A 230,686-nucleotide genomic window follows, 5' to 3' on the forward strand; every position below is an offset into this window, starting at 1 on the left:
TTAACGCTCCCTTTTTGAAAGCGGGGGCAAAGGTACAACCTTTTTTCAAACTGACAAAACTTTTTTTGAAAAATATTCTTTTAGTCTATTCCTATGAACTTCGCTCCCTTTCTAAAAGCGGGTGCAAAAGTATAACAAGTTTTTGAATTGGCAAAATATTTGGAGAGTTTTTTTGAAAAAAGTTATATTGTACTGATAGTCAGTGGGATTGTCAGACGATGCAGACGCATATGACGGGCTGATGTGTTAATTACCTCATTGCCTCATTGGCATTTTATTTTTGTTAATTTCTTAATCGTAACTAACTGAATATCATTTGCTTATATAATATATATTTTTTTATTATTACAGATAATTGTTTTATAGAAAAAAATATTGTAATTTCGCAGGAGATTTTGTCATAAGAAAAGCATTAGCTTTCTCTTATTATCAGAAATCTAGTAATCTCATTTATAATATAATATAGTGATAAAAATCAATATTCATTCTTATAGTCAACCATATTTAATAGTCAATCACATTTAGAATGCGAATAAATAGAATGAGAGATTAATTCTTAATTTGCTCTTTTTCAAAGGTGAATTACCTCACATACTCGCTTACACGACTTTGCCCCTACACCTGCCCATGCTAATTTTTCGCAAACCATTTCTGTTTGACTATAATATTTAAGTTGTGAATAGATTATACTCTATAAATCTACTTAATTAAATACTAATTTTTATTTTATGGAAACAAGTAAAGTGGACACTTACATTATTGCCAATGCTAAATCTTTCAAATCAGAGCAGATTCCTTTCATTCGTGAACGATTGCTCGCTGCCGATGATTCCAAGTGGGTTGCCTTACAATCTATCCCCCTTAAGGATAGTACCACTTCTCTTATTTTGTCTATATTATTAGGTTATTTAGGTATTGATCGTTTCTATATAGGAGATATAGGCTTGGGTATTTTTAAACTCATAACATGTGGAGGATTTGGATTTTGGGCTATCATTGATTGGTTTCTTATTATAGGGGCTACTAAAAGTAAAAATACAAACTATCTATTATCCCTTATCTAATTGACTATCAAAAGTTTTTATACTTTTGTACTTATTTTATCTCTTGTTTGCTGGAGTTGGTTACTATATTGTATGCTTTCTCCCAAAGAAGAGATGGGGTTTTCTTTGTGTATATTCAAGCATATAACTCATCTTCCTTGTCCTGCTTGTGGTACTACTCGTGCCGTTATTAGCTTATTCAGAGGTGATGGGTATAAGGCTCTTTATATAAACCCTTTAGGTATTATAACTTCTATTCTTCTAATTACTATTCCTATATGGCTATTCATTGATCTTTTTGCCCAAAAAACTACTTTATTTAGGTTTTACAATTCTTGTGAAAACTTCTTCAAACGTCCTCTTATTTTTGTATTTTTCTGTATCTTAATACTATTCAATTGGATATGGAATATATATAAGGGAATATAAATAGCAGACTACCTTACCAACCTATTGGTCATCAGTGTCGTAAAAAGTACTATACTAATAGAACTAATGGGCATGAGAATTGCCGCTACTACAGGCTCCAAATGACCTGTAACGGCAAAGAATGTACCTATACAATTGTATAATAAGGAGAGTACAAAACTCATCTTGATTACTTGCATGGTCTTCTTATTTAGGGCAAGAAAGCATGTAAGTTTCTCTATATCAGAATGTTGGGGGTCGCTTCACAGACAGGAGAAAAGGTATTGCTGTTTTCTGCCACGGCACAGCCTACTTGGGCTTGCTTGAGGGCGCCTGCATCGTTCAGCCCATCGCCGATCATCATCACTCGCTTGCCTTCTTGCTGCAATTGTTCTACATAAACAGAACTTATCAGCGGGACTTTGGTGAAAGTGTAAGGATACTTTTGCCGAGAGTTGGCTTTGTAAATAGGTTTTTTCTGCTTCTGTATCACCTGAGAGGAGCGCCAAGGTATAGCCTTTTTGCTCTAACTGACGGAAAACATCAAATATATGCGCCCTATAAGGGTTCTTAAAGGTATATTTGCCTATCTGCTATCCATTGATGCTCACATATACCGCCGTTTCTTCTTTGTTTTCAGTAGCCTTGACAAACTTAGCCGAGCCTATTTTTATATGATCTGTACCTGAAGTGGCTTCCATCCCTTACCTATGAGTTCCTGATAGCTATCCAAGGGACGAATATCCACCTGCTTGTGATAGTCGTATAGCTGGGGAGAGAGCGGGTGATTGGAGTTGCGCAATACACTCTTGAGCAGAGAAAGCTGTTGGGCGCTCATTTCTTGACCCTCGTAAGTAATTTCTTGAGCATTGCTCTGGGTGATTGTCCCTGTTTTGTCAAAGATAAGGGTATCTACCTGTGCCATTTGCTCTATGGTTTGGGTATCCTTGAGGTAAAAACGGCGTTTGCCTAAGAGGCGGAGCATATTCCCCAAGGCAAAAGGAGCTGAAACGACCAAAGCACAGGGACACGCGATGATAAGCACCGCCGTAAAGGTATTGAACACCTCGGTAGGGGTACCATAGCAAAGCCCTTATATTAGATGAATATAATAGTTGTATATTAGAATATTGTACAGCTTTCAAAAATCCCACGGGAGTCTATGTAAGTGGACGTTTTTATACTCGTACAAATAATAAAGATTTTTCGACAAAAGTAGCAAAATTCTTTACCAAACTTAAAAAGGCATTTATTTATCTAAAGCCCCAAAAACTTTATATTTCAAAAAACATAGACTTGGATAGTTCCTTATTCCTTTTGTCCAATAAAATTGTTAAGCTTAGCATAGATGGAGAACTGATGAGGTCATACAAGACATAAAAAGGACTTCTAAAAAAGCCCTCTCTGTAAAAGTCATTCCTGACAAAATAAATATCTTTCCTGACAAAATAAATATCTTTAATAAGAAATAACCTTGGTCTCTACTAAATAGTAATAGCCTTTATCCTTGACACTCTCATTTATCTCGGTAGTATCTCAGCAGTGAGACCTGCGACGAGGAGCTTACTACAGCGAGGAAGCAAATCCTCATAAGTACCTTCTTTTACGGGACATTTTCCTGAATAATGGACAATCATAGCGCATTGTTCAGCTTGCTCGTACGTGTGTTCACATACCTCCATAAGCAAATCTATCACATAATCGAAGGTATTATAATCATCATTATAAAGAATTATCTGGTAGAGGTCAGCATATTGAGTAAGGAGTTCCTCTTGAGATTCCTGTTGGGGAGTCGGTTGTGTCTGTGGCATGTTAATTTATTCCTCTTTGTTCTTCTGCTTTTTCTTTTTACTATCTTTTCTTCGGTCAAGAGCCCTAAAATAGGCACGCTTGGCGGCACGCTCTTCTGCTTTTTTCTTAGAAGTATCATGGGCTTTGGTATATACCTTGTCATTGATCATCACTCGTGCTTGGAAATATTTTATTTTCCCTTTGTAAGTAGGGTCTTCTTCGGCTATGAAAGCAATGGTTTTATGATATTTCTGTGCCCATTCCACCATAAGTGATTTGTAACTAATTACTTTATTCTCCAAGTCTTTCATGCTTAAATTGGCATCAATCAGAATCCTATGGATAAATTCCGTTGCTTTCTGATATCCTCGGTCTAGGTAAATAGCTCCTACTAAGGCTTCCAGAAGATTACCACTGATATTCCCACTCAAAAGCAATGACTTTCTCTCTGTTTGCAGATATTCCCTTAGCTGTAATTCCTCACCTATTTGGTTAAGATTATCCCGGCGGACCATCCGAGTACGCATTTTAGTAAGGTCTCCCTCATCCTTATTAGGTGCTTGTAGGAAAACAAAATGAGCGATCACCGCTCCAAGAATGGCATCTCCCAAAAACTCTAAGCGCTCATAGCTAATAGGATGCCCTAAATCCTGTGATCTATTGGAACCAAGGGTAAAGGCTTCTTCATAATAACGAATCTCTTTAGGTGGAAACCCTAATAGTTTCTCCATCTCTATAAAAAAAATCCCGTCTCTTCTCTGAAAACGGGACATTATTTTATGGAAAAAATTCATTTAATCTATTTTTTTAAATAGTACACAAGCGTTATGTCCTCCAAAACCAAAAGTATTACTCATAGCAACCTTTATTGAGCGTTTTTGTGCCTTATTAAAGGTAAAGTTCAACTTTTGGTCAATATTCTCATCTGGATTTACAAAGTTGATAGTAGGAGGCACTATTTGGTGTTCAATGGACAAAACAGAGGCAATAGCTTCAATAGCACCTGCTGCTCCCAGCAAATGTCCTGTCATGGACTTGGTGGAATTAAGGTTAATTTGATAAGCATGGTCTCCAAATACTTCTTTTACAGCCTTTGTTTCTGCAATATCTCCCAGAGGGGTGGAGGTACCATGTAGGTTAATAGCATCCACTTGCTCAGGAGCGACTTTAGCATCTGCCAAACAATTCTTCATCACATCCTTAGCACCTATTCCCTCTGGATGGGGAGCTGTAAGGTGATAAGCATCCGCAGAGAGTCCTGCTCCTGCTAATTCACAATATATTTTTGCACCACGTGCTTTGGCATGTTCATATTCTTCCAAGACAAGAGCTCCAGCTCCTTCTCCAAGAACGAAACCATCCCGAGTTACATCAAATGGACGTGATGCAGTTTTATAATCATCATTACGTGTGGAAAGAGCATGTAAGGCATTGAATCCTCCAATACCAGCTTCTATTACAGCCGCTTCCGAACCTCCTGAGACAATTACATCAGCATAACCCAAACGGATATAACTCAATGCATCTATCAGTGCATTAGCAGAAGAAGCACAGGCTGAAACGGTAGTAAAGTTAGGCCCCCGAAGTCCATGACGAATAGAAATTATCCCTGGAGCGATATCTGCAATCATTTTGGGAATAAAGAAGGGGTTGAAGCGAGGAGTACCATCACCCTTGCCAAAGGCAAGTACTTCCTCTTGGAAAGTAGTAAGTCCTCCTATTCCAGCACCCCAAATTACTCCTATACGACCTTTGTCTTCCTTTGTCAGGTCAAGTCCTGAATTTCTCAGCGCTTCATCAGAGGCTACGATGGCAAATTGGGCGAATCGATCCATTTTGCGAGCCTCCTTCTTATCAATAAATTGGGTAACATCAAAGCCCTTTACCTCACAAGCGAACTGTGTTTTGAACTTAGAAGCATCAAAGTGAGTAATAAGGTTTGCCCCACTAATCCCTTCAAGAAGTCCTTTCCAATATTCCTCTAAAGTATTTCCTATAGGAGTAATGGCTCCTAATCCTGTTATAACGACTCTTCTGGTTTGCATAATAATTTAGGTTTAAAATTAAAATGTATCGCCTACATATACTAAAACGGGGAGTTTTGCCTCCCCGTAGAGCATTTTTTCAAGTGAGTGAATGCTATTGTTTTGCTTCTTCAATATACTTAATAGCTTGTCCCACTGTTGAGATGTTTTCAGCTTGATCATCAGGAATTTGGATATCAAATTCTTTTTCGAATTCCATAATCAATTCTACAGTGTCCAAGGAATCAGCTCCTAAATCATTTGTGAAACTTGCTTCAGGTACCACTTCTGTTTCATCAACTCCGAGCTTATCCACGATAATAGCTTTTACTCTTGATGCGATGTCTGACATAATTTTAAATTTTAATTTAACTCGTTGCAAAAGTAATAAAGTTTTTTTGATTAACACTACTTTGTTGAAAAAAAAGCATTGTTTTTTATATAAAATGCTAAATATCATTGTTTTATAAAATATAAATTACTCTTTTTACCCTACAAAATCTTACGTTCAGTTACTAAAAAACCATTAAAAAATTCATCTTTTTCACCTAAAATATTCTTCTTTTGTTCTTTTTAATAGGTAAAATAAAAAATATTTTATATTTTTGCCCATTATTTTATAACTCATGAGAAATTATTTTCTATATTTGTTCCTATTCCTTTCCTGGTGGGGAAGAAGCCAAAACTTCACCTTGAATGGTAATATAAGTACTCCTTATGAAGGAAAAATTTACCTATGGTATGGAGATAAGGTGGATAGCACTACTGTTAATAATAAGGAATTCCACTTTCAAGGGAATATTGCTTATCCTATGAAAGCCTCCCTATCAGTAAACAGAAAATTTAAGGAGACAGGCTTTTTCATCTTAGACAAAGGAGACCTTTCTTTGGATATTGCCATTGAGAACAAACGACAAGTATACATCAAAAGTCTCAATGGAAGCCAAACCCTTAATGAGGTAAAGAACTTTCTACTCTTTAGAACTAAGAGTGCCAAAGCCGCCAATCTGCCTGAGCTACTTACCGCACGCTTAGAGCAAATTATTCGTAAAGACCCTAAAAGTCAGTTTGCAGGAATGTTACTCTCAGAACTACTTACCAATAGGGATATTTCCTATAAACAAGCACAAAGACTATATAGCCTTCTGGACAAGAACACTCAGGATAAGGAAGATCTCCAAAGAATAGAAGTACTACTAAGTGCCATGAGTAAAACACAGGTTGGAAGTACTTTCCCCGATATTGAACTCTCTACAGAAAAGGGAACTGAAAAGCTCTCCGCTGTCAGAAAAAAACTTACCTTAGTGAATTTCACTGCCTCTGACTGTATCGCTTGTGTAGAGGCAGATCGCCAGTTTGGGAACTTATTCAAGGAATACCATCGTTCACATGGCTTTACAATCTATTCCATATATTTAGATAGTGATAGGAATACATGGATTGACCATCTCCACCGAGAAGGTATTCGCTGGACAAGTACCATCGCTCCTAGAAAGTTCAAAGAAGAAACGATACAATCCTTAGGAATTATTGATATCCCTGCGAACTTTCTCTTGGACGAACAAGGAAAGATTATCGCCGTGAATATATCTCCTAAAGGGGTACATCGTATTCTTGACCCTAAGGCTGCCGCCCTTGTACCCGTACCTAAAAAAGAAAAGAAGGGAGTAAAGAAAACATCTCCAACAAGAACATCTATTAATAATAAAAACAGAAAGAAGAAATAATGATAAATCCTGAATACATCGGTTATCTTGCCTCCGTATGCCTTGTACTGAGTTTTATAATGAAAAAAATTACCCACATCAGAATGATTAACTTAGTGGGATGCCTTTGCTTTGTTATTTATGGCTTCATGTATGATCACAAATTATGGCCTGTGATTATCCCTAATGCCTTAATTTGCTTGGTACAAATATACTATTTATGGATAAGAAAAGAGGCTCATTAAGCCTCTTTTTCATCTTCCTCCCAAAAATCAAAATAGTTAAACCATTGTAGGGGATACTTACGAAGCATTTGCTCCATATTCTCTGTAAAAGCATTAAGGAGTCCTTGAGCATCACGGTGCTTAGCCTGAGCCATACGTGCATAAAGATGATAATGCAAGTTCTTCTCCTTCATCACATATACAAATATTACAGGCACTCCCAAGCGAGAAGCTATCATAAAAGGTCCCGCTGGGAAATGTGTCTCCTTCCCTAATAAAGTTGCTCTAAGATATTTTGTTCCTTCAAAATAGCGATCCCCTGTTAGGCAGATAATTCCATTATTCTGTAAGGCATCGCTGATTTCAAAAATGTGAGACATATCCTCCTTCACAAAAATAAACTTAGGGGTATACTTCCGTAAGGAAATTCCTTCCAGATACTCCTTAATCGCAGAGCGCTCCATATCCGTAGTAACTGTATGTATCTGGCAATCCACATCAAGCTCTCTGAAAAAAAGCTCTGCTACTTCAAAGTTACCTATATGAGCCGAAATAAGGATTCCTCCTTTGTGCCTTTGTAGAAGAGAACGGAGCAGCTCCACTCCATCAAATTCATAGGTGAACTGATGATGAAACTGAGCAAAAATAGCCACCTTATCTATAATCGTTTGTCCAAATACAAAATAATTCCGATATACCGATACAAAAGCCTTCAGAGGAGAATACCCCAATCGTCTATGGAAATACCTGTAAAGATATCCATTAGACTTCCATTGAGAGAGAAAATAATAAAAAGCTACAAAGATAAGTAATACATACGCTGAGCGAATCCCTAAGTACTTAATGAGGAATACAAAAATCCTATAACCCAATACATTTCCTTTTGACTTTCCTTGCCATTTTGTTCTAACAACTTTTTTCTTTTGCATTGATTTTTTGCTCTAAGATAGTATAGAAATCATCAAAAGTAACTATAGGTTTAAAATCAGACTCTACGAGTTTTACTCCAAATTTTTCCTCAATGACCACTACCAAGTCTACATAATCAAGACTGTCAAGTTCCAGGGATTCTCTAAAATTTGCTTTAGGATGGATGAGTGCTCCATCTACCTCAAACTCCTCTACCAATACTTCATTGATAGTTTCTATAATTTCGTCTCTTTTCATTGCATGTGAATTTAGGTGCAAAAGTAGAAAATTTTTTACAAGAATTAAAATAAAAGACCTCTATTTACCTTTCTCTTCTTCAAAGAAAATATTTTTTAAGGAAAAAGAAGCCTTTCTTTAAATATTTTTTCGGAAGATATCCAATAAATATATTTATAAATTATTGATTATAAGCAAAAAATAAAATAATTAATTATTTTTCAAAAAAATGTTGTTGATATAAAAAAATGTTGTATCTTTGCACCGCAAAACAAAACCGAGGTCTGGTAGTTCAGCTGGTTAGAATACATGCCTGTCACGCATGGGGTCGCGGGTTCGAGTCCCGTCCAGACCGCTAAATTTAGTTGTGTTGTTTTGTGTAATATTTGGTTTTACACAGGTTATTTTAACCAATGAAAGGCTTTCCTTTGGAAGGCTTTTTTTTTATCTATACAGATATTCCTTAAGATACATTAACGATTAATTAGACTACTCTATTTAAAAACTTACCCATGGAAATTAACAAAGAGAATCGAAAATGGTTAGAGGATTTACACCTTTCCCACCCTGTTGTGATTGCAGGTCCTTGCAGTGCTGAAACACAAGAGCAAGTACTTGAAATTGCCCATGCCCTTAAGGATACTGATGTATCTTACTTCCGTGCTGGTATCTGGAAACCGCGTACACGACCAGGTATGTTCGAAGGAGTAGGTGCTTTAGGACTCCGATGGCTTCAACAAGTAAAGGAAGAAACAGGGTTAAAAACAGCGACCGAAGTAGCCAATAGAGACCATGTGAAGCTCGCCTTAGAACATGATATTGATATGCTCTGGATAGGTGCCCGATCCACAGTAAGCCCTTTTATAGTACAAGAAATCGCTGACGCACTTAAAGGTACAGATAAGACTGTCTTAGTTAAAAATCCTGTTAATCCTGATTTGGCTTTATGGCTGGGAGCTATAGAACGACTCCTACGAGCAGACATTAAAAACCTAGGAGTTATTCATCGTGGATTCTCCACTTACGAGAAAACAAAATATAGAAATATTCCTGAATGGCAATTGGTCATTGAACTACAAAACAAGTTTCCTGACCTACCCCTGATTTGTGACCCTTCACATATTACAGGTAAGCGAGAATTAATCTTTGACGTCTCACAAACTGCCCTTGACTTGAACTTTAATGGACTCATGATAGAAACCCATTGCACTCCAGATAAGGCATGGAGTGATGCCTCTCAACAAATTACCCCTAAGAGATTAATACAGATAATGAATGATTTACGTGTTAGGAAAACTTCTTTTGCAGAGGAAAGTTTTTCTTATCAACTCAATACCCTACGTTCCCATATTGATCTCATTGATGACCAACTCCTTGCCCTACTAAAAAAGCGTATGCTCCTCTCCGATGAGATAGGAAAGCTCAAGAAGACCCATAACGTGGCTATCCTACAGAGTCAACGATGGTATGAAATTCTCCAAAAGGCAACTTCCGAAGGAGATCGTGATGGACTCAGCGAAGAATTCGTTATCCAAATATTTAAAGCCATCCATCAGGAGTCCATTAACCGACAGGAGAAAATAGTAAAAGAGAAATAATATATGGAATTAAAAATATTCCCTTTTTCAATCTTATATTTCTAAGTTCCTAATACCTGAATATGTACCAACTTTTTTTTGATTTCTCCTTTGATCCTAATTTCCAACGATTATTACCCATCCCATACATTGCTCAGCAAAGGAATAACCATTGGTATTCCCTCAGAAAAGCTACAGACGAAGTCCTGAAAAGCACTCCTATTCCATTAAACCCTTATAAGGAAGAAGCGCTGCTCATAGCCAATAGCCTACAACTTCCTTCTTTGTTAGAGAAATTTACTAAAAGGGAAATTTCTATACAAAAATTATACAATGATAATGATAAAAAGAAATATATACAACAACAAATAGAGGAAAAAATTTCAAAACTATTAGAAATTATTGCAACAAACCAGCTACTCCTTACGGTATCTCTTAACAAAGAACAGCCTTTGGAGAATCAATATATAGAAAATACTACAAAAGTACTCATTCCTTCTTTGGAATTTGAGAAAGTACCTGATGGCATCATCTACCGATTATCCTTGTATGATAATCAAGACAAACTATGTCCCTCTGAACATAAGATAACACTCCTTAGTTATGAAAAATCATGGATAGTTATTGATAAAAAATTAGTCAGCATTAAAGATATCAAAGCTCTTAATCTAAAGCCTTTTTTAGAGAAAACAACAGTTACTATCCCTGAAAAAATAATCCCTGAATACTTCAATAAGTTTCTTAAAGAAATTATTAAAAAGGTAGAGATTAACACCATTGGATTTGATATTATCCAGAAGAACAGTATAAAATCAGTCACTATAAAGTTTGTCCATGACTTCCTTACCCAACATTACAAGTTTTTCCTTTCTTTTGACTACGATGGATATATTTTTGGTAGTAACCAAAATAAAGGATATCATTCTAACTTAAATATTGCTTCCAATGGCACTATAACAATTGATAATTATAAAAGGAATCTCTCTGAAGAAGCCCAAAAGCATCATATTCTGGAAGCAATAGGATTTATAAATGAAGGAGGGATTTTCTTTGTAGATGATAATGACCCTTTTGCTTCTTATTTTCATCTGCTCAAGCATAAAGAAGAATTAATAGCTGCAGATTTTTTCATTGAACCTATAGAAATTCATGGTAGGAGAGTTTCTTTACAACTTCCTAAGATCCACTCCAAAGAAGCCACTAATAAAAAAGATTGGTTTGATATAGAATTATGGATAGAACAAGGCAACGAGATATTCTCTTTTGCCAACCTTATTCAGAATATTCAGGAGAATAATCCTATATATACCCTCGCTAATGGAACACTTTTTATCATTCCTAAGGAATGGTTTGCCAAATATGAGAAACTTGCTAAATTCGGAAAAGTTAATAATGGGAAAATACAACTTCCCAAGAACAACTATGCTCTACTGAAAAATCTGCCTGAGATAAAACCCAAATATATTTCTCCTGATATTACGTATTCCCCTTCTTCTAACCTGAAAGCAACCCTACGACCTTATCAAAAAGATGGTGTTAAGTGGCTTTTAGAACATTATTACAGTGGAATGGGTGCTTGTTTAGCTGATGATATGGGATTGGGGAAAACGCTCCAGATACTTGCTCTATTGGTAGCTATCCATGATACCTTTTCAGAAAAAGAAATAGAACAACCTTCTAACCTTTTTGAACTCGGGCAAAAACAAAAAGAACCTTTAAGAGCCCTTATTATTCTGCCATCAACTCTTCTTTTCAACTGGTATGAAGAGGTGAAACGATTCACACCACAATTCAAATGTACACAATATGTAGGAGAAGAAAGAAAAACAAAGATAAGACGACTCATAAACTATGATATTATTTTCACTACCTATCCTATCATTACCCGAGACGCCAAGTTATTAGAAGGGTATCTTTTCCGAATTATTATATTAGATGAAAGCCAACGGATAAAAAACAAGAATTCCCAAGTTTTCAAATCCATTAATCTCCTTAAGGCAGATCATCGCTTTTCCCTCAGTGGTACCCCCATTGAGAATACACTAACCGACTTATGGTCACAAATGCAGTTTATCAACCCTAATATATTGGGAAGTTTTACAAAATTCAATAACTACTTCAGAATTGGAATTGAAAAGAAACACGATCCCATTATAATGGAAGAACTCAAAACCATTATTAGCCCTTTTCTCCTTAGACGTACTAAGGCGCAAGTATTACAGGACTTGCCTGATATGGAGGAACAAATTGTTTATTGTCCTATGAGTGAAGAGCAAAAGAAATGGTATGAGCGTGAAAAATCAAAAGTTCGTAACAAACTCTTACATATTGACAATCATTCCCAAACCTTAAATATTCTAAATATGCTTACCCTATTGCGACAAATCAGCAACCATCCCAAGCTATTGGATAAGCAAAGCAGTATCCCCTCAGGAAAATATGAAGAGGTAATTAATCTCTTAGAGCAGCTATTGCTCTCACAACATAAAGCTCTTATTTTCAGTAGTTTTATCTCTCACTTAGAAATTTATGAAGATTGGTGTAAGGCAAATAATATTAAGTTTGCTACTCTGACGGGGGACACCCCTATACCAGAGCGAAAAATACAGGTAGAGTCCTTTCAGAAGGACAAGGATATTATGTTCTTCTTTATCTCTCTCAAGGCAGGTGAAGTGGGGCTGAACCTCACCACTGCCTCATATGTACTCCTGTTAGATCCTTGGTGGAATCCTTTTGCTGAACGACAAGCTATTGCCCGTGCTCATCGCTTAGGACAGCAGCATAAAGTAACTGTCATTCGTTTTGTTACCCAGGACACTTTAGAAGAGAAAATTATTCATCTGCAACAAAACAAAAAAGAACTTTCTGAAAATATTATAGAAGAGAATGTGCTCGTTAAAGAAGTTTTAGAGAATGTAACTACTCTATTGAAATAGGAATTGAATTTCACAAACTCCTATTTGTTGTACTTTTTCTGGATTTCCTCCCAAAGTTTAGCTCGTTCGGGGCTAATCTTGAAAGCATAACGGAGAATCTCTTCTCGTGAAGCATCACTCAGGTCATAGGCACCTCCATCTATTTTCCGGATTTTCTTTTTTAATTCTTTAAAAAAAACTTCTACTCTTTTGTCTTTGTTGTCCTCTGCAGCAAGAAAGGTATATAACTTATAAGGATGAGTAATATTCCATTGCCTAGCAAGTTGTTTTGCCTCTTCAACATTCTTAAGTAGCGTGTAATAAGGAATTCTATCCCAAGTATAGGTAATAGCAGCCATAGCTTCCCGCGTAGCTCTCCAATCATTAAGTTCATACATAAGTACTACAGCCAGAGAATCCGGATAGGCACGAACACGTTCCTTGAGAAATCGATGTTTCTGAATTGCTTTCTCAAAAGTTTTACTATCCATAGTTATTTGATAATTCTTGTTTAGATATTTGTATGGATAGTTTAAATAATCTGTCCTTTTCTCCTGTGCATTGCCAAAGAAAAAAAGAAAAATTGATAAGAAAAGTATTCCTATTTTCATTATCTAAAGCATTTTAAGGCAACAAATTCGTTCGTTCATCGGGAAAAATGACGGTGGGCTGGAAAGTCTTAGCTTCCTCAAAATCCAGCAATGCATACGAAATAATAATAACAATATCTCCCTTTTGTACCTTGCGTGCAGCAGGTCCATTAAGGGTAATCGTTCCTGAATTTCGCTCTCCACGAATAATGTAGGTGTCAAAGCGTTCTCCATTATTCACATTTACAATGGAGACCTTCTCTCCTACAATAAGGTTAGCCGCCTCCAAAAGAGCTTCATCAATAGTGATGCTCCCTATATAATCCAAGTCCGCACCAGTTACTTTTACGCGGTGAATTTTTGATTTTAATACTTCTATTTTCATAAGGGCAAAGGTAAAAAATATTTAGGGATTACAGATGGTTTCTTGCTTTAAAATTTGTATATTTGCCTCTGCATATCATTAAATCCTTATACTATGAGAAAATATCTACTCCTTTTACCTATATTTGCTATAGCTTGTAGGTCGTCATATATTACTGAAATCCCCCAAGAGACAAAAATCTCCACCAGTCTTCGTACAGGAGGTACTCATAAGATTGTTGCTTTCGTGGAGGATGATGCCTACTATAAGGTAGCCCAAAAGAACCTCTCTTATAAAGAAGCTAAGGAAGCTATCACTGCCCAGCTCCCCGCTGCATCCTCCGATTGCTTATGTGGAATAACAGTACATGGAGGTATTATCCGAATTGATGGTGAAAAAAAATCATGGATTATTGATATCAAAGAACTCCCTACCATTGCAGGTTTAGTTCTATACGATGGCAAAAATAAACCTATCGTAGAACTTAATCCTAAAAAATATGAAATGCGCTTTAGAAAAATGTTTCGACAAAATTTAAAATAAAGAACATTATACAAATCATGTCCAACAATAAGCCATCGGAAAGAAGGACATGTTAAAATAAAAACTACAATCTAATTCCACAACCAAGGGAAAGTCATACCTTTGTACAAAGTAAAATAAAACATTCTATTTACTTATGAAAAATACAGTATTCATCGTATGTGTTATCTTAATAATGGTATCATGCCGTAAAGATACTGATTCAGATACACAACATATCATGGGGGTAGTACGCAATGAACATCCTCGCCTTTTTATTACCAAAGAAGATATTCCAAATATCAAGAATGCAGTCCAAACTTCATTGTCAGAGGTGTATACACACACTAAAAAAGAAATTGATAAATTCATAACAGAGCCTCTCTTTTTTGAAAATCCTACTATCATTACCCCTACTCAAAACAGCATAAAAGTAGGCAAAGTATCGCAAGTAGCTATGTTATATCTCATAACAGGAGAGATAAAATATCTGGATTATACCAAAAAGTCTTTGCAAAAAATCATCGAATATTACCATCTTCGGATACAACACAACTTAAATGCCGATTGGTATGTATTCTCTCAAATCAGTGTACTATGTGCTTATGATTGGATTTATAACAGCCTAACTCCTGCCGAACGTGAGCAAATAGGTCATCCTCTTTATGATATAATGATGGAAATTGCTTGGCACGGAAAGGGCATACGTCCAGAACGCATCCGTGAGAACACAGGTGGGTATGATACTGGTTTTTATGGTACTGAATCCCTACCGTGGTATATAGGTATCACTTTCCATAATGACGGTTTTGACAATGCTCGTTGTGAAGAGATGTTCCAGAAAGGGCTGGCTTTGAATCTGAAAATGACAGATTTTCGTCGTGAAATGAGTGGCAATAGTGGTGGAGGTATTACTGCCTGTATGGGCTATGCAGTAGGAGCTAATCCTATCGCTGACTTTAATTTTATCCGTTCTTACCAGGCAGCCACAGGGGCAGATATCTCTGGTCAACTGAAGTACGTATTTGGATATTTAAAATTCATTGATTGGAATCGTTTGCCAGGCAATCGCGAATTCGGATTAGCAGATAGCTATCATAACGATTGCTTGCTTCCTGAAAGAGATATCAATTACCATCTAAGGGAAATAGCTACTATTTATGGGAATTCTTCCAATTTACAACGACTTTTAGGTTCTTTCCATAAGAAACATGCTACCGAACGTCTTCCCTTTATGCCCTTTTTGCAACAAGTTCCTCAAGGCGTACAAGGCGTTAATTCTTCAGGTAAAGGAGCTATGTATTTTGAAGGGGTGGGTGAAGCTATTATGCGCTCAGGAACAGGTGATAACGATACTTACGCAGTCTTCGTAACTGGTGCTAAATCAGATTATCACAAGCATTTTGACAACAATCATTTTATTATATACAAACATGGTTACCGTGCCTTAGATACTGGTACTCGTCCTGAACCCAGCTGGCACCTGTCGCATTATTATGCACGTACTGTAGCTCATAACTGTGTAACCATCAAAATGCCTAATGAAAAATTCCCTTTATACTGGGGCATAATGGCTGGTGCTGCTAACGAACCTAAGAACCTTCCCATTCCTAATGATGGCGGGCAATACAAGATGACCGAATCTGTAATGAAAGAGATGCGTACCACTAATGATTATGTGTATTTAGTTTCAGATGCTACCAAAAGCTATAACCCCAAAAAAGCATCGCTAGTAATGCGTGAATTTATATACTTCTACCCTGACCTTTTTGTAGTATTTGACAGAGTAACGGCTACTGACAAAAATTATCCTAAAACATGGCTACTACACACTATTAATGAGCCTATAATGAAAGGGAACAATGAATTTTCCGAAACTTCTGATGGAGGTAAGATGATTTGCCGTACCCTATTCCCTTCCGATGCTATACTTACCAAAATAGGAGGGAATGGAAAGGATTTCTGGTCTGACGGTCGCAACTGGCCTATACCCAAACTCACACCACAAGATTACGGGTATGCTATGAACCTCCCTCCTGCCAATCATCCACAGTTAGGACATTGGCGTATAGAAGTGAGCCCAAAAACATCTTCTAAGGAAGATCTGTTTATGCATATTATTCAAGTGGGCGATATAAGTCTTTCAGAGTTACCCCATACAGAAACTTTTGAAAACATCACACAAATAGGATTAAGATTCACCTATCAAGGGAAACAACACATTTTAACCTTCGATAAAACAAGGTCGTACGGATGCAAAATTCAATAAAAAAGCCCCTTTAATAGGGGCTTTCATATTGTCAAAACTAAGAAAAGAATTATTTTAATTCTACTTCTGCTCCGGCTTCTTCTAATGATTTCTTAAGATTTTCTGCATCCGCTTTAGAAACACCTTCTTTTACTTTAGAAGGAGCTCCATCTACCATTTCTTTAGCTTCTTTTAGTCCAAGCCCAGTAAGATCTTTTACTAATTTCACTACTGCCAATTTGTTAGCTCCTGCACTTTTGAGGATTACATCAAATTCTGTTTTTTCAGCAGCAGCTTCTCCACCGCCAGCAGCAGGACCTGCAGCTACAGCAACAGCAGCCGCTGCGGGTTCAATACCGTACTCATCTTTAAGGATTTGAGCAAGTTCGTTTACTTCTTTAACAGTTAAGTTTACTAATTGTTCTGCAAAATTTTTTAAATCTGCCATTTCTATCGTTTTTTAATGGTTTATAAATAATTAATGTGTGTACTATTGACGTTCAGAGAGTGTTTTAACAATTCCTGCTAACTTTCCGCTACCTGACTTAAGAGCAGAAATAACATTTTTAGCAGGCGATTGCAAGAGGGTAATAACCTCTCCGATAAGTTCCTCTTTGGATTTGATAGAAGAGAGTGCTTCCAACTGGTTATCACCAATAAATATTGCCTCTTCTATATAAGCTCCTTTTAGGAGGGGCTTTTCTGATTTTTTTCTAAAGTTCTTAATCAACTTAGCAGGGGCATTTCCTACTTCAGCATACATTAGGGAAGTATTTCCTTTAAGAACAGATGGAAGTTCTCCAAAGTCCTTATCTGAGGCTTCCATAGCTTTTGCTAAGAAAGTATTCTTCACCACCGATAATTTAATATTTGCTTTGAAGCAAGCACGACGAAGGTCGGAGGTTGTCTTTGCATCAAGCCCTGTGAGGTCTGCCAGATAGATTACATGATTTGCTGCTAACTGTGCGGTTAAATCCTCTATTATTACTGATTTTTCTTCTTTTGTCATAATTTTCTCTTTTAACTACGTTGTTAGACTGCTTTTGTATCTATAGCTACACTTGGGCTCATAGTACTTGATAAGTAAATAGACTTAATATAAGTACCTTTAGCGGTAGTAGGTTTTAGCTTAATAAGGGTTTGGATTAGTTCATTGGCATTTTCCATTAGTTTCTCAGGGGAAAAGGAAACTTTCCCTATAGAAGCATGGACAATACCCGTTTTATCTACACGAAAATCAATTTTCCCTGCTTTTACTTCTTGTACAGCTTTACCGATTTCCATAGTTACAGTACCTGTCTTAGGGTTAGGCATAAGCCCACGAGGACCCAGTATACGTCCTAAAGGTCCTAACTTACCCATTACCGCTGGCATAGTTACAATCACATCTATATCTGTCCAGCCGTCCTTGATTTTTTGTAGGTACTCATCCAATCCTACATAGTCAGCACCAGCAGCTTGTGCTTCGGCTTCTTTATCAGGGGTTACTAAGGCAAGTACACGTATATCTTTCCCTGTTCCATGAGGAAGAGTAACTACCCCACGTACCATTTGGTTTGCCTTACGAGGATCTACTCCCAACCTTACTGCAATATCCACAGAAGCATCAAACTTAGTAAAAGAAATTTCTTTTATTTTCTTACTTGCTTCTGCAAGGCTATATAGTTTATCAGCTTCTATTTTAGATAAAGCCTCTTTGTATTTCTTTGTCAATTTTGCCATAATAAATCAATTAAAAAGGTTTATCTCCAGTGATTGCGATTCCCATGGAACGTGCTGTCCCAGCCACCATACTCATAGCAGATTCAATAGTAAATGCATTCAAATCCTGCATTTTATCCTCTGCTATAGCACGCACTTGATCCCAAGTGATATTAGCTACTTTCTTACGGTTAGGCTCTCCTGAACCTCCTTTGATTTTGGCTGCTTCCAAGAGTTGAACTGCCGCAGGTGGGGTCTTTACAATAAAATCAAAAGATTTATCTTTGTATACGGAGATAACAACTGGTAATATCTTACCTGGCTTGTCCTGAGTACGTGCATTGAATTGCTTACAGAACTCCATAATGTTAACTCCGGCAGCTCCCAAGGCAGGTCCAACCGGTGGCGAAGGATTCGCAGCACCTCCCTTAACTTGTAGTTTAACTACTTTGTGTAATTCTTTTGCCATTGTTCAACTTTAATTTATTAAATTATTTTTTAATCTTTGACCAAACAAAGATACTATATTTTTTCTACTTGTGTATAACTAAGTTCCAAAGGTGTTTTCCTTCCAAAGATTTTCACAATTACCTCTAACTTCCTTTTCTCTTCGTTTACTTTCTCTACATTTCCTGTAAATCCATTGAAAGGACCATCAATCACCTTAACTGATTCGCCTATTTCATAAGGAATAAGTACTGTCTCCACCTTTTCTTGGAGTTCATCCACTATTCCGAGCATTCTATTCACTTCGGATTTGCGAATAGGCGTAGGAGTACCTCCCTTTGTTTCTCCCAAAAATCCTATAACTCCTGAAATATTCTTAATAATATGGGAAACTTCTCCAGAAAGATCAGCCTTTACCATTACATATCCAGGAAAGAACACCTTTTCTACATTAATCTTCTTTCCATTACGTAACTGAGGCACCTTTTCAGTAGGAACAAGTACCTGTTCCACATAATCAGCATACCCTAAGCGACTTATCTCGGACTCAATATAATTCTTTACTTTATTCTCCTGTCCGCTTACAGCACGTACTACATACCATTTTTTTTCAAGGACTGTCATTTAGAAAATTTTAAATATCTGTGCAATAAAGCTTTCAAAAATGAAATCTACACCTGCAATAAACAAGGAAAATATAACAGAGAAAATAGTTACCACCCACAATAGCCGTTGTGCTTCCCCAAAGGGTGTCCACGTAACATTCTGTGTTAATTCTGTATAAGATTCTTTGATATAATTTATCATTACTCTTTGGTTTTTATAAAGTTCCTTAAAACTATCTGCACGGGTGGAGGGATTCGAACCCCCATCAACGGTTTTGGAGACCGCTATTCTACCCTTGAACTACACCCGTATAAAAAGAGTTTTGTTACCAAAACCCTTTCTAAAATCAATTTATCTTATGAAAATTCAATAACCTCTTGATTAATCTAAGATTTCAGTTACCTGACCAGCTCCTACAGTACGACCTCCTTCACGGATTGCAAAACGAAGACCTACATTAAGAGCAATTGGTTGAAGAAGCTCTACAGTAATAGTAAGGTTATCACCAGGCATTACCATATCTACTCCTTCAGGAAGATGGATAGTTCCTGTAACGTCGGTTGTACGTACATAGAACTGAGGACGATAATTTTCATGGAATGGAGTGTGACGTCCACCTTCTTCTTTTTTCAAGATATACACCTCTGCTTTAAATTTAGCATGTGGTTTTACAGAACCTGGCTTGCAAATTACCATACCACGACGGATATCTTTCTTATCAATACCACGAAGTAACAAACCTACATTATCTCCAGCTTCTCCACGATCAAGGATTTTCTTAAACATTTCAACTCCTGTAATAGTAGAAGTAAGTTTATCAGCTCCCATACCGATAATTTCCACAGCATCACCAGTATTAGCAATACCTGTTTCAATACGTCCTGTAGCTACAGTACCACGACCTGTGATAGTGAACACATCCTCAATAGGCATCAAGAAAGGTTTATCAATATCACGTTGAGGAAGTTCAATCCAAGTATCTACTGCATCCATCAATTTAAGTACACTATCTACCCATTTCTTTTCTCCGTTCAATGCTCCAAGAGCAGAACCTTGAATTACAGGACCATTATCTCCGTCGTATTCATAGAAGTTAAGTAACTCACGCACTTCCATTTCCACAAGTTCTAATAATTCTGGGTCATCCACCATATCTACTTTGTTTAAGAAAACAACGATACGAGGAATACCTACTTGACGACCTAGAAGGATATGCTCACGTGTTTGTGGCATAGGTCCATCGGTAGCAGCTACTACAAGGATCGCACCATCCATTTGTGCAGCACCAGTAACCATGTTCTTTACATAGTCGGCGTGTCCTGGACAGTCAACGTGTGCATAGTGACGTTTAGCTGTTTGATATTCAACATGTGAGGTGTTAATAGTAATACCACGCTCTTTTTCTTCAGGCGCGTTATCAATAGAGTCAAAACTTCTCGCTTCGGAGAGACCTTCATCGGCTAATACTTTTGTAATAGCCGCAGTTAATGTTGTTTTACCGTGGTCAACGTGTCCAATAGTACCAATATTAAGGTGCGGTTTGGAACGATCAAAATTCTCTTTTGCCATGTTTAAATAATTTTAATCTTAGTTATAATAGAAAACAATATATATAAAGTAATTATATACTATATACTGCGTACTGCGAAAGAGCCAATGACGAGATTTGAACTCGTGACCTCTTCCTTACCAAGGAAGCGCTCTACCCCTGAGCTACATCGGCTTTTAAAGAGCGGGAGACGAGGTTCGAACTCGCGACATTCAGCTTGGAAGGCTGACGCTCTACCAACTGAGCTACTCCCGCAGACATAATAGTGGGGAGAACAGGATTCGAACCTGTGAAGGTAAAACCAGCAGATTTACAGTCTGCCCTCGTTGGCCGCTTGAGTATCTCCCCTATTGATAATAGTAAAATGATGAGTATGTGAGCCGGTAGAGGGATTCGAACCCACGACCCCGAGATTACAAATCACGTGCTCTGGCCAACTGAGCTATACCGGCATCTGACCCTGTTAAACAAAAATTCGCTCCTTGTTTAGCGAGGTGCAAATATACGACAAATTTTTATTCTACAAATAAAAAAAGGCTTTTTTTTAAAATAATTTATTAACAACCTTATTTTTACTCTTTATTTACAAGAAATGTAGGGTGCTGTTCTATAGAAAGAGCAACTTTTTCAACAATTTCTTCTATACTTTCTCTTTCGTAATCAATCTTCAAAGGGGGTTTTATACGCATGGTCTGTTGAATGCCCTTTTTTTTAACTACAACTCCTTTCCTATCAAAAGAACGTCGGAATCCATCTATTACAATAGGTACCACTATAGGCTTATAGGTCTTTATCAAATGTGCTGTTCCCTTACGAATAGGTTTCCAAGGAGAAGTAGTTCCTTGAGGGAAAGTAATGAGCCATCCGTCATTAAGAGCTATTCCTATATTCTTTATATCATCCGGTCTCACTTCCCGATGTATTTCTTTACCTTTCTCCCTCCATGTACGGTTCACTTGTACGGCTCCTACATAGGAAAGGATTCTAGGAAGTAATCCTGCATGCATAGTCTCCGAAGCGGCCACATAATAAAGGTTTAACTTAGGGCGCCATACATATCCTATATTCTTCAGAGAATTCTCTCTCCCTTTTAAGCTTGCATTAAATACATGATACATTGCTATCACATCAGCAAAATAGGTTTGATGATTGGAAATAAATAGTACTCCTTTCTCTGGCAGAGAACGAATAATCTCAGAGCCTTCTATCTGTAAATGATTGAACCCTCTGTAGCGCCTATGTGTAAGAGATCCTAATACTCGTATGATAAACTTTTTTATCCACAAGGCATGCCCAAAAGGATCCTGTTTCCAAAGTTTTATTTTCGCCATTTTCTTTTCTTTATTCTCGTATCCAATGTTCTGGATTGAGTTTATTAGTATTCTTATATACAAAAAACTTCATTTCTGTTTTTCCTTCACTATCAGTAAAAATCTTTCCTAAGGGTGTTTTGGTAAATACCTTTTGTCCTTTAGTTACAAATACCTCTATAAGATTATAATAAATAGTGATAAAATTTCCATGCCTTACTTGTACGGCTTTATTTCCTCCAGGAACAGAGATAATGGCAGAGACTTCTCCATTAAACACACATCGTGCATCTGCTCCCTTAGGTGCCACTAAAGATATTCCATTATTATAATGTTTTAAGTCAGGATACACAGGGTCGTCATAAGTACCAAAACCTTGTGACTTATAACCTCGTTCAATAGGCCAGATAAGTTTCCCTTTGTTAGCTTCAAAGTCTGAAGAAAGAGCTTGCCCCTCTGGTGTTAAGTCAAAGGTCCTATCGGAGACCTTACCTGTAGTAGAGGATACATTCTTCCCCTTAGCCGATTTGGCTTTTTTGGCATTTGCCTCTGCAATTGCAAGGCGAATAAGGCGATCTATTTCCCTATCTATCTTATTAGCCTGTGCTTGCTTTTTCCTTATTTCAGTAGCATATTCTCCTTCTTTTTTCTTAATAGAAGCCACCAATGTTTCTTGTTGTTTTTTCTCCTGAGAAAGACGATTCTGTTCCCTTTGATTTTCCTCTAAAATATTCTGTTGATATTGGTATTGTAAGGAAAGAGAATCCGTCAATTGCTGCAAAAGTATGCTCTTCTGTTGGATTTCCACCGCTTGTTTCTTACGATACTGGGCATACTGTTGGATATACCTCAAGCGTTTATAGCCTTGAGCAAAATTATCTGAGGATAACAAAAATAACCATCTACTCCGTGGGGAATGTGTTTTGTAAGACTGGGCAATGACAGCTGCATAACTTTTTTTTAAAGAAGCCAATTCATCTTTTAAGGTAGTAATTTGGGATTGATTTTCTTTTATTTGCTGATTTAACAGATTTGCTTGATGATTCGTTAAGCGAATTAGTTGCGTACGAGCATTGATCTTTTCACTAATTTCTTCTATCTGTGAGGACAGAGATTTCCTTTCCTGTGCTTGCTGAGAACGCAGGGCGGACATCTCTCGGATTTGTTCCATGAGAGCTTTCTTTTGTCGCTCCAACTGTCTCTGTTTATGAGATGATTGTGCAAAAGCATTTGAGAGAGAACCTATAAGAAAAAGAAATAATATAATACGGTACATTATAGATTAAGGGTTAAAGGTTGGTATCCTGTAGGAACATTATAAGGGAACCTAACAGGAGTATTTTTCTGTAGATTGTTAAATTGCAATGTAAGTTTTGTTACCTTTTCCTCTTGCCTGACAAGCAGAGAGATTATCAAAGGGAAAAGTTGATCATCTAAGCTTTGGTATGTATAGGAAGCCTGCAGAGAACGATTTTCACTCTCCTGCAGAAGTTCGGTCGTCTCCATACGAAATTTAGAATTTAACTCAAAGGCAACCTCCAAATGCTCCGCTGAGAGCTTTCCCTTATATTTTTCATGATCTGGTTCTATTTCTGTATGCCTACTCTTAAGGATAAGCTGTCCCATAAGTAAGTTTTGAAGCATCTCAAAGGTAAAGCTTACCCCTAAGTATTGCTGAGAGATACTATAGTCTCCTTCAAAATAGGTTGCATCTAACTTATTATAGAACCGTACTTTATCTTTAGTAATTAATGCTTTGGCTATTCCCAAGGGTGCACTAAGCCAAATAGTTTCATTTTTCTTCATACGAAATGAAAGAGGAAGATTCTGCTGTTTCCTTCCATTATCAAATGATACATCAAGTGTGCCTACTAAAGTCTCAAAGGTAGGAAAAGAATGGACATGATTGGAGAGTATTTCTTTAGTTCCTAAAGAACTATCTGCTGTTCCCTGTGTATTAGTTACCTTCGTGGAGCGACAACCTACTAAAAATAATGAAAAAAGAAAAAAACCACCTATAAATGATTTCATTACACTTTCTGTTTTAAGAGGGTAAAGGTACAATATTTTTCAGAATGAATAAAAAAGCAGCTCACACTTTATTATATTTTCACATTTTATTCCGAATTATTAGCAATCTGATTTTCAAAATAAGAGGATATCTTTCTTTATTCTCCCTATTGTGTTATCTTGCCTCTTAAAAGGACTCTAAACAGGCATCTATAAAATTATTAGGTGATTCAAAAAATATGAAAAAAAATAGACCTACAGAACAAAATTTATATTTTTGTTGAACAAATAACAATAGAATTATATTGTCCTAAAGAGTGTTAGTAATAGTCTTTTTAGTTAAATCTCACTATGCTACATCACATATTAAGATTGATGAACTTTGAACAATATAATCAAAGGGAAAAGAATAAATAATAGCTCATTTACTCCTATAAATTAGAAGTGTTTCAAAACTTTCTTTGTCATTTGTCTATGATTCTACAGCACTTAAAGTGGAAAAATAAAAGAAAATAGAAATAAATGAATTTATCTCCGCTTTTTTCCTTACATTTGCGCTCAAATTAAAGTTTTCTAATTGTACCCCTACTCATATTCTTAAGTAAGTAGGTTTTAAAGTTGTACAGAAGCTACTTTTAATAGCTATTAGGAACGAGATGTTGCAGAGGTTACTTCCTGAATAGGCTTAAAGGAAATCCTTAATTATAAAAAGTTTGAAAAAGAATAATTCTCCCCAGGAATTTTATACTAAATTCATTTTTGATTGTTGATGAATATCATTACCCTTACTACAGACTTCGGAGAACAGGACTATAGTGTAGGTGCTCTGAAAGGACACTTATATCACTTACTCCCAGAGGCTAGAATTGTAGATATCTCCCACCAAGTAGAACGTTATAGTATCTCAGAGGCTGCCTACTTATTACAGGGAGCCTATAGCTACTTCCCACAAGGGACGATACACATTATAGGGGTAAATAATGAACTTCACTTTAAAAAACCCCTGTTGGTACTTAAATATAATGAGCAATACTTTATTGTCGCTGATAATGGTTTTATTTCCCTATTTACCAGAAATGAAAGTAATTTAGAGATTTATTGTATCCCTCTTGAAAGTGAATATTCTATATTTCCTACTCTTGATTTTTCAGCAAAGATAGCTCAACTTCTTTGCCAAAAAACACCTCTATCACAAATAGGAATCCCTTATAAAGAACACTTATATGTTTCTGACTTTATGCCAAAGATACATCCTAACCGTATAGAAGGAAGTATTATTTACATAGACTATTTTGGGAACCTTATTTCCAATATTACAAAAGAACTTCTGGAAAGAGAATCACAAGGAAGGCGGTTTAACGTTTATTTTCGTTATCAGGTAGTCAAAAATATTAGTGTGGAAGAGATCTATACCCAATATAACCAAGCAGAAAAACAACAATATTCAGAAGGAAATCCTTTCTTAGTCTTCAATAAGTTAGGATATCTGGAGATGGCTATCTATAAAGGAGACCCTACCTCTTCAGGGAGTAGCTCTACTCTTATAGGGATGAAAAGAGGGAATCCTATGAGTGTTGACTTCATATAAAAATAAAAGAGAGCGCAGGCTCTCTTTTACCAATTCTAACCACAAAATCTAATATATGAAAAACAATTTATCTTTTCAACTTTTACAGTGCAAAGATATAACAGTTTTCTCTTTCCTCCACAAGTTTCTCATTATTTTTTTCTATATTTGTATAGATTTCTTCTATTTTTATAAAATAATGATAACCAGCTTCTTATAACAATAAGTCCTAAATAATCTCTATACAAAGTATTGTCTGGCAATACTTTCATCCATTTTCAACTGTGTTTTCAGGGCTTCTAATGAATGAAACTTGACTTCTTCACGTAAAAAAGCTACAAAATAAACCCTAATCTCCTTTTCATACAAATCCTTATCAAAGTCAAAGAAATAGACTTCTATGCTTTCTCCTTTCCCTTCAATAGTAGGATTCTTCCCTATAGAAAGCATCCCATATATTTTTTCCCCTTCTATAATACTATACACAGCATACACTCCAATCTTTGGAATGAGTTTATGAGTATTTGCCACTTGTATATTAGCCGTCGGATATCCTAAAGTACGTCCTATCTTTTGTCCATGAACTACCTTGCCTGAAAGAGAAAAAGGATATCCTAAGTAATGGGTAGCCTGTTCTATATTTCCTTGATTAAGGGCATTGCGTATCTTAGTAGAACTTACTGAAAGAGAATCCACTTCCTGTACAGGAATTTCAATTACTTCAAAATGATACTGCTCTCCAAATGCTTTAAGCTCTTCTATTCCTGCTGAACGATTCTTGCCAAAACGATGATCATAGCCTATAATAATTACCTTTGCTTTAAGTTTCTTTACCAAAACTTCTTTTACATAATCTTCCGCTGTAAGAGAAGCAAATTCTTTATCAAAAGGTTGTATCACTAACTGTTCTATTCCATATTTCTCCAGTAGGTTAGCCCGTTCTTCTATGGTCTGTATAAGGGCGATAGGAGCGGACGGATTCAGAACCATACGCGGATGAGGAAAGAATGTAAGTACTGTAGGAATAAGATGCCTCTGCCTTGCAGTATCCACCACTTGGGCAATAATTCTCTGATGCCCTATATGTATACCATCAAATGTCCCAATGGTAAGGGTACTCTCCTTAGGGGATTGAAAGTGTGTTGTATCTGTTACAAGTTGCATTCAAAAAAGTTATTGATTAGCATTCTCTTTGCTTGCCAAAAATAAATATTTTTTTTCTTCTCTCGTAAGACTATCATAGCCGCTCTTGGTAATCTTATCCAAAATAGCATTTATACGTTCTTCTGTTGCCTTATTAGGATATCTCCCTTGAGAAGACTGTCTTTTCTTTCTCTTAAGCGAAAGGAAGGAAATATTCCTCTTAAGATATAAAGCATACAAACATCCCGCAAGGGCTCCTCCCAAATGGGCAATATGCCCTCCTGCATTACTAATAGGAATACTTGCCAAATCAATAATTATCAATAAAGCACCTAAAATCCATAAGGGCAATGAGAATATCCCAAACAAGTAAATCCTATAGAATGGCGTATAAGTGGATAAAAATATTAGAACTGCCATAATCCCTGCTGAAGCACCTAAAAGAAAATCCTCTCTTTGTGAAAAAACAGGAAATAGTTGATAAGTAAGTATAAAAAATAGACCTCCCATAATAATTCCCATAGCATAGATTCCTAAAAATCGCTTAGGAGAAAAGAGATTCATAAATAATATTCCCACAAAATAAAGCATGACCATGTTAAAGAACCAATGTCCAAAACTTGTATGAAAAAAACTATAAGCAAGTAATGTCCACGGTTTTCCCATCAAAGCGGAGAAACTCTGTGAGAGAGCAAACATATCTCTGATAAAGGGATCTGTTGTTTGCCACAGGAATGCTATGATAGAAGGAAATAAGTATCCACACAAATACCCAACAAGTAATATATAGACCACTCCAAGAGAATGTTTGGCAAATATTTTAGTAATTACCGAGTTCATTTTACTAATACAATCGCTTGCCATTAAAAGAGTTTTTCTGCCATATTTTCATCAGGATAAAACCTATCAGAGCTCCCCCTACATGGGCAAAATGAGCAATATTTCCTCCAAAGATAGGAAATTTGGTAACTCCAGAGAATAAATCTAAGGCTATTAGGATAGGAATAAAATACTTTGCCTTAATAGGAATAGGTAAGAAGATCATTATCAACTTGGCATCTGGGAAAAGCATTCCAAAGGCTACTAATATCCCATAAATAGCTCCAGAGGCTCCTACCGCTGGAGAAATATAGGCACTACACATACTATCAAGCGTTTTCTCTGGGAGTAAGTCTTTCCAATGAGTATATACTTTCTCCTGGTCAAGCATACTGGTTATCTGGTCGTATGTATATCCATCCTTAAGTAACAGTTCTATTCCTGAATGAAATTCATAGTAATTCACTGCGGTATGTAACAGGGCGGCTCCAATCCCACAAGCAAAATAAAACACAATAAAACGATTACTTCCAAAGTAGCTTTCCAAAGGGGCTCCAAAAGAATATAGGGCAAACATATTAAAGAAAATATGTGCCAGAGAACCATGCATAAACAAATGAGAAAATATCTGCCACCAATGGAAGTTCGGATTCTCAAAGTAATAGAGAGCTGCATTCATCTGTAATCCAGGCAGGAACTGTGCCAATAAAAAGAATAATATATTGGCAATTATCAAATGTTTTACAGCCTTGGTGATATTCATCATAGAATTAAAAGTAAAGATACAATTATTTAGGTAAGTTCTTAATCTTCTCTGTGAGTTTAGGGACTATGTCAAAAAGGTTGCCCACAATTCCATAATCTGCCTCCTTGAAAAAAGGTGCTTCAGGATCGGAATTAATAACTACTTTTACCTTAGAGGCACTTACTCCTGCTATATGCTGAATAGCTCCCGATACTCCCAGCGCAATATACAAATCACAAGCTAAGGGCTTCCCTGTCTGTCCAATGTGCTCGCTGTGAGGGCGCCATCCCATGTCAGACACAGGCTTTGTACAAGCCGTTGCCGCTCCTAAAGCATCCGCAAGATCCTCCACTATATGCCAATTTTCAGGAGTTTGCATACCACGACCCCCAGAAACTACAATAGAAGCATCATCTATGGAAATCTTATTAGTAAACTTCTGCGTTTCCAAATGCTTAATGGGAAAATCTTCCTTAGAGAATTCTACAGAGAAATCCTCTATAGTAGCTTGTACAGGGGCTTCTGTTACCTCCACGATATTCCCAGAAAGAGTCATCACTTGCTTAGACGCAATAGGAATCCAAGCTATTGCTTTAGAGGAAAAAATCACTTTTTGTACCTTACCTTCCTTAGGAAGTGAACTTACATTTGATAGATAACTTGCTCCCCATTTTATAGCTAACATAGGGGACATATAACGTGTATTAGCGGAGCTTGGTAACAGTATTGTACTTACTTGCTTTTTCTGAACTATTTGCCTGATGAGATCCACATAAGCTCTTGCCTGAAATACGGAAAGTTCCTGATTAGTTACCCTTATGATTCTACTTACTCCATATTGTTGCAAAATAATAGGATCTTCTACATTAATTGTAAGGGCTATTATATCTTTGGACAATGCTCTAGCATAAGAGATAGTTTCTAATGTTTTTTTAGTAAATTGTCCATTATGGTATTCTGTATATACTAAAATCATATTTTTTGCTTAAAATAATTTTCTTTTATCGTGAAGTTCTTCTATCAATTCATCCAAATTATCCGGAGAAATCATTTTTATAGGGGCTTTCCCCTTTGGCTTTTCCAAAGAGTCAATAGCTGGTTGTGTGGTAGCCTCTACCGGTGAAATTATTTGTAAAGGGGCTTTGCGAGCCATCATAATCCCTTTCATACTAGGAATACGTATTTCCTCCTCTGGGATAATCTCTTTTTGGATACCTACTACTACAGGTAAGGGGCTCTCCAAAAGTTCCTTACCTCCATCAATTGCACGGGTAATCTTGGCTATAGCCCCTTCCAATGAAAAAGCAATTACATCATCTACAAAATTAAAATCTAACAGAGAGGCTAACATCCCTCCTACCATACCTCCATTATAGTCTAAAGATTCTCTCCCACAGAATACAACTTCGTAGTCTTTAGCAATAGGGGCTAATTGCTGAGCAACAAAGAAGCCATCCATAGGTGTTGTCTCCACCCGAATCATTTCATCTGCTCCTAAAGCAAATGCCTTACGCAACACCGGCTCACTGTCCGAAAGTCCTACATGTACTAAAGTAATATGAGCCCCTCTTTGTTCTTTGAGTTGTAAAGCACGTATTAGGGCAGCTTCATCACTAGGATTAATCACAAACTGCACTCCAGAGGGGTCAAAAGCCTTATGGTCTGCAGTAAAATTTATCTGAGAGGTGGTATCCGGCACCTGATTAATACAAACTAATATCTTCATAAAATTCATCTTAAATAATAAGGCACAAAGATACAACTTAAAGTGAAAAATGAAAAACGAAAAACGAAAAAATAAGGCTTCATTTTTCCAAACAAAGCCTTACTCTACAATAAAAACCAATTTTGTTTATTATGCCTTTGGTATAAGTGATTTATAGAAAACAAATCCAAATCCAAAGGTAAGCATCAAATGAAAAGGAAAGAGTCCAAAGTCATTAAGCTTAATACCACTGTACAATCCAAATAAGAAATAACACATAAGGAGAAATTCCAGAATCATATTGGGAGAAAGCTTTTTATTAATATACTTATTACCCTTCCAAGAGTCCTTCAAGGAACTGATATTGAACTTAGGTGTACGAACGAATTCTGTCTTTTTACCCCAATAACCCTGCAATACAGCCGTTACATTATGCAAAGAAAAACCTAAAGCTACTGAGAAGAAACTAAAGAATAGCTTGATATAATCCACAAAATCATCAAACGTTTTCCCTTGAATATTTTTATAAGTAATCCAATAACAACAGAATAATATCAAGGTACTAACCATAAAAAAACTAGTTACCTTAAATACCCAAGCCAAATGTGGATAGATACTCTTAATATACATCATTGGCACACTCAATACTGCTACTAAGAACACATACAGGAACATAGAGCTATTAAGCAAATGCATTACTCCATGAAACTTTGTTTTCCAACTAATATTCTTGGAAGCCAATACATTACGAACGGATTTTCTGAATACCTCAGCACCTCCTTTGTTCCAACGGAATTGCTGAGAGCGTGCTGCAGAAACTACTACAGGAAGTTCTGCTGGGGTCTCTACATCTTCCAAATATTTAAATTTCCAGTTCTTAAGTTGTGCTCGATAACTCAAATCCAAATCCTCTGTAAGAGTGTCTCCCTCCCAATTACCTGCATCCAAGATTGTTTTCTTACGCCAAATACCTGCAGTCCCATTAAAGTTAATAAAGTGTCCTTTACTACTACGTCCTACTTGCTCCAAAGTAAAGTGAGTATCCAGAGCCAATGCCTGTATTTTAGTTAGTAGAGAATAATTACGATTGATATGTCCCCATCGGGTTTGTACTACTCCTATATGCTCATCCTTGAAATAGATAACTGTTTGCTTGAGCCAATCAGGTTTAGGAAGAAAGTCAGCGTCAAAGATAGCAAGAAAATCTCCTTTAGCAATAGCGGTTCCATACTTAAGAGCTCCTGCCTTAAAACCTTCTCGTTTTTCCCTACGTATATGAACAATATCTAAGCCTGTTTTCTGCAATTCTCCTATAATTCGCGCGGTCTCTGCCACTGAATCATCGGTAGAATCATCTAATACTTGTATTTCCAATTTGTTCCTAGGATATTCTAACTTAGCAATATTCTCCAAAAGCCTTGGTACTACATACTTCTCATTATAAATAGGAAGCTGTACAGTAACATAAGGAATTTCATTGGGATCAAGTAAATTGAACTTAGGTGCTTCGCTATTTTGATTTTTATTCTTCAAATAGTTAACAGCAAGGTTTAATATAGTCAAACTATAGAAGAAGATAAGCACCAATGACAAACAATAAATTGCTGTGACAATGTATGTTATGATAAGTCCTAAATCCATAATTTCATGGTTTTTAAAATAAGGGCAAAATTACACTTTTTTTTATAGAGAACAAGGTTAATTGTTATTTTTTTTAAAATTTCCTAAAAACAAAACTCCTTCCCAGCAAAGGAAGGAGTTTGCCAAAATAATTTTAAAACTTATTTATTATGAAAAACCTTTACTATTTTTGAAATTTAGCATATTTACTCTTGAACTTATCTATACGTCCTGCTGTATCAATAAGCTTTGTCTTCCCTGTATAATAAGGGTGTGAGGTACGAGAAATCTCCAATTTCACTAAAGGATATTCTACTCCATCTACTTCAATAGTATCTTTAGCTTCAATGGTTGACTTAGTGATGAAAATATCATCATTGGACATATCTTTGAAAACAACCAAACGATAATTAGAGGGATGTATTTCTTTTTTCATATTTTCTGATATTTCTTCTTATTTTTGAGGTGCAAAGGTACTGCTTTTTTTTGAATTGACAAATGAAAAAAAACTTTTTTATTCACAATCTCAAAATTTAACATTTTCTACTTCTTTACTTCCTTCTCCACCGTAAGCAAAGTAGCGAAAGTAAGTACTTTTTCTCCAAATTGTAAAAAGAGTTCTCTCCTATATTTTTCCTCCAAAGCAGATTGAAAATGAGTGATTGCCTGCTTTGTATCTGCCTCATATTGCACACTGAATGCCTTACTCTGGACATGTTCTGTATGTATCTGCAAAAGCCTTATCTGTAGGAATTCACTCTCCTTGAGCAACCGATCAAAATGTTGCTCTATCCAAGATTGCCACTGAGGGAATACTTCCTGTTCTATATGAAAAGTAACATTATAAATATATTTCATATACTTTTTTATTTATTTACAAATTCCATTTTAACCCCACAAAGTAGGTTCTTCCGGGTGAAACGCTGGAGTAAAAACTCGTAGTCTTAGTTATATAATCAAAAAGATTATCTATTCCAGCATTCAAGGTAAGATGATAAGGTAATTTTTTAGAGAATTGTAGCCGCCAGATACTATAAGAAGGATAATATGTATAGGCATCTCCTTCCTCATAGATATTGGTTTCACTCACATATTTCCCACTAAGGATGATATTAGGGAGATATTTCATATCTGTCTGTTCTACGTATTCTGCTTTTAGAGTGAAGGTATGAGGACGTACATCATCCCTACTTTTGCTTGTTACATAATAGGCATAAGATCCTTTAAAACGGAAAGATTTGTTAGGACGATATGTTCCTGAAAATTCAGAACTTATAATGTCCGTATTTCCATCAAAATTGATATAACGAATGGTATCATTAGAACGTGACCAATGATAAGCAATCTTATCCTTCACTTTGGAATACTGAGTCATGGCTGTAATATTCCATTTCTTAGCATTAAAATCTACAGAAAAGTTAATATTATTACTCTTCTCAGGCTTCAAATCCTTATTTCCCATAATCTGAAATCCTCCTCCCCAGGGATGAAACCAATTAGTATAAAGTTCTTTTAACGTAGGAGAGCGAAAGCCTGTAGAATAACCTCCACGAAAGGTAAAGGCTTCTATCTTAAACATTCCTGACAAGCGATAGGTGAGGAATCCCTTAAAAAGAGAATGATAGTCCATTCTCACTCCTGTTACTAAAGTAAATGCATCAGAAAGAGCCCACTCTTGCTGAGTAAAAAGAGTGTAATTTTGAGCATTCTTTTTAGCTTCAGTTCCCGTATTATTAAACCGGAAACTTAAAAGTTCATCCGAGGACATCTCAGCCCCTACTACTAAAGAATGCTTTTTATAGAGTGACTGGTTATACTGCCCACCTGCTCGCCAAATAGAATTTTCATAGTTCTTATCTTTCTCTTTCAGAATTCTATAATACTTAAACTTATCATAACGGTCATACGCTCCTGAAAGGCTAAGTGTTTTATCCTCCTTTATCTTGTAATCGGACTTAAGTGCTATCGTATAGTTATAATAGCGATCTCTTAACTTTTTAGAGGATTCTGTCCCTGAATTTCGTTCACTAAAATAATAACTTGGAGTAAGTGTCAGATTCCATTTGGGTGAGAAATCCAATCTTACTTTAGGAGTAAATCCATAATTGGTATAGCCTGCAACATTAAGTTCTCCTTTCTCAGAATATATAATGGAATCCTTTTTGTAGGTTTTCAGAGGCTCCTTGTCTGTTAGAATATAAGGCTCTCTAAAATTATAGAAAGAGGAAAGACGGATGCTTCCCCATTTTTGCTTAGTTCCTAAGGATAAGTTCGCTTTATGGTCTTTCTTAGTATTATAAAGATATCCTACATTCATTTCTAAGGGCTTTTGTGTTTCCTTAGTAATAATATTAATTACCCCTCCCAGTGCATTAGAACCATAAAGAGAAGAAGATGCTCCCTTGATAATCTCAATACGCTCAATATTATCCAAATCTATACGATCATAATCAATATTATCAAAAGTCTCCCCTGCCATGCGTTCTCCATCCATAAGGAAAAGAACATATTTACCTCCGAAGCCCATCATATTAATATTAGGCATTCCTCCATTATAGGTAAAGTTGATCCCTGAAAATTCATTTTCCAAAAAAGATTGGAAGTCAGGAGCCTGAGATTTCTGTATATCCTTAGCGGTTATCACTTGTACTGTAATAGGTACATTCTTAAGATTACGCTCGGTACGGGTAGCAGTTACTACTACTTCTCCTACCTCTACTTCCTTATTTCTACAAAGAGTAAAAATATAATTTTTCTCATCTCTTTTTAGAGATACTTTAAAGAAACTGCCTTCATAGTCATCTTGAGTTACATAAAAATGATGAGTCCCTCTGGGTAAGCCTTGAAAAGAAAACCGTCCCTGAACATCTGTTTGTAGCTTTTTCTTCAGAGAAGTAAGCTCTATAGTCACCCCTGATAAAGGTTCTTTCGTTTGACAATCAATAACTTTCCCTGAAAAGGAATATTGTGCCCTCACACTCAACAGAGAAAAAAAGCAGCCTATAATAATGAAAATCTTTGACATTTATTGAATCTTTTTATTGAAAGAAAAATAGAATTGCTATACTTGGGAAAGACATAGCAATTCTATCAATTCACATAGATTAGAAAGGTATTATTATCTAAAACTTGCCATCCTCACTGAGGATATATTGGAAAGAAGGATAGTTTTCCTGTGTTCTATCATTATAGAAATCCGTTACTTGGAATTTAGCAAAAGCTCCCTTGGCGGTTCTAATAATATAGACAAACTTGGTAGGAGCATATACATTTGGCCACTTACCTCCTTTAGATTGCATGTTTTTAGGATTAAGTGATACATAACCTGTCTTGGTATCAAAACCTCCTGAAAGTAAATGGGAAAAAGTGTCATTCCTTTCTGTTAGGTTAGGGTAACTCCCATAATACATTACCCCCTTAGCATCCTGTATATATTCTTTTTCTTTAGGCAATGTAGCGATAGGAGCAGAAAAATCATTCCCTCCAACTCTTACAACTCCTGCTTTTCCCTTACCTGACTCACCTCCATTGAGTTTTACATAGTAGGCAAAAAAGGCTATATCCCAATCCAAACTATTTTGAGGGTCAGCCACCTCTACAATAGCATTTTTTTCAAAAGAATAATACACCCATTTTTTTTGTCCTGCATTGAGATTTTTCTCCTGCTTTACATTAGCAGGTTTTTTCTCTTCCTTATTATCATCCTTACTACAAGAGCTAAGTGTGAATACCCCCGCTAATAAGGTAGCAAATAATAATTTTACTTTCATGATTTTCTTTTATTCGCTTTTAGTTTTACTCAATTGGTATTTTAGCTTAGGAAAATTAGGCACTTTTTTATCTCCTATCTTTTTGTAGAAGTCGGTTACCTGTACCTTAGCATAAGTACCATCAGCTGTTTTTATAACATATACCCATTCGTTAGGACCAAATACACCTCCATTTTTCTTTCTCCATTCAGGAGAGGGATTGATTTGAATAGCCCCTGTGGTAGAACCAAAACCTCCTGTAAGTACGGGAGAGACATTTTCCTTTGATTCTGTTCCTTTCATACTCTTAAAGATAACTTCTTTATCTTTTTCAAATCCCTTTTTAGGAGTTTCTGTAACTTTAGCAAAATCTTTTTCCTCCAATCTCAAAGCTTCTGCTTTTCCTTTCCCAGAAGTACCTCCATTGAGTCTCACATAATACCCCTTGAAAGCAATATCCCAAGAGAGATCTTCTTCTGGTTTAACGGGAGTTACCTCTCCATTTTTTAGGGAAAAATATTTCCAATCTCCAGTGGCATCCAATTGTACTTCTTTTGCTTCATTACCAGAGAAATCCAAAGCTACTTTTTCTACAGGCTTAGGAGCTTCTTTTTCCCTTAAGAAGTCATAAGTAAAAGTAATATACCCTGATTTATTTTTATCATTAGTATATCCTGTAAGTTGGATTTTTACATATTTATCTCCTTTAGCTGTTTTGAGTACATATACATATTTAGTAATCTCAAAGTGAGGAGCGTTTTCCCCTTCTTTTGGGCGTTTGTAGTTATACCAACCTTTAGGATTTGTACTTTCTACAGTTCCTGAGATTACAGGATTTTTCTCTACTTCTGTTATAGATGGCTGTGTCTGTCCAGGTAAAGGGCGACCATATTCATTAACCTTTGTATCCTTTTGATAACCTTCAGCAGGGGCTTTGGTAATGGCAGCGAAATCTTTGCTGTTGGTATTCACTACTTCAGCTTCTCCTATGCCTGATACACCTCCATTGGTACGGATATTAAAGCGGTTAAAAGCAATATCCCAATTATCACTTGTTTTAGGATTGGTTACTTCTACTACTTTACCTGTTTCAAAAGAGAAATAAGTCCACTTCTGCTGATCGGAGGCATCTAAGTTCTTAATTTCTTTTGCTGTTTTTTCTGGTGTAGGTTTTGGCTTAGGTTCCTCTTTGTTATCATCCTTACTACAAGAGGTAAAGGTCATGAGCCCTACAAGAAGTGCGGGCACTAAAAATTTTACTTTCATCTTACTTCGAGTTTTATTAATTTTGTGGGTGCAAAGATACAATTTTATTTAGAATAAAAAAAAATAAATGGATTATTTTATCCTTATTTAAAATTTACCTCCTTCAGCGAATTGATAGCTAAAAGCTGGATATCCTCCTTTTCCTTCACTACTTGTATAATCGGTAAATTGTAGCTTCAAAGGCTTCCCTTCTGCCGTTTTTACCACATATACATACTTGGTTATACCATAAATATCACCCTTGCCTGTCATCATATTAGCCATGTCAATAGTAACATAGCCTGTAGTATTCTCTCCTTTTATACCGCCCGAGATGGTTGCAGAAAAACTTCCTTTTGTAGGCTTAGGAGGCATTCCTAATGACATTACTCCTTGCTTATCTTTACTATAACCAGAAGCAGGTACTTCTTTAACCTCTGATAGGACTGTTTTATCTGTTTTGATTACCTCTGCTTGCCCTTTGCCTGAATCACCTCCGTTAAGCTTTACATAATAACGGTTAAAAGCAATATCCCAATCCAAAGAAGTCTTTGGGTCTTCCACTGTAACTTCCTTGCCTTTGGCAAAGGAGAAATACTTCCAATCAGTTCCTGAGGCATTCACTACAGCAGATTTCTCTTTCTTATTTTCTTCTTTTTTACTTTCCTCTTTGCTACAAGAGGCAAATACGAACAATCCTGTTACTAAAACAGGAATCAAAATTCTCATTTTCATTTTATATAAATATTTAATAAGCTGCAAATTTACGATTTATTTTTAATTAAACAAAATAAGAATAAATTATTATGAATAAAAAAAAGACACTTTATTCAGTGCCTTTTCAAAAAGTTAATCTCATTTTACGAATTTTCTCGTTTTACAAACTCTCTCACCAAGTTCAATACTTTCGGCATGGCATTATTCACCGCATGGAGTACTTCTGTATGAGATACGTTTGGAGCAATGCCAGCACCTCCTAAATCTGAAATAATAGAGAGGGCAAAGACCTTCATTCCCTGATGACGAGCAACGATTACTTCAGGAACAGTACTCATTCCTACGGCATCTCCACCTATGGCACGTACCATACCATATTCTGATGGAGTTTCAAAAGTAGGTCCTTGCAAGCCTACATATACTCCTTTTTGAAGTTTTGTTCCCTGCTCCTTAGCTATAGTTTCTGCAAGAGTAATCATAGCACGATTATAAGCCTCACTCATATCAGGGAAACGAGTGCCAAATTTTTCCAAGTTCCTGCCTCGCAAAGGGTGCTCAGGGAACATATTAATATGGTCGCGAATTACCATAATATCTCCAATAGAAAAATTAGGATTAACCCCTCCGGAGGCATTGGAGACAATGAGTTTTTTTATTCCTAAAAGGTGAAAAATACGGATGGGAAAAGTAACCTCCTGCATGGGATAACCTTCATAGTAATGGAAACGCCCGCTCATTAGAAGGACATACTTACCTGCTAAAGTACCATAGATAAGTTTGTTACCATGTCCCTCTACCGTGGATTGTGGGAAATTAGGAATGCCGGCATAGGGAATTTCCACAATAGGGGTTACTTCATCCTGTAAGGAAGATAGTCCAGAGCCAAGTATAATAGCAAATTCTGGGGTCTGTTCCTTAATAAATTGTCGGATATAATGAGCTGTCTGCTCGTATTTTTCGTACATAACTTATGATTTTTATGCCACAAAGGTACGGCTTTTTTAGGGATTATCCTGCTTATGTGGAAAAGTATTTATCATTTCAATATAATTATTTCACATTTACTTTTGAAATTAGCTCGTCTATATGACTAATTGATTGAGAAAAACATACTGACCAAAAAAACTTAAAAAACATTTGTCAATCTATTATCATACCTCACCTCCTACGCCTTTGTACTTTTCTACAAAAGCAGCTATTTTGCGAAAGACAGTTTGTTTTTTGGTTCGATATTGTGGATTTAACGGACTCATTTTAGGCAAAATGCTATTGAGGTCAGTGCCATTTTCGCTGGCGTATTCTCGTTTTAGAGAAAGCTGTATATATCGTTTAGCCGCCTCTTCATTTAAGTTTTCTTCTGCGATTAGCTCGGCAGCTTCAGCTTTTTGTCGCTCTTGGGCATAAGTGAAGAACGCTGCTATGATAGTCGGTTTGTCGTCAATAGTATCTAAATTAGTTTCGTTGATAAAATCGACAATAAGACCTTCTTTAGCACGGTTACCTATGCTGGCACGGATAATGCGACGCACTTCCTCTACTAAAGCCTCTTTGTTTTTGTTCTTTTTGTGGTGTTCTAAGATGAGTTCGAGGATATAATCGAGGTCTATTTCTTGAGATTTGAGCAAATCTACTTCAAAAACCACCTCTTCCCAGTCAATTAACTGTTTTTCTTGCGCTGCATTCTCTCGTTCCTTGCTTACCCAATCACGTATATCGTTATAAGTGGATTTATAATCTTGCACTAATCGTTCTTTGAGTACCTCTAATTGTACCATAGAAGCGATTTGCTCTTCGGTTAGGAAATGCTCCTCGGCAAAGGCTTTTAACGCTTCAGGATCGTTTTTATCAATCGTTTGTAGCGCTTTGAGATGGGCAAACTCATCATAGTTCTGCAAGATGTTTTCCACCTGCAAATATTCACCAAAAAGTTTTACAAAGGCTTTCTTATCGGCTGTAGTGTGAATTTCATCAGGGTCGGGGAATTGTTCTTTTAGTTCTTTTACAATTTCGTTATAGCCTCGGCAAGCTTTACCAGTAATGATATCAGTAAAGCCCTCAAGATACTCTTGGTAGCTTTTTTCGAGGATTACATTCTTGGTGCTCTTATCGCCGAAAAGGGTAATAGCATCGATGGTAGCTTTTTCTAAATCGCGGAAAGTAACGATATTACCAAAGCTCTTAGTGCTGTTGTAGATGCGATTGGTGCGAGAATAAGCCTGCAAAAGTCCGTGATAGCGCAAGTTTTTGTCTACAAACAACGTATTGAGCATAGGGGCATCAAAACCAGTGAGGAACATACCCACTACTATCATCAGGTCGACTTCTTGATTTTTCACACGGTTACTCAAATCGCGATAGTAGTTTTCAAACGATTTGCTTTCTAATGAAAAACTTGTTTTAAACATCGCATTATAGTCGGTAATGACTTTTTCCAAAAACTCTTTGGCACTGACGTCCATAGCGGAAGGTTCGAAAGTTTCGTCGGTAATGTCGCCTATAGCATTTTGTTCTTCATTGGCAGTATAAGAAAAGATAGTCGCTATCTTAAGCGGTCGGTCGCTATCTTTTTGCAAGGCGTTGAGCTCTTGGTAGTAGCATTTGGCAGCCTCTACACTACTAACGGCAAACATCGCATTGAAGCCCTTATTACTGCCCTCATTCCTGTGGGTTTTGAGGCGGAAATTGCGCAAAATGTACGTAGATATTTCCCTAATACGTTCGGGGTGTAGCAAGAGGCGTTTGTTTTCGGCAGCACTGAGTTTAGCTTCATCTTGCTCGGTTTCTATACCCTTAAATTGTGGACGTACATCGTTGTAATCTACTTTGAATTTCAGTACTTTTTCATCGCGAATGGCATCGGTAATTACGTAGGCGTGCAGTTCGCGACCAAACACGCTGGCAGTAGTTTCGCTTCCCAAGGCATTGTCGGGGAAAATAGGGGTGCCTGTAAAACCAAATTGGTAGTACTTTTTGAACTTCTTTTTAAGGTTCTTTTGCGCTTCACCAAATTGTGAACGGTGTGCCTCATCGAAGATGAAGACAACTTGCTGGTCGTATACCGGCAAATGCTCTTCACTCCTCATCAGGTTGTTGAGTTTCTGGATAGTAGTAACAATAATTTTATGGTCGTTCTTAGTTAAATTCTGTTTGAGTCCAGCAGTACTACCTGAGCCATTTACACTGTCGGGCGAAAATCGTTGGTACTCCTTCATCGTTTGATAGTCCAAATCTTTGCGGTCTACCACAAAGAACACTTTATCGATAAAATCGAGCTGGGTAGCCAATTGGGCAGCCTTAAAGCTAGTGAGTGTTTTGCCCGAACCTGTAGTGTGCCATATATAACCACCTCCCTCAAGAGAGCTCCAGTGCTTAGCCTGATAGGCACTTTTTATCTTCCAGAGCAGTCGCTCGGTAGCGGCTATTTGGTAGGGGCGCATCACTAATAGTGTGTCGCTTACATCAAGCACGGAATAGGTGAGTAGCACTTGTAATAAAGTGTTTTTCTGGAAGAAAGTAGCGGTAAAATCCTTAAGGTCTTTGATGAGCGTATTATCGGCTTTTGCCCAATTCATCGTAAAGTCGAAACTGTTTTTATTACGCTTTACGGTATTAGCAAAATAGCGGGTATCGGTACCGTTGGAAATGACAAAGAGTTGTAGGTATTTGTACAGAGAACTCTCGCTGTTGAAACTCTCTTTGCTATAGCGATGCACTTGGTTGAACGCCTCACGGATAGCCACCCCTCGTTTTTTGAGTTCGATTTGCACTAAGGGCAACCCATTCACTAAAATCGTTACATCATAACGATTGGCGTGAGAGCCTTTCTGTTCGAACTGGTTGATGACCTGTACCTTATTGCGAATGATATTTTTCTTATCTACCAAATAGATATTTTGTATATGCCCATCGTCGAACACAAAGTCGTAGATATAATCGCGGTGCAGTTTGCGCGATTTTTCTACCAAGTTATCGCTGGGGGCATCTAAATATTCCTCTACAAAGCGTGCCCATTCGGCATCGGTAAAGATTACGCTGTTGAGGTTTTGCAGCTGCGTGCGCACATTTGCCAAGAGTGCTGCGGGGGTAGTAAGCTGCGGCAGGTATTCATAGCCTTGTTCTACCAAATCCTCTATAAATTCGCGTTCTAAAGCATTCTCGCTTTGGTAAGTGGCGGGTGCTTCGCTCACTTTAGAGAGCTTAGTATAATTGTCTAAAACGATGTAGTTTTGTGTTTCGGCGATAGTGTTGTAGGTCATAATATGATTATAATTTATTTTATCTTATCTGTAAGGGCAAAGTCAGCGAGCTGGCGCAGCTGAGTATGTGAGGCAATTCGTCTTCAAACAACAATCCTTCCTCAATATTTAGGGTCAATTGCCATTGACCCCTACGAGGGGAACGACAATAATTTCTCCCTATAATACTCGTATTGTTTTCTGCGTAGGGCAATTTCTTTGGGCAGCCCCTCGCTGATAGAATTTACTAAAGTATCGAACTTATCGAGAATAGAGGCAATGCGTTGTTGCTCTTCTAATGGGGGGAGAGGGATTTGAACTTGTTGGAGTTCTTTCATCGGTATACTCTTCACAGTACCTCCAGCTGATTTACTTATAATTTTATCTTTTATTTTTTGACTACTCAGAATATGACGAACATAACCAGATGTTATCATAGAATGATTAGGTTTTAAAGAATATACCCCTTCTTTAATATTCCAATTAATAGGTTTTTCTTTGATAATAGCAGTTTCTCCTATTGTCCCTGTTCCTGAAAAAAGGATATCCCCAACCTCTAAATTAGAACGTTTCTGACAAAGTTTTAGAGCTTCATCATTTATTTTATCTGTTTTGTCTGAAGGGATAATCTTACCATCTTTTAATTCTCTAATTGTTATGTAATAGTGGTTAGCATCACTGGTATTTAATGTAAAAAACTGTCGAGGGTTCAATCCTGTTTTTATTGATAAAAGTACTTCCCCCAGCGTTTTCCATTCCACTTCATTTCTTTCATAACTCAACAACTTATTGCGATAGTATTCATACTGCCGCTTGCGGCAGTCCAGCTCCGCCTCCAGCTGGGTGAACTTATCCAAAATACGGACAATCTCTTGCTGAACAGAAAGAGGAGGAAGAGGGATTTTTTTATTAGCATAGTTACTAATCCATTGTCGTTTATGATCACCTTCTATAAGTTCACTTGGTAAAGTGTTTAGCCAATAATAAATATACTTCAATGATACCTCTTCCTCATTTTTAGAGGTAATCATCTTCATTGCAGATGATTTGGCTTTGAAGTCAAAATCTACCCATTTGTTAGCTGTTGTAAAATCGTCAAAAATTATAACAGGGCTTATAGAAGCCTTATAAATACCTTCTGTTTCATCTGTATAACCAAGAATAAATGTTTTACCAGCAGTTAATACAGGAGTAGGATATATATCCTTATAATTACTTGACTTTACTAGATATTTTGTTGGCTGTTCATATTCCGCTATCTCTCCCAGAGGTTTCCATACTACTTCAGCGCCTTGCAGGAGATGTTCTATATAAGGGAATATTTTTGGTTCTTGTGTCATTGTTATTTGTGTTTTGTTTTCAATAGCTTAGCTGTGTTTTTCTCCAATGCTTTTAAACTCTCTAAATAGGATTGTTCTATAGGCGATAGTGTGCGTGCTTCATAAGCTCGGTATTCTTGTATTGCTTTCTGCTCGGCCTGTTCGTGACTGACAGTCCCTGCTCCTTTCAATACTCCTTTGCCGTAATTGGCTGAAAATTTATCTAATTCATCTACCCAATCTTGCATATACATGGGGCTTTGTGTTTGTGCTTTAAGCTCTGCCAAATCAAAAAAGGCAGAAACAAGACGGTTTAAGCGGAATAGTTCTTCTTCTGTAAGATAATTCTTTGCTATTTTAGCCTCGTTTAGGGTAGGCAAAGCTCCTTTAAAAGTTGTAAGCCCCATAAAATCTTTAGTACTATCTGCTCTGCGATATCAGTTCAGCCGATGTTTGCTCGCTACAGGCATAATGCAGTTTGTTTTGTACTATTTTAAAAAAAGTAAGGGTTATTTCACTTTTAGAGTTGTAATCCCTACTGGTAGCATACAAATCGAGCACTTGGCGGTATAGCGCCTTTTCACTTGAGCGGATATCTCGTATTCTATTGAGGAGCTCTTTCCAATAATTTCCACCTCCATTGCCTTTTAGGCGCTCATCATCCATCGTAAAACCTTTTACAATGTATTCTTTTAATCTCTCAGTAGCCCATTGCCTAAAGCGTGTTCCTTGTACAGAACGAACACGATAACCCACAGAAATAACAACTTCTAAATTGTAATATTTTACTTCTCTTTCTTGAGTTTTTCCTTCTATAGCACCGTGTTGAGTGGTATGTCGGAATTTCCGACATACCACTTTTTCATCCAATTCTCCTTCCTCAAAAATATGAGAGATATGCTCTGTTATGGTAGTACGTCCCTTTCCAAACAATGTGGCCATCTGTTCTTGTGTAAGCCACACTGTCTCACCTTCTACCCTTACATCTATCTGTACCGCACCATCTTCACGCTGATAAAGTATGATATCTTCTTTTTGAGCTTCCATATTTATCTATTGGTTTTCTATTTCTCTAATAATTCCCTCAATATCAGTCCTCAGTTCATTAATCCGCACTACGGTTTGCGCTACTTCGGCGTTGAGTTGCTTGATATCTATCACCTCGCGGGTGTCCTTTGCTTCTATATACGAACTAACGGATAGGTTGTAGTCATTTTCGGCTATCTGCTCGTTGTCTACCTGCACAGCGGTGTGAGGTACCGTCTCTTTGTCAGCAAAAATACTAACAATACGCGCTATATGGTCATCGGTCAGTACGTTGTTGTTAGTTTCTTTCTTAAAAAAGTCCTCACCACTGGCATCGATAAATTGGGTTCGGGTGTCGGGTTTGTGTTTGGAAAGTACCAATATATTTACCGCAATGCTGGTGCCGTAGAAAAGGTTGGGTGGTAGGGCAATAACGGTTTCTACATAGTTGTTATCGATGAGGTATTTACGGATTTTCTGCTCGGCACCTCCACGGTAGAAGATACCAGGGAAACACACAATGGCGGCGCGCCCCTTAGCGGAAAGGTAACTGAGGGAGTGCAAGACAAAGGCAAAGTCGGCTTTGGATTTTGGGGCTAATACACCTGCTGGCGCAAAACGGTCGTCATTGATAAGGGTAGGGTCGTCGCTACCTATCCAGTTCACCGAATAAGGAGGATTGGAAACGATGGCATCAAAAGGTTTTTCATCACCAAAACAAGGGTTGATAAGCGTATCGCCTAAAGCAATATCAAACTTGTCATAGTTGATATTGTGCAGGAACATATTCATACGAGCCAAGTTGTAGGTGGTATGATTGATTTCTTGCCCAAAAAAACCTTCTTCTATCTGGTAGTCATCGAAGTGTTTTTTAGCTTGTAGTAGGAGAGAGCCTGACCCACAAGCAGGGTCGTAAATCTTATTGACCCTTGACTGCCCATGGAGGGCAAGCTGAGCAATGAGCTTGGAGACATGCTGAGGGGTAAAGAACTCCCCGCCCGATTTGCCTGCATTGGCAGCATAGTTAGAGATGAGGAACTCATAAGCATCGCCAAAGAGGTCAATTTGGTGGTTTTCAAAATCGCCAAAACTAAGCCCTGCCACTCCGTTAATTACCGCGGCGAGGCGTTTGTTTTTTTCCTCAACGGTATTGCCAAGGCGGTTGGAGGTAGTGTCGAAGTCGGCAAACAGTCCTTTGATATCTGCTTCAGAGGGGTAGCCATTGGCGGAACTTTCGATAGCCGAGAAGATAGCCGCTAAATCGGTATTGAGATTGGAATTGGTATTCGCATTTTTGGCTACATTTACAAACAACTGAGAGGGGTAGATAAAATAACCCTTAGTTTTCGTAGCATCGTCTTTTATTTCAGGGGTAATAGCCTCATCGGGCAGCTGAGCGTACTGCACACTCTCATCGCCACCTTCGATGAAATTAGTAAAATTCTCGCTGATAAAACGATAGAAAAGGGTACCTAAAATAAATTGTTTAAAATCCCAACCATCTACCGCGCCGCGTACTTCATTGGCTATCTTCCAAATAGCGGCTTGTAATTCTTCTCTTTGCTTGATACTTGTCATTACCTGTTACTTTAAGAAGCAAAGGTACACTTTTTCAAGACATTTTACAACAAAAAACCGCCCTATGTTTAAGGCGGTTTTTATTTTATGCTTCAGAGGAAGTCTCTTCCTTTGCCTGTGGCGCTTCAGGAGTAGGCTGCTCTGCTGCCTTTTTCCCTCCTCGTCCCCTACGAGTAGATTTTTTCTTAGCAGTTCCCTTAGGTGAGTATCCTGCTTCATTATAATCTACCAATTCAATAAGAGCCATCTCAGCGTTATCTCCCAATCGGTTACCAAGTTTGATGATACGGGTGTATCCACCTGGACGGTTAGCTACCTTCACTGAAATATTCTTGAAAAGTTCAGTAACGGCATATTTGCTATGTAATCGGCTGAATGCTATACGACGATTATGTGTAGTATCCTCCTTAGATCTGGTAATCAAAGGTTCTACAAATATCTTCAAAGCTTTAGCTTTAGCCAAAGTAGTATTGATTCGCTTATGCTGTATTAAAGAACAAGCCATATTCGCCAACATAGATTTTCTATGAGCGGCGGTTCTTCCTAAATTATTTATTTTATCTCCGTGTCTCATTTTCGTTGAATTAATATATTATAACAGAATTTACTATTCTTTTTCTAATTTGTACTTTGACAGATCCATTCCGAAAGTAAGTCCTTTGCTTTCTACCAACTCATCAAGTTCAGTAAGTGATTTTTTACCAAAGTTACGGAATTTCATCAAATCAGTTTTAGTAAAAGAAACCAAATCCCCTAAAGTATCTACTTCGGCTGCTTTGAGGCAGTTCAGTGCGCGTACAGAAAGATCCATATCAATCAATTTGGTCTTAAGGAGTTGGCGCATGTGTAAAGATTCTTCATCATAGCTTTCTGGCTGTACCACCTCTTCTGGTTCAATAGTAATACGCTCATCAGAGAAAAGCATAAAGTGATGAATCAATGTTTTAGCCGCTTCCATTAAGGCATCCTTAGGATGAATAGACCCGTCTGTTTTGATTTCAAAAATCAACTTTTCATAATCGGTTTTTTGTTCTACTCGATAGTTCTCAATACTGTATTTTACATTCTTAATAGGAGTAAAAATAGCATCAGTAGGGATGGTTCCCACAGGCATATTAGGTTTGGCATTTTCCTCAGCGGAAACATATCCCATACCCTTATCAATGGTAATATCCATTTTGATTTCTACCTCGGGTTCCATATTACAAATTACCAAATCGGGGTTCAGTACTTGAAATCCTGTTATAAATTTTTGAAAATCACCCGCAGTCAATTGTTTCTTTCCTGTTACAGAAATGGATGCTTTTTCATGATCGGTTCCTTCTGTTTGCAGTTTGAAACGCACTTGCTTCAAGTTCAAAATAATTTCAGTAACATCTTCTACTACCCCTGCGATTGTGGAGAATTCATGTTCTACTGTATCTATTTTAACCGAAGTGATTGCGTAGCCCTCTAAGGAGGAGAGCATCACTCGTCGTAATGCGTTACCAATGGTGAGTCCATAACCAGGTTCCAAGGGGCGAAACTCAAACTTGCCCTCGAACTCGGAGGATTCAATCATGATAACCTTATCTGGTTTTTGAAAATTGAATAATGCCATAATCTGACTGCTGACTAATATTATTTAGAGTACAACTCTACGATTAATTGTTCTTTAATGTTTTCAGGTATCTGAATACGCTGAGGGAGTGCCACAAAAGTACCTTCCATTTTTTCAGGATTCCAAGTAATCCATTCATATACAGAGCTGTTACTTGCTAAGGCATTTTCTATCACAGTAAGCGATTGTGACTTGTGACGTACTCCTACAATATCTCCTGCCTTTAGAGAGTAAGAAGGGATATTCACTACTTCACCATTAACAGTAATATGACGGTGAGAAACAAGCTGACGAGCAGCACGGCGAGAAGGGGCTATCCCCATACGATATACTACATTATCCAAGCGAGCTTCACAGAGTTGAAGCAATACTTCACCGGTAACTCCTTTGCTACGGCGCGCCTTTTCATACATATTTTGGAATTGTCGTTCCAAAATTCCATAGGTATATTTTGCTTTTTGTTTTTCTTGTAGCTGGATTGCATACTCAGAGCGTTTTGCTCTCTTACGATTAATTCCATGCTGTCCGGGAGGATAGTTTTTCTTAGCAAAAGACTTATCTTCACCGAAAATCGCTTCCCCAAATTTACGAGCGATTTTACTTTTAGGGCCTATATATCTTGCCATTTTACATTTTTTTGTTTAAAAGTGAGAGAGGATTATGAATTAAGGCTTATCCTTCGATAATCGGAGCCCTCTCCCATAGGTTATAACTTGTTATACTTTACGTCTTTTTGGAGGACGACAACCATTGTGAGGAAGTGGAGTTACATCAACAATTTCAGTAACTTCTATCCCAGCATTATGAATACTTCTGATGGCAGACTCTCTACCTACTCCAGGACCCTTTACGAATACCCGTACTTTCTTAAGTCCTGCGTCAAAAGCCATTTTAGCGGCATCTTCAGCAGCTACTTGAGCAGCATAAGGAGTATTCTTTTTAGAGCCTCTGAACTTCATCTTTCCTGCAGAAGACCAAGAAATCACATCTCCCTTTTTGTTAGTTAAGGAGATAATGATATTATTGAAAGTAGCTGAGATATGTGCTTCTCCTGAAGATTCTATAACTACTTTACGTTTTTTGGTAACTTTTGTATTTGTTTTTGCCATATCGCTACTTATTATTTAGTTGCTTTCTTCTTGTTAGCAACAGTTTTTCGTTTTCCTTTTCTTGTACGAGAGTTATTTTTTGTTTTTTGACCGCGTAAAGGCAATCCAGAGCGGTGACGGATACCACGGTAACAACCAATATCCATAAGTCGCTTAATATTTAATTGCACTTCTGAACGCAATTCTCCCTCTATTTTATAGGATGAAACTGCTTCACGGATACGAGTGATTTGCTCATCGTTCCAGTCGCTTACTTTGATGTCTTCATCTACTTGAGCTTTTTTTAAAATTTCTTTAGCTCTGCTTTTACCAATTCCAAAAATATAGGTAAGTCCTATGACGCCTCTTTTGTGTTTTGGTAAGTCAATACCTGCTATTCGTGCCATAATTTATCCTTGTCTTTGTTTGAATCTCGGATTCTTTTTATTAATTACGTACAATACCCCTTTTCTTCGTACAATCTTGCACTCAGGGCTTCTTTTCTTAATAGATGCTCTTACTTTCATCTGTTGTCTGTTTTAAAAACGAATTTTATTATTAATATCGGTAAGTAATGCGTGCCTTGGTAAGGTCATAGGGAGTCATTTCAAGTTTTACTCTATCACCAGGAAGGAGCTTTATGTAGTGCATACGCATTTTCCCAGATATATGAGCCGTTACCACATGACCATTATCCAACTCCACACGGAACATTGCATTAGAGAGTGACTCTATGATAGTCCCATCTTGTTCTATCGCTGCTTGCTTTGCCATTATCTCCTCTTTTTACCTGTTTTCATAAGACCATCGTAATGACGGTTGAGTAGATATGAATTCACTTGTTGCATTGTATCAATAGCTACCCCTACCAAGATGAGCAAGGAGGTACCCCCATAGAATAATGCCCATTGTTGGTCTATCTCCAATAAAGGTATCTTATTGACTATAGCAGGAAGTACTGCAATAGCTACTAAGAATAAAGAACCTGGGAAAGTGATAAGGGACATAATCTTATCCAAATACTCACTGGTTTCCTGTCCTGGTTTTACTCCTGGTATAAACCCTCCATTACGCTTAAGGTCATCAGCCATCTTATTACTTGGAACAGTAATTGCAGTGTAGAAATAAGTGAAGATGATAATAAGCAATCCAAAGAGTACATTATACCAAAACTCAAAAGGTGAACGGAAAGCGTTCTGGATACGTATTGCCCAATCTGATTTAGAAAGGCCTGCTAGCGCAGCTGGAACGAACATAATTGCTTGTGCAAAGATGATCGGCATTACTCCTGCTGAATTAAGCTTCAGAGGAATATACTGTCTTGCTCCAAAGATATTTCTCTCTACTTGCCCTCCTGTAGTTCTTCTTGCATATTGTACAGGGATTTGTCTTACAGCCAAAGTAAGATAGATACATCCCAAAATAACCAATAACCATAAAAGAATTTCTACAATTACAATCATAGGGCTGTGTACCCTATTCATCTCACCGAAGAAAGCATGAGGCATACGAGCGATAATCCCTACCATAATAAGTAAAGAAATACCATTCCCCACTCCTTTATCAGTAATTTTCTCACCAAGCCACATAGCAAAAATGGTTCCTGTTACTAAGATAATTACTGAAGGAATAATAAAACTTAATCCTTTTCCTAAAAGGAAGGCTTCTTCAGGGACTCCCAAAGCACTGATGGAATAAAGATAGGCAGGAGCTTGAACAATACAAATAGCAATAGTAAGCCAACGTGTAATCTGATTGATTCGCCTACGTCCACTTTCTCCTTCTTGTTGTAACTTTTGCAAATAAGGAATGGCAATTCCCATAAGCTGTACCACAATAGAGGCAGAGATATAAGGCATAATTCCCAAGGCAAATACAGAGGCTTTAGCAAATGCTCCCCCTGTGAAAGCATTAAGAATATCTAACAAACCTCCTTCCGAAGTTTTTTGAGTAAGATTACTTAATTTCTCCGCATCAATCCCTGGAAGAATGATATGTGCACCAAAGCGATATACCAAAAGAATTCCCAAAGTAAGGATAATACGGTTACGTAATTCCTCTATTTTCCAAACATTCGTTAAGGTCTCTACAAACTTCTTCATAAGATATTATATTAGAGCGTTATAGCTTCTCCTCCTAATTTTTCAACGGCTTCTTTAGCGCTAGCTGTAAATTTATGAACAGAGATTTTAAGTTTTGTTTTTAACTCTCCTCCACCAAGAATCTTTACTAAATCAGATCTTTTAGCTAAACGATTTTCTACTAAAATATCTATATTTACAGTATCGGTAACAATCCCCTTATCCACTAATTCTTGTAGTTTTCCAAGGTTGATACCTGTATATTCCTTACGGTTGAAGTTTTTGAAACCAAATTTTGGTACGCGACGTTGAAGAGGCATCTGTCCTCCTTCAAAGCCAATTTTGGTAGCGAACCCAGAGCGAGATTTAGCTCCTTTGTGTCCACGTGTGGAGGTGCCTCCTTTACCTGAACCTTGTCCTCTACCTACGCGCTTCCCTTCTTTGTGTACTGAACCTTGTGCAGGTTTCAAATTACTTAAATTCATAATTAAATGCTACTTTTTTGTTATGCTTCTTGTACAGAAACTAAGTGTTTTACTTTATTAACCATTCCCAAGATACTTGGGGTAGCCTCATGAGTTACCGACTTACCAATAGCTCCCAAGCCCAAAGAGGCGAGAGTTAACTTTTGAGTTTTGGCACGTTTTATGCTACTACGTATTTGTGTTACGATAATATTCTTTGCCATAGTGCTTGTTTTTAACCTTTAAACATTTTTTCTAAGGAAACTCCTCTTTGCTCAGCAATTCTCTTAGCACTTCTAAGTTTTAAGAGTGCATCAAAAGTTGCTTTTACTACATTGTGAGGGTTAGAAGAGCCTTGTGATTTAGAAAGTACGTTATGTACACCTACGGCTTCCAATACGGCACGTACTGCACCTCCAGCGATTACTCCAGTACCTTCAGCTGCTGGTTGGAGATATACACGAGCACCTCCAAATTTCCCTTTTTGTTCATGAGGAAGGGTAGTCCCATTAAGGGGAATACGTACTAAATTCTTCTTTGCATCTTCTACTGCTTTAGCAATAGCGTCAGATACTTCTTTGGATTTGCCTAAGCCCTGTCCTACGACTCCATTCTCATCTCCTACCACTACAATAGCAGAGAAACCGAAAGCACGTCCTCCTTTGGTAACTTTAGTTACACGTTGCACTCCTACCAAGCGATCCTTTAGTTCTAATCCGCTTGGTTTTACATATTCTACATTTTTATAATTCTGATACATAGTTTCTTAGAATTTAAGTCCGCCTTCTCTTGCTCCTTCTGCTAAGGATTTTACACGTCCATGATACAAGTAACCCCCTCGGTCAAAAGAGATGGTTTCAATACCTGCTGCAAGCGCTTTCTTAGCAATGGATTCACCTACTTGCTTAGCTTTTTCAGTTTTGGTACCTGATAATTTCAAATCTTTATCACGTGATGAGGCTGCTACTAAAGTAACACCCTTGGTATCATCTATAATTTGTGCATAGATTTCACTATTGCTTCTAAAAACAACCAAACGAGGTCTTTCAGGAGTTCCAGAAACGGTCTTTTTGATTCTGTACTTGATACGTTGTCTTCTTTCTATTTTTGATAATGCCATTATGTTACGTTTTAAGCTGATTTACCTGCTTTTCTTCTAAGTTCTTCCCCTACAAACTTGACACCTTTTCCTTTGTAAGGTTCTGGTTTACGGAAAGAACGAATTTTAGCTGCTACTTGTCCGAGTAATTGTTTATCGTGAGAAGTAAGCTTAATGATCGGGTTTTTCCCTTTTTCATTAATTGTCTCTAATTTAATTTCTTGAGGGAGTTCCATAAGGATGTTATGAGAGAAACCAAGTGCTAAATCAAGTTTTTGTCCCTGATTAGTTGCACGGTACCCTACCCCCACAAGTTCTAACTCTTTGGTAAAACCTTCAGATACTCCTACTACCATATTATGTAGTAAGGCACGATAGAGACCATGTAAGGCATTGCTTTGCTTAGTATCTCCTTGTCTTTCCACTATGAGTTGTCCATCTTCTTGCTTTATAACAGCGCCTTTAACCACTTGGGTTAATTCGCCGAGTTTCCCTTTCACAGTAACGATATTATCTTTGATAGTAACTGTTACTCCTTGAGGAATACTGATGGGTGCTTTACCTATTCTTGACATTGCTTTAAGTCTATTTTTTTAGTAAACATTACAAATTACTTCTCCTCCTATATTAAGGGCTCTGGCTTGTTTGCCAGTCATTACCCCTTGAGAGGTAGAAACGATAGTGATTCCAAGTCCATTGAGCACACGTGGAAGTTTGCTAGCCCCTACATATCTGCGGAGCCCTGGGGTGCTTACACGTACAATTTTTCTGATAACAGGTTCCTTAGTTTCTTTATCGTATTTGAGGGCTATCTTGATGATTCCTTGTATATCATTTTCTTCAAACTTATAGCTAAGAATATAGCCTTGATCAAAAAGGATTTTGGTAATCTCCTTTTTGAGGTTTGAAGCTGGGATTTCTACTACTCGATGCCCTGCACTACTGGCGTTGCGAATTCTTGTCAAATAGTCCGCGATTGGGTCTGTGTACATAATTTTTCTTTTTTAATTACCAACTTGCTTTTTTTACACCCGGAATAAGTCCTTTATTTGCCATTTCACGGAAAAGCACACGAGAGATTCCAAATGTGCGCATATATCCTTTAGGGCGACCTGTGAGTTTGCAACGATTATGCAAGCGTACAGGAGATGCATTCTTAGGTAGTTTCTGTAATGCTTCATAATCACCAGCTTTTTTAAGAGCTTTGCGTTTTTCTGCATATTTTGCTACCAATTTAGCTCTTTTGACTTCACGAGCTTTCATTGATTCTTTCGCCATATTAATTCTTTTTAAAAGGTAATCCTAATTCGGTTAATAATGATTTTGCTTCTTTATCTGTATGAGCAGAAGTAACGAAAGTAATATCCATACCTGCAATTTTATTGATTTTGTCAATATCAATTTCAGGGAAGATAATTTGCTCAGTAATACCTAAGTTATAGTTACCACGTCCGTCAAATCCTGTTGCTTTTACTCCTTGAAAATCTCTCACACGAGGTAGAGCTGTAGTAATAAGTCTGTCCAAAAATTCGTACATACGCTCTCCACGAAGAGTAACTTTAGCTCCAATGGACATACCGCGACGGAGCTTGAAAGAAGCTACATCCTTTTTAGAAGTAGTTGCTACGGCTTTTTGACCTGTAATCTTAGTAAGTTCCTCTACGGCATATTCTATTTGCTTTTTATCTGCAACAGCAGCCCCTACTCCACGGCTTACTACAATTTTTTCAAGTTTAGGAACTTGCATTACATTTTTGTAACCAAATTCTTCTTTAAGAGCTGCAATTATGCGCTCCTTATATTCCTGTTTGAGTCTAGGTATATATGTCATAATTACACTACTTGTTTTGATTTTTTAGAAATTCTTATTTTTTTGCCATCACGCACTTCATATCCTACACGGGTTACCTCACCACTCTTAGGGTCTAAGAGAGAAAGGTTAGAAATATGGATAGGAGCTTCCTTTTTGACAATGCCTCCTTGAGGATTTTGTGCACTGGGTTTGGTATGTTTTGATACTAAGTTCACACCTTCCACGATAGCTCTGTTCTTTTCACGATCCACTTTGAGTACTTTTCCTTTTTCCCCTTTGTGGTCGCCAGCGATTACCTGTACTGTATCGCCTGTTTTTATTTTTAGCTTTATCATCATTGCATAGATTAAAGCACCTCAGGTGCTAATGACACAATTTTCATAAACTGCTTGTCACGGAGTTCACGTGCTACAGGACCGAAGACACGGGTACCTCTCATTTCACCAGCAGCATTCAGTAGTACGCAAGCATTTTCATCAAAACGAATATAAGAACCATCTTGGCGCCTTACTTCTTTTTTTGTTCTTACTACTACAGCAGTGGAAACTTGTCCTTTTTTTATACTTCCATTAGGGGTTGCTTCCTTTACGGTAACAACGATTTTATCCCCCACAGAAGCATAACGACGTTTGGTTCCTCCAAGTACACGAATAGTCAAAACTTCTTTGGCTCCTGTGTTATCTGCTACTTTTAATCTTGATTCTTGTTGTACCATAATTACTTCGCTCTTTCTATGATTTCTACTAATCGCCAACATTTAGTTTTACTAAGTGGGCGTGTTTCCATAATGCGCACGGTATCACCGATATTGCAGTCATTTTTTTCATCGTGTGCAACAAACTTTTTAGTTTGCAATACGAATTTTCCGTACATAGGGTGTTTTACACGTTTTACGACAGATACCACAATGGATTTTTCCATTTTATTACTGGTAACAACCCCTATTCTTTCTTTTCTGATATTTCTCTTTTCCATATTAAAGCCACAATGATTATTGTAATTCTCTACGGGTTAATTCACTTGCTATACGGGCAATATCTCTACGAGTAGTACGAATAGTAAGTGGATTTTCTATTGGAGAAATGGCATGAGCCATTTTCATTCCCGAATATGCTTTCTTAAGTTCGGTGAGCTTCTGCTCAAGCTCAGCGACTGATAAATTTTTAACTTCTGACTGTTTCATTGTTAGTAAAATTAATCTTGATAATCTCTCGCTACAACGAACTTAGTAGTTACGGGTAACTTTTGAGCAGCAAGGCGGAGAGCTTCTTTGGCGACATCCAAAGGTACACCTCCTACTTCAAATAAGACTCTTCCAGGCTTCACTACAGCCACCCAGTATTCAACAGCCCCTTTTCCTTTCCCCATACGTACTTCCAAAGGTTTCTTGGTAATAGGCTTATCTGGGAAGATCTTAATCCAAAGCTGTCCTTCACGTTTCATATAACGGGTAGCCGCTACACGGGCGGACTCAATTTGGCGAGCAGTGATAAAGGCGGATTCTAAGGATTTAACACCGAATGTCCCATTAGAGAGTTGGTGTCCTCTTTGGGAAATTCCCTTCATTCTTCCCTTTTGTGCCTTACGATATTTTGTTCTTTTTGGTTGTAACATTGCTAACTGATTTTAATATTATTTTCTTCGGCGAGCACGTTTTGCATCTGAGTTTCCTTCCTTAGAAGAAGAACCATTTAGGTTTTTCTTAGTCATTCCTACCAATGGAGAAAGTTCTCTCTTACCATATACTTCACCTTTCATGATCCATACCTTGATCCCCATACGTCCATAAGTAGTATGAGCTTCATCAATAGCATAATCAATATCTGCACGGAAAGTAGAAAGAGGAATACGTCCCTCCTTATAACTTTCAGAACGAGCCATTTCAGCTCCATTCAAACGCCCAGATATTTGAATTTTGATACCTTCAGCGTTCATACGCATAGTAGCGGCAATAGCCATTTTGATTGCTCTACGGTAAGAAATACGATTTTCAATTTGTCGAGCAATACTTGCTGCTACAAGGGGTGCATCAAGTTCTGGTCTTTTAATTTCAAAGATATTGATCTGAATATCCTTTCCAGTAATTTTCTTAAGTTCCTCCTTAAGCTTGTCTACCTCTTGTCCTCCTTTTCCGATAATGCTACCAGGACGGGCAGTAGTGATAGTAACGGTTACAAGTTTTAAGGTTCTTTCAATAATTACACGAGAAACACTAGCCTTTGACAAACGAGTATGAACGTATTTTCTGATTTTATCGTCCTCAGCCAATTTGTCACCGTAGTCATTTCCTCCGTACCAGTTGGATTCCCATCCTCTGATAATTCCAAGGCGATTTCCTATTGGATTTGTTTTTTGTCCCATACCTTTATCTTAGCTTTCAGTGTTATTTTTAGCTCCTAATACGATGGTTACGTGATTGGAACGTTTGCGAATTCTGTGTGCTCTTCCTTGTGGAGCTGGGCGAAGCCTTTTGAGCATTGCACCACCATCTACGCGGATTTCTTTAATGAATACTTGTGCTGTTTCTATATCAACCCCCTCATTTTTAACTTTCCAGTTTTCAATAGCTGAAAGTAATAACTTGTGCAAAGAAGTTGCTGCTTCTTTTTGGTTGAACTTTAAAATAGCAAGTGCCTTATCTACGGGAATACCGCGTACCAAATCTGCCACTAAACGCATTTTGCGTGGCGATGTAGGGCAATTATTCAATTTTGCAAAAGCCACTTTTTGTTTCGCTTCTTTAATCTCTAATGCTTTTTCTCTTTTACGAACTCCCATAGCTTTTATTTTTTACCTTTATTTTTTGCTCCTGCATGTCCTCTAAAAGAACGAGTAGGTGCAAATTCTCCTAATTTATGTCCTACCATGTTTTCAGTGATATATACAGGAACGAATTGTTTTCCATTGTGCACTGCGATAGTTTCTCCTACAAAATCAGGAGTAATCATAGATGCTCTTGACCATGTTTTGATCACGGTTTTCTTTCCTGTTTCCTTATTTTGGAGTACTTTTTTCTCCAAAGCATAATGAACATAAGGACCTTTTTTTAATGAACGAGCCATATCTTACCTTATTTCTTTCTACGTTCTACAATATACTTATTACTTGCCTTAGTCTTAGAACGAGTTCTATAACCTTTGGCAGGGATTCCCTTACGAGAGCGTGGATGACCTCCTGAGGCACGTCCTTCACCACCTCCCATTGGGTGATCAACTGGATTCATTACCACTGCACGTGTACGAGGACGGCGCCCAAGCCAGCGTGAACGACCCGCTTTTCCTGAAAGGACTAACTGATGGTCTGAGTTAGACACTGCTCCAATAGTAGCCAAACATGTAAGCAAAATCATACGTGTTTCTCCTGAAGGCAACTTCACAGTGGCATACTTTCCTTCCTTTGCCATTAGCTGAGCAAAAGTACCTGCTGAACGAGCCATATTAGCTCCCTGCCCTGGGCGGAGCTCAATACTGTTAATGACTGTTCCTAATGGAACTTGTGAAAGAGGCATTGCATTTCCTATTTCAGGAGTTGCATTCTCTCCCGATACAATCACCTGTCCTACTTTGAGTCCTGCAGGAGCAATGATGTACCTCTTTTCCCCGTCAGTGTATTGAACAAGCGCTATAAATGCTGTTCTGTTTGGGTCATATTCAATTGAAACTACAGTGGCTTCCACACCGAATTTGTTTCTCTTGAAATCAATGATACGATACTTCTTCTTGTGACCACCACCAATATAGCGCATGGTCATCTTCCCTTGATTGTTTCTCCCCCCTGTCTTTTTTAACGGAACGAGCAAACTCTTTTCCGGCTTATCAGTGGTAATCGCATCGTAATTATTTACCACTCTAAAACGCTGACCAGGAGTCGTGGGTTTCAATTTTCTTACTGACATACGGTCTTTTAAATAGTGTTATAAAAATCTATTGTTTTTCCTTCTTTTACACTTACAATTGCTTTTTTCACTGCATTGGTTTGTGCAAGTTGCAATCCATTTTTAGTATAACGAACAGAACGCTTTGGAGCATAATTTAAAGTTCGTACTTTCTCAACAGTGACTCCGTAAGTTTCTTCAACAGCTTTCTTTATCTGAATTTTGTTAGCCTTTTTGTCTACAGAAAAGGTATAACAGTTTCTCAACTCACTATCATTATTTGCTTTTTCTGTATTAATAGGTTTTATCAATATACTCATAATCTTACTTTGTTAAATTTGATTGAATCACCTCCACTGCACTCTCCAACAATACCACATTTGTCGCGTTAGCTACATCATAAGTGTTTAACTCATAAGCAGTTACCGTATTCACAGAAGGGATATTACGAGAGGACAAATATACATTTTTATTTGTATCCGCCAATACAAAAAGAGATTTTTTATCTTGGATACCAAGAGCTGCTAAAATTTGAGTAAAATCCTTTGTTTTAGGAGTTTCAAAATTAAAATCTTCCAATACAATAATAGTCCCTTGTTGTGCTTTTTGGCTCAATACAGAACGACGTGCAAGTCGTTTTACTTTTTTATTGAGTTTTTGAGTATAATCCTTAGGGCGAGGTCCAAATACGCGTCCTCCTCCTACAAATACAGGGGATTTCACACTACCTGCACGAGCAGTACCTGTCCCTTTTTGCTTTTTAATCTTACGGGTACTTCCTGCCACTTCATTACGTTCTTTGGACTTATGAGTTCCTTGACGTTGGTTGGCTAAGTATTGTTTGATATCCAAATAAATAGTATGATTATTAGGCTCAATCCCGAAAACAGCCTCAGAAAGAGTAACCTTTCTTCCTGTTTCTTTTCCTTGTATATTTAATACTGCTACTTCCATTATTTATGAATCGTTACATAAGCATTTTTATGACCTGGAACACATCCTTTTAGGATAAGGAGGTTCTTTTCAGGAATCACTTTTAACACTCTTAAGTTTTGTACTGTTACTTTTTCAGCTCCCATTCTTCCTGCCATACGCATCCCTTTGAATACGCGTGAAGGATAAGAAGAGGCTCCTACTGAACCTGGAGCTCTAAGTCGGTTATGCTGACCGTGAGTAGATTGTCCCACTCCTCCAAAACCGTGTCGGCGCACAACCCCTTGAAATCCTTTTCCCTTAGAAGTCCCTGTTACATCCACGAACTCACCTTCTACAAAGAACTCGGCTGTAATTGTATCACCTAATTTGTAAGTGCTCTCAAATCCTTGGAATTCGATAAGTTTCTTCTTAGGAGAAATACCTGCTTTAGCAAAGTGACCTGCTGCTGCTTTATTGGTGTGCTTCTCTTTTTTGTCATCGAAACCAAGTTGAAGAGCTTCATACCCGTCAACCTCTTTGGTTCTGACTTGGGTAACTACACATGGACCCGCTTCTATGATGGTACATGGGATATTCTTCCCATTCTCATCAAAAATACTGGTCATGCCTACTTTTTTTCCAATTAACCCAGACATATTTAAAAAATTTAATTTAAACTTACTTTTTAGTTATAATAAAATCAAGGAAGACTCCACTATAATTCTGAAATTTTCCTAATTTTACAATTTGAAATTCAGGGTTAAATATTTCAACCCTGAATATCAATTCGTTTAACCGTTTTTCCCTCACGCTATTGTTTTGGGACAAGTCAAGCAAACCTTTGGTTTTGCTCTATCATACTTTGATCTCTACTTCTACTCCACTAGGAAGCTCAAGCTTCATAAGAGCGTCAATAGTTTTAGGAGAAGAACTATAAATATCCAATAAGCGCTTATATGAACTTAATTGAAACTGTTCTCTCGCTTTCTTATTCACGTGTGGAGAGCGAAGTACCGTAAATAACTTCTTATGAGTAGGAAGAGGAATAGGTCCTACAACTCCTGCTCCTGTTGATTTTACTGTTTTTACGATTTTCTCAGCAGATTTATCTACCAAGTTATGATCATAAGATTTTAATTTTATTCTAATTTTTTGACTCATTTCTTTACAAATTAATTACCACCTCTTGCTTTTTTGATCACTTCTTCTGCAATATTGGAAGGTGTCTCAGCATAATGAGAGAATTCCATAGTAGATGTAGCGCGCCCTGAAGAAAGGGTTCTAAGAGTAGTTACATAACCAAACATTTCAGAAAGAGGTACGTTGGCTTTAATTACTTTGGCGCCATTCCTGTCACCCATATCATTTACTTGACCGCGGCGACGGTTAAGGTCTCCTACGATATCCCCCATATTTTCTTCTGGAGTAATTACTTCCAATTTCATGATAGGTTCCATAAGCACTGCCTTTGCAGCACGGGCAGCTTCTTTGTATCCTAACTTAGCTGCTAATTCAAATGATAGGGAGTCAGAATCCACAGGGTGGAAAGAACCATCCTTAAGGGTAATCTTCATGGCATCCATTTCAAAGCCCGCTAAAGGTCCGTTCTTCATAGCATCTTTGAATCCTTTTTCTATAGAAGGGATATATTCCTTTGGAATATTACCGCCCTTGATTTCATTGATAAATTCCAAACCTGCTTTTCCTTCTTCGGCAGGCTCCATTGTAAAGACAATATCAGCAAACTTACCTCGACCCCCTGTTTGTTTCTTGTACACTTCACGGTGGTCAGCCTTACCTGTAATAGCTTCTTTGTACTCTACTTGTGGCTCTCCTTGGTTTACTTCCACCTTGAACTCACGCTTGAGTCGGTCAACGATAATATCCAAGTGAAGTTCGCCCATACCAGAAATAATAGTCTGCCCAGAGGCTTGGTCTGTTTTAACTTGGAAAGTTGGGTCTTCTTCAGCAAGCTTAGCTAAAGCCATTCCTAATTTATCTACATCAGCCTTTGTTTTAGGCTCTACCGCAATACCAATCACTGGATCTGGGAATATCATACTTTCCAGTACAATAGGATATTTTTCATCACAAAGGGTATCCCCTGTTTTGATATCCTTGAAACCTACTGCAGCTCCAATATCTCCTGCTTCAATGTATTCAATTGGATTTTGTTTATTAGCATGCATTTGGTAGATACGAGAGATACGCTCTTTGCTTCCTGAACGAGTGTTCAGTACATAAGATCCTGCATCCAAGTGTCCTGAATAGGCACGGAAGAAAGCCAAACGACCTACATAAGGGTCAGTAGCAATCTTAAATGCTAATGCAGCAAAAGGGGCATCCACAGAAGGCTTACGTACGGCAGGCTCACCTGTTTCAGGGTTAGTCCCCTCAATAGCTTCCTTATCCAAAGGAGAAGGCAAATAACGGCATACAGCATCCAACATGAACTGTACTCCCTTATTCTTGAAGGAAGAACCACAGGTCATCGGAATAATAGCCATATCCATTACTGCTGCGCGAAGTGCTCTATGAATTTCTTCTTCAGAGATGGAATTCTCATCTTCCATGAATTTTTCCAAAAGACCTTCATCATATCCTGCCACTTCTTCAATAAGTTTAGCACGATATTTAGCCACATCCGCTTTCATATCCTCAGGGATTTCTACAACATCAAAAGTAGCTCCTTGAGTTTCATCATGCCAAACGATAGCTCGGTTTTTGATCAAATCCACTACTCCTTTGAAATCAGCTTCTTCACCAATAGGAAGTACGATTGGTACGGCATTGGATTTGAGCATATCTCTTACCTGCTGGCATACTCTCAAGAAGTCAGAACCTTGTCTGTCCATCTTATTCACAAAGCCCATACGAGGCACCTTATAGTTATCTGCAAGACGCCAGTTGGTTTCGGATTGAGGCTCTACTCCATCCACTGCGGAGAACAGGAATACCAATCCGTCCAATACACGGAGTGAACGATTCACTTCCACAGTGAAATCCACGTGCCCTGGGGTATCAATAATATTGAAGTGATATTCTTTTGCATCGGCAGTAGGTTTTCCATTCTCTGTAGGGAAATTCCATTTACAGGTAGTCGCTGCTGAGGTAATGGTAATTCCTCGTTCTGCCTCTTGTTCCATCCAGTCCATGGTAGCTGCTCCTTCGTGTACTTCACCGATTTTATGCGTTTTCCCTGTATAGAAAAGAATACGCTCAGTAGTAGTGGTCTTACCCGCATCAATATGTGCTGCGATACCAATATTTCTTGTATATTTTAAATCTCTACTCATACTACTACAAATTAAAATCTAAAGTGAGAGAATGCCTTATTAGCTTCTGCCATCTTATGTGTATCCATCTTTTTCTTCACAGCAGCTCCTTCTTCTTTGGCAGCGGAAAGGATTTCTGCTGCTAACTTTTGAGCCATTGATTTTTCATTTCTCTTACGCGCATAGCCTATAAGCCACTTCATAGCCATAGACACTTTACGGTCTGGACGAATTTGCATAGGGATTTGGAAGGTAGCACCTCCCACACGGCGGGAGCGCACTTCCACATGAGGCATTACATTGGAGAGCGCATCTTTCCACACTTCCAAAGCCGTTTTCTCCTCATTATTTTTCTTTTGTTCTACAATGTCAATAGCATCATAGAAAATCTTAAAAGCCACTGACTTTTTACCATCCCACATCAGGTTGTTCACAAAGCGAGTAACCAACTGGTCATTGTATTTTGCATCTGGTAAAAGAGGTCTTTTCTTAGCTTGTCTCTTTCTCATTTGGTTGTTTTAGACGGTTTTAAAAATTTACTTTTTCTTTCCTTTTGCTGGTGCAGCTGCTGCTTGTCCTGGTTTAGGGCGTTTAGCTCCATACTTAGAGCGTCTTTGGGTTCTTCCATTTACCCCAGCAGTATCCAATGCTCCACGTACAATGTGGTAACGTACCCCTGGTAAATCTTTTACTCTTCCGCCTCTTACCAATACTATCGAGTGCTCTTGGAGGTTATGTCCTTCTCCAGGGATATACGCATTCACTTCATTCCCATTGGTTAGGCGAACACGCGCTACCTTACGCATCGCAGAGTTCGGCTTCTTAGGGGTAGTAGTGTATACACGCGTACATACACCTCGACGTTGAGGACAAGAATCCAAAGCAGCCGATTTACTCTTCTTGGCTATTTTAGCTCTTCCTTTTCGTACTAATTGTGAAATTGTTGGCATTTATAAAATATTTTTTTAAGCGAGGGCAAAGGTACAAACTTTTTCTGGACTGACAAAACGCAAAACACTAATTCCCAATATTTTTTTATTAACATAATGATTTTTATAAGACTCCTTGATTTAACACATGATAATCGGCTGATTATTAAATAATTACATAAAATATCCTATAAGTACTAAAAAATTTATCCCTTTTAGAAAAGTTATTAACAGCCCATTTTTTTCTCATATTTCTCAAAAAGTTTTCTCAATAAGAGATTAAAATGCTATTTTTTTACTTTCTTACCCAGAATTGAATAATCTATGAAATGATTTTTACCAGAATAAACGCTTAAATAGAATAACATTATAATTTATCCATACAACTTGGAAAAATATATTTATGTATCTCCTATTTATAAAATACAAATTCTAGAGATTATACATTTAAATATTACTTGATAATCACCTTAAATGTAAAGAAAAAATTCTTTCCATAAGAAAATTAAAATATCCTTAAAAAATATTACCTTTGTCTTTTAAATTATTCGCTTATGAACAGATATACTTTTAAGATGACTTCCTCTTCTGAGCGGAATTTGCCCAAGGCTTTTGGTATTGGAGCCTTTATTGGTATCATCGGAGCCTTTGTAAAATGGGGCTGGGAAGTGCCTTTTCCTCCTCGTAATCCCTCATTAGGCTTTCCATACGAAGGAATGACAGGTGCTGTAATACACAATGGTATACTAGAACGGGTAACACCTCCACAAGTATTTTTAGAACAATTAGGTGTCCCTTATGATTGGACATATACATTCTCAGGTGTAGAATTGCCTCTGTCTATCTTTATCGTGCATATTTTATTCTCCGTAGTTTTTGGGGTGATTTACTGTGTAGCCTCCGAGTTTTTCCCTATTATACGTATATGGTATGGAGCGATCTTTGCTATAGTATCCAATATATTTGCCCATATCATTGTAATGCCTTTGATGGGATTGGTACCACCTCTCTCCGAAATTCCTTTTGATGAGAATCTATCAGAAATGTTGGGGCATATCTTCTGGATATTCGTAATGGAACTTTGCCGTAGAGGACTCATAGCACGGTAGGCAGGGTGAAGCATAACTCTTAATTCATCCAATCATTGAAAATTAACTTATTAACAAATTACATATATGAACCCACAAACTGTACAAAAATTCTCTGATGAGTTTCTTCCCGAAGAAAAGGAACTTATCGTGCTCATTGAAAGTTCTACCAATGGAGCAACATATTATAATGGAGCTTGGGTGCCTTCTAACGACCCTTTAGCGTATATTGAGGTAGCTACTGGCGAGTTTTACGAAGGAAATATCCGTTTAGAGTGGTTGGTATCTGATGAAAGTAATTGGCAGTATTACTTTGCCCCACTGAAAGCTTTCCGCATCAGAGTACGTCCTAAGAAACCAGAACACTCACACCCTGAGCAACGCTGCTTTATGTTGGTAGCAGTTTTGGAAGAGAATGTAACCGAACCTCGTTTTGACTCTATTATTGAGGAGTACAACACCGAAGTTACTTATGAAGATGAAGATTTTAGTTTAGCACTCGACAGAGAATACGATTGGTTTGAGGGGGAAATCCTCTACACCGATGAAGAAATGCAGTTCACCGTAGAAACTACCGATCTAAGTGAGCTACAAGATATCTTAAAATCTTTCAAAAATGCTACTAAGGGCAAATTCGACAGATGGGTAGCAACCCTCAAAGTCTTTGCCACTGAAAAGCTTACTGCTTTAGTCAACAAATGGCAAAAAGAAGCAGATGTTACTGCCCCTGAGATTACCCCTGAGCATTTTGCTCAGCGTATGAGTATCACAAGTATCCTTCTTTTTGAGGACAAGCGCTTCTGTATCTATTTTGATGATGACGATATGTTCTGGGGGCACGCCATTGTCGTATACGGGGACCTCAACGGAGAACTCGAAGAGGCTACTATTGAGGGGTAGATAATAGCAAATTGACTTATAGATAAACTTACCCATTAACACATTATCACTTATGCCTATTCCTCTTAAATTTAAAAAACGTTGGGATGTTTATTCCACTTTGCAAGACGTGCTCACTGCTACACAAAACCTCAGTGTATCCCCTTTTGGTACTACAATAGACGATGACTTACAAGATTTTCGCGGTATCAAACTCATCGGTAAAGGTGAATGTATCAACGTTTCTCTTAGTAATTCTGATTTCTCAGGTTCGCTATGGCAAAACTTTCAAATTGCAGAAACCGAAACTTTTACTCCTCTAATAAACCGCGTAATTTTTGATGAAAGCTCTTTTCAGCAGAGTGAATATACTCCCCTTTGTGGACGAGGGGCTACATTCCTATCGTGTTGTTTTATCAATTGCAAATACAAAGGTGTTGGCTTCCTCCAAGCAGTCATTAAAGACTGCCTCTTTTCTGATATCAAAAAGAATGTACGCTTAGATTTTAACTGTAAGCTGATAGAAGATTGCTTGTTCATTGGTGATATTTACAAAGCTAAATTTTGGTATTCATCCTTAAAAAATTGTACCTTTGAAGGTGTACTTTATGATACTTCTTTCTGGGGAGTAAGAGACTTTACTTCGCAAAAAGAACCTATTTTACCTGAAAAAGTAGATAACCGAATGGAAAATATAGATTTCTCTCAAGCAGAAATGATACAGTGTAATTTCTGGGCTTATTGCTATTTAGATAAAGTGAAACCTTCTGAAAGGAATTGTGTTTTTAAGGTAACCGATGAATTTTATGAATGTTTACTAACCCAAATTCAAAGCAGTGAAAGTCCCTTAAAAGAGAAATTAATAAAATGGGTAAAATTATTCTACGCTCCACATATTACAGCCCCTTACAATGTAGCACACCCTGATGATTTTTCATTCAGACATCCAGAAGAAGCTGAACTGAGCCAAACACTTTACAATTTCGTCTGCAAGGCTGCGGAGGCTACGGGGTGTAGGGTCAAATAGCATTAATTAGTAACTGAAATTTAAGATAAACACAAAATAGGCATTGAAATATAAACATCTAACTCAGGAAGGTACGAAATAGGAACGTATTTTACAAGCAGAATGAAACAAAAATTTATGGTAGAGAAACTTAATGTTTCCGCCAGCACTATCAGTAGAAATAGTCCAAAAAAAGAGGCTGCCCTTACAGACAACCTCTTCTCCATCCAATTTTGGATGATTTTTGATATATAAAACTTATCCGTTATTGCAGAGTTACTTTCACTACTTGTCCTGTTGCAGGTACAGGGAAAGTAGTACCTACCTTTGTAATCGGTTTTTCTTCCTTATCAGGTGTACCTCCAAAAAGTGCTTGTTTGTTTCCTGCGCCAGGGAATTGATCCACTCCTGTACCACTATCAAAAAGAGCTGTTTTGTTAGTAAGATCCCCTTTGCTGGTGGAAAGAATAGGGTCACTGTTGGCATAAAACCAATCATTAGAATAACCAAACATAAAAGCATAGGCTATTTTATCTCCTTGACTTTTCTTAATTTTTGTCATTGCCTTCCCATTGGGAGCAATAGGAGCATTTCCCGCTATATACACTTCTTTCACACCCTTCATTCCTTTTAAGGAGGCCTGTAGCTTGCTAAAATCTCCTTTTTGTGATAATTCTTTCAAACCTAAACCAGCATCCTTTTTACCCATTTCATAGAGAGGATTCTTATCTCCAGTATAGAGTACCACTACTGCAGGGGAAAGCCCTGTAATAATACCCGTTTCTTTTTTAACCTTCTGATACAAAGGATTAGGATCTCCTGTTTGAGCAAGGAGTGTAAGTTCCTTACTACTCTTCTTTTGTGCTTCAAAGAAAGGTTTCTCATCCAACAACTTTCCGCCTAATACATTAGATACTACCCAGACACCAGGGGCAAAAGGAGTTGTTAAGGACATTCCATCTGTACTCATCTTATCTTTGGATGTATTGGTAATTTTCAAGGTAAAGCGAGAGGATATAGGCTCATAACTTAGAAAAAGTTTCATTAAGTTCTGGGGCATTGTTCTTGCTTTGAGTGAAGTAATTGTCTTATCTTCTTGTGCTCCACTCATATCATTCTTAGTTCCATTATCCCAAAGGCTTACATCAGAGGAGATATCACCTGTTCTGGGATTCCCCTGAGCATCATACAACTCAATTCCCGGTTGTACACTTGCAAAGAACCAATCCTTAGAAGCACCAAACATCATAGCGAACATAAGTCGCTGTCCTTTCCCTGCATAAAAAGAGAAAGAGGCTGAATTAGTTTTAGGATCATCCGAAGGGAGAATAAGGTTCTTAATTTCCTTACCTCCTTCTCGGAATACGCCTTCTCCATGAAAGGTACCACTTTGTACATATTTCATGGGTTTTACTACATTCTCAAATGTAATGGTGGATTCTGCCTTATTTTCTGGAGGAGTCATTGGTTTGTTTTCGTCCTTTTTACAAGAGACAAATAATGCTGAAAAAAGCACAGCTGCTGAAAAAAGATTAAATCTCATACGTTGATAATTTTAATGTTTGTTTTTATTTAATTCGTTAACTTATTTTTCTATCCATTGAAGAATTTCAGGAGTGTCTGGGAGGGTTTTGGGAGGAATTACCTTCTCTAACATTCCATTTTTTCCTATCAAATATTTTTGGAAATTCCATTGAACTTGTGAATCAGTAACCATATTTAATTTTTTCTGAGTGAGAAACTGATAGAGTGGATGCATTTTTTCTCCCTTTACGGTTATAATCTCCATCATGGGAAAAGTAACTCCATAATTAGCCTGGCAAAACTGAGCTACCTGAGCTTCATTGCTTAATTCTTGCTCAAAACTATTGGAGGGGAAGCCAATAATAACAAAATCCTTATCCTTGTACTTCTGGTAAAGAGCCTCCAAAGATTTGTATTGTGGAGTAAGCCCACACTTTGAGGCGGTATTGACAATCATTACTTTCTTTCCCTTTAAAGAAGCAAAATCAAATACTTTCCCATAAAGGTCTCTGACTTTGAAAGAATAAATAGTGTTATCAGAGGTTTGTCCTTGTAGGACAAAGGTGCATAAAGCGACCAATACTAATGTTAGAACATTTTTCATACAGTTATATTTAATTAATAATGTTACAGTGTTACTATTCAAGGTTTTCTAAGTGATATAAATCCAGCAGCTAAAAGGGCTATATCCTTTAAAATAAAAAAATCGGTAATTGGGACTCCTTCAATAATGCGCCATTTATTAGGTGTAGTGAACAAAAAGCTAAGTGTTACACAGAAAATAATAGTACTTCCTATAAAGGCTATCTTACGGAAACATACAGAGCGTATTCCTAAAATAAAGGAGAACCCAACAATTATTTCAACAATACCAATCAAGTTAGATACTCCTTGAACAGAGAATAGGTGATATAACCATGAGAGCAGGAAGTGATGGGTTAATAAAGGCTTAATAGCATTTGCTTCCGCTTGGGTAAATTTGAAAACACCTATCCATAACAAGATAAGAGCTGTTCCATAGAGAATCGTATAATAACCTATTCTATAGAGAACTAAGATATTTTTTTTGTGATTCATAAGATATTTGTTTAAACTTTACATTCTCTTAGTAGAAGAAATCCATAAAAACTGACAAAAATAAAAAGTTAAAAAATAAGGGTGCTTATTCCTGCACCCTTAAAGAAAAAATTAACAAAAAGTAGAATACATTAAGTATGTTTGTATAGTTTCTCTTTTAAGTCTCTTTTGAAGTCCTCTAATTCACCTGGTTTCTCAGGGGTTCTTGCAATCTCTTTACCAAGGTTTTTCCGTAGCCATTGGTGAATAATAGCTGCCTTTTTACTGTAGGCTAAGCATAACTTACAGAGGTGTAAATGAGCCCTTAGCTGTAGGCTTTCCTTTAAGGAGAGCTTTGTATGTAACTGCTTTTCAATAAGAAAAGTAGCATCCTTACATGGAAGGATTATAAAATGAATGAACTTATGGAGGATTTTTTTCATTATTCTTTAAACCAATTAATTTCTAAACATTCTCTTAGCTGCAGACGACTTCTTTGGAGTGTCTTCCAATAATTAGTCTGTGATATATAGATATCCTGACATATTTCTGAATATCTTTTCGCTTCGAGATAACACATTTTAACCAAGATTTTCCACTTAGGAGGTAACTTCTCTAAACAATCCTCAAGAGTATCATGAAAATAAGTATCGTCCAATAAAGCCACCAGATCAGGTTCTTCCTCCGCCCATTCTTCCAAATTTTGATTATTCCTCCAAGAACCATCCTCATCAAAGAAATAATCAAAGCTAACATGCTGTGCTTTGTACTTTTTTTTGTAATAGTCAGCGACCTTATGGTGTAAAATCCCTTTTAGCCATGTAAGAGGATTACTCTTGCCTTCAAAAGAATCAAAACAAGAAAGAGCAGTAAGGAATACCTCCTGCACCATATCCTGTGCTTCTATCCTATCAGAAAGCAAATAGTAAGCATGGTCTAATAACTTTTGGGTATAGCGATCCACCCATTGGGCAACTTCTTCTGTTACTGATTTCATCTAATATATTTTTAAAAAATACTTGTTTATATAGTCGTTCATTTATTGAAATCCTGACAAAAGTATTTTTAATTATCAGATATTAAACATTAATTACCAAATATTTAACATTTTTATTTTACTTACTCTCTTCTCTTAAATGCCTATAGAAGTAAAAAAAAGATAATATGCCGTGCCTTTTGTCCTTAAAATAAATTTTCAAAAGTATATTAGTTCATTGACTATTAATCAAGAGGAAAAGCACCTATGTTCATGTAAAATAGACGGTCATCACTAATTGAAGTTCAATAATAAAAAGGCTTACAAAGTAAAAGATAAAACAGGAATAGAAGACTTTAGTGAAGATATCCTAAATAAGATTCACTGAAAAAGTAGCTTATATAGATAAGAATAGGTAATGAAACAGACAATATTACAAACCTTTTTACAAGAAAGCATATAAAAAAGCCACTACAGTTGAATATGTAAATAAGAAGGAAAAAACTAAAACTTTTATTTTTCATGCTAAAATTCTACTTTTTTCACTACCTTTGCAGTTCACTTGAGTATTAGGGTAGAAGTAAGTTGCTAATCATCTCTCTATTCGTTTTGTAATTATTTGGTGACTTTACTTAATTACCTGTTATTATTATCTTAATTATATGAGTATTAAAGAATTATTACAAGGAAAGAAACACTCTGAGGGGATAACTCTGAAAGGTTGGGTGCGCACTTTCCGTAGCAATCGTTTTATTGCTTTGAATGACGGTTCCACTATTGAAAACATCCAAGTAGTAGTGGATTTTGAACATACGGATGAGCAGCTCCTAAAGCGAATTACTACAGGAGCAGCAATTGAAGTGAATGGAAAAGTAGTAGAAAGTCAAGGGAAAGGGCAAACTATTGAGGTGCAAGCCTCTCAAATTACCATCTTAGGAGATTGTAATCCCGATGAGTACCCTATTCAACCCAAGAGGCATTCTTTAGAATTCTTACGAGAGAATGCTCACTTACGTGTACGCACTAATGTCTTCGGGGCTATCATGCGTGTACGTTCTACTTTAGCTTATGCTATACATAGGTACTTACAGGATCATGGCTTCTTCTATGTAAATACCCCTATTATCACCGGAAGTGATGCAGAAGGTGCCGGTGAGATGTTCCGTGTAACTACTTTAGATGCCAAAAACCCACCTCTTACTACAGAGGGTGAAGTAGACTATAAAAAAGATTTTTTTGGACGAGAAACCAACCTTACTGTTTCCGGACAGCTTGAGGGAGAAACTTTCGCTATGTCTCTGGGAAAGATATATACTTTCGGTCCTACCTTCCGAGCAGAGAACTCCAATACTTCCCGACACTTGGCTGAATTCTGGATGATTGAACCAGAAATGGCTTTCTATGACCTTATCGATAATATGAACCTTGCTGAGGATTTTATCAAAGAGGTACTTCGTTATACCTTAGAGGTGCGTCGTGATGATATTGAGTTTCTTAACCAACGATTCCTGGAAGAAGAAAAAACAAAACCTCAACAGGAACGCAGCGAAATGTCCTTGATTGAGAAACTAGAGTTTGTTATCCATAATGATTTCAAGCGGGTAAGCTATACCGATGCCGTAGAAATCCTTAAGAACTGTAACTATAACAAAAAGAAAAAGTTCCAATACCTTATAGATGAATGGGGGGTGGATCTGCAAAGCGAACATGAACGTTATTTGGTAGAAAAACACTTTGGCTGTCCTGTAATCCTCTATGACTATCCGGCGAAGATAAAGGCTTTCTATATGCGATTGAATGACGATGGCAAAACTGTACGAGCCATGGATATACTTTTTCCTGGCATAGGCGAAATTGTAGGAGGTTCTCAGCGTGAGGAACGCTATGAGGTACTCAAGAAAAAAATAGCTGACTTAGGGATGAAGGAAGCTGACCTATGGTGGTACTTGGACTTGCGCAAATTTGGTACCGTAGTACATAGTGGCTTTGGTTTAGGCTTTGAGCGATTAGTGCTCTTCACTACTGGAATGTCCAATATTCGTGATGTAATTCCTTATCCTCGTACTCCTCAAAATGCAGAATTTTAATACCTTATACAAAGAGAGGCTTTCCGTAACGGAAAGCCTCTCTTTCTCTATAAAAAGAAATTCTTTTAGAAAAAATTTTACTTCTTTTTCTTGGCAGTAGTATCTGCTTTAGCTGCATCCTGAGCCGCTTTGAGAGCAGCACGTGATACACGTACTTGGCATACTACTGTATTATCAGGGTGCATAATTTTGTATTTATCCTGTTTTATTTTCGTTACATAGAAACGGTTACCCATTTCCATCCAAGAAATGTCTATAGGGACAAAATCAGGCAAGTTATCAGGCAAAGACTTTACTTTGAGCTTACGGTTCACCACACGAAGAGTACCCCCTGCAATAACACCAGGAGCTGTTCCTACAATCTGAATTGGCACCGCCAAGGTAATTTCTTTATCCTTATGTAATTGATAGAAATCCACATGGATAATCTTATCAGTTACAGGGTCAAACTGAATATCTTGGAGGATTGCTGTATATGTTTTTCCTCCTAATTCAATCGTTGCTGTATATACATTGGGAGTATATACCAAGTTCTTGAATGCTAAGGCATCGGCTGAAAAGTGAATGGTATTATCCCCTCCGTATAGTACGCAAGGAACCTTTCCAGCATTACGTAAGGCTTTGCTTGCTGCTTTGCCCACGCTTTCTCTTTGAGATCCTACGATTGTAATTGATTGCATAAATATATATTAATTAAAAATTTAGATTAAAAATTTGTTGCTAATAGAAGCATGTTCATGTACCGAATGCATAACATCTGCGAAAAGTTTAGCACAACTTAGTACATGTATTTTCTTACTATTTATATTGCTATGAGGCACTGAATCGGTAACAATGAGTTCCTCTATAGGTGATTTTTCTATCTTTTCCAAGGCATTACCACTTAGTAGTGCATGGGTACAGACAGCTCTTACACTTAGGGCTCCTTTTTCTATCATAATCTCAGAGGCTTTCACAAGGGTTCCTGCTGTGTCCACCATGTCATCCACAAGGATGATATTTTTACCTTCCACTTCCCCTATTAAGTCCATCTTTTCTATCACATTCGCCTTTTTGCGCTGCTTATAGCAAATAACGACCTCTGAATTAAGAAACTTAGCATACAGATGTGCTCTTTTAGAACCTCCCATATCAGGAGAAGCAACACATAAGTTATCTAAATTCAAGGATTCAATGTAAGGCAAGAAAATAGTAGAAGCATAAAGGTGATCTACTGGAATTTCAAAAAAGCCCTGAATTTGATCTGCATGTAAGTCCATTGTAATGATGCGTGTAGCTCCTGCTGTTTCTAGTAAGGTAGCAACAAGCTTCGCAGCAATAGGTACTCGTGGCTTATCCTTCCTATCCTGACGTGCCCAACCAAAATAAGGAATTACAGCCGTAATATGCTTAGCAGAAGCGCGCTTAGCAGCATCTATCATTAGCAGCATTTCCATCAGATTCTCTGAAGAGGGCTGTGTAGAACCAATCAGAAATACACGTGATCCCCTAACGGATTCCTCAAAAGAAGGTTGAAATTCACCATCACTGAAATGTGAGAAGATAATTTTCCCTAACTCAATACCGTATTCGTATGCAATTTTGTTTGCCAATTCTGTAGATTGTGTGCAAGCAAAAATCTTAACAGCAGGTATAGAATTTTCCATAAGTCAAGTAGTTATAAGTATATTAGATTTTTTTATTGTATATGATTTTTCTCTCTTATTTTTAAGGCGCAAAGATATAAATTAAAAATGATTTTTGAAAAAGATTTATTCTTTTTTTGTCATTTCAAAAAATAATTGTACTTTTGCACCCGAATTCATAACAATTGCCTGAGTGGCGGAATTGGTAGACGCGCACGACTCAAACTCGTGTTCTTCGGAGTGAGGGTTCGATTCCCTCCTCAGGTACTGTGCTTAAGTTTCCTCTTAATTACTAAGAGGATTTTTTATTAACTCCATCTAATAACTTTATTTGTTATGAATACAATCATTATTGATTCCTATTACACCCTTATTATTGCGACCTTAGTACTTCTATTGGGAAGGTTTTTGGTCAGCAAAATCCAATTCCTACAGAACTTTAATATTCCAGAACCTGTCGCAGGAGGATTATTAGCTGCCTTTATTATTTATATTCTGTACATGAGTACGGGATTATCTTTTTCTTTTAATGAGGGCTTACAGGACACTTTTATGCTTATCTTCTTCTCTTCCATTGGCTTAAGTGCGGATTTTTCTCGGCTTAAAGCAGGAGGTGTAGGGTTATTCATCTTCCTGGCAGTGGTGGCGCTTTTTATAGTAGTCCAGAACATAGTAGGAGTAAGCTTAGCAGCAACTTTCGGATTAAAGCCTATTGTCGGCTTAATGACTGGTTCAATCACCCTCACTGGAGGACATGGTACTGCAGGGGCTTGGGGCAAAGTCCTTGAACAGAAATATAATATTACAGGAGCTACGGATTTGGGAATGGCAGCCGCTACTTTCGGTTTGGTACTTGGTGGACTTATTGGTGGGCCTGTAGCACGTCGCTTGGTAAACAAAATAGGGAAAAAACCTCTTGCTGAAACAGGACAGGAAGATACTGCAGATACCACAGTGGAAGTATTTGAACATCCTGAGAAGCGCCGGTTAATCACCTCCAAATCAGTTATCGAAACAATGGCTCTCTTTGCCGCCTGCTTATCTTTTTCTGCACTGATGACCCTTCCTGAAATAAAGGCATTTTTCCCTGAAAAATTCACTCTTCCTCAGTTCGTATGGGCGCTTTTCTTCGGAGTTATCCTAAGGAATGTACTTACTTCAGCTTTCAAAGTTAATATGTTCGACCGAGCCATTGATGTATTTGGAAATGCCTCCTTAAGTCTGTTCTTAGGAATTGCCCTGCTGAACTTGAAATTATGGCAATTACTGGATTTGGCGTTGCCTATGCTTGTAATACTTGCTGTACAAACATTTGTAATGAGTACATATGCCTATTTTGTTACCTATCGACTAATGGGGAAGGATTATGATGCAGCCGTTTTAGCTGCAGGTCACTGTGGTTTTGGTTTAGGAGCTACTCCTACAGCAGTAGCTAATATGCAATCTGTAACAGAGCGGTTTGGACCTTCTCATAAAGCTTTCTTGATTGTTCCTATGGTAGGTGCTTTCTTCGTAGATTTTATAAATGCCTTTATACTCACCACTTTTATAAGTATTCTCACATAATCTTTCTCTTTTGATTAAAATGAGAGCCTTATACATTTTGTGTATATTCAATTAGTAAATATAAGTATATAAATGATATTACTCATTTCCTTTTAGACCTTTTAATTTAATTTATGAAGTCTTCATTAGTCTTATGTAAGAAGCAGCAATAGCTGCAAAACCCTTTTTTAATAAATATTTGATTTTTAATTATTCATTTGTTAGGTGCTACAAAAGCAATAATTATTTACGAAATATTACTTCGTTTTTTTGTCATACTATTTTAGTAAGAAATTAATTCATATATTTGCCAAAAATAAATATGGTTGTATCATGAAAAAATTAGCCTTGTTCCTAATTACTTATTTCTTTATAAGTTCCTTATATGGACAGATAAATACCTATGAACCTTCTGGAAAGAGGAGTATTAAAACTTTTAAAGTAGCCAAATACGATAAAATCCTAATAGATGATAGTAGTTTTAATATCATACTAAAAAATGGGAAAAGTGGTGAAATACAAGTGGAAGCAGATAATGCTATTCACCCTATTATCAAAATATTTGTAGAGGACAGTACCTTAAAAATGAAAGTTCAAGGTGAAGGAGGAGTCTCCTTAATAACTACAGGAAAGATCTATGTAACCATTCCTGTAAGTGATGAAATAGAGCAGATCTACCTCAAGTGGGCGGGAGATATCTCTTCCACAAAGGAAGTGCGCTTACAAAAAATGAATATAAAAATGGAATCGGTAGGTGACTTGGACTTGCAATTGAATGTAGATGAACTTGAGTTAACCATGGGAATTATAAAAGGAGGACGTATGTTCTTACAATCACAAAACTGTCAGCTATATGCCAGAAGTGTACAAGAGGTTTCCTTCAATGGGCGTATAAAGAATTTGGATATAGAACAGTGTGATAGTGACCTAAATTTCCAAAATGTGAGGGTAGAAAATGCAAACCTTTTTACCGATGGTATGGGCACTATGCGCTTGTGGGTGGAACGTACTCTTAAGGGAAGTATCATAGGCTTCTTGACCGTCTCCTACAGAGGAAATGCCAAAGAAGAAATTTCAGTAACCAAACCTGCAAAAGTAATCAAGGAATAGAACTTGGTAATAAGAGAGATCGTTTGAAAAGGATAGCCCCCTTTACTTATTAGCCATAGCTACATAAAAGGGTCTGGTGATATTCCTATTGCCCCGACCAGCAATATCTTCTGTGAAGGAATGTACTCTGAAGTTAGTAAAACCTACAGAGAGAAGCATATCCTCAAGTTCCTTGTGACTGTAGAAAGCAAAGCCTTCTTTGGTAAAAGGCATACGCTCTCCAAAAGCCTTATCTATATATCCCAAACAGAGCTTCCCGCCCTGTATAAGATAGGAATACACCTGTTGGAAATGGCGCTTAAGATCATTGATAAAGTAATATGTGTTTACCGAAAAATATGCATGAAAAGAGGAAGGTAAAAAGCTTAGTGTCTCTTTGGTATTCTCTTTCAAAAAAACAGCTCTTTTCTGCCTTATGAAGACATTGTTATTGGCTTTAGCTTGCCTTATCATCTCAGCGGAAAGCTCCACGCCTGTATAGTGTATATCCTTAGCTTTACAGAAGAGATAGGGCAGATGCTTACCGTTACCAAAGCCTATTTCCAATACATGGTCATCTTGCGCTAACGCAAGAGTATCTATGGTCTTTTCAATCATATTTCGGTTGGAAACAAAAAGGTAGTCCCCAATCTCCTGAGCAAGAGTTCCCTCAGGACAACGCAACTGCCTTCCCAAGGCTAAATAATCAGTAATAGGAGGATTCATATCATTAAATAAAATGCAAAGGTAAGGAAAAAATATATAGTTCCTCCTTTTGCCAATGAAATCATTAAGAAAAATATATTCCTTTTCCTGTGTTTTTATAGTGATTTAGGTGCTTTATTATCTGTATCCTCTATGGAAGGGAACGAAGGGACATTCAGTAATAGATATTTTTGTTAAATTTTTATCAACGACATGAGTTAATAAGTAATAATTAATTATCTTTGTCTCCATAAACACTAATTGAAACTAATATAATGAGTTTTCTAAAAAACCTTCTTAATTTGCATCAAGGAGAGGAGAAAAAAGAAAAGGTAATAGAGGATATTCTTAGTAATATTTCTTTTCGTGGTGCTAATTTATGGATTTTGGCTTGTGCTATTCTCATTGCCTCTATTGGATTGAATGTCAATTCTACTGCAGTGATTATAGGAGCGATGCTTATTTCTCCCCTTATGGGACCTATTGTAGGAGCAGGTTTTGCTTTGGCTACCTATGATTTTGAACTTCTAAAGAATACAGGTCGCAGCCTGTTGATTGCTACCTTCGTAAGCTTATTAGTTTCTTTTGTCTACTTCTATATAAGTCCGTTCAAGGATGTACAATCTGAGTTATTAGCACGCACCTCACCTACTATCTATGATGTACTGATTGCCTTCTTTGGTGGGGTGGTGGGAGCCATCTCGCTTACCCGTCAGGAGAAAGGAAATCCTATTCCAGGAGTAGCCATTGCTACGGCTTTAATGCCCCCACTCTGTACAGCAGGATTTGGATTGGCAACAGCTAATTTTACATATTTTTTAGGGGCTTTTTATTTATATAGTATCAATTGCTTTTTTATAGGAATTGCTACGTTCTTGATTATCAAATATCTTAAATATACACCAAAGAATACAGGAAACGAAGCTCTCAACAAGCGTCTGCGTTATGTCATTACCTCATTGGTAATACTGATTATTACTCCCAGTTTGTATTTGGCATATAGCCTTTTCCAGGAAAAAAATTTCCATGAGAACGTAACCCATTTTATTACTGCTGAATTTGAAAATAACGGATATACGATTATTTATAAAAGAATACATTATAATTCAACTCCTAAAACTATTGAATTGGCTTTTCTGGATAAGAAATTCACAGATGAGGAACTGAAGAACTTACAGAATAACCTAAAAAACTTCAATATACTCAATACTGATCTTGTTATTCGTCAAAAGGAATCGGATATCAGTGCTGAAATACTATCAGAAATTAACAAGAATAAAGCTTCTCTCTCCAATAAGGATGTGAAGATTAAATATCTTACAGAAGAATTAGAAAAGTATAAGATGGAGGATAATAAATTTGCCCAAGAAATAAAAATCCTCTTTCCTAATATTAAAAATTTCTATTTTGGGAAACTCAATAGTTTCTCGAAGAAAGATACCATTGGTACAACTACAGTGATGCTCTATGAACCTGTAAAGGAAAGTATAAAAGGAAAAGAAGTAGTTAAGGAAATAGATACGGATAAACTTCAAAGGTGGCTCTCAGAGAAGTTTGGAGATAAAAACATTAAAATTATAAGGGAGTAGTACATTCTCCACCTAAAACATTAAGCCTACTGTAAAAGCCAACGCTCATCGGTATTGCCTCGTCGGTAGGCTTTGCCATGTTCATCTATCACAGCATGCCACTCTTGGCAAGTTTCTAAAGAAATATCCGCAACTAAGGGCATACACTCTTCACGTAGAGCCTTGTAGGTGGTAGCTGTGGTAAGCCCTAAACGATTAAAGAGGCGCAAGGCATATTGGTCAGCAATGAAGACATTTCTACCAAAGATATACAACAACATTGCATCGGCAGTCTCTTCACCTATTCCTTTGATAGAAAGGAGTTCTGTGCGAAGTGATTCAGTAGGAATAGCTGTGAACTTTTCTAAGGAAGCTCCATGCGAGACATACCAAGCCATCAAGGCTTTGATATAGGTACTCTTCTGTTTGTAAAAACCCGCAGGACGGATAAGAACTTGCAGCTCCTCTTCTTCCATTGTATGTAAAATGGCTACTGAGAGCTTACCTTCAAGATTTGCAAGGGCTCGCTCGGCATTCTGTTGCGTAGTCTGCTGGATGAGAATCATAGAAATCCAGTCGGATAGACGATTAGGATGGTTCCACCAATTTTGCTTGCCATAATGGGCGAGGAGCTTGTTTAGTACCATGATTTTTGCTTGCATTGATTTAGGATTTTATATCAGCTATAGGGTTGTATTTTTTAATGAGGGTTTCCAGATGAGGATATACCCTTTCTGTCATACTAGTGATAAACCTTTTGGGATATCTTATAAGAACAGTTCTATTTCCTTTGGAGTACCAAGAGCGTATTTTTTCTACTTTCTTAGGATCCACCTCCCGAATGGTGAAAAAAGTTAGAAAATATAGTTTTCCTTTACAGAGTATAAAAAAAGGAAAATATTTTCTTAGCCAAGGTAGGTTTTTCTGCATTTTCAATAAATAGGCAAAATCATGATCACTCATCTCTTCAAGAAGTAGGTGCTGAGCTTGGGCATTTCTCTTTACTACATAGCTCAATAGGTAATATACCAAAAGAATAAAAGAAAGGGGGATGAAGAGCAAAGAGAGTTCCTCTGTCCCACCAAGGTTGACTTCTTGCTGGAAGGTCATCACAAAAAGAGGAATAAGAGGGGCTACAAGCACAAGGCTTAGGAAAATGCCCATCCCTATACAGATGTACCGTTTGTATTTCTCTACTTTCTCTATATACTGCCTTCGTTCGTTATCTAAAGCATGATAAGGTATGTAGTGAGCCACACGTTCTTCAAAGGTATTTTTTCGAACAGCAGCAAAGTAAAAGAGTACTCCCATAACGGCATAGAAGGGAAGAGTACTTATTAAAATGGGAATATATATGTTCATCATGGAGTTATTAGTGTGGGATTATATTCTTTAATGATCTCTTTAAAATAAGGAAATTCTCCGCGAGATAGGGTGAAAATCATGTTTTTAGAGGTTTTAAGTTGTACAAAAATGCCATTCTTACCACTACTCCAATTGATTGAGGTTATTTTGGTAGGGTCAATTTCTCGAATAGCAAAGAAAAGGAATATGTACAACTGATCATTACGCAACACAAATGAAGGATTATACTTACTGATAAAAGGCAAACTGTCTTTTATTTTGAGGAGCAACTCAAAATCACTATCGCTCATTTGCTCTACCAGCATACACAAGGCTTTTTCGTTGCGCTTGAACACATAAGAAAGAAGCCAATACACTAAAAAAGCAACAAAGTAAATAAAAGGGATTACCCACTTCATTTGATTAAAAAATAGCGAATGTAACGCAGTTATTATACCTACTTCCTGTATCATCACTATAAGATAGATAAATAAAGGCGCTGTAAACATTACGATAATAATGCCAGTAACCCACAAACGGAACTTGTGCACCCCTTTCAAATAAGCCTCCCGTTTTTGCGACAGCTGGTGCTGAGGGCGATAAAGTGCCAAGCGCTCTTCAAAGGCATTTTTTCGCACTATCGTAAGGTACAGAAAGATACCTATAAAAATCACTAAGGGTGCCAAACAGATAATGTAAATTATGTACATAGTTACTATAAAATGAGGTTTTGTTTTTTAATAGGAGAATTTCTTGGTTTTTTACTTAGTTAATAATTGAATTTGAGTTTTGTATATTGTTCTACAATTTGTAAAAAGAGAGGTAATGCACTTTTAGATATACTAAAAACGGTAACTTTAGCTTTAGGATCTTTAATACGTACTAAAAACCCATGTTTAGTACTATACCATTTTACTGAGGTAATTTGGGTAGGGACAATTTCTTTAATCGTATGAAAAAGAAAAATATATAAGTGATTGTTACACAACATAAAAGGTGGGGCATATTTGTAGGGAAAAGAGAAATTGTCTCTTATTTTGAGGAGTAGTTCGAAATCGGAATCACTCATTTGTTCTAAAAGCATACGTTTGGCTTTTTTACTGCGTTTCTGTATATAAAAAAGGATACAATACCCCACGAAAAGGGGCAGTAAAGTGACTAGTATTGTCATCAAGTTCTCATTAGAAAATGAGGTATCAGTTTTGCTTATTTCTTGATAGTTATCTTTTAACAATACATAGACTAAAATGAAGAAAGGTAGTAAAAGCAGAGCGAACATTATATGATTATTTTTACTAACTTTCTGCATATAGACTTCACGTTTTTGTGATAGCTGGCGATAAGGGTAAAAAATATCGATGCGTTTTTCAAAATCATTTTTGCGTACTACTACAAAATAGAAAAGCACAAATAAAAAAAGAAATAAGGGTGCGAACCAGATAATGTAAATTATGTCCATTTTTTTTAGATAAGAGTTAAGAATTGCCATATTTAGCAAAATACTCATTGATAAGCCTTTCTAATTCCTCAAAAGTAATATCCAATTCACTATTGTCGATTTGAATTCCTTCAAACCTATTCTTTATCTCTTTACTTTTGATTTTGCTCAAGTAGCTTTCAGGGTGTTTGAGTTTGATATGGATGTGTATTCCGTAGAATTTCATTCTGCCTATAGCAGCTATTTCGCTCCAAGGAATTTCACCTACCCATTTACCTACAAGATTCACATTGCTTTTGAGGTACTCAGGAGTGAGTATTACACCTCCTTTGCTTCTCTTTAACGATAATAGTGCTTTTATCCCCATAAAAAAGAGAATAATGGCAACTATCAATAAAACTAAAAAGAATGCTAAATAGTATAGATTTAGGGTATCAGCTGATAAAATAAGAGCAATAAAACCTGCTATACCAAGCATTACAAGAGCATAGATGCCTGTGAGTTTCAGCATTTTCTTTTTGCTGAACGGAATGATGATAGTATCTTTCATTTTTCTATTTATTTAATATGTTATTCTGAGAAATAAGATTAGATTTTTAGTTTTGTATATTTTTCAACAACCTTTTGAAAGTAAGGAAATGCCTTCTCTGGCATTATAATTCCAATAATTTTCTTCGACAATTTGATTTGTACAAACACACTATTCCTGCCACGACCCCAACCCCAATTACATTTCATATCGGTAATTTTAGTGGGGTCAATCTCGCGAATTGTAAAGAAAGGAAAAAGGTACAACTGATGGCTGCACAACACAAACGGTGGACTGTACTTGTTGTCCAATGACAGACAGTCTTTCACTTTTAGCAATAGTTCAAAATCACTATCACTCATTTGCTCCACTAGCATACACAGGGCTTTTTCATTGCGCTTAAACACGTAAGAAAGAAGCCAATATACCAAAAAAACAATAAGGTAAATAGTAAGGTTATTCATTCCATTTGATTGAAAAATAGCGAATACAAGGCTGCTGTTATACCTATCTCTTGTATCATCACTATAAGATAGATGAATAAAGGCGCTGTAAATATCACGATAATAATGCCAGTAACCCACAAATGGAACTTACGCACCTCTTTCAAATAAGCCTCTCGCTTTTGCGACAGTTGGTGCTGAGGGAGATAAAGAGCTAATCGCTCTTCAAAGGCATTTTTTCGCACTATCGTAAGGTACAGAAAGATATCTATAAAAATCACTAAGGGTGCCAAACAGATAATGTAAACTGTGTCCATAATTTTAAGTAAGAGTTAAGAATTGCCGTATTTAGCAAAATACTCATTGATAAGCCTTTCTAATTCCTCAAAAGTAATATCCAGTTCGTTGTTATCTATCAAAATTCCCCAATATACTGAGGAAGCCTCCTCTCTATTGTTAATTTTAGCTGCATATTTTTCAGGGGACTTGAGCTTCAAGCGAAGTATCCCTTTATAGGTAAGTTGAGACATACGATGTATGGAGTCTATTTCAATCCAAGGAATTTCACCTATTACATTATGATAAATTGACGTATTGTTTTTTAAATATTCTGGAGTGAGTTCAAGTCCTTCATTTTTCTTATTAAGAATAGAAATTTCTATTCTTTTTCTAATGAAAACAGTCACTCCGACAGCAAAAATAGCAATAACTACTCCTAAAACGAACCAATTGATATCACCAATAGATATGATAGAAACTATAATTCCTAACAACAAAAGCAGAAAAAAACCAAGATACATTTGATTTTTTTGCTTTTTCTTTCTACTAAAAGGGATGATGATAGAATCGTTCATTTTTCTATTTAGTTAATATGTTATTCTAAAGTTTTTATTTGAGCATTAGGATTGTATTTCTCGATAATCTCTACCAAAAGAAGATATATATTCCTATACATCACAATTGAAGTAGATTCTGTTGATTTGATACGTACAATTAGCCTTCCTCCTTTAGCATAAACAAAACTTATTTCTTTTATTTCTGTAGGATCAATCTCCTCAACGGTAAGAGAAGTAAATAAGTACAGCTTATCTTTGCAAAGTATAAAAGGAGGAAAGTATTTGAAGAGAAATAATTCTTTTTGTACACTCTGCAATAGTCGAAAGTCGCTATCACTCATTTGTTCTAAGAGTGCTTGCTGGTTTTTTATATTTCTTTTTAAAATACTATATAGTAAATAAATAGCCAAACACTCTATTGCTATTAGAAAAATTAGAAGAAGAAAAATGATAGGAATTCCAACATCAGCTAATAGAAAAGCGCATACAACCATTAACGGAAAGCTAACAAACAAGCCTATAACTACGCTCGCTTTTTTGATATATCGCTCTGCCCCTCTGATATATTCCTGTCGTTCGGGGGAAAGAAGTCGGGGAGTATGATAGGCTAAGCGTTTTTCGAAATTACTTTTGTACTGCACAATAAAATATACCGAAACAACTACAAGCACGAATATGAGAATGATTATGGCATTCATTGTATACATACTTTTAATTTTTGATTCACTGTGAAGTTGTATTTTTCAAACTTTCAATAATGGGGTTAAGACAAAAAAAGAGGCTTCTCCTCAGTGGGCGAAGCCTCTTTGTATTATTACATTACAATATTGATAATCCTATTAGGCACTACAATTACCTTTTTAGGGGTGTTGCCTTGTAGCTGTTCTGCAGTTTGAGGATCGGCGAGGATAGCTTGCTCTATCTCTGCCACACTCATACTGGTAGCATAAGCGCGTTTGAAGCGTACTTTGCCGTTGAACGATACAGGATATTCCTTGCTGTCCTCTTGCAAATACTTATCCTCGTGTACGGGATAAGGTGCATAAGTCACGCTTTCGGTGTTTCCGAGCCTTTTCCAGAGCTCTTCGGCGATATGTGGAGCGAAGGGTGCTACCAACACCGCAAGAGGCGCTAAAACGTCTCTATGGTGGCATTTTAGTGTTGATAACTCATTCACGCATATCATAAACTGACTCACCGAGGTATTGAATGAGAAATTCTCGATATCTTCATTTACCTTTTTGATGGTTTTATGCAGGGCTTTGAGCATCTCGGGCGTAGGAGCTTCGTCGGTTACTTGCCAACCATTATCATTGAAATACAAACGCCATAGCTTGCGCAAGAAGTTATACACCCCCGATATACCTGCTGTGTTCCAAGGTTTGGCTTGTTCCAAGGGTCCTAAGAACATTTCGTAGAGGCGCAAAGTATCCGCACCGTATTGCTCGCAAATATCATCGGGGTTTACCACGTTGTATTTGGATTTCGACATTTTTTCGACTTCACGACCTGTGATATACTTACCATCTTCTTCTAAAATAAACTCTGCATTGGCAAATTCTTTACGCCACGCCTTAATTTTCTCAATGTCTAATTCATCGGAAGTGTCTTTTAAGAGAGAAACATCTACGTGAATAGGTTGTACTGATTGCCCTTTTATTTGACTTTTAGAAACAAAGGTATTGGTGCCCTCTAAGCGATACGCAAAGGCACTCATACCCAATATCATACCTTGATTGATGAGCTTTTTAAATGGTTCTTCAGTGGGGGCAAAACCGCGGTCTTTGAGGAATTTGTTCCAGAAGCGAGAGTACAAAAGGTGCCCTGTGGCGTGTTCGCTACCCCCTACGTATAGGTCTACGTTTTGCCAATAGTCTACTACGGCTTTGGTAGGGAAGGTTCCACGTGCGTCTTTTTCCATCATATATTCCAACCAATACCACGAAGAGCCTGCCCAACCTGGCATCGTATTCAATTCTAACGGGAATATGGTTTGGTTATCAATAAGCTCATTGCTCACTACCTTATGGTTTATGGTATCCCACGCCCAAGTGGTCGCGTTGCCCAACGGTGGGTTACCCTCTTCGGTAGGGAGGTATTTCTCTACTTCGGGAAGGAGAATAGGGAGGTACTCCTCGCCTATCATCTGTGGCAAGCCGTTTTCATAGTATACTGGGAAAGGTTCGCCCCAATAACGCTGACGTGAGAAGACAGCATCGCGAAGGCGGTAATTCACTTTGGCTTTGCCTGCTCCTTTGACTTCTAAGGCAGCTAACACTTTGTCAACCGCTTCGTCAAAGTTATTGCAACCATTGAGGAAATCCGAATTTTGGTAAGTCATTCCCTCTTTGTCGGTAAAGGCGTTTTCCGAAATATCTTTATCGAAGATGTTAATCACTTCAGGCATTCCTTTGGCGCCCTTGAAGTGTTTGGCAAAGGCATAATCGCGGTCGTCACCAGCAGGCACTGCCATTACAGCACCCGTACCATAGCTAGCCAATACATAATCGCCTATCCAAATAGGGATTTGCTTGCCGGTAAGTGGGTGCACGGCATACGCCCCTGTGAAAGCTCCTGATACGGTTTTGGTATCGGCCATACGGTCGCGCTCTGAACGTTTGGCAGTAGCAGCGATGTAGGCTTCTACCTCAGCGCGTTGTTCCTCAGTAGTAATTTGCAATACTAAGGGGTGCTCGGGGGCAAGGGTAAGGTAAGTAACGCCGAAGAGAGTATCGGGGCGAGTGGTGAAGACCTCGACTTTGTGCTCGCCTCTGGCGAGCACAAAGTCGATAGAGGCTCCTACTGATTTTCCTATCCAGTTGCGTTGACTTTCTTTGATGCTCTCACTCCAATCGATGGTGTCTAAGCCTTGCAAAAGTCGTTCAGCATAAGCCGTGATGCGCATACTCCATTGGGTCATCTTCTTGCGAATAACAGGGTGACCCCCACGCTCAGATACGCCATTGACAATTTCATCGTTGGCGAGTACAGTACCTAAAGCAGGACACCAGTTTACTTCGGTTTCTGCCAAGTAGGTAAGTCGGTATTTTAGTAAATGACGTTGTTTGCTTTCAGCTGTCATTGCGTGCCATTGGGCAGCAGTGAAGGTTGGGGTATCGTCGTCACAGGCAGCATTTACCTTGCTATTGCCTTCTGTTTCAAAGAGAGCGATAAGCGTTTCGATAGGCTCTGCTTTGTCGGTTTCGTTATTATACCACGAGTTGAACAACTGTATGAATATCCACTGGGTATGACGATAGTAATCGGGGTCGGAAGTTTTCACCTCGCGACTCCAATCGAATGAAAAGCCTATTTTATCGAGCTGCTCGCGATAGCGCTTGATGTTCTGCTTAGTAGTTTCAGCAGGGTGTTGCCCTGTTTGGATAGCGTATTGCTCGGCTGGCAAACCAAAGCTATCGTATCCCTGAGGGTGCAATACGTTAAAGCCTTTGTGACGCTTGTAGCGCGCCACGATGTCGCTGGCAATATAACCCAGCGGGTGCCCTACGTGTAAGCCCGCTCCTGAGGGGTAAGGGAACATATCAAGCACATAGTACTTAGGTTTGGTACTGTTATTCTGGGCTTTGAAAGTTTGGTGTTTAGCCCAATATTCTTGCCAAAAGGCTTCTATTTCTTTGTGATTATAGGTCATAGTGCGAGCCACAAGGGCACTTAATTATTAGAGTGCAAAGGTAGTATATAATTCACAAATGAGCAAATTTGGAAATTAGGTAAAAAAAGGAGAAGTGTGAGTTGCAAGAAATGCATCAGCAGAGGAATCTTTAAAATACTTTTATACCTTTGTGTTTTGATATTAAACGTGTTTATACCTTTTTGAGGAACTTGGATATAAATTCCAATAGAAGCATTCCAATCCAAGTTATGTTTAAATATCCATACCTCAATTATAAATTCTTTATATTCGTAAGGCTAACCATTTGATTGCCCAATTTTAAATCTGTTTTTGCATAATTCCTCATCAAAATAAACATCTGGTTGCTCTCCATTTTGAGGATGAGGTTTGACGTTAGCTATAATTTTTTTCTTTCTAAAAATTCTCTAAGAGATTTACTGTTAAATCCTGCATCTACATTGAAAAACATTCCTTTACATTCTATATCTGCTTCTTCTAAAAATCCTAAAATCTCCTTTAATACCTCTTCTATTTCATATAAATCATTATGATTCCCTCCATTGTGTTCCTGTTTTTAACCTCGTGATTATCAATAAAAATATTGAAGCTAAATCAAAATTACTTTTAAATCCTCTTTTTCCTACACTTAAAAAAGGAATAATCCAATTATTTATTGTATCTTTGCCCAAAGTTCCTGAATTTTAGTGTTCTTTTTTTCAAACACAAAATTACTAATTTTTGGGAACTTTTACTTCTCTAAAAAAGTTTAAACAGCTTCTGTATCTTTGCCCAAAGTTCCTAATTTTTAGTGTTCTTTTTTCCAAACACAAAATTACTAATTTTTAGGAACTTTTACTTTATTTGAAAAGTTTAAACAGCCTTATTTAAAAATAATATAACATATCATGAAAAATTTATTTATTATTCTATGTGCTCTCAGCATCACTATAGGATGCTCTCAGCAAGAAAAGGAAGAACCTTCTAAGCAAAAGGAGGAGCCTTCTAAGCAAAAAGAAGGATGGAAATTAGTTTGGGAAGATGATTTTAATCGCGACGATATTTTCTCTACCAATATATGGTCAAAAATATGGGGTTGCCCAAAGTCAGATGCTGATTGGTGCAAAACAATGAGCCAAGACCCAAGTTTATTTGAAATTAAAGACGGTAATCTTATCCTCTTAGGTAAACCCAGTACTGACCCCGCTAAAGACAAATCGGAATACATCACAGGAGGTGTTTCTACTAAAGGGAAGAAGTATTTTGAAAAAGGACGATTAGAGATCCGTTGCAAACTCGAAGCTACTCAAGGAGCCTGGCCTTCTATCTGGATGGTACCCAATGCCCCTTGGCCTACAGGAGGTGAGATAGACATCGTAGAACGGCTCAATTATGAGCCCTTTGTACACCATACCGTACACTCCACTTACACACAAGCGGGTAAAAAAGATCCTACCAAGCGAACCCCAAAAAGCACTGCTACAGCTCCTATTAACCCTGATGATTATAACGTCTATGCCGTAGAGCTTGACACTGATGAGGTACGTTTTTATGTAAATGGCAAACAAACATTTAGCTATATACGTGTACCCGAGAAGGAAAGTGAGGGGCAATTCCCCTTTGCCCGTCCCTATATGTTGCGCATCGATATGCAATTAGGAGGTAAATGGGTAGGTAAAGTAAAACCTTTTACTAAGCCAGTAAGAATGTATGTAGACTGGGTGCGTTTTTATCAAAAATAAAAAAGAGGCTGTCCGAAAAGAGTAGCCTCTCTTCTATTTTACTTTTCGTCTATATACTCAGATTAATGCTACTTATTCTTAGCAATAAGATTCAATGCGCTACCAGCCTTAAACCACTCTATTTGAGAGGCGTTGTAGGTATGGTTGCAGGTGATGACATCCTTGCTGCCGTCCTTGTGAACAAACTCCAAGTGTAGGGGTTTGTTGGGTGCAAAGTCGGTGAGGTCAAGGAAGTTGATAGTATCATCTTCTTGGATCTTGTCATAATCGGCCTCGTTGGCAAAGGTTAGGGCAAGCATACCTTGCTTTTTGAGGTTGGTTTCATGGATACGCGCAAAGGACTTAACCAAAACAGCCTTTACTCCTAAGTGGCGTGGTTCCATAGCTGCATGTTCGCGAGAGGAACCTTCCCCATAGTTCTGATCGCCCACTACGATAGAAGGAACCCCAGCAGCCTTGTAGGCACGTTGTACCTTAGGCACTTCGTCATACGCACCTGTGAGCTGATTTTTGACACTGTTGGTCTTGCCATTGAAGGCATTCACAGCCCCGATGAGCATATTATTGGAGATATTGTCCAAGTGCCCACGAAAGCGCAACCAAGGCCCTGCCATGGAGATATGGTCGGTAGTACATTTGCCTTGTGCTTTGATGAGCAGTTTAGCCCCAGTGATATTCTTTCCGTCCCAAGGGGCGAAAGGTTCCAAGAGTTGTAGGCGGTTGGAGGTAGGGGATACCACGACTTCTACATTACTACCATCTTTGGCAGGTGCCTGATAACCAGGGTCATCTACGGCAAATCCTTTGGTTGGGAGTTCTTCTCCGTAAGGAGGTTTGAACCTTACCTCTTCGCCCTTGTCGTTGATAAGGGTATCGGTAAGAGGGTTGAAGTCTAAGCGACCTGCAATGGCTAGCATAGCTACCATTTCAGGGGAGGTTACAAAGGCATGGGTGTTAGGGTTTCCGTCGGCACGCTTGGAGAAGTTACGGTTGAAGGAGTGTACGATGGTGTTTTTCTCCTGTTTTTCTGCTCCTTCTCTGTCCCACTGACCGATACAAGGGCCGCAAGCGTTGGTAAATACCTTGGTGCTGAGTTGTTTGAAAGTATCAATAATACCATCGCGCTCGATGGTGTAACGAATCTGTTCGGAGCCTGGGTTGATACCAAAGGAAGCCTTAGGGGTAACGCCCAACTCAATGGCTTGCTTAATTACTGATACAGCGCGGCTCAAATCCTCATAGGAGGAGTTGGTACAAGAACCAATAAGCCCCCATTCCACTTTGAGAGGCCAATCATTGGCGCGGGCTACTTCCTTCATCTTGCTTACAGGCGTACCACGGTCAGGAGTGAAAGGCCCATTGATATAAGGCTCTAGCTCGGAGAGGTTGATCTCAATAAGTTGGTCAAAATATTTCTCAGGTTCGGCATATACTTCAGGGTCAGCGGTCAGGTAGGTAGCTATTTTGTCGGCAGCAGCAACAACATCCTCACGGCCAGTAGCCTTGAGGTAGCGGCGCATGGACTCATCGTAGCCAAAGGTAGAGGTTGTAGCTCCTATCTCAGCCCCCATGTTACAGATTGTACCCTTACCAGTACAAGAGAGAGATTGAGCACCTTCGCCAAAGTATTCCACAATAGCACCTGTACCCCCCTTCACAGTAAGGATATCAGCTACTTTGAGGATTACGTCCTTGGGGGCAGTCCATCCGTTGAGCTTACCGGTGAGTTTGACCCCGATGAGCTTAGGGAATTTTAGCTCCCAAGCCATACCTGCCATCACATCTACCGCATCGGCACCTCCGACACCTATGGCAATCATACCTAATCCGCCAGCATTGACGGTGTGGGAGTCAGTACCAATCATCATTCCCCCAGGGAAGGCATAGTTTTCCAAGACAATCTGGTGGATAATTCCAGCCCCAGGCTTCCAGAAACCAATCCCATATTTGTTAGATACAGAGGAAAGGAAATCAAAAACCTCTTTGGACTGTTCGGTAGCCACTTTAAGGTCTATTTCGGCACCTTCTTTGGCTTGGATAAGGTGGTCGCAGTGTACGGTTGTAGGTACAGCTACTTTGGATTTGCCAGCGTGCATGAACTGCAAGAGTGCCATTTGAGCGGTGGCGTCCTGACAAGCGATGCGGTCAGGGGCGAAATCCACATAATCTTTTCCTCGTGCAAAGGCCTGGGTAGGTGTTCCTTCCCAAAGGTGTGCATAAAGGATTTTTTCAGCGAGGGTAAGGGGGCGGCCTACGATGCTACGCGCCTTATCTACTCGCTCAGGCATACGGTCGTATACCTTTTTTATCATTTCAATATCAAATGCCATACGTTGTTAGTTTTAAGTTATGAGTTATGAATTTTGAGTTGTTAGTGGTTAGAGGCTAGTCACTAAAGACTAATCACTAACCACTAACCACTAACCATTTAATTATTAATAATTGAATTAAATGTTTTACTAGGGCGCATCACCTCGAAGGTTAGTGCTTCGTTGGGGTGGTAGTAGCCTTGTATATCTACAGGTTTTCCTTGCACCTGCATAAGTTCGCTTAAGATTTGTGCCTCATTATCAGCCAAGGCTTTGGCGATGGGTGCAAATTCTTGGGCGAGCGCACTGTCCTGGGTTTGTGCGGCTAAAGCCTCAGCCCAGTAGCGCGCCAAGAAGAAATGGCTGCCACGGTTGTCCAAGGTGCCCACTTTGGATTGGGGAGATTTGCCTTCTTCAAGGACTTTACCTACAGCTACGTCCAAAGCATCGGCAAGTGCTTGTGCCTTAGGGTTTTTGTAGGTTTGTGCAAAGTGCTCTAAGGAAGCACCCAAGGCGAGGAACTCCCCAAGGGAATCCCAACGCAAGTGATTTTCTTGGAAGAGCTGTTCGGCTAGCTTAGGCGCAGAACCTCCCGCACCTGTTTCAAAGAGTCCGCCGCCGTTCATTAGAGGGACAATGGAAAGCACTTTGGCACTGGTGCCGAGTTCCAAGATCGGAAATAAGTCTGTGAGGTAGTCGCGCAAGACATTACCAGTAACGGAGATGGTATCCAATCCCTTTTTAGCTCGCTTGAGGGAGAAAAGGGTAGCCTCTTCGGGGGAGAGAATATGGATTTCCAATCCTTCGGTGTCGTAGTCATTCAGATAGCGACCTACTTTCTTGATAAGTTCGTGGTCGTGAGGGCGGAGGGTATCCAGCCAGAAGACAGCAGGAGCACCTGTAGCTCTTGCACGGCTTATGGCGAGCTTTACCCAGTCTTGTACGGGTGCATCTTCCACTTGGCACATACGCCAAATGTCGCCTCGTTCTACTTGGTGAGAGAGATATACCTTGCCATGCGCCCCTACAACACGTATTTCCCCGTCTTCAGGAACTTCAAAAGTTTTGTCATGAGAACCATATTCCTCGGCTTTCTGCGCCATGAGGCCTACATTGGGCACAGAACCCATAGTGGTAGGGTCGAAAGCTCCATATTCTTTGCAGAAGTCTATCACAACCTGATACACTCCTGCATAACTACTGTCGGGTAGTACGGCGAGGGTATCTTGGGTTTCTCCTTTGGCATTCCACATTTTTCCTGAATTGCGAATCATGGCAGGCATGGAAGCATCAACGATGACATCGTTAGGAAAGTGTAAGTTGGTGATGCCCTTGTCGGAATTGACCATGGCCACAGCGGGCGCTTCGGCGAATACCTTTTCTATATCTTTTTCGATAGCAGATCTTTCGGCATCGGGGAGGGAGCTTATTCTGTCTAAGACATCGGAGAAGCCATTGCGCGTGTTCACCCCTAGGCGCTTGAAGGTATCGGCATATTTGCTAAGAAGAGGCTCAAAGAAAGTTTCCACAGCATAGCCAAAGAGAATAGGGTCGGAGACCTTCATCATAGTGGCTTTCAGGTGCAAAGAGAGCAATACCCCTAGCTCCTTAGCACGGGCAAACTGCTTTTTATAGAAATCCAGTAAGGCCTTTCGACTCATTACCGTAGCGTCAATAATCTCTCCTTCTTGTAGAGGGAGGTTGTCCTTGAGCAGTTGGGTTTTACCAGAGGCAGTGAGTAGTTCTATACGTACGGTGTCGGCAGCTTTGAGCGTTACAGACTGTTCGTTATGATAGAAATCCCCTTCGTCCATGGTAGCCACTGTGGTTTTGGAATCCTTACTCCAAGCTCCCATGCTATGCGGATGGGTTTTGGCATAGGCTTTGACTGCCTTAGGAGCACGACGGTCGGAGTTACCTTCCCTAAGGACAGGGTTTACTGCACTTCCTTTGACCTTGTCATAGCGCGCTTTGATGGCCTTTTCTTCTTCTGTAACAGGAGCTTCAGGATAGGGGGGTAGGGGATAGCCTTGTTTTTGCAATTCGACAATGGCCGCCTTGAGCTGAGGCACAGAGGCGCTGATATTGGGCAACTTGATGATATTGGCCTCAGGGGTAGTGGCTAAGTGCCCCAACTCATCTAAGTCATCTTTCACCTGTTGCTCCTTAGAGAGCCATTCGGGGAAAGCTGCCAAGATACGCCCTGCCAAAGAAATATCCTTCAGCTCAAAGGTGACATTTGAAGAGGCACAGAAGCGCTGAATAATAGGCAGTAGTGAGTGTGTGGCCAAAAAAGGAGCTTCGTCGGTTTTGGTATATACAATGCTTTTCATAACTATCTCTTGTTAAGTTCCACAAACGGACGTTGGGTGGCTCCTACATATATTTGACGAGGACGACCGATAGGCTCTCCGCCTTGGCGCATTTCTTTCCATTGTGCAATCCAGCCAGGTAGGCGGCCGATGGCAAAGAGTACGGTGAACATTTCCAAGTGCATGCCCAAAGCCTTGTAGATGATACCAGAATAGAAATCCACATTGGGGTAAAGGTTGCGAGCTTTGAAGTATTCGTCCTCAAGAGCTACTTTTTCTAGATGCTTAGCAATAGCGAAGATAGGTTCGTCTATGCCCAAGGCATTGAGCACATCGTCGGCTGCGGCCTTGATAATAGTAGCACGCGGGTCAAAGTTCTTATACACACGGTGTCCGAATCCCATAAGGCGGAATGGATCATCTTTGTCTTTGGCACGACGGATGAACTTATCCACATCACCCCCATCGCTATGAATCTCTTCGAGCATCTCAATTACGGCTTGGTTGGCACCACCATGTAAGCGCCCCCAAAGAGCAGATACCCCAGAGGAGATACTTGCGAAAAGACCCGCCTCGGAAGAACCTACCAAGCGTACGGTAGAAGTAGAGCAGTTTTGCTCGTGGTCGCCATGGAGAATCAGTAACTTGTTCAGTGCGGAGACAATCGTAGGATTGATTTCGTACTTTTCGGTAGGAATAGAGAAGAACAATTGTAGGATATTCTCTATATAGCCCAATTCATTATTGTAGTAGTTGAGCGGTAATCCCTCACGCCTACGATATACCCAAGTGGCGATAATGGTTACTTTGGCAATTGCCTTACACACTGCTTCATATACGTCTTTTTCACAATGTACATTTACAGGGATAGGATTGAAAGCCGTTAGCGCACTGGTAGCCGCTGAGAGTACTCCCATAGGGTGGGCAGCCTTAGGAAAGCCGTTGAGGATCTGACGCATTTCCTCATGTACCAAAGTGTATTTGTGAATGGTTTTCTTGAATTTGTCATACTCTTCTACGGTAGGAAGTTCTCCGAAGATAAGCAGATAAGCTACCTCCAAGAACTCCGCCTTGGCTGCCAAATCCTCTATGTTATAACCACGATAGCGGAGAATTCCTTTTTCTCCGTCCAAGAAGGTAATGGCACTCTTGCAGGAACCTGTATTCTTGTAGCCAGAATCCAAGGTAATCAGCCCAGTGAGGGAGCGTAATTTTTCAATGTTAATAGCCTTTTCTCCTTCAGTTCCTACTACAATGGGAAGCTCATATTCTTTCCCTTCAAAAGTTAGTTTTGCTATGTTCTTCATAATACAAATTTTTAATATTTACCTCCACAAAAATACAATATTTTTTGAAAAGAAAAAGAGATAAGATAAAAAATATTTATTTTTAACAAATTAGCGATTAATATGTGAATTATTTTTGATAAATAACAATTAATTTCTATTATTTAGAAAATTTTATAAATTAAAGCATACATATTAAAAATAACTCAATGACTCTACTTTTTTTGTAAGACTGAGTTTTCTAAGAAAATCACTAAAGATTTCTTTTTTTGACTTCTTTTGGTATGTTCTGAAAAATAATGTACTTTTGCAGAGCTTTATAAAGTAATTAGCAATCATCATTTTTTGAGCCGAATATCCATAAAAGAGATTAACCGTCTGGCACTACCTGCCCTTGTGTCAGGAGTGATAGAACCAGTGATTTCCCTTACTGATACGGTAATGGCAGGGCATATTCCTGTCAATACAAAGGAAGTATTAGGGGCAGTGGGTATTGTATCTTCTTTTTTGACGGCTTTGGTATGGATATTTATTCAGATTAGTCGTGCCATTTCCTCACAGGTGGCTTATGCTTATGGTCAAGGGAGTGTAGCACAGTTAAAGAGTTTAGTGGCTCAGATACTCTCCCTTTCTCTGACAATTTCTTTATTTTGTTCCATTGTAGCCTTCTTTACCTCTAAGATCATTCTTGTTAACTTCTATGAGGCAGATGGAATTCTGTTGGACTACTGTTTGGATTATTTTCGTATTCGGGTATGGGGCTTCCCTTTTATTCTACTTACTCTTACTATCCATAGCATATTCAGAGGTTTACAGAACACCTCTTGGAGCATGTATATCAGTCTATTAGGAGGAATAATTAATATTACACTTAATTATACTTTTGTCTTTATTTTTCATTGGGGCATTAAAGGGTTGGCATGGTCAAGCCTTCTAGCACAAATAGTTATGTTGGTGGTTTCGGTGCACTATCTGTATCGGAAGACTCCTTTCCGCTTTTTCAGAACAAAGAACTTACATCCCAAGTTTTTTCAGAATTTACGAATGAGTCTTAACCTATTTATTCGTTCTACCCTTTTGCAAGCAGTGCTTTATTTCTCTTTCCTAAGAGCCACTATTTTAGGAGGCGGAGAGGATAGTACTATCGTGGCTACCCACACCTTATTGAATCAGGTATGGCTTTTCTCTGTTTTTCTCTTTGATGGTTATTGTAATGCAGGAGGAGTGCTCTCAGGGCGGTTATACAGTGCTCGGCAGTACCAAACTATTCGTTATATGGTAAGGGATTTGTTTTTCATTGTTCTGGGAATAGGAAGTTTAATTATGATGCTGTACTTTATCTTTTATTTTCAGATGGGGGTATTCCTTACTAAGGATAGTGATGTTCAGTTGTTATTTTTTGAAACTTTTTGGATGGTTGTTCTCATGCAGCCACTCAATGCTATCACCTTTCTCTTTGATGGAATTTATAAAGGAATGGGGCTTACTATCGTATTACGCAATACTTTTATCATAGCAACCTTTTTAGGCTTTTTACCTACATTTTATGTAACAGAGTTTCTCTTGGAATGGGGACTTAAAGGGATTTGGGTAGCTTTTTTTGTATGGATGTCCTTTCGTGGAGGTATTCTTATCCTTCATTATAGAAACTTTTTTATATCAAGAACAGAACATTTGTTTAATATATCATAATTAATATCGAAATGAAAAATATCGCTGTACTTATGGGAGGATATTCCCGAGAATCAGAAGTATCTCTTAAGAGTGCTGCCACAGTAGTGGAACACTTAGATAAAAGTAAATATGCTTCCTATCCCATCCTTATCACTAAGGAGAAATGGGTATATATGGATTCTCAAAATCAAGAGTTTGTAGTAGATAAAAATGATTTTTCCCTAATCCTTAAGGGGAAGAAAATCACTTTTGATTGTGCTTTTAATGCTATTCATGGTACCCCAGGAGAGGATGGCTACCTACAAGCCTACTTTGCCCTTGTGGGGGTTCCTATTACGGGTTGTAGCATGTATGCTTCTGCCCTTACATTTAATAAGCGTGATATGCTATCGGTGCTGAGCCCCTATGGAATTCCTCGTGCTAAAGCATATTACCTAAACCAAGGAGAACATTTCTCCGTACGAGAAATTATAAAAACAGTAGGGTTACCTTGTTTTGTTAAAGCTAATAGATCGGGTAGTAGCTTTGGTGTATACAAAGCATATAATGAGAAGGATATAGATGATGCTATTGAAAAGGCTTTTGAGGTGGATAATGAGATTATCATTGAGGAATTTCTTAAGGGAACGGAGGTTTCTGTAGGGGTGATTACTTATCGGGGAAAAAAGAAGGTTTTGCCCATTACTGAGATTGTCTCTGAGAATGATTTCTTTGATTATCAAGCCAAGTATCAAGGTAGGTCCAAGGAGATTACTCCAGCTCGCCTAACTGCTCAAGAGAAGGAAAAAGTAGAAGCCCTTGCTCTTAAAGTATATGACCTTTTGCAGATGAAAGGCTTTAGCCGAAGTGAATATATTTTGGTAGGGGGAGAACCTTATTTGTTGGAGATGAATACCACACCTGGACTCTCCAATGCGAGTATCCTCCCACAACAGGCAAAAGCAGCAGGTATTACTCTTGCCAACCTCTTTGACAATGCTATAGAGGAGGTGATGGAAACGCATGAAGAATAATTACAATAGATATTTTTTTCTTGTTGTAAAAAGTTGTACTTTTGTGCCAAACTTACTAGTTATCTAAATTTATTCCTTGAAGTGAGTAACAAAAAGAAGAAAGCTAATAGAGCTAAGAAAATAGGATTGCCTCCAGGTAGCTTAGTTTATTTTGGCGAAAAAGAAAAGGCAATTGATATAGAAGTCATTTCTTTCTCTGAGGGTTCTTTCCATAAGCAGAAGGTACTCTCCAGTGAGAAAGCACTCTCTTTTATTACTCCAGAGAAGATTACTTGGATAAATATCAATGGGCTTAATAATATTGAGGAAATACGAAAAATAGGTAATTATACGCACCTTAATGCACTGCTCTTGGAGGATGTACTGGATACAGAACATCGCCCAAAAGTGGAACTTTTAGAGGATAACTTACTGGTTATTATAAAGATGCTATTTTTTCAAGGAGAGGAACTTATTGCTGAGCACTTAGCCCTACTCTTAGGAGAGAACTACCTTATCACCTTTCAGGAATCAGAGGGAGGGGATGTGTTTGATCCTGTGCGCAAGCGCCTACAGGAAGCAGAAGGAGCTATAAGGAAGCATACAGCGGATTTCTTGCTTTTCGCCCTTTTGGATGCGATTGTGGATAACTATCTGGTAATTCTTGATAAAGTGAGTGATACCATTGAGGCTATTGAAGATGAGATCATCACTCACCCACGTGAGGATATGATTTCTGAAATACAAGTTCTAAAGAAAAAAGCCGCTTTTCTTCAGAAATCTATTGTACCTGCCCGTGAAGTGATTTCCAGAATAGAAAAGAATAACCATCACCTTATTCGAGGAGGAACAAAGCCATATTTCCGTGACCTGCATGACCATATTGTACAGATTGTAGAAACCCTTAGTACCTATCGGGATACCCTCTGGGGACTTACCGATACTTATATGGGGGCGATGAGTAATAAAATGAATAATATTATGCGCCTACTAACCCTGATTTCTACAATCTTTATCCCACTTACTTTTATTGTGGGAGTATATGGCATGAATTTTGAGTATATGCCTGAGCTCCATTATTCATGGGCATATCCCGCTTGCTGGGTGTTAATGTTGCTTATCTCTGTGATTATGCTGCTCTATTTCAAGCGTAAGAAATGGCTTTAATTTAATATAATAACGATTGTAGCCAAGCAAAATAATTTGCAAAATATGAGTATCTGGCACATAGGGTAGGGAAAACTTTTCTATCTATTTGTATTTTATTATGATTGACTATAATAACTAATTTAGAGATATGAGTCGTACTTTTTATGTCAAAAACACACAAGCTCCTAAGGTAATGAGTACAGAAGAGCTTCTAAGTGTTGCAGGAGGAGATTTCAGACAATTTGTTGTTTCCCAAGATGAAGAAAACTTTAAAGAGGTTATGCAAATGCCCTTAAATAAGTTTGGCTATATGCTTTTTGGGCAAGAGGGCATTAGTGGGCGAGGCTTTGAGGTAAGTTATCAGGAAGGAGAACCTGCCGCTTATGAGGTGCGTGTTTTCACTCCCAGTACCGAGAGGGATTGGCTTGGAGCAATGGAATTCATGAGTAAACTCGCCATATATCTACAGGTGGATATCATAGATGAAGAAGGCATGGAGTACAAAGCCAACCATATCACTTATAACTATAGAGGAGATATTGAGTTTGGAGTAAGGTGCTATGAAGGTGAGCGAGAAGAAAGTTTTATCTTTGGTGTATGTCGCCCTATTGCACTGAATGCAGAAATTGTGGGTCGCCTACTCTCAGCTCAGGATAAGGTAAAGGCTTTTAGTGATTTTGTGGAGAGCCAACAGCAACACGAGGATATCTTTATTGCTAATCAAATATTCTATCAGAATGATAAAGGAGAAATTATAGGTACCTATACCCTGACCAAAACTGTCCCTACTGTATTGCCTTATCAGTATCCTCCTTTTATTGATATTACTAAAACAGATCTCCAGCAGGAGGATATCTTGCAGTGGCGCATCTCTTTGGTAGATACAGAAGGAGGTGAGGATGGGCTCAACTACTTAGGAGATTTGGATTATAAGACTTTCCTTGAGCGCTTACCACAGGAGAAAATCAAAAAATTGGATGGTCATTATATGCTCCTACAGATGGATACTACCCAACAGATGGAGGCATTACTTGGGAAAACAAGCCTCTTGGGTAAAATAAAGAACTTTTTTAAATAAAAAATACTAATTAAAAAAAATTATAAATGAAAGAACATCATAAAAAAAGTGATGCATTGGACTATCATGAGTATCCCCAACCTGGGAAGATAGCCGTAGTACCTACCAAGAAACATGCAACTCAGTATGACCTCTCTTTGGCTTACTCTCCTGGAGTAGCTGAGCCATGCTTGGCTATTGAAGAGAACAAAAATGATGCTTACCGATATACCAATAAGGGAAACCTTGTGGCGGTAATTTCCAATGGTACTGCTGTACTGGGACTAGGGAATATTGGTGCTGATGCTGCCAAACCTGTTATGGAAGGAAAGGGATTGCTCTTTAAGATTTTTGCCGATATTGATGTATTTGATATTGAGGTAAATACTACCGATGTGGATACCTTTGTTAATACGGTTAAGGCAATTGCTCCTACTTTTGGAGGTATTAACTTAGAAGATATTAAGTCACCAGAAGCCTTTGAAATTGAACGACGTCTTAAAGAAGAATTGGATATTCCAGTTATGCATGATGACCAACATGGGACTGCCATTATCTCCGCAGCTGCCTTGAAGAATGCCTTGGAGATTGTTGGAAAGGATATTAGCAAAGTACGTATCGTAGTCAATGGAGCAGGAGCAGCAGCAATTTCCTGCACCCGCCTATATATTGCTTTAGGGGCAAATCCTAAGAATATTGTTATGCTTGATAGTAAAGGAGTCATACGCAAAGATAATCCAAATTTGGACGCTCTAAAAGCAGAATTCGCTACCGATCATAACCTTCATACCTTAGAGGAAGCCATCAAGGATGCCGATGTGTTCATTGGACTCTCAAAAGGAAATGTAGTAAGCCCTCAAATGCTTCTTTCCATGGCTAAAGATCCCATCGTTTTTGCTATGGCAAATCCTACTCCTGAAATTGCTTATGACTTAGCTATCCAGACACGTCCAGATATCATTATGGCAACAGGTCGTTCCGATACTCCTAATCAGGTGAATAACGTATTAGGGTTCCCTTTTATCTTCCGCGGTGCTTTGGATGTACGGGCTACTAAGATTAATGAACAGATGAAACTCGCTGCGGTACATGCCTTAGCGAACCTTGCCAAAAAGAGTGTTCCTGACCAAGTAAACGCTGTATACGGAGGCATTAACCTTACCTTTGGTAAGGAATATATTATCCCTAAACCTTTTGACCCACGCCTTATTTATGAAGTACCTCCTGCGGTAGCTAAGGCAGCAATGGATTCTGGAGTAGCCCAAAAGCCCATTACCGATTGGGATGCTTACCGTGAACAACTTATGGATCGTTTAGGAGGTAGTAATAAGGAAATACGCGCCCTACAGGAGCGTGCCCGCCAGAATCCTAAGCGAGTGGTATTCCCTGAAGCTGATATCTTAGAAGTGCTCAAGGCTGCCCAACGTGTATATGAGGAAGGAATCGCCATTCCAGTACTCCTCGGTCATAAGGAGACCATTCTCTCCCACATGGAAAGATTGGACTTTAATGCTAACCTACAAATTATTGATCCTAAGAGTGACCAAGAAATAGAACGTCGCAAATCCTTTGCCGATATCTATTGGAAGAAACGCCAACGTAAAGGAATCACACAGCTCAATGCACAACGCCTTATGCGTGAACGTAATTACTTTGGAGCTATGTTGGTTAATACTGGGCAAGCTGATGCAATGATTACAGGTTATTCGCGTTCCTATCCACAGGTTATTCGCCCTATCTTGGACTTGGTGGAAAAGGAGGAAGGCTTTAGTCGTATCGCAGCAACCAGTATTCTTATTACCAAAAGGGGTCCACTATTCCTTTCAGATACTACTATGAATCCTAACCCTACAGCAGAGGATTTGACCTCAATCACCCTTGCTGTAGCCGAGAAAGCCAAGATGTTCGGTATAGAGCCTTCCATAGCTTTGCTTTCTTACTCTAACTTTGGTTCTGCCCCTTCAGAGAGCACTAAGAAGCTCACCAAAGTGGTAGAATATTTACACCGAAATTATCCTGATTTGGTGGTGGATGGTGAAGTACAGGTGGATATCGCTCTGAATCCTGAAAAGTTGGCAGCAGCTTTTCCTTTCTCGAAACTCAATAACGGGAAACCTGCCAATGTATTGATATTCCCTAACTTAGAGTCAGCAAATATCTCTTATAAAATTATCAAAGAGGATGAAGGGCTTAATTCCATAGGTCCTATTATCTTGGGACTCTCTAAGCCTATTCACATTACCCTAATGAATGCCAGTGTGGATGAAATGGTGAACCTCACTACCTTTGCCGTAGTGGATGCTCAAGAGAGAGAAAGAAGAAAATAATTTCCCAAAATACAATAGGGGCAAGTTGCACAACTTGCCCCTATTTTTTATTTCTAAAGATCCTTTATAAATCAATCATCTTCTCCATGCAAAGGAATCTACTTATCGCATACTATTTACATAAGCCTCTTCTAAATTATAAATAGTTTAATCATAATACTTTGGATCATAATGAGTACCTACTATTTCTATTTTGTATAGATTAGTCCTATTTCTTAGATAAAACAACTCCTTTTTACCTGTATAAATTCATTAGGAAGATAAAAAATTATAATATCCTTTTATATGTAGAAATAGCCAAAAAAGGGATTTCTAATACGTAAAAACATAAGAATTAACCAATGAACACAAAAGACATTTCTGTAAAGACAGATGTTTCAGCCACTATAAGGGCTTTTGTAGAAGAGAAAATGATACAAGAGTAATGGTCTGCTCAGCAGGTTATGGGTTGATACCCTATAGAAAATCCATCAAGCTTGAATTAATTAAAAAAACCTTTTGATGTTCTCATTTTTTTATGTATATTTGCTTTTTATTTCAAAAATGATAGAGAATATTTTTGTAGCTATTTCCTTAGGCATAATATTGGCTTTCACAATAGGACCTGTATTCTTCATTCTAATAGAGACCAGTATCACCAAGGGAATGCGCTCAGCATTAGCTTTTGATTTTGGAGCTATCTCAGGAGACATTTTTTTCATAACATTAGCTTATTGGGGGACAAGTAAGCTAGCCAATTATATAGAAGACAATCCTAATTTATTCATTTATGGAGGTATTATTATTATTATTTATGGGGTGTTCTCCTATTTCAAAGAAAGGAAAGATTACAGACTAAACCCTCCTCAGGCACGTATAACCGTAATTAAGGAAGGGAATTATTTTACTTTTTTTTACAAAGGCTTTTTCTTGAATATTATCAATATAGGTGTTTTTTTCTATTGGCTGGCTACTATTGCTACCTTCTCTTCCAGACCGGGAAATACTTCCATGCGTACACTTATTTTTTTAGCAACAATACTACTGACATACTTACTCACAGATGTAGTAAAAATACTTATAGCAAAGCGACTTCGCCATAGGCTCACTCCCATTAATATTCATAAGGTAAAACAAGGAATTAATATTTTTTTAATAATATTCGGAATATTTCTACTCTTAAACGGTATTTTTCCTAATTACATACAATCTCTTAAAGAAATTCTCTTTTAAGATACTGTTATTTTCTTTTAAAATAAAAAAACGTTCCACGTGGAACGTTTGAGTAACCAATAACAATTAAAAAATAATAAAGCAATTTCTATTTCTTTTCATTAAGTGCTTTTACTACTTCTGCAGTGATATCCTTATCACTTTTACCATAATGTACACTTCCTCCATCATTGGCTCCAAGAATAAAGTCATAATTATGTTGCTTTCCATACTCCTTAATAAAGTTCTTTACTCTCTTAAGTAATGTATCCATTTTGGTACGACTTTCCTCCTGAATAGCTTGTTCTTCTGCCATAAGTTGCTGTTGTAACATCTGGCTTTCCTGTGCTAATTCACTATATTTTTGCTGTGCGACAGCAGGTGCCAAGCTCTTAGCTTGTGCTTCAAAAGCTTGTGCTTTTACTTGAAAAGCTTGAGAAATACTATCACGCTTGTGTTGATATTTATCAATCTTTCCTTTAAGAAGGATTTCTAAATTTTTCTTTTCTTGATAATCATCCAAAAGCTTACTATTATCTACAAAAGCAATTTTCTGACTCTGCTGGCAAGAAGCAAGACTCAATAAAAGACCAATACTTAGAATAATCTTGTTCATAATAATACATTTTCAAAAAGTGGGACAAATGTACAAAATAAAATAACTACTCTGTTCGCTTTTAACAAAATAAATAGAAAACGAATAGATATTTAACTTTTTATTCTACTTAAAACCACTAAATATTTACTTTTTATCATTTTATTTCTTTATCTTTAACAGATAGATCAGCGATGAATATTCTCCTGTGCGTATAGCAGAAAGATTAGAACAAAAACCTTGATAAAACCCTTTAAAAAAGTTCATCTTCCCCGATTTATATTTTTCAGAAAGTAGGCTCACATAGAAGGCATCAAAGAACATGGGTTTTATCCCTACAAGTTCAAACCCTTTCTCTTCAAAAAGCAACCGAATACTCTCCTTAGAAAAATGCCAGAGATGGCGAGGTACATCATAGGCTGCCCAATATTCTTTATAATATTGTGCATCTCTACTTCTATAATTCGGCACTGCAATAATCAACAATCCCTCCTGATTAAGGTGTTCTTTAAGAAAATCTATTTCTTCCTTTAGGTTAGGAATATGTTCCAACACATGCCAAAGAGTAATCACTTCAAAAGTTTCTTCAACCCGATCTTGACTATTCTGTAGAAAAATCCCCTTCTCCCCTGCCCTATCACGAGCTTTTACCTCAGGCTCTATTCCCATCACTTTCCACCCTCTCCCTTTAGCTACACGTAAAAAATCACCCGTGCCCGCTCCTATATCTAAGAGTTTTCCTTTCGGTATATATTTTTCTATTAACTGCATTTTCTGTTGAAGTGTATATTTCTTCACACATTGATAGAGCTTTTCAAAAAACCCTCTCTTCCCATCTGTATGGGAAATATAAGCGTTACTTTGGTAATATTTTCCTAAATTCTCAGGAATAGGAGTGGTATAGTACAGTTGATAATACTTATCATATACTAACGAAAACTCCTCTCCACTCACACTATAATCTGTTATATTCATACTTCTTTATTAAAGCCCTTAAGATGTTCCACGTGGAACATCTTAATCATTAATACGCTTTTAAGCATTTCTCTTAATTATTCATTATTTAACTTATCAATTATATCAATACCCTAAATAATAAGTTCTTTTCTTAATTTAATATATTTTCGTCTATACATGAAATTAGTTATAATTTTGTTTTTACTCTATTTTGATATAGCCCTCTATAAGTATATAAATTCATTGAAAATCCTTATTTAAAAATATTTTTTTACTCAATATGTTCCACGTGGAACATATTAACCACTACTATTAATTGTTAAATATTCTTTTAAATAATTTATTTCATAACCTATTACACTATACTTAATTTTATTTATTAATATCTTAAATAACAAATTCTCTTTTAATTCAATTCATTATCTTACAAAAACAGCCATATTTCTTTAAATACCATAAAAATCAACCTTCAGAAACAGGCTAAATTTTTGTTTTTATTTCTTTTTAATATAAATCCTTATTAGTAGTATAGATCTCTTAAAAATACCTATTTAAAATCATTTTTTATTCTTCAATCTTTATTTTTCACTTAATATGTTCTGCGCGGAATACTAAAAATGTATAAATACTCAATATTGGCTACTAATCCTTATTTTTTATTACTTTGAAACTCTTTAAGGTAAAAAGGTTCAAAGTAGGCTATATTTTCAAAATGTTGTTGGTCATATTGTTTAAAAGCTAAAACTCCCATCTGCTTAGCTGAAGGAAATTTATTCTCCCAAAAATAAGCATTTTTATGCTTACAAATAGCTTGGAACTTAGTGATTCCATCTCCTAAAAAAATTGTTTTTCCCTTATTAAGGTAAGTATCAAACGTACTTTCTGTAAGAATTTCTGCCCTCTCCCCTACTATAGGAGAAAAATCATGATTATATACAACAGTAAAGACTTCCATCCTACGAGCATCTATCATAGGGATAATATATTTAATATCTGTAAATTCATACGTTACCCTTTCAGCTAAAATGCGCAAAGTAGGTAAGGCTATCAAAGGAATACCCCATCCATAACATAAGCCTTTAGCAGTAGCAGTACCTATACGCAACCCCGTATAGGAGCCCGGTCCTGCACTAATGGCTATAGCACTTATCTGATGAGGGTCTACAGCACTCTCCTTGAGAACTCTTTCTATAAATACATGTAAGTTCTCTGAATGAGAGAAACTCTCGGTTTGTTCCTCCACCAAGCATACTAAATTACTATCTGTAAAAAGGGCTACAGAACAATTCTTTCCAGAGGTTTCTAAAGATAATATAGTAGGCATAAATAATCTCTTTCGGCTGACAAAAGTACAAAAAAACAGCAAGTCTGTAATAACTTGCTGTAAAAAATAAATCATTTGCAAAGGTAATTATTTGTTTTCCAATACGTCATCAAAGAAAAGAAGCATTTGATGAGTATGGTACTTTCCATATTTGTAAAAAGTTTCTTGTGTTTTAGCATCCGGTTTCCAATCAAGGAAAGCATGCGTAGCGCCTCCTACTTGTATATATTCCACACGCTGACCTGCTTTCACTAAAGCATTCATATATTTCTTTACCTGTTCATCCTTAATCAGAGGATCCTCTGTTCCTCTAAGCAATAGCTGGGGAACTGCACGCTTGGAAACTTCAGGAATACCATTGATAGGTGCTACTTCATTGCGGTATGGATAGTCCTTAAAACGATAAACGAGCGTTTCAGGAGCAAATACCCCATAGCTGGGAGCGACTGCCTTGATAGCCTTAGCAAGCTCACTTTTTACTTGGGCAATAGTTTTCCCTTTAGGCATATAAGTAGGTAAAAATTCATATATTCCTTGAGTTTTTCCAAAACCTCTGTCCCCTACTCTCTCTACAAAGTTAGCCACCGAAGCAGAAAGATGTCCACCTGCACTATCACCTGTTACACAGATACGAGTAGGATCGCCCCCATATTTAGTAGCATTTTCCATGATATGTAACAAAGCACCATACACATCTTCAATGAGTTGATGTAACTCAGTAGGCGTTTTGTCTCCATCCAAATTACCTGTCCAACGATAATCTATGTTAAAGACTACATAACGACCACTATTGGCTAACTCACGAGCAAAACCACGCATCACTTCTTCTGTATTGGAACTCCAACCACCTCCGTGAATAATCACAATACAAGGGAGGTTCTGCTTACCCTTAGGCGAATACACATCATACTTGAGGGTCTTTACCCCTGGCTTAGCATAGATGATATCTTGAGTTACATTTAGGTTTGCCTCTGCTTCTTTAGGAACAAAGCAAGCACCTATACTTAAGTCCTTATCTACTTTCACTTTAAAAGTAGAGGTTACCGATTCGTAATACATGGCACCCCATTGTCCAGGGGTAGAAAAGTAGCCTGTGTCAAAGCTATAGTCATTCTCTGGAGTGGTTTGGATCGTAAGGACAGTCCCTGCCTTGACCATACCATCCTTAGGGAGTTTAGGACTAATAGTGTAGGAACCATTACGAGCGGGATCAAGGGTTACCTTGAATTTCTTTTGTGCATAGACTCCCATTGAGAGGAGTGCTACTATGCTAAATAATAATAATCTTTTCATTTTTCTCTTATTTATATGTGATTTTAAGGTTTCTAAAAAGCCTATTAAGTAAAATCTTACTTTCTTCATTTCTAGAATATTGCTGAATATTTGCGAATAAAATAGATAGAGAGTACAGTTCCACACATAGTAGTAGCTTATTGGGCTATAGCAGGGATAGTAGTCATAGAAAGCACAGAAATGACTAAAATTTGCTTTAAATTTGCTTTCATATACAATTTTCATTTACTTATTGAAGAGTTGTAATTTCGCATAGAAATCCTCCAAAAGCAATCGGGTGTCCAATTGGTCATATACACGGATCTTTCTCCCTGAAGGATTCGCCTTGTAGGTGCCTTCGTTTGTAATCTGTGGGGCAGCTACTATGCGGTAAAGGCTAGAGGAGGGATCGGCTTCAAAGGAGGATTGCAGAGCAGTCAGTAGCACCAGTGGGTTATCTCCTTGTATGTAGGTCTCACCTATGTGCAGATCAAATCGTTGGGTACGCTCCATTACTCCTTCTATCTTTTGGGCTAAGAACTGACCTAACTTACCTTGGGACTTTACGCGAGTGGTCAGTTCAGCATAACTCATAAGCACTTGGCGATAAGCGTTTCTTGGTACTTGCCAGATCATCACTTCTGATTGGTTGAAAACGACCTGTGCCGCAGGGACAGAGATACCTAGATTGTATTCAACAGTGGAGTGATTTGGCGGTAGGTTGATGCCCTCATACTCGGAGCCTCCTATCCAAACCAAGGTGAATTTCTTGGCAATCTCAGGGCGCTTGAGCAGCGCAGAAGCTACATCGGTAAGGCCTGCCCCACTGACGATATACAGCGGGAGCTTGGTATCGGTACGCAGTGCCTCCTTGATGATAAAGTCGGTAGCCTCCGATTCGGTAGGGGTATGGGTGTTGGTAAGCCCTACATTAGAACCTGCCAAAACAGGAAATTTACCTTTCATACCCATAAGAGTTACCAGTTCTTGGGCATTGCGCTGGGCATTCTGTGCTGTTACGGTGGAGTTATCAAAGGGGTCATTGGGTTTCAGGTGAGTACCTACCACTGCCTGTACTTCTGCTGAGGGGGAGAGTAGCTGGTGTACCAACTGAAAATAACCATCTGGATCGCCTGAAAAGTCATTCAGCACAATCACCCGCATACGCGGCTTGATTACCCTTTGTGCATCACGATAGTAAGTCTGTGATATAGCAACAGTACCCACCATTAAGGACATAGAAAGGGTAATGAGCTGTTTTATAATTACTTTCATCTTTAAAGTTTTGAGTTATTAGTGGTTAGTTTTTAGTCTATTACAACTAATCACTAACCACTTTTCATTATTCACTTTTATCTTTTATACTTAGCCGTACGGGCATCCTTAATCACCCCTTTCCAGTTGAGTCCAAAACCAAAATCATATACATTGCCTTCACTGTCCTTGTGGCACTCCATGTCAAAAGGTACATCCTCAAACTGTTGCTCTACCGTCTTCATATTGGCAGGCATCTGAGTAGGGAGCAAGGCAGAAGGCTCTACCTTACCAGAGAGAATTTCCAAAAGAGCTTGTTCGGAAGTACCGAAGTTAAGCAAGATACCATCTACCTGTTTTTCAAACTCATGGAATACCATAGGGCGAGAGGCGGTGATGGAAACCACTACTGGTTTTCCTTTCATCTTTTCTTTGGTTTCCAATATGTTATACAGGTCGGTAATATTGGAGGCATTGGCTGTTTTTCCCTTATAAGAACGGTCAGTTACTTGTGGAGCAATTACCTTATCTCCTGCGGCTATACTGTGCTCACGAGCATACTCAGCGGTATAGGTGTTGTACTGTAGGGAGATAGGAATATAACCATTTTCACCTGCTTTAAAGAGTTCGTCGTTGTAACCTGGGTGATTTTGAGTAGGGCTCTTAACAAAGACAATAGCAAGATCAGCCTTATTGGGATCATCAGTTACATTGAAATACTTCTTCACATTCTCTATATTCACAGGATAAGCGATGTTGCCCTCAGTATATACCCCCCACCAGTTGCGTTGGGGTTCGTTATACACCTTAGGAATATAGACGGTTTTCTTCTTGTCAATGGGCAATACATGTCCTTTGTTCTTGAGCATGATGATGGATTTGAGCTGGGCATCGTAACCTGCTTTCATGAACTCAGGATTTCCTACAATCTTAGCACTTTCCTCTGGGTTTAGGTATGGATTTTCAAACAGACCCAAGCGGAAGATGTTGCGCAATAGGCGTACAGCCGATTTCTCAAAACGTTCTCTCATATAGGCTTCACCATGTTCTTTCACCCCTATCTTATAGGCTTCTACCACAGGAGCTACCATGTTGTTACCACCAAATTGGTCTACTCCTGCCTCCAAAGCCTTGTAGTGAAGCTGTGGCAAGTCTAAGTCTTCTACCCCCCAAGGCTTACCAGCAAAGCCCCCTGGTGTGCTTGGTTCTTTGGCAATGATGAGCCAGTCGGTACATACCACTCCGTCAAAGCCGTATTTGTTGCGCAATAGGTCAGTTACTATGTATTTGCTAAAGCCATTACCTACATTCTCATGATTTTTGGTGTCTTGGTTATAGGAAATAGTGTAGTAAGGCATCACCGCAGAGGCGGATTTGGTCTTGCCATGGAGCTTAAAGGCACCTTCGGTAAAAGGTTTTTGGTGCATCTCAAAGTTTTTACCTGGGTATACAGCATACTTACCATAGGCAAAGTGGGCATCACGACCACCTTCGCCAGCACCTCCTCCTGGGAAGTGCTTGCTCATGGCATTGACACTCTCGTAGCCCCAACCATCTTTGATTTCGGCCTTACCTGTGGAGGTTTGGAAACCATCTACATAGGCACGTGTCATATCGGTAGTCAGCTCAGGAGACTCACCAAAGGTGAAGACCATACGATTCCAGCGAGGTTCCGTACCCAAGTCTATCTGAGGGGAAAGGGCGGTAGTAATCCCCATAGCACGGTATTCCTTGGCAGCTATTTCACCAAATTTCTGCACTATGGCAGGATCAAAGGTAGCGGACATAGCCAATCCATCAGGCCAAAGAGAGATACTTCCTCCTGCTCCTGCATTGTATTCGGCCGTTACCAAGGTGGTATGGCGTGGGTCGGAAGAGATATTCACTGGAATACCCAGCGGTAGGCTCTCGGTGGTACGCTGTAGGTTGTTGCTCCATATAGCTGCATCCTTAGGAGAGGAAACAGTAGTGATTAGCACATGGCGTACATGGTCGCGGTCTAAGAAGACTTTTTGCTGGTCGGTAAGGTCGGAAGGTTTGGCACCACTCTCAGCAAAAGGCTTACCTCCATAGCTACTCTTGCGATAGCCATCAGGAGGGCCAGGCAAGGCTTGGTGGTTACTGTAGAGCATAAGCCCTGCAATTTCCTCTATGCTCATTTGTTTAGCAAGGTCTTTGGCACGTTCTTCTACGGGCAGGCGCCAGTCCTCGTACTTGTCCAACTTGCCGTTTTTGTTCAGGTCTTTGAACTTTTTACCTCCTACGGTAATGATTTTTACCCCTGAGGAGGTACTATAACCCAAGGTAGCTCCTTTTTTATTGGTAACATATTGAATATCGGAGTTCTGTGCTAATGCAGTAGTCATTCCTACACAGAAGCCTAAGGTTAAGAGAATATTCTTTGTTTTCATAACAGTAAATAATTTAAATTTATGGTTTTAATTCTTTGAATTTCATAGTAGGATGTAGTACGTCATGTACTTTTCTGACTATTTTGCCTATCTTTAACATAGCACTGCCTTTAATATCGCGGCTGGAAGCTCCCACATGGAAGGTATACTGACCTGCATCGGTAATCCAAGCACTTTACATCCAAGGTACCCTTCTTTACCGCTTCTTCAATAGTAGCTACATCCTCATCTTTTCCTGGTTCTATCAGGTCATTACCTGCTTTCATATTGGCTACACGGTCAGTGGCTTTGTTGCGACGGATAGGATCCATACCCCCATCCAGTCGGTCATCACAATCCCCTTAAAGCTCCATTCGTCGCGTAGAATGGTCGTTAGTAGGTCATAGCGTTCACTGGTCATGGTACCATTGACTAAGTTGTAGGAGGACATCACTGTCCAAGGGTGTGCTTTTTTGATGGCAATCTCAAAACCTCTGAGGTATAATTCACGCGCAGCACGTGAGCTCACTTGTGCATCATTACCTAAACGGGCGGTTTCTTGGTTATTAATCGCATAATGCTTGATAGAGGTACCTACCCCTTGGCTTTGTATCCCATTGATATAGGCGGTGGCAATTTCCCCTATCAGTACAGGGTCTTCAGAATAATACTCAAAGTTACGTCCATTCAGTGGGTCGCGATGTAGGTTCACTCCAGGAGAGAGCATCACATCCACCCCATACTCTTTAGCTTCTTTCCCAATGGCTGCTCCTACCTTGGTAACCAAGTCGGTATTCCAAGAGCTAGAGAGACAAGTGCCTATAGGAAAATGAGTACAATAGTATGTCTTGCTGTCATAAGGACGCATAGGGTCAATACGCACACCCGCTGGCCCGTCGGAGAGTACGGCCGAGGTGATGCCTAAGCGTGGAATAGCCACGGTAGTACCTGCCGCACCAGGAACTAACTTAGAGAAAGAACCAAAGTTAGAGTTTGCTTTATCGGTAACTCCTGCCATACCTGTTCCTACAACCAATAGAGCCTTTTCGTGTAGGGTCATTTCTTTAAGAACTTGGTCTATATTCTGGGCATTTAGCTTTACTTGTGCAAGTGTCCCTTCAGTAATACCCAAAGAAAAAACAATTAAGGTTTTGATTATCAATAATTTATTTTTCATAATTATAAGGATAAATATTTATTTCACGGTTAGTATTATTCTATGATATCGGGTAAGGGAAGGTGTTCCGTTATCGGTAGCTTCCAGAACTAAGTGAATAGTTTGTCCCTTTTGAGCATCTGTAGGAATAGTAATTATAGGACTATTAGTAGTAGCTTTTTCTATGGTTACTGTATTGGGATAGCTTCCTACCAGGAATTGTCGCCATTGTAGGGTAACTTTGTCCTTATCAGGGTCAGTTACCTTACAGCTAAGAGTTACTCGCTCCCCAGCGTGAACGCTTTTCTCTTCTATTCCTTGTATAACAGGCTCATGATTAGCTTTCTTATAGTCATCGGTTACAGACCATGCCATACGGGCAGCAAAACCATTCTGCACAGCAGCAGTAAAATCCGGAAAACCTATCTTTCCACGCACATAAGCGGGAATGTCTGCAGCTTTCACGTCCGCAGGTACTGCCATCTTAGCTCCCGTCCAACCGCCAAAGGTAGGATCCTCATCGGCACGTAAACCATTATCAATGAGGTTCAGGTAGCAGAAAGTATCCCCTTCCGAGATAAAAGTTCCCTTGGGTAATAGACTAGGCATCCATAAGATATACCCTTTTTCCTTGAGCTTGTCCTTACCCAATTCGCTCACCCCAAAGAAGTCAAAGATATCGTCCTTGACCATCTGCTTGCCATCGCCCCATACGCGATATCGCTCACCAAAGAGTCCTTTGCTACGTATGTATTGTTCTGTCCACTCGGGTGAATAGAACACCTTGTTTTCCTCCTTGACTCTTAAGGGGGCGAAGAAAGTGAGATCCACCTGCATCCCATTAGGATTGAGTTCCTCTATCTCAGGCCAGAAAGGGTGAATATAGCGAGCATAGGTATCATCCTGATCCATCGAGAGGCATAAGACTACTTTCTTTGAAATACGTGCCTTGAGTTCCTTCCAGTAAGGTTGCTCACTATAAATTTCCTCAATGGATTTAAGAGCACGAGCGATGGTACTAGCTCCTCCCCATGCCTGAATGTATAGCGGACTGTCATCTTCATCAAGAATACACTGCTTGATGAGTTCTGAACCTGGAGTATCTTTAGAGAAATCCCCATCAAAGGCAACATTACCTTCTCGGATTTTAGATAGCAAATACTCTGGAGTAGGATAATCGGGGTGATGTACCTTAAGGTTCTTATACACTTTGGCATAAGTCTCCACATTCTCATGAATAAAACGTTCCTTAGGTACATAGCGCCAAGAGGTCATGGGCTGGGTCATACCTACACGCCCATATTCGCGGTTGGGTACATACCAAAGAGTCCCCTTTCCGTCCCCTTTCCAATGGAATTGGCTACTGGCATAGATAAGGCCTTCCACCCGAAAGTCGGTACTGTACAATAAGAAGCGTATCAGGGAGTTGTTATCATCCAATTCAGGATCAGTAGTAATAATGATACGTGGTTTCACCTTCTTATAGGAATGAGTTGTATGAGTGGGTTGTGCATAACCCACTAAGCATACTGCCCATAATGCAACAATTATTTTAAAAAATTTCATGGTTTAGATTTTATTTGTAAATGCATCTAAAATTCTACTCAAAATTAGAAATTAATAGTGGTAGATAGAGATACTTCAAACGGACGTAAATAAGAACCAGACATAAGATAATCCTTATACTTGGAAGTATCGGTAACCAAATCCGCTGCCCCAATGGAACCAGTAGCCCCTGTTTGATTAAGGAAGTTAACTACATTAAGGGTGAAGAATATATTTTTGTTCAACATATAGTTCAAGTTAGCAAAGGATTCCCAATGTCCATTAAAATATAAAGTATTGGTCTTATTGATATATTGCTTACTGAAATAGCGGAAGTTAAGTCCTGCACGCCATTTTCCAAAACTATAGGATGGGTCTAGTTCAATAAGTACTTTGGACATAGCGGTAACTACTTTGTTACTCACATCTGCTCCATCAGTAACTCCATCGGGGAAAGTAGCATAAATACTAAGTTTCTTATACTGAGGATTCTGTAAGGTAAGCAAACCATGTAAGGAGAAGTTTTCATAGGAAAGAACAAAATCAGTTGTCCAGCCTATGGTTTGCACATCATAAGTAATAGGTTGAGTTACACTTACTTCTTCTCCTGCAAACTTACCACCTACATTTTGAGTAAGAGTATGGTAGAAGGTAGCCCGTGACTTATAGTTAGTCTGTGAAATGGTAGAAACTTGAGAAACAAGCTGTATCCAAGGATTATTATAAAAGATACCTAATCGTCCCATATTAATATTTACTGGATCCAAGGTAGGGAGTGCTGATCCGGCATAATCCTGAAGGTCAGGACGACGTTTTACATATACATATTCTCCAAGAAGCCCGAAGCCCTTAGCAAGTGTATAACGAATATTATAAGTAGCCGAAGGATTAAAGAAATTATTAGAAAAGGAAGTGATTCCTCCATCACTACGAGCACCTATCCACCAGTTAGGTATACGGTCATTATTCTTGCCATCCTTAGTAAGTGCTGCTGTACCTCCATAACCAAGAGATTCTAAGCGAAGCCCTAAGCTCATCCATAGCTTCTGAGTAATATTCCAATCATCACTAACAAAAAGGGCAAACTTAGTTTCATGTCCGTCATAATATTCTCCACTACCTGGGTTAAAGATATTTGCCATAGCAAGAGTACCATCTGCTCTTTTGGTATAGAGTTGTGCAGGATCTGCCTTTACCTCATGTGCCATAATGGTATTCATCTGTTGTACACCTGCACGGTTATACCAGAGATTGGCTCCTATACGCCAGTTATGGCGATCCTCTTGGAGCTTTCCTTTCCATACAGCACTGGTAATCCAATCACGCTCAAAACCAGGAACATACATAAAAAAACGGTTTTGTATCTTATCCCCTGTAAAAGCACTTCCATCAGCATAGAAATACTGTCCAGGAACATTATTCACAATACCAGAAACAGCACTCATTGCCATACTTACATCTCCGAATTTAGCTTTACTAGTGATATCCAAATCAGTATCATTGTCAAAAGTGTAATTCAAGCGGAAAGTAATTTGATGGTTCTTAGTAGTACCCCCATCTGTCCATTTCTTAGTTTTATGTTCACCGGTCATCACATCCAAGTAAGGAAACCAAGAGGCTTCATTACCATAATAAGCATCTGTACCGAACTTGAAACCATTATATTTTTTTACACTTCCATCTCCTTTATATATAAAAGGAGCATAGGCGGAACCTACGCTCATGTAATGACTATATTGGTAAAGCAAGCTGGCATAACCCTGTCCCTGAGCAAAGCGTTTGTCAAAGAGTGCCTTGTAACTCTGCACACGCTTGGTAAGGTAAGCGGCTTGGAGCTTATAAGTTCCAGGATCCCATATCTGATTAGAACTGAACATATACCCCCATCCATTACCAAGACTACCCGTAAGAGTAGCATCAAAGGATTGACGACCAAAGTTATTAAGCTGATAAGAGGCTGTTCCTTTGAATTCTTCAGTGGATTTCTTATGATGACTGTCCAAAATATAACCTACAGCACCATATTGTAGAGCCCCTTCGGTGAGACTCAAGGGAGCTACCCTTCCAAAGGAAGTACCTCCAAACCAAGAATAATAAGGCATATCAGGCCAGAAATTATAGGAAACAGGAAGTCCATCCTCAAAGATTGTTGTACTTAGGCTGGAGGGTAAGCCTACGTTAATTTGGCGAGGTTGGTCAGTACTGGAAGCATTGAGTAGCATATTTCGGTGCCCTGCTTCCTTATTAGTTGTACTGTCTTTCTTTTGTTCTAAGGCACCCCCTAAGTCTTTCTGTTTAACTTGTAAGGAGTCCACTTCTTGCCCCATCATTGGCATAGAAGCCATAGCTGAGAGCACGATGATATAAATACGATTCATACATTATGATTTTTATATTTCTGCCTCAAAAGTACAAATTTTTATAGAAATAGAGTAAGATAATTAACTTTTATTTATGATATAAATATTTTTTATATAAAAAATATTTATATAAAACCCTCTATTTTCTTAGTAAATATAGAGAAGTTAACATTAAATATAGTTTATAATAATATATATAAACTATTGATTTTTAATACTAAACAATCAGTATAAACCTTAGCTTTTCTATTTAAAAGAGAAAGTGCTTCCTTAAGCATAACTTCTACTATGTTATACATAATCTAAGAAATAGTAAGTTTCACAAATTCTCTCTGGTAGAATTAGCCATTTGACTATAAAAAAAGTTGGGATATTGAAAATCCCAACTTTTAAGAAAATTAAAAAAGAAAACTTATAACTTATTCTACATGCTTGTATGCTTTGTAAGAAGAACGCACTAAGGCACTACTTTCAAAATGGCGGAAACCAAGAGCATCCCCTATTTCCTTATACTTTTGAAATTGGTCTGGGGTAACATAATTCCTTACAGGAAGGTGCTTTTTAGAAGGTTGCAGGTATTGCCCTATAGTAACTACATCTACTTTAGCCTCTTTCAAGTCATAGAGCGTTTCTATAACTTCTTCTTCTTCTTCTCCAAGACCCAACATAATACCTGATTTGGTACGGTGAGCTCCATTTTCCTTTAAGTAACGAAGGACTCTAAGGCTACGGTCATATTGAGCTTGAATACGTACCTCACGAGTAAGCCTACGTACTGTTTCCATATTATGAGAAATTACCTCTGGAGCTACCGCAAGAATACGATTAAGATTGCGTTCTACTCCTTGAAAATCAGGAATAAGTGTTTCCAAGGTAGTTTTAGGACTCATTCGCCGAATAGCCTTCACTGTCTCTGCCCAAATAATACTTCCCATATCCTTAAGATCATCCCTATCCACAGAAGTAATCACTGCATGGGAGATATTCATAAGTTTGATAGAACGAGCCACTTTTTCAGGCTCTTCCCAATCAATGGTCTCAGGACGTCCTGTTTTCACCCCACAAAAGCCACAAGAACGCGTACAGATATTTCCTAATATCATAAAAGTAGCCGTTCCATGTCCCCAACATTCTCCCATATTAGGACAACTTCCAGAGGTACAAATAGTATTGAGTTGATACTTGTCCACCAAGCTACGCAATTCAGTATATTTCTTTCCTGTAGGAAGCTTCACCCTAAGCCATTGAGGTTTTGCTTGCTTTTCTGTCTCTACAGGAGCTGTAGTTGTTTCTGTCTCCATTTTATCTCCTTTCAAAATGAGTGCAAAGTTACTAATTTTTTTTGATAAAAATATTGTACCTTTTCGAGAAAATTGATTTTGATTCTCTGTAGAAAATTTAATGCTAAATAATTAAAAATGAAGTATAAAACCCTTTGTATACTCTTACTAATTCCCATGTATATAATGGGACAAACTACCCTTAAAAAACTCCAACAAGCCGATAAAGAATACAAAAATGTTCATTATCAACAGATATTAGAACTCTTCAAAAATGAAAATCTCCAGCAGAATATAGAAACTCTTTATTAGGTAATACAGGCTCAGTGCGCCCTTATTGAAAAGGATTATAATGAGAATATTGTTAAGTTTGACTATAATCGTCTGGTAAATCTTTGTGAGAATATAAACACTTATAAGGCTTATACATTATTACGTCCTTTCCAACTTGAATACTATAAGGTAATAGCTACCCATTATAAGGTAGATAAGCGCAAGGTTACAAAAAGTGAAAGAGAGTAGTTATACAATCAATTAAAAGCATACAAAAATCAATATCACAATAAAAATATTCTCTATGATCAAGCTATAGAGGCAGCACTAAAGAATCTTCATTAGTACTATAGATGATAATTCAAAGCAATAATCACTCCTAAGTGCATTCCTTCGTGAGTATTATTAAAAAGAATTGCTTCCTCTATGGTATGTAGTGTATATCCAAAGGAAGTAGCATAGGTAGGATATTCTTTGAATAATCCCTTCATGTAATCTTTTTGAAGGCATTCCCTTGTATAGGTAAGCAACTCCTTAAGATTATCTATCTCCTGAGTGGTCGGAATATGTCCATCTGGATAAGTACCCTTCCTATAGGTATTAATTAATTCCTCCTTAACTAAGGTAGGTATTCCCGCCATTCTGTAGCATAGAAGTTGCTCGGTAACCACACAATGGCTAATATTCCAAAGAATATTATTATGAAAACCTTCGGGGATAATTGCTAATTGCTCAGCAGTAACCTTTTCTAAATAAACTAAAAGCCTATTACGGATAGCTTTATGCAAATCAAATATAGCATTATCTAACATATTGAATAGTTTAAGTTAATAATTGTATTTTGAAAAAATAAGGGAAGAACAATTTCCTCCAAAACCAAAAGAATTAGAAAGTACATGATTAATATTCTTTTTCTTCAGAACAGTTTGTGGACGTATAATGACCTCCTTCATTGGGGTTCTAAAATTAAGGTTAGGAAAAACAATTCCTTCCCTAATAGCCAAGATACTGAAAATAGCTTCCACTGCTGAAGCTACCGCCAAGGTATGTCCTGTAAAAGGTTTGGTAGAGCTAAAATCAGGCATTTTCTCTTGTGAAAATACACGAATCAATGCCCTACTCTCGGAAAGGTCATTGTTAATAGTTGCTGTACCATGAGCATTCACATAATCAATTTCTCGAGGAGAAAGACCACTAATCTTTAAAGCTTCTTGCATAGCTAAAAAAGCACCTTCTCCCTCCTTAGAGGAAGCTGTTTGATGATAAGCATCATTAGCATTTCCCCAACCAGAAAGTTCTGCTAATATCTCATGTCCCTTATATAGAGCCTCCTTTTCTGACTCTAAAATAAGAAAAGCACCTGCCTCCCCTAAGTTAAGTCCTTTACGATTCTCATCAAAAGGAGTGCAATCTTCATCGGAAAGAATCATAAGAGCATTGAATCCATTAATAGTGAATTTAGAAAGCGCATCTGCTCCTCCTACAGCAACATACTTAGCCCTCCCTGTACGAATAAGATCAGCAGCAGTAATGATAGCATTCGCTGAAGAAGAACAAGCAGTACTGAGGCTTGTAACTAGCCCTTTTATTCCAAAAAAATCTGCTATTTGTCCAGTTATTTCACCTATATTATGAGAGAAAATATATTTGCGAGAGGATACATCGGTAGTATATTGGTAAAAATACTTCTCAGTCATATCCATTCCTCCTACACTGGAAGCCATCACCATAGCTATATTAGAAAAATTATCTTTGGTCATTGGTATGCTTTCTAAAGCTTCTCTCAGGGCTAAAATACCTAAAAGAGAAGTACGTGAAAAATTATTATCTTCAGGCAAATGTAAAGATTCAATAAGGGAAGCATTTGTCTGCTTAATCTCCCCTACCCTAATATGATTTCTGTATATTGTATCTATATTTTCAATAGTAGAAAGCCCCGTATTTCCTTTAAGTAAAGACAAAAGATGCTCTTGTATATTCTTTCCAATACAAGAGCAAATACCCATTCCTGTAATTACAATCCTCTCAGATTTCATCACTTAGTCCTATGCTTTTGAATATAATCCGCCATGGTTTGGATGGAATAAAAAATTTCTCTTCCTTCCTTAGGATCAGCAAGACGAATGCCATAATTTTTGTCTAAAAGCACAATAAGCTCTAAAGCATCAATAGAATCCAATCCTAATCCCTCATCTCCAAACAAAGGAGTATCTGCTTTGATATCTTCTGGAGTAATTTCCTCTAAATTAAGCACTTCTATTATCTTTTCTTTGAGTTCTTTAATAAGTGTATCCATTATTATTTAATTATCTACAATTTTTTTCTGCAAAGATACAATTTTTTTCATAAAGTCAAATAACAAGAGAAAAATCACTGATGCTATTTTTGATTCATGAGAATCTACACTTAATATTAGTGCAGTTAATACTTATTTCTTATCTTTGTCCCCACAATATGACAAGGAATGAAAGTAATAAAATATCCCTTTTGGATACTCTGGAAAAGTTGGTTTTACCTTTTAGCAACTCTCCTTATTTTTTTATGGTTACCCTTATTACTTATTTTTACAGCTAAGCCACGTTGGTATCATCTTTTCTATTGGGTAGCACGTAACTTATGGGCAATCCCCATCCTCTATGGAATGGGTTTTTTCCCAAGAATAAGGAGAGGATATGCCATTTCTAATAACCGTCATAGTTATATGTTAGTTGCCAATCATACTAGTATGATGGATATTATGTTAATGTTCTATTGTAGTAAGAACCCATTTGTATTTGTAGGAAAAAAAGAACTTTCCAAATTACCACTATTTGGCTATTTTTATAAGCGTATAGCCATCATGGTTAACAGAAAAAGCCCACAAAGCAAGAAGGAGGTCTATACTCAAGCCATGCAACGTATTCAAAATGGGCTAAGTATATGTATCTTTCCTGAGGGAGGAGTTCCTGATGATGAGTGCATTATCCTTGACAAATTCAAGGATGGAGCTTTCCGCATTGCTATTGAGTGTCAAATTCCTATAGTACCTATGGTTTTTTATGATGCTAAAAAACGTTTTCCCTTTCACTTTTTTGCAGGAAGTATGGGACGTATGCGAGTAGATATTCTACCTCCGGTTCCCACTGAGGGCAAATCTCTTACAGAAAAAGAGCCTTTGCAAGAGGAAGTGAGAGCACTCATCTTGCAAAGGCTTACAGAAGTATATCCAAAATGACAACCTTCACTGAAACTCTCCTTCTTAGGTAACCTCTTTATCATTTTACTTTACCAATTCAAAATCCAAATAACGCTTGACCAAATCAGTATTCTTTACACGTATCATTACTTCATCACCAAGAGTATAGCGATGCTTGCTTATTTCTCCTATGAGGGCATAGGCTTTTTCATCAAATACATAATAATCATCTTTCATATCACGAGCACGTATCATTCCTTCACATTTGTTTTCAATGATCTCCACATAAATACCAAACTCGGTAACCCCTGAAACTACTCCTAAGAATTCTTGGTTCTTATGTTCTTCCATATATTTAATTTGCATATACTTAATAGAATCTCTTTCTGCTGAAGTAGCTAAGTTCTCCATCTGAGAGGAATGTTTACATTTTTCCTCATACACTACCTCATTAGCTGAGCTTTCTCCATCTAAATATCTTTGTAAAAGACGGTGTACCATCACATCAGGATACCTACGAATAGGAGAAGTAAAATGGGTGTAATCAGCAAATGCTAATCCATAATGCCCTATATTATGGGTAGAATAAGCCGCCTTACTCATACTGCGAATAGCTAAAGTATCCACTAAGTTCTGTTCCTTCTTACCATGCACTTCTTCTAATAAATGATTGATAGAGTGAGCAATACTATCCTTACTCTGCATATTAAGTTTGTATCCAAAGCGAGAAATAATCCCCTGCATTTGTATCAGCTTTTCCTCATCAGGTTCATCATGCACACGGTATACAAATGTTTTCTTAAGTTTAGATGCATATTCTGCTACCTTTCGGTTAGCAAGTAACATGAACTCCTCAATGAGTTTGTTGGCTTCCTTACTCTCTTTGGTGTACACACCAATAGGATTATTATTTTCATCTAATAGGAATTTCACCTCCAACTTATCAAAAGAAATTGCTCCAGATTTCATCCGTTTGTCACGGAAAATTTCTGCTAAATAGTTCAGCGAAAGAATAGCCTCCACTATAGGTTGGATTACTTTGTAACTTCCCTCTGGACGAATAGAAATCTCCTCTGGCATCATAAAATCTGTTAAAACCTCTCTGTAGGGAGTATCAAAAGCCTCAATCACTGCTTGAGCTTCCTCGTATGAAAAACGTGCATCAGAACGAATCACAGTACGTCCCAACCACACATTACGAATCTCAGCCCTTGGGGAGAGTTCAAAGATAGCCGAAAAAGTATATTTTTCCTCCTCAGGGCGCAGGGAACAAGCAAAATTAGAAAGCACCTCAGGAAGCATAGGTACCACTCTATCCACTAAATATACTGAAGTAGCACGCTTATAAGCTTCATCATCCAAAATAGTATTAGGTTGCACATAATAAGAAACATCGGCAATATGTACCCCTACTTCATAATTACCGTTTTCTAACTTCTGGAAAGAAAGGGCATCATCAAAATCCTTAGCATCACGGGGATCAATAGTAAAAGTAAGCACCTCTCGCATATCTCTACGTCGGGTAATCTCATCTTGCTTAATAGTAGTATCCAGCCCTTGTGCATATTTCTCTACTTCCTCAGGAAATTCATAAGGTAGTCCATATTCTGCCAAGATAGCATGCATTTCAGTATTATGCTCACCAGGCTTTCCAAGTATCTTTTCTATCACTCCATAAGGAGAATTAGCACGAGAAGTCCATTGGGTAATACGTACCAATACCTTATCTCCATCTTTAGCACCATTACAATCATTTTTAGAAACAAAAATATCAGTATACATTCTCCGATCAGTAGGTACTACAAAAGCAAAGTTTTTCTGCATTTGTACAATTCCTACAAAAGTAGTACGTTTTCGTTCTATAATCTGAGTAATTTCTCCTTCGAGCTTATCCTTACGGCGAGGAAATACATACACCTCTACTACATCTCCATGAAGAGCCTTATTCAATAAGTTATTAGGAATAAAAACATCTTGTGCTAAATCCTCACAAGTTACATACGCATTACCATTTGATGACATATCCACAATGCCTCGATGATAGTAAGTAGCCTCATTAGCCTTATATTGCCCACGAGTAACCTCATTAATATGAGCTTGTTTGACAAGCTTTGCCAATGACATAATAATATCATTACGCATTTCGGTAGAAGTTGCTTTAAGCTTCTCAGCAATTTGCTTCCACGAGAAACTTTTAGTACTATTTTTTTGAAGGATAGCAAGAATATCTCTACTAAAATCTTTATTTTTTTTCTTTTTTTGTTTAAATTTTCTTCTACTCATAAGGAAAATTTTAAATTATTTTAATTTGGTTTCTTAAGTTTATACTTAGAAAGTGTGCAAAGATACAAAGAAATTGAAAAACTTCTTAGTTCAAAAGTTTTTCCACATAATTTGTATATGAGAAATAAATATATTTTTTTAATTTAAAAATATGATGATAATAATACGGAGTGAATTTAGATAAAAAAATAACAGTATAAATTGCTTTTGTATGGTTTTAGGAGTTTATCATAAGTTATTAACGGGTTTAGTGTATTCTAATTTATTGAAAAATAAAATAAAAAAGGATTATTCACTATTTTGTAAAAGTTGTTCTCATTTTTATTTTTAAATAAAAAACATATAAAGAAACTCACTAAAATCACCTTTTTATAGTTGATAACTTATAAGAAATTAATTTGTTTTTTATCTTCTATATCTTATATATACAAGAAAGAAAAACAAGCAAGTTTTTAATGGTTTTTTATAGTAAAATTATCAACAAAAATGGGATTATGAGTAATGTTTGATAATGAATGTTTTTATAAAGAAATAAACAACCTTGTTTATAATGAAAATTTTGCAAATAAAGAGGCTACTGAAAAAAATCTCAGTAGCCCTTGGTTTGTGAGAATAGTCTAAGTTATTATTGTAATTCTTTAGGTACTTCTAATTCTTTAATGGACTTTACTCTTAGAGCATTTTCTACCAATGCCTTAGTATATTCAGGATAAGGTTTACCGGCAGCAGGAGCACCTGTACCACAATCTCCGTCAGATCCTCCTCCACCATTTATCCAAAGGTAAGCATCAGCATGAGCTCCTGTTGTATTTTTGGTGCTACGGGGACCCAATGCAGCTGCAAAGTTATTACATGAATTGTAAGGAGCTTTTGGGTTGGGATTTTTAGGACGGTTGATACCACTACGACCTGTATCTATTACATAGTGTTTGTTTTTTATTCCTAGTTGTTCCAAGCGAGCTACTAATTTTTCAGCTCCTTCTTGTTCCTCTTTCGTACCTCCTACCCCTGATACATTGAAGGCAAAACCGCGCATATGTTCTACCCCTCCTTCTATGATAGCATTTGCAGCTGCATTAGTAGGAAGTCCTGCACTTCCTGCATGAATATAAGTGGCTACATTTGGATTTTTCTGCTTAAGTGTTAGTCCTACATAATTGAGTAATTCGGCACGTTCTTTTCGCTCATTGGAACCTACTTTCCAATTACAATAGTTAATAGCGTCGGGTTCTACAATTACCACGGCTCTTCGGTTACCTATAATAGTACTTACGTGATTTATCCACTCTTTATAAGAAGCAGCATTAGGATGCCCCCCTTTTGAATAGAAACCACAGTCACGGTGTGGAATTCCATAGATAACTATAATAGGTGTTTTTTGAGTTCTTTCAGCACCTTCTACTAAGTTTCTTAAGTACCTTTCATTTTTTTCTTTAGTAGGGCTGATACCATCATACCAAGCTCCACAAGGGGTACCATATATTTGATAGTAAAGTTTTTTGAGTTTGGGATTCTTTTCATTCTTTACTACAGTAAGTCGAGAGGGTTCTGTATAGAAATCCCAATCATAAGCAACAGGTTTTTGCTTTTGAGGATCTGGTTTTTGAGGATCTGGTTTTTTGGGTTCTGGCTTTTGAGGTTCTGGCTTTTGAAGATTTTCCTCATTATTACTACTACAAGCACCTATCAAAGAAAAGATAAGTACTCCAAATAAGAGATATTTTTTCATAGGTAATTTTACTTTTAATTTTCGCAAAGGTATTAAAAATATTGGATATTCAATGCTTAGAAAGTAGAAATATCAATTTAGCATGCTAATTTTATCATTTCTTCTTTTTAGATTAATATTTTTAAACTAAAATTTAACAAAAAAATAAGTGTTAAAGTTGGTTGACTTTCATAAAAAAGTAGTTACTTTGCCACATAAAATTACTAAATAGTTTACTAATGAAAAAAATAATATTAGGAATTGCTTCTTTACTATTTTTCTTAGGCTGTTCTAAAAAAAGTGATGAAGTAATAACTCCACCGACAGCCACTACTTTAGAAGCATATCTTTTGAAAAATGGATATGATAAAAATAATGATGGTAAAATAGGAAAAGAAGACCAGTTAGAAGGGTTTACCGATTTGAATCTTTCAGGAAAGGGACTTACTGACCTTCAAGGTTTAGAAGTATTTACTCAATTAGAGACACTCAATGCTTCTGGGAATAACCTTACTGAGGTAACTTTAAAAAATAGAAATTTAACCTCTTTTAATTTGAGTAATAATAAGCTTGTTAAGTTGGATATATCCAATCTTCCTCTTATTGGAAGGCTTCCTATGGATGTTTCAGGGAATCCTAACCTTACTTGTGTAAGTGTAGGAGGAAATAAACTTATCATAGAACAAAATATGAAAAAGCATAAAAAAGATGCTCAAACTCAGTTTAAATCAACATGTAATTAATTATGAAAAAGATATTTTTAGTAGTACTTACCTTAATGAGTGTAGTTTCATGTGATAAAACTACTGTAAACAATGTAGTGGATAATCCTGATTATACCAAGCGTAAAAATAATAATAACAATAATAATACAACTCTTTCCTTGAAGGAATACCTTTTACCCTTATATGATGCTAATAGTAATGGTACTTTAGAGCGTTCTGAAATAGCAAGTCTTACTACTCTTGACGCAGCAGGAAAAGGACTTACTTCTTTAGAAGGATTGGAGGATTTAGTGAATCTTAAGCAAGCAAATTTCTCAGGGAATAATATTATGTCTGCAACGGTAAAGAATGTTATGCTTGAAGAGCTTGATTTGAGTAATAACAAATTAATAAGTTTGGATATCTCTCAGGCACCCCGCTTAGTGGATAAGTTAAATGTAAAAGGAAATCAAAATCTTAATTGTGTAAAAATTACACAATTACAACTAACTAAGTTCTCAAGAGCAACTTCCTTGCAAAAGGATAGTCATACAAATCTTTCACCATCTTGTAGTTAAGCTAAAAATTAAAGTTTAGTTAAAAAATATTAGGGTTCGAGAAAAAGTCGTACCTTTGCATCGTTTCATAATATTGGAATTTATTGGTTAAAAAAGGAATTGCCTCGCAAGAGGCAATTTTTTTATATCTATACTTCATTATTTTAGTTTATTAGTCTTTTATACTATAAGTATTTCTATTACTATATATTATGATTTAAAAAATTAGTAATTAATAAGTAAAGGCTAATCATTAATTTTGTATCTTTGCCTTCTAATATTAGGTAAACTATGAGAATACAGTTTTTTTTTCTTTTTAGTAGTTTTCTTTATTCATTAACTACTTTAGGGCAAGCTCAAGACAGTCTTTTACGGATATTACAGAAACAAGTAAGAGAATTAAAGATACAACGTAGTCAGGATTCTTTGAAAGTAAATGTGCTTAGTGAGGAGTTAAAGTCCTTATTACTTTTGGATACGCAGCACGCAGAAACCTCTAAAGATTCTCTTTATAAGAAACAACGTCAAGAAGAAATCAAGCGTATTTATTCTAAGGCTAACGGTGCTCCCATACGCTTGGATAATGACACTCTTTATACAATATATGTAAGTTTGGGATTTTATTCTCCCTTAGAGCGTTCTGAGTATATAGAGAAAAAATTACATAAATTAGTAGAACTCCCCGTATTTAAGCCAGATTCTTTAAAAATAAAACCTCATGATGACTTACTTATGATAACTTATCAAGGGGAATGGATACAAGCCATTAGTGAGGAAGATGCACTATTAGCTCATCTTACTAAGGAGGAATTGGCAAACTCCTTACGCGGGGACATACTTAGAGGAATAGACCAGTATAGAGAAGAGCATAGCATGCAGAAACGTCTCATGCGTATAGGAGAATTAGTCTTGCTTGTGATGGCAATTACTATTCTTTTCTATATACTTAATTTTCTTTTTAGAAAACTTAAGAAATTATTACTTAAGCAATCCGTTTTTAAAACTGGAATAAAAGTAAGGAATTACCAAATACTTAATAAGGAGAAGATTAATTATATTCTTACCAGAATCATATCCTTGATAAAATTAATTATATTCTTTATAGTTATTTTTTCCAGTATTCCTATAGCTTTAAAGCTTTTCCCTTCTACCCAACTGTGGGCAGAGAAGTTATTAAATCTTCTTTTAGAACCCCTTACTGAAATAGGAAATGCTATAGTGAAATACTTACCTAATCTGGTAGTGATAGGAATCATTATTCTGATTGCTCGCATTATCCTCCAGCTAATGCGTTATTTTCTGTATGAAATAGAGCGAGGAGCTCTCAAGATAAAAGGATTTTATAAGGAATGGGCAAAACCTACTTATAATATTGTACGCATATTGTTCTTATGTTTTGTCTTTATAGTAATATTTCCATATTTACCAGGTTCAGGATCTTCTGCTTTTCAGGGAGTTTCTATTTTTTTAGGATTACTCATTTCTTTAGGGTCTTCTTCTACTATTTCCAATGGAATAGCAGGGATATTTATTACTTATATGCGTGCTTTCCGAGAAAATGATTGGATAAAAGTAGGTGATCTTATTGGAATGGTAATTCATAAAGATAGTTTAGTAACTCGTCTTAGGACTATTAATAATGAGGAAGTTACAGTACCTAATTCTACGATACTTACAAGCTCTACTATGAATTTTTCTTCTATAGGGCGTACCAATGGACTGGTAATTACCACTCAAGTAAAAGTTCGTTATGATGCTCGCCTGGAGGAGGTAGATGCGACTCTTATTGCTGCGGCACAGGCTACCAAAGGGATTACAGATAGGATAACTCCTTATATCTATCATATATCCTTGAACGAACTTAATGCTACGTATGAGATTAATGCGCTTACCTTTGAACCACAGAATATGTATGTGATTAAGTCTGACCTTATTAAGAATATTTATAACGCTTTTCGTGAACGAAATATAGAGCTTACTTCTATTGAATTTGTAGAGATATCTGAAAAAACAACTCATAACTAATTAGTAAATAAAGTGTCATTCATACATTCTTATAATTGTGTAACTCCGTTAGGAATTACTGTCCAAGATAGTGTAGAAGCATTATTAGAAGGACGTACAGGGATACAATTTTTTCATCATTTTGGTAGAATTTCGGATATATATTTAGCAAAAGTTTCTACTGAAAAGGTAGAAGAATATTTTCCTTATATAAGTTCTACAGAGAAATGGTCTTGGTTGGAGAAAATGCTCCTTTTAGCTATAGTTCCCATTCTATCTACCATAAGAATTACAGAGAAGACAGCTTTTATTCTCTCCACTACTAAGGGAAACATTTCTCAATTAAATTCTCAAATGGAGAAAGGGAGCTTACCATACCTTACAAAGATAGCAAAAAAGATAGCTTCTTTTATAGGAGTAAAAACAGAACCTATTATAGTGTCCAATGCTTGTGTATCGGGAGTTATGGCACTTTCCTTAGCAGATAGGTTATTAAGAATGGGAATATATGAAAATGCACTTGTGGTAGCAGGAGATGAAATTTCAGAGTTTGTGCTCTCAGGGTTTCAGTCATTTCAAGCCATTAGCTCCAAGCCCTGTTGTCCTTATGATAAGGAACGTGACGGTATCACACTTGGGGAGGCTACTGCGGCAGCATTTCTTACCATTGAAGAACAAGGGAAAAACATTCAGATAATAGGAAGTAGTTCTATTAATGATGCCAATCATATTTCAGGACCTTCACGTACAGGAGAAGGTTTATTCCTAAGTGTACAGAATGCTTTATGTGATGCCTACATAGAGGTATCACAGTTGGACTTGATTAATGCACATGGAACAGGTACATTATATAATGATGAAATGGAAGCCATTGCTTTCTCCCGCTTGGGCTTGCAGGGAGTCCCCTTAAATAGTTATAAGGGGTATTTTGGGCATACCTTAGCCGCTGCAGGTCTGTTGGAAACCATTTTAAGTGTGGAATTAGCCCAACAAGGAACAATGATTAAAAGTGAAGGATTCAATACCTTAGGAGTTTCTTTTCCCTTGAATATCATAAGAAAAACACAAAAGGCTACAGTGAAGTATCTCCTTAAAACAGCTTCAGGATTTGGAGGAAGTAATACTGCTATAATAGTCAAAATAGGAGATTAGTTTCTTAAAAATACATTGTTGAATTACAAAGGCATATTAATTTCTTAAAAAAACTTTCCACTTTAAAAAAAAAATACGAACTTTGCTCTTATTTTAAACATAAACACATGAAGAGAATTCTGCAAGTAAGCCTTCTATTGCTAAGTTTTACAGCAATAACAGTAAGTTGTAAAAAAGAGAAGAAACAAGCCCAACCCCCTGTGGAGGTACCTCCACCTCCCAAACCTACTTATGAATATGGGTTTAACTTGCTGGAATATAATGTAGTGAAAGATACACTTAAAACAGGAGATACCTTTGGAGCTATCCTTAATGATCAGCATATTTCTCCTCAAAAAGTGGCAGAGATAACAGAAAAATCTAAAGAATTACTTCGCCCAAAGGATTTTCGTGCAGGACAGCCATACGCACTCATATTTGATAAAAAGATGCCCGATTCTCTGGCTTATTTTATCTATCAACCAAATCTGTTAAACTTTATAGAGGTGAGATTAAAGGACTCCATCTCAGTGAGGAAAATTGAAAGAAAAGTAACTATTGTAGAACGTGAAGGAGGAGGGTATATTAAGAATAATCTTATTGAAGATGTAATGAAGTCAGGTATGTCCTTTTCGGCAGCTTATAAGCTTTCACAGATATTTGATTATACTATTGACTTTTTTCACCTACAGGAGGATGACAAGTTCAAGATCATTTATGATGAACGTTATGTGGACGATACCATTAATGCTGGACTTGTACGAGTGAAAGCTGCTTTTTTTGAACATAAAGGGAAACCTTTCTATGCTTTTAATTTTGAAACAGATACTGTTAATCACAAATGGGGATATTATGATGAGAATGGAAATATGATGAAGCGTATGTTTCTTAAATCTCCTTTAGACATTTTTCGTATTACTTCTCATTATGGAATGCGTTATCATCCTATCCTACATCGGATGAAGGGACATTTTGGTACAGATTATGCAGCGCCTACAGGAACTCCTATTCGTGCCACTGCCAATGGAACAGTAACTCAGGCAGGGTATAGTTCAGGAAATGGAAATTATGTAAAAATCCGCCATGATAAAACGTATGAGACCCAATACTTACACATGTCCAAGATTATTGCACGAAGGGGACAACATGTATCTCAAGGAGATATTATAGGACTGGTAGGAAGTACAGGGCTTGCTACAGGTCCTCATGTATGCTACCGTTTTTGGAAAAATGGAGTACAGATAGACCCTCTTAAAGAAAGACTTCCTGAAGCCACCCCTATTGACGCTAAGCTTAAGCCCCGTTATCTTAAATTTGTAGAGCCTCTTAAAAAACAATTAGATGCAGTACCCTATACTAATATACAAACTATTGAAATAGAGGATGCTAAGGATGGTGATATAGTGGACTCATTACAAACTAATTAGAATTTTTAACAATGAATATATTAAGATTTATCACTGCAGGTAGTGTAGATGATGGAAAAAGTACCCTTATTGGGCGCTTATTATATGATAGTAAGAGTATTTTAGCAGACCAACTGGAGGCATTGGAACAACAGTCTAAAAATAAAAATGAAGATGGGGTTGATCTTGCTATCTTAACGGATGGCTTGCGCGCTGAGCGAGAACAAGGAATTACCATTGATGTGGCTTATCGTTATTTTGCTACTGCTAAGCGTAAGTTTATTATTGCAGATGCTCCAGGACATGTACAGTATACTCGTAATATGATTACAGGAGCCTCTAATTCAGAGCTTATCATTATCCTTATTGATGCACGTAATGGAGTTACAGAGCAAACACGCAGGCACTCTATTATAGCTTCGTTATTGAATATTCCTCAGGTAGTAGTAGCCGTTAATAAAATGGATTTGGTGAATTATTCTCAGGAGGTATTTGCTAATATCAAAAAAGAATATGAAGCAATTGCTCAACGACTATCACTAAAGAACGTTCATTATTTCCCTATTTCTGCCCTTATGGGAGATAATATTGTGAATACGACAAAGGCAATGCCATGGTACCATGGAACGTCATTATTAAATTTTTTAGAAACTATAGAAATTAATAAAGATAGATACCAACAACCGCGTTTTCAGGTACAATATGTAATTCGCCCTCAAACAGAAGCTTTGCATGATTATCGAGGTTATGCAGGAGAGATAATTTCAGGTACTTACCGAAAAGGAGATATTATTGAAGTACAACCTGAGGGTATCCTCAGTAGGATAAGTAGGATTGAGATGGCAGGAGTAGAAATCCAAGAAGCTGTAGCAGGAGAGGCGGTAGTGTTGCATATTGAAGATGATATTGATATTTCACGGGGAGATTATTTTACAAAAACGGATAGTCAACCACAAATAAGTCAAGATGTAGATGTGGTCGTATGTTGGATGGATAGGCGTGAATTGCGGGAGGGAAACAAATACCTCCTTCAGCAAAGGAGTCGCCTTACAAAGGTAATTATTAAAGAAATAGCCTATAAGATAGATGTAAATACGCTTGAACAAACCCCTCAGGTGGAAAGTGTGAAAATTAATGAAATAGCTAAGATTCACATAAAGGCAGCAACCCCTTTGGTATATGATAATTTCAAAGAGAACCCACCTATGGGGAGTGCTATTTTAATTGATGAAACTAGCAATGCGACTGTAGGGGCTGTAATGATAGAATAAATTTGCTCTTCCTACGCTATTTTAATATAACTTATATGATATAAATATGTTACGATTCAATGCCTTAACTGAATTACAGAAAAAAAAGCCTATTGTTGTGGTTGAAAAAGGTAAGCGTTCGCAGTTGTTTGCCGCCCATGTATTTAATGAAGAGGCTATGCATCAGAGAATGACACTTGAAGTTTTTGAAAGTGTTATGCAAGCAATCCGTAAGGGAACTAAGATAGACCGAAAGATAGCAGACCAAGTAGCTATCGCTATGCGAGATTGGGCTATTGAGAAAGGAGCTACTCATTATACACATTGGTTTCAGCCTCTTACAGGAGGGACTGCAGAGAAGCATGATGCTTTCTTTGAGCCTATTACACGTGATAAGGCAATGGAGCATTTCTCAGGAAATCAGTTGGTGCAGCAGGAATCGGATGCTTCTAGTTTTCCTAATGGAGGAATTCGCAATACTTTTGAGGCACGTGGTTACACCGCTTGGGATCCTTCCTCTCCTCCTTTTGTCTTTGGAACAGTACTTTGTATCCCTACTATTTTTATTGCCTATACAGGAGAGGCATTAGATAACAAAACACCTCTTCTTAAGGCTCTTAGTGTTATAGATAAGGCAGCTACGGAAGTGGTACAGTATTTTGATAAGAATGTAAGTAAGGTAACGACTACTTTAGGTTGTGAACAAGAATATTTTTTGATAGATAAAACCCTTGCCAGCACTCGTCCTGACTTACTTATTACAGGACGAACTCTCTTGGGACATACGGCAGCTAAGGGACAACAGTTGGAAGATCACTATTTAGGAGCTATACCCTCTCGTGTGTTAGCTTATATGCGTGACTTGGAACAAGAATGTCTTCTTCTGGGAATACCTGTAAAAACTCGTCATAATGAAGTAGCTCCTAATCAGTTCGAATTGGCTCCTATTTTTGGAGAAGCAAACCTTGCAGTAGACCAAAATTCACTCCTTATGGAGCTTATGCGAAAGGTAGCAGAGCGCCATGACTTTCTCATTCTTTTTCATGAAAAACCTTTTGCGGGAGTGAATGGCTCTGGAAAGCATAATAATTGGTCTCTGGTGACTAATACAGGGGTGAACTTGCTTTCCCCTGGTAGGACACCCTTGAGAAATCTACAATTTCTTACTTTTTTTCTATGTACAATTAAGGCAGTGTATACTTATGAATCTCTATTAAGAGCGTCCATTGCCTCTGCTACAAATGATTATCGCTTGGGAGCTAATGAGGCACCTCCTGCTATTATGTCAGTATTCATAGGAGAACAGCTAACTAAAGTCCTTCAGGAATTAGAAAAAGCATCCGTGGAGGAAACTACTTCTAAAGAGAAAAATGTATTGAATGTATTGGCAAATATACCAGATCTTCTGATAGATGCTACAGATAGAAACCGTACTTCTCCTTTTGCCTTTACTGGAAACAAATTTGAATTTCGTGCAGTAGGAGCCAAGGCTAATTGTGGTAAACCAATGATGGTACTCAGTACTATAGTTGCTAAGCAATTGATGAACTTCAAAAAAGAAGTGGATATTCTCCTGAAGAAAAATGAAATAAAAAAAGAAGAAGCTATTCTAAAAATATTACGTGAATATGTGAAGGTTTCCAAGCCTATCCTTTTTGAAGGAGATGGGTATAGCAAGGCTTGGGAAAAGGAAGCACAGAAGCGGGGCTTAAGTAATCATAAAACAACTCCTGAGGCTCTCAAAGAAAATATTTCTGAGAAGGCAATAGTCCTTTTTCAGGAAATGGGAGTACTTAGCCGTGTGGAGATAGAGGCTCGTTATGAGATTGCTTTGGAGGAATATGTGAAAACAGTACAGATTGAAGCACGTGTATTAGGAGATATTGCTCGTAATCATGTAGTACCCACAGCAGTACGCTATCAAAATATTCTTATAGAAAATGTACGAGGACTTAAGGAAGTCTTTGCAGAACATTATGAGGAAGTAGCCTTAGAACAAATGGATTTAATACGGCATATTTCAGAACATATTAAGGAAATTCATAGCAAAGTATCCCAAATGGTAGAAGCTCGTAAAAAGGTTAACCTCCTTTCTTCTTTTGAGGAAAAAGCCAGAGGATATTGCTATGAAGTAAAACCTTTTTTTGACCAGATACGCTACCACTGTGATAAGCTTGAACTTATGGTAGATGATGAACTTTGGACACTTACTAAGTACAGGGAACTGCTTTCTGTAAATTAGGAAAGCAAGCAAATATTTTATTTATGAAAGTTCTATGGTTTTTATTTCTTTTTATCCCCTTCAATGTGATTTCACAATCACACTTAAGCACAAAGGAGGAGTTCAAAAATTTCTTATATCGTTTTAAGACGGATAAGGCTTTTCAAAGGAAACATACTTTCGGTAACTTAGAGTTTTTTAATGGCGTTTCCCCTTATGTGATGAGCCAAAAAGAGCGTAAGGTATTCTTAAATTTTGAGAGGGAATTTGCCCCTAATGCTCCATTTATAAGTGAAATAACCGAAGACGAAGAGAATTTCTATTATGAGCGTACAGATACCTTAGAGCGAACCCAGACACTCTATATATTTAAAAAAACGGGAAAAGATTTTTCATTTGGTGCCTATACTCTATCTCGTATCAGAAAAGACTCTTATTAGAATAATTGTAATTTAAGATCAAAATTGACTTACTGAGAGTATGTTTTTTTCTTTAAGGAAAGTCAGTAATAATTTTCCATTTTCAGAGGTGATATCCGCTTGTGAGATAGAAAAAATGGGAAAATAAGGAAGAAGATCTCCTTTGAAATTGAATATATATAGCTTATTATTCTGTGTATCAATAACGGAACAGAGAAACCTGTTTCCTACCCAATGTAGGGTAGGTCGGTCATATTCGGCAAAAGGAAGTTCTATTTTTTTCTTGTTGAGAAGAAGAATATTACCACTAAGAATAACAGGAATATCCTTAAGACAATCAAAGAAATAAGGCATATTTATTCCTAAAGATTCTGAGCGAATTCCTCCATTTCCGTCTATGTAAAATTGTTTATTACTTCGAGTAGTAAAGGTAATAAAATCCTTATATAAAGTAATAGGATTATTAGAAAAATCAAACTTTTGGCTTAAGGGAATGCGAGTCGTTCCATTACGATGGAGGATACTTAAGGTTCCTTCCTTTTCAGGGAAGACAATAAAATCTTTTCCTAAGATTCTTAAATGTTTAGGCGTTTCTCCAAGGCCATTAGGCACATGGGATTTTTCAAATCCTTTTATAGGATTTGCTTTCTTATCTAACAAATGAATTTGATTCTGAGAACAAACGACAAAGCGATAATCTTTCGTTCTTTCATAATCAAATATTTGCAAAGGAAGAAGGGCTTCTTTATAGGAGATAGGAAAAGGGGCTACTTCCCTACCATTTCTATCAATTACCCAAAGAGAATGTTCGGTATTAAATGCCAATTGTAGGAAACCATTTTGAAATAAATCCACTTGAAAAATCTCTCCCACAATGGGGGCATCAAGGCGTCTCTTCCAAAGAATTTTTCCATCATTACCTATCAAATATAGTTGATTATCAATATCCTGTATAACTACTTCACGCTTATTGGTACGATGGTTGGTAACGAATTTGGGTAGGGTGCGGGCTTCTTTGTCCAAGGTAATCTGGAACCTCTCTTCTATACCCTCTTCCTGAGGAATTGCTAACTTTCCTTCACCTTCTCCGGTGGTTGTGGTAAAAGTTAATAAGTAAAATTCATCCTGAGGGCTGATTTGTAGTGATGCATATCCATATTTCTGAGCTAAGGAAGGAAATTTTTCAACGAAAGAGGAATTCTTTTGGAGGTTTTCTATAGCAATGAAGGAAGTTTGACTACTGCTTTTCTGTTGCAGATTTTCAAAAGCTTTTCTCTCAGAGAGGGTTTGTTTCATTTGTATAGCATTGATAAGTCCCTCAAGAGTTTCTTTCTTTTGGGAAAAGATGAGATTTTCCTCATTTTTGTAGATATACTTTGGTTGTAATTCCTTTCCAAATATAGAAAAAAAGGATTGAATATCAGAAAACTCTTCTATATTATAGATAGATTCCCCTTGAAAAGAATCTGTTTTAAGGATGGTAAAGTAGCGTAAGGTCTCTGTAGGGTTTATACTCTGTAGTACAGCTAAGGAATCCCCTTGAAAGGAAAAAAAGGAAACAGAAGAGATATCCTGTTGAAAATCAAAATAAAATTCTGTAGGGATAAGCCCTTCTTCAAAGGAAAAATAGAAGATTTCCTGAAAGGTTTGTGGAATTATCCGGTATATATCAGAAGTTTTTTTCTTATTTTTTACAAGAGGCAATTGTGGGAGACTGTCCGCAGGACGGAGAGAAGATCCGCTCATACGTAAGGTATTTTTCTCCAAGAAGAGATCCCAAGCTGTCCAAGAAGCCAAATTTTTCACCAAATTTTCAGGAAAAATACCCCCTATGAATTCTTTATTTTTCTTTTGAGCAAGAAACAAATTAGCGGGGACTTCTTGACTAATTGTTTTGGCAACTTTATGAAAATCAAGATATTTGCTTTCTATGCTTTTAGGAAAAGAAATATCCTTTAAAGAACTGATTAGTAACTGATTATTTTGAGTTATATAATACCACTTCTTATCTTCAATAGTTAAAGAATCTAATTTTTCAACAGAAATGTTTTTCCAAGGACTTAAGCTATCCTTTTGGATAATGGAGGTACTAAGGTATACCCCATCATGGGTATAAGCTACCCATATATTATTATCCTGGGGAAGAGAATGTAATAAGTTTTGTACATTTTGATTGGGATAATACTTAAAATAATTTTTCCAAAAATCATTATTAATTAATTGGTTGACAAATTGGTCTTTATGATGGATTTGGAATAGAAGAGAAGGTTCCTTGCTCAATAGATAATCCACAGGCTCAGGAGTTTTTTCTTTATGGGAACAACCTAAAAGAAAAAGAATAGATATAAAAGAAAACCCAAGTAAGCGCATGGTTAATAAATGGTTATAGAGTTAATGCCTCTGGTTATAAGAAAAATAGATAATTATACAAAAATAGTATATATTTCCATAGGTTGTTTGTCTTTATAGACAAAAATAAATTCAAATCTATAATTAATTAAAATACAAAGAAGATACTATGCTCATAATAAAGAGTAGGAATAGTTCTTATTTCATTTAATTATATCTATTTCCTCTGTAGCTTCTGGGCACAAAGGTACAATATACAAACAAAAACACCAAAAGAATAAAACAAAACTTTCACTCTCTCCTATGAACTTATCTTAGGATAAGGCATTCTCTTTTCAATATTTAATATTCTTCAAAATAATAGAGTTTTTTACTATTATAATTTATAGCATACGTAATTTTTAAGAATATGTTAAAAATCAATTCTTATATTGTTTAAAAAGATAATAGTTAGGATATTATAGTATTTTACCCACCCTGTAACTTTACAAAAATATTAACGTTTTGGTTCGCAAATGATAGAACTAAATAACTATCTTTGCCCCAGAAAAGTATTTATTTTTATACTAACTAACACTTAACCATGCAGACAGAGAAACTTGCTCTTATAGAGATGATGACAGAACTCTTTAGAAGAATACACCATCTTTCCCCTATGGCAGCTAAGATACTTTCAATACTGGCGATAGAGGGATGTTCTGAGGGGCTTACTTTCGAATCTCTTATAGAAAGGCTCCATGCTAGTAAAAGTAGTCTTTCTACAAATATCAAAACGCTGCTGGATAAGGGGTTGATTCATTATGAGGTAAAGGAAGGCAAACGAAGGAAATATTTCAAATCCTTTCCTTTTGATAAGCGCTTTGGGAAGTTCTTAGAACTGATTCGCTATGAGAAGAATTTTACACTTAAGTTTATAGAATATACACAGAAACAACCCTTACAAGAGGATACATTTACTAAGAAAAAACTTAAGAAAACAGAAATACTTTTGGAATTTCTTACTACTATAGAGGGTATAACAGAAGAATTTTTACAGAAAATACAAGAAGAGAATAAGTGAAAAACTATAATACAGATATCTTTTTTATACTTATTTTGGGATTGCTTTCCATGCTCACTCCATTGGCAATAGATATGTATTTGCCATCATTTGGGAGTATAGCACAGGATTTGCATGTTTCCGAGGAGAGGATACAAACTACATTGGCTCTTTTTACCTTAGGCTTTGCCTTTGGGCAACTTCTTTGGGGTCCCCTTTCTGATAGTTATGGTCGTAAATCAACCATTTTAACAGGAGTACTCATTGCGGCAGTCATTTCTCTTATGCTTACACAAGTAGATGAGATCATACATTTCTATGTTTTACGTCTTTTACAAGGTTTCTTTGGTTCTGCTCCTGCAGTAGTGGTAGGAGCCTTACTTAGGGATATATTCAATAAGGCTGCTTTTTCTAAGATGATGTCCATGGTGATGATCGTAACGATGATAGCTCCCTTACTAGCACCTATATTGGGCGGGTATTTGGCTGATTGGTTCCATTGGCATTCTATCTTCTACCTTTTATCGGGATTAGGATTGTTATGTGCTCTATTGGTATGGCTTCGTATTGCTGAAACACTTCCCAATGAGAGACGTATCTCTTTGGATTTAATAGGGGTATTACGTAATTATCGTTCTGTGGCAACTAACAGAAAGGTGATAGGATATATATTCACGAATGCTTTTTCCTATTCAGGAATGTTTTGTTTCCTTACCTCAGGTTCACTTGTCTATACTGGAGTGTATGGAGTAGCTCCTAAGAATTTTGGGTATTTTTTTATTCTGAATGTGGGTGTGATGATGCTTGCTACTTTTTTAGGTGGACGGTTTGTTACCAAAGTAGGAACAGAACGCATTCTCCGTATAGGGTTGTTTATACAGTTTATGGCAGGAATATGGCTGGCTATCTGTGGTGTCTTTCACTTAGGTCTGTGGGAAGTGGCTATAGGGGTAGCTCTCTATGTAGGAATGGTGTCCATTGTATCAAGTAATGCCAATGCTGCTGTTTTGGAAATATTCCCTCGTACGGCAGGGACTGCCAATTCATTAATAGGAATGTTTCGCTTTGCTATAGGAGCAATCATTGGAGCAATATTAGCTTTATTTTCTGTGAAGACAGAACGTCCTATGTTATTTGCTATTACATTGAATATATTAGTAGCTATTACTTTTTATATGGCTTTTGTATGGAGAGAGCTCCACAAAGAACGTTTTAAAGGGGCTCTTAAAAAGGAAATAGATATTCCTATTATGGGAACACAGCTTAAATAGAAGTAAAAAAAAGAATTTAAAGAATAACATAAAGCCTTATGCTTTTATCTTGTAAAATACCTCAAAGAGGATCCTTGAAGAGAGTTCAGGAATACTTTTCTAAGTTCAAGGAGGTATTAAATGTAGAGAAGGACAGAAAAATAATAATTACATGGTCAGGGACTAATCCCATGAAATAAGAAACTAAAAACGAACTATATTAAATAATAATATTTTTTTATGAATAAATTTTTATTTTTGGCAAGTATTGCTACCCTTATGATAGGGTGTAAAAAAGGAAACCAGCAAGCAGGGGTTCAGATGGGTATGGAAAAGGAGAAAACATTACCTGTGATCACTGTAACAGAACAGAGTACTACCTCCAATCTTTCCTTTCCGGTGAATATAGAAGGGGTAGTTAATAGCCCTGTACAAGCAAAAATCTCTGGTTATATTACAAAGGTATTGGTAGATGAAGGGCAGGCAGTTCGTCAAGGACAACCTATGTTTCAGCTTGAAACACAAACTCTTAACCAATCTGCAGCTTCTGCTAAAGCACAGATAGAAGTAGCCCAAGTAGAGGTGAATAAGCTCATTCCTCTGGTAGAAAAGAATATTGTGAGCAAAGTACAACTTGAAACAGCTCAAGCCAACTTACAACGCGCTAAGGCTGCATATAATGAGATCGCAAGCAATATAGGCTTTGCAGTAGTAAAGGCTCCTGTAAGTGGGGTAGTAGGGGCTATTTCCTATCGTGAAGGAGCTTTGGTAACCGCTAATAATACAGTGCTTACTACTGTTTCCGATGTAAAGGATGTATATGCTTATTTCTCTATGAATGAAAAAGACTATTTAGCTTATTTGGCACAAACCCAAGGGGCTACTGTAAAGGAGAAAATAGCTAACTTTCCAGAAGTGTCTCTGATATTGGCTAACGGACAGACCTATAACCAAAAAGGGAAGATACAAACAGTTACCGGTCAAATAGATCATACCACTGGAGCCATTCAATTTCGTGCGACTTTCCCTAATCCTGATCGCTTGCTCACCAATGGGAATAGTGGAACTATTCTGATTCCGCAAACCTTCGATAAATCCTTAGTGATTCCAGAAGTAGCTACTTTTGAGCAACAAGGAAAAGTATTTGCTTATAAAGTAGAAAACGGGACTATCAAGCAAACTGTGATTACTTTAAGAAGTCGTGCTAATAATTTGGTCGTAGTGAATAGTGGTCTTAAAGCAGGTGATGTAATCATCGTACAAGGGCTTAATGGGGTACGCACTGGCGACAAGGTAACTCCTCAACCCGTTTCTATGGATAGTATTGTCAAAGCTATTCAACCGATATTCTAAAAAATCTGTCTCTCAAGGAACCCTTTTCCAAGAAGAGGGTAGGGGGAAATGATAAAATCAAAGGATTATGGATTCTTACAGAACTATTTTTGAGAACAATCGACAGTGGGTGGAGAAGAAGATTCTTTTACTTTTTACATTGTTTTCTCTGTCTCTCACGGCACAAGTTAAGGAAAACCAAGGCGGAGGTATAAGGGATTTAGGAAAAATTTCTCATAAAGGACAACCCCTTTGTATTGTTGATGGAAAGAAATACACCAAGCTCAGAGATAAGTTCAAGAAGCTCCAACCAGAAGATATAGCTCACATAATGGTATTTTATCCAGAAAGGGCAAAAGGTCTTTTTGGGAGTAGAGCAAAAAATGGGGTGCTATATATCATCACTAAGGAAACTTTTCAGAAAGCAGAAGCACTTGCCAATAATCCACCCAATAGACAATTCAACCGAAAGGAGCGGCATTATGCAGAGATTTGGGAAATCTATCAAATGCAACAGCCTATAGTGGTTTCAGGGAAAGTTACTGATAAAGAGGGAAATCCTCTTGCTAATATTAGGGTATATAACAAAGATAGGAATACCGAGAGTTATACAGACAGTTTAGGGAATTACACGATCAAAGCTGAACGCTGGGATATGCTGATGGTTCATTGTTGTACTTCTTGCAAACTGATTACTGATGAAGAGAAAACTCAAGAAATTAATTTTGTGGGATCATTTGAAGGTACTTATAAAGAAGCAGAGAAAGCGTATATAGAAGAGATGATAAAGCGGATTCCTCCGAGTGCAATAGTGCAAATTTCAGAGGATCATTGTGCCACACCTCTCTTTGTGTTGGATGGTATGGTTATGGACAAGAAGGAGTTCCGAGAGAAAACAAGTAGGTTAAAGATTTCAAAAGAGATTCATTACCTTACTCCAGCAGCAGCTACAGCTATTTGTGGTTCTGGAGCTATAGATGGGGTATTGGTAGTGGTGACTGAAAAAGCTAAGAGGAAATACGAAAAAAGACAAGCCCGTAAAGCTCAAAAAAACAATAAGCTATGAACAGACTTACTATATTTCTATTCTTTTTTACGCTTTCCACTATGGCGCAACAAGTACAAGATACACTGGGAAAGGTAAAAACATCTGAAGAGGTGGCTAATACAAAGATTATTATTGGGCGCCCGAAAAATGCTCTAAAACATTATCCATTGTTTATTGTTGATGGAAAAAAATATAAAACAAAAAAACCTGAAGAAGATATAAAGATAGCTAATGAGGATATAGAAAATGTGGTTGTTTTCCTTCCTCCAGAGGCTAAAAAACGCTTTGATAGGCGTGCCAAATATGGAGTGGTCTATATGATTTCTAAGGAAGGATTCCAAAAAGCGAAGGAGATTGCCAGTGAGATAGGCAAACGAAGATTGAACAAGAAAGAGCGCCAATATAGAGAAATCTGGGAAGTGTACCAATTTAACTTAGCTGAACTATCTAAATTGTCTGACCCTTCCAATCAGTTTGACCCAACCGAAGAACGTAACTCGTCAGAGAAGACTAAAAACTAACAACTATGCCCCGACTTGCTATATTTTTATTCTTTTTTACGCTTTCCACTATGGCACAACAGGTGCAAGATACGCTGGGGAAGGTGAAAACACCTCAAGAGGATTCTAATATAAATCCTACTATAAGGTGTGTGATGGGTTTAAGCCCGCAGCCGGTGTTCTTTTTGGATGGAAAAATAGTTGGTAATACAGGAAATATAGATACAATAAAATCATTTGACCCAGAAGATGTGGCTGCTTTGATAGTTTTTAGACCGAAAAATGCAGTAGATTTTTTTGGAAAACAAGCAGAAGGAGGGGCTATATATATAGTAACAGAACAGGCATATAAGAAAGTGCAGGAAGTACAGCATAAGAAATTAAGGGAATTGACCCGAGAAGAATACAAATACTACCAAATAGCACAAATATTGGAAAAATTCAAATTTCCTATAATGGTAACAGGTAGGGTTACTGATGATGAAGGTAATCCTATCGCTGGCTGTAAAATAGAAAACAGAGAAAGAGACGCTGAGGTATATACTGATAGCTTGGGAAGATATGAGATAAAAACTCGCCGTTGGGATGCTATATTAAGTGAATGTGTAGGGCAGTGCCGTGTTGTTGTATCCGATAACGTAGAACAAACGATGGATTTTGTACGTCCTTCTCTTAAAAAACCTTCTATCAACTATACAACTGTGGGTCTGGTGACGGTAGGAGGTTCGCCTTGTGATAAGCTTTTTGCCCTTAATGGTAAGCCGATGAAGGATAAAAAGCAATTTCTCAGAAGGATAAAAAACAGTAAGGAGATAGAAGCCCGTGAGATAGAACAGCAAGAGGCTATAGCGCTTTATGGAACTCAAGGTCGTTTTGGTATTGTAACGGTCAGAGATGAAAAAGGGCGAAAACAAGATAAAATTTATACAAGAAAATTCAAAAGAAAAATGCGAAAAACACAACAATTATGACCCGATTTACTATATTTCTATTCTTTTTTACGCTTTCCACTATGGCGCAACAAGTACAAGATACACTGGGAAAGGTAAAAACATCTGAAGAGGTGGCTAATACAAAGATTATTATTGGGCGCCCGAAAAATGCTCTAAAACATTATCCTTTGTTTATTGTTGATGGAAAAAGATATAAAAATAGATACTGAGGATATAGAACGTATGGTTGTTTCTTTTTTCGAATTAGCATAAACTTATAACCTTATAAACCCAAAGTAACATGTTAGATTTTTCATTTTTCACAACCTTTCAATTCGGCTGGCTTAACGCTTGGATACCCGCGTTTGGTATAGTGCTGATACAGTTTGTTTATATGGTCTTATTCCGCGAAGTGGGCAGGCGTGCGGTAGACACATCGTGGTATACGTCCAAAGACAGGTTTTGGTCCAGGGTAAGTATGTTTCTTCAAATTGTGTTGCTTGTGCTTTCGGTCTTTGTCCCGTTTAAGTTGGGCACGCTATGGTTTGTTGTCGGTGCCACGATATTCGCCCTGTCATTAGCCGCCTTTATCTGGGCATTTCACAGCTATGGCATTGACCCAGCCGGAAAAACCATTAAGAGCGGCATCTATTGTTGGTCACGCAACCCCATGTACCTATTCTTTTTTACGGCAATGCTTGGAACATGCATTGCCTGCGCCTCGCTTTGGCTGCTCATCGTTACTGTTCCCTTCGGGATTGCGATGCACTTCACCATATTGGGCGAAGAGCGTTATTGCGAACAAACATACGGGAAAGAATATCTAGAATATAAAGCCAAAACGCCCCGATATCTGCTTTGGGAATGAGAAAGATTAACCAAAACTCATAAGTCATTAAGGATTGACAACAAATCTGTTACATTATAGATGCACTACCACTTATTGGTAGGCATACTAAATATGGAGCCGTCTATATTATCTCTGAGGAAGAGTCCTAAAAAACAGCAGAAATGGCTAATGAAAAAGGCAAACGAAGATTGAACAAGAAAGAACGACGATATAGAGAAATCTGGGAAGTGTACCAATTTTACTTAGCTGAACTATCTAAATTGTCTGACCCTTCCAATCAGTTTGATCCAACTGAAGAACACAACTCGTCAGAGAGGACTAAAAACTAACAACTATGACCCGAATTACTATATTTCTATTTTTTTTTACGCTTTCCACTATGGCGCAAATCATCGTATCAGGAAGGGTTTTTGATGAGAAAAAGAAACCTTTCCCTACGGCAATAGTATCCAATGGTAGAGAAAAGGTATATACCGATGCCCAAGGAAACTATACTATACAAGCAAAACTATTTGATATTCTCTATTTTGACGGAGAAACAAAGTTGAAAGGGCGTAAGATAAAGTATGAAGAATACTGTGTGGTAGAGAATACACCTCATCAAGAGTTTAATACAACACTCTATTCGATTCTCTGGCATAAGTGCGAAAGGGAAACAATTTGTACGTATGGGATTTCCTTTTATCTCAATGATAAAAAAATCACAACAGACAAAGAAGCATTCAAGGAGCATGTGCGCAACGGAGAGTTTTATACCTATGAGATACGCACTTGCAATGAACTTCCCGAAACTATAGAAAAGCTCTCTCGGTATACTGTCCTTGTCTATACTGAAGATTACTATAACCAACATATCAAAGATAAACAAAAATAATTAATATTATAAAACCTTATCGCTTATTATCTATTACTTATTACCTAAATTAAGATTATGAACAGAATCATTTATAAAGGTTTCGCAGCGGCTTTTGTAGCCCTTACCCTTACCGCTTGTGCAGGTCGCAAAACTTACGAGCGTCCCAATGTCGTAAATGAAAAACTTTTCCGTACGGATAATATCTCTACGGATAGTCTTAGTAGTGCCAATGTCTCTTGGCGCAATATCTTCACCGACCCGCTCTTGCAACAACACATCAGCAAGGCACTTTCCAATAACCTCGATGTGCGTGTAGCGATGCAAAGTGTGATTTCAGCACAAGCCTACCTCAAACAAAGTAAGGCATCTTTTATTCCTACCCTCTCGGTGGGAGCTAACTATACTCGTAGCACCTCATCATTAAATGCTGGAGGTGGTGCTCCCGACCGTACTTACAACAATCTATTCGATATCACAGGTAGTGCTTCGTGGGAAGCCGACATATGGGGCAAGCTATCCGCTCAAAAACGTGCTTCTTATGCCTCTTATTTAGCAACTTTGGAAGCCCAAAAAGCAGTACAATCCGAAGTGGTAGCTACCTTGGCAACGGCTTATTACCAACTACTGATGCTCGACGAACAGAAAAAGGTATTGGAACAAACTATTGAGTTTCGCACCAAAAGTTTAGAAACTACCAAACAACTCAAAAAAGCAGGTTCTACTACCGAAGTAGCGACCAAACAAATCGAAGCACTTGTATACAACGCACAGGCGCAACTCATTGCTATCAACAATAGCGTTTGGGCATTGGAGAACACCATCTGTGTACTCTTGGGTGAAGAGCCTCATAACATAGAACGAAGCACGCTTGCTGAGCAACAATTCCCCACACAGTTTCATCAAGGATATGCGCTAAGTCTGCTCGAAAATCGTCCTGATGTGGCACGTGCCGAACTGAACTTACGCAACGCCTTTGAACTTACGAATGTAGCGCATTCCAATTTCTATCCTACGCTTACTCTTTCCGCTCGTGGAGGTATCAGTAGTACCGAACTCGATACTTGGTTTTCTGCCAAATCAATGTTTGCTAATTTTATAGCAGGATTGGCACAACCTATTCTCAATCGCCGACAAATACGCACCCAATACGAAGTGCAGAAAGCTGCTCAAGAAACCGCTTTGCTGAATTTCAAAAAAGCAATTCTTTCAGCGGGCAAAGAAGTATCCGATGCAATGCGTCAATTCAGTTCGCAAGACGAGTTCATTCAGCTTAAAACCCAAGAAATGAAAGCCTATCAAGATGCCACCGACTATTCCAAACAATTGTTCGATAGCGGTATGGTGAATTATTTAGAGGTCATTACAGCCGAAGTAAACCGCCTCAACGCCGAGCTTAGTGTAGCCAACGCACAGTTTACCCGTATGCAGTATGGCATTACTTTGTATAAAGCATTAGGAGGAGGCTGGAGGTAGGGGCGAATGGCTGTTCGCCCAACACTTTAGCAAAGTTTTAAACTTTGTCAAAGTCGCTATTTGACTCGTCTGACTAGTCTGATTCATCCGACAAGCCCTATAAATAACAAAACACTATGACAACAAGAGAAAACATTCAAGAATTAAACGACCATTTACAGGCGTTCCCAAAGGCAGAAGACATCTTTACGAAAGACCAACAATGGCTCAGAAAGCATTTTTTGCCCCTGATGAGTATCGATTTGGCAGAAATCAACCCCGAATGGGCGGGACAAAAGGTGTATATGTTATGCCCTTTTGAGGCGAATATAGGATATATGGGGGGAAACACTACCGAATATCACAATGAATACACTGCCCCTAACTGGGTAACGTTCAAACTTACCGATGATAACAAGTTTGAGTTCTTAGGAAACGAAGGATTTTTTGAAAGAACTAAATATCATAACTGGGATTTCGATTCTAAAGAAGAGAAAGAACTTCAAGAAATGGTGGAGTCCTATGAGCAAAGCAAGAAAAACATAATAAAATACGGTACCTTAGTAGATACTAATTATCCCGAATATCAAGGCAAACCCAATAGAGTAAATTATTTGAACAATTTGGGTGGAGATATATGGAGTGGAAATTGGCAAGGCTCTATTGATGATGGTGAGTATCCAAAGGCTTTCGATATGCAATTGGAGTATGAAAGACAACCCTCACCTGACTGGATTAAGATTTCATACCAAGGAAATCCATTTTACTTTATTGCAGATACAGCAAGTTATGATTGGTGTAAAGGGCATATAGATGGTATCATTATGCTTTACGAGCCCGTAAGCCGTATCGTGCTATTCACTTTTGATTATTCATAACATCGTTTTTGTAGTATGCGTAGCGGCGAATGGCAATTCGTCCTAAATTCAGAAACCTTAAATAATTATCATTATGCTCTCAAGAGAAAACATTCAAGAATTGAACGACCATTTACAGGCGTTCCCTAAGGCAGAAGACATCTTTACGAAAGACCAACAGTGGCTCAAAAAGCATTTTCTGCCCCTGATGAGTATCGATTTGGTAGAACTCAACCCCGAATGGGCAGGGCAAAAGGTATATATGCTCAGTCCGTTTGAGCCTTACGAGGTTTATATAGGCTATAATACTACCGAATATCATAATGAATATACTGCTACGAATTGGTTAGCCTTTAAATTGACTGATGATAATAAGTTTGAGTTTCTGGGAAAAGAAGGATTTTTTGAAAGAACAGCCATTCACGACTGGGATTTCAATTCCGAAGAAGAAAAGGAATTTCAAGAAATGCAGAAAGGCTACGAGAAAAGTAAAGCAAATTTCGAGAAATACGGCTCATTAATTAATTTATATTCTCCTGAATACGACGGAAAACTGAATAAAGTGAACTACTTAAACAGATTGGGGGGAGATATATGGGACGGAAATTGGACTACAACTATTGAAAGTGATGAGTTTCCGAAAGCATTTGATATGAAAATAGAAATAGGTAATGACCTCCCTAACGATGGGATTAGTATAACCTATCAAGGAAACCCTTTCTATTTTATTGCAGAAACGGCAAGTTACGATTGGTATGGTGGCGGTATCGATGCTATCATTATGCTTTACGAGCCCGTAAGCCGTATCGTACTATTCACTTTTGATTATTCGTAAATTGATTAAGCAATTTAAATATATTAACAATTTAATTAAATCATTAATTGCCCGTGCGGCTCGTATCGAATGAAAACACTCATTATAGTAACACACCCTCATATAGAGGATTCTCTCATCAACAAACGTTGGATTGAGGAGCTCGAGAAATACCCAGAGCAATATACCATACATCAGTTGTACAAAGTATATCCCGACGAACATATCGACGTCAGGAAGGAACAACAACTGATAGAGCAGTACGACCACATTGTATTTCAGCTTCCGCTCTATTGGTTTAGTATGCCACCGTTGTTAAAGAAATGGCAAGACGAAGTTCTTACCTACGGTTGGGCTTACGGAAGCAAAAGCGGTTATAAAGTAGGTGGCAAAAAGGTAACGCTTGCCATTTCGGCAGGTATTGATGAGCGTGAATATGCGCATAACGAAAAATACAAGTACACCCTTAAGGAATTGTTGCGTCCTTTTGAACTCACGTTCGAATACATTCACGTCGATTATCGTCCGTTTTTTGCCTATTACGGCATCGAGCTGAACAGTACAACCGAATGGATTGAGAGAAGTGTACCATTATATAGGCAGTTTTTAGAAGAATTTGCCAAACAATAATTAGTTTATATATCTTTTCACAATTTTAAATCTTAAAGTTTAACACTTCTGACGGCTAATTTAGACAGAAAATCAAGGCTTTTGGTACGTTTGTTGTGGCATTATTTCTTAACAAATCATAACCGAGATTCATTATGAATAAAAGAATTAAAGGACTTGCTATTGCAAGTTTACAGAACCACGAACATTACGGGTTCGTAACCGAAGTAAAATTGGCATTAGAACAAGCCAATATTGAATCGCTCGCTACCCTTTTGGGTAAGTTTACGCCTTTGGTGGAGGAGGAAAACAAATCGCTTGAGGTGGTTGCCAAGAGTGAGCACACGCATCGCTTGAAGGAATTAGACCGCAATCGCGACAATATGTTTCGCGGACTTTCGGCTTGCGTAAACGAAGCCTATTACAGTCCTACGAAAGAGGAACGCGAGGCGGCAGTGCTTATTAAGATATTGCTCAAAACCTATGGCAATATCATTTCCGAGAGTTTCGAGTCGCAACACAGCAAGACACAAAACCTCATTCAAGACCTTCGCGCCGATAAGTATGCGGCAGCGGTTAAGAAGATTTCGTTAGCGCGATGGGTGAATTGGCTTGAAGAAGCCGAGAACACCTTTATGGAGCTCTACCGAACACGCCGCGATGAGCGGGCTTCCACTATCGCAGGGACTCGCGCACTCAGGCTCATTCGCAAAGACATCGATGTGGTATATCGCGAAATCATTATGCATCTCAATGCTCTTGCTGTGATACAACCCACTGAAACCCTCAATCAGCTTATTGCACGTATCAATATTCATATTGATAAGCTCGTAGCGCTGAAAGCAAGTAGGTCTACACGTGCCAAAAAGAATCCCAAAACGGCAAGCAATGGCACCAAAGAGAGTTAAAAACAACTCATTTACACGTATCAACGGTACGTAAATTATTCAACAAGGAGTAATTTACGTATCGTTACGATACGTTGAAGTTATAAATAAGATGATAAAATTAATAACAACGATAGTTCTGTGTAGTATTTTTTCTTTTTCAAGAGGTCAAAACACACTATCGAATAACGAAAATACAAATATGAAAAGATTATTTTTAACCTCATCGTTCAGTTCAGTAGCAAAATTGTTTGAAGATTTTGCAGGTGAACCCGTAAATGGGAAAAAACTTGCTTTTATCCCAACAGCAAGTTTGGTAGAAAAAGTGCGTTTTTATGTAGATGATGATAGAAAAGCCTTTGAAAAATTAGGTTTTATCATAGAAGAATTAGAAGTTTCTACCGCTACTACCGAAGAAATAGCCCAAGCATTAGAGCAAAATGATTATATTTTTATCTCTGGAGGGAATACATTCTACCTAATGCAGGAACTAAAAAAGAAAGGAGCAGACAAGCTACTTATAGAACAAATTAATAACGGAAAGTTGTACATAGGTACTTCGGCAGGTTCTATCATTGCTTCTCCTAATATTGAGTTCGTTAGTGATATGGATGAAACTAAAAAAGCTCCAGAATTAACTGATTATTCAGGATTACATTTGGTAGATTTTTACTTTTTGCCTCATTATTTGAACTTTCCATATAAGGAAGTTACTCAAAAAATAGTAAACGAATATTCACAGAAAATAGATTTGCGACCTATTTCTAACAATCAAGTAATTACGGTTTTAGGTAATGAAATAAAAACGCTTGAAAAACCTAAACGAGCAACTAAGAAATAGAAAGTTTTGTTGTGTTAGTTTCTCAATATCCCCCTTTGGAGTTTATTAGAGGAAGGTTTTTTAATATATTGCTTTACACTTTACTAAAATGAAAGCGTAGAAAAAAGTCAAAAATTGCTATTAAATAAATAATTTATATGAAAAATATATTATTAATATTAGTTTTAAGTGTCTTTTCTCTAAGTTATGCACAGAATAAAAATACTAAAAAAATGGAAAAACAAGTGTATATAGTACACGGATATGGCGCCACACCCGATAATCATTGGTTTAAGTGGTTAGAAGAAGAATTAAAAAAGCATAAAATTAAAGCCTATCGTGTTGCAATGCCTTCTCCTGATAATCCAAACGTTGATGATTGGATAGCAACACTTAAAAAACAGGTGAATGTAACACCTCAAACAGTAATAGTAGCGCATAGCTTGGGTACGATTACTACTCTAGATTTCCTATTGGAGAGCAAAAAAGAACCTAAAGGTATCGTGCTCGTATCGGGATTTTATGAACCAGTGCCCAATTTCGAGAGCTTAAACCCATTTGCAGAGAAGTTTTCAAGTTCCAAACATTTGCCAATGGTAGGTAAAGCAGTGGTTATTTCGGCTATAGATGATGATATAGTACCCACTCAGCTAAGTGATAATCTCTCTCGCTTGCTCAATTGTGAGTTTATTCGTCTTCCACAAGGGAAACACTTCCTCGACCGAGGAGGATATACTGAATTTCCATTAGTGAGAGATAAAGTATTAGATATCTTTAAGGAGAAATAACAACAAATTATGCCCAACATCTTATTGCAACAATTAGAAAACGCACTTCCCACAGGAATGCAAATCCCCGAAGAACTCCGCCAACTCTATCAGTGGATAGAAGATAATGGCTATTATGAGGACAGAGACGATGGTGTACGTTACGGATATCTATATCCTAAAAATCCTTTTAGGAATACATACTTAGATGACGTAAACGTAGATATCGATATTGCCTTTTATATGGAAGAAGAAAACTTTCGTAAAGAACTCTTAACCATTTCTTTTGGTAAGAATGCCGACGATGCCGCTCAGCGTTTTTTGCAAATAGCCGAAAATATATATAATGGTTCTATGGTAGCTTTGTGGTTGGACTACAGAGGAACAACCCAAATAGTCCGTTGTGTGAATACGGTTGAAGAGGCAGGCAACTGGGAAGTGGTAAAAAAGCAATTGAATTTCAATAAAGTATCTATTCGCGCAAAAGGAATAGATATTTTTGTACCAATGAGCTCAGAGGATAATGGCTTAAATGATGATTTTGAAGGTTGGTATGATGCGATGATGTATGAATCGTAAAGAAAAATGAAAAATATTTTATTACAACAATTAGAAAATGCCCTCCCTGAGGGAATGCAAATCCCTGAAGAACTCCGCCAACTCTATCAGTGGATAGAGGACAATGGTTATTATGAGGACAGAGATGGCGTGCGTTATGGCTATCTATATCCGTGGGATAAATTAGAAGAAAGCTGGACAGATGATGAGCGAGAAGGAGGTACCATTATTACTTTCAATGTAGATGAAGAATCCTATCGTAATGAGCTATTAGAAATACAATACAAACAGCACGCCGAGAAGATAAAGCGCCGTTTGCTCGTCTTTGCACGTAGTGGTGCCGATGGTTCGGAATGTGCCTTGTGGCTCGACGATGAAGGGCGTACCCAAATCGTGCATATCGGGTCGGGTTCAGGCTCTATGATGACCTGTATATTGGTGAAAAACGCTTTGGATTTCTTGCGCCTTTTAGCCATTGGTTATGATGAAATTTGTTGGGACGAGTATTATCCACTCCCTCCTAACAGTGATAAGAACGAAATGTTCGTCCACCCCAATACACAATACCAAGAGTGGGTGCAAAATACGTTTCATACCACTATCCCCGCAATAGGATTAGAAGTGGTAACCCCTCATAGTATGGACGACGAAGCAACCGATGACCCTTTTTTAAATTGGTTTTATGAGATGACAGAATAATCATAAAAAGAAAATGAACATCTATTTATCAGAAATAGCTCCTTTTTGCACCACCGATGCAGAAAAAAGATTGTGGCAACGGCTTAAAAAGATACAAAAATTCCGTATCAAGCGCCATAGTGATAGTTTTCTGTTGGAATCGTTGTTGGATAGCTTCCATATAGAAGAGAAATATGAACCCATAATGTATTATTATGAGGAAATCATCAAGTTACCATTAGACGAAGAGTTTCCTCTATGGGATACTTTTTGGGATATTTTATCCGTTTTCTATAACAATCCGCTGTGTACAGAGGCGCAAAAACAGGCTATTTTTGCACGTTATAAAGAGGTTACCCAATATACTTCTTCTTTTAAGGAGGCGCAAGATCTTTTTACTAACTTTTTTGCTAATATTCTTTCGTTGGAAGCGATAAAAGAACGCGAACAAGTACTAAAAAAAGCCGTAAAAGAGAATGATTTACTGCTTGAGTTTTCAATGCGTAATAGCTTGATACTCCGCGCTACAAGGGTAATTATTGTCAACAATGGTAAAGACGTAGCTCTACAAGAACAGATGCAAAACCTTATACAAGAGCAAACGGTAGCTTTGCGCTCAGGAAAATTTGAAGAATATATATAGCCAATATATAAACACAACAGAATGAGCAAAAAACTCTATATCATAGCAGGTTGTAATGGCGCGGGAAAAACCACCGCTTCCTTTACCATTTTGCCCGAAGTACTCGACTGTAAAGAGTTTATCAATGCCGACGAGATAGCCAAGGGGCTATCGCCTTTCCAGCCCGAAAACGTAGCTATGCAAGCCGGTAGAATAATGCTCGCTCGTATGGACGAACTATTGCAAAAAGGAGAAACTTTTGCCTTTGAAACTACTTTGGCTACTAAAAGCTATAAGCAAAAAATAGAATGGGCGCAAGCCAATGGCTATGAGGTTACCCTGTTGTTCTTTTGGTTAGACTCGCCCAATATGGCTAAAAAGCGGGTCGCTCAGCGCGTTGCTGAAGGAGGGCATAGCATTCCCTCTCAAACCATTGAAAGAAGGTATCATAACGGGATTGCCAATCTCTTTGCTATCTATATCGATATGGTAGATATTTGTTATATATTTGATAATTCAGAGGGAGAACGTACTCCTATTGCAAAGAAATACAAAGGAGAGAAAGAAATAATTTATAATACAGACCTCTATAATCAAATGAAAAACAGCTATGAAAAAGAAAGAAGTTAAAAAAGATATATTAGAAGAAAAACTTTTAAAAGGTTTATCTCTTGCTTATGAGCGAATGATTGCCCAAAAACGCAAGAATAATCAAAAGATTGTAGTGCGCCGTGAGGGTAAAATCGTTACTATTAATCCGTAGAGAATGAAAGAGGAAATGTATTAGAATTTTAAATATATAATAATGGAAGAAAATATTAAAAATAAAGTAGTGATTATCACCGGTGCCAGCAGTGGACTTGGTCTGGCAACAGCTTTACTCTTAGCAAAGTACGGAGCAAAGGTAGCCTTGGCAGCTCGTCGAAGGGAACGTCTGGAAAAATTGGCTCAAACCATTAAAAGTCAAGGTGGAGAAGCCCTCATAATGGTTGCTGATGTAGCCGTACGCTCCGATGTGGAACATATTGTACGGGAAACGCTTAATGCTTATTCCCGTATAGATGTGCTTATCAATAATGCAGGCATTATGCCTCAAGCACCATTGGAAAAACTTAAAGTAGAGGAATGGGACAGAATGATTGATACTAACATTAAAGGAGTACTTTACGGCATTGCAGCAGTACTCCCTACGATGCAACAACAACACAGTGGACACATCATCAACCTATCATCAGTGGCAGGCTTGCGTGTGGCAGCAGGGCGTGGTACGGTGTATAGTGGCACTAAGTTCGCTGTTAAAGCGATTAGTGAAGGTTTACGTATGGAGGTAGCTAAGGACAATATCCGTGTAACTACCCTCTACCCTGGTGCGGTGGAGAGCGAACTCAAGTATGGTAGCTCCGACCCTGAAGCCAGTGCTAATATTCAGGCTTTCTATAAGGAATACGAGATCCCTGCCGATTCAGTTGCTCGTGCGATTGCTTATGCTATTGGCGAGCCTGAAGAGGTAGCCATCAATGAAATCACTTTACGCCCTACCAAACAAGAATTTTAAATATCTATTTCTTTCTATAATCATCCTTTTGCTGGAGGAGAGTTTATACAAATAACGACTTTTTTAATAATGAATAATTAATTTTATATGATAAAGAATTTTATTAACAGACCGGTATTATCAACGGTAATTTCTATCTTGATAGTCATCTTAGGGATCTTAGGAATTATTTCTTTGCCTATTTCCCAATACCCTGAAATTGCGCCACCTACAGTACAAGTAAGTGCCAGCTACGGAGGTGCCAATGCTGAAACGGTACTTAAGGCGGTGGTGATTCCTTTGGAAGAACAGATCAACGGGGTGGAAAATATGGACTATATTACTTCTTCCGCTTCCAATAGTGGTAGGGCAAGTATCACCGTATATTTTAAACATGGTACCAATGCCGATAATGCAGCGGTAATGGTGCAGAACCGAGTATCCTATGCTAATGCAATTCTTCCTGCTGAGGTAAAACAAGCAGGGGTAACCGTGGAGAAACGCACATCTGGAAATCTTATGTTCCTTTCCTTCTTCTCCGAAAATCCAGAGTTGGATGATGTATTTTTGCAAAACTATTTGAGTATTAACGTAATCCCTGCTCTTAAGCGTATCAATGGAGTAGGAGATGCCGATGTGTTTGGTGCCAAAACTTATTCCATGCGCGTATGGTTGGATCCTCAAAAACTCCAAGCCTATAAGCTGAACCCTACGGAAGTTACTGCAGCGATCTCTGCTCAAAGTTTGGAAGCTGCTGCGGGTACTTTGGGGCAAAATAGTGGGGGATCCTATGAATATGTGATCAAGTATAAAGGGAAATATAACCAAGTCTCTGAGTATGAGAATGTAGTTATTAAGGCTTTGGATGGCGGACGGGTACTTCGGTTAAAGGATGTTGCCAAGGTAGAGCTTGATGCTCTTACTTTCTCCAGCTTTGCTGAGAGTAAAGGGCGCCCTGCCGTTTCTATGGGGATTTCCCAGACTCCTGGCGCCAATGCTCATGAGGTGGTACAGAATATTGACAAATACCTTAAATCTATTGAGAAAACCCTCCCTGAAGGAATTACTTATTCTATCAACTTTAATGTAAATACTTTCTTGGATGCTGCGATTTCTAAAGTGGTTTCTACTCTTTTGGAAGCCTTCCTTTTGGTGTTCCTTGTGGTGTATGTTTTCTTACAGGATTTTCGTTCCACACTGATTCCTGCCATAGCCGTACCAGTCTCTATTGTGGGTACCTTCTTCTTCTTGAATCTCTTTGGTTATTCTATCAATATGCTTACTTTGTTTGCTTTGGTATTGGCTATTGGTATTGTGGTAGATGATGCCATTGTGGTGGTCGAGGCTGTCCATGCCAAGATGGAACAGACTCATGAGAAGGCAAAGCCAGCGACTATTTCAGCGATGAATGAAATAACAGGAGCTATTATCTCCATTACCTTGGTGATGGCGGCAGTATTCGTGCCTGTAACTTTTATCAGTGGTACCACAGGGGTATTCTATAAGCAGTTTGGGATTACCTTGATTGTGGCAATTATTATTTCAGCTATTAATGCGCTTACCCTGAGTCCAGTATTGTGTTCTCTCTTTCTTAAGCCTCATGGAGATAAGGAATATGAGAAAAAATCTTGGATAGGTAAGTTTTTTCACAAGTTCAACATTGCCTTCAATACCGCTACGCTCAAGTACGGACAGACTTTTACTTTCTTCCTTCGTCATAAGTGGATTACCTTAGTGCTTTTTGCGATAGCAGGAGGAGGAATTTATTATGCTAATAAGAACCTACAATCGGGCTTTGTACCCAGTGAAGACCAAGGATTTGTGATGATGAATGTGGAACTTATTCCAGGAGCTTCTATGGAGCGTACTGCCAATGTGCTGAGAGAAGCCAGCAAAACCCTTAGTGATATTCCCGGAGTTGCCAACTTTACCTATATTACGGGGAATGGGATGCTCTCTGGGTCAGGTAGTAATAATGGTATGGGCTTCTTTACCCTCAAACCTTTCGAGGAGCGTGCCAAACATCCTGATCAAAGTATTCAAGCTATTATAGGCAAAGCCTTTGCAAGTGTTGCTCATATTAAGGATGCACGATTTCTCTTCTTCCAACCACCTTCTGTAGCAGGATTCGGTATAAGTAATGGAGTCTCTCTTGTGTTACTTAATAAGTCCGGTGATGAGATTAGTCAGGTGAGTAAAACTACTCAACAGTTCATGGACGCTCTTATGAAACGACCTGAGATACAATATGTTCAGACATCCTTTAACACTAATTATCCACAGTATCAAATGGATATTAATGTAGAGCGGGCTATGCAATCAGGAATTTCGGTAAGTTCTATTCTCTCCACCTTACAGAATTACATTGGAGGCTTTTATGCTACTGACTTTACCCTTTATGGGAAGCAGTACCGTGTAATGGTGCAATCTTTACCAGAATCACGTAAGGATATAAATAGCCTTAATGGGCTCTTTGTGAGAGCAGGAAATGGTGAGATGGCTCCTATTTCAGAATTTGTAACATTGAATCGAGTATTTGGTCCTCAATCTTTGAGTCGTTATAACCTCTTTACTTCTGTTTCTATTTCAGCAAATAGCAATCCTGGTTACAGTACAGGAGATGCTGTAAAAGCTGTAGAAGAAGTTGCTGCTCAAACCCTTAATTCTAACTATGGTATAGATTATACAGGGCTTACTCGTGAGGAGCAGAACGCAGGAACACAAACTATTATCATCTTCATGCTCAGCTTGATATTTACTTATTTTATTCTTTCTGCTCAGTATGAAAGTTATCTTTTACCACTTTCAGTACTCATGTCCTTACCTTTTGGGATCTTTGGTGCCTTCTTAGGACAATGGCTCTTTGGTTTGGAGAATAATATTTACTTCCAAATATCACTCATTATGTTGATAGGACTCTTGGCGAAGAATGCGATTTTGATTGTAGAGTTTGCCGTACAAAGGCGACGACATGGGGAAAGCCTTTCTAAAGCGGCGATTAATGCAGCAATGGCACGTTTACGTCCTATTTTAATGACCTCTTTTGCTTTTATTGTAGGATTGATGCCTTTGGTATTTGCCACTGGAGTTGGTTCATCAGGGAACCGTTCTGTCGCTACGGGAGCTGCTGCAGGACAGCTTATTGGGACTTTCTTTGGATTGGTAGTCATCCCTGTACTCTTTGTGATCTTCCAACACTTACAAGAACGCATTAGCGGTACTGAGCAAAAAGAAGAAATCTTTGTCTCTCCTACCAATAATTATTAGTAGGGAGTTCTAGACTCATGAAAAGAAGGTGTTTAAAGAGTCTTTTGAACACCTTCTTTATTTTCCTTGATGGTTATAAGGGGAAACTTTTTTATTCTGCTATAGCAGATATAGCAAATAAATTTAACAGATAGACCTTTATGAAATTATAAAAAGTGTTATATATATTATAAAAGACATATTTATTTCTTCAAAATATTTTTGATAGCGAAAAAAGTTATATATTTGCGCCGAATTAAATAAAGAATTAGAAAAAGAATTTTTTATGAAAAAGAATATTTTAACTCTCGCAGCTATATTTACAGCTGCAGTAAGTGCTAACGCACAAGAAACACTAAGCAACAGCAAATTTTTTGACAACTGGCAAGTAGGTGTGAAAGCTGGTGGATTCTCTTACACTACTCAAGAGGCTTTCCTTAAAAATACCCGTGCCACTTTTGGAGCTGAGATTGGCAAACAAATCTCTCCTGTTTTCCGTCTTGGATTAGAAGGGATGGCTTATGTACGTCCTAACTTAGTTGATGATGATCCTAAGTATGGTAATTTTATTGACCAAACTAATGTAAGTTTAGTTGGTACTGTGAATTTAAGTAATCTTTTTGCAGGATACAAAGAGGCTCCTCGCTTCTTCGAAGTAGAAGGTTTTGCTGGATTAGGTTGGATGCACCAATACATACAAAACATTATTCCAGGGGTAAATACACGTGAAAATAGTATTACTAATGGAATGAGTGCTCAGTTTGGTTCTAATTTGTTGTTCAACTTAGGTCAAAGCAAAGCATGGGGTATTAAGCTAAGTCCTGCTATTGTTTATGCAGTAGATACACCAGCTAAAAATTCTATAAATAGTTTGAATAGTTCAGCTTCTTTTACTCAGCTTACCGCTGGCGTAGTATATCGCTTTAAAGGAAGTAATGGAGCACATCACTTCACTAGACCTTCTAACAGAGAAGAATTAGAAGCACTTAACAAACAATTGGCGGGGTTACGTAGTGACCTAAGAGGAAAAGAAGATCAACTCTCTGAAAGTCAAAGACGTATTGCTCAGTTAGAAAGAGATTTGGAAGAAGCTCGTAACAAAAAACCTCAGGTGATTGAAAAAACAATTACTACTAGTAAGAAAACTTTAGAATCTGTAGTTACTTATCGTGTAGGTAGAACTAATATTGAACCATCTCAGTTGCCTAACGTAGAACGTATCGCTACTTACCTTAAAAAATATCCTAATAGTAAGGTAGTTATCAAAGGATATGCTTCTCCAGAAGGTAATTTAGAGAAAAATCAGAAATTAGCTGCTGATCGTGCTCAGTCTGTTAAGAAAATCTTGGTTTCCCGTTACAAAATTGCTGCTGACCGTATTCAAGCTGAAGGAAATGGTATCGGTGATATGTTTAGCGAACCAGATTGGAACCGTGTAAGTATTTCTACTATCGTAGAATAATTTGTATAAAGATAAATTGGAATGCGGGGTGCGCATGTGCACCCCGCATTTTTTATATATACTTTAACCTATAATAATATATCATAAGTACAGAAAAAATAGTACTTTTGTCCCTTAATAAGAATAAGTATAAAGAAAGTGAGTTAAAAGATTTAACAATCTTTTATTCAATATGTTGAATCTGAAATATATTGTAGAATGGCAAAATATACAGAAGAAGAACTCAAGGAAGAATTAGAAAATAGTGAATACAAGTATGGTTTCTATACTGATATTGAGTCCGACACTTTTCCTAAAGGACTTAATGAAGAGGTTGTTGTTGCACTCTCTAAGAAGAAAAATGAACCTCAATGGATGACCGATTGGCGTGTGGAGGCTTTTCGAATTTGGAAAGCAATGCCTGAGCCTCCCCATTGGGCAAATTTAGAGTTTGAAACTCCAGATTTTCAAGATATTGCCTATTATTCCGCCCCTAAACAAAAACCTAAACTCAACAGTTTGAACGAAGTAGACCCTAAACTCTTGGAAACTTTCAATAAGTTGGGTATTTCTCTTGAGGAGCAAAAGCGACTTTCCGGAGTGGAAGAAAAGCCTACTGTAGCGATGGATGTGGTTATGGACTCTGTTTCAGTAGCCACTACTTTCCAGAGAACATTAGCAGAGAAGGGGGTTATTTTCTGTTCTATTTCGGAAGCAATCCAAAAGCATCCAGACCTTGTTCGCAAATATTTGGGAACAGTAGTACCTAAGACGGATAATTTCTATGCAGCATTGAATTCGGCAGTTTTCACTGACGGCTCTTTTTGTTATGTGCCTAAAGGGGTACATTGTCCAATGGAGCTTTCTACTTACTTTCGCATCAACCAAGCAGGTACAGGACAGTTTGAGCGTACCCTCCTCATTGTGGATGAGGGAGCTTATGTGTCCTACTTAGAAGGTTGTACTGCACCTAAGCGTGATGAAAACCAGCTCCATGCAGCTGTAGTAGAACTTATCGCTATGGAAGGAGGAGAAATCAAGTATTCTACTGTACAAAATTGGTTTCCTGGAGATAAGGATGGAAGTGGAGGTGTATATAATTTCGTAACCAAGCGTGCATTAGCTGAAAAGAATGCGAAAATCTCTTGGACACAGGTAGAGACAGGTTCTGCCATTACCTGGAAGTACCCTTCTGTAGTACTCAAGGGCGACAATGCCATAGGAGAGTTTTACTCTATTGCAGTAACTAACCATTTTCAACAAGCTGATACGGGTACTAAGATGATTCATATAGGGAATAATACCAAATCCACGATCATTTCTAAAGGAATTTCAGCGGGAAAATCACAGAATAGTTACCGTGGCTTGGTAAAGGTAGTACCTTCTGCTAAGAATGCACGTAATTTCTCTCAGTGTGACTCCTTACTTATGGGAAATAAGTGTGGTGCACATACTTTCCCTTACATAGAAGCAAAGAATCCTACTGCTCAGATAGAACATGAGGCGACTACTTCAAAAATAGGGGAGGATCAGATATTCTATTGTAACCAGAGAGGGATAGATACCGAAAAAGCTATTTCATTGATAGTAAATGGTTTTGGTAAAGAAGTGCTCAATAAGCTTCCCATGGAGTTTGCCGTAGAAGCTCAAAAACTATTAGAGATTTCTTTGGAGGGTAGTGTGGGGTAAGACTAAATGATAAATGCTAACACCTAAAACTTAACCTCCTAAAATGAAATTATTTAAACAAAAAACATGGTAGTTTGAAACCTCAGGAATGGAAGGACAAGTAAAGCTATTTGGAGTGAATATCTTTGATTATAAGTGGAAAGAAACAGGAGAATGGGTAAAAGTAATAGACCCTCTCTATCATGTTGAAAAATCTTTTTTCTTTACAAAGTAGTGATAGAGGATGAAGAGCACAGTTTTGTAGCAGGTGAGTTTAGCAATATGATATGAGGATTCTATTTGCACAAATATTGATATGGAAAACATCAAAAAACTATATAATCTCACACCCAAGGACTCTAAAGGCTTCTCGCAAGTACAGTTGTTAAAAGCCGAAAAACGCTTACTCATCACCTTGCCTGAGGAGTTCCGAGCGTATTACTTACAGTTAGGGGCAACGAAAAGCGTAAACCAGTCGTTTAACAGTTTAGCAACACCCCAGCAGTTGTACTTTGCAGGGGATTACCTTTGCTTTTGTGAAGAGAACCAAGGGGTGGTAATGTGGGCAATTCGCAAAGAGGATTTGACAATCTCTAACCCTCCAGTTTGGGGAAATTACGGCTCAGAAACCGACCCAGATTGGGTATTAGAAACTCAAACACTCTCCGACTTTTGGCTGTACATAGCTATTTACAACGGTGTGATGGGAGGCTTGCGTTACAATGCTAATGCAATGGGCGGTTGGAAAATGGAAGACTTTGAAGTACCCACAGGAGCAGTTGCCCATATAGAAAAACAATATACCGAACTTACCTCTCTCAGTTGGGAAGGACAACGCACCTTTACCGATGAAGATTTTAAGCTTGTGATAACACTCTCTATACACCGAGATACTGGAAAACCTACAGCTATCTTTATAGGGACTACCCAAAAAGCTCTTTTTGATAAACTATTAAATGATTTAGGAAATTATGGTCTGCAATGGGATTACACAACGTACGATGATTAAAATTAACGAAAATGAAAAACCTTAGAAAAGAACTACGCCCCGATTTTGCAACTGCTGAAAAACTCTACCCTCTTGTATTAAAACGTCTACAAGACTATGAAGCCTTTTATGATGCCCAAAGTGAAGACACACCCGAAGAAGTGTTTGAAAAAGAATACAAGGCGATGGAGCAATACCTCAGTGAGCTCACTGGTAAAGACCTTTCCAATATTTGGCTATGGGAATGGTGGGAAGGCAATGGTATTGAAGCTTTTGCCTTTGATTTGGCAATGCCCGACCCTGTAAAACACAACAACCTTACTCGTGAAGACATCGCTGCTTTTGTACGTATCATTATAGACAATGAATTTGAGTGCGAAAACGATTTTCAATGGGAGTTTATGCCTTATATGTTTTACAGTGATGGCTACTTCTTTCAGTTTTTAGAACTCAACTGTCCGCACTTTGACCCTACTGTGTTCAATACCACAAAAGATAAAGAGGGTAAGTATCACCAGCCTACTGTTGAGGAGGTAATGAATCAGATATGGAAATAACCTAACACTTAAATATCTAAACAAATGGAACCAAATCGTATTAAAGGAAAAATCGCTTTTATCTCAGGTGCTAGCAGCGGTATAGGTAAAGCAGTAGCTGAAAAGTTGGCTCAAATGGGTGTTAACCTCATTCTCTGCGCCCGTAGAGCTGATGTATTAGCAGATCTGAAAGCAAAACTCGAAAAAGAACACGCTGTTGAGATCATTACCTTAGTTTTTGACGTGAGAAACTACCAAGAGGTGGCGAAAAATATCCAGTCCTTACCCGAAAAATGGCAACAAATAGATATACTCATCAACAATGCGGGCTTGGCAATAGGGTTGCAGCCCCTCCATACCTATGCTATGGAAGATGCTAACCAGATGATTGACACCAATATCAAAGGCTTTACCTATATTGCCAATAGTGTGATTCCGCTGATGCTTGCCACTGACAAGGTGGGCACCATCGTGAACATTGGGTCGGTAGCGGGGGAAATAGCCTACCCCAATGGCAGTATCTATTGTGCGACCAAGTTTGCCGTAAAAGCCCTTAGCGATGCCATGCGTATAGAGCTAATGGACAAGAAAATTAAGGTAACGACTGTAAAACCAGGCTTGGTAGAAACTAATTTCAGCAAGGTACGTTTCAAAGGCGATGAGCAGAAAGCCGAAAACGTGTATAAGGGTATCACTCCTCTTTATGCTGAAGATATTGCTGATACCATCGCCTATATTGTCAATCTGCCGGATAAAATTCAAATTACTGATATCACTGTTACCCCACTTCACCAAGCGGACGCCTTGCATGTGTATAAGTTGGGCAATTAAAGAACTTATCCCGATCCTCACTTACTTCGCTCTCACGGACTTCTCCAAAGGAGAGGGGAAAATACATAAAAGAGAACAACTATAGCTGTACAAACTTTAACGAGGTCGAAAATACTTGGATAACTTGTAAGGGAGTGAATGTATTCTTGTTTGATTTCTAACGACTGATAACTAAGGACTAACGACTTTATTTTGCATAATTCAAAATAATATCGGAACTTTGCACCCTTAAGATAAACCTGAGCAGAAAAATGGAAAGCAATCAAGTACTCTATATGATAACAATAGATGATGTTCAAACTCAAGCTCAAGAAATATTGGGTAGGAAACTTGTAGAAGATGAATTGATTGTACTAAAAGAAAAATTGGAGAGTGGTTTAGACTTTCCCTTACAACTGACTTACAATGAGTTTTTTAAGGAGCTAAAAGATAATGAATGATGTAACTATAGACATATTTCACGGCGATAGTGCGGAAGTACTTTTAGGACTTCCTGACAATACTATTGACCTGATAGTAACCTCTCCGCCTTATGCCGACCAGCGCAAAAGCACCTACGGAGGCGTTACTACTGACCAATATGTGGAATGGTTTTTGCCTATATCAGCTCAGTTGCTTAGGGTGCTGAAACCCACAGGTACTTTTATTCTTAACATCAAAGAAAAAGTAGTAAATGGCGAGCGTAGCACCTATGTGATGGAACTTATCTTGGCTATGCGCAAACAAGGTTGGCTATGGACTGAAGAGTTTATTTGGCATAAAAAAAACTCCTACCCAGGTAAATGGCCTAATAGGTTTAGAGATGCGTGGGAGCGGCTTTTACAGTTCAACAAAACTAAAAAATTTGCGATGTATCAGGAGGAAGTAATGGTACCGATGGGCGATTGGGCTAAAACACGTTTGAAGAACTTATCAGAAACTGACAAACTCCGCGATAACTCTAAAGTAGGTAGTGGTTTTGGTAAAAATATTTCTAATTGGATAGGTCGCGATAAGGCTTATCCTACCAATGTGCTGCATTTAGCAACAGAATGCAACAACAAAAAACACAGTGCTGCTTTCCCCGAAGAGTTACCACAGTGGTTTATTAAACTATTCACCCAAGAAGGCGATACCGTGCTCGACCCCTTTGCTGGAAGTGGTACCACTCTTTTTGTAGCCGAACGTATGGGGCGCAACGCTATAGGAGTAGAACTTATGGACGAATATTACCAAATGATAAAAGAACAAATAGAAGAACCTTACCAAGCACAACTGAGATTTGGATAGTATGGAAACATTAGATATTAAGAAAGTTGTTAAATATGTAGAAGAAAATATAGCTACTTTTCACTCAAAAAGAATAGAACGCCTTGATAAGTTAAAACTATCTCAAGTTTTAAAAAGAAAAAATCCTTATCTATTCAAAGCTAAGTATATGCAGACTTCTGAGCAAATTATTAGAGGTATTGTAGACGCACACATATCATCTAATGAAGAAACCATATTTGGCAATTGGCTTGAAGGATTAGCTATCTTTATAAATAATGAAGTATACGGAGGCTATAAGTCAGGGATAACAGGAATAGATTTAGAATTTGACAAGGATAATATACGCTATATTGTTACTATAAAATCAGGAAATAATTGGGGAAACAGTTCTCAGATTAAAAAGATGATTTCTGATTTTAAAACTGCAAAGAAAACACTTCGCATAAGCAATTCGCAAATAAATGTAGTAGCTATTAACGGCTGCTGTTATGGTATAGATAGGAAGCCTGATAAAGGTGATTATTTTAAATATTGTGGTCAGGAGTTTTGGCAGTTTATATCGGGATATGAAAAACTATATACTGAACTTATTGAGCCTTTAGGGCATCAGGCAAGAGAGAAAAACGAAGGTTTTATGTTGTCGTACACACAAATGATAAATAAGTTCACCAGAGAGTTTTCTAACAGCTTTTGCAAGAGGAACGGCGATATTGATTGGAAAAAATTAGTAGAGTTCAACTCAAAAAGACAATAGACTTATGAAAATCACTACAACCCATTAGACCCTCTGTATGAGGTATTCGTATGTAGAAGTTTCCAACCCTTAGCATACACACTGATGATATTTTTAGCAATAACTAAAGAACAGCAATTCAATAAATTATAAAATAAATAACGATGTTAATAATAAAAAATCTCCACGCTGGTGTAGACGGCAAAGAAATCCTTAAGGGGATTGACTTAGAAATAAAAGCAGGCGAAGTACACGCTATTATGGGTCCTAATGGGGCAGGGAAATCTACCCTCTCTTCAGTAATCGCAGGTAATGAAAACTTTGAGGTTACTGAGGGAGAAATTCTCCTCAATGGTGAAAGTCTGTTAGACAATGCTCCCGAAGAACGCGCTCATAAAGGCATCTTTATGTCTTTCCAATACCCTGTAGAAATACCTGGCATTTCGGTAACTAACTTCATCAAAACTGCTATTAACGAGAGTCGTAAGGCTCAAGGACTCCCTGATATACCTGCTGCTGAACTCCTCAAAAAAATACGAGAAAAAGCAGCCCTCCTTGAAATCAACCCCGACTTCCTTTCTCGCTCTCTCAATCAAGGGTTCTCTGGCGGTGAGAAGAAGCGCAACGAAATCTTCCAAATGGCTATGCTTGAGCCTAAAATCGCTATCCTTGACGAAACCGACTCTGGGCTCGATATTGATGCTCTCCGCATTGTGGCGAATGGAGTGAATAAACTCAAAAGCAAAGACAATGCTGTGATCGTCATCACTCATTATCAACGTCTCTTAGACTATATTGTCCCAGACTATGTACACGTGCTTTCCGATGGTAGAATCGTAAAAACAGGCGACAAAAACCTCGCCTTAGAATTAGAGGCTAAAGGGTATGATTGGCTTAAAGAATTAGCAAATTAGACTATGAATTTAAAAGAAAAATGGGTAGCTGCCTTTGAGGCATTCCCACATAAAGATGATATATTAAAAGACATTCGCAAGGAAGCCCTTAGTTTCTTTGCCGAAAAAGGTTTCCCTAATAAAAAAGTGGAAGCGTGGAAATACACCTCCCTCACGGAACTCCAAGCTACCGATTACCACTTGTGGCAACCTGTAAATAAAAAGACAACCCTTTTGCCTGAAGTATTATATAAGTACGCTATTGCGGATTGTTATCAGCTCGTGTTTGTAAACGGTTATTACAGCCCCGAAATGTCCAGCAAAGAGCTTACAGGTGTTACTGTTACGTCTCTATTGGAAGCCTTGCACAAGGGAGGAGAAGCCTTTATCCAAAAATACTTTAATGCTAACACTGAAAAAGGCGATATATTTACTGCCATCAACACGGCTTTTGCCTCAGAAGGGGTATATATAGAAGTACCTAAAGGGAAAGTGGTAGAGAAGCCTATACAATTACTGTATTTCAATGATAGAAAAGAGACCACTTGCTACCAACCACGCAATATCATTGTCGTAGGTGAGAATGCCCAACTCAAAGTTATTGAGATGCACCAAAACCTATCCGATGCTGCGACGGCTATCCTCACTAATGCGGTAACCGAGGTATTTGTAGCTAAAAGTGCTTTCCTCGATTATTACAAACTGCAAAACGATAGTCTTACCGCATCGCTTATCGATAACACCTATATTTCGCAAGAAGCAAATAGCCACGCCAGCGTACATACCTTCTCGTTTGGCGGCACACTCACCCGCAACAACCTCAATTTCTATCACCAAGGCGAATATTTGGAGTCTACCCTCAAAGGATTGAGTATCCTTAAAGGTACCCAGCATACCGACCATTATACGCTGGTGAACCACGCACATCCCAACTGTGAGAGCCATCAGGATTATAAGAGTATTGTGAATGAAGAGGCGACCAATGTGTTCAATGGGAAGATAATGGTAGAGCAAATCGCCCAGAAAACGAATGCTTATCAGCAAAACGACAATATCCTTCTCTCCGATAAAGCAACGGTATACACCAAGCCCCAGCTCGAAATCTTCGCTGACGATGTGAAGTGTTCACACGGCTGTACCGTAGGTTCTCTCAGTGCAGATTCCTTGTTCTATTTACAAACTCGTGGGATAGGCAAAAAAGAAGCGGCTGCCTTGCTTACTTATGCTTTTGCCAATACCGTATTGGAAAGTGTAAAAATCCCTGCCCTTTCGGAGTATATCAATGCAATTATTGCCGAGAAATTAGGGGTAACCGTAGATTTTTAAGAGAAAGCGAATATTAAACAAGTATCTACGTAAATACATTTTACAGGGATAACCATCATAAATTTATGGCAGTAAAATCAAATGATACTAATCTGTCCGAATTGCTTAAGACAGTAGGTAATGGTAAAAGTCAATTACCCGATTTCCAACGCAGTTGGGTGTGGGATGATATGAGAATTTGCAAACTCATAGAAAGTCTGACCTCAGATTTCCCTATGGGAGCAGCGATGTTTCTGGATTATAGTGCTGATACAAGTGTAAAATTCAAATATCGTCTATTTGAGGGAGTGGATAAGCAATACGAGAGTGTAGTGCCCGATTCATTGGTTTTGGACGGTCAACAGCGTCTTACAACCCTTTACCAAGTGTTTATGAGCGATAAACCTGTTATTACAAGGATGGATACAGATAAAGATAGTATCATCAAACGATACTATTACATGGATATAAAGAAAGCTATTGATCCAGAAATAGACCGATTGGATGCCATTATATCTATATCTGACGATAAAATCAAGACAGAAAATATAGGTAGAGAAATCATTCTTGATTTACGTACAAGAGAAGATGAATATAAGAATCTGATGTTTCCTCTTAACCTAACCTTTTCAAACACTATGGATTGGATATGGGGATTAATTACTTATAATAAAGAGGCAATGCCCATTGTTCAAAAATTCCAGCAGGAAATTTTGGAACCTTTGAAGAAATATACATTCCCTGTTATCACCCTTGCCAAAGATACCACTCCAGAGGCTGTATGCCAGATCTTTGAGAATGTAAATACAGGTGGGGTTACACTCACAGTATTCGAACTTGTTACAGCAAAGTTTGCCGCAATGGGTAGTAAAAACCTACGAGAAGAGTGGAATACGCTGAAAACAAAACTCAACGAAAGAAACGATGATTTACTCAAGGATCTTTCTGGACCAAATTTCCTTACCTCAATGACGCTCCTCCTATCATACTTAAAAATGAAAAAAGGAGAACGGCAAACTGTTTCCTGTAAGAAAAAAGATGTATTGAAATTAGAATATGAGGATTTTTTCGCCCATCTTGAAGATTTGAAGCAGGGTTTCACTTGTGCCGCTAATTTTATGGTTCAATAAGGAATCTACAAGTCAATAGACATTCCCTATAGTACTCAGCTCATTCCACTTGCAGCCATCTTTGCCTACGATAATTTGAATGGCAAAAAACTAAGTTTAATGCAGAATCTGGATTTATTAGCTAAATGGTTTTGGTGTGGTGTTTTTGGTGAACTTTATGGCAGTGCCAATGAGACCAGATTTGTCCAAGATATAGTGGGAATCTTTAAGTGGATGGAGAATGAGAATGCCGTTCCTGAAACTGTTACAAGGGCAAGCTTTGATGCTATTCGTTTATTATGGTTGCAAACTCGCAACAGCGCTGCGTACAAAGGGGTTATGGCTTTAATCAACAGACAACACCCTAAAGATTTTATGAGCGGACAAGATATGGGAATCGCTAATTATCTATCAGAACTTACAGATATCCACCATATTTTTCCGCAAGCATATTGCATAAAGGAAAATTTGCCACAAAGAAAATGGAACTCTGTAGTAAATAAGACACCTATTTATGCTATAACTAATCGTTCAATAGGCGGTAAAGCTCCAAGTCTTTATATTCAGACCATTCGGAATAAAGGAGTGTCAGAAGATAAAATAGATAATGCCTTAGAATCCCATAATATAAACCCAACTTTACTTAAAATAGATAGTTTTGATGCCTTTATTGTAGATAGAGCGAAACGCCTTCTCAATCTAATTGAAAAGGCTATGGGCAAAGCTGTTTCCGGACGAGAAAGTAATTCAACAATTCAACATTTTGGGGAGGCTCTCACAGAATAACAAGAAACTTATACAAAGTTTGAACTATCTATTTTTAAAGATATGACAGTTCTCCTAGTGATTCTCACTGCAAATATTACTGAGAAATTAGAGGTAACAGTAGATTTTTAAGTAAAATTCTTTAACTTCTCTAAAGCAAAAGACACTCAACAACTGAAAAAGGTTGAGTGTCTTTATTTATATTAAATAAATCATGAAAAGGTACTTATTTGGTAGCGGTTTCAAATTTTTTAGCTACTATGTCCCAGTTAATTACATTAAAGAAAGCGTCAATGTATTTAGGTCGCTGGTTTTGATATTTTAGATAGTAGGCATGTTCCCATACATCCAAACAAAGGATAGGTGTTCCTTGTATTGCCATTCCAGGCATAAGGGGATTATCTTGGTTAGGGGTGTCTCCTATGTGGAGCTTACCATCTTGACCTACTACGAGCCATGCCCAGCCTGATCCGAATTGTTTGGCAGCAGCGTCGGCAAATTGGTTCTTGAAGTTCTCAAGAGAACCAAAATCCTCCTTAATTTGAGCTAAAAGCTTCCCTTGAGGAGCGGTTCTCTTAGGAGTCATTACTTCCCAAAAAAAGGTATGATTGTAATAACCTCCTGCATTATTGCGTAAGGTTTTATTACTCAAATCCATTCCCTTTAGGATTTGTTCAATACTTTGTGTTTCTAAAGGAGTCCCTGCAATTGCTTTATTAAGATTATTGGTATAAGCCAAATAATGTTTGGAATAATGAATGGACATAGTACGACCATCTATGTAAGGTTCTAAATCACTGTATCCATAAGGAAGTCCTGAAAGCTGAAATTTGCCTTGTGCTTTTACTTCATTGGGATTCCCCCAGTCTTCTTTAGCAACGGTCTGTGTACAGGATTGTGCTGTTTTTGGGCAATGACAAGAGACAACGGCTCCTAATACCCCAAGTAGAATCAATTTTCTCATTTTCTGTTTGTTATAAGATTAAACTAATTAAAAAATAGAGGATTTTGCTGAGGTTAGAAGTCTTATCAGGTGGCAAAGATACAAAATAAATAAGAGATAGTTGCACTTTAACATTTATTTATAAATAAAGATTTTTAAATCTTTTTATATCCTCTCTCAAGAAGTTGCATTTTTCCTTATCAAATATTTGTTAAATCCATAAAAAAGAGTATCTTTGCAACAGATTTCATCATTTTAGTAAATGAATTAAAATAAAAATATATGTTAGCCACACTTAACCCCATACACACTAAGGCTTGGGGAGCCTTAACTGCTCATTTTAAGAAGGTAAAGAATGTTACTTTACAGCAACTTTTTAAGGAAAATCCTCTTCGTGCCAAGGAATATACCCTTGTATGGGAGGATTTTTTAGTAGATTATTCCAAAAATAATTTAGATAATACTACTCGTGATCTCCTTTTACAACTTGCTCAGGAATGTGATCTAAAAGCCTCTATAGAAAAGTATTTCTCAGGTGACAAAATCAATGCTACTGAGAATCGCGCAGTGCTTCATACGGCTTTGCGTTCAGCGGAAAAAGAAATTTTAGTAGATGGTAAGAATGTAATCCCTGAAATCGCTCAAGTGAAAGCAAAGATAAAAGCATTTTCTCAAGAGGTTATTTCAGGCAAGCGTACTGGTTATACGGGCAAAACCTTTACCGATGTGGTGAATATTGGCATTGGAGGATCGGATTTGGGTCCTGTAATGGTATGTGAAGCGCTTAAGTTTTATAAAAACCATCTTAATGTTCATTTTATTAGTAATGTGGATGGTGATCATATACATGAAGTTATAGGGCATCTCAATCCTGAAACGACTCTTTTTGTAATCGTTTCCAAGACCTTTACTACTCTGGAAACCCTTTCCAATGCTCTTACCGTGAAGCAGTGGTTTCTTAAGTCGGCACAGGAGGCAGATGTAGCCAAGCATTTTGTAGCCGTTTCCACTAATCTTAAAAAAATAGATGAGTTTGGTATCGCTCCTGAGAATGTTTTTCCCATGTGGGATTGGGTAGGAGGTCGTTTTTCCCTATGGAGTGCTGTAGGACTTACCATTGCTCTTTCAGTAGGTTATGATAATTTTGAAGCACTCCTACATGGAGCTCAAAAGATGGATACTCACTTTCGTAATGCTCCTTTTAAGGAAAACTTACCTGTACTTTTAGCTCTTCTCTCCGTATGGTATACCAATTTCTATGGAGTAGAAACAGAAGCAATAATCCCCTATACTCAATATCTACACCGATTCCCAGCCTATCTTCAACAGGCGATTATGGAAAGTAACGGAAAGTATATAGATCGCAATGGAGAGCGTGTAAGTTACCAGACGAGTGCTATTGTATGGGGAGAACCAGGTACCAATGCCCAGCATGCCTTCTTCCAACTTATTCACCAGGGGACTAAGCGTATTCCTACTGACTTTATTGGCTTTAAGCATTCTCTATATGGAGATCAAGATCACCAAGATAAACTCCTTGCGAATTTCTTTGCTCAAACAGAAGCCTTGATGAAAGGCAAAACACCTGAGCAGGTGCGTGCTGAAGGAGTCTCTGAAACTTTAGTGCCTTTCAAGGTATTTGAGGGTAATAAGCCTACCACGACTTTGCTTATTGATAAACTTACTTCCGAGAGTTTAGGAAAGCTTATCGCACTCTATGAACATAAGATTTTTGTGCAAGGAGCCCTTTGGAATATCTATAGCTATGACCAATGGGGAGTAGAGTTAGGGAAACAATTGGCAGGAACTATCCTTAAGGATTTCTCGGCTCAAAAGTTTGCTCCGCATGATAGTTCTACCCAACAACTTATAGAAGCCTATCTAAATAAAAGCTAATAATATTGAGAATAGTTATTATAGCTTTATAATATAATTAACCTACTACTTAAATGAGATTGTTATGATAAAAGAAGAACAAGCCAAGCAATATCTTGCCAATTACAAGCCTCAGAGGCTTGCAAAAGGTTCTTTTACTAAATTTCCTGAGCCATATCGCCTATTAGGGGAATATCTTTCCAATGGAATGGATTATGACCAAAAACGAACTTTCAGGAATGAATTTTCTGTCTTGAAATATCCCAAGAACCTTTGGGAGACTAAGGATGGAAAAGTTCTTGCCCAATTGCTCTTTGGGGAAGTACAAGCTCCTTATGCACAGAAAGTATGGGACTTTATTTGCTTATTTCCTTACTTGGATAATTGGAGTAGGCGATCTTTTCGTTCTGATGACCCTGCGGACTATACAGAGAGACAACTTAGTCAGATGGAAGCACTCTTCCGTAATTATATCAGTGGAGTAGGAGCCTTGCCTTTTGAGCAACAATTCCAATATATTGTGTATGATGTTGCTCCTGTAGCTCCACTCTTTGCCCTGGTCATTTCGGAGGACACGGACAGATACTATCCTCTATTTGAAGAAATTTTCTTAGGAGAACATGAAGTGGGAGGAGTATGTTCTCCTCTGATAAAGGCAGCCTTAATGGTGGAGGATGAACGTTATTATAACTTGGTAGAGAAGCTTCTTTTAGCGGCTCAACTCCAAGAGGGCTTACGACAGACAATCTTTGAATCCTTAGATGAGACTACACACGCTTCTTTTAAGCACTTTATCCGTGTGATTCTCGATCATAAGTTTACTCGTTTTAGTAGTGTGGTACGTGCCGTAGATACTTGGTTTGGTTTTGGATGGGAGGCACCCCAACAATCAGTAGTTAGGCGCACTCTGGAGCTTGCTTCAGCCTATCTTTCTAATCCTGCTGAAGCTAAGAAAGCAATAAAAAGTAAGGATCATTTAGAACAATATGTAGCCTTGTGGGCAATAGGTACGTATAGCGTACAGGAAGCTCTTACTTTGGCTATTGAGGTGCTCAATGGTAAGAGTGTATCACTTGATACGGGTGTGGTGCTATTATATTTTATTAAGCAAACCCAGAAAACACTTCCACAGATTACTTCCTTTGCTGAAAAACACTTTGGGGAGAATCTTGCCTTAGATTATTGGATTCTACAGAACCTACCTCAAGGAGGTTTCTCTAAGGAACTCTTTGAAAAAATACTCCTTGCTGCCAAGCGTATTCCTAAGGAAGGAAAGAACTTTGAAGGGGTGGGTTTCCGTTGGCTTAGTTTTACTGTAAGGGCAGTGGATTTTTACCGAGACCTTATTCGTACAGCCAATGATACTCAACAGCAATATTTAGCTCAGGAGTTAAGCGAAATTCCTGTAGATGTTCGTGATGATCTATTTCGTAAGGTGTACCCTGTTCTTGGTAGAAGGTATTACGATAAAGAAGAAGGAAAGGATCCGGAAAACTACCCTCCTGATTCCTGGCAACGTGCTCTGGTTCGTACAGGAATTAACGATAAGGGAGCTTATGTAGCAGGAATTGCAATGGATATTCTAAAGAAATTACCTTTGGTGCAGGAAGATGTCCTTGCAATAGAACAAGTACTTTCCCGTAAGAATAAGGAATTGCGCAAGGAGAGTGTGGCTCTTTTGGTACAACAACCCGAGACAGTACTCAAAGAGAGTACCTCACGACTTATCCTCTCCAAGAGTGCTGACCAACGATTGGCTGGATTAGAAATCCTTACAATACTTCAAGAGGAGAAGAAACTCCCCGAATATGTTGCCGAACAAGTGGAAGCCTACAAATCACGTAAACTCTCTAAGAATGAACAGGTGCTGATGGATAAGCTCACCTATAATCCTGAAACGGCTCAGCAGTTACGTTATGATCTTTTCAATGGCTTTGGAGTGATTGACCTTAATCGGCTTACCCCTTTCGCCTTGCCTCACCCTCAATTTGACAAGGAACGTAAAGCAAAAAAAGGAAGTTTCCTTTTTGATAAATTTGTAAATGTGAAGAAGGTATCCCAAGCCTTGAATGATCTACTTGTAATATGGAGAACAAACAAAGATTATGAATATCAATACGAAGGCTATCAAGGAGAACTCGTAACGACTCTCTTAGGAGAAACAATTAGGGGAATACACGATGAGAAAGAAGGAAAAACTCCTTTGGATATACTAAGAGATCTTCCTCTTTCTGACCTTTGGCAGGCGTGGCATGAGAAACACCAGCTTAATGAGATAGAATATTATTATGCTGAAAGATATTGTGATAACCTTTACTATGAGGATTTTGTTCCCAAAGGATTAGAGAATTACCTCTCTGAGTATTACCCTGACTTTAAGGTGGCTTTTGAAGGAGAGAGACGTAGATATAGTAGTGAGCCCCGTCAGTTATGGAACCTATTAACTTATCTGAGAAAGGCATATACTTTGGATAAGGCATTTTTGGCAAGTTTTAAACTTTCTGTTTTTGAAGATGCCTTAGCCACCTTTCCTATTGAGAAACGTAAGGAAAAGTTTAAAAGAAATAGTTGGTCTACTCTGGATTGGGTAGATGTAGTGGTAGATTATGCGGCAGTAGTTTATTTTGGGAAGGATGGGGATTTCGCTTATTTTACAGATGAACAACTTCAAAGGCTATGGGGAATTCTTTATTGGCTTTATTTAGAAGGGAAAATTGACACAGAGAAACAATCCCTTAAGGATTTGCTTCTAGCTATTCGAGCTCAGGTGAGAAAGGATGAAAAACTCCCTAAAATGAATGGGGGACTTACAGAACTTACCTTGATTCTTTACCAAAAAGGGAAGCTTTCCTGTGATGATCTCTTATTTTTCTCCCTGCTCAATTGTGAACTATTTGCAATGATTCAGGGAACAGAGAACTACTTGTATAGAAACCTATCGGATACGCTTAAAACTTCTCTTACTTATCCTGATACACTTCTGCAGGAACTTAAAACACGGATGTTGCAAATAGAGCTCCAGCGAGGAGACCTTCCTACTGATGCTTCCGTGTATATTGATTATCTGTCAGAGATAGAAGGAGCACACTATTTCTTTGAAGCCCTTGAGCGTATGGGCAAAGAACCCTTTGCTAAAGGTTATGGTAGTAGTATAACTAAGCGATCTACTTTTAGCCATATTCTTGAAGTAAGCCAACCGAGTGATTCCGACACTTTTACAGCTTTTAAGAAGCACTTGAATGAAGTGAAGCTGGATAAGAAACGCTTGGTAGAGGCTGCTTGCTATGCACCTCATTGGACAGATTGGTTGGGGGATTATCTTAAAATAAAGGATTTTAAAGAAGCAATATGGTGGTTTATTGCTCATACTACCGACTATATGGATGCTGAGAAAGAAACCGTTATTTCTCAGTATTCCTCCGTACCTCGTGATGATTTTAGGAGAGGTGCTATAGATGTGGACTGGTACCACCGTATACATAAGGCAGTGGGTAAGCAAGGATGGAAACTTATTCAAGAGTCCGCTAAGTACCTTTCTGAAGGGATGGGTTACCGAAGAGTAAAGCTTTATTCTTCAGTGCTTACAGGCGAGGTAAAGCTTGCTGAAGCTGTGAAAAAAATTACTGAAAAGCGTGATAAGGACTATGTGATGGCATTAGGGCTTATTCCTATTAATAAAAAGAGACCTGAAGAAGATTTGGTAAAGCGGTATAACCTACTGCAAACCTTTCTTAAGGAAAGCAAGCAATTCGGGCAACAACGTCAAGAGAGTGAGAAGAATGCGGTAGAGATAGGCTTGGACAACCTCTCTCGTAATGCAGGTTATGAGGATAGTATCCGCTTCAGTTGGGCAATGGAGGCTAAAGCAACTCAACAGATTATGGAGAAATCTACCCTTGTACTGGAGGATACTGAATTAAAACTTGTGGTAGATGAGCAAGGTAAAGCGGATATTCTAGTGAGCAGAAATGGTAAGGAACTAAAATCTGTTCCTGATAAGTATAAGAAGGATAAAAATGTAGAAGCTCTTAAGGAAGGCAAGGCTTATCTAAGCAAGCAGTATAGCCGTACACGTCAGTCATTAGAACAAGCGATGCTTTCCCAAACTCTATTTTCGGTAAGAGAATTAGCTAAAATTATAGAGCATCCTGTAGTAAAAGCAATGCTCAGTAAGCTTGTACTCTTTAATCCTGAGAACCAAGTTTCTGGTTTTTGGCAAGAGGGCAAGCTTCTTAACGCAGAAGGAGATTTATTGCCTTTGAGTCCAGAGGATAAGCTTCTTATTGCACATCCTTCTCATCTTTTCAATGCAGTACAGTGGGATTTGTATCAAAAATATTTATTTGACAAGGAACTACAACAACCTTTCAAACAGGTATTCCGTGAACTCTATATCCCTACTAAAGATGAGTTGGAGCACAGTAATCGCAGTGAGCGATATCAAGGGTACCAAATACAGCCGAAGAAGACGGTTGCCTTGCTTCGCGGTAGGGGATGGACGGTTAATTATGAAGAAGGACTCCAAAAAGTATATCATAAGGAAGGTTATAGGGCAACTATTTATGCTGTAGCGGACTGGTTTACTCCTTCTGATGTGGAGGCTCCTACTTTAGAGTATGTAGTCTTCTATAATCTTAAGGACGGTAAGGAAGTACCGATGAAGGAGATTAACCCTGTGATATTCAGCGAAGTAATGCGCGATGTAGATTTGGTGGTTAGTGTAGCACATGTAGGTGGTGTGGATCCAGAAGCCAGTCATAGTACTATGCAGATGCGAGGGGCTCTGGCTCGTGAGAGTGCGCGCTTGTTTAAGTTTAGTAATGTACAAGTAAAAGAACGTCATATCCTAATCAAAGGCAAGCTTGGTGATTATAGTATTCATCTAGGCAGTGGTATTGTTAGTCGTGGAGGATTACAGCTGAATATCATCGCTGTACAAAGTCAGCATCGAGGGCGTGTATTTTTACCTTTTATAGATGACGATCCTAAATCCGCTGAGATTATCTCCAAAATGAGACTCTTAGCGGAAGATGACAAGATAAAAGATCCTACCATCTTGGGGCAGATTATGAAATAAAAGATAGAAAGTAAGTAGTGAAAAAGTAATATGTGATTCACTAATATTAAGAGGTTATCGGGAAAAGGTAGCCTCTTTTCTATTTTTACCAAAAGGAGTAAATGTCATATTCCAAGATTCGTTTTGAATATAAAATGTATTATTATACTTGGTTATATATTCATTAATGACAGAATAATAATAACTCTCATCAATTTAAGGAATAATAATTATGTGTATTAAAGAAAAATGATTAAATGAATTGATAATAAGACTTTTACATTGTGTATAATTTGTTTTCTTAAAAAAGGTCAAAATATGTGTAAAAGTAAAAATAAAAATGTATCTTTGTCCCTGCAAAATAAGAGGGTGACTATATAAATTATAATTACTAAGAAATGATACAAAAAATCATTAGTAAATGGTTGTTTTTAAGTATTCTGATTTTTCCTTTGAAGGGATTGGCAACTCCTGAAGAACAACCTGCAGAGCAACAAGAAGAGAGCTTTACGGATGTAGTTATGCATCATATAGCTGACTCTCATGAATATCATCTGTTTGATTGGAACCAAGAATCCATAACACTTCCTTTACCTATAATTCTTTGGACAGAGAATGGATTAGTTACTTTTCTTTCTAATGAGTTTCATCATGATGATAGTGGTAAAGTAGTGGTAGAGAAAGCAGGACAATATTTCGTTTGTATACATGGACAAATTTATTATACAGATGCTCAAGGAAATATTTCTTATAATAAGGAACATAAGGTAACCAATGCACGTCCTTTGGATTTTTCTATTACAAAGAATGTGGTAGTACTCTTTCTTATTGCTATTTTCATGTTTTTGGCTTTCACTGCATTGGCACGTTCTTACAAGAAGAATCCTAAAGCTCCCAAAGGTTTTGCTAATCTGTTAGAGACTCTTGTGGTTTTTGTACGTGATGATATTGCTATCCCTAATATAGGTGGAAAGAAATATGAGCGCTATATGCCTTATTTGCTTACTGTGTTTTTCCTTATTCTTCTAGGTAACCTTTTAGGTCTGGTACCTATTATTTCAGGGACTTTGACCAATGATATTGTTTTTACAGGGACATTAGCTCTACTTACTTTTCTTATAACTACTTTTAGTGGGAATGGAAATTATTGGAAACATATTTTTGCTACTCCGGGAGTACCTATGTGGTTGGCTCCTATTATGATTCCTGTAGAAGTGATAGGAATGCTTACCAAGCCTTTTTCTTTAATGATTCGACTTTTTGCCAATATTACTGCAGGGCATATCATTATCTTAAGTTTGATAGGGCTTATTTTTACTTTTAAAACGCTTCTTGTTTCCCCTGTATCAGTAGGTTTTGCCCTTTTCATTAGTATATTGGAACTTTTAGTTGCATTTATCCAAGCATACGTATTTACTTTGCTTTCTGCCTTATTCATTGGAGGAGCTGTGGCAGAGGAACATCATTAAGTAGTATTTTTGTATCATATTAAAACTTAAATATTTAAAATTATGACATTAGCATTAGCAGGAATTGGAGCAGGAATTGCAGCTCTTGCAGCTGGTATTGGTATTGGTAAGATTGGGTCTTCCGCTATGGAAGGAATTGCTCGCCAACCAGAGGCTGCTTCAAAAATTCAAGGAGCTATGATTATTGCTGCAGCTCTTATTGAAGGGGTAGCCCTTTTTGCAGTGGTTGTTGCCTTGGTAAAGGGATAATCGGCTCAAGACAAAACCGTTCTGTAACGGTTGGTTACAGAACGGTTGTTATCCATAGAAAAAGTTATTTTACTATAAAAATAAAATAGAAAAAATAAAAATACATGAATCTCGTACATATTGAAAGTCTTAGTTTCTGGACAATAATAGTTTTTGTATGCCTTTTACTTCTACTTCGTGCTTACGCCTGGAAGCCTATTCTTAAAGCTCTTAAGGAGAGAGAACAATCCATTAATAATGCTTTGGATGCTGCCGATGAAGCCAAAAAGGAAATGGCAAACCTTAAGGCTGACAATGAAAAACTCCTATCAGAAGCTCGCTTGGAACGTGATAATATGCTTAAGGAAGCTCGTGAGATAAAGGAACGCATCATCTCTCAAGCTAAGGAAGAAGCTCATAATGAGGGCGCAAAACTCATCGCTCAGGCAAAAGTATCTATTGAGAATGAAAAGAAGATAGCAATTGCTCAGCTGAAGGAGCAAGTAGCTTCTCTTTCTATTGAGATCGCTAAGAAAGTCCTTACCAAGGAGCTTGCCTCTGAAGTGAAGCAGGAGCAACTTGTGGAAAGTCTGTTGAACGAAATTAACTTGAAGGCATGATAAATTCTACCAAAGTAGCTAGGCGATATGCAAAAGCACTCTTAGATTATGCTATAGAGAAGCATGAGGAAGATGCCCTTTTTCAAGAGATTTCTTCCCTTGTGGAGATAGTTCGTGAGAATCCAGACTTACGAGCACTCTTACATTCTCCTATTGTAAGGACAGAGATAAAACAGAATGTATTACAGGAGATATTCTCAAACCGTTCTTCTATATTGAACGCATTTTTTGATATATTATTCCAAAACAAACGAATCCCCGACCTTTATGGGATTGCTCGTGAATTTGTAGAACAATATAACCAATACAAGGAGAAAATAATCATTCATTTGACTACAGCAACCGAAATATCTGATGGGCTTAAGCAGAAGTTTATTGATAAGGCGATTGCTTTAAGTGGTCGTAAGAATATCTCTTTGGAAAATAGGATAGATAAGAACCTTATAGGAGGTTTTGTTTTGCGAATAAATGATCTGCAATATAATGCAAGTATATCTCATAAACTTACTGCTATTGAGCAGGAGTTCAGTGAGAATATTTATTAAAAAATAATTCAAGTATTTGTTATGTAAAGAGGAGCTCAACTTAAGGAGTATCCTCTTTTTTTATAACATAATTGTGCTTCTTATTAAAAGTTGTATTTTTGCACTCTTTTTAAAACGATTATAAAGATGAAGATGATACGACAACTCTTTCCTTTGGCAATGGGAGGAATTGCTTTAGGAAGCACCGAATTTATCCTTATGGGGCTCATGCGCAATATAGGGCAGAACATGCACCTAAGCGATAGTGAGGTAGGACATTTTATAGCAGCCTATGCTATAGGAGTAGTCGTGGGAGCCCCTACTTTAGTGGCTTTTAGCACTCGTTTTCAACCTCAAAGAGTACTGATATTTTTAATGCTACTCTTTACTTTGTGTAATGGACTTTTTGCTTTAATGCCTTCGTATGAGACACTTCTGATTGCTCGCTTTCTTTCGGGATTACCTCATGGAGCCTTCTTTGGAATAGGAGCAATTGTAGCCAAACAGTTAGCTCCTAAGGAGCAAGAGGCTATGGCTATCTCGGTCATGTTCGCAGGACTTACTATTGCCAATTTGCTTGTGATTCCCTTATTTACTCATTTGGGAGAGGTAATAGGATGGCGCCCTGTGATGGCATTAATAGCTGCTCTAGGGTTAATTACAGCGTTCTGTATAGGGGTATTTTTACCTAAAGTGGCTTATGAGCGTAATGTTACATTACAGAAGGAAATGAGACGATTTTTTTCTATTCCCTCTGTAATGATTCTCCTTATTACAGCTTTGGGTTGTGGAGGTCTTTTCTCATGGTTGAGTTATATAGAACCCTTGATGCTTGACTATGCACACTTACCAGAGAGTCAAATGCCTACACTGATGATTGTGATAGGAATAGGGATGGTCATAGGGAATTTCTTTGGAGGATGGCTTACAGATAAAATTCAGCCTATGCCAGCGAGTGCAGTGATATTTACCTCCATGATAAGTATTCTTCTATTAGTCTTTTTCTTCTCAGGGACTCTTGAAGTGGCGTGGGTACTCACTTTTTTCTGTGCTATTATAGCCATGTCGGTAGGAGCACCATTGAATATTATTATGTTTCGGGCAGCACCACGAGCACAGATGATGGGAGCTGCTTTCATGCAAGCAGCCTTTAATCTTGCTAATACTCTGGGTGCTTATTGGGGAGGAAAACCCTTACAATGGGGGTATACAAGTAATTACCCTTCTTTAGTAGGAGTAGCTATGGCTTCTACGGGCTTTCTTTTCGCGTTACTTCTGTATAGAAGATATGGGACACTTTTTAGAAGTTAATTTCCTCTCTTTTTCCTCTTTTATATACTTAAGTTTTTATAAAAGTTACAGAGTAGAAGTGAGAGAATAATATTATTTCTCTGGCTTTTAGAAATTATTTAGAATTTGTATAACTTTATAAAACGACAATAATCATGGAATATGATTTGATAATTAAAATGTTATTTATTTTTTAGTATAGGTATTATCTATATTAATAAGTAGGATTATTGTTTTTATATTTATTTTATCACAAAAGAGTTTTATGTATTCTTTTTTTGTATCTTTGTTGCAATGAAAAAAGTGACAAGTAGCATAGCTATTCTTTTGAGTATTGTCTTTTTAGTTAATACTTTACTTAGTGGGGTTTATCTCTCTTATTTCCTGCTAAGTAAGAGAGATTTTGTGGCTACTTATTGCAAAAATAAAATGTATCCTGAGCGGCATTGTGAGGGATCTTGTAAGTTTGCTCAAGTTACTAAGGAACAGACAGATTCTTCTACCTCTGAAAAGAAGACAATTACTATGCCAGAGGTTTTCTTTCAAGAATTTCCAAAGTTAGTCTTCATAAAACACTTTTCAAAGGAGATAATCCACAATTATCACTATACTCCTTTGAGCCTACAGGAAGTTATTCATATAATGCTTCGTCCACCAATTAGTCTGTTAGGAGTCAAATTCTAACCAGCTAATATTAAATTAGGTATAATATATAATTTAAAAAAAGATGAAGCGATTCAAATATATAACTGTAGCTGCTTTAGCAGTAGCTATCTTATTTTCTTGTTCTAAAAAAGACGATGATAAGCCCACACCTCCGCCCACTCCACCCATTCCTACTTTGAAGACAGTAGCAGAAGCTAAGGTGAGTAATTATACCGTACGACTACAGAATACTTCAGGCACTTTTGTAATGGGGTACAATGACATTACCCTTTCCGTTACCGATGCTACCAATAAAGAAGTAATCTTGGAAGCCGCTACTTTTACACCTTGGATGGATATGTACAAAAGCGATGGTAAAGGAGGCTTTACCAAAGATATTATGCATACTCATACCTGCCCTCATACCGCTTTGACTAAAGAGGGTAATGTATGGAAATCCCAAGCGTTATTCCAGATGATAACCGCCCCTTCAGGGGTGTGGTTTGGGAAAGTTACTTTTAAGGTAGCAGGCAAGGAGCAAACACTTGACCGCTTGGATTTCGTTGTAAAACCTCAAACCAATAAAGCTTTAGGGAAAGTAGGGCGCTTTAGAGTCTTCACCCCTGGAGGCAATCCCAAGGGACAAATGCACCTATATGCATTGGTAGCTCCTGAAAATCCAAAATCAGGAGAAAATGAAGTGGCATTAGGCATCTGGAAGATGGAAAACATGAAGAACTTCCCTAAGGTAACTGATTGGGTAGTAGAGGTAAAGGTAAGTGAAAAAGGAAGTACAACGGCACTTTCTACCACTACGCTTCGTTACGAACGCAATTTCTATAGAGGCAAAGTATCCTACCCGAAGGCAGGGGAATATACCCTTACTTATACTCTCAAAGATGCTCAAGGACAGGTAATACAACCTAAGGATAGTGATAAAAAGGATATTTCTATAGCCACTATGATTCAGTTCTAATCATTTTCCTAACCCCTGAAGAGGGGCTATGACCAATGATAAATGACCAGTCCCTTAGAGATTGGTCATTTATCATTATATTAGGGTTTTTGTGCCATAATTGCCACCGCGTCAAGATTTTCTTGATGTTTTCGAAAACAAGCTTTCATCTTCTTAATCTGTTTTCTTATTTCAGGGAAACGAAGTAGATTGAAAGTAACCAGTAGTACCCTGAGCCAGCCCTCATCCTGAATCATACGGCTACGTTCTAAAAGGAGCATAGGATTATGTTCTACCTTGATTACTTTAAAGCCTTGTTCTTCCAAAAGAGATGTCCATTCAGCTGTAGTCATAGGGCGGGCATGTACGCGAATAGTCTCGCTTAGCTCTTTGTAAATATCTTCTTTGACAGCTTCCTCTACATCATCGGGCTTAATACCCAGTTCATGTATGCCATAATAGCCACCGCTTTTAAGGATACGGAAAGCCTCTCCTATGATCGCCTTTTTCTGCTCTAAAGGCTGCATAGTAAGCATTGCCTCACCATATACTTTGTTGGCATAGGCATCGGGAAGGGTACTTTGGGCAGCATTGGCATTGATGATTCTTGCCTTATTGTACTTGATACGTTTGCGTGCGATGGTGGCAGCCTCTTCATTGAGATCCACTCCTATATAGCTCTTTGGTTGATAGCCACAGGCAATATTAGCTGTAAACCCCAGACCTGGAGCAAACTCTACTATGTCATCTTTGGAGGTAATTCCAAGTCCTGCAATGAGTTTCTCGGTGAGTTCTCTTCCTCCTGGGCGTAATACACGTTTGCCCAATTTAGCGAGCATCCAATGTCCCTGGTGCTCATTGAATTTATTCTCTGTTTGCATAAGGATTATATTTGTACTTCGCAAAGGTACAAAAAAAGAGATAATAATCTTTATTTATTTTGAATAAAATTAAATAATAAAGAATACCATCAATGATTAATTTTCCCTTATGTTATTAACTATTAGTTATTGGTCATTATTTCATCTTCTTCCAATCCTTCAAAAGGGACATTTTCATATTGATTAAAGACCTTCAGAGTATCGTTCTTTGGAGAAAGGAAATCATAATCACTACGTAAGGAAGCCTCCTGTATGCCCAGCCAATGAGCGAATCCGTCCAAGAATCGGAAAGCAGACTTGTTCGCTTTGACTACTTTATGCTGGGTATCATCACTGGAAAGGAGTACGAAAGGCACTTGGTAGCAAGCCTTATTAGGGTTAGTATCACCGTGGGTAAGGGAGGTGAACATGGAATTTCTATCCTGAGTCATCAGCCCATGATCAGAGAAATAAAGTATACTGAAGGAATCTCCATTTTTTTGTAGAAGTTCATGAATGTCTTTTAGTAATGTATCTGTTTGTTCAATAGTCTGTATATAAGCAGAAATTTTTCGATTGTAATAGTTGTAATGAATAGGATGTTCCAAACGGGATTCAAAATTCACATGGGATCCCATGATGTGGAGGATAAAAAGTCGTGGAGAATGGCTTTTTTTATGAAGATATTTACTAAAAAGAGGTAGAAGAATACTATCATGGTAATTCATGGAAGCATAGTCTCCTTTTTTGGTAAATTCCTTATGATCGCATAGGAAAGCTAACTTAGCAATAGGAGTATCAAACTCTCCTGTTAATCCTTGATTAGATAACCAAAAAGTTTCAAATCCTGCATTTTTGGCTAAAGAGATAAGATTATTTGCATAAATAAAGTCCTTATCTCCTTTCATTTGCATAAAAGAACGTAGCAGAGAGGCGGTTGTATTGGGCGCTGTGGCTGTATAGCCGTCAATTACCGTACCGTATGCCTTGTCCAAGAAGGGAGTGTTCTCTTCGGGAAAGCCATAAAGGTGCATATAATCCTTTCGGACGCTTTCTCCTATGATCAAGACATAATTCTGGTATGGAGGTTGGGTCGCAGTAATTTGCCAAGCAGGAGTTCCCTCTATACCCTTACTCAGTTCTTCTTTAAGGGCTTGGTATTCTTGTATATTGTCATAGATAGAGGCATAAAAAGAGATAATAGCTGTACGAGAGGCTGACCACTTGAAGGCTTGGTATTCTTTCATCTTGGCTAAAGGACGGTAGAGAGTTAGCCCAATAGCCAATATAGCTATGACTGCTGTGATTAAGTTTTGCTTCTTATTGTGAAGATAAATCTTTTTCTTTCCTAAATAGAGGATATAGCCCCCAAAGAGTAAGGTAAGTAATGAAATGGCATAAGAGTAGAGTGGAAGAGACTGTACAAACTCCTTGGATTCCTGTAGGTCTGTTTCAAAGAAAGCTCCAATCATGGTAACAGGAGGATGTCCAAACCAAATAATCTGAGGAAGAAAGAGTACACAAGTGATCAATACGAAAAGGAATACGACAAAAAAAGACCAGTAAGAAAGTCTTCTCAAAGTAAGGAAAATAAAGAAAGTTGCCAATATACCATAAAAAGCAGGTCCCATATCCAAAGCGAAGGGAATACCCACAGAAAAGAGCATCAAAAGCCATTCAAAGGCATATTGCTTGAAGAAAAGAATTATTTTTAATATCATTATTAATTCAATGATTGAACAGAACTCAAAGGTACAATTTTTTTTGTTACAATCAAATGGCTATCCCATAAATATTTTTATTTTTTTAAACAATTATAATAAATATATTTATTTTTTATTTTATAAAATAATCGTATTTTTGTGCTGTTATTTTATAAAAAATATTACTTTAAAAACTTATAGTACATGAGATTTGAGACTGTTGCAATACATGGGATTCGTACCACAGAAAAAGAAGTAAAAGAATGGGGAAGCTGTATTAACATGGCTTCTACCTTTCAACTTAAGGAATTTGGTGTAACACAGGAGTTTGAGTACAGTCGTATCTCCAACCCTACTTGTAAGGAGTTTGAAACACTAATTGCCAAATTAGAAAGAGGTAAACATGGTTTTGGCTTCTCTTCGGGCATGGCTGCTTCTACTTCACTCTTTACGATCTTTGAGGCAGGCGACCATTTTGTGTTTGGCTTGGATATCTATGGAGGGACTTTCCGTATTATGAAGGATATTTTTGCCAAATTTGGTTTAGAAGCTACTTATGTGGATACTACCGATTTGGATAATATTCGCAAGGCGATACGTCCTAACACTAAGGGAATTTTCATAGAGACACCTTCCAATCCGCTCTTGGATGTTACCGATATACGTGGTACGGTGGCTATTGCTAAGGAGCATGGGCTACTGACTATGGTGGATAACACTTTCCTTTCCCCTTACTTGCAACGTCCTTTAGAACTCGGAGCAGATGTGGTTGTACATAGTGCGACCAAGTACCTCGGTGGGCACAACGATATTATCGCAGGGGCGATGGTAGTGAATGATGATACTCTTGCTGAGAAAATACGTTTTGCTCAGGGGGCTATAGGGGCAATGCTCTCCCCCTTTGATAGCTGGCTTCTCATACGTAGTATCAAGACCTTGAAGGTACGTATGGATTATGCACAAGCCAATACTCTCAGGCTCATAGATTTCCTCCAGGGACACCCTGCCGTGGAAAAAGTATATTATCCTACCCTGCCTACCAACAAAGGCAAGGCTATCCAGGAAAGTCAAGCCTTGGGAGCAGGAGCTGTGTTTTCTTTTGTAATGAAGGACGAGAAGAAGGTGAAAACTTTCTTTGAGGCACTTCGTGTGGCGCTTTTTGCAGTGAGTTTAGGCGGAGTGGAAACGCTTGTTACTCATCCCAGTACTTATACTCATACGGAGTTCCCTGAAGAGGAAAAAGTAGCACGCGGCGTTACCCAAACTTTGGTACGTGTAGCGGTAGGCTTGGAAAATATAGAGGATTTGATAGCCGATTTTAGGCAAGCATTGGAGAGGTGAAAAGTGAAAAACGAAGAATGAAAAATAATTAATGACCCTAATGAACATTAATCATTAAACATTATTTTCGTATTTTTGTACTCTAAAATAGAAAGAAATGCAAGCCTACAAAGACCTTCTTAATCATATTCTTACTCATGGACATAGTAAGGATGACCGTACGGGAACAGGGACGATCAGTGTTTTTGGTTATCAATTTCGCTGTAATCTCCAAGAAGGATTCCCTCTACTCACTACAAAGAAGATACATCTGAAATCAGTTATCTATGAGCTGTTATGGTTTCTCCGTGGGGATACAAATATTCATTACCTCACCGAACACGGGGTGCGTATTTGGAATGAATGGGCAGATGAAAAGGGTGATTTAGGACCCATATATGGGGCGCAATGGCGTAATTGGAATAATGAAGGGATAGACCAAATAGCCCAAGTACTCCATACGCTTAAGACCAATCCCGATAGTCGCCGTATGGTAGTCTCGGCTTGGAATCCATCAGTTATGCCTGATACTTCAGTTTCCTTTGCTGAGAACGTAGCACATAACAAGGCGGCACTACCTCCCTGTCATGCGCTGTTTCAGTTCTATGTAATGGAAGGGAAGCTCTCCTGCCAGCTCTACCAGCGTAGTGCCGATGCTTTCTTAGGGGTGCCGTTCAATATTGCTTCCTATGCCTTGCTTACCCAGATGATGGCGCATGTTACTGGGCTGCAAGTGGGGGATTTTGTCCATTCCTTTGGCGACTTACATATCTATAAGAACCATTTGGAGCAGGTAGAGTTACAACTCAGTCGTGAACCGCGCCCACTTCCTACTATGAAACTTAACCCTCAGGTGAAAGATCTTTTCGCTTTTGACTACCCCGATTTTACCCTTGAAGGCTATGACCCATACCCTACTATAAAAGGGAAAGTCTCTGTATAGTGAAAAATGAAAAGAGACCAGTGGAAAGTAACTAATGAAAACAACAGAAAAGCAACAACGTAAAGAAGTCCAAAAGGTGTTTGCTCAAGAGAAGTTGGACAACTTTAGGGCTTCGTTACCTATGGAAGAAAAGTGCTTTTTGGCACTTTTCTATTATTTAGAAAAGGCTTTGCAGAGGGTACCCTGTGACCATACCCTAAGGTATACGACACTTTTTCTTACAGAAAACAAGGTTTCTGATCCAGAAAAAGTAGTCGACTGGCTTACCTCCAATGGAGGGTATTGTGATTGTGAGGTACTCTACAATGTAGAAGAACAGTTTGATTATTTAGAGAATACCTCTTATGAAGCGCCTCTTAAGCTTAATAAGTTAGAGAAGAATATTTTAGAGAAGAAAAAGAAAATTAAGGAATTTCCTTCAAAATTTGATTTTCCATTTTCCTCAGCTCCTGCCCCATGGAAACTATCCCAAAAGGAAGTGCAAGGAAAGCAGGAGTATCTACTTCAGTTAGGGAAAGGATTCAATGCTTGTATAGTGATGCTAAGATTGGATTTCCCCAAAGAAAAACTCGCAGAAGAGGGTTATTTTCTCTCTCAGTGGAAAACCTTTACAGAAATCAAGTCTCCTAAAGGGTTGGAACAAGAAATATTGGAAGTAGAAGCTTATCAATATATTGTCGTTAAATCCAAAGAATATACGCCGGTTATTATCTTTGTACTTCCTAAGGAGAATAAGCGAGGTTATTTAGTGGTACAGACAGAACTCTCTCGTTATAGAAATGATCTAAAAGAAATAGAAAGATTGCTTAAGGAATAAAAAATAAAAGAGAGCTTTCGCCCTCTTTTACCAATTCTAACCACAAAATCTAATATATGAAAAACAATTTATTTCCCCTTTGTTTTCAGTTGCAAAGGTACAACATTTTTTGCATCTAACAATAGATTTATATCATTTTTTTCTATTTCAATATAGAAAAAAACTATATATTACGAAATTAAAGCAAACACTTTACCTGGAAGTGGGCGAATGATTCCTTTCATTTCTATCTGAAAAAGTAGATTGGAGAGTTTATGTATAGGGAATGAACATTCTCTTGAAAGGTCATCTAAAGTCTGTTTGCCATGTTCTTTTAGATAGGTAATTATTTTTTCTTCCTCTTCGGAGAGTTCTACAAAGAGTTCAGCAGCTATGGGTTTAGCAGAGGTTTCTTCTATTTCCCATCCCATATAATACACCAAGTCAGCAGCGGAGGTAATAAGTCGTGCTTTGTCGGTTTTTATTAATTGATTACAACCTTGGCTATAGGTGTCATCAGCTCTACCAGGAATAGCAAAGACATCCCGGTCGTATGAAAAAGCCATATCAGCAGTGACAAGGCTTCCCCCTTTAAGGGCAGATTCTATTACTACAGTAGCATCGGAAAGCCCTGCAATAATACGGTTACGTCCGATAAAATTCTTGCGATCAAACTTACTTTTATGCCAGAACTCTGTGATAAATCCTCCATTATTTTTTACTTCGCTTACATACTTCTTGTGGGATGCTGGATAGATGATATCCAATCCATGTGCTAAACAGGCGATAGTTTGTAAACCATTGTTCATAGCAGCCTTATGGGCGGTGATATCCACCCCATAGGCAAAACCACTGATAATCACTAAATCCTCTAAAGCAGAGAGTTCTTCTATAAATTTTTCACAAAAGGCTCTTCCGTAGGAGGTAACTTGGCGAGTGCCTACAATACTCAGGGTCTTTTTATTTTTTAAGTCTATATTTCCATTATAGAAGAAGATGATAGGAGCATCTATAATTTGTTTAAGATTGGCAGGATAATCCGGATCAAAAAAAGTATAGTATTTAATGTGGTTATCTTGGATATATTGCCATTCTCTTTCTGCTTCTTTACGATGGATAGGGTCAAAAAGATTTTTTAAAATAGTACTTCCAATCCGTTCAATATGGGCTATTTTATGTTTTTTCTCCTTATAGATAGCCGAAGGGCTTCCACAATGAGCAATAAGTTTTTTAGCCGTAATATCTCCTATATTAGGAGTATGCTGGAGAGCGAGTAAGGCAAGGAGGTCTTCTTCTTTCATATCCTATTAATAATCAAGGTAATCACCTCCTGTATAGTTTTCTGGAGTAATTGCTTTGAGTTCAGCTTTGAGTTCATCAGAGACTGTAAGGGAATTAATAAACTCATGGATAACCTGTTCGTTAATTTTCTGATAAGTACGGGTAAGCCCCTTGAGTGCTTCATAGGGATTAGGATAGCCTTCACGTCGTAAGATTGTTTGTATGGCTTCGGCAACTACAGCCCAATTATCATGCAAGTCATCATAAAGTTTGTCTTGGTTAAGGATAAGTTTGTCCAACCCCTTGAGGGTAGAGGTTATAGCAATAAGAGTATGAGCAAAGGGTACTCCTACATTGCGCAGTACTGTACTATCGGTAAGGTCGCGTTGAAGTCGAGAGACGGGTAGTTTTCTAGAGAGATGTTCTAATAAGGCATTAGCAATACCAAGGTTTCCTTCAGAGTTTTCAAAATCAATAGGGTTCACCTTATGAGGCATGGCAGAAGATCCTACCTCTCCTTCTTTGATACGTTGTTTGAAATAATCCATAGAGATGTAAGTCCAAATGTCTCTATTAAAGTCTATCAAGATAGTATTAATACGCTTAAGTAGGTCAAATAAAGCAGCTAAATGATCATAATGTTCTATCTGGGTCGTAGGGAAGGAATGGTAAAGACCTAGAATGTCTTCCACAAAGTGTTTACTAAAACTTCTCCATTGGATAGTTGGGAAGGCTACTTTATGGGCATTATAGTTACCTGTAGCTCCTCCAAACTTAGCTGCATGTTTGAGGGTGGAGAAGTACTGAAGTTGTTCTCTGAGTCGTACTGAGAATACTTTCATCTCTTTGCCCAAACGAGTAGGAGAGGCTGGCTGTCCATGGGTACGGGCTAGCATAGGGATATCCTTCCATTGCAGAGCAAGGGTTTCTATCTTTTGAACAAGAATTTCTATCTGAGGAAGGTAGGTACCCTTTATAGCTTCTTTGATGGAAAGAGGAATAGCTGTGTTATTGATATCCTGTGAGGTGAGCCCAAAGTGTATAAATTCCTTATAGGGATGCAAGGATAGGTGGTCAAATTGTTGCTTGAGGAAGTATTCCACTGCCTTTACATCATGATTGGTAATTTGTTCTATTTCTTTGATTCTAAGAGCATCTTCTGTAGAGAAACTTGTATAAAGGTTTCGTAGGATTTGAAAATTCTCCTTATTGAAAGAAGCCAATTGAGGCAAAGGTATTTCACATAGGGCAATAAAGTATTCTACTTCAATACGCAAGCGGTATCGGATAAGGGCTTGTTCAGAGAAATAAGCCTGTAAAGTTTCTGTTTTGGAGGCATAGCGTCCATCAATGGGAGAGATAGCGGTTAAGGACATTTTACTAAAAATTAGAAAAGGCAAATATACTATTTTTTCTCCATTGCAGAAAGTCTTTTTTGCTTTTTCTATCCTAAGGCTACATCCATAACCATCATCACGACAAAACCAATAAGAAATCCAATTGTGGAAACGTCCGTATTACGACTTTGTTGGGACTCAGGGATGGTCTCCTCCACTACTACATAGATCATTGCTCCAGCAGCAAAAGCCAATGCATAAGGTAGTACAGGGGTGAAAAATACCACAGCGAAGGCACCTAATACTCCTGCTATAGGTTCTACAATAGCCGAGAGTTGTCCATAGAAAAAACTTTTCCAACGGTTCAACCCTAACCGGCGTAAAGGCATAGATACAGCCACTCCTTCTGGAAAGTTCTGCAGACCGATTCCTATGGCTAAGGTTACTGCTCCAGTGATGGAGGCTTCAGGAATGCCAGCAGCTACCCCTCCGAAGAGTACTCCTACAGCCAAACCTTCAGGAATGTTATGTAGAGTAATCGCCAATACTAGTAGGGTGGTACGTTGCCAGGAGGATTTTACTCCTTCAGTTTGCTTGAAATTAGGATGAAAGTGAGGTAAGATTCTATCTAAGACATAAATAAAAAGTGCCCCTGATAAGAAACCTATAACAGCGGGTAATACCTTAACGAAGCGCTCTCCTTCACTCATTTCAATGGAAGGAATAAGTAAGCTCCATACACTGGCGGCTACCATTACTCCTCCGGTGAAGCCAAGCATACCATCCATTACTAATTTGTTGCTACTCTTAAAAAAGAAAACCAAAGCAGCTCCCAGGGCAGTAACGCCCCAAGTAAAAAGAGTTGCATATAAAGCGGCTAATACAGGATTGATGCTGCTTAGATAGTTTATAATTGAAGAAATCATGTTAGTTTTGAATTTTGAGTTGTTAGGGCTTTAGATAATTAGATAATGACTGATAAAAAGGTCAATTAACTTATTGGTTCATTAATCGTTGTCTTACCACTTCATACAGAAAAGCACCACAGGCGACGGATACATTAAGAGAGGATGTTTCTCCCTGTAGGGGAAGTTTGGCTTTCTCGTCCAAGACCTTAAGTACCCCTTTGCTGATGCCAGTGTCCTCTGCTCCCATGACAATAGCTAAAGGTTCAGAGAGGGAGAAATCATAGAGAAGGGAAGAGGCTTTTTCGGTAGCACCGAGAACCTTGATTCCACTGCCTTGTAGATAGTAGATAGCATCAATCAGGTTATCCACCTTACACAGAGGTAAGTTGAAGATTGCTCCTGCAGAGGTTTTGACCATGTCCTCTCCTATGGAGGCACTGCCTTGCTTGGGAAGGAGGATACCGTTTACCCCTGTACATTCAGCCGTACGAATGATTGCTCCTACATTGCGTACATCACTCAAATGATCCAGAATAAGGAACAAAGGTACTCTCCCACTTTCTATAGTGGAAAGAACAAGCTCCTCCAAAGGGACAAACTCTACTGGAGAGAGCAAGGCTACTATTCCTTGATGGTTGCCTCGGGTAAGGCGTTGGAGTTTCTCAATAGGAACATAAGAATGAGGAAGATGATAGGTCTCTACAAGGGATAATAATTGGGAGAAAAGCGCTCCCTTAAGTCCCTTTTGAATAAAGATTTTATCAATAGTCTTTCCAGCTTCAATAGCTTCTATTACAGGATGTAAGCCAAATATTTGCGTATTCTTCATAAAATTATTTCTCACGCATATTTACTATACTATCTACTATATAAACAGTATTTCCTCTCCAAGGGACTGTATTGTGATATTCTTTATAGTGAAGGTCAAAATATTTGCCGCTATTAACTTCTAATTGTTTGAATATCTTTTTATCTTCAATAGAGAACTCAAATTCATTACTTTGCATGCCGTTACCTGTAGTAGTTTTGGCAAAACCTTCTTGGATGAGCTTTCCCTCGTAAGTTTTGAAAAGATCTCCTTTGTATACAGCATAGTTTAAATAACCTGATTTTACTCCTTCTCCAAAGACGAAAAAATAGCGCATATATAACCATCCTCCTAATATAAGGAATAGGATGGGTAAGCCAATGAGTAGTACTTTTTTCATTTATAATAGATATTAATGACTGAGATTCTTTAAATTAATAACTTCCTGTTGGGTCAATGGGCGCCAATGTCCTCGAGGAAGGTCTTTTTTAGTAAGTCCAGCGAAAACTACTCTATCGAGCTTTTCTACCGTATAACCTAAGGACTCAAAGATACGACGGACAATACGATTGCGTCCACTATGGATTTTTACTCCTATTTCATTATGAGGAGCTCCCTCCACAAAACTGATATCATCCACTTGAATGAAACCATCCTCAAGGGTAAGCCCTTCTTGGATTTTGTGAAAGTCGGGGAGTGCGAGTTTTTTGTCCAATATTACATGGTAAATCTTACGTACACCATGAGAAGGATGAGTAAGTTTCTTTATTAAATCTCCATCATTGGTCAGAAGCAAGAGCCCCGTAGTAAGCCTATCAAGCCTACCTACAGGCTTTATATTACCTTGTGCAGCTCCTACTACAAGTTCCATAACTGTTTTACGTCCTTTCTCATCTTGGGTGGTGGTAATGAAACCCTTAGGTTTGTTCAGCAGGATATATTCCTTTTTCTCAGCAGAGATGTTTTTGCCATCAAATTTTACTATGTCATTGGGTTGCACCCTGTACCCCAATTCTGTCATAGGTTTGCCATTGACTTCTACATTTCCAGCAGTAATATAGCGATCTGCCTCACGGCGAGCACAGATTCCGGCATTGGCTATATATTTGTTTAAGCGAATGCCTTTACTATCATCGGTTGTGTTAGGGACGGGAGATTTCTTCTTATTGCTAAAGGAATTTTCCTTATTCTCAAAGCGTTTCTCCTTGTAGGATGTTCGTTTTTCTTTGGGAGCAGAATATTTTTCTTTTACATATTTAGGTTTTTCTTCCTTACGTTTCTTAAGAGTGGTTTGCATAGGGTATAAATTTTGCGCAAAAGTAAGAAATATTTATTACCTTACCAAACATTTACTTCCATTTCCAATTGGATGTTAAAGCGTTTTTTTACCTGTCCTTGTATATAATGAGCAAGGGAGAGAATATCCTCTCCTGAGGCATTGCCATAGTTGACCAATACTAAAGGTTGTCCTTTATGGACACCTACTTGCCCTATTCGGTAGCCCTTAAGGTCACAACTTTCAATAAGATAGGCGGCAGGAATTTTCTCTTGTGTTACAGATACCCAATAATGAGGGAGTTCAGGGTATGTTTTCTGTAATGAGAGGAAGTGTTCACGAGAGATTATTGGATTTTTGAAGAAACTACCACTATTACCCAATTCTATAGGGTTAGGAAGCTTGCTTTGTCTAATTTGCTTGATAACTTGTGAGATGTGAGCAGGAGTTTCTTCCCATCCTTTTTCAGTAAGGAGCGCTTTAATATTGCCATAATGTGTCTTGAAGAAATGCTCTTTCTTTGTTAAGCATAAGGTGACAGAAAGAATGATATACCGTCCTTTGCTTTGTTTGAACAGTGAATCCCTGTATCCGAAGTTACAATCATTCTTATAAAAGATAACTTTTTGTTTGCTTTCCCTATCAATAGCCTCACAGGAGTGAAAAGCATCCTTAAGTTCCACTCCATAGGCGCCTATATTCTGTACAGGAGCCGCTCCTACACTGCCATAGATAAGAGACAGGTTCTCTACGCCTCCGTAATTTCTTAAGACACAATAATCCACAAGCTCGCTCCAGACTTCTCCTGCTTGTGCTTTAAGCCAAATATGAGAATTGTTCTCTCTTTCTGTAGTGATACCTTTCTGTGTTATTTTTAACAAAGGAGTTTTTACCTCTTGGGTGAGTAAGATATTGCTTCCTCCTCCTAATACTTTAAGAGTTGGATAGGAGGTAAGAGCCTCTAAGATATCTTTTTCATCAGAAGCCTCTATAAGTATATCTGCTTTTTGATTAATACCAAAAGTATTATAGGGCTTTAAGGAAATATGTTCGTATAGCTTCATAGGTTATTAGGTTTAGAAACGATTTTCAAGTTCGTTAAAAGGGAATTCTATGTATATTTTTTTACCAAAAGGGCTTACTTGTGTCTCTTTGCAAGAGAAAAGGTCATATACTAACTGCTCTTGTTCTTCAGGAGAGAGGGACTGACCTGCTTTTATAGCAAGGCTTTTGGCAAGATTCTTGGCTAAGGATTCCCTTTGGGAGAGTTCTTCCTGAGGAATGTCCTCCATTGCCTTTTCCAAGAGCTGGCGAAGGATCTCTTCTACTTGACTTTCCTTAACTAAGGGAGGAAGTCCTGTAAAACGTATTTTGTTCTGCTCAATTTCCAGTAGGAATCCTGCCCTATTTAGGGATGAGGTAAGCGATTGCAGAGAGAGAATCTCGACAGGAGAGAATTCAAATTCTAAAGGGAAAAGCAAGGATTGACTGATACTTCCTCCTTGAGAAATACTCTTATAAAAACGCTCATAAAGGATACGCTGATGTGCTCGTGATACATGGATGAAAAGAACCTTATCCTTCAGATAAGTGATTATATATTTTTTCTGAAAATATAGAATAGTTTGTACTTTAGTTTCCGTCTGGACTTCTATAAGAGAGGAAAGAGGAACTTCTTCTTTTAAGGATTCATTTACCTTAGAAGGGAACCCTGTGTAGAGAGCTTCCCACTGGGGGGCATTTCTATTAGAAGCAAAAGAGAATGGAGGATTATTCCTTTTAGAAGAGACATCTTTTTCCTCCATTTTGAAAGGATTAAAATTCCTATCTACTTGGTAAGTAGGTATTTTAGCTTCCTTATCTTTGTAGGAATAAGGGACTTCCTGACTTTCATCTAAGGAGAAATCAATCGTAGGGAGTACTTGGAATTGTCCTAAACTATGCTTAACTGTTGAACGAAGTAAAGCATAAATAGTATGGTCATTGTCAAACTTTATTTCTGTTTTAGTAGGGTGTATATTGATGTCAATATGCTTGGGGTCAATCTCCAAGTAAAGGAAGTATTCTGGCTGTTCCCCTTCCTTGAGGAGGCCTTCGAAAGCACTCACTACCGCATGGTGTAGGTATCGGTTCTTAATAAAGCGATGGTTGACCATGAAAAATTGAAGAGACTTATTCCTTTTAGGCGAATTTTTACTAATAAATCCTTGTATGTTAACTACTTCTGTTTGTTCTTCTACAGGAACTAATTGTTCATTAAGGCGAGAGCCAAATACCTGTACAATACGTTTTCTTAAAGAAGTAGGAGGTAGATTAAATTGCTCAACATCATTGTGGAATAACCAAAAGTGAATGTCAGGATGAGCTAGTACTACTCGGTGGAATTCGTCCAGGACATGTCTTAGCTCTACGGCATCGGATTTGAGAAAATTGCGCCTTGCAGGAACATTGAAAAAGAGATTCTTTACAGCAATAGAAGTCCCTTTGTTGGTAACAATGGGATATTGATCAATAATTTTATTTCCTTCTATAGTAATGGCGGTTCCTATCTCTTGTCCTTCTTCAGAGGTGATAAGTTCCACCTGAGCGATAGCAGCGATAGAAGCTAAGGCTTCTCCACGAAAACCTTTTGTATGGAGAGAAAAAAGATCATCAGTGGTGCGAATTTTTGAGGTAGCATGCCGTTCAAAAGCTAAACGGGCATCCGTGGGGGACATGCCAGTACCATTATCTACAACTTGTACTAAGGTACGTCCTGCATCCTTGAGGAAGAGTTTTATCTGAGTGGCTTGTGCATCAATGGCATTTTCCAAAAGCTCCTTTACAGCAGAAGCAGGACGTTGAATGACCTCTCCTGCCGCGATTTGATTAGCTACATTGTCAGGAAGCAATCGTATAATATCAGACATTCAATAAGATAAATTTAATTTGTAAAAAACTGTAATTCAGTAGAGTTTATTTTCTCAGTAAGGAAGATAAGTTAAAATCAAAAAGATAGTAGGTAGTCAGTAGCAGTAATAGGAGAATTATCCAAAATAAGCGATTGGAACTTACCTCAGGCTTACGGTTACTCTTACGCATATTCTCCCATTTCTTACGCAAAGTATATCCTCTTAACTGGTGTTTTGGGATGCTAAATCCTCCTCGTTCTTCTATTTCCTGATAGTAACGAGGCTTATAGGAAAATTGTTTAATTTTCGGAACTTTAAAAAAATTGATTTTCACTTTCTCCTATTTATACGGGTGCGAAAATACAATTTTTTTACCTAAAAAAATAGAGAAATTTATTAACAATCATAAAGAAAGGGCGATAAATATGCTTTATAAAGAATGTATCAAAATAAATTCATAAAAAGAATTGTTTTTTCTTATTAAAAGTATTATATTTGCAAGGTCAAAAAATATAAAAGAAATTTGATTTAAAATAGCTTGTAATGAGTTAATTTTAAGAATAATCATTCATGTAGGACAAAAACAATATAAGACAATGAGAAATCTATTTTTAGTAACATTTGCTTGGCTGATGATGATAGCCATTATAGGAAGCGTCATTTATTCCATGATGTTCATAACTTTAATGTATGCTCGTAATGAAGGGCTTCAGTTCCTCTCAAATTGTTTTACAGGAGTGCTTTTGATTCCTGCTTATAAGGGGTTGAGCTATATTCATAGCCTGTGGGCTAAGAGCCTTAAGGAATACCGAGAATATTCTTTGGAGGACAGGAATCCTGTAGAGGTGCCCTTCTTTAAGGAACCCGCATTAAAAGGTCAAGTAGCAGTTAATGAACATCCCTTCGTGAACTATAAGGTACCACAGAAAGGGCATGAAGAATATCAATATGTAGATGTAAACAGAGAAATGGAAAAAATCCTCTCTTCTGCAGAGGAGAAACTTAGTAAAATGAAATCTGAAGAGAAGGCTGCTGTTAAGAATGATGATCACCTTACAGAAAAGCCGGTAAAGGCTAAGAGAGGAACTCAAGCAGAAACTCCCTCTGAGAAAGAAGAGAAAGCCTCTCCTAAACAAAAGGCTGCTAAGAAGACTAAAGATAAGCAAACAACCTCACAAAAACGAACAAACAAAAATACCCATCCCCATAAGGATACTACTCCTAAGAAGAAAAAACAATAAATTGCTTAAATGTTTCGTAAGCTTATTACCTATCCTTTTATATGGATAGTACGTTTCTATCAAGTAGCAATTTCCCCGCTGAAGCCTCCCACATGTCGCTTCACTCCCACTTGTTCTTCTTATACATTGGAGGCACTGAGGAAGTATGGGCTTTTCAAAGGAGGAAGGCTTGCTATAAAGCGAATTATGCGTTGTCATCCATGGGGAGGAAGTGGTTATGACCCAGTGCCTTGATTTTATCTACAATTACTTGAGCAAGGAGGGTCTTGCTTTCCACTGTCCAGCCTGCAATATGCGGGGTGAGGATTACATTATCTGCCTTCGTGAGATAAGTGAAGGGTTCAGGGAGTGTTCCTTTAAAAAAGTTCTCAAAGGAGGATTGTTCGTACTCCAGAACATCCAACCCTGCTCCTAATATTTTACCTCTTTGTAGGGCTTGTACTAAGTCGTGAGTGTTTACACTCTTGCCTCGTGCTGTGTTAATGAGCCAAAAATTCTTAGTAAATTGTTCTATAAAGGAGGCGTTAACCATATTAAGGGTTAAGGGAGTCTCTGGAGTGTGCAGACTTACTACGTCTACTTCCTTTTGAAATACTTCTAAGGGTACTTGAGTAGCATTGGCATCACCTACATTTTCCTTGATATCATAACAGAGAACTCTACAGTCAAATCCTCTAAGTTTCTTAGCAAAGGCTTTACCCATATTACCATAACCAATAATCCCCACTGTAAGGGAATCTAGTTCATAGCCGCGATTTTCTTCTCTTAGCCAGAGCCCGCTGCGCACTTCTTTATCTGCTTTTTTAAGTTTGTTAAGTAAGGCAAGTAAAAGAGCTAAAGTATGATTACCTACAGCATTGCGATTACCTTCAGGAGAAGAAATAAGCACAATCCCCTTACTTTTGGCATACTCTGTATCAATATTTTCCATACCTGCTCCCACACGAGCAATAAACTTTAGATGAGTTGCTTTATCTATAAAATCTTTATCAATGCGGAAACGACTGCGAATCACAATTCCATCATAGTTAGCTATTTTTGCTTCTATTTCCTGCTTACTACTTTTGTAATCTGTATCATTCTTAAAACCAGCTTCACTGAGCTGTGTAATCATTAGTGGATGATTACTATCAATATGTAATATTCTCATTTTAGTTGCTTTTTTAATATAGCTTGTTAGTTTTCGGATAAGATATCCTGTCAGAAATATTGTTTTTATTAAGTGAATCTTTGTCTTTGATTTGTATTGAAAGTGGTTGAAGGAATATCGTTATTATTTCTTATCGGTTATAAGGAACTTTCTCTAACTCAATGGGATTAGGGTTTTGTGAGACCCAAAGAGTAGTGAGTTTGCAAAGGTGATGAGAAAGCGTTCCATCATCCTCTAGGATATTTTTCTGGATGTGTGCTACTTCGGTGAGTTGTTCTGTTGTAAGAGAGTTTCCTTGTTTGAGGAAATTTGAAATTATGGAGAGCATCTTTCGATAATCTCTGTCCCAGTTACCCATTCCATTGTGTAGAAGTTCATCATTAATTCTACCAGCAATACGTATCACTTCTCCTTGTAATGTATTAGCTTTACCATTTCCAGGGACAAGCAAATTCCATGCTTGTTCATATTGTTTTTCCCACGTATCCCCCGAGAGTATGATGGGCGATTTGCCATCATGCTGTATGCGTTTTGGCACAGGAGAAACGGCAAAAAGTTGGTATAATGTTTGAAGAGCGGCATTGGTTTGATTCAAGTAATCAGAGTTAAAGTTAGCACGGTGAAACTCAAAATCCTCCCCAATACGGGTTACTGCTTCTTTGGCGAATGGAGTAGGCTTATAACCTGCTTGCAAATAGACCTTAGCCGCTTCTGCAGCTTGGCAAATGTTTCCTCCTTGAACACGGCTAAGCATACGTTCCACTACATCATGTCCCTGGTCATCTTTTGCTTTGATATCTGCTCCTTTTTCGAGGAGGAGTTGAGCTACTTCGGCATGGTACTCAGCAAAGTGTAGAGGGGTATTATGATAAATATCTTGTGCATGAATATCCGCTCCTTTTTCTAAGAGAAAAGTTACCCTTTCTATATCATTCACTTGAGAGTGGTAGAAGAGCGGTGTACGCTCATAGGAATCTTTCATCTCTATATCTGTCCCTTGCTCTAATAGCCACTGCATAAAAGGAATAGGAATGTTATAGAAGCAGAGAGCAGGCTTTTTAATGAAATCACGTTCATAGGCATTCAGTTCACATTTTTCAAAAATTGCTTTGAGTTTCTCTATGTTGCCTTCTTCTATCAAAGAAGAAAAATTGGTAGGAAGAGTTATTCTTTTCTTTGCCATAAGGAGGGTGTTTTTTGATAAAGCAAAGATACATTTTTTCTCTGAAAAGGAGGAAGGATATTTTATTTTTGTATATTATTTGTGAGGATTAAATTGCTATTTCATAATTTTTCTATATATTTGTCATACGAAATAAATAGAACTTACATGAAGCAAGAGACAAACAGATATTCTTGTTGTATGGAGGTTATTTTTTTGTTAATCAGTCATTTACTTATGAAGGTGGCATATAGAAGTAGAAATGAGTTTTCTTAAAATATACCGGATTTTTTCTTCAAACCTTATTATATGATAACATCTCTTACCTCACTGAAGCTCTCTCATATTCTATTTTTGGATATTGAAACAGTTCCTTTGTATTCGTCATATAAGCAACTGTCTCCCTTAGAGCAAAACCTTTGGGAGGATAAAACACGCTATATTCGTCAAGATGTCTCTGCAGAGGACTATTATGAAAGAGCAGGTATATGGGCTGAGTTTGGTAAAATTGTTTGTATATCAGTAGGTTATTTCTTGTTAAAAAATGAGAAACGACAGTTTAGGGTACGTTCATTTACTGGGGAGGAGAGGAATATATTACAGGAGTTTTCTCACTTAATCAGTCAGTTTTTCAATGGGAAGCAATACTTGTTAGCCGCTCATAATGGGAGAGAATTTGACTTCCCTTTCATTGCTCGGCGTATGCTTATTCATCAGCTTCCTATTCCTAATATTCTGCAACTCTTCGGTAAGAAGCCTTGGGAGTTTGCCTTTCTGGATACTTTGGATTTGTGGAAGTTTGGAGACTATAAGCACTATACCTCATTGAATTTGCTTGCCTATATTCTTGGAGTGCCATCTCCTAAGGATGATATTTCAGGAGCTCAGGTAAGGCAGGTATACTATGAAGAAGGGGATATAGCTCGCATTGCTCAATATTGCCAAAAGGATACTATTACAGTAGCACAAATTCTTTTGCGTATGAGGGGAGAACCCTTACTTACAGATGAAGAAATATATGTAATAGAGACAGATAAAAATTGAAAATATTTACCTTACTAATTCCTTTTATCTTCTCCCCAGAGGAGTTTATTACGGAGCGTTTTGAAAAAGTCATTTCCCTCAAGTTCAATTGTTTTTAATAAAAAGGGAGCAAGGCTTATCTTAACAGGAGTTTGGCAAGGAAGTATGGAAGAGCGGGCATCATAAGTTGCTAGATAATAGCCTTCACGATTGGATATATGGAGGGTGATTTCCGTACTATCGGGTATGATAAGTGGGCGTGCATTGAGATTATGAGGGGCAATAGGGGTAAGTACTAAGGTTTTGGAGTGAGGCATAATTACGGGTCCTCCACAACTTAGGGAATAACCTGTAGACCCCGTAGGGGTGGAAATAATGAGCCCATCTGCCCAATAAGAAGTTAAGTATTGTCCATTGAGAAAAGCCTCTACGGTAATCATTGCGGTGGAATTCTGTCGGATAACAGTGATCTCATTCAGAGCGAAGTTCAAAGGAGCAATAGCTTTTCCATTAGTATGGCTAATTTGTAATACGCTTCGCTTATCTACATGATATTTTTGAGCACGGATTTTGGTAAACATATCAGCTACTTCCTCTTGCGAGATGGTGGCAAGGAAGCCTAAGCGTCCTGCATTAATACCTAAGATAGGAATTTGCAGATGCTGTATATAGGTCATTGCCCATAGGATAGTACCATCGCCTCCAATGGTAAGCATAAAGTCAGTATCAGGAGCTAAATCATCTACATTATGAAAGGTATCTATAAAGTAGGAGAGAGGAGTACGCTCTGTAAAGCGATGCAATAGATCTGCCTCCACAAGAATAGTATCCTGGTGAGTGATAAATTCTTCAAAGATAGCTACTAACAGAGAATGATATTCAGGTTTGTATTTTTGAGAATAAAGGGCTATTTTCATTTTTAGTACTATTTTACACGTGCAATTGAAAGTCCATCACGAATGGGTAACAACACAGTTTCCAATAGGGGATGGGTAGCTAATAATTCATTATAAGCCATTAATGTCTGAGTATGTTTGTCATTATCCTTAATCTCCTCCACTACTTTACCGCTCCATAATACATTGTCGGAGAGGATGAGTCCTCCTTTACGCATTTTAGGTAAGAGCGCTTCCAGATATAGGGGATAATTTTTTTTATCAGCATCAATGAAAGCTAAATCCACTTCATTAGGCAGAGAAGGTAATACAGAAAGAGCAGGAGCAAAGTGTTGGACAATTTGTTTGCGGTAATGACTCTGCTCGAAGTATTTATTCTGAATTTCTTCTAATTCCTCATTGACTTCTATAGTATGTAATATGCCTTTTTCACTGAGTCCTTCAGCCAGACAGAGAGTTGCGTAGCCAGTAAAGGTACCTATTTCAATGATATATTGAGGGTGCATAATCTTAGAAAGCAAGCTAAGAAATCTTCCCTGTAGGTGTCCGCTAAGCATACGGGGTTGTAGTACTTTCAAATGTGTTTCACGACCAAGGGCTTTGAGTAACTCAGGTTCTTTTTGGCTGTGTGTATTGGCATAATTTTCTAAATCTTCAGAGAGGAAATGCATGATGAGAGATAATTATAGGGGAAAATAGGGACGTATACAATACGTCCCTATTTGTATGCTTATTTTTGGGTACAAAATTTGTTATTGAATAATAGTCATTTCATCCACAATGTGCTTAGCACCTGCAAAGGTATCAATGCACCAGAGGACATAACGAATATCTACTACAATAGTACGTTGTAGCTTTTTATCAAAAATAACATCACCAGCCATAGCTTCTATATTACCATCAAAAGCAAGTCCGATAAGTTCTCCCTTGCCATTCATTACAGGAGAACCAGAATTTCCTCCTGTAATATCATTATTAGTAAGGAAGCATACATGCATGGTGCCATCTTTGTCAAGATAACGTCCGAAGTCCTTCTTTTCATACATTTCTACAAATTTCTTAGGCATGTCAAATTCTGCATCTCCAGGTTTGTACTTATCAAGTAATGTTTTGAAAGTGGTGTAATAGTTTTTCTTTACATCGCCGTTACGTTTATCAGCAGGGAGTGATTTTACTGTACCATAAGTAAGACGGAGGGTGGAATTAGCATCAGGATAAAGAATAGTACTTATTTTAGAATCACGCATTCCTTTCACATATTTGCGGAAAGCTTTAGCATAAGAATCTTCAAGGGCTATATCTTGTTCAGTTTTCTCATAGTACTTGGTAATTAGTATACGAGAGATTCTTGCTAAGGGGTCATTATTAAGAGCATCTGCGCTTGGATTGTTTAAGAAGCGTTGGAAATTTTCTTTTTTAGTGAAGATACTGTTGGCAAACACTTCATTAGCATACTTTTTAAAATCTCCATTATATTTATTTTTGATTTGTAGTACTTCCTCAGGCACAGAAGATGCTTTGGTAGCATAAAGTTTGAGTCCATCAGAGAAAAGTTCTACCTCTGCAGGGAAATAAGATTCGGCAAAATAGCTATTTAAATCCTTTTCTACACGCTCTTTGATTTGTTCTTTTTCTTCCATAGAGCCAGAGGAAAGGTATTTTTCTAATTGTTTTGCAAGCCCGTTACTCAAGGAAGCAATTCTACTTCCTCTAAGGAACATAAACAAATAGTTATGGTCAGCGGCTTTTAGATTTGTTTTTCCAAAATAGTTAGCCAAATCAGTCAATACATTCCCATATTCAGCTTTGTTTTCAGGTCTGTTTGCCCAAGAAGCAAATTTATTTTCAGCTTTGCGCTTAAGGTCAGCGGTTTTGTGAGCAGTAAGAGCATTAATCATTCCTTGGCGGTTTTTCCAATAGTTAGCTAAACTTGCATAACGAGCAGCATAAATAAGGCGTACCGCCTTGTCCTGATCCATATATTTTTTCATAGCATCCATAGCTGTTTTGGATCCTTCTACCCACGCAGGATAGCCATATTTCACCTGTTGGTCTACCCAATAGGAAGGCACCCATCGGTTAGTACGTCCAGGATATCCTAAAATCATTGCAAAATCTTTTTCTTGTACTCCTTTAAGGCTTACATTTAAGAATTTTTTAGATTTCATAGGGATATTGTTAGGAGAATATTCAGCAGGATTTCCATCCTTATCTGTATAAACACGGAATACGGAGAAATCTCCTGTATGGCGAGGCCATTCCCAGTTATCAGTATCTCCACCAAACTTTCCTACATTTTCAGGAGGAGTACCTACAAAACGAACATCCTTGAAATCCTGATAAACAAAATAGTAGTATTCATTTCCTTGAAAGAAAGGACGTACAGAGACTACATACTTACCTCCCTCACTGTTTTCTTTTTGAATTTTTTCTATTTCGCGGTTTAGAGCTGTTTCACGTTCTTTTTCAGTCATAGAAGGATTTACGACAGAGAGCATTCGATTGGTTACATTGTCCATACGAACAAAGAAACGAACATAGAGGCTCTTAGGAGGAAGTTCATCTGCTTTAGTTTTTGCCCAATAGCCATCTTTTAAGTAGTTGTGCTCTGGGGTTGAGAGTCCAGCAATAGCTCCATAACCACAATGGTGGTTAGTAATTACAAGACCATCAGGAGAAATGATACTAGCAGTACAACCTCCATTAAATTGCACGATGGCATTTTTGAGGCTGTTGTTGTTAATACTGTAGATTTCCTCTGCGGTGAGTTGTAAGCCCATTTTTTGCATGTTACGTTCGTTCAATCGCTTAATAAACATCAAGAACCACATGCCCTCATCAGCTTTTACCACGTTGGGCAACAGTAGTAAAAATGAGACTACGAAGGAAAAAATAATTTTTTTCATTTAGTATGTTTTTTTAATTTGTTCTGGAGGTCAAAATTACTAAAAAACTAAAAAATATTCTATTAATGAAATGTTATTTTTCAACCATAGTTATTAAAATAACTTAAATAATAATTTTTTTCATTAAGAGTTTCACTATTACAAAAGAAGTTTATATATTTGCCTTTGGAAAAAATAAAAAGAAAGATGGGGTTATTAGACTTATTTAAGAAGAAGAAATTTGACGAAACAGATTTGAAATCAATAACTTATAAAAGATATTGGTTGGATGCTGTTTCTACTATCCTTATTCCTTCCGATTGGGAAGTAACCAATACAGACCGTTTTGTGGCTAAAACTGCCGATGACCGTGCAAACCTTACTGTAATGAGTTCTGAGGAACCTCTCAAAGGAGAAATAACTAAAGAATTTTTCGAGAATCTTAAAGGGGATTTCTTTAAGGATTATGAGAAAGAAGGGTTTACAGCATTGGATGAGACTATCGCTAACGAGCGATATATTAGTAAAACTTTCCAGACCTATGATGAAGTAGAATATCATTTTACGTGTGCTAAAAAAATAGAGGATAAAGCTATCATTACAGAACTTATTTTGCGCCATAAGGATCCTTATAGCTTGGAAATAAGAGAGCTTGTGGATAAAATGGGAATGAGTATACAGTATGTAGCGGACTTTACGCGCCTCTTTGCTGAACGATTGATTACTAAAAATCCCAATGTACAAGTAAGAAAAACAAATGGATTAGAGATAGAATGGATGCTTAAGAGTGAACCAGGACAACTCATTACCAGCTTTTTGGATAATGCATACGCAGAATATATGCATCGTAGCGACTTCTACTTAAGTGAAATTATTGAGAAATATGCTTCTTCTATCCTGGAAACTATCCCTAAAGAAAAACCTAAAGCGACTCCTAAAACACAACCTGCTAAAGAAGTAGAAAAACGCAGAGAAGTAGAGACTCCTAAGGTAATTATCCCTGAGCCCCCTAAGGAAGAACCTGTTATTATTACAGCTCCACCTAAAGAAACAGCTAAGGCTGAGATAAAAGCAACTTCTAAAAAACCAGTAAAAGAAATCCCTACAAATGCAAAAGAGGAACCAACTCCTAAGAAAGTAGAAGAGAAAAAAGAAGGAGTTAAAAAGGAAACGCCTGTGATGGAACCTACCAAAGAACCTACCCCAAAAAAAGGAAAAGAACTTATATTTCCTGATTTTCCAGAAGAGATTACCAAACAAATACAACAGCAAGAAGAGCTTCCAAAACAGGATATCACCGCAGATCATAAGGAGGATATCCAAGAGAAGGACACACGAAGGAATCCTGTTTTCCCTGATATTAAGGATTTTGTCTTTGAAGAGAAGGCTCAAGAAGAGAAGAAAAAAGAAAATCCACAAGAAAAATCTCAAAAGGAAGTACCTATACAAGGAACAGAAGAATTCAAGGAAATACTAGACCTTACAGTGGATTTGGATACAACAGAACAGACACCTACGACTGTAACTCCACAAGAGCCTGTAATTTCACAAGAACCTCTTACAAAAGAAGAGGATCATTACCACTTAACAGAAGAGGAGGTAATTACAGGAAAACTTCTTATTAAAAAGGAAGAGATTTTCCCGCTGGTGAGAACAACAACTTTTATAGAAGAGCTTAAAGAAGAAATTCCTAACTTACTCTATGAGAATATTAATAGTGAGTTAGGAGTAATCTATCTTGTTCGAGATGAGAAGATAAGCCTTACCACAGAGGATCTGAAGGATTTACATCTTGATCGTTTGGCTCTGAAAGCTCTTTCTGTACAGAACCTTATTGACCAGATAGAAGTAGGAGTAGAGGAGGAAGGAAGCCGATATACCATTATAGCAGATGGAAAGTTTGAGGCGAGTTTCTTAGTTGTTTCTGAGCTATGGTCAAAAGATAATATTCCTGTAGAGGGAACAATTATAGTAGGGGTGCCTTCCAATAATGTACTGCTTATTACAGGAAGTGCAAATCCTACAGATATGGACTGGATACGTCACCGAGTAGCACAAGCTTATGTAGAGAGCAATATTCCTATCTCAGAGAAACTTTTTGAAATAAAGGGAAATGCTCTTATCCCTATGAAGATGTAATACTGAATAATATGAAGAAAATACTTCTATTAGCTTACCTACTACTCTCATTTGTCTCTCTAGCACAAGAGAGTGGTAATATTCTCCTTCCTCAAAACCAAAAGAGAAATAATCCCTTTGAGAACTTTACCTTCGGAGGAAATATAGGAGCTTCTTTTGGAAATGACCTGTGGGGAATTTCTCTTTCTCCGCGTATAGGATATAAGCTTACTGATGATTTGGAACTTGCTTTTTTAGTGAATTATAACTATCAAAAAGGGAAATATATACAGTATAATTTTTTAGGACTGGGACCTTCTCTGAATTATTACTTTATGAGGAGTGCTTATTTGCAAACCTCCTATCAGCATTATTTTATTAATCAAAAGTTCAATGGAGATGAAAGTTATCATAAAGAGGAAGATGCTCTTTACATAGGGGGAGGTTATATGCAATCCTTAGGAGGAAGTACCTATATGCGAATAGGGTTCACTTATAATGTATTGTATAAAAAGGATAAGAGTATTTTTTCTTCAGGCTTCTCCCCTTCAATAGGGATTGTTATAGGCTTATAGTACATTTTATATGATTGCGAATGGATTGGATATACGATATATTTAAATTTTCTGATAAAACCCCTCTGGATTTTACCCAGATGAGTTTTTGGCTTTTCTTCTTTATCGTATATGTTGGTTTTTCATTTATTTATAAGAGAATTCATGTTCGTAATCTTTTTCTTTTCTTAGTAAGTTGTTTTTTCTATTATAAGACAAGTGGATTATTTGTGCTTCTATTGATATTCAGTACTGTAACTGATTTTTATTTTGGTAGGCAGATAGATAGGAGTGATAATGAAAAACAAAGGAAAATATTTGTTTGCCTTAGTGTAATAGTGAATCTTACGGTATTGAGTTATTTTAAGTATGCTTACTTCTTCACAGATGTTTATAATACCGTTTTTCATACAGAGCACAAAGTATTTAACTATTTAGCCTATTGGGGGAATGGATTCAGTTCCAAAGGAGGTTTTTCAGTAGATGAGATTATTCTTCCGGTAGGGATTTCTTTTTATACCTTCCAGACTATTAGCTATACGGTGGATATTTACCGAAGAAAGCTTAAATCCTTGAAATCTATTTTAGATTTTGGACTCTATGTAACATTTTTCCCTCAATTAGTGGCAGGACCTATTGTTCGTGCAGAAGAGTTTGTCCCTCAGATACTTCGTCCTACTCAAGTTACAATAGCGGAATTCAACAAGGGAACCTATTATATTTTCAAAGGGTTGATTAAGAAGATGCTTTTTGCCAATTATATAGCAGTACAATTTTTGGATATGGTTTTTGAAATGCCTACTATGTACTCAGGTTTTACTAATATAATGGCACTTGTAGGCTATTCCCTGCAGGTATATGGAGATTTTGCAGGATATACAGATATTGCTATAGGGCTTGCGCTGCTTATGGGGTTTGAACTACCAAAGAACTTTAATTCCCCTTATAAGGCGACTAGCTGTGGAGACTTCTGGAAGCGTTGGCATATTTCTCTTTCCTCTTGGCTGAAGGATTACCTATATATTCCCTTGGGGGGAAATCGTACAGGTTCTTGGGCTTCTGTGGTAATAGCCTTGGTTTTTATTGTAGTGGCACTTATAGGGGTGGGGAATCCATACTTTTCTCTTATCGTGGGAATATTGCTCTTAGGAGGCACTTTGCTTGCTATGAAAAACACTAAATTCCAGCACTATATCACCACTAATATCAATCTAATGCTGACTATGCTTTTAGGAGGGCTCTGGCATGGAGCTTCTTGGAAATTTATCCTCTGGGGAGGAATTAATGGATTGGGAATTGTCTTCTATAAGCTATGGAGGAAGGTGAGCCCTTATGAACATTCTACACATCCTTTAGCTCATTTTTGGAAGGTATTTTCTACTTTTATCTTTATTGTTTTTGTGCGTTTGTACTTCCGTGGTGAGGATATGGAGCGTATTAACCAATGGTATACTCAGGTATGGAATAATATGGATTGGGCAGGTAGTGGGCAGGTACTATGGTACTTTAAGGATGCTTTTCTTATAATGCTATTGGGCTATATAGTCCATTGGCTTCCGCAATCCTTCAAAGATAAGGTGGAGAATGCCTATTATCAAAGTCCCCTCTGGGGCAAAGTATTGGTGATGGTTGCGGTAACTATTGTATGCTATCAAACCTATTCTGCAGGCTCAAGAACATTTATATATTTCCAGTTCTAACTCAGGTAAATGCTAATTATCCTTTGTTTTAGAACATATTCTAAGAGAGGGACTAATTAAAGAACAACGTTAAAGAGAGCAAACCCTTATACAATACAGCAAAGGGTTTGCTTATTTGCTTCTCAGAGAGACCTTCTTATGTGAAAAAATTGAGATTACTGAAGGCTGACTCCTGAGCGTATTTCTTTAGCTAAAGCCTTATCCACTTCCAGAGTAAAGTCGCTCAATACATTCATATAATTGATGTAAGCATCATAAGGAGAGGGATAGGGAGAGACCTTTTTTAAGCGTTGTTCCACAGGAATAAACTTAGTACTCATATAGTTAAAATGGTTGCTACATTGTAATCGGCTATAGGTACGGTGTAAGGTGTCGTCAGGAACACTTTCTACTTTCTTGCTTAAGGCAAAGAGTTCTTCAAAGGCATTTTCCTGTAATTCGTTTCCTAACCAAGGGGTGATATCTCGCTCTTCATCTGTCCAAGAAATGGGATTAGGAACATAAATGGCTTCCATGGAAGGGAAGGTTTTAGTTGCTTCTGAAGGGGTAAGGAAAGCATATTCTTCTTCATCCAAAAGATAATGAGGAAGGTAACGTAGAAAATCAAAAATACCTGACTCAGGAAGGTTATATTTACCAAAGGCTTGATAACGTAGGAATAGATTTACCACATCACTATCACGAAGGCTCTCCTTAAGCCAATAAGCATATTTTTCTGCTGTAAGAGGATATTCATTCCATTCTCTTGAGGAAAAGCGCAAAGAAATGTCATCACTTAGTTTTGAATTTTTAAGGAGTATCTTTACCTTATTATTATTGGGATGATGGTAGACAAAGTTAGGATTACGCCAACCTAAAATATGCTTAGCTCCTTCAGTGAGTATCGTATGAAAACCTAAACGGGCAATGCGTTCTCCTATACTATCAGAATAGATTAGTGAGGTATTACGAAAAGCAGTAGGAGTTTTTCCAAAGAGCTGCTCAATACATAGGCTGTGACGTTTTACATCTTTTTCAAATTCAGTAGTATCATTCGAGAGAGAGGAAAGGGAATGGGCATAAGGCTCACATAGGAACTCTACACAACCTGTTTTAGCAAGAGCTTGAAAACTGTGAATTACTTCAGGGGCATGTAATTCCAGAAGTTCAATAGCACTACCTGAGATAGAGAAAGCTACTTTAAATCTGCCTTTGTATTGTTCAATAAGTTCTGTAAGGAGCTTATTGGCAGGCAGATAACAATCCTTAGCTAATTGTTCTATTTCAGTACGGTTGAGATAATAATCAAAATAATCATGTTGTTTACCGATATCAAAGAAATGATACCTACGCAACTGTTCAGGGTGATGAACTTCAAAATAAAAACAAATGGCTTTCATAGGTTCTATTATATTTTAGGGTATTTTAATGGATGAATGTTTGATAAATATGTTTAAGTTCGGAGGCTGCATGTTCCCACTTAAGGGCTCCCACTTCTGCCAGTCCTTCCTTCTGGAGAGAATGGGATAGCTTAGGGTAAGCAAGCACACCGTAGATAGCATCGGCAAGGGCATTGACATCCCAATAATCCACCTTAATGGCATGTTGTAACACTTCTGAGACTCCTGATTGTTTGGATATGATAGTAGGTACTCCACAGCGCATTGCTTCCAAAGGAGAGATACCAAAAGGCTCAGATACAGAAGGCATTACATATACATCACTATAACGGAACATACGCTGTACATCGTTTCCACGGAGAAAACCAGTGAAATGAAAATGCCCACCTAATTTAAGTTGGGCTACTCGCCTGACAGAGGGGGTCATTTTGTCTCCATTTCCAGCCATCACGAAGTGTACTTCGGGTAGGCGTTTAAGCACTTTTGCAGCGGCTTCTATAAAGTATTCAGGTCCCTTCTGTAGGGTAATACGTCCTAAGAAAGTAACTATTTTTTCATTAAGAGTACGAGGAGGTAGGTCAAGCTCATCGTCAGAAAAATCAACGGCGTTATGCACGGTACTCACCTTTTTTGGGTCAATACCATATTTTTCTATCACAATGTTACGGGTCCAGTCACTAACAGTAATTACATGGTCGGCTCCTTGCATTCCTTCTTTTTCTATATTATAGACAATAGTATTGCGATTGTATTCTCCACCTCGGTCATATTCGGTAGCATGTACATGTACAACTAAAGGCTTCCCACTAATGCGCTTGGCGACAAGTCCTGCTTGATAGGTAAGCCAATCATGCGCATGGATAATATCAAAATCATATTTTCCTGCGACAGTACCCGCTACTAATGCATAACGATAGACCTCTTCCAAGAGGTTATTTCCATATTTACCAGAGAAATTATAGGTATGCTTACGGGAGGTATGTTGTTCCTCTCTCTTACGTGATTGTTCTTCTTCCCAATACGATGCAAAAACTTCAGGAGACAAATAAGGGCGTAAGGAAGAGCCTATTTCCATAAATTGGATGTGTTCATTATACTCATTGGTAAAGGTATAATTCTGTAGCATCTCTTCCTCACTGGCATTAATAATTTTTGCAACTGAAGAATCTTCATCACCTGAGGCTTTGGGCATAACAAAGAGGACTTCTACTCCATTTTTCGCAAGTCCCTTGGTGAGTCCAAGACAGGCGGTGCCTAATCCGCCACTTATATGGGGGGGAAACTCCCATCCAAACATAAGCACTTTTAATTTTTTCATAAGGAATATTATTTGTGTGAATTATTTTCTTTATAACTATTAATAAGATAAATACTACGAATAATTTCTGCAGTATTTCGAGCTTGAGAGATACAGCCATGTCCTGAATAAGGAGGATTGCCATCATAGAACTCTGAAATAAGCCCAATGCCATAGTTTAGGATGTCCTCATCTATTTTGTCAAGGAGTTCTTCAGCTTTAGGAATGAAGTCCTTGCCGTAGAGGTTTAGGCAAGTTTCTATATAGAAACTCAAGAGCCAAGTATGAGTGCCTCCCTGATAGATAGCTTCCTCTTGTTCTTGCATAGAACCCTCACAACGTGCACGATAACGCTTGTCATCGGGGGCTAAAGTACGTAATCCTCGTTCGGTAAGGAGTTTCTTTTTTACTAGGTCAATAATACTTTTCTTCTGGGATTCCTTAAGAGGGCTGTAGTTTAGAGCACAGGCGATGACCTGATTAGGGCGTATAGAGAGGTCTTGTTTCCCATCATCTTGTGTATCGGCTAAGTAGCTCTTTTGCTCATTCCAAAAGGTCAATAAGAATTGTTCTTGTATTTCCTTGGGATAATCTTTCCATTGGGCGATGAATTCACGATCTTTTCCTGCTTTAGCCAAATCCAAAGCATAACAAACCGCATTGTACCACAAGGCATTGACTTCCACTACATAACCATTGCGTTCTAATATAGGCACCTCATTGATAGTTCCATTCATCCAGGTAAGGGGGCGGTGATATCTTTGGTTATAAATAAGTTTGTTCTCTTCCATGTGCACTTGTGGGAAAGTACGTCCGTCCCGATAGGCTTCTAACACAGCAATTAATGTGTTTCTGTATTTTTTCCATAACATTCTTTGGGGTACCTTAGCCCAGCGCTCATATTGTTGCAATGTCCAGAATAACCATAGTGATCCATCGGCGTTGAACTCAGGAGCAACATGGCTACTGATAAGGCGAGGGAAAAGTCCTCCCTTCTGATATTGTTGCATGGACTCAATGACTTGCTCAAATAGGGAAGTATTCCCAGTGGCGATAGCAATTCCAGGTAGGGAAATAAAAGTATTGCGACCGTAGGAAAGGTGCCAAGGATATCCTGACTTGATGCGTGTTTCATTAAGTTTTTCTATCACAAATTGTCCAGAGGCATATTTTAGGCAATTTTCAAAGGAATCACGAGGAGCACGCTCTTGAGCAGCATGATCAAATTCTTTTACTAATTTCTTGACATCCTCCTCAGTAGTGGAGGCAGAGAAAATAACGGGTTTCTCTCGAGTGAGTGTGAGTTCAAAATCTCCAGGAACTAACAAATCCTCTTGGTTGTCCCCTCCACGCTCTTTATCCTTGCTATATTGGATATTCTTATACCAATGAGGGTTATGACGGAAGTCATTTTTCTTACTCAGTTGCATATATAAGGTGGGAAATCCCTCGTATAGTTTTACAGCAATTCCTTGAGGTGCTTTCTGGTAGTTTGTATCTGCAACATGGTTTTCCTTACAGAGTTGATGAATATCTCTGAAGGCGAGAAAAGGCTTTAGGCGCAAGCACACGGAATCGTGAGTACCTAAAAGGGTATAACGAATTAATACCTGAGGTTGCTTGTGAAGCATTATAATATCCTTTCTAAGACTTACTCCTGCTACTTGGTAGGTAATAGAATAATACTTATTGAGTTCCGATGAGATGATATATTTATGCCCTTTAGGGTAAAAAGTATCTGGATATTGATGAATACCAAAATTAAACTCTTTGTCATTGATAATAATAGTCTCATCCAAAGAGGAAAGTAACAGATGGTTGCGTCCTGAGAACTCATCAATAGGGACAATAAGAAGCCCATGGTAGCGACTTGTATTACAAAAATTGAGTGTTGTGGAGAGATATCCTCCTTCTCGGTTAGTACCAAGAATTTCTCTCTGTAAGGCAAATTCTAAATTTACCAAATCACGTTGTTTGAAATTTAAATACATTAGATAATGATTAATTGTTAATAATTAAAGGACGTATGCTGATATATTTTTGCAACTCGTGTTTTTGTATCTTAGAGATAAGCACTTGTAGTATTGTGCCAGAGATTAAGATTATCCTCTTTCTTGACTTGCTTTCCTCTATTCTCTTTTAAGTACCATCCCTATACGAGGGGGGAGATAGAGAGAAATCAGGTTCTTATTTGCTATATATTGGGTAAAATGTTCAGTTCGTTCGTCTATGAGTCCTAACCCACCAAAGGTAGAATGATCACTACAGAGTACATAAGTATATTTCCCTGCACTTACTTCGAAGTGGTAATTAGCAAAGGTAGTATTAGGATTAAAGCTAAAGACAAATAGATAACCTGCTCGCTCAAAAGCCAATAACTGCCTTTCTATATCCTGTACCAATACATGAGGTTTGCTCTGCAAAAGATGACTTTCTTTGGCAAAGTGAATCATGGCACGGTCAAAGACATTAAGGTATTTGAACTTTAAGTTGGGGTCATCCAAGAGGCTCCATTGCCTACGTGCATGGGCATAACTGCCTCCATTGCCTTCACGAGGGAAGTCAATCCATTCAGGATGTCCCCACTCATTCCCCATAAAGTTAAGGTATCCTCCACCAGCGGTAGCCAGTGTTATAAGGCGTATCATCTTATGTAGTGCCATCGCACGGTCTATGATAAGGCTGTGGTCAAAGACACTCATTTGGGTATAAACTTCTTTATCCGTTAGGCGGAAAAAGATTGTTTTATCACCTACTAAAGCTTGATCATGACTCTCAGCATAGCTAATAGTTAGTTCCTCAGCACGCTTGTTAGTCAGTTCATAATAGAGATTTCCTACATGCCATTGTTCATCGGGGATATCCTTGAGGAGCTTAATCCAATAGTCAGGGATTCCCATACTCATCTTATAGTCAAACCCCATGCCTCCTTCTTTTATAGGAGAAGCAAGACCCGGCATACCGCTCATTTCTTCAGCTATAGTAATTGCTTGCGGGTATACCTCATGGATAAGTTGGTTGGCAAGGGTTAGGTAGGTAATGGCATCTACATCTTCATTTCCATCATAGTACATACTATACTCAGTAAAAGCCTTACCCAATCCATGGTCATAATAGAGCATGCTGGTGACTCCATCAAACCGGAAGCCATCAAAAAGATACTCCTCCAACCAATATTTACAATTGGAGAGGAGGAAGTTCATGACCTGCGGTTTGCCATAGTCAAAACAGCGGGAATTCCATGCTGGATGATGTCCTCTTTCTCCATGGTGGAAATAGAGATAGTCAGTGCCATCAAACAAGCTTAAGCCCTCTGCCTCATTACTTACTGAATGAGAATGAACAATGTCCAAGATAACTCGGATTCCTAAACCATGAGCCGTATCAATAAGTTCTTTCAGTTCTTCGGGAGTACCAAAGCGTGAACTCACGGCAAAGAAATTGGCTACCTGATAGCCAAAAGAACCATAATAGGGATGCTCTTGTATAGCCATGAGTTGTAGGGTATTATAACCTAAATAAGCAATACGAGGCAGAACAAAAAGGCGAAACTCAGTAAAGGTACTTACTTTTTGTTGTTCGGTGGACATTCCTATATGGGCTTCATAGATAAGAGGGCGCTCCCCTCCGGTAGGTCGTGGATGTTTCCACTTATAAGGAGAGTCAGGATGCCATACTTGGGCGGTAAAGATTTTTGTATAAGGATCCTGTACAGCCCGTGAGGTGTGAGAGGGAATTCGCTCTCCACACCCTCCTTGCCACTCTATAAGCAATTTATAGAGCATACCATGGGATAGTGTAGTGGCAGGTAGGCGCAACTCCCAATTCTCATGAGTAAGCCTTTTGAAGGCATATTGTGGATGTTTTTGCCAATTATCTTCTTCAAAGAGTAGGTAGATAGCCGTAGCATTGGGTGCCCATTCTCTAAGGATCCACTCCTTACCAGTGAAATGCAAACCATAGTATAAGTGAGAGTTACAGCTATCAGCAAGACGAGTATGCTCTCCTTGCAAGAGGGTTAATTTCTGCAAGTAGTTCTCATGCCTCTTTAGCATGATCTCCTTATAAGGGAGCAGGAGTGTATCACTATCATACAACATAGCTCAAACCTTTTATGGTTTAGGTTGTAAAAATAGCAAAAAAACCTTAGATATTTTCATAAAGGAATGTTATTTTTCTACTAAAAAATCATTTCCTTTAACAAGATATTCAAAATGTTTTTATAGAATAGAAAACTATTATGATTTCTAAAAATCATTCAAAAATGGTCTTCCAATTATCGGCAAACATCTTAATAGAGAGGGCTAAGAGAATGACTCCTGCAATTTTATTGGCTATAATAATCCCTGTTTGTCCTAACCAATCATTAATCTTACGGCAGTGCTTAATAACTACATAAGCGATGACTATATTGATGAGGATAGAGATAACAATATCAATGGAGGAGTAGGTAGAATGTAAGGAAAGTATCATGGTTAGTACCCCAGGTCCTGCGAGCAAAGGAAAGGCAATAGGAACAATGGAAATGCTGTTGGCTTCTTCCATTTTATGGAAACTTACACCAAGAATCATCTCCACTGCAATAATGAAAAGAATGAAAGCTCCTGCTACAGCAAATACTTTTAGAGGAATATCCAAGAAGCGAAGCATAGCCTCTCCTGCAAAGAGAAAAGTAATCATTAAACAGGCAGAAACAAGAGCGGCTTTCTCTGATTGTATTCTGCCAAATCGATTCATTAGACCAATAAAAATAGGTAATCCTCCAATGATATCAATGATCCAAAAGAGTTTGAAGGAAATTTGTGCGATATGTTCTAAGTTCATGAAAGGAAAAAATTTCCTGACAAAGATACGATTTTTTGTGCAAAAAATGAACTCCTATTATGAAACAGTCTCTATAGAGAAAATCAATGATTGCAAAGGTGCAATATCTATACGCATTTTCCCTTGTTCTTTATGGAAGAGTGTTTGTTCTTTGTGATATAGCTCTTCGGTGAGAGGGATATCTTTTTGGGATAGTTGCCATGATTGCAAGAGGATAGGAGGTATCTGAAGGTCAAAACCAAAGGTCTCTGTTCTGCTAAAATTCACTATGATAATCCATTTTCTACGTTCTTCTTCTCTTACAAAGCTATATACTTTATCATTATAGTAAGGCGTATGTATTCTGTTGTAATGATGGATATTCTTAAAAATTCCTTTTACAGGTAGGTGTAATAAACGTTTGTAGAAATCTCTTAAGATTTTTTCAGTAGGGGAGAGTGCTCCTCCATCATATTTTTTATTATTTACCCATCGTTGGTGAGCAGGGACTCCTATATAGTCAAAGATAGAGGTACGAGAGGGGCTCCCAAAGCCAGCATGCTGCTCAGCACGTTCACCTACTTCCTGTCCAAAATATAACATAACAGAGGCATCACTAAGGTAGGTGCTTACGGTCATGGCGGGTAATCCTCGAAAAGCATCGGAGGCAAAAGCATCGGAGGCGATACGTTGTTCATCATGGTTCTCTAAGAAGTGGAGCATCTGTGGGGCAATATCCTTTACAGCTTGCTCAGCTATATCTATACTGTCAGTTGTTTGTTCATAACAGATGATATTACGTAAAGTATCATATAAGCCTACCTTATCATAGAGGGCATCCATTTTCCCTATGAACAAATAATCATGATAAAGGTTTGGGTTGTATACCTCAGCAATAAGAAAGCTATCTGGTTTTTTGGTTTTAATAAAAGAATTCAGATAACTCCAGAACTCCACAGGAACCATTTCCGCCATATCATAGCGAAAACCATCTATGCCAAATCCGAGCCAGAACGCTACAATATCTTTAAATTTCAACCATGTATCTGGGACAATTTTACTACGCCAAAAAGCATAGTGTGTTCCATAGTCCCATTGGGCAAACTCTGAAGGAAGTGTATCAAAATCCTTTTTCCCTTCGGGAGTAATCCCATAATTGAGTTTCACGGTTTCGTACCAATCGGTAATCTCAGGCGCTGAACTGCGTGAATTCCCTGTCCATTTAGCGGGATATTCTACATAAGGAGTTTCGGAGAGTTCTCTTAAGGCAGGTTCTGTAGGAGTATAACCGAGAGAAAGGGTAGGTAGGCACAGTCTCTCTCCTATATTGTAATAGAAATTGTTATCTCTGGCGTATGTTACAGTGGTATCATCATCTTCTCCAAAATTTTTTACTCCTTTTCTCTTTGAGAGCGTAAAGTACTGGCGAGCTATATGGTTAGGGACAATATCTATGATGACTTTCATCCCACAGTGGTGAATACGTTCCACTAAGGAGGCGAATTCCTCCAAGCGGTTAATAGGATTCTCTGCCAAGTCAGGATCTACATTGTAGAAATCCTTTATAGCATACGGAGAGCCTGCCCTTCCTTTCACTAAGTAAGGAAAATCATTAGGAATGCCCAAATAGGTATAATCCCCTACTAAGGCATGGTGTAATACCCCAGTAAGCCAAATATGAGTAACCCCTAATTCCTTAATGCCTTGTAGCGCTTCATAGGTAAAGTCTGAGAATTTTCCAATGCCATTCTCTTGGCGGCTGCCATAAGGTATATTCTTGGTATTTGTATTGCCAAAGAGCCGTACAAGTACTTGATAAATAATTGTTTTCATAAATATTCTATACGTATTAGTTCTGTAACTTGTAGTTTTAACATCGTGAAATAAAATGCAAAGGTAATAAAATAATAGGGGAAAGGTTATTGATTTATTTGGATAACCTTTTTTGAGTTACTTCAAACGCAGAAATACTTTTTTAGTTAAAGATCAGTACCTTTATCAGGTAAGCTACCAATGCAGCAATTACCCCATAGAGGAGCATAGGGATAACCGTCTTTTTCAGAATAGTACCCTCTGCATTATCTACCCCTAATACAGAACATCCTGCAATAATATTATTAATGCATACCATATTTCCCATAGCTCCTCCTACGGATTGAAGCGCTAAGATAAGGGATATAGGAAGTCCAGCTGAGGAGGCTACAGAATACTGTACAGCTCCGAAGGTTACATTGGAAATTGTATTGGAACCTGAAAAGAAGGAGCCTATAGCTCCCAAGAAAGAAGCAAAGGAAATCCAATGGTGTTGGGTAGCATCGGAGAGCCCTGTACCAATGGTTTGTGTCATGGAATAATTCCCTCCTATCATCATGAGCTTGACCATAATCATTGCGCCCACTAAGGCTAAGAAGGGCTTTTGGATCTGTACAAAACTACTGGTGAATATATTTTGAGCCCTCCCCCATGAAAGGGTAAATATAGGGATAGAGAGGAGTACGGTAACCACAAAAGGAATAAGCGCAGGAGTGTAGAGCAGGTTATAACTATCGGAAATGCCTGTATTGAAAATATTTCCAACAGAAAAGATTAAGCCCTTACTTACCTGAAAATCCCCTAATTCTCCTAATGAAAAACGAAGCCATTCAGTATTGTCATTGAACAAGGCTCTAAGAGGAAGCTGTTTTATACGAGTAAGCACTAAAATGATAATAAGTAGAAGGGTAGGGGAAAGTGCTTTGATGAGTGTGCCCATAGCGAGAGGCTCTCTTGGCTTATCAGAGGTGCCCTTTTGGGATAAACCAATTCCCTTGGTTGCTACACGGACAGAGACTAATAGACCAATGGCACCCCCCACAAGAGCAGGAAACTCATAATTAAACTGAGCAATAATAAGATAAGGGATGGTACAAGAGAGTATGCTAATGAAAATAAAAAGAATATTCTCCTTTATCTCTTTCCAACTTACTACAAATCGCAAGGCGAGTATAGGAATGATAAGACCTGCTACAAAGTGTATTAGTGCTGAGATCTGCCCTATCTGAGTTACTTGTACTGGGCTAATGGTACCACTGTCCAGTAATGTTTTGAAGCCATACCAAGTAGGAGTCCCTACTGCCCCAAAGGATACAGGAACGGAATTCATTACCAAGGCTAATATGACCACTTGCATGGGCTTAAACCCTAAACCTGCCAAAATAGGGACAGCAATGGCAACAGGGGTGCCGAATCCGCTGGCTCCCTCCAACATAAAGGTAAATGCCCAACCTATAATCATTAGCTGAGCTACAGGATTAGAACTGATATTTCCTAACCAGTGGCGTAGAGTGTTCATTGCTCCGGAGGATTCCATCATACGATTGAAAAGTATCGCTCCAAAAATAACAGAAATGGGAGTAAAAACTGAAATAATAGCGGATACGATATTGGCATTCAGTATGATAAATTCATTCTTGAAGTAGAAAAGCTGTAATAGATATACAATTCCTGCTATCAAAGGAAGTGCTACGTATGAAGGGAAAGCATCACGCTTGACCATCAGATAGATAAGCAATACAATAGGAAAAATACTTAAAAAGAGATCCATGATTATGTTAGGATATTAATATGCCCTACTCTGCCAGCTTTTCGGGAACCGCTTTAATTCTTCGCAAATATATGACTTTTTATATATCTAAGGTGTGTTTTCCTGAAGAATTATTTTCTTTTAAGAAAAGTATCTATAAGAGAAGGGGTATAGTAGTTCAATGGGATCATATTAAAAAATGGTCATGTCGTTAAAATGTTCTATAAGGAATCCTTTAATCCATAAATTCACGGATTTTGCTTTCATATTAACTTAGGTTTATTGCAAAATTGCAGAGAAAATCCCTTTGATAATATTTGAATAGGCTTAAAATACTAATAATCAATAAGTTTTATAAAATGAGCATCTGTAATAGTTTAATAAAACATTAACGTATATCTTTGTACAGATTATTTACTTTTGCGCCCAAATTAAAAATTAAACATTTGATTTTATGAAAAAAGTATTATTATTAAGTATAAGTGTCCTCCTTTTAGGAGCTTGTGGAGGTGGAAAATCTCCTGAAATGAAACGTTTAGAGAATGAACAAAAAGCATTGTCTCTAAATACGGAACTCAACAGCCTACAGATGGAACTTGCCAAAGAGCAAGCTAATAATGAGCTACTCAAACAGCAAGCAGCTGAGATTAATGATAGGGCTAACAATCGTGCATCTGCTTTCTCCAGTGCAGGTTCTGCTTCTGCTTCCGCTTCAGAGGCTAAAAGAGCACAGCGTGAAATGCGTAAAGCAGAAAAAACCAATAAGGAATTAGCAAGTAGTGATAAGAAGATTCAAAAACTTCAAAAAGAAATTAGTAAAGTACAAGAAAAAATTGCTAAAACTGGTGTAAAGGTGGACTTTTCAAGTGAAAAGTAAGGACATAAGAATGAAAAAGAAAAAGTGAATAGTGGGAAGTGATAAATTTGTCACTTCCCACTATCTTTTATTCTTCACTTTTTATAGAAAGTTCTAACCAACGATCTGTCTTCTCTTCTATGAGTTTCAGCACCTCACTTAAAGCTTGAGATTTCTCTTGAAGTTCTTCCTGAGTAAGTTCTTCCTGAGCGAAAATATTCTCCAGTGCTTTCTTCTGAGTTTCAAGTTGAGAAATTTCTTTTTCCAAGCGAGAGAATTCTCGTTGTTCACTCTGTGAAAGAGGGTTATTAGCTCCTCTCCATGAGTTCTTTGTAAGTTCCTTTTCCTCAGTTTTATTACTTTCCTTAGCAGAGGATTGCTCATAGACAAAATAATCGGAGTAATTGCCAGGGAAGTCCTGTACCTCACCCTCTCCTTTGAAAACAAAGAGGTGGTCCACAATCTTATCCATGAAGTAGCGGTCATGGGAAACAATGACAAGGCATCCTTCATAATCCAACAGGAATTCCTCCAATACATTCAAAGTTACAATATCCAGATCATTGGTAGGCTCATCCAGAATCAGGAAATTAGGATTCTGAATCAGTACAGTACAGAGATATAGGCGCTTACGTTCTCCTCCACTGAGTTTTTCCACATAGTCATATTGTTTCTTGCGATCAAAGAGAAATCGTTCCAAGAGCTGTGCTGCCGAAAGTGTACGTCCTTTGAGCAAAGGAATATATTCACCATACTTCTTAATCACATCTATGACTTTCTCCTGTGGATTTATCTCAATCCCTTGTTGGGTATAGTAGCCAAATTGCACAGTTTCTCCAATTATAATTTTCCCAGCATCGGGCTTAGTTCTTCCAGTTAAGAGGTTCAGGAAGGTACTTTTTCCTGTGCCATTCTTTCCAATGATACCTACCCGTTCTCCTCGCTTGAAGACGTAAGAGAAGTGGTCTAAAATAGCTTTCTCTGGGAATTTCTTCACAACATTATGCAGTTCAATAATCTTGCTACCCAAGCGTTGCATGGCTATCTCAAGCTCTACTACATGTTCGCGCCGGCGTTTTTGGGCTTGTTCTTTAATGAGGGCAAAATCATCAATCCGGGATTTGCTCTTGGTGGTACGCGCTTTGGGTTGTCGGCGTATCCAGTTCAATTCACGTATATATAGGTTCTTTGCCTTTTCCTGAGAGGCTTGCTCTTGTTGTAGGCGCTGTTGTTTTTTCTCTAGAAAATAGCTGTAATTTCCCTTGTAACTGTAGAGGGTACCTCCGTCAAGTTCTAGAATTTCATTGCATACACGCTCCAGAAAATAGCGGTCGTGAGTAACCATAAAAAGAGTCATCTTTTCCTTAGCAAAAAAGCTCTCCAACCACTCAATCATCTCAAGATCAAGATGATTGGTAGGCTCATCTAAGAAGATAAGATCAGGCTTGCTGATCAGGACATTGGCAAGAGCAAGCCTTTTACGTTGTCCTCCTGAAAGATGCTTAATAGGCAGGTGTAGGTCAGTGAGTTTCAGCTGGAAAAGGATTTGCTTGTATTGGGTTTCGAAATCCCAAGCCTCATGGCGCTCCATTGCCTCAAAGGCTCTTTGATATTGTGTTTCGTTCTCAGGATATTCTAAGGCATGCTCATATTGCTGAATAACTTTTAAGATAGGATTCTCTCCCCTAAAGATAAAATCCTCAATAGTAAGTTCTTGGGGTAACTCAGGCTCTTGTGAAAGAAAGCCTATTTGTAAGCCATTACGAGTGATTACCTGTCCCGTGTCAGGCGTATCTTGCCCAGTAAGGATATGTAACAGAGAACTCTTCCCAGCGCCATTTTTGGCAATAAGGGCTATTTTTTGGTCTTTGTTAATGCCAAAGGACACATTTTGGAAGAGGATACGTTCTCCAAATGCCTTAGATATGTTTTCTACAGATAAAAGATTCATTAATTTAAGTAAAAGGTAAAGAGTAATAGTGAAAAGTTAATATGAGTTTGAGATAAGTAGGTGATTTGTTCCTTCTGCCTCAGTTCCACAGATTTCATTCGCTGGTGCGAGGTATATATTCGCTTGCAAGTATTCGGCGACATTAGCTTGTGCCTATTAAGGGGGCTTGTAGTTCCTTGTAGAGAACTATAGGCTCCCTGATGATAAGGGTATTTTTCACTTTTTGCTTCCTAACAACTCTTTTGCATGTGTGCGGGCAGAGTCAGTGATGTCCTTACCACCGAGCATTTGAGCGATTTCCTCCACACGCTCTTCAGGGGATAGGTTTTTGAACAAGGTCGTAGTACGTCCAGCAATATCTGTTTTGTATATTTTAATGTGAGCATCTCCCTTACTGGCTACTTGTGGTAGATGAGAGATAGCAAATACCTGTCTATTTTGACTCATCTGCTTCATAATTTCTCCCATTTTGTGAGCTATTTCTCCAGAAACTCCCGTGTCTATCTCATCAAAAATAATTGTTGGTAGGGCTATCTTGGATGCGAGGAGATGCTTGATAGCAAGCATAATGCGGGATAATTCTCCTCCAGAGGCAGTTTTCTTAAGCAACCCAAAGTGTCCCCCTTTATTGGCTGAAAAAAGGAAAGAAAGAGTGTCATTGCCTTTGGTAAGATAATGTTCTGTGGGAGTTAAGCTGATTTGGAATTGAGCATTAGGTATTCCTAAATCCTTCAAGGTTGTCTGTAGGCTCTTAATAAGGGTTGGAAGTACTTTCTCCCGTACCTTATGGAGTTTCTGAGCAATGGTATTAAGGGCTTGAAAAGCTTTGTCTACTTCTTTTTGCTTAAGAGCAATATCCTCTTCTATATTCTCCATTTGGGAGACCTTTGCCTGTAAAGTTTCCTTAATGGCAATAAGTTCTTCTACGGTGTTAGCCTTGTGCTTCTTCTGTAAGTCATAGAGTTTTTGGAGTTTCTTCTGTGCACGAGCGAGCTGCTTGGGGTCAAACTCTACGTTTTCTGCTAAGTCGTATACTTCACGGGCGAGGTCATCAAGCTCTATATATGCGGCATCTATACGCTCATAGAGTTCATTATACTGAGGAGAATAGCTACTAAGGGTGGAGAAGAGGGAGGAAAGCTCTCGCATTTGTGTCATAATACCATATTCTTCTTCTGCCAAGGTATTGGCAGCTTCGGAAAGATGATCCCTAATGGATTCACTATTGGAAGCTTGGTTATAGAAAGTTTCCAATTCCTCTTGCATGCCTTCTTCTAAGTCTATTTCCTGTAACTCTTCTAATATAAAAGTATTATAATCATGTTCCTTTTGGGTATTCTGCTGGAAATCTAAAAGTTCTTGGAGCTTTTTGGTTTCTTTTTTATAGATTTTCAGAGCGGCTTGGTATTCCTGCAAAAGAGAGGTGTCTTCAGCTAAGGAATCTATAAGGAAAAACTGGAAATCCTCCTCGCTGAGCTGTTGAGTATCATGTTGGGAATGGATGTCAATGAGTGCTTTTCCCAGTGTTGAGAGCACATCCAAGGTAACAGGACTGTCATTAATAAAAGCACGGGATTTTCCTGAAGGGAGTATTTCCCTACGAATGATAGTTAGTGGTTCATAATCCAGTTCTTCTTCTTTGAAAAAATCGGCTAAAGCATAGTTTCCTATGGAAAATTCAGCTTCCACGATGCATTTCTCTTCAGGATTTCTCAGGGCACTGAGGTCGGCTCGCTTTCCTAAAACCAAAGCAAGTGCATCCAAGAGGATAGACTTCCCTGAGCCTGTCTCCCCAGTGATAATAGTAAAACCCTTGGAGAAATTCATTTTGATATCCTCAATAAGGGCAAAGTTCTTAATAGCTAATGTTTGTAACACGAATTCAATGATTAATGTTTAATGATTAATGGGTGACGATAGTATTAATTACTGTTGGCATTAATCATTATTAAAGGTTTTCTATAAAAAATATTCCATAGCACTCTTGTTTTTCTGTAAGGGGTAGGAAATCCTTGAACTTAGGAGCAAAGGCAGGCTTACGGGATAGGCTCCTTGTGATAGTCCGAAAGGAGAGTACTTTTACATGGCTGAATGATGTATTCTAAAAGAGTAGCCATAGGACTCATGATGTCATTTTAAGGGCAAAAATACAAATTTTATTACCAATGATAAAGGATTAATTGTTAATTTTTCATGACCTCTTGCATTTTAGTCAGAGCAACAATCATCTGCTGGTAGTGCATAATGTCGTCATAGCTCAGGATATGATCTTTGCGATCTTTGAGCCATTTTTGGGCGGGCTGGTAGCCCCCGATGTAGGCTTCCCATGCTTTGAGGGATACGTCTTGAAAGTATTGGGTATCGTTGATATATACGTTGCCTTTGTCTTTTTGCCTAGTATCTACCCATTTTATTTCGGTAATGGTGTTTCCTCCTGCTATGGGGAAAGAGGTGATGAGGGTTTGTAGCAGGGGACTTTCTAAGAGGTGTAGCTCTCGCAGGTATTTGCCTATGGTGGCGTAGTGCAGGAGTTCTTCTCCTCGGTAGAAGTGGGAGGTGAGTTCAGGGCGATAAGAGTGTTCAGTGGCTTTGCCAGAGTGATAAAGGATGTCAAGCTGGGTGATATAGGTGTGAATCATAGAGGAAACAATAGTGTTAATTTTTAATGCAAAGGTAGTGAAAAAAAGTAAAATTAAATTTGTAATTTTGCACCAAGAAATAAAGATGATAGAAACATGTTAATATACAAAAGAAGTAGTGAGCTGTTTCAAGCAGCCCAACAGGTGTTACCAGGAGGAGTTAATTCCCCCGTACGTGCTTTTAACTCTGTAGGAGGAACCCCTGTTTTTGTAGAACGCGCTGAGGGAGCTTACCTATATGATGCCGATGGGAATAAACTTATTGATTATATTGCCTCATGGGGACCATTGCTTTTTGGACATGCTTACCCTCCTGTGATTAAGTCAGTTACTGAACGCGCTAAAAAGGGTACCTCCTTTGGAATGCCTACTGAGGTAGAGACTCAGATTGCCGAAAAAGCACTTTCTATGGTACCTAATGTGGATAAGATACGTTTTGTTAATAGTGGCACAGAGGCATGTATGAGTGCGATCCGCTTAGCACGTGGCTATACCAAAAGAGATAAAATTATTAAGTTTGCGGGCTGTTATCATGGACATTCAGATTCTTTTCTGATAGCGGCAGGGAGTGGAGCGACTACTTTCGGGGTACCTAATAGTCCAGGGGTAACCCAAGGTACCGCTAAGGATACCCTACTTGCTCAGTATAATAATCTTAATTCGGTAAAGGAACTCTTTGTAGCACATCCTAAGCAAATTGCGGCGATTATCGTAGAACCTATTGCAGGAAATATGGGCTGTGTATTGCCCCAGAAAGGATTCTTGGAAGCTCTTCGTTCCTTATGTGATGAACAAGGAACACTCCTTATCTTAGATGAGGTAATGACAGGTTTTCGTTTGGCTAAAGGAGGAGCTCAAGAAGTCTTAGGCATTCGAGCTGATATGGTTACTTTCGGAAAAGTGATAGGAGGAGGCTTGCCTGTAGCTGCCTTTGCTGCACGTACAGAAATTATGGATCACTTAGCTCCTCAAGGAGCCGTATATCAGGCAGGTACGCTCAGTGGTAACCCGCTTGCTATGAGTGCAGGACTGGCAATGCTCACTGAGATAGAAAATCATCCTGAAGTATTTGAAAGTTTAGATAAAAAAACCGCTTATTTGCAAGAGGGTATCCGAAAAGTGCTTACTGAAGGAGGAATTCCTTGTCAGGTAAATCGCTTTGGATCAATGTGTTCTGTGTTCTTCTCTGAGGAGCCTGTAACCGATTTTTCCTCAGCACAGAAGGCAGATCATAATCGCTTTAAGAGATACTTCCATGCGATGCTCTCTCGAGGGATCTACTTACCCCCTAGTGGTTATGAAAGTTATTTTCTTAATGATGCCCTTTCCTATTCCGACTTAGATATAACGGTGAATGCCCTTAAGGAAGCAGTAGAAAAAGGAGAAATATAGCATTGATTCACAGAATAATATAGAATAAGAGCAGAGATCTATCTTAGTAATCTCTGCTCTTTGTTTTGGTGGGTCATAGGTGCTTTTTTGGAGTAACTATATTTTTTATCATCCTGACAATCATTATATGAAAGAATAAAATAAAAAAGATCATCAGCGTAAGAGCAATGATAGAAAGTAGAGATTCTGTAGAGGTAATAGAGAACAGACTTTCAAACCTTTTCATATATAATATTCTAAGATAATAACTTAGGGAGAAAGAAAGACCTATACCTATAAGTGTTACTAAGGTTATCACCCACTGATAATAGCGAGCGATCTCTGTAGGAGTATAGCCAATAATAAAGAGAGAGGTAATTTGTTCTTTGTTGCGTTGCATGATAAGGTTAATACTTAAGAGAATGATGCCTATAGCCAGTAGGATAATAAGCACAGCAATACCTACTATCCCCCATAGGGCGGATGTAAAGAAAAAGCTCATTTTACTCAGTTCTAATTCATCTTTGTTAATGGTATAATTGTGTTCATTAAAATAAGCAAGGATACGCTGCTCAGAAGGGTCATGAAACTCTATTAAGAGGCGAGAACACCGGTTGGAAGGTGTACCATAGGTTTGGTTAGCCCACATAAGGAAATCCTCTGGGACAAGGATAGAGTTGATTTTGCTGGAGAACCCCACAATATGGCTGGAGAAGGTCTTTTCTTTACCATTACCGGAGAGTCGCAATTGGAAAGGAATTTGGCTGATCATTCCCTTAGAGAATACAGGGAGTCCTTGACTTTCTGCAAAGCCAAAATTATATAAGGAGAGGTAATTTTCAGGAATAATTATGGGTACAAAAGAACGAGTAGAATCCCAAAGCCAATTCTCAGGATTTATATCCAGATATTTATTAGGAATACTCTCAAAGAACAGGTCTGTATAGAATAGAGGGATACCCTCTCCTTCAGTGGTAAAGGCACCTATCTTAAAGGTGGCTACCGTGAAAGGAACTACATTCTTGACAAAGGATTCTCTACGTAAAGCCTCTTGCTGAGCAGGAGTAAAGTAAATGCTTTCTTTATTAAAAGTCTTAAAAGCAGAAATATTCTTACTTATTACCGCATATTTGCTAGAGAAAACATCTGTTTGTTCTTTTAGGATAGGCTTTACATCCTTGTAAAGCTGAAATATAACCATTAACAGTGTTGTCCCTACTATTAAAGCAAGTACATAAGCCAATAATTGTGATTTTATAAGGGTTTTTTGCTGGAGTTTCCGTAACATGGTAGTTTTCTATAGGTTTAATACTTTATCATAATTTAGCAGAGTGTTAGCTTCAAGGGAGGTAAGTAATAGAGAAGCTCCCCTCTGGGAGAGTTCCCTCTTAAGGATTTCCTTTAGGATCATGGTATTGGCATTATCCAAATGGCTAAAAGGCTCATCTAACAGGAGAACTTCAAAGGGTTGAGCTAAGGTGCGTAAGAAAGCTATGCGCTGGCGTTGCCCTAAGGATAGGGTAGAGAGGAGTGCCTTTCGCTTATGAGCCAATCCTATTTCTTCAAAAAGGTCATCTATTTGTTCTTTGGAAAAGTATGAGGTGATCCTATTCTTTAGTTGTATATTCTCCATAGCAGTAAGTGTAGGGAAAAGTTTTAGATCTTGAAACAGGTAGCTGAGCTTATTTCTTCGGTATGAGAAGAGGTTCTTGGGGTGTTCTTCTCCATTATAAATAATGGTTCCATTATAAGCATAACTCTCTCCATATAAGAAATTCAATAGAGATGTTTTCCCATGACCCGATTGTGCCCTGATAAGATAATGCTTGCCCTCATTGAAGGTAACTTTCTCTTGTAAGTAGATATCCGAAGGGGTAACCTCCTGTGTGGACATGTAAGAAGGTTTCAAGTGATGTAAAACAATATTCATAATTCTTAAACTTGAGAAGACAAAAATACAAAATAATCAGGATATAGCCTTTTTGATTTAAGAAAAATATTTTGCATTTGGGATTTCAAGTAAAAAATGGAATGATTCTCAAATAAAAACACATTTTTTATAAAAAATCTTATTTATAAATCATTTTATAATATTAGTATATTTAGAATGGTTTTAAAATAATGTTCTTGTTAATGATAATGGAAAAATTTATTTTTTGTATGACATATTTTTGTATATTTGCGGGCAAAATAAAAAACTAATTTTATGCGAATTAAAATAAGCATTTACTTATTATTTTTCCTGTTTGGAGTGATTCATACTTTTGCGCAAGAGAAGAAAATTAGCGGTCTTGTGAGCAATCAGCAAGGAGTCCCTTTAGTAGGGGTGAGTGTTTCCCTGAAAGAGAATCCTGCTGTTAATGTTCTAACAGGGACAGATGGTAGGTATACCATGAATGTTAAGGAAGGAGATATTCTCGTCTTTTCTTTTTTAGGGATGAGAACTCTTGAACGTACAGTGAGACAATCCTCCACGTTGGATGTAGTGATGGAGCAACAAACAACTACTGCTCAGCCTGCTACTTCTGAAGGAGTAGCGCGCACCAATGTGCGAGGTCCCTCCTCCATTTATGGGACAAGCAAACCCCTATGGGTAGTGGATGGGGTTATTCTTGATGATGGAGTGGAACTTTCCCCCGATGCTCTTTCTTCCTCTGATGCAAAAACACTTATAGCGTCAGCTTTGGGAGGGCTTTCCTCGGATGATATCGCTTCCTTCCGTGTGCTTAAGGATGCTTCAGCAACTTCTATCTATGGTCCTCGTGCGGTGGCGGGTGTTATTGTTATTACTACACGCAAAGGATCAAAAGGCACCAGTAGTATTACTTATACCAATGAGTCCACTTTCCGTATGATTCCTTCCTATAGTAATTTTAACATCATGAATTCTCAGGAGCAGATGGATTTTTTCATGGAAATGCTCAGAAGAGGGAATTTTTCCTATGAAACACTTACCAATCGTAAGAATAAAGGAGAAATTGCCCGTATGTACGAACTACTCAATACGGCAGGCGCTGATGGGAACTTTGGATTAGATAATACGGAAGCAGCTAAAACAGCCTATTTGCAAGCAGCTGAAAGGCGTAACACGGACTGGTTCTCCAAGCTCTTTGAGACAGGGGTCATGCAAAATCATGCAGTAAGTCTCTCCACAGGTACTGATAAAGCCTCTTACTATGCCTCTGTAAGTGTCCTTACAGATCCGGGGTGGATGAAGTATAGCAATAGTGACCGTTATACAGCTAACCTTAATGCTAACTACAAAATTAGTAATAAAGTAACCTTCAATGTAATTGTTAATGGAGCATATCGGCAAGGGAAAACGTCAGGTAGTGTAGATCCTATTTCAGGAAAAGTTTCTACAGAGTTTGGACTCAACCCTTATTCTTATGCTCTGAATGCATCTAGAACACTTGATCCTACTCAGTATTATCGCTATCGTTATGCACAGATGAATATTTTTGAGGAACTTGAGAATAATTATACCCACACCAATATTGGAGATATCAAAATACAAGGTCGCCTCTCCTGGCAGGTTACTCCTAAAATAGAGGCGACAGCACTTGGAGCTATTAAGTACCAAAGTATCTCCCAAGAGCTTAACCAAACAGAAAACTCCAACTTAGCAAGGGCATATCGGGCAATGGATAATCTTAATATGATTAATAATAATGAGTTCTTGTATGAAGATCCTTATGATGATTTTGACGTAAAGCGTACCGTGCTCCCTCAAGGAGGTATTCGTGAGAAAAGTGAAAGCCTACTCAATGGAAAGGATTTCCGAGCTACCCTTAGCTATAAGGATGCTTTTGGAAGGGGAATCCATAAGATACAACTCTTTGGAGGAATGGAAACCAATGATACTTATCGCAGTAAAGACTGGGGGAAGAACTTTGGTTTGATGTATGATATGGGAGAAATCTCTTATTTTTCTTATGAAGCATTCAAGCAAATTCAAGAGAGTAGTTCTCCTTATTATTATACAGTAACACGTACCACTACTCGTAATGTGGCTTTTTTCTCCAATGCTATATATGGCTATAAAGATAAGTATATATTTAATGGAACGCTACGTTATGATGGTACGAACAAGTTTGCCAAATCACGCTATATCCGCTGGATACCTACTTGGAACGTAGCATTTACTTGGAATGTTACAAGGGAGGATTTCTTCTATAAACTCCAACCACTTTCTAACCTCTCCTTCAAAGTTTCTTTTGGGGTAACCCCTGAGAGCCCTTCTGCCAATACTTCCTTAGTGAAAATCATAGGAGATATTCCTTGGCGTAGTAATGATCGCACTCGGGAAACAGCCTTGAAAGTGAGTGACCCTGCGAATCATGACCTTACTTATGAGAAAAAACAGGAACTTAATCTTGGAGTACAGATGGG

At 37.9% G+C, this 230,686-nt stretch carries 225 protein-coding genes, 7 tRNA genes and 2 pseudogenes (1 of these 234 cut by a window edge); 93 read left to right on the plus strand and 141 right to left on the minus strand.

Annotated features, from left to right (window positions below; all coding sequences use genetic code 11):
* Positions 1-728: 728 nt before the first annotated feature.
* Both VJJ03_RS00005 and VJJ03_RS00010 read left to right on the plus strand, forming a co-directional pair.
* Complete coding sequence (locus VJJ03_RS00005; protein WP_323973088.1) at positions 729-1,064, plus strand: TM2 domain-containing protein; 336 nt, start codon at positions 729-731, stop codon at positions 1,062-1,064.
* Between the two features lie 72 nt (positions 1,065-1,136).
* Entirely contained in the window at positions 1,137-1,472 is a 336-nt protein-coding gene (locus VJJ03_RS00010) for a DUF2752 domain-containing protein (protein ID WP_323973090.1), read from the plus strand.
* Between the two features lie 8 nt (positions 1,473-1,480).
* Here the strand turns inward: VJJ03_RS00010 and VJJ03_RS00015 are convergent, their stop codons facing one another.
* The 7 genes from VJJ03_RS00015 to VJJ03_RS00050 form a co-directional block, all read right to left on the minus strand.
* The gene (locus VJJ03_RS00015) at positions 1,481-1,651 is read right to left on the minus strand and encodes a hypothetical protein (protein ID WP_323973092.1); all 171 of its coding nucleotides are present in this window, start codon (positions 1,649-1,651) and stop codon (positions 1,481-1,483) included.
* Between the two features lie 38 nt (positions 1,652-1,689).
* Positions 1,690-1,815, minus strand: coding sequence for a hypothetical protein (locus VJJ03_RS00020; RefSeq protein ID WP_323973094.1), 126 nt, complete (start codon positions 1,813-1,815; stop codon positions 1,690-1,692).
* 306 nt (positions 1,816-2,121) lie between these two features.
* Positions 2,122-2,517, minus strand: coding sequence for a hypothetical protein (locus tag VJJ03_RS00030; protein WP_323973096.1), 396 nt, complete (start codon positions 2,515-2,517; stop codon positions 2,122-2,124).
* A gap of 454 nt (positions 2,518-2,971) precedes the next feature.
* The gene (locus VJJ03_RS00035; RefSeq protein WP_009744612.1) at positions 2,972-3,262 is read right to left on the minus strand and encodes an ATP-dependent Clp protease adaptor ClpS; all 291 of its coding nucleotides are present in this window, start codon (positions 3,260-3,262) and stop codon (positions 2,972-2,974) included.
* Between the two features lie 6 nt (positions 3,263-3,268).
* Positions 3,269-4,036, minus strand: coding sequence for a ribonuclease III domain-containing protein (locus VJJ03_RS00040; RefSeq protein ID WP_009744613.1), 768 nt, complete (start codon positions 4,034-4,036; stop codon positions 3,269-3,271).
* Complete coding sequence (gene fabF, locus VJJ03_RS00045) at positions 4,037-5,287, minus strand: beta-ketoacyl-ACP synthase II (RefSeq protein WP_323973098.1); 1,251 nt, start codon at positions 5,285-5,287, stop codon at positions 4,037-4,039.
* 94 nt (positions 5,288-5,381) lie between these two features.
* Positions 5,382-5,618 carry an acyl carrier protein gene (locus VJJ03_RS00050; protein WP_040357877.1) on the minus strand — a complete coding sequence of 79 codons (237 nt, stop codon included), beginning with the start codon at positions 5,616-5,618 and terminating at the stop codon, positions 5,382-5,384.
* 274 nt (positions 5,619-5,892) lie between these two features.
* Between VJJ03_RS00050 and VJJ03_RS00055 the strand changes: the two genes are divergently transcribed.
* Both VJJ03_RS00055 and VJJ03_RS00060 read left to right on the plus strand, forming a co-directional pair.
* A complete protein-coding gene (locus VJJ03_RS00055) occupies positions 5,893-6,993 on the plus strand; it encodes a TlpA disulfide reductase family protein (RefSeq protein ID WP_323973100.1) in 1,101 nt (366 codons plus the stop codon).
* Complete coding sequence (locus VJJ03_RS00060) at positions 6,993-7,217, plus strand: hypothetical protein (RefSeq protein WP_009744617.1); 225 nt, start codon at positions 6,993-6,995, stop codon at positions 7,215-7,217. The genes VJJ03_RS00055 and VJJ03_RS00060 overlap by 1 nt, the downstream gene beginning before the upstream one ends.
* Here VJJ03_RS00060 and VJJ03_RS00065 read toward each other — a convergent pair.
* On the minus strand, positions 7,214-8,125 hold the full coding sequence (locus VJJ03_RS00065) for a lipid A biosynthesis acyltransferase (protein ID WP_009744618.1): 912 nt from the start codon (positions 8,123-8,125) through the stop codon (positions 7,214-7,216). The two genes, VJJ03_RS00060 and VJJ03_RS00065, sit on opposite strands and share 4 nt — an antisense overlap.
* A complete protein-coding gene (locus VJJ03_RS00070) occupies positions 8,103-8,363 on the minus strand; it encodes a phosphopantetheine-binding protein (protein ID WP_009744619.1) in 261 nt (86 codons plus the stop codon). Before VJJ03_RS00070 ends, VJJ03_RS00065 begins: the two co-directional genes overlap by 23 nt.
* A 260-nt stretch (positions 8,364-8,623) precedes the next feature.
* Here VJJ03_RS00070 and VJJ03_RS00075 point away from each other — a divergent pair.
* The 3 genes from VJJ03_RS00075 to VJJ03_RS00085 all read left to right on the plus strand — a co-directional run bounded on the left by VJJ03_RS00075 (position 8,624) and on the right by VJJ03_RS00085 (position 12,855).
* Positions 8,624-8,697, plus strand: a tRNA-Asp gene (locus VJJ03_RS00075).
* A 157-nt stretch (positions 8,698-8,854) separates the two neighbouring features.
* The gene (locus VJJ03_RS00080; RefSeq protein ID WP_009744620.1) at positions 8,855-9,940 is read left to right on the plus strand and encodes a bifunctional 3-deoxy-7-phosphoheptulonate synthase/chorismate mutase type II; all 1,086 of its coding nucleotides are present in this window, start codon (positions 8,855-8,857) and stop codon (positions 9,938-9,940) included.
* 62 nt (positions 9,941-10,002) lie between these two features.
* Positions 10,003-12,855, plus strand: a complete 2,853-nt coding sequence (locus VJJ03_RS00085) for a DEAD/DEAH box helicase (RefSeq protein WP_323973102.1) — start codon at positions 10,003-10,005, stop codon at positions 12,853-12,855.
* 20 nt (positions 12,856-12,875) lie between these two features.
* On the opposite strand, the gene VJJ03_RS00090 is transcribed toward VJJ03_RS00085, so the two are convergent.
* Entirely contained in the window at positions 12,876-13,445 is a 570-nt protein-coding gene (locus tag VJJ03_RS00090; protein WP_009744622.1) for a hypothetical protein, read from the minus strand.
* Positions 13,446-13,458: 13 nt separating this feature from the next.
* Entirely contained in the window at positions 13,459-13,809 is a 351-nt protein-coding gene (gene panD / locus VJJ03_RS00095; protein ID WP_323973105.1) for an aspartate 1-decarboxylase, read from the minus strand.
* 93 nt (positions 13,810-13,902) lie between these two features.
* Here panD and VJJ03_RS00100 point away from each other — a divergent pair, with 93 nt between their 5' ends.
* Together VJJ03_RS00100 and VJJ03_RS00105 are read left to right on the plus strand one after the other, a co-directional pair.
* Positions 13,903-14,331, plus strand: a complete 429-nt coding sequence (locus tag VJJ03_RS00100; protein ID WP_323973107.1) for a hypothetical protein — start codon at positions 13,903-13,905, stop codon at positions 14,329-14,331.
* Positions 14,332-14,467: 136 nt separating this feature from the next.
* Positions 14,468-16,579, plus strand: coding sequence for a heparinase II/III domain-containing protein (locus VJJ03_RS00105; protein ID WP_323973109.1), 2,112 nt, complete (start codon positions 14,468-14,470; stop codon positions 16,577-16,579).
* Positions 16,580-16,628: 49 nt separating this feature from the next.
* On the opposite strand, the gene rplL is transcribed toward VJJ03_RS00105, so the two are convergent.
* The 15 genes from rplL to VJJ03_RS00180 all read right to left on the minus strand — a co-directional run bounded on the left by rplL (position 16,629) and on the right by VJJ03_RS00180 (position 24,202).
* The gene (gene rplL, locus VJJ03_RS00110) at positions 16,629-17,006 is read right to left on the minus strand and encodes a 50S ribosomal protein L7/L12 (RefSeq protein WP_009744626.1); all 378 of its coding nucleotides are present in this window, start codon (positions 17,004-17,006) and stop codon (positions 16,629-16,631) included.
* Positions 17,007-17,048: 42 nt separating this feature from the next.
* Entirely contained in the window at positions 17,049-17,567 is a 519-nt protein-coding gene (rplJ, locus tag VJJ03_RS00115; protein ID WP_009744627.1) for a 50S ribosomal protein L10, read from the minus strand.
* Positions 17,568-17,590: 23 nt separating this feature from the next.
* On the minus strand, positions 17,591-18,280 hold the full coding sequence (gene rplA, locus VJJ03_RS00120; protein ID WP_009744628.1) for a 50S ribosomal protein L1: 690 nt from the start codon (positions 18,278-18,280) through the stop codon (positions 17,591-17,593).
* A gap of 10 nt (positions 18,281-18,290) precedes the next feature.
* Positions 18,291-18,728 carry a 50S ribosomal protein L11 gene (gene rplK, locus VJJ03_RS00125; RefSeq protein WP_009744629.1) on the minus strand — a complete coding sequence of 146 codons (438 nt, stop codon included), beginning with the start codon at positions 18,726-18,728 and terminating at the stop codon, positions 18,291-18,293.
* Positions 18,729-18,781: 53 nt separating this feature from the next.
* Positions 18,782-19,330, minus strand: coding sequence for a transcription termination/antitermination protein NusG (gene nusG / locus VJJ03_RS00130; RefSeq protein WP_323973112.1), 549 nt, complete (start codon positions 19,328-19,330; stop codon positions 18,782-18,784).
* Positions 19,331-19,513: a preprotein translocase subunit SecE gene (secE, locus tag VJJ03_RS00135; RefSeq protein WP_009744631.1), complete on the minus strand. Its 183-nt coding sequence runs from the start codon at positions 19,511-19,513 to the stop codon at positions 19,331-19,333. It abuts the gene before it with no gap.
* A 38-nt stretch (positions 19,514-19,551) separates the two neighbouring features.
* Positions 19,552-19,622: transfer RNA gene (locus tag VJJ03_RS00140), tRNA-Trp, on the minus strand.
* A 71-nt stretch (positions 19,623-19,693) separates the two neighbouring features.
* Positions 19,694-20,881, minus strand: coding sequence for an elongation factor Tu (gene tuf, locus VJJ03_RS00145; RefSeq protein WP_009744632.1), 1,188 nt, complete (start codon positions 20,879-20,881; stop codon positions 19,694-19,696).
* An 82-nt stretch (positions 20,882-20,963) separates the two neighbouring features.
* Positions 20,964-21,035 (minus strand) — tRNA-Thr (locus tag VJJ03_RS00150).
* Between the two features lie 8 nt (positions 21,036-21,043).
* A tRNA-Gly gene (locus VJJ03_RS00155) sits at positions 21,044-21,116 on the minus strand.
* A gap of 11 nt (positions 21,117-21,127) precedes the next feature.
* A tRNA-Tyr gene (locus tag VJJ03_RS00160) sits at positions 21,128-21,209 on the minus strand.
* Between the two features lie 30 nt (positions 21,210-21,239).
* Positions 21,240-21,313: transfer RNA gene (locus tag VJJ03_RS00165), tRNA-Thr, on the minus strand.
* 120 nt (positions 21,314-21,433) lie between these two features.
* The gene (locus tag VJJ03_RS00170) at positions 21,434-22,192 is read right to left on the minus strand and encodes a lysophospholipid acyltransferase family protein (RefSeq protein WP_009744633.1); all 759 of its coding nucleotides are present in this window, start codon (positions 22,190-22,192) and stop codon (positions 21,434-21,436) included.
* 10 nt (positions 22,193-22,202) lie between these two features.
* Positions 22,203-23,447 (minus strand): murein hydrolase activator EnvC family protein, encoded by a 1,245-nt coding sequence (locus VJJ03_RS00175; protein WP_323973114.1) that lies wholly within the window; start codon positions 23,445-23,447, stop codon positions 22,203-22,205.
* Positions 23,447-24,202, minus strand: a complete 756-nt coding sequence (locus tag VJJ03_RS00180; RefSeq protein ID WP_323973115.1) for a DUF4292 domain-containing protein — start codon at positions 24,200-24,202, stop codon at positions 23,447-23,449. Before VJJ03_RS00180 ends, VJJ03_RS00175 begins: the two co-directional genes overlap by 1 nt.
* Positions 24,203-24,950: 748 nt before the next feature.
* Between VJJ03_RS00180 and VJJ03_RS00185 the strand changes: the two genes are divergently transcribed.
* Complete coding sequence (locus VJJ03_RS00185; RefSeq protein WP_009744637.1) at positions 24,951-25,769, plus strand: SAM hydrolase/SAM-dependent halogenase family protein; 819 nt, start codon at positions 24,951-24,953, stop codon at positions 25,767-25,769.
* 219 nt (positions 25,770-25,988) lie between these two features.
* Here the strand turns inward: VJJ03_RS00185 and VJJ03_RS00190 are convergent, their stop codons facing one another.
* From VJJ03_RS00190 to rpsL, 49 genes and pseudogenes are all read right to left on the minus strand, one after another.
* Entirely contained in the window at positions 25,989-26,912 is a 924-nt protein-coding gene (locus tag VJJ03_RS00190; protein ID WP_323973118.1) for a bifunctional riboflavin kinase/FAD synthetase, read from the minus strand.
* A gap of 9 nt (positions 26,913-26,921) precedes the next feature.
* Positions 26,922-27,755 (minus strand): rhomboid family intramembrane serine protease, encoded by an 834-nt coding sequence (locus VJJ03_RS00195; protein WP_323973120.1) that lies wholly within the window; start codon positions 27,753-27,755, stop codon positions 26,922-26,924.
* Complete coding sequence (locus VJJ03_RS00200; RefSeq protein ID WP_009744641.1) at positions 27,736-28,476, minus strand: rhomboid family intramembrane serine protease; 741 nt, start codon at positions 28,474-28,476, stop codon at positions 27,736-27,738. The genes VJJ03_RS00195 and VJJ03_RS00200 overlap by 20 nt, the downstream gene beginning before the upstream one ends.
* 22 nt (positions 28,477-28,498) lie before the next feature.
* Positions 28,499-29,431, minus strand: coding sequence for an electron transfer flavoprotein subunit alpha/FixB family protein (locus VJJ03_RS00205; RefSeq protein WP_323973123.1), 933 nt, complete (start codon positions 29,429-29,431; stop codon positions 28,499-28,501).
* Positions 29,432-29,440: 9 nt separating this feature from the next.
* Positions 29,441-30,181 carry an electron transfer flavoprotein beta subunit/FixA family protein gene (locus tag VJJ03_RS00210; RefSeq protein WP_323973124.1) on the minus strand — a complete coding sequence of 247 codons (741 nt, stop codon included), beginning with the start codon at positions 30,179-30,181 and terminating at the stop codon, positions 29,441-29,443.
* A gap of 129 nt (positions 30,182-30,310) precedes the next feature.
* The gene (locus VJJ03_RS00215; RefSeq protein WP_009744644.1) at positions 30,311-31,801 is read right to left on the minus strand and encodes a cellulose synthase family protein; all 1,491 of its coding nucleotides are present in this window, start codon (positions 31,799-31,801) and stop codon (positions 30,311-30,313) included.
* Positions 31,802-31,964: 163 nt separating this feature from the next.
* Positions 31,965-32,216, minus strand: coding sequence for a type B 50S ribosomal protein L31 (locus VJJ03_RS00220; protein ID WP_009744645.1), 252 nt, complete (start codon positions 32,214-32,216; stop codon positions 31,965-31,967).
* A gap of 107 nt (positions 32,217-32,323) precedes the next feature.
* Entirely contained in the window at positions 32,324-32,638 is a 315-nt protein-coding gene (locus VJJ03_RS00225) for a DUF4286 family protein (protein WP_009744646.1), read from the minus strand.
* Positions 32,639-32,654: 16 nt separating this feature from the next.
* Positions 32,655-34,805 carry a TonB-dependent receptor gene (locus tag VJJ03_RS00230; RefSeq protein ID WP_323973127.1) on the minus strand — a complete coding sequence of 717 codons (2,151 nt, stop codon included), beginning with the start codon at positions 34,803-34,805 and terminating at the stop codon, positions 32,655-32,657.
* 97 nt (positions 34,806-34,902) lie between these two features.
* Positions 34,903-35,550: an HmuY family protein gene (locus VJJ03_RS00235; protein ID WP_323973129.1), complete on the minus strand. Its 648-nt coding sequence runs from the start codon at positions 35,548-35,550 to the stop codon at positions 34,903-34,905.
* Between the two features lie 9 nt (positions 35,551-35,559).
* The gene (locus VJJ03_RS00240) at positions 35,560-36,795 is read right to left on the minus strand and encodes an HmuY family protein (protein ID WP_323973131.1); all 1,236 of its coding nucleotides are present in this window, start codon (positions 36,793-36,795) and stop codon (positions 35,560-35,562) included.
* Positions 36,796-36,882: 87 nt separating this feature from the next.
* Positions 36,883-37,509 carry an HmuY family protein gene (locus tag VJJ03_RS00245; RefSeq protein WP_009744650.1) on the minus strand — a complete coding sequence of 209 codons (627 nt, stop codon included), beginning with the start codon at positions 37,507-37,509 and terminating at the stop codon, positions 36,883-36,885.
* A 125-nt stretch (positions 37,510-37,634) separates the two neighbouring features.
* The gene (locus tag VJJ03_RS00250; protein WP_009744651.1) at positions 37,635-38,456 is read right to left on the minus strand and encodes a purine-nucleoside phosphorylase; all 822 of its coding nucleotides are present in this window, start codon (positions 38,454-38,456) and stop codon (positions 37,635-37,637) included.
* Between the two features lie 186 nt (positions 38,457-38,642).
* Positions 38,643-41,747 carry a type I restriction endonuclease subunit R gene (locus VJJ03_RS00255; RefSeq protein WP_323973133.1) on the minus strand — a complete coding sequence of 1,035 codons (3,105 nt, stop codon included), beginning with the start codon at positions 41,745-41,747 and terminating at the stop codon, positions 38,643-38,645.
* 131 nt (positions 41,748-41,878) lie between these two features.
* Positions 41,879-43,066, minus strand: a complete 1,188-nt coding sequence (locus VJJ03_RS00260; protein WP_323973135.1) for a restriction endonuclease subunit S — start codon at positions 43,064-43,066, stop codon at positions 41,879-41,881.
* Between the two features lie 2 nt (positions 43,067-43,068).
* Positions 43,069-44,092: pseudogene (locus tag VJJ03_RS00265) on the minus strand (virulence RhuM family protein).
* 6 nt (positions 44,093-44,098) lie between these two features.
* Entirely contained in the window at positions 44,099-45,649 is a 1,551-nt protein-coding gene (locus tag VJJ03_RS00270) for a type I restriction-modification system subunit M (protein ID WP_323973137.1), read from the minus strand.
* Positions 45,650-45,734: 85 nt separating this feature from the next.
* Complete coding sequence (gene rplQ / locus VJJ03_RS00275) at positions 45,735-46,223, minus strand: 50S ribosomal protein L17 (RefSeq protein WP_009744656.1); 489 nt, start codon at positions 46,221-46,223, stop codon at positions 45,735-45,737.
* A gap of 33 nt (positions 46,224-46,256) precedes the next feature.
* A complete protein-coding gene (locus VJJ03_RS00280; RefSeq protein WP_009744657.1) occupies positions 46,257-47,249 on the minus strand; it encodes a DNA-directed RNA polymerase subunit alpha in 993 nt (330 codons plus the stop codon).
* Positions 47,250-47,269: 20 nt separating this feature from the next.
* Positions 47,270-47,875, minus strand: a complete 606-nt coding sequence (gene rpsD, locus VJJ03_RS00285; RefSeq protein WP_009744658.1) for a 30S ribosomal protein S4 — start codon at positions 47,873-47,875, stop codon at positions 47,270-47,272.
* A gap of 90 nt (positions 47,876-47,965) precedes the next feature.
* The gene (gene rpsK / locus VJJ03_RS00290; RefSeq protein ID WP_009744659.1) at positions 47,966-48,358 is read right to left on the minus strand and encodes a 30S ribosomal protein S11; all 393 of its coding nucleotides are present in this window, start codon (positions 48,356-48,358) and stop codon (positions 47,966-47,968) included.
* Between the two features lie 11 nt (positions 48,359-48,369).
* On the minus strand, positions 48,370-48,744 hold the full coding sequence (gene rpsM, locus VJJ03_RS00295; RefSeq protein WP_009744660.1) for a 30S ribosomal protein S13: 375 nt from the start codon (positions 48,742-48,744) through the stop codon (positions 48,370-48,372).
* 3 nt (positions 48,745-48,747) lie between these two features.
* The gene (ykgO, locus tag VJJ03_RS00300) at positions 48,748-48,864 is read right to left on the minus strand and encodes a type B 50S ribosomal protein L36 (protein WP_002666762.1); all 117 of its coding nucleotides are present in this window, start codon (positions 48,862-48,864) and stop codon (positions 48,748-48,750) included.
* 31 nt (positions 48,865-48,895) lie between these two features.
* Positions 48,896-49,111, minus strand: coding sequence for a translation initiation factor IF-1 (infA, locus tag VJJ03_RS00305; RefSeq protein ID WP_002666434.1), 216 nt, complete (start codon positions 49,109-49,111; stop codon positions 48,896-48,898).
* On the minus strand, positions 49,111-50,439 hold the full coding sequence (secY, locus tag VJJ03_RS00310; protein ID WP_009744661.1) for a preprotein translocase subunit SecY: 1,329 nt from the start codon (positions 50,437-50,439) through the stop codon (positions 49,111-49,113). Before secY ends, infA begins: the two co-directional genes overlap by 1 nt.
* An 11-nt stretch (positions 50,440-50,450) precedes the next feature.
* Positions 50,451-50,903, minus strand: coding sequence for a 50S ribosomal protein L15 (gene rplO / locus VJJ03_RS00315; RefSeq protein ID WP_009744662.1), 453 nt, complete (start codon positions 50,901-50,903; stop codon positions 50,451-50,453).
* A gap of 20 nt (positions 50,904-50,923) precedes the next feature.
* The gene (gene rpmD, locus VJJ03_RS00320) at positions 50,924-51,106 is read right to left on the minus strand and encodes a 50S ribosomal protein L30 (RefSeq protein ID WP_009744663.1); all 183 of its coding nucleotides are present in this window, start codon (positions 51,104-51,106) and stop codon (positions 50,924-50,926) included.
* Positions 51,107-51,117: 11 nt separating this feature from the next.
* Positions 51,118-51,642 (minus strand): 30S ribosomal protein S5, encoded by a 525-nt coding sequence (gene rpsE / locus VJJ03_RS00325; protein WP_009744664.1) that lies wholly within the window; start codon positions 51,640-51,642, stop codon positions 51,118-51,120.
* Between the two features lie 6 nt (positions 51,643-51,648).
* Entirely contained in the window at positions 51,649-52,002 is a 354-nt protein-coding gene (rplR, locus tag VJJ03_RS00330; RefSeq protein ID WP_009744665.1) for a 50S ribosomal protein L18, read from the minus strand.
* Positions 52,003-52,013: 11 nt separating this feature from the next.
* On the minus strand, positions 52,014-52,556 hold the full coding sequence (gene rplF, locus VJJ03_RS00335) for a 50S ribosomal protein L6 (RefSeq protein ID WP_009744666.1): 543 nt from the start codon (positions 52,554-52,556) through the stop codon (positions 52,014-52,016).
* A gap of 18 nt (positions 52,557-52,574) precedes the next feature.
* Positions 52,575-52,973: a 30S ribosomal protein S8 gene (gene rpsH / locus VJJ03_RS00340; RefSeq protein ID WP_009744667.1), complete on the minus strand. Its 399-nt coding sequence runs from the start codon at positions 52,971-52,973 to the stop codon at positions 52,575-52,577.
* Between the two features lie 16 nt (positions 52,974-52,989).
* Positions 52,990-53,259: a 30S ribosomal protein S14 gene (gene rpsN / locus VJJ03_RS00345; RefSeq protein ID WP_009744668.1), complete on the minus strand. Its 270-nt coding sequence runs from the start codon at positions 53,257-53,259 to the stop codon at positions 52,990-52,992.
* A 1-nt stretch (position 53,260) separates the two neighbouring features.
* A complete protein-coding gene (rplE, locus tag VJJ03_RS00350) occupies positions 53,261-53,812 on the minus strand; it encodes a 50S ribosomal protein L5 (RefSeq protein WP_009744669.1) in 552 nt (183 codons plus the stop codon).
* A gap of 2 nt (positions 53,813-53,814) precedes the next feature.
* Positions 53,815-54,129, minus strand: a complete 315-nt coding sequence (rplX, locus tag VJJ03_RS00355; protein WP_173301480.1) for a 50S ribosomal protein L24 — start codon at positions 54,127-54,129, stop codon at positions 53,815-53,817.
* Between the two features lie 11 nt (positions 54,130-54,140).
* Positions 54,141-54,509 (minus strand): 50S ribosomal protein L14, encoded by a 369-nt coding sequence (rplN, locus tag VJJ03_RS00360; RefSeq protein ID WP_009744671.1) that lies wholly within the window; start codon positions 54,507-54,509, stop codon positions 54,141-54,143.
* A gap of 2 nt (positions 54,510-54,511) precedes the next feature.
* Positions 54,512-54,769, minus strand: a complete 258-nt coding sequence (rpsQ, locus tag VJJ03_RS00365; RefSeq protein WP_009744672.1) for a 30S ribosomal protein S17 — start codon at positions 54,767-54,769, stop codon at positions 54,512-54,514.
* 16 nt (positions 54,770-54,785) lie between these two features.
* Positions 54,786-54,977, minus strand: coding sequence for a 50S ribosomal protein L29 (gene rpmC, locus VJJ03_RS00370; RefSeq protein ID WP_009744673.1), 192 nt, complete (start codon positions 54,975-54,977; stop codon positions 54,786-54,788).
* Between the two features lie 11 nt (positions 54,978-54,988).
* A complete protein-coding gene (gene rplP, locus VJJ03_RS00375) occupies positions 54,989-55,408 on the minus strand; it encodes a 50S ribosomal protein L16 (RefSeq protein ID WP_009744674.1) in 420 nt (139 codons plus the stop codon).
* An 18-nt stretch (positions 55,409-55,426) separates the two neighbouring features.
* On the minus strand, positions 55,427-56,155 hold the full coding sequence (rpsC, locus tag VJJ03_RS00380; RefSeq protein WP_009744675.1) for a 30S ribosomal protein S3: 729 nt from the start codon (positions 56,153-56,155) through the stop codon (positions 55,427-55,429).
* A gap of 9 nt (positions 56,156-56,164) precedes the next feature.
* Positions 56,165-56,572 carry a 50S ribosomal protein L22 gene (rplV, locus tag VJJ03_RS00385; protein ID WP_323973142.1) on the minus strand — a complete coding sequence of 136 codons (408 nt, stop codon included), beginning with the start codon at positions 56,570-56,572 and terminating at the stop codon, positions 56,165-56,167.
* 5 nt (positions 56,573-56,577) lie between these two features.
* Positions 56,578-56,856 carry a 30S ribosomal protein S19 gene (gene rpsS, locus VJJ03_RS00390; RefSeq protein ID WP_009744677.1) on the minus strand — a complete coding sequence of 93 codons (279 nt, stop codon included), beginning with the start codon at positions 56,854-56,856 and terminating at the stop codon, positions 56,578-56,580.
* A gap of 8 nt (positions 56,857-56,864) precedes the next feature.
* On the minus strand, positions 56,865-57,689 hold the full coding sequence (gene rplB / locus VJJ03_RS00395; protein ID WP_009744678.1) for a 50S ribosomal protein L2: 825 nt from the start codon (positions 57,687-57,689) through the stop codon (positions 56,865-56,867).
* Between the two features lie 8 nt (positions 57,690-57,697).
* Entirely contained in the window at positions 57,698-57,988 is a 291-nt protein-coding gene (gene rplW / locus VJJ03_RS00400; RefSeq protein ID WP_009744679.1) for a 50S ribosomal protein L23, read from the minus strand.
* Between the two features lie 4 nt (positions 57,989-57,992).
* Complete coding sequence (gene rplD / locus VJJ03_RS00405) at positions 57,993-58,622, minus strand: 50S ribosomal protein L4 (RefSeq protein ID WP_323973144.1); 630 nt, start codon at positions 58,620-58,622, stop codon at positions 57,993-57,995.
* Positions 58,622-59,239, minus strand: a complete 618-nt coding sequence (gene rplC, locus VJJ03_RS00410) for a 50S ribosomal protein L3 (RefSeq protein ID WP_009744681.1) — start codon at positions 59,237-59,239, stop codon at positions 58,622-58,624. The genes rplD and rplC overlap by 1 nt, the downstream gene beginning before the upstream one ends.
* A 199-nt stretch (positions 59,240-59,438) precedes the next feature.
* Positions 59,439-59,744 carry a 30S ribosomal protein S10 gene (rpsJ, locus tag VJJ03_RS00415; protein ID WP_002666495.1) on the minus strand — a complete coding sequence of 102 codons (306 nt, stop codon included), beginning with the start codon at positions 59,742-59,744 and terminating at the stop codon, positions 59,439-59,441.
* Between the two features lie 11 nt (positions 59,745-59,755).
* Positions 59,756-61,879 (minus strand): elongation factor G, encoded by a 2,124-nt coding sequence (gene fusA / locus VJJ03_RS00420; RefSeq protein WP_009744682.1) that lies wholly within the window; start codon positions 61,877-61,879, stop codon positions 59,756-59,758.
* A gap of 11 nt (positions 61,880-61,890) precedes the next feature.
* Positions 61,891-62,367: a 30S ribosomal protein S7 gene (gene rpsG / locus VJJ03_RS00425; protein ID WP_009744683.1), complete on the minus strand. Its 477-nt coding sequence runs from the start codon at positions 62,365-62,367 to the stop codon at positions 61,891-61,893.
* A 27-nt stretch (positions 62,368-62,394) separates the two neighbouring features.
* Positions 62,395-62,808, minus strand: coding sequence for a 30S ribosomal protein S12 (gene rpsL / locus VJJ03_RS00430; protein WP_002666477.1), 414 nt, complete (start codon positions 62,806-62,808; stop codon positions 62,395-62,397).
* A gap of 533 nt (positions 62,809-63,341) precedes the next feature.
* Here rpsL and VJJ03_RS00435 point away from each other — a divergent pair.
* The 4 genes from VJJ03_RS00435 to VJJ03_RS00450 all read left to right on the plus strand — a co-directional run bounded on the left by VJJ03_RS00435 (position 63,342) and on the right by VJJ03_RS00450 (position 66,015).
* Entirely contained in the window at positions 63,342-63,896 is a 555-nt protein-coding gene (locus tag VJJ03_RS00435) for a DUF1440 domain-containing protein (RefSeq protein WP_216698032.1), read from the plus strand.
* Positions 63,897-63,962: 66 nt separating this feature from the next.
* A complete protein-coding gene (locus tag VJJ03_RS00440; RefSeq protein ID WP_009744685.1) occupies positions 63,963-64,775 on the plus strand; it encodes a DUF2262 domain-containing protein in 813 nt (270 codons plus the stop codon).
* A 52-nt stretch (positions 64,776-64,827) separates the two neighbouring features.
* Positions 64,828-65,781: a hypothetical protein gene (locus VJJ03_RS00445; RefSeq protein WP_323973147.1), complete on the plus strand. Its 954-nt coding sequence runs from the start codon at positions 64,828-64,830 to the stop codon at positions 65,779-65,781.
* Positions 65,782-65,883: 102 nt separating this feature from the next.
* Positions 65,884-66,015, plus strand: a complete 132-nt coding sequence (locus VJJ03_RS00450) for a hypothetical protein (protein ID WP_256378926.1) — start codon at positions 65,884-65,886, stop codon at positions 66,013-66,015.
* A 10-nt stretch (positions 66,016-66,025) separates the two neighbouring features.
* Here the strand turns inward: VJJ03_RS00450 and VJJ03_RS00455 are convergent, their stop codons facing one another.
* The 5 genes from VJJ03_RS00455 to VJJ03_RS00475 all read right to left on the minus strand — a co-directional run bounded on the left by VJJ03_RS00455 (position 66,026) and on the right by VJJ03_RS00475 (position 69,337).
* Entirely contained in the window at positions 66,026-67,303 is a 1,278-nt protein-coding gene (locus tag VJJ03_RS00455) for a spondin domain-containing protein (RefSeq protein WP_009744688.1), read from the minus strand.
* A gap of 42 nt (positions 67,304-67,345) precedes the next feature.
* Positions 67,346-67,888, minus strand: coding sequence for a glutathione peroxidase (locus VJJ03_RS00460; RefSeq protein WP_009744689.1), 543 nt, complete (start codon positions 67,886-67,888; stop codon positions 67,346-67,348).
* Positions 67,889-67,926: 38 nt separating this feature from the next.
* A complete protein-coding gene (locus VJJ03_RS00465) occupies positions 67,927-68,361 on the minus strand; it encodes a DUF417 family protein (protein WP_009744690.1) in 435 nt (144 codons plus the stop codon).
* A gap of 131 nt (positions 68,362-68,492) precedes the next feature.
* A complete protein-coding gene (locus VJJ03_RS00470; protein WP_009744691.1) occupies positions 68,493-68,783 on the minus strand; it encodes a hypothetical protein in 291 nt (96 codons plus the stop codon).
* A complete protein-coding gene (locus VJJ03_RS00475; protein WP_009744692.1) occupies positions 68,783-69,337 on the minus strand; it encodes a sigma-70 family RNA polymerase sigma factor in 555 nt (184 codons plus the stop codon). The genes VJJ03_RS00470 and VJJ03_RS00475 overlap by 1 nt, the downstream gene beginning before the upstream one ends.
* A gap of 641 nt (positions 69,338-69,978) precedes the next feature.
* Here VJJ03_RS00475 and asnS point away from each other — a divergent pair.
* Entirely contained in the window at positions 69,979-71,403 is a 1,425-nt protein-coding gene (gene asnS, locus VJJ03_RS00480) for an asparagine--tRNA ligase (protein ID WP_323973150.1), read from the plus strand.
* A 77-nt stretch (positions 71,404-71,480) separates the two neighbouring features.
* On the opposite strand, the gene VJJ03_RS00485 is transcribed toward asnS, so the two are convergent.
* The gene (locus VJJ03_RS00485; protein ID WP_009744694.1) at positions 71,481-72,083 is read right to left on the minus strand and encodes a 50S ribosomal protein L25/general stress protein Ctc; all 603 of its coding nucleotides are present in this window, start codon (positions 72,081-72,083) and stop codon (positions 71,481-71,483) included.
* Between the two features lie 21 nt (positions 72,084-72,104).
* Positions 72,105-73,049: a ribose-phosphate pyrophosphokinase gene (locus tag VJJ03_RS00490; protein ID WP_009744695.1), complete on the minus strand. Its 945-nt coding sequence runs from the start codon at positions 73,047-73,049 to the stop codon at positions 72,105-72,107.
* 166 nt (positions 73,050-73,215) lie between these two features.
* Here VJJ03_RS00490 and VJJ03_RS00495 point away from each other — a divergent pair.
* The 3 genes from VJJ03_RS00495 to VJJ03_RS00505 all read left to right on the plus strand — a co-directional run bounded on the left by VJJ03_RS00495 (position 73,216) and on the right by VJJ03_RS00505 (position 75,683).
* Positions 73,216-73,295 (plus strand) — tRNA-Leu (locus VJJ03_RS00495).
* A gap of 69 nt (positions 73,296-73,364) precedes the next feature.
* A complete protein-coding gene (gene gltS / locus VJJ03_RS00500) occupies positions 73,365-74,594 on the plus strand; it encodes a sodium/glutamate symporter (RefSeq protein ID WP_009744696.1) in 1,230 nt (409 codons plus the stop codon).
* Positions 74,595-74,906: 312 nt separating this feature from the next.
* Entirely contained in the window at positions 74,907-75,683 is a 777-nt protein-coding gene (locus tag VJJ03_RS00505; RefSeq protein ID WP_009744697.1) for a GIN domain-containing protein, read from the plus strand.
* A gap of 42 nt (positions 75,684-75,725) precedes the next feature.
* Here VJJ03_RS00505 and VJJ03_RS00510 read toward each other — a convergent pair whose 3' ends face one another.
* A complete protein-coding gene (locus VJJ03_RS00510; RefSeq protein ID WP_009744698.1) occupies positions 75,726-76,388 on the minus strand; it encodes a class I SAM-dependent methyltransferase in 663 nt (220 codons plus the stop codon).
* A 254-nt stretch (positions 76,389-76,642) separates the two neighbouring features.
* On the opposite strand from VJJ03_RS00510, the gene VJJ03_RS00515 reads away from it, so the two are divergent.
* The gene (locus tag VJJ03_RS00515; RefSeq protein WP_009744699.1) at positions 76,643-77,956 is read left to right on the plus strand and encodes a DUF389 domain-containing protein; all 1,314 of its coding nucleotides are present in this window, start codon (positions 76,643-76,645) and stop codon (positions 77,954-77,956) included.
* A 26-nt stretch (positions 77,957-77,982) separates the two neighbouring features.
* On the opposite strand, the gene VJJ03_RS00520 is transcribed toward VJJ03_RS00515, so the two are convergent.
* The 9 genes and pseudogenes from VJJ03_RS00520 to leuS all read right to left on the minus strand — a co-directional run bounded on the left by VJJ03_RS00520 (position 77,983) and on the right by leuS (position 86,177).
* Positions 77,983-78,597 carry an endonuclease III domain-containing protein gene (locus VJJ03_RS00520; RefSeq protein WP_009744700.1) on the minus strand — a complete coding sequence of 205 codons (615 nt, stop codon included), beginning with the start codon at positions 78,595-78,597 and terminating at the stop codon, positions 77,983-77,985.
* 4 nt (positions 78,598-78,601) lie between these two features.
* Positions 78,602-79,300 carry a hypothetical protein gene (locus tag VJJ03_RS00525; RefSeq protein WP_009744701.1) on the minus strand — a complete coding sequence of 233 codons (699 nt, stop codon included), beginning with the start codon at positions 79,298-79,300 and terminating at the stop codon, positions 78,602-78,604.
* Positions 79,297-79,989: a hypothetical protein gene (locus tag VJJ03_RS00530; RefSeq protein WP_323973153.1), complete on the minus strand. Its 693-nt coding sequence runs from the start codon at positions 79,987-79,989 to the stop codon at positions 79,297-79,299. Before VJJ03_RS00530 ends, VJJ03_RS00525 begins: the two co-directional genes overlap by 4 nt.
* Before the next feature lie 59 nt (positions 79,990-80,048).
* The gene (locus VJJ03_RS00535; RefSeq protein ID WP_040358139.1) at positions 80,049-80,738 is read right to left on the minus strand and encodes a hypothetical protein; all 690 of its coding nucleotides are present in this window, start codon (positions 80,736-80,738) and stop codon (positions 80,049-80,051) included.
* A 16-nt stretch (positions 80,739-80,754) separates the two neighbouring features.
* A complete protein-coding gene (locus VJJ03_RS00540; RefSeq protein WP_009744704.1) occupies positions 80,755-81,267 on the minus strand; it encodes an STM3941 family protein in 513 nt (170 codons plus the stop codon).
* 38 nt (positions 81,268-81,305) lie between these two features.
* A pseudogene (locus VJJ03_RS00545) lies at positions 81,306-82,006 on the minus strand (hypothetical protein).
* Positions 82,007-82,021: 15 nt separating this feature from the next.
* Positions 82,022-82,543, minus strand: a complete 522-nt coding sequence (locus VJJ03_RS00550) for an STM3941 family protein (RefSeq protein ID WP_323973155.1) — start codon at positions 82,541-82,543, stop codon at positions 82,022-82,024.
* A 20-nt stretch (positions 82,544-82,563) separates the two neighbouring features.
* Positions 82,564-83,223 carry a hypothetical protein gene (locus VJJ03_RS00555; protein ID WP_323973157.1) on the minus strand — a complete coding sequence of 220 codons (660 nt, stop codon included), beginning with the start codon at positions 83,221-83,223 and terminating at the stop codon, positions 82,564-82,566.
* 116 nt (positions 83,224-83,339) lie between these two features.
* Positions 83,340-86,177: a leucine--tRNA ligase gene (leuS, locus tag VJJ03_RS00560; protein ID WP_323973159.1), complete on the minus strand. Its 2,838-nt coding sequence runs from the start codon at positions 86,175-86,177 to the stop codon at positions 83,340-83,342.
* Positions 86,178-87,064: 887 nt separating this feature from the next.
* Between leuS and VJJ03_RS00565 the strand changes: the two genes are divergently transcribed.
* Positions 87,065-87,898, plus strand: coding sequence for a glycoside hydrolase family 16 protein (locus VJJ03_RS00565; protein ID WP_009744711.1), 834 nt, complete (start codon positions 87,065-87,067; stop codon positions 87,896-87,898).
* Between the two features lie 68 nt (positions 87,899-87,966).
* Here the strand turns inward: VJJ03_RS00565 and VJJ03_RS00570 are convergent, their stop codons facing one another.
* From VJJ03_RS00570 to VJJ03_RS00580, 3 genes are all read right to left on the minus strand, one after another.
* Positions 87,967-90,228, minus strand: coding sequence for an aconitate hydratase (locus VJJ03_RS00570; RefSeq protein ID WP_323973161.1), 2,262 nt, complete (start codon positions 90,226-90,228; stop codon positions 87,967-87,969).
* A 98-nt stretch (positions 90,229-90,326) separates the two neighbouring features.
* Positions 90,327-92,540, minus strand: a complete 2,214-nt coding sequence (locus VJJ03_RS00575; RefSeq protein WP_323973163.1) for an NADP-dependent isocitrate dehydrogenase — start codon at positions 92,538-92,540, stop codon at positions 90,327-90,329.
* A gap of 2 nt (positions 92,541-92,542) precedes the next feature.
* Positions 92,543-93,826 (minus strand): citrate synthase, encoded by a 1,284-nt coding sequence (locus tag VJJ03_RS00580; protein ID WP_323973164.1) that lies wholly within the window; start codon positions 93,824-93,826, stop codon positions 92,543-92,545.
* A 324-nt stretch (positions 93,827-94,150) separates the two neighbouring features.
* On the opposite strand from VJJ03_RS00580, the gene VJJ03_RS00585 reads away from it, so the two are divergent.
* The 6 genes from VJJ03_RS00585 to VJJ03_RS00610 all read left to right on the plus strand — a co-directional run bounded on the left by VJJ03_RS00585 (position 94,151) and on the right by VJJ03_RS00610 (position 102,216).
* Positions 94,151-95,497 (plus strand): MATE family efflux transporter, encoded by a 1,347-nt coding sequence (locus VJJ03_RS00585; RefSeq protein WP_323973166.1) that lies wholly within the window; start codon positions 94,151-94,153, stop codon positions 95,495-95,497.
* Positions 95,498-95,508: 11 nt separating this feature from the next.
* Positions 95,509-96,492, plus strand: a complete 984-nt coding sequence (locus tag VJJ03_RS00590; protein ID WP_323973168.1) for a D-alanine--D-alanine ligase — start codon at positions 95,509-95,511, stop codon at positions 96,490-96,492.
* A gap of 81 nt (positions 96,493-96,573) precedes the next feature.
* Positions 96,574-97,638 carry a magnesium/cobalt transporter CorA gene (corA, locus tag VJJ03_RS00595; RefSeq protein WP_009744718.1) on the plus strand — a complete coding sequence of 355 codons (1,065 nt, stop codon included), beginning with the start codon at positions 96,574-96,576 and terminating at the stop codon, positions 97,636-97,638.
* Between the two features lie 130 nt (positions 97,639-97,768).
* Entirely contained in the window at positions 97,769-98,698 is a 930-nt protein-coding gene (locus VJJ03_RS00600; protein WP_323973170.1) for a DUF4299 family protein, read from the plus strand.
* A gap of 26 nt (positions 98,699-98,724) precedes the next feature.
* Positions 98,725-101,004 carry an NADP-dependent malic enzyme gene (locus VJJ03_RS00605; protein WP_009744720.1) on the plus strand — a complete coding sequence of 760 codons (2,280 nt, stop codon included), beginning with the start codon at positions 98,725-98,727 and terminating at the stop codon, positions 101,002-101,004.
* 543 nt (positions 101,005-101,547) lie between these two features.
* Positions 101,548-102,216: a LysE family translocator gene (locus tag VJJ03_RS00610; protein ID WP_323973172.1), complete on the plus strand. Its 669-nt coding sequence runs from the start codon at positions 101,548-101,550 to the stop codon at positions 102,214-102,216.
* Between the two features lie 88 nt (positions 102,217-102,304).
* On the opposite strand, the gene VJJ03_RS00615 is transcribed toward VJJ03_RS00610, so the two are convergent.
* From VJJ03_RS00615 to lipA, 11 genes are all read right to left on the minus strand, one after another.
* Positions 102,305-102,811 carry an OmpH family outer membrane protein gene (locus VJJ03_RS00615; protein WP_323973174.1) on the minus strand — a complete coding sequence of 169 codons (507 nt, stop codon included), beginning with the start codon at positions 102,809-102,811 and terminating at the stop codon, positions 102,305-102,307.
* A 141-nt stretch (positions 102,812-102,952) separates the two neighbouring features.
* Positions 102,953-103,765 carry a class I SAM-dependent methyltransferase gene (locus VJJ03_RS00620; protein WP_323973175.1) on the minus strand — a complete coding sequence of 271 codons (813 nt, stop codon included), beginning with the start codon at positions 103,763-103,765 and terminating at the stop codon, positions 102,953-102,955.
* Between the two features lie 631 nt (positions 103,766-104,396).
* A complete protein-coding gene (gene tsaB / locus VJJ03_RS00625; protein WP_323973177.1) occupies positions 104,397-105,071 on the minus strand; it encodes a tRNA (adenosine(37)-N6)-threonylcarbamoyltransferase complex dimerization subunit type 1 TsaB in 675 nt (224 codons plus the stop codon).
* 87 nt (positions 105,072-105,158) lie between these two features.
* Positions 105,159-106,364 carry an alpha/beta hydrolase gene (locus VJJ03_RS00630; RefSeq protein ID WP_323973179.1) on the minus strand — a complete coding sequence of 402 codons (1,206 nt, stop codon included), beginning with the start codon at positions 106,362-106,364 and terminating at the stop codon, positions 105,159-105,161.
* A 225-nt stretch (positions 106,365-106,589) separates the two neighbouring features.
* The gene (locus VJJ03_RS00635) at positions 106,590-107,618 is read right to left on the minus strand and encodes a nucleoside hydrolase (protein ID WP_009744776.1); all 1,029 of its coding nucleotides are present in this window, start codon (positions 107,616-107,618) and stop codon (positions 106,590-106,592) included.
* A gap of 77 nt (positions 107,619-107,695) precedes the next feature.
* Positions 107,696-110,008 carry a glycoside hydrolase family 3 protein gene (locus VJJ03_RS00640; RefSeq protein ID WP_323973181.1) on the minus strand — a complete coding sequence of 771 codons (2,313 nt, stop codon included), beginning with the start codon at positions 110,006-110,008 and terminating at the stop codon, positions 107,696-107,698.
* A 110-nt stretch (positions 110,009-110,118) separates the two neighbouring features.
* Positions 110,119-110,319: a hypothetical protein gene (locus VJJ03_RS00645; RefSeq protein WP_323973183.1), complete on the minus strand. Its 201-nt coding sequence runs from the start codon at positions 110,317-110,319 to the stop codon at positions 110,119-110,121.
* A complete protein-coding gene (locus VJJ03_RS00650) occupies positions 110,280-111,164 on the minus strand; it encodes a glycoside hydrolase family 3 protein (RefSeq protein WP_323973185.1) in 885 nt (294 codons plus the stop codon). Before VJJ03_RS00650 ends, VJJ03_RS00645 begins: the two co-directional genes overlap by 40 nt.
* An 18-nt stretch (positions 111,165-111,182) precedes the next feature.
* The gene (locus VJJ03_RS00655; RefSeq protein WP_323973187.1) at positions 111,183-112,709 is read right to left on the minus strand and encodes a DUF1593 domain-containing protein; all 1,527 of its coding nucleotides are present in this window, start codon (positions 112,707-112,709) and stop codon (positions 111,183-111,185) included.
* 44 nt (positions 112,710-112,753) lie between these two features.
* On the minus strand, positions 112,754-115,066 hold the full coding sequence (locus VJJ03_RS00660) for a 2,6-beta-D-fructofuranosidase (protein ID WP_323973189.1): 2,313 nt from the start codon (positions 115,064-115,066) through the stop codon (positions 112,754-112,756).
* Between the two features lie 401 nt (positions 115,067-115,467).
* Positions 115,468-116,349, minus strand: coding sequence for a lipoyl synthase (gene lipA, locus VJJ03_RS00665; RefSeq protein ID WP_323973191.1), 882 nt, complete (start codon positions 116,347-116,349; stop codon positions 115,468-115,470).
* A gap of 117 nt (positions 116,350-116,466) precedes the next feature.
* On the opposite strand from lipA, the gene VJJ03_RS00670 reads away from it, so the two are divergent.
* On the plus strand, positions 116,467-116,640 hold the full coding sequence (locus VJJ03_RS00670) for a hypothetical protein (protein WP_162859665.1): 174 nt from the start codon (positions 116,467-116,469) through the stop codon (positions 116,638-116,640).
* Positions 116,641-116,948: 308 nt separating this feature from the next.
* On the opposite strand, the gene VJJ03_RS00675 is transcribed toward VJJ03_RS00670, so the two are convergent.
* From VJJ03_RS00675 to VJJ03_RS00685, 3 genes are read right to left on the minus strand one after another with little or no spacing between them, the layout of a single operon-like run.
* Complete coding sequence (locus VJJ03_RS00675) at positions 116,949-117,413, minus strand: DinB family protein (RefSeq protein ID WP_323973193.1); 465 nt, start codon at positions 117,411-117,413, stop codon at positions 116,949-116,951.
* A 15-nt stretch (positions 117,414-117,428) separates the two neighbouring features.
* Entirely contained in the window at positions 117,429-118,637 is a 1,209-nt protein-coding gene (locus VJJ03_RS00680) for a beta-ketoacyl-[acyl-carrier-protein] synthase family protein (protein ID WP_009744786.1), read from the minus strand.
* Complete coding sequence (locus VJJ03_RS00685; RefSeq protein WP_009744787.1) at positions 118,637-118,897, minus strand: phosphopantetheine-binding protein; 261 nt, start codon at positions 118,895-118,897, stop codon at positions 118,637-118,639. The genes VJJ03_RS00680 and VJJ03_RS00685 overlap by 1 nt, the downstream gene beginning before the upstream one ends.
* Positions 118,898-119,065: 168 nt before the next feature.
* Between VJJ03_RS00685 and VJJ03_RS00690 the strand changes: the two genes are divergently transcribed.
* Complete coding sequence (locus VJJ03_RS00690; RefSeq protein WP_323973198.1) at positions 119,066-119,815, plus strand: lysophospholipid acyltransferase family protein; 750 nt, start codon at positions 119,066-119,068, stop codon at positions 119,813-119,815.
* A 45-nt stretch (positions 119,816-119,860) separates the two neighbouring features.
* Here the strand turns inward: VJJ03_RS00690 and rnr are convergent, their stop codons facing one another.
* Both rnr and VJJ03_RS00700 read right to left on the minus strand, forming a co-directional pair.
* Positions 119,861-122,059 (minus strand): ribonuclease R, encoded by a 2,199-nt coding sequence (gene rnr / locus VJJ03_RS00695; protein ID WP_323973200.1) that lies wholly within the window; start codon positions 122,057-122,059, stop codon positions 119,861-119,863.
* A gap of 625 nt (positions 122,060-122,684) precedes the next feature.
* On the minus strand, positions 122,685-123,788 hold the full coding sequence (locus VJJ03_RS00700) for a glycoside hydrolase family 6 protein (protein WP_323973202.1): 1,104 nt from the start codon (positions 123,786-123,788) through the stop codon (positions 122,685-122,687).
* A 218-nt stretch (positions 123,789-124,006) separates the two neighbouring features.
* Here VJJ03_RS00700 and VJJ03_RS00705 point away from each other — a divergent pair, with 218 nt between their 5' ends.
* The 8 genes from VJJ03_RS00705 to VJJ03_RS00740 all read left to right on the plus strand — a co-directional run bounded on the left by VJJ03_RS00705 (position 124,007) and on the right by VJJ03_RS00740 (position 133,480).
* Positions 124,007-124,510 (plus strand): hypothetical protein, encoded by a 504-nt coding sequence (locus tag VJJ03_RS00705; RefSeq protein ID WP_323973204.1) that lies wholly within the window; start codon positions 124,007-124,009, stop codon positions 124,508-124,510.
* A gap of 2 nt (positions 124,511-124,512) precedes the next feature.
* The gene (locus tag VJJ03_RS00710) at positions 124,513-125,049 is read left to right on the plus strand and encodes a hypothetical protein (RefSeq protein ID WP_009744794.1); all 537 of its coding nucleotides are present in this window, start codon (positions 124,513-124,515) and stop codon (positions 125,047-125,049) included.
* Positions 125,050-125,319: 270 nt separating this feature from the next.
* Entirely contained in the window at positions 125,320-127,053 is a 1,734-nt protein-coding gene (locus VJJ03_RS00715) for a mechanosensitive ion channel family protein (RefSeq protein WP_323973206.1), read from the plus strand.
* A gap of 12 nt (positions 127,054-127,065) precedes the next feature.
* The gene (locus VJJ03_RS00720) at positions 127,066-128,184 is read left to right on the plus strand and encodes a beta-ketoacyl synthase N-terminal-like domain-containing protein (RefSeq protein ID WP_323973208.1); all 1,119 of its coding nucleotides are present in this window, start codon (positions 127,066-127,068) and stop codon (positions 128,182-128,184) included.
* A 107-nt stretch (positions 128,185-128,291) separates the two neighbouring features.
* Positions 128,292-129,590 (plus strand): M23 family metallopeptidase, encoded by a 1,299-nt coding sequence (locus VJJ03_RS00725; protein ID WP_009744798.1) that lies wholly within the window; start codon positions 128,292-128,294, stop codon positions 129,588-129,590.
* Between the two features lie 11 nt (positions 129,591-129,601).
* Positions 129,602-130,840 (plus strand): sulfate adenylyltransferase subunit 1, encoded by a 1,239-nt coding sequence (locus VJJ03_RS00730; protein WP_323973210.1) that lies wholly within the window; start codon positions 129,602-129,604, stop codon positions 130,838-130,840.
* Between the two features lie 46 nt (positions 130,841-130,886).
* A complete protein-coding gene (locus VJJ03_RS00735) occupies positions 130,887-133,061 on the plus strand; it encodes a glutamine synthetase III (protein ID WP_323973212.1) in 2,175 nt (724 codons plus the stop codon).
* Positions 133,062-133,084: 23 nt separating this feature from the next.
* Entirely contained in the window at positions 133,085-133,480 is a 396-nt protein-coding gene (locus VJJ03_RS00740; RefSeq protein WP_009744801.1) for a hypothetical protein, read from the plus strand.
* 18 nt (positions 133,481-133,498) lie between these two features.
* On the opposite strand, the gene VJJ03_RS00745 is transcribed toward VJJ03_RS00740, so the two are convergent.
* Positions 133,499-135,829 (minus strand): hypothetical protein, encoded by a 2,331-nt coding sequence (locus VJJ03_RS00745; protein ID WP_323973214.1) that lies wholly within the window; start codon positions 135,827-135,829, stop codon positions 133,499-133,501.
* Positions 135,830-136,391: 562 nt separating this feature from the next.
* On the opposite strand from VJJ03_RS00745, the gene VJJ03_RS00750 reads away from it, so the two are divergent.
* The 36 genes from VJJ03_RS00750 (at position 136,392) to VJJ03_RS00925 (ending at position 168,000) form a co-directional block, all read left to right on the plus strand.
* A complete protein-coding gene (locus VJJ03_RS00750) occupies positions 136,392-136,868 on the plus strand; it encodes a GbsR/MarR family transcriptional regulator (protein ID WP_009744803.1) in 477 nt (158 codons plus the stop codon).
* Positions 136,865-138,118, plus strand: a complete 1,254-nt coding sequence (locus VJJ03_RS00755; protein WP_323973216.1) for a Bcr/CflA family multidrug efflux MFS transporter — start codon at positions 136,865-136,867, stop codon at positions 138,116-138,118. Before VJJ03_RS00750 ends, VJJ03_RS00755 begins: the two co-directional genes overlap by 4 nt.
* Positions 138,119-138,337: 219 nt before the next feature.
* Complete coding sequence (locus VJJ03_RS00760) at positions 138,338-139,450, plus strand: efflux RND transporter periplasmic adaptor subunit (protein WP_009744806.1); 1,113 nt, start codon at positions 138,338-138,340, stop codon at positions 139,448-139,450.
* Between the two features lie 67 nt (positions 139,451-139,517).
* Entirely contained in the window at positions 139,518-140,495 is a 978-nt protein-coding gene (locus VJJ03_RS00765; protein ID WP_323973218.1) for a carboxypeptidase regulatory-like domain-containing protein, read from the plus strand.
* The gene (locus VJJ03_RS00770) at positions 140,492-140,998 is read left to right on the plus strand and encodes a hypothetical protein (protein ID WP_009744808.1); all 507 of its coding nucleotides are present in this window, start codon (positions 140,492-140,494) and stop codon (positions 140,996-140,998) included. Before VJJ03_RS00765 ends, VJJ03_RS00770 begins: the two co-directional genes overlap by 4 nt.
* Before the next feature lie 5 nt (positions 140,999-141,003).
* Complete coding sequence (locus tag VJJ03_RS00775; RefSeq protein WP_323973219.1) at positions 141,004-141,948, plus strand: hypothetical protein; 945 nt, start codon at positions 141,004-141,006, stop codon at positions 141,946-141,948.
* Positions 141,945-142,139, plus strand: a complete 195-nt coding sequence (locus tag VJJ03_RS00780; protein ID WP_009744810.1) for a hypothetical protein — start codon at positions 141,945-141,947, stop codon at positions 142,137-142,139. Before VJJ03_RS00775 ends, VJJ03_RS00780 begins: the two co-directional genes overlap by 4 nt.
* A gap of 71 nt (positions 142,140-142,210) precedes the next feature.
* Positions 142,211-142,777 (plus strand): methyltransferase family protein, encoded by a 567-nt coding sequence (locus tag VJJ03_RS00785; protein ID WP_009744811.1) that lies wholly within the window; start codon positions 142,211-142,213, stop codon positions 142,775-142,777.
* 316 nt (positions 142,778-143,093) lie between these two features.
* Positions 143,094-143,633 carry a carboxypeptidase regulatory-like domain-containing protein gene (locus VJJ03_RS00790; RefSeq protein ID WP_040357894.1) on the plus strand — a complete coding sequence of 180 codons (540 nt, stop codon included), beginning with the start codon at positions 143,094-143,096 and terminating at the stop codon, positions 143,631-143,633.
* Positions 143,634-143,690: 57 nt separating this feature from the next.
* Entirely contained in the window at positions 143,691-145,088 is a 1,398-nt protein-coding gene (locus tag VJJ03_RS00795; RefSeq protein ID WP_323973222.1) for an efflux transporter outer membrane subunit, read from the plus strand.
* Positions 145,089-145,204: 116 nt separating this feature from the next.
* The gene (locus VJJ03_RS00800; RefSeq protein ID WP_323973224.1) at positions 145,205-145,945 is read left to right on the plus strand and encodes a hypothetical protein; all 741 of its coding nucleotides are present in this window, start codon (positions 145,205-145,207) and stop codon (positions 145,943-145,945) included.
* Positions 145,946-146,018: 73 nt separating this feature from the next.
* Complete coding sequence (locus tag VJJ03_RS00805) at positions 146,019-146,759, plus strand: hypothetical protein (protein WP_323973226.1); 741 nt, start codon at positions 146,019-146,021, stop codon at positions 146,757-146,759.
* A 69-nt stretch (positions 146,760-146,828) separates the two neighbouring features.
* Positions 146,829-147,368, plus strand: a complete 540-nt coding sequence (locus VJJ03_RS00810) for an NAD(P)H-dependent oxidoreductase (RefSeq protein ID WP_323973228.1) — start codon at positions 146,829-146,831, stop codon at positions 147,366-147,368.
* Between the two features lie 134 nt (positions 147,369-147,502).
* Complete coding sequence (locus VJJ03_RS00815; protein WP_323973230.1) at positions 147,503-148,255, plus strand: DUF6261 family protein; 753 nt, start codon at positions 147,503-147,505, stop codon at positions 148,253-148,255.
* 181 nt (positions 148,256-148,436) lie between these two features.
* Entirely contained in the window at positions 148,437-149,075 is a 639-nt protein-coding gene (locus VJJ03_RS00820) for a peptidase E (protein ID WP_323973232.1), read from the plus strand.
* Between the two features lie 137 nt (positions 149,076-149,212).
* The gene (locus VJJ03_RS00825; RefSeq protein ID WP_323973234.1) at positions 149,213-149,842 is read left to right on the plus strand and encodes an RBBP9/YdeN family alpha/beta hydrolase; all 630 of its coding nucleotides are present in this window, start codon (positions 149,213-149,215) and stop codon (positions 149,840-149,842) included.
* Between the two features lie 9 nt (positions 149,843-149,851).
* Positions 149,852-150,400 carry a hypothetical protein gene (locus VJJ03_RS00830; protein ID WP_314472682.1) on the plus strand — a complete coding sequence of 183 codons (549 nt, stop codon included), beginning with the start codon at positions 149,852-149,854 and terminating at the stop codon, positions 150,398-150,400.
* Between the two features lie 6 nt (positions 150,401-150,406).
* The gene (locus tag VJJ03_RS00835) at positions 150,407-151,078 is read left to right on the plus strand and encodes an SMI1/KNR4 family protein (RefSeq protein WP_323973236.1); all 672 of its coding nucleotides are present in this window, start codon (positions 150,407-150,409) and stop codon (positions 151,076-151,078) included.
* A gap of 13 nt (positions 151,079-151,091) precedes the next feature.
* Positions 151,092-151,700, plus strand: coding sequence for a hypothetical protein (locus VJJ03_RS00840; protein ID WP_009744821.1), 609 nt, complete (start codon positions 151,092-151,094; stop codon positions 151,698-151,700).
* Positions 151,701-151,721: 21 nt separating this feature from the next.
* The gene (locus tag VJJ03_RS00845; RefSeq protein WP_323973238.1) at positions 151,722-152,309 is read left to right on the plus strand and encodes a zeta toxin family protein; all 588 of its coding nucleotides are present in this window, start codon (positions 151,722-151,724) and stop codon (positions 152,307-152,309) included.
* Positions 152,290-152,442: a hypothetical protein gene (locus VJJ03_RS00850; RefSeq protein WP_323973240.1), complete on the plus strand. Its 153-nt coding sequence runs from the start codon at positions 152,290-152,292 to the stop codon at positions 152,440-152,442. Before VJJ03_RS00845 ends, VJJ03_RS00850 begins: the two co-directional genes overlap by 20 nt.
* A 42-nt stretch (positions 152,443-152,484) precedes the next feature.
* Complete coding sequence (locus VJJ03_RS00855) at positions 152,485-153,234, plus strand: SDR family oxidoreductase (RefSeq protein ID WP_323973242.1); 750 nt, start codon at positions 152,485-152,487, stop codon at positions 153,232-153,234.
* An 87-nt stretch (positions 153,235-153,321) separates the two neighbouring features.
* Positions 153,322-156,480 carry an efflux RND transporter permease subunit gene (locus VJJ03_RS00860; RefSeq protein WP_009744825.1) on the plus strand — a complete coding sequence of 1,053 codons (3,159 nt, stop codon included), beginning with the start codon at positions 153,322-153,324 and terminating at the stop codon, positions 156,478-156,480.
* A gap of 265 nt (positions 156,481-156,745) precedes the next feature.
* Positions 156,746-157,921, plus strand: a complete 1,176-nt coding sequence (locus VJJ03_RS00865; protein ID WP_009744826.1) for an OmpA family protein — start codon at positions 156,746-156,748, stop codon at positions 157,919-157,921.
* Positions 157,922-158,119: 198 nt separating this feature from the next.
* Positions 158,120-159,589, plus strand: coding sequence for a Fe-S cluster assembly protein SufB (gene sufB, locus VJJ03_RS00870; RefSeq protein ID WP_323973244.1), 1,470 nt, complete (start codon positions 158,120-158,122; stop codon positions 159,587-159,589).
* A gap of 88 nt (positions 159,590-159,677) precedes the next feature.
* Positions 159,678-159,803, plus strand: coding sequence for a hypothetical protein (locus VJJ03_RS00875; protein ID WP_009744828.1), 126 nt, complete (start codon positions 159,678-159,680; stop codon positions 159,801-159,803).
* An 81-nt stretch (positions 159,804-159,884) separates the two neighbouring features.
* The gene (locus VJJ03_RS00880; RefSeq protein ID WP_323973246.1) at positions 159,885-160,577 is read left to right on the plus strand and encodes an SMI1/KNR4 family protein; all 693 of its coding nucleotides are present in this window, start codon (positions 159,885-159,887) and stop codon (positions 160,575-160,577) included.
* An 11-nt stretch (positions 160,578-160,588) separates the two neighbouring features.
* Positions 160,589-161,113, plus strand: coding sequence for a hypothetical protein (locus tag VJJ03_RS00885; protein ID WP_323973248.1), 525 nt, complete (start codon positions 160,589-160,591; stop codon positions 161,111-161,113).
* A gap of 24 nt (positions 161,114-161,137) precedes the next feature.
* Positions 161,138-161,923, plus strand: coding sequence for an SDR family NAD(P)-dependent oxidoreductase (locus VJJ03_RS00890; protein WP_323973250.1), 786 nt, complete (start codon positions 161,138-161,140; stop codon positions 161,921-161,923).
* A 251-nt stretch (positions 161,924-162,174) separates the two neighbouring features.
* Positions 162,175-162,363 (plus strand): hypothetical protein, encoded by a 189-nt coding sequence (locus tag VJJ03_RS00895; protein WP_323973252.1) that lies wholly within the window; start codon positions 162,175-162,177, stop codon positions 162,361-162,363.
* Positions 162,356-163,192, plus strand: coding sequence for a site-specific DNA-methyltransferase (locus VJJ03_RS00900; RefSeq protein ID WP_323973254.1), 837 nt, complete (start codon positions 162,356-162,358; stop codon positions 163,190-163,192). Before VJJ03_RS00895 ends, VJJ03_RS00900 begins: the two co-directional genes overlap by 8 nt.
* A 1-nt stretch (position 163,193) precedes the next feature.
* Positions 163,194-163,928, plus strand: coding sequence for a PmeII family type II restriction endonuclease (locus VJJ03_RS00905; protein WP_323973256.1), 735 nt, complete (start codon positions 163,194-163,196; stop codon positions 163,926-163,928).
* Positions 163,929-164,071: 143 nt separating this feature from the next.
* Entirely contained in the window at positions 164,072-164,821 is a 750-nt protein-coding gene (gene sufC, locus VJJ03_RS00910) for a Fe-S cluster assembly ATPase SufC (protein WP_323973258.1), read from the plus strand.
* A gap of 3 nt (positions 164,822-164,824) precedes the next feature.
* Positions 164,825-166,126: a Fe-S cluster assembly protein SufD gene (gene sufD / locus VJJ03_RS00915; RefSeq protein ID WP_323973260.1), complete on the plus strand. Its 1,302-nt coding sequence runs from the start codon at positions 164,825-164,827 to the stop codon at positions 166,124-166,126.
* A 65-nt stretch (positions 166,127-166,191) separates the two neighbouring features.
* Positions 166,192-167,235 carry a DUF262 domain-containing protein gene (locus VJJ03_RS00920; protein WP_323973261.1) on the plus strand — a complete coding sequence of 348 codons (1,044 nt, stop codon included), beginning with the start codon at positions 166,192-166,194 and terminating at the stop codon, positions 167,233-167,235.
* Between the two features lie 99 nt (positions 167,236-167,334).
* Complete coding sequence (locus tag VJJ03_RS00925) at positions 167,335-168,000, plus strand: hypothetical protein (protein WP_323973263.1); 666 nt, start codon at positions 167,335-167,337, stop codon at positions 167,998-168,000.
* 205 nt (positions 168,001-168,205) lie between these two features.
* Here the strand turns inward: VJJ03_RS00925 and VJJ03_RS00930 are convergent, their stop codons facing one another.
* Positions 168,206-168,943, minus strand: a complete 738-nt coding sequence (locus VJJ03_RS00930; protein ID WP_009744838.1) for a superoxide dismutase — start codon at positions 168,941-168,943, stop codon at positions 168,206-168,208.
* A 261-nt stretch (positions 168,944-169,204) separates the two neighbouring features.
* Here VJJ03_RS00930 and pgi point away from each other — a divergent pair, with 261 nt between their 5' ends.
* From pgi to VJJ03_RS00975, 9 genes are all read left to right on the plus strand, one after another.
* Positions 169,205-170,818, plus strand: coding sequence for a glucose-6-phosphate isomerase (gene pgi / locus VJJ03_RS00935; RefSeq protein ID WP_323973265.1), 1,614 nt, complete (start codon positions 169,205-169,207; stop codon positions 170,816-170,818).
* 64 nt (positions 170,819-170,882) lie between these two features.
* The gene (locus VJJ03_RS00940; protein WP_323973267.1) at positions 170,883-175,874 is read left to right on the plus strand and encodes a DUF4132 domain-containing protein; all 4,992 of its coding nucleotides are present in this window, start codon (positions 170,883-170,885) and stop codon (positions 175,872-175,874) included.
* 377 nt (positions 175,875-176,251) lie between these two features.
* On the plus strand, positions 176,252-177,322 hold the full coding sequence (gene atpB, locus VJJ03_RS00945; RefSeq protein ID WP_009744841.1) for a F0F1 ATP synthase subunit A: 1,071 nt from the start codon (positions 176,252-176,254) through the stop codon (positions 177,320-177,322).
* Positions 177,323-177,364: 42 nt separating this feature from the next.
* Positions 177,365-177,571, plus strand: coding sequence for an ATP synthase F0 subunit C (gene atpE / locus VJJ03_RS00950; protein ID WP_009744842.1), 207 nt, complete (start codon positions 177,365-177,367; stop codon positions 177,569-177,571).
* Between the two features lie 104 nt (positions 177,572-177,675).
* On the plus strand, positions 177,676-178,170 hold the full coding sequence (locus tag VJJ03_RS00955) for a F0F1 ATP synthase subunit B (protein ID WP_009744843.1): 495 nt from the start codon (positions 177,676-177,678) through the stop codon (positions 178,168-178,170).
* Positions 178,167-178,715 carry an ATP synthase F1 subunit delta gene (atpH, locus tag VJJ03_RS00960; protein WP_009744844.1) on the plus strand — a complete coding sequence of 183 codons (549 nt, stop codon included), beginning with the start codon at positions 178,167-178,169 and terminating at the stop codon, positions 178,713-178,715. Before VJJ03_RS00955 ends, atpH begins: the two co-directional genes overlap by 4 nt.
* A 126-nt stretch (positions 178,716-178,841) precedes the next feature.
* Positions 178,842-180,005, plus strand: a complete 1,164-nt coding sequence (locus VJJ03_RS00965; RefSeq protein ID WP_009744845.1) for an MFS transporter — start codon at positions 178,842-178,844, stop codon at positions 180,003-180,005.
* Positions 180,006-180,278: 273 nt separating this feature from the next.
* A complete protein-coding gene (locus VJJ03_RS00970; protein ID WP_009744846.1) occupies positions 180,279-180,668 on the plus strand; it encodes a hypothetical protein in 390 nt (129 codons plus the stop codon).
* Positions 180,669-180,711: 43 nt separating this feature from the next.
* A complete protein-coding gene (locus VJJ03_RS00975) occupies positions 180,712-181,605 on the plus strand; it encodes a hypothetical protein (RefSeq protein ID WP_323973270.1) in 894 nt (297 codons plus the stop codon).
* 80 nt (positions 181,606-181,685) lie between these two features.
* On the opposite strand, the gene VJJ03_RS00980 is transcribed toward VJJ03_RS00975, so the two are convergent.
* Both VJJ03_RS00980 and VJJ03_RS00985 read right to left on the minus strand, forming a co-directional pair.
* On the minus strand, positions 181,686-182,465 hold the full coding sequence (locus VJJ03_RS00980) for a class I SAM-dependent methyltransferase (protein WP_009744848.1): 780 nt from the start codon (positions 182,463-182,465) through the stop codon (positions 181,686-181,688).
* Positions 182,466-182,587: 122 nt separating this feature from the next.
* Positions 182,588-184,165 (minus strand): phosphoethanolamine transferase, encoded by a 1,578-nt coding sequence (locus VJJ03_RS00985; RefSeq protein WP_323973272.1) that lies wholly within the window; start codon positions 184,163-184,165, stop codon positions 182,588-182,590.
* Positions 184,166-184,351: 186 nt separating this feature from the next.
* On the opposite strand from VJJ03_RS00985, the gene VJJ03_RS00990 reads away from it, so the two are divergent.
* The 3 genes from VJJ03_RS00990 to VJJ03_RS01000 all read left to right on the plus strand — a co-directional run bounded on the left by VJJ03_RS00990 (position 184,352) and on the right by VJJ03_RS01000 (position 187,227).
* Positions 184,352-185,488: a PLP-dependent aspartate aminotransferase family protein gene (locus VJJ03_RS00990; protein ID WP_323973274.1), complete on the plus strand. Its 1,137-nt coding sequence runs from the start codon at positions 184,352-184,354 to the stop codon at positions 185,486-185,488.
* Positions 185,489-185,585: 97 nt separating this feature from the next.
* Complete coding sequence (locus tag VJJ03_RS00995; protein WP_009744851.1) at positions 185,586-186,410, plus strand: thymidylate synthase; 825 nt, start codon at positions 185,586-185,588, stop codon at positions 186,408-186,410.
* A gap of 34 nt (positions 186,411-186,444) precedes the next feature.
* A complete protein-coding gene (locus tag VJJ03_RS01000; RefSeq protein WP_323973275.1) occupies positions 186,445-187,227 on the plus strand; it encodes a DUF2695 domain-containing protein in 783 nt (260 codons plus the stop codon).
* A 170-nt stretch (positions 187,228-187,397) separates the two neighbouring features.
* On the opposite strand, the gene dprA is transcribed toward VJJ03_RS01000, so the two are convergent.
* The 9 genes from dprA to VJJ03_RS01045 all read right to left on the minus strand — a co-directional run bounded on the left by dprA (position 187,398) and on the right by VJJ03_RS01045 (position 196,041).
* Positions 187,398-188,507, minus strand: coding sequence for a DNA-processing protein DprA (gene dprA / locus VJJ03_RS01005; RefSeq protein WP_009744853.1), 1,110 nt, complete (start codon positions 188,505-188,507; stop codon positions 187,398-187,400).
* A 6-nt stretch (positions 188,508-188,513) separates the two neighbouring features.
* Complete coding sequence (gene purB, locus VJJ03_RS01010; RefSeq protein WP_040357898.1) at positions 188,514-189,863, minus strand: adenylosuccinate lyase; 1,350 nt, start codon at positions 189,861-189,863, stop codon at positions 188,514-188,516.
* Positions 189,864-189,931: 68 nt separating this feature from the next.
* Entirely contained in the window at positions 189,932-190,750 is an 819-nt protein-coding gene (locus VJJ03_RS01015; protein WP_323973277.1) for a ZIP family metal transporter, read from the minus strand.
* 70 nt (positions 190,751-190,820) lie between these two features.
* Complete coding sequence (rlmB, locus tag VJJ03_RS01020; RefSeq protein ID WP_323973279.1) at positions 190,821-191,561, minus strand: 23S rRNA (guanosine(2251)-2'-O)-methyltransferase RlmB; 741 nt, start codon at positions 191,559-191,561, stop codon at positions 190,821-190,823.
* Positions 191,562-191,565: 4 nt separating this feature from the next.
* Positions 191,566-191,940 (minus strand): hypothetical protein, encoded by a 375-nt coding sequence (locus VJJ03_RS01025; RefSeq protein WP_009744857.1) that lies wholly within the window; start codon positions 191,938-191,940, stop codon positions 191,566-191,568.
* Between the two features lie 12 nt (positions 191,941-191,952).
* On the minus strand, positions 191,953-192,837 hold the full coding sequence (locus tag VJJ03_RS01030; protein WP_009744858.1) for a pseudouridine synthase: 885 nt from the start codon (positions 192,835-192,837) through the stop codon (positions 191,953-191,955).
* Between the two features lie 41 nt (positions 192,838-192,878).
* Positions 192,879-193,880, minus strand: coding sequence for a UDP-N-acetylmuramate dehydrogenase (gene murB, locus VJJ03_RS01035; RefSeq protein ID WP_323973281.1), 1,002 nt, complete (start codon positions 193,878-193,880; stop codon positions 192,879-192,881).
* A 12-nt stretch (positions 193,881-193,892) separates the two neighbouring features.
* On the minus strand, positions 193,893-195,725 hold the full coding sequence (mutL, locus tag VJJ03_RS01040; protein WP_323973283.1) for a DNA mismatch repair endonuclease MutL: 1,833 nt from the start codon (positions 195,723-195,725) through the stop codon (positions 193,893-193,895).
* Positions 195,726-195,771: 46 nt separating this feature from the next.
* Complete coding sequence (locus tag VJJ03_RS01045) at positions 195,772-196,041, minus strand: hypothetical protein (RefSeq protein ID WP_323973284.1); 270 nt, start codon at positions 196,039-196,041, stop codon at positions 195,772-195,774.
* Between the two features lie 262 nt (positions 196,042-196,303).
* Between VJJ03_RS01045 and VJJ03_RS01050 the strand changes: the two genes are divergently transcribed.
* Positions 196,304-196,948: a hypothetical protein gene (locus VJJ03_RS01050; protein WP_009744863.1), complete on the plus strand. Its 645-nt coding sequence runs from the start codon at positions 196,304-196,306 to the stop codon at positions 196,946-196,948.
* Positions 196,949-196,957: 9 nt separating this feature from the next.
* The gene (yidD, locus tag VJJ03_RS01055; RefSeq protein WP_323973286.1) at positions 196,958-197,182 is read left to right on the plus strand and encodes a membrane protein insertion efficiency factor YidD; all 225 of its coding nucleotides are present in this window, start codon (positions 196,958-196,960) and stop codon (positions 197,180-197,182) included.
* On the opposite strand, the gene VJJ03_RS01060 is transcribed toward yidD, so the two are convergent.
* Together VJJ03_RS01060 and VJJ03_RS01065 are read right to left on the minus strand one after the other, a co-directional pair.
* Positions 197,133-198,098: a 2-hydroxyacid dehydrogenase gene (locus tag VJJ03_RS01060; RefSeq protein ID WP_323973288.1), complete on the minus strand. Its 966-nt coding sequence runs from the start codon at positions 198,096-198,098 to the stop codon at positions 197,133-197,135. The two genes, yidD and VJJ03_RS01060, sit on opposite strands and share 50 nt — an antisense overlap.
* 130 nt (positions 198,099-198,228) lie before the next feature.
* Positions 198,229-199,281 carry an ankyrin repeat domain-containing protein gene (locus VJJ03_RS01065; protein WP_323973290.1) on the minus strand — a complete coding sequence of 351 codons (1,053 nt, stop codon included), beginning with the start codon at positions 199,279-199,281 and terminating at the stop codon, positions 198,229-198,231.
* A gap of 288 nt (positions 199,282-199,569) precedes the next feature.
* Between VJJ03_RS01065 and VJJ03_RS01070 the strand changes: the two genes are divergently transcribed.
* Positions 199,570-200,304: a 3'-5' exonuclease gene (locus VJJ03_RS01070; RefSeq protein ID WP_323973292.1), complete on the plus strand. Its 735-nt coding sequence runs from the start codon at positions 199,570-199,572 to the stop codon at positions 200,302-200,304.
* Positions 200,305-200,318: 14 nt separating this feature from the next.
* On the opposite strand, the gene VJJ03_RS01075 is transcribed toward VJJ03_RS01070, so the two are convergent.
* The 3 genes from VJJ03_RS01075 to VJJ03_RS01085 form a co-directional block, all read right to left on the minus strand.
* A complete protein-coding gene (locus VJJ03_RS01075; RefSeq protein WP_323973294.1) occupies positions 200,319-201,200 on the minus strand; it encodes an NAD kinase in 882 nt (293 codons plus the stop codon).
* Between the two features lie 8 nt (positions 201,201-201,208).
* Positions 201,209-201,850 carry an O-methyltransferase gene (locus tag VJJ03_RS01080; RefSeq protein WP_009744869.1) on the minus strand — a complete coding sequence of 214 codons (642 nt, stop codon included), beginning with the start codon at positions 201,848-201,850 and terminating at the stop codon, positions 201,209-201,211.
* Between the two features lie 81 nt (positions 201,851-201,931).
* On the minus strand, positions 201,932-204,085 hold the full coding sequence (locus tag VJJ03_RS01085; protein WP_323973296.1) for a S46 family peptidase: 2,154 nt from the start codon (positions 204,083-204,085) through the stop codon (positions 201,932-201,934).
* 186 nt (positions 204,086-204,271) lie between these two features.
* On the opposite strand from VJJ03_RS01085, the gene VJJ03_RS01090 reads away from it, so the two are divergent.
* From VJJ03_RS01090 to VJJ03_RS01100, 3 genes are read left to right on the plus strand one after another with little or no spacing between them, the layout of a single operon-like run.
* The gene (locus tag VJJ03_RS01090) at positions 204,272-206,203 is read left to right on the plus strand and encodes a DUF1444 family protein (protein WP_323973298.1); all 1,932 of its coding nucleotides are present in this window, start codon (positions 204,272-204,274) and stop codon (positions 206,201-206,203) included.
* Positions 206,204-206,214: 11 nt separating this feature from the next.
* Positions 206,215-206,757 (plus strand): hypothetical protein, encoded by a 543-nt coding sequence (locus VJJ03_RS01095; protein WP_323973300.1) that lies wholly within the window; start codon positions 206,215-206,217, stop codon positions 206,755-206,757.
* Between the two features lie 20 nt (positions 206,758-206,777).
* On the plus strand, positions 206,778-208,436 hold the full coding sequence (locus tag VJJ03_RS01100) for an MBOAT family O-acyltransferase (protein ID WP_009744873.1): 1,659 nt from the start codon (positions 206,778-206,780) through the stop codon (positions 208,434-208,436).
* A gap of 155 nt (positions 208,437-208,591) precedes the next feature.
* On the opposite strand, the gene VJJ03_RS01105 is transcribed toward VJJ03_RS01100, so the two are convergent.
* The 7 genes from VJJ03_RS01105 to VJJ03_RS01135 form a co-directional block, all read right to left on the minus strand.
* Complete coding sequence (locus tag VJJ03_RS01105) at positions 208,592-209,815, minus strand: glycoside hydrolase family 57 protein (RefSeq protein ID WP_009744874.1); 1,224 nt, start codon at positions 209,813-209,815, stop codon at positions 208,592-208,594.
* Positions 209,816-209,840: 25 nt separating this feature from the next.
* Positions 209,841-211,133, minus strand: a complete 1,293-nt coding sequence (locus VJJ03_RS01110; RefSeq protein WP_323973302.1) for a glycosyltransferase family 4 protein — start codon at positions 211,131-211,133, stop codon at positions 209,841-209,843.
* An 8-nt stretch (positions 211,134-211,141) separates the two neighbouring features.
* Positions 211,142-213,103 (minus strand): amylo-alpha-1,6-glucosidase, encoded by a 1,962-nt coding sequence (locus VJJ03_RS01115; RefSeq protein WP_323973304.1) that lies wholly within the window; start codon positions 213,101-213,103, stop codon positions 211,142-211,144.
* A 138-nt stretch (positions 213,104-213,241) separates the two neighbouring features.
* On the minus strand, positions 213,242-215,212 hold the full coding sequence (locus VJJ03_RS01120; protein ID WP_009744877.1) for an alpha-amylase family glycosyl hydrolase: 1,971 nt from the start codon (positions 215,210-215,212) through the stop codon (positions 213,242-213,244).
* 154 nt (positions 215,213-215,366) lie between these two features.
* Positions 215,367-215,936, minus strand: coding sequence for a MarC family protein (locus VJJ03_RS01125; protein WP_323973306.1), 570 nt, complete (start codon positions 215,934-215,936; stop codon positions 215,367-215,369).
* A gap of 57 nt (positions 215,937-215,993) precedes the next feature.
* The gene (locus VJJ03_RS01130) at positions 215,994-217,748 is read right to left on the minus strand and encodes an alpha-amylase family protein (protein WP_323973308.1); all 1,755 of its coding nucleotides are present in this window, start codon (positions 217,746-217,748) and stop codon (positions 215,994-215,996) included.
* 142 nt (positions 217,749-217,890) lie between these two features.
* The gene (locus VJJ03_RS01135; protein WP_323973310.1) at positions 217,891-219,498 is read right to left on the minus strand and encodes an L-lactate permease; all 1,608 of its coding nucleotides are present in this window, start codon (positions 219,496-219,498) and stop codon (positions 217,891-217,893) included.
* 433 nt (positions 219,499-219,931) lie between these two features.
* Here VJJ03_RS01135 and VJJ03_RS01140 point away from each other — a divergent pair, with 433 nt between their 5' ends.
* Positions 219,932-220,354 carry a SlyB protein gene (locus VJJ03_RS01140; RefSeq protein ID WP_323973312.1) on the plus strand — a complete coding sequence of 141 codons (423 nt, stop codon included), beginning with the start codon at positions 219,932-219,934 and terminating at the stop codon, positions 220,352-220,354.
* A 67-nt stretch (positions 220,355-220,421) separates the two neighbouring features.
* On the opposite strand, the gene VJJ03_RS01145 is transcribed toward VJJ03_RS01140, so the two are convergent.
* From VJJ03_RS01145 to VJJ03_RS01155, 3 genes are all read right to left on the minus strand, one after another.
* A complete protein-coding gene (locus VJJ03_RS01145; RefSeq protein WP_323973314.1) occupies positions 220,422-222,284 on the minus strand; it encodes an ABC-F family ATP-binding cassette domain-containing protein in 1,863 nt (620 codons plus the stop codon).
* A 216-nt stretch (positions 222,285-222,500) separates the two neighbouring features.
* A complete protein-coding gene (gene recN / locus VJJ03_RS01150) occupies positions 222,501-224,162 on the minus strand; it encodes a DNA repair protein RecN (protein ID WP_323973315.1) in 1,662 nt (553 codons plus the stop codon).
* Positions 224,163-224,467: 305 nt separating this feature from the next.
* Positions 224,468-224,923 (minus strand): type ISP restriction/modification enzyme, encoded by a 456-nt coding sequence (locus VJJ03_RS01155; RefSeq protein WP_323973317.1) that lies wholly within the window; start codon positions 224,921-224,923, stop codon positions 224,468-224,470.
* A 96-nt stretch (positions 224,924-225,019) separates the two neighbouring features.
* On the opposite strand from VJJ03_RS01155, the gene hemL reads away from it, so the two are divergent.
* Positions 225,020-226,315, plus strand: a complete 1,296-nt coding sequence (gene hemL / locus VJJ03_RS01160) for a glutamate-1-semialdehyde 2,1-aminomutase (RefSeq protein WP_009744885.1) — start codon at positions 225,020-225,022, stop codon at positions 226,313-226,315.
* A 73-nt stretch (positions 226,316-226,388) separates the two neighbouring features.
* Here hemL and VJJ03_RS01165 read toward each other — a convergent pair whose 3' ends face one another.
* Positions 226,389-227,582, minus strand: a complete 1,194-nt coding sequence (locus VJJ03_RS01165) for an FtsX-like permease family protein (protein WP_323973319.1) — start codon at positions 227,580-227,582, stop codon at positions 226,389-226,391.
* Positions 227,583-227,591: 9 nt separating this feature from the next.
* Positions 227,592-228,224, minus strand: coding sequence for an ATP-binding cassette domain-containing protein (locus VJJ03_RS01170; RefSeq protein WP_253908244.1), 633 nt, complete (start codon positions 228,222-228,224; stop codon positions 227,592-227,594).
* Between the two features lie 276 nt (positions 228,225-228,500).
* On the opposite strand from VJJ03_RS01170, the gene VJJ03_RS01175 reads away from it, so the two are divergent.
* Positions 228,501-230,686, plus strand: partial view of a SusC/RagA family TonB-linked outer membrane protein gene (locus VJJ03_RS01175; RefSeq protein ID WP_323973321.1) — the 5' portion only. 967 nt of this gene lie beyond the right edge of the window; only the first 2,186 of its 3,153 coding nucleotides appear in the window; the start codon lies at positions 228,501-228,503; its stop codon lies beyond the right edge, outside the window.

The sequence above is a fragment of the Capnocytophaga sp. G2 genome (assembly GCF_035282625.1).
Taxonomy (GTDB): domain Bacteria; phylum Bacteroidota; class Bacteroidia; order Flavobacteriales; family Flavobacteriaceae; genus Capnocytophaga.

Coding starts and splice junctions, on each gene's coding strand:
- VJJ03_RS00005 (WP_323973088.1), top strand. CDS start 729: ATGGAAACAAGTAAAGTGGACACTTACATTATTGCCAATGCTAAATCT.
- VJJ03_RS00010 (WP_323973090.1), top strand. CDS start 1,137: ATGCTTTCTCCCAAAGAAGAGATGGGGTTTTCTTTGTGTATATTCAAG.
- VJJ03_RS00015 (WP_323973092.1), bottom strand. CDS start 1,651: ATGCAAGTAATCAAGATGAGTTTTGTACTCTCCTTATTATACAATTGT.
- VJJ03_RS00020 (WP_323973094.1), bottom strand. CDS start 1,815: ATGATGATCGGCGATGGGCTGAACGATGCAGGCGCCCTCAAGCAAGCC.
- VJJ03_RS00035 (WP_009744612.1), bottom strand. CDS start 3,262: ATGCCACAGACACAACCGACTCCCCAACAGGAATCTCAAGAGGAACTC.
- VJJ03_RS00040 (WP_009744613.1), bottom strand. CDS start 4,036: ATGAATTTTTTCCATAAAATAATGTCCCGTTTTCAGAGAAGAGACGGG.
- fabF (WP_323973098.1), bottom strand. CDS start 5,287: ATGCAAACCAGAAGAGTCGTTATAACAGGATTAGGAGCCATTACTCCT.
- VJJ03_RS00050 (WP_040357877.1), bottom strand. CDS start 5,618: ATGTCAGACATCGCATCAAGAGTAAAAGCTATTATCGTGGATAAGCTC.
- VJJ03_RS00055 (WP_323973100.1), top strand. CDS start 5,893: ATGAGAAATTATTTTCTATATTTGTTCCTATTCCTTTCCTGGTGGGGA.
- VJJ03_RS00060 (WP_009744617.1), top strand. CDS start 6,993: ATGATAAATCCTGAATACATCGGTTATCTTGCCTCCGTATGCCTTGTA.
- VJJ03_RS00065 (WP_009744618.1), bottom strand. CDS start 8,125: ATGCAAAAGAAAAAAGTTGTTAGAACAAAATGGCAAGGAAAGTCAAAA.
- VJJ03_RS00070 (WP_009744619.1), bottom strand. CDS start 8,363: ATGAAAAGAGACGAAATTATAGAAACTATCAATGAAGTATTGGTAGAG.
- VJJ03_RS00080 (WP_009744620.1), top strand. CDS start 8,855: ATGGAAATTAACAAAGAGAATCGAAAATGGTTAGAGGATTTACACCTT.
- VJJ03_RS00085 (WP_323973102.1), top strand. CDS start 10,003: ATGTACCAACTTTTTTTTGATTTCTCCTTTGATCCTAATTTCCAACGA.
- VJJ03_RS00090 (WP_009744622.1), bottom strand. CDS start 13,445: ATGAAAATAGGAATACTTTTCTTATCAATTTTTCTTTTTTTCTTTGGC.
- panD (WP_323973105.1), bottom strand. CDS start 13,809: ATGAAAATAGAAGTATTAAAATCAAAAATTCACCGCGTAAAAGTAACT.
- VJJ03_RS00100 (WP_323973107.1), top strand. CDS start 13,903: ATGAGAAAATATCTACTCCTTTTACCTATATTTGCTATAGCTTGTAGG.
- VJJ03_RS00105 (WP_323973109.1), top strand. CDS start 14,468: ATGAAAAATACAGTATTCATCGTATGTGTTATCTTAATAATGGTATCA.
- rplL (WP_009744626.1), bottom strand. CDS start 17,006: ATGGCAGATTTAAAAAATTTTGCAGAACAATTAGTAAACTTAACTGTT.
- rplJ (WP_009744627.1), bottom strand. CDS start 17,567: ATGACAAAAGAAGAAAAATCAGTAATAATAGAGGATTTAACCGCACAG.
- rplA (WP_009744628.1), bottom strand. CDS start 18,280: ATGGCAAAATTGACAAAGAAATACAAAGAGGCTTTATCTAAAATAGAA.
- rplK (WP_009744629.1), bottom strand. CDS start 18,728: ATGGCAAAAGAATTACACAAAGTAGTTAAACTACAAGTTAAGGGAGGT.
- nusG (WP_323973112.1), bottom strand. CDS start 19,330: ATGACAGTCCTTGAAAAAAAATGGTATGTAGTACGTGCTGTAAGCGGA.
- secE (WP_009744631.1), bottom strand. CDS start 19,513: ATGATAAATTATATCAAAGAATCTTATACAGAATTAACACAGAATGTT.
- tuf (WP_009744632.1), bottom strand. CDS start 20,881: ATGGCAAAAGAGAATTTTGATCGTTCCAAACCGCACCTTAATATTGGT.
- VJJ03_RS00170 (WP_009744633.1), bottom strand. CDS start 22,192: ATGGCGAAAATAAAACTTTGGAAACAGGATCCTTTTGGGCATGCCTTG.
- VJJ03_RS00175 (WP_323973114.1), bottom strand. CDS start 23,447: ATGTACCGTATTATATTATTTCTTTTTCTTATAGGTTCTCTCTCAAAT.
- VJJ03_RS00180 (WP_323973115.1), bottom strand. CDS start 24,202: ATGAAATCATTTATAGGTGGTTTTTTTCTTTTTTCATTATTTTTAGTA.
- VJJ03_RS00185 (WP_009744637.1), top strand. CDS start 24,951: ATGAATATCATTACCCTTACTACAGACTTCGGAGAACAGGACTATAGT.
- VJJ03_RS00190 (WP_323973118.1), bottom strand. CDS start 26,912: ATGCAACTTGTAACAGATACAACACACTTTCAATCCCCTAAGGAGAGT.
- VJJ03_RS00195 (WP_323973120.1), bottom strand. CDS start 27,755: ATGGCAAGCGATTGTATTAGTAAAATGAACTCGGTAATTACTAAAATA.
- VJJ03_RS00200 (WP_009744641.1), bottom strand. CDS start 28,476: ATGATGAATATCACCAAGGCTGTAAAACATTTGATAATTGCCAATATA.
- VJJ03_RS00205 (WP_323973123.1), bottom strand. CDS start 29,431: ATGATTTTAGTATATACAGAATACCATAATGGACAATTTACTAAAAAA.
- VJJ03_RS00210 (WP_323973124.1), bottom strand. CDS start 30,181: ATGAAGATATTAGTTTGTATTAATCAGGTGCCGGATACCACCTCTCAG.
- VJJ03_RS00215 (WP_009744644.1), bottom strand. CDS start 31,801: ATGGATTTAGGACTTATCATAACATACATTGTCACAGCAATTTATTGT.
- VJJ03_RS00220 (WP_009744645.1), bottom strand. CDS start 32,216: ATGAAAAAAGAAATACATCCCTCTAATTATCGTTTGGTTGTTTTCAAA.
- VJJ03_RS00225 (WP_009744646.1), bottom strand. CDS start 32,638: ATGAAATATATTTATAATGTTACTTTTCATATAGAACAGGAAGTATTC.
- VJJ03_RS00230 (WP_323973127.1), bottom strand. CDS start 34,805: ATGTCAAAGATTTTCATTATTATAGGCTGCTTTTTTTCTCTGTTGAGT.
- VJJ03_RS00235 (WP_323973129.1), bottom strand. CDS start 35,550: ATGAAAGTAAAATTATTATTTGCTACCTTATTAGCGGGGGTATTCACA.
- VJJ03_RS00240 (WP_323973131.1), bottom strand. CDS start 36,795: ATGAAAGTAAAATTTTTAGTGCCCGCACTTCTTGTAGGGCTCATGACC.
- VJJ03_RS00245 (WP_009744650.1), bottom strand. CDS start 37,509: ATGAAAATGAGAATTTTGATTCCTGTTTTAGTAACAGGATTGTTCGTA.
- VJJ03_RS00250 (WP_009744651.1), bottom strand. CDS start 38,456: ATGTACGAAAAATACGAGCAGACAGCTCATTATATCCGACAATTTATT.
- VJJ03_RS00255 (WP_323973133.1), bottom strand. CDS start 41,747: ATGACCTACAACACTATCGCCGAAACACAAAACTACATCGTTTTAGAC.
- VJJ03_RS00260 (WP_323973135.1), bottom strand. CDS start 43,066: ATGACACAAGAACCAAAAATATTCCCTTATATAGAACATCTCCTGCAA.
- VJJ03_RS00270 (WP_323973137.1), bottom strand. CDS start 45,649: ATGACAAGTATCAAGCAAAGAGAAGAATTACAAGCCGCTATTTGGAAG.
- rplQ (WP_009744656.1), bottom strand. CDS start 46,223: ATGAGACACGGAGATAAAATAAATAATTTAGGAAGAACCGCCGCTCAT.
- VJJ03_RS00280 (WP_009744657.1), bottom strand. CDS start 47,249: ATGGCATTATTCAATTTTCAAAAACCAGATAAGGTTATCATGATTGAA.
- rpsD (WP_009744658.1), bottom strand. CDS start 47,875: ATGGCAAGATATATAGGCCCTAAAAGTAAAATCGCTCGTAAATTTGGG.
- rpsK (WP_009744659.1), bottom strand. CDS start 48,358: ATGGCAAAAACAAATACAAAAGTTACCAAAAAACGTAAAGTAGTTATA.
- rpsM (WP_009744660.1), bottom strand. CDS start 48,744: ATGGCACGAATAGCAGGTATTGACTTACCAAAACACAAAAGAGGCGTC.
- ykgO (WP_002666762.1), bottom strand. CDS start 48,864: ATGAAAGTAAGAGCATCTATTAAGAAAAGAAGCCCTGAGTGCAAGATT.
- infA (WP_002666434.1), bottom strand. CDS start 49,111: ATGGCAAAGCAAGCAGCGATAGAACAAGATGGGACTATCATAGAGTCA.
- secY (WP_009744661.1), bottom strand. CDS start 50,439: ATGAAGAAGTTTGTAGAGACCTTAACGAATGTTTGGAAAATAGAGGAA.
- rplO (WP_009744662.1), bottom strand. CDS start 50,903: ATGAATTTAAGTAATTTGAAACCTGCACAAGGTTCAGTACACAAAGAA.
- rpmD (WP_009744663.1), bottom strand. CDS start 51,106: ATGGCAAAGAATATTATCGTAACACAAATACGTAGTAGCATAAAACGT.
- rpsE (WP_009744664.1), bottom strand. CDS start 51,642: ATGTATCAGAATTATAAAAATGTAGAATATGTAAAACCAAGCGGATTA.
- rplR (WP_009744665.1), bottom strand. CDS start 52,002: ATGGCATTATCAAAAATAGAAAGAAGACAACGTATCAAGTACAGAATC.
- rplF (WP_009744666.1), bottom strand. CDS start 52,556: ATGTCAAGAATAGGTAAAGCACCCATCAGTATTCCTCAAGGAGTAACA.
- rpsH (WP_009744667.1), bottom strand. CDS start 52,973: ATGTACACAGACCCAATCGCGGACTATTTGACAAGAATTCGCAACGCC.
- rpsN (WP_009744668.1), bottom strand. CDS start 53,259: ATGGCGAAAGAATCAATGAAAGCTCGTGAAGTCAAAAGAGCTAAATTG.
- rplE (WP_009744669.1), bottom strand. CDS start 53,812: ATGACATATATACCTAGACTCAAACAGGAATATAAGGAGCGCATAATT.
- rplX (WP_173301480.1), bottom strand. CDS start 54,129: ATGATAAAGCTAAAAATAAAAACAGGCGATACAGTACAGGTAATCGCT.
- rplN (WP_009744671.1), bottom strand. CDS start 54,509: ATGGTACAACAAGAATCAAGATTAAAAGTAGCAGATAACACAGGAGCC.
- rpsQ (WP_009744672.1), bottom strand. CDS start 54,769: ATGGAAAAGAGAAATATCAGAAAAGAAAGAATAGGGGTTGTTACCAGT.
- rpmC (WP_009744673.1), bottom strand. CDS start 54,977: ATGAAACAGTCAGAAGTTAAAAATTTATCAGTCGCTGAGCTTGAGCAG.
- rplP (WP_009744674.1), bottom strand. CDS start 55,408: ATGTTACAACCAAAAAGAACAAAATATCGTAAGGCACAAAAGGGAAGA.
- rpsC (WP_009744675.1), bottom strand. CDS start 56,155: ATGGGACAAAAAACAAATCCAATAGGAAATCGCCTTGGAATTATCAGA.
- rplV (WP_323973142.1), bottom strand. CDS start 56,572: ATGGGAGTTCGTAAAAGAGAAAAAGCATTAGAGATTAAAGAAGCGAAA.
- rpsS (WP_009744677.1), bottom strand. CDS start 56,856: ATGGCTCGTTCATTAAAAAAAGGTCCTTATGTTCATTATGCTTTGGAG.
- rplB (WP_009744678.1), bottom strand. CDS start 57,689: ATGTCAGTAAGAAAATTGAAACCCACGACTCCTGGTCAGCGTTTTAGA.
- rplW (WP_009744679.1), bottom strand. CDS start 57,988: ATGAGTATATTGATAAAACCTATTAATACAGAAAAAGCAAATAATGAT.
- rplD (WP_323973144.1), bottom strand. CDS start 58,622: ATGGAAGTAGCAGTATTAAATATACAAGGAAAAGAAACAGGAAGAAAG.
- rplC (WP_009744681.1), bottom strand. CDS start 59,239: ATGTCTGGGTTAATTGGAAAAAAAGTAGGCATGACCAGTATTTTTGAT.
- rpsJ (WP_002666495.1), bottom strand. CDS start 59,744: ATGAGTCAAAAAATTAGAATAAAATTAAAATCTTATGATCATAACTTG.
- fusA (WP_009744682.1), bottom strand. CDS start 61,879: ATGAGTAGAGATTTAAAATATACAAGAAATATTGGTATCGCAGCACAT.
- rpsG (WP_009744683.1), bottom strand. CDS start 62,367: ATGAGAAAGAGACAAGCTAAGAAAAGACCTCTTTTACCAGATGCAAAA.
- rpsL (WP_002666477.1), bottom strand. CDS start 62,808: ATGCCAACAATTTCACAATTAGTACGAAAAGGAAGAGCTAAAATAGCC.
- VJJ03_RS00435 (WP_216698032.1), top strand. CDS start 63,342: ATGAACAGATATACTTTTAAGATGACTTCCTCTTCTGAGCGGAATTTG.
- VJJ03_RS00440 (WP_009744685.1), top strand. CDS start 63,963: ATGAACCCACAAACTGTACAAAAATTCTCTGATGAGTTTCTTCCCGAA.
- VJJ03_RS00445 (WP_323973147.1), top strand. CDS start 64,828: ATGCCTATTCCTCTTAAATTTAAAAAACGTTGGGATGTTTATTCCACT.
- VJJ03_RS00450 (WP_256378926.1), top strand. CDS start 65,884: ATGAAACAAAAATTTATGGTAGAGAAACTTAATGTTTCCGCCAGCACT.
- VJJ03_RS00455 (WP_009744688.1), bottom strand. CDS start 67,303: ATGAGATTTAATCTTTTTTCAGCAGCTGTGCTTTTTTCAGCATTATTT.
- VJJ03_RS00460 (WP_009744689.1), bottom strand. CDS start 67,888: ATGAAAAATGTTCTAACATTAGTATTGGTCGCTTTATGCACCTTTGTC.
- VJJ03_RS00465 (WP_009744690.1), bottom strand. CDS start 68,361: ATGAATCACAAAAAAAATATCTTAGTTCTCTATAGAATAGGTTATTAT.
- VJJ03_RS00470 (WP_009744691.1), bottom strand. CDS start 68,783: ATGAAAAAAATCCTCCATAAGTTCATTCATTTTATAATCCTTCCATGT.
- VJJ03_RS00475 (WP_009744692.1), bottom strand. CDS start 69,337: ATGAAATCAGTAACAGAAGAAGTTGCCCAATGGGTGGATCGCTATACC.
- asnS (WP_323973150.1), top strand. CDS start 69,979: ATGAGTATTAAAGAATTATTACAAGGAAAGAAACACTCTGAGGGGATA.
- VJJ03_RS00485 (WP_009744694.1), bottom strand. CDS start 72,083: ATGCAATCAATTACAATCGTAGGATCTCAAAGAGAAAGCGTGGGCAAA.
- VJJ03_RS00490 (WP_009744695.1), bottom strand. CDS start 73,049: ATGGAAAATTCTATACCTGCTGTTAAGATTTTTGCTTGCACACAATCT.
- gltS (WP_009744696.1), top strand. CDS start 73,365: ATGAATACAATCATTATTGATTCCTATTACACCCTTATTATTGCGACC.
- VJJ03_RS00505 (WP_009744697.1), top strand. CDS start 74,907: ATGAAAAAATTAGCCTTGTTCCTAATTACTTATTTCTTTATAAGTTCC.
- VJJ03_RS00510 (WP_009744698.1), bottom strand. CDS start 76,388: ATGAATCCTCCTATTACTGATTATTTAGCCTTGGGAAGGCAGTTGCGT.
- VJJ03_RS00515 (WP_009744699.1), top strand. CDS start 76,643: ATGAGTTTTCTAAAAAACCTTCTTAATTTGCATCAAGGAGAGGAGAAA.
- VJJ03_RS00520 (WP_009744700.1), bottom strand. CDS start 78,597: ATGCAAGCAAAAATCATGGTACTAAACAAGCTCCTCGCCCATTATGGC.
- VJJ03_RS00525 (WP_009744701.1), bottom strand. CDS start 79,300: ATGATGAACATATATATTCCCATTTTAATAAGTACTCTTCCCTTCTAT.
- VJJ03_RS00530 (WP_323973153.1), bottom strand. CDS start 79,989: ATGTACATAATTTACATTATCTGTTTGGCACCCTTAGTGATTTTTATA.
- VJJ03_RS00535 (WP_040358139.1), bottom strand. CDS start 80,738: ATGGACATAATTTACATTATCTGGTTCGCACCCTTATTTCTTTTTTTA.
- VJJ03_RS00540 (WP_009744704.1), bottom strand. CDS start 81,267: ATGAAAGATACTATCATCATTCCGTTCAGCAAAAAGAAAATGCTGAAA.
- VJJ03_RS00550 (WP_323973155.1), bottom strand. CDS start 82,543: ATGAACGATTCTATCATCATCCCTTTTAGTAGAAAGAAAAAGCAAAAA.
- VJJ03_RS00555 (WP_323973157.1), bottom strand. CDS start 83,223: ATGAATGCCATAATCATTCTCATATTCGTGCTTGTAGTTGTTTCGGTA.
- leuS (WP_323973159.1), bottom strand. CDS start 86,177: ATGACCTATAATCACAAAGAAATAGAAGCCTTTTGGCAAGAATATTGG.
- VJJ03_RS00565 (WP_009744711.1), top strand. CDS start 87,065: ATGAAAAATTTATTTATTATTCTATGTGCTCTCAGCATCACTATAGGA.
- VJJ03_RS00570 (WP_323973161.1), bottom strand. CDS start 90,228: ATGGCATTTGATATTGAAATGATAAAAAAGGTATACGACCGTATGCCT.
- VJJ03_RS00575 (WP_323973163.1), bottom strand. CDS start 92,540: ATGAAAAGCATTGTATATACCAAAACCGACGAAGCTCCTTTTTTGGCC.
- VJJ03_RS00580 (WP_323973164.1), bottom strand. CDS start 93,826: ATGAAGAACATAGCAAAACTAACTTTTGAAGGGAAAGAATATGAGCTT.
- VJJ03_RS00590 (WP_323973168.1), top strand. CDS start 95,509: ATGAAAAATATCGCTGTACTTATGGGAGGATATTCCCGAGAATCAGAA.
- VJJ03_RS00600 (WP_323973170.1), top strand. CDS start 97,769: ATGAGTCGTACTTTTTATGTCAAAAACACACAAGCTCCTAAGGTAATG.
- VJJ03_RS00605 (WP_009744720.1), top strand. CDS start 98,725: ATGAAAGAACATCATAAAAAAAGTGATGCATTGGACTATCATGAGTAT.
- VJJ03_RS00610 (WP_323973172.1), top strand. CDS start 101,548: ATGATAGAGAATATTTTTGTAGCTATTTCCTTAGGCATAATATTGGCT.
- VJJ03_RS00615 (WP_323973174.1), bottom strand. CDS start 102,811: ATGAACAAGATTATTCTAAGTATTGGTCTTTTATTGAGTCTTGCTTCT.
- VJJ03_RS00620 (WP_323973175.1), bottom strand. CDS start 103,765: ATGAATATAACAGATTATAGTGTGAGTGGAGAGGAGTTTTCGTTAGTA.
- tsaB (WP_323973177.1), bottom strand. CDS start 105,071: ATGCCTACTATATTATCTTTAGAAACCTCTGGAAAGAATTGTTCTGTA.
- VJJ03_RS00630 (WP_323973179.1), bottom strand. CDS start 106,364: ATGAAAAGATTATTATTATTTAGCATAGTAGCACTCCTCTCAATGGGA.
- VJJ03_RS00635 (WP_009744776.1), bottom strand. CDS start 107,618: ATGAAAGTAATTATAAAACAGCTCATTACCCTTTCTATGTCCTTAATG.
- VJJ03_RS00640 (WP_323973181.1), bottom strand. CDS start 110,008: ATGAAAACAAAGAATATTCTCTTAACCTTAGGCTTCTGTGTAGGAATG.
- VJJ03_RS00645 (WP_323973183.1), bottom strand. CDS start 110,319: ATGGATCCTATCCGTCGCAACAAAGCCACTGACCGTGTAGCCAATATG.
- VJJ03_RS00650 (WP_323973185.1), bottom strand. CDS start 111,164: ATGAAAAATAAATTATTGATAATCAAAACCTTAATTGTTTTTTCTTTG.
- VJJ03_RS00655 (WP_323973187.1), bottom strand. CDS start 112,709: ATGAAATTTTTTAAAATAATTGTTGCATTATGGGCAGTATGCTTAGTG.
- VJJ03_RS00660 (WP_323973189.1), bottom strand. CDS start 115,066: ATGAATCGTATTTATATCATCGTGCTCTCAGCTATGGCTTCTATGCCA.
- lipA (WP_323973191.1), bottom strand. CDS start 116,349: ATGGAGACAGAAACAACTACAGCTCCTGTAGAGACAGAAAAGCAAGCA.
- VJJ03_RS00670 (WP_162859665.1), top strand. CDS start 116,467: ATGAAGTATAAAACCCTTTGTATACTCTTACTAATTCCCATGTATATA.
- VJJ03_RS00675 (WP_323973193.1), bottom strand. CDS start 117,413: ATGTTAGATAATGCTATATTTGATTTGCATAAAGCTATCCGTAATAGG.
- VJJ03_RS00680 (WP_009744786.1), bottom strand. CDS start 118,637: ATGAAATCTGAGAGGATTGTAATTACAGGAATGGGTATTTGCTCTTGT.
- VJJ03_RS00685 (WP_009744787.1), bottom strand. CDS start 118,897: ATGGATACACTTATTAAAGAACTCAAAGAAAAGATAATAGAAGTGCTT.
- VJJ03_RS00690 (WP_323973198.1), top strand. CDS start 119,066: ATGAAAGTAATAAAATATCCCTTTTGGATACTCTGGAAAAGTTGGTTT.
- rnr (WP_323973200.1), bottom strand. CDS start 122,059: ATGAGTAGAAGAAAATTTAAACAAAAAAAGAAAAAAAATAAAGATTTT.
- VJJ03_RS00700 (WP_323973202.1), bottom strand. CDS start 123,788: ATGAAAAAATATCTCTTATTTGGAGTACTTATCTTTTCTTTGATAGGT.
- VJJ03_RS00705 (WP_323973204.1), top strand. CDS start 124,007: ATGAAAAAAATAATATTAGGAATTGCTTCTTTACTATTTTTCTTAGGC.
- VJJ03_RS00710 (WP_009744794.1), top strand. CDS start 124,513: ATGAAAAAGATATTTTTAGTAGTACTTACCTTAATGAGTGTAGTTTCA.
- VJJ03_RS00715 (WP_323973206.1), top strand. CDS start 125,320: ATGAGAATACAGTTTTTTTTTCTTTTTAGTAGTTTTCTTTATTCATTA.
- VJJ03_RS00725 (WP_009744798.1), top strand. CDS start 128,292: ATGAAGAGAATTCTGCAAGTAAGCCTTCTATTGCTAAGTTTTACAGCA.
- VJJ03_RS00730 (WP_323973210.1), top strand. CDS start 129,602: ATGAATATATTAAGATTTATCACTGCAGGTAGTGTAGATGATGGAAAA.
- VJJ03_RS00735 (WP_323973212.1), top strand. CDS start 130,887: ATGTTACGATTCAATGCCTTAACTGAATTACAGAAAAAAAAGCCTATT.
- VJJ03_RS00740 (WP_009744801.1), top strand. CDS start 133,085: ATGAAAGTTCTATGGTTTTTATTTCTTTTTATCCCCTTCAATGTGATT.
- VJJ03_RS00745 (WP_323973214.1), bottom strand. CDS start 135,829: ATGCGCTTACTTGGGTTTTCTTTTATATCTATTCTTTTTCTTTTAGGT.
- VJJ03_RS00750 (WP_009744803.1), top strand. CDS start 136,392: ATGCAGACAGAGAAACTTGCTCTTATAGAGATGATGACAGAACTCTTT.
- VJJ03_RS00760 (WP_009744806.1), top strand. CDS start 138,338: ATGAATAAATTTTTATTTTTGGCAAGTATTGCTACCCTTATGATAGGG.
- VJJ03_RS00765 (WP_323973218.1), top strand. CDS start 139,518: ATGGATTCTTACAGAACTATTTTTGAGAACAATCGACAGTGGGTGGAG.
- VJJ03_RS00770 (WP_009744808.1), top strand. CDS start 140,492: ATGAACAGACTTACTATATTTCTATTCTTTTTTACGCTTTCCACTATG.
- VJJ03_RS00775 (WP_323973219.1), top strand. CDS start 141,004: ATGCCCCGACTTGCTATATTTTTATTCTTTTTTACGCTTTCCACTATG.
- VJJ03_RS00780 (WP_009744810.1), top strand. CDS start 141,945: ATGACCCGATTTACTATATTTCTATTCTTTTTTACGCTTTCCACTATG.
- VJJ03_RS00785 (WP_009744811.1), top strand. CDS start 142,211: ATGTTAGATTTTTCATTTTTCACAACCTTTCAATTCGGCTGGCTTAAC.
- VJJ03_RS00790 (WP_040357894.1), top strand. CDS start 143,094: ATGACCCGAATTACTATATTTCTATTTTTTTTTACGCTTTCCACTATG.
- VJJ03_RS00795 (WP_323973222.1), top strand. CDS start 143,691: ATGAACAGAATCATTTATAAAGGTTTCGCAGCGGCTTTTGTAGCCCTT.
- VJJ03_RS00800 (WP_323973224.1), top strand. CDS start 145,205: ATGACAACAAGAGAAAACATTCAAGAATTAAACGACCATTTACAGGCG.
- VJJ03_RS00805 (WP_323973226.1), top strand. CDS start 146,019: ATGCTCTCAAGAGAAAACATTCAAGAATTGAACGACCATTTACAGGCG.
- VJJ03_RS00810 (WP_323973228.1), top strand. CDS start 146,829: ATGAAAACACTCATTATAGTAACACACCCTCATATAGAGGATTCTCTC.
- VJJ03_RS00815 (WP_323973230.1), top strand. CDS start 147,503: ATGAATAAAAGAATTAAAGGACTTGCTATTGCAAGTTTACAGAACCAC.
- VJJ03_RS00820 (WP_323973232.1), top strand. CDS start 148,437: ATGAAAAGATTATTTTTAACCTCATCGTTCAGTTCAGTAGCAAAATTG.
- VJJ03_RS00825 (WP_323973234.1), top strand. CDS start 149,213: ATGAAAAATATATTATTAATATTAGTTTTAAGTGTCTTTTCTCTAAGT.
- VJJ03_RS00830 (WP_314472682.1), top strand. CDS start 149,852: ATGCCCAACATCTTATTGCAACAATTAGAAAACGCACTTCCCACAGGA.
- VJJ03_RS00835 (WP_323973236.1), top strand. CDS start 150,407: ATGAAAAATATTTTATTACAACAATTAGAAAATGCCCTCCCTGAGGGA.
- VJJ03_RS00840 (WP_009744821.1), top strand. CDS start 151,092: ATGAACATCTATTTATCAGAAATAGCTCCTTTTTGCACCACCGATGCA.
- VJJ03_RS00845 (WP_323973238.1), top strand. CDS start 151,722: ATGAGCAAAAAACTCTATATCATAGCAGGTTGTAATGGCGCGGGAAAA.
- VJJ03_RS00850 (WP_323973240.1), top strand. CDS start 152,290: ATGAAAAAGAAAGAAGTTAAAAAAGATATATTAGAAGAAAAACTTTTA.
- VJJ03_RS00855 (WP_323973242.1), top strand. CDS start 152,485: ATGGAAGAAAATATTAAAAATAAAGTAGTGATTATCACCGGTGCCAGC.
- VJJ03_RS00860 (WP_009744825.1), top strand. CDS start 153,322: ATGATAAAGAATTTTATTAACAGACCGGTATTATCAACGGTAATTTCT.
- VJJ03_RS00865 (WP_009744826.1), top strand. CDS start 156,746: ATGAAAAAGAATATTTTAACTCTCGCAGCTATATTTACAGCTGCAGTA.
- sufB (WP_323973244.1), top strand. CDS start 158,120: ATGGCAAAATATACAGAAGAAGAACTCAAGGAAGAATTAGAAAATAGT.
- VJJ03_RS00875 (WP_009744828.1), top strand. CDS start 159,678: ATGGAAGGACAAGTAAAGCTATTTGGAGTGAATATCTTTGATTATAAG.
- VJJ03_RS00880 (WP_323973246.1), top strand. CDS start 159,885: ATGGAAAACATCAAAAAACTATATAATCTCACACCCAAGGACTCTAAA.
- VJJ03_RS00885 (WP_323973248.1), top strand. CDS start 160,589: ATGAAAAACCTTAGAAAAGAACTACGCCCCGATTTTGCAACTGCTGAA.
- VJJ03_RS00890 (WP_323973250.1), top strand. CDS start 161,138: ATGGAACCAAATCGTATTAAAGGAAAAATCGCTTTTATCTCAGGTGCT.
- VJJ03_RS00895 (WP_323973252.1), top strand. CDS start 162,175: ATGGAAAGCAATCAAGTACTCTATATGATAACAATAGATGATGTTCAA.
- VJJ03_RS00900 (WP_323973254.1), top strand. CDS start 162,356: ATGAATGATGTAACTATAGACATATTTCACGGCGATAGTGCGGAAGTA.
- VJJ03_RS00905 (WP_323973256.1), top strand. CDS start 163,194: ATGGAAACATTAGATATTAAGAAAGTTGTTAAATATGTAGAAGAAAAT.
- sufC (WP_323973258.1), top strand. CDS start 164,072: ATGTTAATAATAAAAAATCTCCACGCTGGTGTAGACGGCAAAGAAATC.
- sufD (WP_323973260.1), top strand. CDS start 164,825: ATGAATTTAAAAGAAAAATGGGTAGCTGCCTTTGAGGCATTCCCACAT.
- VJJ03_RS00920 (WP_323973261.1), top strand. CDS start 166,192: ATGGCAGTAAAATCAAATGATACTAATCTGTCCGAATTGCTTAAGACA.
- VJJ03_RS00925 (WP_323973263.1), top strand. CDS start 167,335: ATGCAGAATCTGGATTTATTAGCTAAATGGTTTTGGTGTGGTGTTTTT.
- VJJ03_RS00930 (WP_009744838.1), bottom strand. CDS start 168,943: ATGAGAAAATTGATTCTACTTGGGGTATTAGGAGCCGTTGTCTCTTGT.
- pgi (WP_323973265.1), top strand. CDS start 169,205: ATGTTAGCCACACTTAACCCCATACACACTAAGGCTTGGGGAGCCTTA.
- VJJ03_RS00940 (WP_323973267.1), top strand. CDS start 170,883: ATGATAAAAGAAGAACAAGCCAAGCAATATCTTGCCAATTACAAGCCT.
- atpB (WP_009744841.1), top strand. CDS start 176,252: ATGATACAAAAAATCATTAGTAAATGGTTGTTTTTAAGTATTCTGATT.
- atpE (WP_009744842.1), top strand. CDS start 177,365: ATGACATTAGCATTAGCAGGAATTGGAGCAGGAATTGCAGCTCTTGCA.
- VJJ03_RS00955 (WP_009744843.1), top strand. CDS start 177,676: ATGAATCTCGTACATATTGAAAGTCTTAGTTTCTGGACAATAATAGTT.
- atpH (WP_009744844.1), top strand. CDS start 178,167: ATGATAAATTCTACCAAAGTAGCTAGGCGATATGCAAAAGCACTCTTA.
- VJJ03_RS00965 (WP_009744845.1), top strand. CDS start 178,842: ATGAAGATGATACGACAACTCTTTCCTTTGGCAATGGGAGGAATTGCT.
- VJJ03_RS00970 (WP_009744846.1), top strand. CDS start 180,279: ATGAAAAAAGTGACAAGTAGCATAGCTATTCTTTTGAGTATTGTCTTT.
- VJJ03_RS00975 (WP_323973270.1), top strand. CDS start 180,712: ATGAAGCGATTCAAATATATAACTGTAGCTGCTTTAGCAGTAGCTATC.
- VJJ03_RS00980 (WP_009744848.1), bottom strand. CDS start 182,465: ATGCAAACAGAGAATAAATTCAATGAGCACCAGGGACATTGGATGCTC.
- VJJ03_RS00985 (WP_323973272.1), bottom strand. CDS start 184,165: ATGATATTAAAAATAATTCTTTTCTTCAAGCAATATGCCTTTGAATGG.
- VJJ03_RS00990 (WP_323973274.1), top strand. CDS start 184,352: ATGAGATTTGAGACTGTTGCAATACATGGGATTCGTACCACAGAAAAA.
- VJJ03_RS00995 (WP_009744851.1), top strand. CDS start 185,586: ATGCAAGCCTACAAAGACCTTCTTAATCATATTCTTACTCATGGACAT.
- VJJ03_RS01000 (WP_323973275.1), top strand. CDS start 186,445: ATGAAAACAACAGAAAAGCAACAACGTAAAGAAGTCCAAAAGGTGTTT.
- dprA (WP_009744853.1), bottom strand. CDS start 188,507: ATGAAAGAAGAAGACCTCCTTGCCTTACTCGCTCTCCAGCATACTCCT.
- purB (WP_040357898.1), bottom strand. CDS start 189,863: ATGTCCTTAACCGCTATCTCTCCCATTGATGGACGCTATGCCTCCAAA.
- VJJ03_RS01015 (WP_323973277.1), bottom strand. CDS start 190,750: ATGATTTCTTCAATTATAAACTATCTAAGCAGCATCAATCCTGTATTA.
- rlmB (WP_323973279.1), bottom strand. CDS start 191,561: ATGAAGAATACGCAAATATTTGGCTTACATCCTGTAATAGAAGCTATT.
- VJJ03_RS01025 (WP_009744857.1), bottom strand. CDS start 191,940: ATGAAAAAAGTACTACTCATTGGCTTACCCATCCTATTCCTTATATTA.
- VJJ03_RS01030 (WP_009744858.1), bottom strand. CDS start 192,837: ATGCAAACCACTCTTAAGAAACGTAAGGAAGAAAAACCTAAATATGTA.
- murB (WP_323973281.1), bottom strand. CDS start 193,880: ATGAAGCTATACGAACATATTTCCTTAAAGCCCTATAATACTTTTGGT.
- mutL (WP_323973283.1), bottom strand. CDS start 195,725: ATGTCTGATATTATACGATTGCTTCCTGACAATGTAGCTAATCAAATC.
- VJJ03_RS01050 (WP_009744863.1), top strand. CDS start 196,304: ATGAGAAATCTATTTTTAGTAACATTTGCTTGGCTGATGATGATAGCC.
- yidD (WP_323973286.1), top strand. CDS start 196,958: ATGTTTCGTAAGCTTATTACCTATCCTTTTATATGGATAGTACGTTTC.
- VJJ03_RS01060 (WP_323973288.1), bottom strand. CDS start 198,098: ATGAGAATATTACATATTGATAGTAATCATCCACTAATGATTACACAG.
- VJJ03_RS01065 (WP_323973290.1), bottom strand. CDS start 199,281: ATGGCAAAGAAAAGAATAACTCTTCCTACCAATTTTTCTTCTTTGATA.
- VJJ03_RS01070 (WP_323973292.1), top strand. CDS start 199,570: ATGATAACATCTCTTACCTCACTGAAGCTCTCTCATATTCTATTTTTG.
- VJJ03_RS01075 (WP_323973294.1), bottom strand. CDS start 201,200: ATGAAAATAGCCCTTTATTCTCAAAAATACAAACCTGAATATCATTCT.
- VJJ03_RS01080 (WP_009744869.1), bottom strand. CDS start 201,850: ATGCATTTCCTCTCTGAAGATTTAGAAAATTATGCCAATACACACAGC.
- VJJ03_RS01085 (WP_323973296.1), bottom strand. CDS start 204,085: ATGAAAAAAATTATTTTTTCCTTCGTAGTCTCATTTTTACTACTGTTG.
- VJJ03_RS01090 (WP_323973298.1), top strand. CDS start 204,272: ATGGGGTTATTAGACTTATTTAAGAAGAAGAAATTTGACGAAACAGAT.
- VJJ03_RS01095 (WP_323973300.1), top strand. CDS start 206,215: ATGAAGAAAATACTTCTATTAGCTTACCTACTACTCTCATTTGTCTCT.
- VJJ03_RS01100 (WP_009744873.1), top strand. CDS start 206,778: ATGGATTGGATATACGATATATTTAAATTTTCTGATAAAACCCCTCTG.
- VJJ03_RS01105 (WP_009744874.1), bottom strand. CDS start 209,815: ATGAAAGCCATTTGTTTTTATTTTGAAGTTCATCACCCTGAACAGTTG.
- VJJ03_RS01110 (WP_323973302.1), bottom strand. CDS start 211,133: ATGAAAAAATTAAAAGTGCTTATGTTTGGATGGGAGTTTCCCCCCCAT.
- VJJ03_RS01115 (WP_323973304.1), bottom strand. CDS start 213,103: ATGTATTTAAATTTCAAACAACGTGATTTGGTAAATTTAGAATTTGCC.
- VJJ03_RS01120 (WP_009744877.1), bottom strand. CDS start 215,212: ATGTTGTATGATAGTGATACACTCCTGCTCCCTTATAAGGAGATCATG.
- VJJ03_RS01125 (WP_323973306.1), bottom strand. CDS start 215,936: ATGAACTTAGAACATATCGCACAAATTTCCTTCAAACTCTTTTGGATC.
- VJJ03_RS01130 (WP_323973308.1), bottom strand. CDS start 217,748: ATGAAAACAATTATTTATCAAGTACTTGTACGGCTCTTTGGCAATACA.
- VJJ03_RS01135 (WP_323973310.1), bottom strand. CDS start 219,498: ATGGATCTCTTTTTAAGTATTTTTCCTATTGTATTGCTTATCTATCTG.
- VJJ03_RS01140 (WP_323973312.1), top strand. CDS start 219,932: ATGAAAAAAGTATTATTATTAAGTATAAGTGTCCTCCTTTTAGGAGCT.
- VJJ03_RS01145 (WP_323973314.1), bottom strand. CDS start 222,284: ATGAATCTTTTATCTGTAGAAAACATATCTAAGGCATTTGGAGAACGT.
- VJJ03_RS01155 (WP_323973317.1), bottom strand. CDS start 224,923: ATGATTCACACCTATATCACCCAGCTTGACATCCTTTATCACTCTGGC.
- hemL (WP_009744885.1), top strand. CDS start 225,020: ATGTTAATATACAAAAGAAGTAGTGAGCTGTTTCAAGCAGCCCAACAG.
- VJJ03_RS01165 (WP_323973319.1), bottom strand. CDS start 227,582: ATGTTACGGAAACTCCAGCAAAAAACCCTTATAAAATCACAATTATTG.
- VJJ03_RS01170 (WP_253908244.1), bottom strand. CDS start 228,224: ATGAATATTGTTTTACATCACTTGAAACCTTCTTACATGTCCACACAG.